The 230686-nt window shown below is 32.9% G+C and carries 249 protein-coding genes, 3 tRNA genes, 2 pseudogenes and 1 riboswitch (1 of these 255 only partly in view); of the genes and pseudogenes, 204 read left to right on the top strand and 50 right to left on the bottom strand.

What is annotated here, in order from left to right; all coding sequences use genetic code 11:
• A protein-coding gene (locus tag EL082_RS08735; protein WP_002465610.1) for a TrkH family potassium uptake protein crosses the window boundary here: on the top strand, positions 1-424 show its final stretch. 935 nt of this gene lie to the left of the window's left edge; 424 of the gene's 1359 nt are visible here — the last part of the coding sequence; the start codon falls outside the window, past its left edge; it ends in the stop codon at positions 422-424.
• Between the two features lie 148 nt (positions 425-572).
• Entirely contained in the window at positions 573-2081 is a 1509-nt protein-coding gene (locus EL082_RS08730) for a bifunctional metallophosphatase/5'-nucleotidase (protein ID WP_002465613.1), read from the top strand.
• A 155-nt stretch (positions 2082-2236) separates the two neighbouring features.
• Here EL082_RS08730 and EL082_RS08725 read toward each other — a convergent pair whose 3' ends face one another.
• Both EL082_RS08725 and EL082_RS08720 read right to left on the bottom strand, forming a co-directional pair.
• A complete protein-coding gene (locus tag EL082_RS08725) occupies positions 2237-2839 on the bottom strand; it encodes a CPBP family glutamic-type intramembrane protease (RefSeq protein ID WP_002465620.1) in 603 nt (200 codons plus the stop codon).
• 5 nt (positions 2840-2844) lie between these two features.
• The gene (locus tag EL082_RS08720; protein WP_002450747.1) at positions 2845-3030 is read right to left on the bottom strand and encodes a YkvS family protein; all 186 of its coding nucleotides are present in this window, start codon (positions 3028-3030) and stop codon (positions 2845-2847) included.
• Between the two features lie 204 nt (positions 3031-3234).
• On the opposite strand from EL082_RS08720, the gene EL082_RS08715 reads away from it, so the two are divergent.
• Entirely contained in the window at positions 3235-4221 is a 987-nt protein-coding gene (locus EL082_RS08715) for a lipoate--protein ligase (protein WP_002465637.1), read from the top strand.
• Between the two features lie 79 nt (positions 4222-4300).
• Here the strand turns inward: EL082_RS08715 and EL082_RS08710 are convergent, their stop codons facing one another.
• Positions 4301-4519: an IDEAL domain-containing protein gene (locus EL082_RS08710; RefSeq protein WP_002465640.1), complete on the bottom strand. Its 219-nt coding sequence runs from the start codon at positions 4517-4519 to the stop codon at positions 4301-4303.
• Positions 4520-4737: 218 nt separating this feature from the next.
• Here EL082_RS08710 and EL082_RS08705 point away from each other — a divergent pair, with 218 nt between their 5' ends.
• The 3 genes from EL082_RS08705 to EL082_RS08695 all read left to right on the top strand — a co-directional run bounded on the left by EL082_RS08705 (position 4738) and on the right by EL082_RS08695 (position 5619).
• On the top strand, positions 4738-5307 hold the full coding sequence (locus EL082_RS08705) for a competence protein ComK (RefSeq protein ID WP_002465629.1): 570 nt from the start codon (positions 4738-4740) through the stop codon (positions 5305-5307).
• A 147-nt stretch (positions 5308-5454) separates the two neighbouring features.
• A tRNA-Asn gene (locus EL082_RS08700) sits at positions 5455-5529 on the top strand.
• Position 5530: 1 nt separating this feature from the next.
• A tRNA-Ser gene (locus tag EL082_RS08695) sits at positions 5531-5619 on the top strand.
• A gap of 946 nt (positions 5620-6565) precedes the next feature.
• On the opposite strand, the gene EL082_RS08690 is transcribed toward EL082_RS08695, so the two are convergent.
• From EL082_RS08690 to EL082_RS08685, 3 genes are all read right to left on the bottom strand, one after another.
• Positions 6566-6922: a DoxX family protein gene (locus EL082_RS08690; RefSeq protein ID WP_002465605.1), complete on the bottom strand. Its 357-nt coding sequence runs from the start codon at positions 6920-6922 to the stop codon at positions 6566-6568.
• A gap of 223 nt (positions 6923-7145) precedes the next feature.
• Complete coding sequence (locus EL082_RS12120; protein ID WP_019235857.1) at positions 7146-7247, bottom strand: SAR1012 family small protein; 102 nt, start codon at positions 7245-7247, stop codon at positions 7146-7148.
• A gap of 100 nt (positions 7248-7347) precedes the next feature.
• Positions 7348-7560 (bottom strand): TM2 domain-containing protein, encoded by a 213-nt coding sequence (locus tag EL082_RS08685; protein ID WP_002465642.1) that lies wholly within the window; start codon positions 7558-7560, stop codon positions 7348-7350.
• Positions 7561-7763: 203 nt separating this feature from the next.
• Between EL082_RS08685 and EL082_RS08680 the strand changes: the two genes are divergently transcribed.
• Complete coding sequence (locus tag EL082_RS08680) at positions 7764-8318, top strand: GNAT family N-acetyltransferase (protein ID WP_015365209.1); 555 nt, start codon at positions 7764-7766, stop codon at positions 8316-8318.
• 54 nt (positions 8319-8372) lie between these two features.
• Here the strand turns inward: EL082_RS08680 and EL082_RS08675 are convergent, their stop codons facing one another.
• Positions 8373-9311, bottom strand: coding sequence for a 1,4-dihydroxy-2-naphthoate polyprenyltransferase (locus tag EL082_RS08675; protein WP_002465619.1), 939 nt, complete (start codon positions 9309-9311; stop codon positions 8373-8375).
• 172 nt (positions 9312-9483) lie between these two features.
• Between EL082_RS08675 and EL082_RS08670 the strand changes: the two genes are divergently transcribed.
• From EL082_RS08670 to menB, 4 genes are read left to right on the top strand one after another with little or no spacing between them, the layout of a single operon-like run.
• Positions 9484-10839: an isochorismate synthase gene (locus EL082_RS08670; RefSeq protein ID WP_002465617.1), complete on the top strand. Its 1356-nt coding sequence runs from the start codon at positions 9484-9486 to the stop codon at positions 10837-10839.
• The gene (gene menD / locus EL082_RS08665; protein ID WP_002465624.1) at positions 10832-12505 is read left to right on the top strand and encodes a 2-succinyl-5-enolpyruvyl-6-hydroxy-3-cyclohexene-1-carboxylic-acid synthase; all 1674 of its coding nucleotides are present in this window, start codon (positions 10832-10834) and stop codon (positions 12503-12505) included. The genes EL082_RS08670 and menD overlap by 8 nt, the downstream gene beginning before the upstream one ends.
• The gene (gene menH / locus EL082_RS08660) at positions 12492-13295 is read left to right on the top strand and encodes a 2-succinyl-6-hydroxy-2,4-cyclohexadiene-1-carboxylate synthase (RefSeq protein WP_049416444.1); all 804 of its coding nucleotides are present in this window, start codon (positions 12492-12494) and stop codon (positions 13293-13295) included. Before menD ends, menH begins: the two co-directional genes overlap by 14 nt.
• A complete protein-coding gene (gene menB / locus EL082_RS08655; protein ID WP_002450736.1) occupies positions 13288-14106 on the top strand; it encodes a 1,4-dihydroxy-2-naphthoyl-CoA synthase in 819 nt (272 codons plus the stop codon). Before menH ends, menB begins: the two co-directional genes overlap by 8 nt.
• Positions 14107-14181: 75 nt before the next feature.
• Here menB and EL082_RS08650 read toward each other — a convergent pair whose 3' ends face one another.
• Together EL082_RS08650 and EL082_RS08645 are read right to left on the bottom strand one after the other, a co-directional pair.
• Positions 14182-15357 carry an aminotransferase class I/II-fold pyridoxal phosphate-dependent enzyme gene (locus EL082_RS08650; RefSeq protein WP_002465612.1) on the bottom strand — a complete coding sequence of 392 codons (1176 nt, stop codon included), beginning with the start codon at positions 15355-15357 and terminating at the stop codon, positions 14182-14184.
• A gap of 142 nt (positions 15358-15499) precedes the next feature.
• On the bottom strand, positions 15500-16507 hold the full coding sequence (locus tag EL082_RS08645; protein WP_015365207.1) for an acyltransferase family protein: 1008 nt from the start codon (positions 16505-16507) through the stop codon (positions 15500-15502).
• A 152-nt stretch (positions 16508-16659) separates the two neighbouring features.
• Between EL082_RS08645 and EL082_RS08640 the strand changes: the two genes are divergently transcribed.
• Complete coding sequence (locus EL082_RS08640; protein WP_002450733.1) at positions 16660-17079, top strand: MarR family transcriptional regulator; 420 nt, start codon at positions 16660-16662, stop codon at positions 17077-17079.
• 143 nt (positions 17080-17222) lie between these two features.
• On the opposite strand, the gene EL082_RS08635 is transcribed toward EL082_RS08640, so the two are convergent.
• The 4 genes from EL082_RS08635 to EL082_RS08620 form a co-directional block, all read right to left on the bottom strand.
• Positions 17223-21299 (bottom strand): glucosaminidase domain-containing protein, encoded by a 4077-nt coding sequence (locus EL082_RS08635; RefSeq protein WP_049416440.1) that lies wholly within the window; start codon positions 21297-21299, stop codon positions 17223-17225.
• A gap of 221 nt (positions 21300-21520) precedes the next feature.
• Positions 21521-21952, bottom strand: coding sequence for a GNAT family N-acetyltransferase (locus EL082_RS08630; RefSeq protein ID WP_002465626.1), 432 nt, complete (start codon positions 21950-21952; stop codon positions 21521-21523).
• A 77-nt stretch (positions 21953-22029) separates the two neighbouring features.
• Positions 22030-22500, bottom strand: coding sequence for a DUF2538 family protein (locus EL082_RS08625; RefSeq protein WP_002450730.1), 471 nt, complete (start codon positions 22498-22500; stop codon positions 22030-22032).
• 35 nt (positions 22501-22535) lie between these two features.
• On the bottom strand, positions 22536-23768 hold the full coding sequence (locus EL082_RS08620; protein ID WP_015365204.1) for an LCP family protein: 1233 nt from the start codon (positions 23766-23768) through the stop codon (positions 22536-22538).
• Positions 23769-24657: 889 nt separating this feature from the next.
• On the opposite strand from EL082_RS08620, the gene EL082_RS08615 reads away from it, so the two are divergent.
• Positions 24658-25863, top strand: coding sequence for a serine hydrolase domain-containing protein (locus EL082_RS08615; RefSeq protein WP_002467283.1), 1206 nt, complete (start codon positions 24658-24660; stop codon positions 25861-25863).
• 67 nt (positions 25864-25930) lie between these two features.
• Here the strand turns inward: EL082_RS08615 and rihC are convergent, their stop codons facing one another.
• From rihC to EL082_RS08585, 6 genes are all read right to left on the bottom strand, one after another.
• Complete coding sequence (rihC, locus tag EL082_RS08610; RefSeq protein ID WP_103286266.1) at positions 25931-26839, bottom strand: ribonucleoside hydrolase RihC; 909 nt, start codon at positions 26837-26839, stop codon at positions 25931-25933.
• A gap of 99 nt (positions 26840-26938) precedes the next feature.
• The gene (gene qoxD, locus EL082_RS08605; protein WP_002467282.1) at positions 26939-27229 is read right to left on the bottom strand and encodes a cytochrome aa3 quinol oxidase subunit IV; all 291 of its coding nucleotides are present in this window, start codon (positions 27227-27229) and stop codon (positions 26939-26941) included.
• Positions 27226-27831, bottom strand: a complete 606-nt coding sequence (gene qoxC, locus EL082_RS08600; RefSeq protein WP_002467280.1) for a cytochrome aa3 quinol oxidase subunit III — start codon at positions 27829-27831, stop codon at positions 27226-27228. The genes qoxD and qoxC overlap by 4 nt, the downstream gene beginning before the upstream one ends.
• Complete coding sequence (qoxB, locus tag EL082_RS08595; RefSeq protein ID WP_103286267.1) at positions 27821-29809, bottom strand: cytochrome aa3 quinol oxidase subunit I; 1989 nt, start codon at positions 29807-29809, stop codon at positions 27821-27823. Before qoxB ends, qoxC begins: the two co-directional genes overlap by 11 nt.
• Positions 29809-30918 (bottom strand): cytochrome aa3 quinol oxidase subunit II, encoded by a 1110-nt coding sequence (gene qoxA, locus EL082_RS08590; protein ID WP_002467281.1) that lies wholly within the window; start codon positions 30916-30918, stop codon positions 29809-29811. Before qoxA ends, qoxB begins: the two co-directional genes overlap by 1 nt.
• A 285-nt stretch (positions 30919-31203) precedes the next feature.
• Positions 31204-31521, bottom strand: a complete 318-nt coding sequence (locus EL082_RS08585; protein ID WP_049416427.1) for a DUF5011 domain-containing protein — start codon at positions 31519-31521, stop codon at positions 31204-31206.
• A gap of 261 nt (positions 31522-31782) precedes the next feature.
• Between EL082_RS08585 and EL082_RS08580 the strand changes: the two genes are divergently transcribed.
• The gene (locus EL082_RS08580) at positions 31783-32928 is read left to right on the top strand and encodes a globin domain-containing protein (RefSeq protein WP_049416425.1); all 1146 of its coding nucleotides are present in this window, start codon (positions 31783-31785) and stop codon (positions 32926-32928) included.
• A gap of 45 nt (positions 32929-32973) precedes the next feature.
• On the opposite strand, the gene folD is transcribed toward EL082_RS08580, so the two are convergent.
• Positions 32974-33831: a bifunctional methylenetetrahydrofolate dehydrogenase/methenyltetrahydrofolate cyclohydrolase FolD gene (folD, locus tag EL082_RS08575; RefSeq protein ID WP_002465409.1), complete on the bottom strand. Its 858-nt coding sequence runs from the start codon at positions 33829-33831 to the stop codon at positions 32974-32976.
• A 198-nt stretch (positions 33832-34029) separates the two neighbouring features.
• Here folD and purE point away from each other — a divergent pair, with 198 nt between their 5' ends.
• Genes purE through purD form a run of 11 tightly spaced genes read left to right on the top strand, consistent with a single transcriptional unit; the run spans position 34030 to position 45260 of the window.
• A complete protein-coding gene (gene purE, locus EL082_RS08570) occupies positions 34030-34512 on the top strand; it encodes a 5-(carboxyamino)imidazole ribonucleotide mutase (RefSeq protein ID WP_002465404.1) in 483 nt (160 codons plus the stop codon).
• Positions 34460-35626 carry a 5-(carboxyamino)imidazole ribonucleotide synthase gene (gene purK / locus EL082_RS08565; RefSeq protein ID WP_078103911.1) on the top strand — a complete coding sequence of 389 codons (1167 nt, stop codon included), beginning with the start codon at positions 34460-34462 and terminating at the stop codon, positions 35624-35626. The genes purE and purK overlap by 53 nt, the downstream gene beginning before the upstream one ends.
• Positions 35627-36331, top strand: a complete 705-nt coding sequence (gene purC, locus EL082_RS08560; RefSeq protein ID WP_049416421.1) for a phosphoribosylaminoimidazolesuccinocarboxamide synthase — start codon at positions 35627-35629, stop codon at positions 36329-36331.
• Positions 36331-36591, top strand: a complete 261-nt coding sequence (purS, locus tag EL082_RS08555) for a phosphoribosylformylglycinamidine synthase subunit PurS (protein ID WP_002450716.1) — start codon at positions 36331-36333, stop codon at positions 36589-36591. The genes purC and purS overlap by 1 nt, the downstream gene beginning before the upstream one ends.
• Before the next feature lies 1 nt (position 36592).
• Positions 36593-37264, top strand: coding sequence for a phosphoribosylformylglycinamidine synthase I (purQ, locus tag EL082_RS08550; protein WP_002465411.1), 672 nt, complete (start codon positions 36593-36595; stop codon positions 37262-37264).
• Entirely contained in the window at positions 37257-39446 is a 2190-nt protein-coding gene (gene purL / locus EL082_RS08545) for a phosphoribosylformylglycinamidine synthase subunit PurL (RefSeq protein ID WP_002465405.1), read from the top strand. Before purQ ends, purL begins: the two co-directional genes overlap by 8 nt.
• A complete protein-coding gene (purF, locus tag EL082_RS08540) occupies positions 39425-40909 on the top strand; it encodes an amidophosphoribosyltransferase (RefSeq protein ID WP_002465406.1) in 1485 nt (494 codons plus the stop codon). The genes purL and purF overlap by 22 nt, the downstream gene beginning before the upstream one ends.
• Positions 40902-41930, top strand: a complete 1029-nt coding sequence (gene purM, locus EL082_RS08535; protein ID WP_015365199.1) for a phosphoribosylformylglycinamidine cyclo-ligase — start codon at positions 40902-40904, stop codon at positions 41928-41930. Before purF ends, purM begins: the two co-directional genes overlap by 8 nt.
• 2 nt (positions 41931-41932) lie before the next feature.
• Positions 41933-42499 (top strand): phosphoribosylglycinamide formyltransferase, encoded by a 567-nt coding sequence (purN, locus tag EL082_RS08530; RefSeq protein ID WP_002465399.1) that lies wholly within the window; start codon positions 41933-41935, stop codon positions 42497-42499.
• Between the two features lie 16 nt (positions 42500-42515).
• Positions 42516-43994, top strand: a complete 1479-nt coding sequence (gene purH / locus EL082_RS08525) for a bifunctional phosphoribosylaminoimidazolecarboxamide formyltransferase/IMP cyclohydrolase (protein WP_103286268.1) — start codon at positions 42516-42518, stop codon at positions 43992-43994.
• A 27-nt stretch (positions 43995-44021) separates the two neighbouring features.
• Positions 44022-45260 (top strand): phosphoribosylamine--glycine ligase, encoded by a 1239-nt coding sequence (gene purD / locus EL082_RS08520; RefSeq protein WP_015365197.1) that lies wholly within the window; start codon positions 44022-44024, stop codon positions 45258-45260.
• Between the two features lie 126 nt (positions 45261-45386).
• On the opposite strand, the gene EL082_RS08515 is transcribed toward purD, so the two are convergent.
• From EL082_RS08515 to graF, 4 genes are all read right to left on the bottom strand, one after another.
• Positions 45387-46193 (bottom strand): energy-coupling factor transporter transmembrane component T family protein, encoded by an 807-nt coding sequence (locus tag EL082_RS08515; RefSeq protein ID WP_015365196.1) that lies wholly within the window; start codon positions 46191-46193, stop codon positions 45387-45389.
• Positions 46186-47589, bottom strand: coding sequence for an ABC transporter ATP-binding protein (locus EL082_RS08510; protein WP_002467292.1), 1404 nt, complete (start codon positions 47587-47589; stop codon positions 46186-46188). The genes EL082_RS08515 and EL082_RS08510 overlap by 8 nt, the downstream gene beginning before the upstream one ends.
• Before the next feature lie 12 nt (positions 47590-47601).
• Entirely contained in the window at positions 47602-48177 is a 576-nt protein-coding gene (locus EL082_RS08505; protein ID WP_002467293.1) for an ECF transporter S component, read from the bottom strand.
• 86 nt (positions 48178-48263) lie between these two features.
• Positions 48264-48365: riboswitch (TPP riboswitch) on the bottom strand.
• A gap of 271 nt (positions 48366-48636) precedes the next feature.
• Complete coding sequence (graF, locus tag EL082_RS11965; RefSeq protein WP_002450705.1) at positions 48637-48771, bottom strand: glycopeptide resistance-associated protein GraF; 135 nt, start codon at positions 48769-48771, stop codon at positions 48637-48639.
• 153 nt (positions 48772-48924) lie between these two features.
• Between graF and auxA the strand changes: the two genes are divergently transcribed.
• From auxA to ptsP, 5 genes are all read left to right on the top strand, one after another.
• Positions 48925-50226 carry a lipoteichoic acid stability factor AuxA gene (gene auxA / locus EL082_RS08495; protein WP_015365195.1) on the top strand — a complete coding sequence of 434 codons (1302 nt, stop codon included), beginning with the start codon at positions 48925-48927 and terminating at the stop codon, positions 50224-50226.
• Positions 50227-50482: 256 nt separating this feature from the next.
• Positions 50483-51655: a class I SAM-dependent rRNA methyltransferase gene (locus tag EL082_RS08490; protein WP_002465587.1), complete on the top strand. Its 1173-nt coding sequence runs from the start codon at positions 50483-50485 to the stop codon at positions 51653-51655.
• Positions 51656-51714: 59 nt separating this feature from the next.
• Complete coding sequence (locus tag EL082_RS08485) at positions 51715-52257, top strand: DUF697 domain-containing protein (protein WP_002465585.1); 543 nt, start codon at positions 51715-51717, stop codon at positions 52255-52257.
• Between the two features lie 154 nt (positions 52258-52411).
• Complete coding sequence (locus tag EL082_RS08480; RefSeq protein ID WP_002450701.1) at positions 52412-52678, top strand: phosphocarrier protein HPr; 267 nt, start codon at positions 52412-52414, stop codon at positions 52676-52678.
• Between the two features lies 1 nt (position 52679).
• Entirely contained in the window at positions 52680-54398 is a 1719-nt protein-coding gene (gene ptsP, locus EL082_RS08475; RefSeq protein WP_002465592.1) for a phosphoenolpyruvate--protein phosphotransferase, read from the top strand.
• Positions 54399-54475: 77 nt separating this feature from the next.
• Here the strand turns inward: ptsP and EL082_RS08470 are convergent, their stop codons facing one another.
• The gene (locus EL082_RS08470) at positions 54476-54706 is read right to left on the bottom strand and encodes a glutaredoxin family protein (RefSeq protein WP_002465589.1); all 231 of its coding nucleotides are present in this window, start codon (positions 54704-54706) and stop codon (positions 54476-54478) included.
• A gap of 201 nt (positions 54707-54907) precedes the next feature.
• Here EL082_RS08470 and EL082_RS08465 point away from each other — a divergent pair, with 201 nt between their 5' ends.
• The 3 genes from EL082_RS08465 to EL082_RS08455 all read left to right on the top strand — a co-directional run bounded on the left by EL082_RS08465 (position 54908) and on the right by EL082_RS08455 (position 58052).
• Complete coding sequence (locus tag EL082_RS08465) at positions 54908-56263, top strand: cytochrome ubiquinol oxidase subunit I (RefSeq protein ID WP_002465593.1); 1356 nt, start codon at positions 54908-54910, stop codon at positions 56261-56263.
• Positions 56260-57276, top strand: a complete 1017-nt coding sequence (locus EL082_RS08460; protein ID WP_002465591.1) for a cytochrome d ubiquinol oxidase subunit II — start codon at positions 56260-56262, stop codon at positions 57274-57276. Before EL082_RS08465 ends, EL082_RS08460 begins: the two co-directional genes overlap by 4 nt.
• 116 nt (positions 57277-57392) lie before the next feature.
• On the top strand, positions 57393-58052 hold the full coding sequence (locus tag EL082_RS08455) for a potassium channel family protein (RefSeq protein ID WP_002450696.1): 660 nt from the start codon (positions 57393-57395) through the stop codon (positions 58050-58052).
• Positions 58053-58152: 100 nt separating this feature from the next.
• On the opposite strand, the gene rnjA is transcribed toward EL082_RS08455, so the two are convergent.
• From rnjA to def, 3 genes are all read right to left on the bottom strand, one after another.
• On the bottom strand, positions 58153-59838 hold the full coding sequence (gene rnjA / locus EL082_RS08450) for a ribonuclease J1 (RefSeq protein ID WP_015365194.1): 1686 nt from the start codon (positions 59836-59838) through the stop codon (positions 58153-58155).
• Positions 59838-60056, bottom strand: a complete 219-nt coding sequence (locus EL082_RS08445) for a DNA-dependent RNA polymerase subunit epsilon (RefSeq protein ID WP_002450694.1) — start codon at positions 60054-60056, stop codon at positions 59838-59840. The genes rnjA and EL082_RS08445 overlap by 1 nt, the downstream gene beginning before the upstream one ends.
• A gap of 498 nt (positions 60057-60554) precedes the next feature.
• Complete coding sequence (gene def / locus EL082_RS08440) at positions 60555-61106, bottom strand: peptide deformylase (protein ID WP_015365193.1); 552 nt, start codon at positions 61104-61106, stop codon at positions 60555-60557.
• Positions 61107-61416: 310 nt separating this feature from the next.
• Here def and EL082_RS08435 point away from each other — a divergent pair, with 310 nt between their 5' ends.
• The 13 genes from EL082_RS08435 (at position 61417) to EL082_RS08375 (ending at position 73909) form a co-directional block, all read left to right on the top strand.
• On the top strand, positions 61417-62043 hold the full coding sequence (locus EL082_RS08435; protein WP_002467474.1) for a YkyA family protein: 627 nt from the start codon (positions 61417-61419) through the stop codon (positions 62041-62043).
• Positions 62044-62215: 172 nt separating this feature from the next.
• Positions 62216-63328 carry a pyruvate dehydrogenase (acetyl-transferring) E1 component subunit alpha gene (pdhA, locus tag EL082_RS08430; protein ID WP_049416403.1) on the top strand — a complete coding sequence of 371 codons (1113 nt, stop codon included), beginning with the start codon at positions 62216-62218 and terminating at the stop codon, positions 63326-63328.
• A gap of 3 nt (positions 63329-63331) precedes the next feature.
• The gene (locus EL082_RS08425; protein WP_002450689.1) at positions 63332-64309 is read left to right on the top strand and encodes an alpha-ketoacid dehydrogenase subunit beta; all 978 of its coding nucleotides are present in this window, start codon (positions 63332-63334) and stop codon (positions 64307-64309) included.
• A gap of 66 nt (positions 64310-64375) precedes the next feature.
• Entirely contained in the window at positions 64376-65683 is a 1308-nt protein-coding gene (locus EL082_RS08420) for a dihydrolipoamide acetyltransferase family protein (protein ID WP_002467469.1), read from the top strand.
• A gap of 4 nt (positions 65684-65687) precedes the next feature.
• Entirely contained in the window at positions 65688-67094 is a 1407-nt protein-coding gene (lpdA, locus tag EL082_RS08415; RefSeq protein WP_002450687.1) for a dihydrolipoyl dehydrogenase, read from the top strand.
• Between the two features lie 192 nt (positions 67095-67286).
• Positions 67287-67562 (top strand): UPF0223 family protein, encoded by a 276-nt coding sequence (locus EL082_RS08410; RefSeq protein WP_002467472.1) that lies wholly within the window; start codon positions 67287-67289, stop codon positions 67560-67562.
• Positions 67563-67726: 164 nt separating this feature from the next.
• Positions 67727-68266, top strand: a complete 540-nt coding sequence (locus EL082_RS08405; protein WP_002467473.1) for a helix-turn-helix domain-containing protein — start codon at positions 67727-67729, stop codon at positions 68264-68266.
• A gap of 13 nt (positions 68267-68279) precedes the next feature.
• Positions 68280-69374 (top strand): ABC transporter ATP-binding protein, encoded by a 1095-nt coding sequence (locus EL082_RS08400; protein WP_015365190.1) that lies wholly within the window; start codon positions 68280-68282, stop codon positions 69372-69374.
• Positions 69367-70170, top strand: a complete 804-nt coding sequence (locus tag EL082_RS08395; RefSeq protein WP_019235863.1) for an ABC transporter permease — start codon at positions 69367-69369, stop codon at positions 70168-70170. Before EL082_RS08400 ends, EL082_RS08395 begins: the two co-directional genes overlap by 8 nt.
• Positions 70171-70175: 5 nt before the next feature.
• A complete protein-coding gene (locus EL082_RS08390; RefSeq protein WP_015365188.1) occupies positions 70176-70988 on the top strand; it encodes an ABC transporter permease in 813 nt (270 codons plus the stop codon).
• Entirely contained in the window at positions 70985-72058 is a 1074-nt protein-coding gene (locus tag EL082_RS08385) for an ABC transporter substrate-binding protein (protein ID WP_002465395.1), read from the top strand. The genes EL082_RS08390 and EL082_RS08385 overlap by 4 nt, the downstream gene beginning before the upstream one ends.
• Before the next feature lie 72 nt (positions 72059-72130).
• The gene (gene auxB, locus EL082_RS08380; RefSeq protein WP_002465397.1) at positions 72131-73270 is read left to right on the top strand and encodes a lipoteichoic acid stability factor AuxB; all 1140 of its coding nucleotides are present in this window, start codon (positions 72131-72133) and stop codon (positions 73268-73270) included.
• Between the two features lie 135 nt (positions 73271-73405).
• A complete protein-coding gene (locus tag EL082_RS08375) occupies positions 73406-73909 on the top strand; it encodes a DUF4064 domain-containing protein (RefSeq protein WP_015365186.1) in 504 nt (167 codons plus the stop codon).
• 83 nt (positions 73910-73992) lie between these two features.
• Here EL082_RS08375 and EL082_RS08370 read toward each other — a convergent pair whose 3' ends face one another.
• Positions 73993-75339, bottom strand: a complete 1347-nt coding sequence (locus EL082_RS08370; RefSeq protein WP_015365185.1) for an Nramp family divalent metal transporter — start codon at positions 75337-75339, stop codon at positions 73993-73995.
• A gap of 142 nt (positions 75340-75481) precedes the next feature.
• Positions 75482-76096, bottom strand: coding sequence for a YktB family protein (locus EL082_RS08365; RefSeq protein WP_002467504.1), 615 nt, complete (start codon positions 76094-76096; stop codon positions 75482-75484).
• A gap of 166 nt (positions 76097-76262) precedes the next feature.
• On the opposite strand from EL082_RS08365, the gene EL082_RS08360 reads away from it, so the two are divergent.
• Entirely contained in the window at positions 76263-77081 is an 819-nt protein-coding gene (locus tag EL082_RS08360) for an inositol monophosphatase family protein (protein ID WP_002467495.1), read from the top strand.
• Between the two features lie 292 nt (positions 77082-77373).
• Here EL082_RS08360 and EL082_RS08355 read toward each other — a convergent pair whose 3' ends face one another.
• Complete coding sequence (locus EL082_RS08355; RefSeq protein ID WP_002467499.1) at positions 77374-77565, bottom strand: DUF5325 family protein; 192 nt, start codon at positions 77563-77565, stop codon at positions 77374-77376.
• Between the two features lie 99 nt (positions 77566-77664).
• On the opposite strand from EL082_RS08355, the gene typA reads away from it, so the two are divergent.
• Positions 77665-79512, top strand: a complete 1848-nt coding sequence (gene typA / locus EL082_RS08350) for a translational GTPase TypA (protein WP_002467500.1) — start codon at positions 77665-77667, stop codon at positions 79510-79512.
• Between the two features lie 212 nt (positions 79513-79724).
• Here typA and EL082_RS08345 read toward each other — a convergent pair whose 3' ends face one another.
• Positions 79725-79910: a DUF2197 domain-containing protein gene (locus EL082_RS08345; protein ID WP_002467494.1), complete on the bottom strand. Its 186-nt coding sequence runs from the start codon at positions 79908-79910 to the stop codon at positions 79725-79727.
• The gene (locus EL082_RS08340) at positions 79911-80393 is read right to left on the bottom strand and encodes a hypothetical protein (RefSeq protein ID WP_002467505.1); all 483 of its coding nucleotides are present in this window, start codon (positions 80391-80393) and stop codon (positions 79911-79913) included.
• Positions 80394-80540: 147 nt separating this feature from the next.
• On the opposite strand from EL082_RS08340, the gene EL082_RS08335 reads away from it, so the two are divergent.
• The 3 genes from EL082_RS08335 to EL082_RS08325 all read left to right on the top strand — a co-directional run bounded on the left by EL082_RS08335 (position 80541) and on the right by EL082_RS08325 (position 86142).
• Positions 80541-80816 carry an Fpa/YlaN family protein gene (locus tag EL082_RS08335; protein ID WP_002450671.1) on the top strand — a complete coding sequence of 92 codons (276 nt, stop codon included), beginning with the start codon at positions 80541-80543 and terminating at the stop codon, positions 80814-80816.
• 318 nt (positions 80817-81134) lie between these two features.
• Entirely contained in the window at positions 81135-82358 is a 1224-nt protein-coding gene (gene ftsW / locus EL082_RS08330; protein WP_002467498.1) for a cell division peptidoglycan polymerase FtsW, read from the top strand.
• A gap of 337 nt (positions 82359-82695) precedes the next feature.
• Positions 82696-86142, top strand: coding sequence for a pyruvate carboxylase (locus EL082_RS08325; RefSeq protein ID WP_103286269.1), 3447 nt, complete (start codon positions 82696-82698; stop codon positions 86140-86142).
• A gap of 57 nt (positions 86143-86199) precedes the next feature.
• On the opposite strand, the gene EL082_RS08320 is transcribed toward EL082_RS08325, so the two are convergent.
• Complete coding sequence (locus EL082_RS08320; protein WP_002467503.1) at positions 86200-87117, bottom strand: COX15/CtaA family protein; 918 nt, start codon at positions 87115-87117, stop codon at positions 86200-86202.
• 246 nt (positions 87118-87363) lie between these two features.
• Between EL082_RS08320 and cyoE the strand changes: the two genes are divergently transcribed.
• The 4 genes from cyoE (at position 87364) to EL082_RS08300 (ending at position 90459) form a co-directional block, all read left to right on the top strand.
• Entirely contained in the window at positions 87364-88275 is a 912-nt protein-coding gene (gene cyoE / locus EL082_RS08315; RefSeq protein ID WP_002467502.1) for a heme o synthase, read from the top strand.
• A 27-nt stretch (positions 88276-88302) separates the two neighbouring features.
• Positions 88303-88764 (top strand): DUF420 domain-containing protein, encoded by a 462-nt coding sequence (locus tag EL082_RS08310; protein ID WP_002450665.1) that lies wholly within the window; start codon positions 88303-88305, stop codon positions 88762-88764.
• A 198-nt stretch (positions 88765-88962) separates the two neighbouring features.
• The gene (locus EL082_RS08305) at positions 88963-90006 is read left to right on the top strand and encodes a CAP-associated domain-containing protein (RefSeq protein ID WP_015365183.1); all 1044 of its coding nucleotides are present in this window, start codon (positions 88963-88965) and stop codon (positions 90004-90006) included.
• An 18-nt stretch (positions 90007-90024) separates the two neighbouring features.
• Positions 90025-90459, top strand: a complete 435-nt coding sequence (locus tag EL082_RS08300; RefSeq protein ID WP_002465502.1) for a YlbF/YmcA family competence regulator — start codon at positions 90025-90027, stop codon at positions 90457-90459.
• 55 nt (positions 90460-90514) lie between these two features.
• Here EL082_RS08300 and EL082_RS08295 read toward each other — a convergent pair whose 3' ends face one another.
• Positions 90515-91435 carry a lysophosphatidylglycerol phospholipase D gene (locus tag EL082_RS08295; RefSeq protein WP_019235866.1) on the bottom strand — a complete coding sequence of 307 codons (921 nt, stop codon included), beginning with the start codon at positions 91433-91435 and terminating at the stop codon, positions 90515-90517.
• Between the two features lie 233 nt (positions 91436-91668).
• Here EL082_RS08295 and EL082_RS08290 point away from each other — a divergent pair, with 233 nt between their 5' ends.
• Positions 91669-91920: a DUF2129 domain-containing protein gene (locus EL082_RS08290; RefSeq protein ID WP_002450661.1), complete on the top strand. Its 252-nt coding sequence runs from the start codon at positions 91669-91671 to the stop codon at positions 91918-91920.
• 22 nt (positions 91921-91942) lie between these two features.
• On the opposite strand, the gene EL082_RS08285 is transcribed toward EL082_RS08290, so the two are convergent.
• Positions 91943-92332, bottom strand: coding sequence for a DUF7147 family protein (locus EL082_RS08285; protein WP_002450660.1), 390 nt, complete (start codon positions 92330-92332; stop codon positions 91943-91945).
• 68 nt (positions 92333-92400) lie between these two features.
• Between EL082_RS08285 and rsmD the strand changes: the two genes are divergently transcribed.
• On the top strand, positions 92401-92943 hold the full coding sequence (gene rsmD, locus EL082_RS08280) for a 16S rRNA (guanine(966)-N(2))-methyltransferase RsmD (RefSeq protein ID WP_002466531.1): 543 nt from the start codon (positions 92401-92403) through the stop codon (positions 92941-92943).
• A gap of 1 nt (position 92944) precedes the next feature.
• Entirely contained in the window at positions 92945-93430 is a 486-nt protein-coding gene (gene coaD, locus EL082_RS08275) for a pantetheine-phosphate adenylyltransferase (protein WP_015365179.1), read from the top strand.
• A gap of 52 nt (positions 93431-93482) precedes the next feature.
• Here coaD and EL082_RS08270 read toward each other — a convergent pair whose 3' ends face one another.
• On the bottom strand, positions 93483-94625 hold the full coding sequence (locus EL082_RS08270) for a nucleotidyltransferase (protein WP_002466527.1): 1143 nt from the start codon (positions 94623-94625) through the stop codon (positions 93483-93485).
• Positions 94626-94751: 126 nt separating this feature from the next.
• Between EL082_RS08270 and EL082_RS08265 the strand changes: the two genes are divergently transcribed.
• The 5 genes from EL082_RS08265 (at position 94752) to pheT (ending at position 100434) form a co-directional block, all read left to right on the top strand.
• On the top strand, positions 94752-95312 hold the full coding sequence (locus EL082_RS08265; RefSeq protein ID WP_002466530.1) for a YceD family protein: 561 nt from the start codon (positions 94752-94754) through the stop codon (positions 95310-95312).
• Between the two features lie 78 nt (positions 95313-95390).
• Complete coding sequence (gene rpmF / locus EL082_RS08260; RefSeq protein ID WP_002442221.1) at positions 95391-95564, top strand: 50S ribosomal protein L32; 174 nt, start codon at positions 95391-95393, stop codon at positions 95562-95564.
• Between the two features lie 209 nt (positions 95565-95773).
• A complete protein-coding gene (locus tag EL082_RS08255; RefSeq protein ID WP_002466529.1) occupies positions 95774-96514 on the top strand; it encodes a TrmH family RNA methyltransferase in 741 nt (246 codons plus the stop codon).
• A gap of 459 nt (positions 96515-96973) precedes the next feature.
• Entirely contained in the window at positions 96974-98032 is a 1059-nt protein-coding gene (gene pheS, locus EL082_RS08250; RefSeq protein ID WP_015365177.1) for a phenylalanine--tRNA ligase subunit alpha, read from the top strand.
• Positions 98032-100434 (top strand): phenylalanine--tRNA ligase subunit beta, encoded by a 2403-nt coding sequence (gene pheT, locus EL082_RS08245; RefSeq protein WP_015365176.1) that lies wholly within the window; start codon positions 98032-98034, stop codon positions 100432-100434. The genes pheS and pheT overlap by 1 nt, the downstream gene beginning before the upstream one ends.
• Positions 100435-100502: 68 nt before the next feature.
• On the opposite strand, the pseudogene rnhC reads toward pheT, so the two are convergent.
• Positions 100503-101437 (bottom strand): annotated as a pseudogene (gene rnhC / locus EL082_RS08240) (ribonuclease HIII).
• A gap of 318 nt (positions 101438-101755) precedes the next feature.
• Between rnhC and zapA the strand changes: the two are divergent.
• The 12 genes from zapA (at position 101756) to EL082_RS08180 (ending at position 114840) form a co-directional block, all read left to right on the top strand.
• Positions 101756-102022, top strand: a complete 267-nt coding sequence (gene zapA / locus EL082_RS08235; RefSeq protein ID WP_002450651.1) for a cell division protein ZapA — start codon at positions 101756-101758, stop codon at positions 102020-102022.
• Entirely contained in the window at positions 102023-102544 is a 522-nt protein-coding gene (locus EL082_RS08230; protein WP_103286270.1) for a CvpA family protein, read from the top strand.
• Between the two features lie 79 nt (positions 102545-102623).
• The gene (polX, locus tag EL082_RS08225; protein WP_015365174.1) at positions 102624-104336 is read left to right on the top strand and encodes a DNA polymerase/3'-5' exonuclease PolX; all 1713 of its coding nucleotides are present in this window, start codon (positions 102624-102626) and stop codon (positions 104334-104336) included.
• Positions 104337-104345: 9 nt separating this feature from the next.
• The gene (locus EL082_RS08220; RefSeq protein ID WP_049416392.1) at positions 104346-106694 is read left to right on the top strand and encodes an endonuclease MutS2; all 2349 of its coding nucleotides are present in this window, start codon (positions 104346-104348) and stop codon (positions 106692-106694) included.
• Between the two features lie 171 nt (positions 106695-106865).
• Positions 106866-107180: a thioredoxin gene (gene trxA, locus EL082_RS08215; RefSeq protein WP_002450647.1), complete on the top strand. Its 315-nt coding sequence runs from the start codon at positions 106866-106868 to the stop codon at positions 107178-107180.
• Between the two features lie 133 nt (positions 107181-107313).
• A complete protein-coding gene (gene uvrC / locus EL082_RS08210; RefSeq protein WP_002466005.1) occupies positions 107314-109098 on the top strand; it encodes an excinuclease ABC subunit UvrC in 1785 nt (594 codons plus the stop codon).
• Between the two features lie 407 nt (positions 109099-109505).
• Positions 109506-110120 (top strand): succinate dehydrogenase cytochrome b558 subunit, encoded by a 615-nt coding sequence (locus EL082_RS08205; protein ID WP_002466009.1) that lies wholly within the window; start codon positions 109506-109508, stop codon positions 110118-110120.
• Between the two features lie 53 nt (positions 110121-110173).
• Positions 110174-111940, top strand: a complete 1767-nt coding sequence (gene sdhA, locus EL082_RS08200; RefSeq protein WP_002450644.1) for a succinate dehydrogenase flavoprotein subunit — start codon at positions 110174-110176, stop codon at positions 111938-111940.
• Positions 111940-112776: a succinate dehydrogenase iron-sulfur subunit gene (gene sdhB / locus EL082_RS08195; RefSeq protein ID WP_015365172.1), complete on the top strand. Its 837-nt coding sequence runs from the start codon at positions 111940-111942 to the stop codon at positions 112774-112776. The genes sdhA and sdhB overlap by 1 nt, the downstream gene beginning before the upstream one ends.
• A 152-nt stretch (positions 112777-112928) precedes the next feature.
• The gene (gene racE, locus EL082_RS08190) at positions 112929-113726 is read left to right on the top strand and encodes a glutamate racemase (protein WP_002466008.1); all 798 of its coding nucleotides are present in this window, start codon (positions 112929-112931) and stop codon (positions 113724-113726) included.
• Between the two features lie 15 nt (positions 113727-113741).
• Positions 113742-114329 carry an XTP/dITP diphosphatase gene (locus EL082_RS08185; protein WP_002466003.1) on the top strand — a complete coding sequence of 196 codons (588 nt, stop codon included), beginning with the start codon at positions 113742-113744 and terminating at the stop codon, positions 114327-114329.
• Positions 114322-114840, top strand: coding sequence for a YfcE family phosphodiesterase (locus EL082_RS08180; RefSeq protein WP_002466007.1), 519 nt, complete (start codon positions 114322-114324; stop codon positions 114838-114840). The genes EL082_RS08185 and EL082_RS08180 overlap by 8 nt, the downstream gene beginning before the upstream one ends.
• A 166-nt stretch (positions 114841-115006) precedes the next feature.
• Here the strand turns inward: EL082_RS08180 and EL082_RS08175 are convergent, their stop codons facing one another.
• The 4 genes from EL082_RS08175 to EL082_RS08160 form a co-directional block, all read right to left on the bottom strand.
• A complete protein-coding gene (locus EL082_RS08175) occupies positions 115007-116032 on the bottom strand; it encodes a tyrosine-type recombinase/integrase (protein ID WP_049416388.1) in 1026 nt (341 codons plus the stop codon).
• Between the two features lie 345 nt (positions 116033-116377).
• Positions 116378-116503, bottom strand: coding sequence for a hypothetical protein (locus EL082_RS12115; protein ID WP_257875483.1), 126 nt, complete (start codon positions 116501-116503; stop codon positions 116378-116380).
• Between the two features lie 700 nt (positions 116504-117203).
• Positions 117204-117800: a hypothetical protein gene (locus tag EL082_RS08165; RefSeq protein WP_232012182.1), complete on the bottom strand. Its 597-nt coding sequence runs from the start codon at positions 117798-117800 to the stop codon at positions 117204-117206.
• A gap of 51 nt (positions 117801-117851) precedes the next feature.
• A complete protein-coding gene (locus tag EL082_RS08160; RefSeq protein ID WP_046464317.1) occupies positions 117852-118490 on the bottom strand; it encodes an XRE family transcriptional regulator in 639 nt (212 codons plus the stop codon).
• Between the two features lie 191 nt (positions 118491-118681).
• Here EL082_RS08160 and EL082_RS08155 point away from each other — a divergent pair, with 191 nt between their 5' ends.
• Together EL082_RS08155 and EL082_RS11935 are read left to right on the top strand one after the other, a co-directional pair.
• Positions 118682-118942, top strand: coding sequence for a helix-turn-helix domain-containing protein (locus tag EL082_RS08155; RefSeq protein WP_049416382.1), 261 nt, complete (start codon positions 118682-118684; stop codon positions 118940-118942).
• Between the two features lie 13 nt (positions 118943-118955).
• Positions 118956-119132, top strand: a complete 177-nt coding sequence (locus EL082_RS11935) for a hypothetical protein (protein ID WP_023374903.1) — start codon at positions 118956-118958, stop codon at positions 119130-119132.
• Here the strand turns inward: EL082_RS11935 and EL082_RS08150 are convergent.
• The gene (locus EL082_RS08150) at positions 119124-119501 is read right to left on the bottom strand and encodes a DUF2513 domain-containing protein (RefSeq protein WP_049416380.1); all 378 of its coding nucleotides are present in this window, start codon (positions 119499-119501) and stop codon (positions 119124-119126) included. The two genes, EL082_RS11935 and EL082_RS08150, sit on opposite strands and share 9 nt — an antisense overlap.
• Before the next feature lie 47 nt (positions 119502-119548).
• Between EL082_RS08150 and EL082_RS08145 the strand changes: the two genes are divergently transcribed.
• A complete protein-coding gene (locus EL082_RS08145; RefSeq protein ID WP_049416376.1) occupies positions 119549-120304 on the top strand; it encodes a phage antirepressor KilAC domain-containing protein in 756 nt (251 codons plus the stop codon).
• Between the two features lie 14 nt (positions 120305-120318).
• Positions 120319-120546: a hypothetical protein gene (locus tag EL082_RS08140; protein ID WP_049416372.1), complete on the top strand. Its 228-nt coding sequence runs from the start codon at positions 120319-120321 to the stop codon at positions 120544-120546.
• 10 nt (positions 120547-120556) lie between these two features.
• Here EL082_RS08140 and EL082_RS08135 read toward each other — a convergent pair whose 3' ends face one another.
• Positions 120557-120847, bottom strand: coding sequence for a hypothetical protein (locus tag EL082_RS08135; protein ID WP_049416369.1), 291 nt, complete (start codon positions 120845-120847; stop codon positions 120557-120559).
• Between the two features lie 90 nt (positions 120848-120937).
• Here EL082_RS08135 and EL082_RS08130 point away from each other — a divergent pair, with 90 nt between their 5' ends.
• Positions 120938-121171: a hypothetical protein gene (locus EL082_RS08130; RefSeq protein ID WP_017636934.1), complete on the top strand. Its 234-nt coding sequence runs from the start codon at positions 120938-120940 to the stop codon at positions 121169-121171.
• Here the strand turns inward: EL082_RS08130 and EL082_RS12110 are convergent.
• Positions 121161-121283 carry a hypothetical protein gene (locus EL082_RS12110; RefSeq protein WP_017636933.1) on the bottom strand — a complete coding sequence of 41 codons (123 nt, stop codon included), beginning with the start codon at positions 121281-121283 and terminating at the stop codon, positions 121161-121163. The two genes, EL082_RS08130 and EL082_RS12110, sit on opposite strands and share 11 nt — an antisense overlap.
• Before the next feature lie 58 nt (positions 121284-121341).
• Here EL082_RS12110 and EL082_RS08125 point away from each other — a divergent pair, with 58 nt between their 5' ends.
• From EL082_RS08125 to EL082_RS12195, 60 genes are all read left to right on the top strand, one after another.
• Positions 121342-121659, top strand: a complete 318-nt coding sequence (locus tag EL082_RS08125) for a DUF771 domain-containing protein (RefSeq protein WP_015365164.1) — start codon at positions 121342-121344, stop codon at positions 121657-121659.
• 2 nt (positions 121660-121661) lie between these two features.
• Positions 121662-121907: a hypothetical protein gene (locus tag EL082_RS08120; protein WP_015365163.1), complete on the top strand. Its 246-nt coding sequence runs from the start codon at positions 121662-121664 to the stop codon at positions 121905-121907.
• A gap of 22 nt (positions 121908-121929) precedes the next feature.
• Complete coding sequence (locus EL082_RS08115; protein WP_126474890.1) at positions 121930-122100, top strand: DUF1270 family protein; 171 nt, start codon at positions 121930-121932, stop codon at positions 122098-122100.
• 71 nt (positions 122101-122171) lie between these two features.
• Entirely contained in the window at positions 122172-122426 is a 255-nt protein-coding gene (locus EL082_RS08110) for a hypothetical protein (protein WP_049416362.1), read from the top strand.
• Positions 122392-122619 carry a DUF2483 family protein gene (locus EL082_RS08105; protein WP_049416361.1) on the top strand — a complete coding sequence of 76 codons (228 nt, stop codon included), beginning with the start codon at positions 122392-122394 and terminating at the stop codon, positions 122617-122619. The genes EL082_RS08110 and EL082_RS08105 overlap by 35 nt, the downstream gene beginning before the upstream one ends.
• Positions 122612-123244 carry an ERF family protein gene (locus EL082_RS08100; RefSeq protein ID WP_049416358.1) on the top strand — a complete coding sequence of 211 codons (633 nt, stop codon included), beginning with the start codon at positions 122612-122614 and terminating at the stop codon, positions 123242-123244. The genes EL082_RS08105 and EL082_RS08100 overlap by 8 nt, the downstream gene beginning before the upstream one ends.
• Complete coding sequence (locus EL082_RS08095) at positions 123244-123666, top strand: single-stranded DNA-binding protein (protein WP_049416355.1); 423 nt, start codon at positions 123244-123246, stop codon at positions 123664-123666. The genes EL082_RS08100 and EL082_RS08095 overlap by 1 nt, the downstream gene beginning before the upstream one ends.
• A gap of 11 nt (positions 123667-123677) precedes the next feature.
• Positions 123678-124367, top strand: a complete 690-nt coding sequence (locus tag EL082_RS08090) for a putative HNHc nuclease (RefSeq protein WP_049416351.1) — start codon at positions 123678-123680, stop codon at positions 124365-124367.
• Complete coding sequence (locus EL082_RS08085) at positions 124345-125151, top strand: phage replisome organizer N-terminal domain-containing protein (protein ID WP_103286271.1); 807 nt, start codon at positions 124345-124347, stop codon at positions 125149-125151. The genes EL082_RS08090 and EL082_RS08085 overlap by 23 nt, the downstream gene beginning before the upstream one ends.
• Positions 125151-125510, top strand: a complete 360-nt coding sequence (locus EL082_RS08080) for a hypothetical protein (protein ID WP_049416345.1) — start codon at positions 125151-125153, stop codon at positions 125508-125510. Before EL082_RS08085 ends, EL082_RS08080 begins: the two co-directional genes overlap by 1 nt.
• Entirely contained in the window at positions 125503-126738 is a 1236-nt protein-coding gene (locus EL082_RS08075) for a DnaB helicase C-terminal domain-containing protein (RefSeq protein WP_049416342.1), read from the top strand. The genes EL082_RS08080 and EL082_RS08075 overlap by 8 nt, the downstream gene beginning before the upstream one ends.
• On the top strand, positions 126735-126965 hold the full coding sequence (locus EL082_RS08070) for a hypothetical protein (protein ID WP_049416340.1): 231 nt from the start codon (positions 126735-126737) through the stop codon (positions 126963-126965). Before EL082_RS08075 ends, EL082_RS08070 begins: the two co-directional genes overlap by 4 nt.
• Entirely contained in the window at positions 126934-127161 is a 228-nt protein-coding gene (locus EL082_RS08065; protein ID WP_049416337.1) for a DUF3269 family protein, read from the top strand. Before EL082_RS08070 ends, EL082_RS08065 begins: the two co-directional genes overlap by 32 nt.
• Before the next feature lie 9 nt (positions 127162-127170).
• Positions 127171-127575, top strand: a complete 405-nt coding sequence (locus EL082_RS08060; protein WP_049416335.1) for a DUF1064 domain-containing protein — start codon at positions 127171-127173, stop codon at positions 127573-127575.
• 4 nt (positions 127576-127579) lie between these two features.
• Positions 127580-127756 (top strand): hypothetical protein, encoded by a 177-nt coding sequence (locus EL082_RS11930; protein WP_158259974.1) that lies wholly within the window; start codon positions 127580-127582, stop codon positions 127754-127756.
• Positions 127757-128296, top strand: coding sequence for a hypothetical protein (locus tag EL082_RS08055; protein ID WP_049416332.1), 540 nt, complete (start codon positions 127757-127759; stop codon positions 128294-128296). It abuts the gene before it with no gap.
• Positions 128293-128550: a hypothetical protein gene (locus EL082_RS08050; RefSeq protein WP_015365149.1), complete on the top strand. Its 258-nt coding sequence runs from the start codon at positions 128293-128295 to the stop codon at positions 128548-128550. Before EL082_RS08055 ends, EL082_RS08050 begins: the two co-directional genes overlap by 4 nt.
• Positions 128551-128554: 4 nt before the next feature.
• A complete protein-coding gene (locus EL082_RS08045) occupies positions 128555-128737 on the top strand; it encodes a hypothetical protein (RefSeq protein WP_049416331.1) in 183 nt (60 codons plus the stop codon).
• 5 nt (positions 128738-128742) lie between these two features.
• A complete protein-coding gene (locus EL082_RS12055; RefSeq protein ID WP_049416328.1) occupies positions 128743-128943 on the top strand; it encodes a hypothetical protein in 201 nt (66 codons plus the stop codon).
• Entirely contained in the window at positions 128940-129302 is a 363-nt protein-coding gene (locus EL082_RS08035; RefSeq protein WP_002452322.1) for a thermonuclease family protein, read from the top strand. The genes EL082_RS12055 and EL082_RS08035 overlap by 4 nt, the downstream gene beginning before the upstream one ends.
• Positions 129283-129528, top strand: coding sequence for an SAV1978 family virulence-associated passenger protein (locus EL082_RS08030; RefSeq protein ID WP_404774761.1), 246 nt, complete (start codon positions 129283-129285; stop codon positions 129526-129528). The genes EL082_RS08035 and EL082_RS08030 overlap by 20 nt, the downstream gene beginning before the upstream one ends.
• 11 nt (positions 129529-129539) lie before the next feature.
• Positions 129540-130031, top strand: coding sequence for a hypothetical protein (locus EL082_RS12050; protein ID WP_232012181.1), 492 nt, complete (start codon positions 129540-129542; stop codon positions 130029-130031).
• A complete protein-coding gene (locus EL082_RS08015) occupies positions 130021-130233 on the top strand; it encodes a hypothetical protein (protein ID WP_049416323.1) in 213 nt (70 codons plus the stop codon). The genes EL082_RS12050 and EL082_RS08015 overlap by 11 nt, the downstream gene beginning before the upstream one ends.
• 162 nt (positions 130234-130395) lie before the next feature.
• On the top strand, positions 130396-130533 hold the full coding sequence (locus tag EL082_RS08010; RefSeq protein ID WP_080983267.1) for a DUF1024 family protein: 138 nt from the start codon (positions 130396-130398) through the stop codon (positions 130531-130533).
• Between the two features lie 121 nt (positions 130534-130654).
• Positions 130655-130900 carry a hypothetical protein gene (locus EL082_RS08005; RefSeq protein WP_049416319.1) on the top strand — a complete coding sequence of 82 codons (246 nt, stop codon included), beginning with the start codon at positions 130655-130657 and terminating at the stop codon, positions 130898-130900.
• Positions 130893-131219 (top strand): MazG-like family protein, encoded by a 327-nt coding sequence (locus tag EL082_RS08000; RefSeq protein WP_049416317.1) that lies wholly within the window; start codon positions 130893-130895, stop codon positions 131217-131219. Before EL082_RS08005 ends, EL082_RS08000 begins: the two co-directional genes overlap by 8 nt.
• 291 nt (positions 131220-131510) lie before the next feature.
• Entirely contained in the window at positions 131511-131681 is a 171-nt protein-coding gene (locus EL082_RS07990) for a DUF1381 domain-containing protein (RefSeq protein ID WP_126474889.1), read from the top strand.
• 60 nt (positions 131682-131741) lie between these two features.
• Complete coding sequence (gene rinB / locus EL082_RS07985; protein WP_049416310.1) at positions 131742-131909, top strand: transcriptional activator RinB; 168 nt, start codon at positions 131742-131744, stop codon at positions 131907-131909.
• Positions 131909-132061 carry a DUF1514 family protein gene (locus EL082_RS07980; RefSeq protein ID WP_126474888.1) on the top strand — a complete coding sequence of 51 codons (153 nt, stop codon included), beginning with the start codon at positions 131909-131911 and terminating at the stop codon, positions 132059-132061. Before rinB ends, EL082_RS07980 begins: the two co-directional genes overlap by 1 nt.
• A 13-nt stretch (positions 132062-132074) precedes the next feature.
• On the top strand, positions 132075-132296 hold the full coding sequence (locus tag EL082_RS07975) for a helix-turn-helix domain-containing protein (protein WP_049416307.1): 222 nt from the start codon (positions 132075-132077) through the stop codon (positions 132294-132296).
• Positions 132297-132308: 12 nt separating this feature from the next.
• Positions 132309-132722 (top strand): hypothetical protein, encoded by a 414-nt coding sequence (locus EL082_RS07970; RefSeq protein ID WP_002452328.1) that lies wholly within the window; start codon positions 132309-132311, stop codon positions 132720-132722.
• A gap of 143 nt (positions 132723-132865) precedes the next feature.
• Positions 132866-133177 (top strand): HNH endonuclease, encoded by a 312-nt coding sequence (locus EL082_RS07965; protein ID WP_049416302.1) that lies wholly within the window; start codon positions 132866-132868, stop codon positions 133175-133177.
• 141 nt (positions 133178-133318) lie between these two features.
• The gene (locus tag EL082_RS07960) at positions 133319-133684 is read left to right on the top strand and encodes a hypothetical protein (RefSeq protein WP_049416300.1); all 366 of its coding nucleotides are present in this window, start codon (positions 133319-133321) and stop codon (positions 133682-133684) included.
• Entirely contained in the window at positions 133681-135333 is a 1653-nt protein-coding gene (locus EL082_RS07955; RefSeq protein ID WP_103286272.1) for a terminase TerL endonuclease subunit, read from the top strand. The genes EL082_RS07960 and EL082_RS07955 overlap by 4 nt, the downstream gene beginning before the upstream one ends.
• Positions 135334-135344: 11 nt before the next feature.
• Complete coding sequence (locus tag EL082_RS07950) at positions 135345-136511, top strand: phage portal protein (RefSeq protein ID WP_049416295.1); 1167 nt, start codon at positions 135345-135347, stop codon at positions 136509-136511.
• A complete protein-coding gene (locus EL082_RS07945; RefSeq protein ID WP_049416292.1) occupies positions 136501-137277 on the top strand; it encodes a head maturation protease, ClpP-related in 777 nt (258 codons plus the stop codon). The genes EL082_RS07950 and EL082_RS07945 overlap by 11 nt, the downstream gene beginning before the upstream one ends.
• Before the next feature lie 17 nt (positions 137278-137294).
• Positions 137295-138515 (top strand): phage major capsid protein, encoded by a 1221-nt coding sequence (locus EL082_RS07940; protein WP_049416288.1) that lies wholly within the window; start codon positions 137295-137297, stop codon positions 138513-138515.
• 12 nt (positions 138516-138527) lie between these two features.
• Complete coding sequence (locus tag EL082_RS11925) at positions 138528-138698, top strand: hypothetical protein (RefSeq protein WP_002452335.1); 171 nt, start codon at positions 138528-138530, stop codon at positions 138696-138698.
• Between the two features lie 5 nt (positions 138699-138703).
• The gene (locus EL082_RS07935; protein WP_049416285.1) at positions 138704-138991 is read left to right on the top strand and encodes a hypothetical protein; all 288 of its coding nucleotides are present in this window, start codon (positions 138704-138706) and stop codon (positions 138989-138991) included.
• On the top strand, positions 138972-139325 hold the full coding sequence (locus tag EL082_RS07930) for a phage head-tail adapter protein (RefSeq protein WP_228065464.1): 354 nt from the start codon (positions 138972-138974) through the stop codon (positions 139323-139325). The genes EL082_RS07935 and EL082_RS07930 overlap by 20 nt, the downstream gene beginning before the upstream one ends.
• Complete coding sequence (locus EL082_RS07925; protein WP_049416280.1) at positions 139322-139717, top strand: hypothetical protein; 396 nt, start codon at positions 139322-139324, stop codon at positions 139715-139717. Before EL082_RS07930 ends, EL082_RS07925 begins: the two co-directional genes overlap by 4 nt.
• On the top strand, positions 139718-140122 hold the full coding sequence (locus EL082_RS07920) for a hypothetical protein (RefSeq protein ID WP_049416277.1): 405 nt from the start codon (positions 139718-139720) through the stop codon (positions 140120-140122).
• A 64-nt stretch (positions 140123-140186) separates the two neighbouring features.
• Positions 140187-140876 (top strand): major tail protein, encoded by a 690-nt coding sequence (locus tag EL082_RS07915; protein ID WP_103286273.1) that lies wholly within the window; start codon positions 140187-140189, stop codon positions 140874-140876.
• Positions 140877-140975: 99 nt separating this feature from the next.
• Positions 140976-141293, top strand: a complete 318-nt coding sequence (gene gpG, locus EL082_RS07910; protein WP_049416269.1) for a phage tail assembly chaperone G — start codon at positions 140976-140978, stop codon at positions 141291-141293.
• Positions 141290-141529: a UPF0158 family protein gene (locus EL082_RS07905; protein WP_201454198.1), complete on the top strand. Its 240-nt coding sequence runs from the start codon at positions 141290-141292 to the stop codon at positions 141527-141529. The genes gpG and EL082_RS07905 overlap by 4 nt, the downstream gene beginning before the upstream one ends.
• A gap of 40 nt (positions 141530-141569) precedes the next feature.
• Positions 141570-147335 (top strand): peptidoglycan DD-metalloendopeptidase family protein, encoded by a 5766-nt coding sequence (locus EL082_RS07900; RefSeq protein WP_049416265.1) that lies wholly within the window; start codon positions 141570-141572, stop codon positions 147333-147335.
• A gap of 3 nt (positions 147336-147338) precedes the next feature.
• Positions 147339-148829, top strand: coding sequence for a phage distal tail protein (locus EL082_RS07895; protein WP_103286274.1), 1491 nt, complete (start codon positions 147339-147341; stop codon positions 148827-148829).
• 12 nt (positions 148830-148841) lie between these two features.
• On the top strand, positions 148842-152837 hold the full coding sequence (locus tag EL082_RS07890) for a phage tail spike protein (RefSeq protein WP_103286275.1): 3996 nt from the start codon (positions 148842-148844) through the stop codon (positions 152835-152837).
• Positions 152827-152973, top strand: coding sequence for a hypothetical protein (locus tag EL082_RS11920; RefSeq protein ID WP_002452346.1), 147 nt, complete (start codon positions 152827-152829; stop codon positions 152971-152973). The genes EL082_RS07890 and EL082_RS11920 overlap by 11 nt, the downstream gene beginning before the upstream one ends.
• A gap of 43 nt (positions 152974-153016) precedes the next feature.
• Complete coding sequence (locus tag EL082_RS07885; RefSeq protein ID WP_049416262.1) at positions 153017-153307, top strand: hypothetical protein; 291 nt, start codon at positions 153017-153019, stop codon at positions 153305-153307.
• Positions 153308-153317: 10 nt separating this feature from the next.
• Complete coding sequence (locus EL082_RS07880; RefSeq protein ID WP_047210501.1) at positions 153318-153737, top strand: hypothetical protein; 420 nt, start codon at positions 153318-153320, stop codon at positions 153735-153737.
• Complete coding sequence (locus EL082_RS07875) at positions 153721-154122, top strand: hypothetical protein (RefSeq protein ID WP_049416259.1); 402 nt, start codon at positions 153721-153723, stop codon at positions 154120-154122. The genes EL082_RS07880 and EL082_RS07875 overlap by 17 nt, the downstream gene beginning before the upstream one ends.
• A gap of 45 nt (positions 154123-154167) precedes the next feature.
• Entirely contained in the window at positions 154168-154665 is a 498-nt protein-coding gene (locus tag EL082_RS07870; protein ID WP_046464355.1) for a hypothetical protein, read from the top strand.
• A complete protein-coding gene (locus EL082_RS07865; protein WP_103286276.1) occupies positions 154665-155216 on the top strand; it encodes a hypothetical protein in 552 nt (183 codons plus the stop codon). The genes EL082_RS07870 and EL082_RS07865 overlap by 1 nt, the downstream gene beginning before the upstream one ends.
• A 37-nt stretch (positions 155217-155253) precedes the next feature.
• Positions 155254-155505 (top strand): phage holin, encoded by a 252-nt coding sequence (locus EL082_RS07860; protein ID WP_046464357.1) that lies wholly within the window; start codon positions 155254-155256, stop codon positions 155503-155505.
• Positions 155506-155516: 11 nt separating this feature from the next.
• A complete protein-coding gene (locus tag EL082_RS07855; RefSeq protein WP_232012180.1) occupies positions 155517-156464 on the top strand; it encodes an N-acetylmuramoyl-L-alanine amidase in 948 nt (315 codons plus the stop codon).
• Positions 156465-156532: 68 nt separating this feature from the next.
• Positions 156533-157114: a hypothetical protein gene (locus tag EL082_RS07850; protein ID WP_049416253.1), complete on the top strand. Its 582-nt coding sequence runs from the start codon at positions 156533-156535 to the stop codon at positions 157112-157114.
• Positions 157115-157504: 390 nt separating this feature from the next.
• Entirely contained in the window at positions 157505-157873 is a 369-nt protein-coding gene (locus EL082_RS07845) for a hypothetical protein (RefSeq protein ID WP_053092481.1), read from the top strand.
• Between the two features lie 882 nt (positions 157874-158755).
• On the top strand, positions 158756-158998 hold the full coding sequence (locus EL082_RS07840) for a hypothetical protein (protein WP_046464359.1): 243 nt from the start codon (positions 158756-158758) through the stop codon (positions 158996-158998).
• Positions 158998-159420, top strand: a complete 423-nt coding sequence (locus EL082_RS12195) for a helix-turn-helix domain-containing protein (protein ID WP_065428329.1) — start codon at positions 158998-159000, stop codon at positions 159418-159420. The genes EL082_RS07840 and EL082_RS12195 overlap by 1 nt, the downstream gene beginning before the upstream one ends.
• 312 nt (positions 159421-159732) lie before the next feature.
• Here EL082_RS12195 and EL082_RS07830 read toward each other — a convergent pair.
• Positions 159733-159806, bottom strand: a tRNA-Arg gene (locus EL082_RS07830).
• A gap of 363 nt (positions 159807-160169) precedes the next feature.
• Here EL082_RS07830 and EL082_RS07825 point away from each other — a divergent pair.
• The 6 genes from EL082_RS07825 to EL082_RS07800 all read left to right on the top strand — a co-directional run bounded on the left by EL082_RS07825 (position 160170) and on the right by EL082_RS07800 (position 161828).
• Positions 160170-160304, top strand: a complete 135-nt coding sequence (locus tag EL082_RS07825) for a beta-class phenol-soluble modulin (protein ID WP_002450639.1) — start codon at positions 160170-160172, stop codon at positions 160302-160304.
• A gap of 35 nt (positions 160305-160339) precedes the next feature.
• Positions 160340-160474: a beta-class phenol-soluble modulin gene (locus EL082_RS07820; RefSeq protein WP_002450638.1), complete on the top strand. Its 135-nt coding sequence runs from the start codon at positions 160340-160342 to the stop codon at positions 160472-160474.
• A 43-nt stretch (positions 160475-160517) separates the two neighbouring features.
• Positions 160518-160652 carry a beta-class phenol-soluble modulin gene (locus EL082_RS07815; protein WP_015365104.1) on the top strand — a complete coding sequence of 45 codons (135 nt, stop codon included), beginning with the start codon at positions 160518-160520 and terminating at the stop codon, positions 160650-160652.
• Between the two features lie 52 nt (positions 160653-160704).
• Positions 160705-160839 (top strand): beta-class phenol-soluble modulin, encoded by a 135-nt coding sequence (locus tag EL082_RS07810; RefSeq protein ID WP_015365104.1) that lies wholly within the window; start codon positions 160705-160707, stop codon positions 160837-160839.
• A 52-nt stretch (positions 160840-160891) separates the two neighbouring features.
• Positions 160892-161026 carry a beta-class phenol-soluble modulin gene (locus EL082_RS07805; RefSeq protein ID WP_002466004.1) on the top strand — a complete coding sequence of 45 codons (135 nt, stop codon included), beginning with the start codon at positions 160892-160894 and terminating at the stop codon, positions 161024-161026.
• Positions 161027-161141: 115 nt separating this feature from the next.
• Positions 161142-161828, top strand: coding sequence for a YjjG family noncanonical pyrimidine nucleotidase (locus EL082_RS07800; protein WP_002466011.1), 687 nt, complete (start codon positions 161142-161144; stop codon positions 161826-161828).
• 114 nt (positions 161829-161942) lie between these two features.
• On the opposite strand, the gene EL082_RS07795 is transcribed toward EL082_RS07800, so the two are convergent.
• Complete coding sequence (locus EL082_RS07795) at positions 161943-162383, bottom strand: N-acetyltransferase (RefSeq protein ID WP_015365103.1); 441 nt, start codon at positions 162381-162383, stop codon at positions 161943-161945.
• A 216-nt stretch (positions 162384-162599) separates the two neighbouring features.
• On the opposite strand from EL082_RS07795, the gene bshC reads away from it, so the two are divergent.
• From bshC to EL082_RS07635, 32 genes are all read left to right on the top strand, one after another.
• Complete coding sequence (gene bshC / locus EL082_RS07790; protein WP_049416761.1) at positions 162600-164213, top strand: bacillithiol biosynthesis cysteine-adding enzyme BshC; 1614 nt, start codon at positions 162600-162602, stop codon at positions 164211-164213.
• Between the two features lie 143 nt (positions 164214-164356).
• Positions 164357-164788, top strand: coding sequence for a division/cell wall cluster transcriptional repressor MraZ (mraZ, locus tag EL082_RS07785; RefSeq protein ID WP_002450633.1), 432 nt, complete (start codon positions 164357-164359; stop codon positions 164786-164788).
• A gap of 15 nt (positions 164789-164803) precedes the next feature.
• A complete protein-coding gene (gene rsmH, locus EL082_RS07780; RefSeq protein WP_002465493.1) occupies positions 164804-165739 on the top strand; it encodes a 16S rRNA (cytosine(1402)-N(4))-methyltransferase RsmH in 936 nt (311 codons plus the stop codon).
• Positions 165740-165752: 13 nt separating this feature from the next.
• Positions 165753-166154 carry a cell division protein FtsL gene (ftsL, locus tag EL082_RS07775; protein WP_002450631.1) on the top strand — a complete coding sequence of 134 codons (402 nt, stop codon included), beginning with the start codon at positions 165753-165755 and terminating at the stop codon, positions 166152-166154.
• Positions 166135-168375, top strand: a complete 2241-nt coding sequence (locus EL082_RS07770) for a penicillin-binding protein (RefSeq protein WP_015365102.1) — start codon at positions 166135-166137, stop codon at positions 168373-168375. The genes ftsL and EL082_RS07770 overlap by 20 nt, the downstream gene beginning before the upstream one ends.
• A 184-nt stretch (positions 168376-168559) precedes the next feature.
• Positions 168560-169525 (top strand): phospho-N-acetylmuramoyl-pentapeptide-transferase, encoded by a 966-nt coding sequence (gene mraY / locus EL082_RS07765; protein ID WP_002465490.1) that lies wholly within the window; start codon positions 168560-168562, stop codon positions 169523-169525.
• A 1-nt stretch (position 169526) separates the two neighbouring features.
• The gene (gene murD / locus EL082_RS07760) at positions 169527-170876 is read left to right on the top strand and encodes a UDP-N-acetylmuramoyl-L-alanine--D-glutamate ligase (protein WP_002465497.1); all 1350 of its coding nucleotides are present in this window, start codon (positions 169527-169529) and stop codon (positions 170874-170876) included.
• Between the two features lie 16 nt (positions 170877-170892).
• Complete coding sequence (locus EL082_RS07755; RefSeq protein WP_002465495.1) at positions 170893-172290, top strand: cell division protein FtsQ/DivIB; 1398 nt, start codon at positions 170893-170895, stop codon at positions 172288-172290.
• A 103-nt stretch (positions 172291-172393) separates the two neighbouring features.
• A complete protein-coding gene (gene ftsA, locus EL082_RS07750) occupies positions 172394-173791 on the top strand; it encodes a cell division protein FtsA (protein ID WP_002465486.1) in 1398 nt (465 codons plus the stop codon).
• Positions 173792-173823: 32 nt separating this feature from the next.
• The gene (gene ftsZ / locus EL082_RS07745) at positions 173824-174999 is read left to right on the top strand and encodes a cell division protein FtsZ (protein ID WP_002465489.1); all 1176 of its coding nucleotides are present in this window, start codon (positions 173824-173826) and stop codon (positions 174997-174999) included.
• A 238-nt stretch (positions 175000-175237) separates the two neighbouring features.
• Complete coding sequence (pgeF, locus tag EL082_RS07740) at positions 175238-176041, top strand: peptidoglycan editing factor PgeF (RefSeq protein ID WP_002465496.1); 804 nt, start codon at positions 175238-175240, stop codon at positions 176039-176041.
• A gap of 8 nt (positions 176042-176049) precedes the next feature.
• Complete coding sequence (locus tag EL082_RS07735; protein WP_162832900.1) at positions 176050-176712, top strand: YggS family pyridoxal phosphate-dependent enzyme; 663 nt, start codon at positions 176050-176052, stop codon at positions 176710-176712.
• Positions 176713-176714: 2 nt separating this feature from the next.
• On the top strand, positions 176715-177308 hold the full coding sequence (locus tag EL082_RS07730) for a cell division protein SepF (RefSeq protein WP_015365101.1): 594 nt from the start codon (positions 176715-176717) through the stop codon (positions 177306-177308).
• A gap of 11 nt (positions 177309-177319) precedes the next feature.
• Positions 177320-177613: a YggT family protein gene (locus EL082_RS07725; RefSeq protein ID WP_002450621.1), complete on the top strand. Its 294-nt coding sequence runs from the start codon at positions 177320-177322 to the stop codon at positions 177611-177613.
• Between the two features lie 139 nt (positions 177614-177752).
• On the top strand, positions 177753-178523 hold the full coding sequence (locus tag EL082_RS07720) for a YlmH family RNA-binding protein (protein WP_037539754.1): 771 nt from the start codon (positions 177753-177755) through the stop codon (positions 178521-178523).
• Between the two features lie 23 nt (positions 178524-178546).
• On the top strand, positions 178547-179200 hold the full coding sequence (locus EL082_RS07715) for a DivIVA domain-containing protein (protein ID WP_002465492.1): 654 nt from the start codon (positions 178547-178549) through the stop codon (positions 179198-179200).
• Between the two features lie 227 nt (positions 179201-179427).
• Positions 179428-182178: an isoleucine--tRNA ligase gene (gene ileS / locus EL082_RS07710; protein ID WP_015365100.1), complete on the top strand. Its 2751-nt coding sequence runs from the start codon at positions 179428-179430 to the stop codon at positions 182176-182178.
• Positions 182179-182458: 280 nt separating this feature from the next.
• Positions 182459-183253, top strand: a complete 795-nt coding sequence (locus EL082_RS07705; RefSeq protein ID WP_002465494.1) for a VOC family protein — start codon at positions 182459-182461, stop codon at positions 183251-183253.
• A 4-nt stretch (positions 183254-183257) separates the two neighbouring features.
• The gene (locus tag EL082_RS07700; RefSeq protein ID WP_015365099.1) at positions 183258-183734 is read left to right on the top strand and encodes a CHAP domain-containing protein; all 477 of its coding nucleotides are present in this window, start codon (positions 183258-183260) and stop codon (positions 183732-183734) included.
• Between the two features lie 555 nt (positions 183735-184289).
• Positions 184290-184766 (top strand): signal peptidase II, encoded by a 477-nt coding sequence (lspA, locus tag EL082_RS07695; protein ID WP_002466200.1) that lies wholly within the window; start codon positions 184290-184292, stop codon positions 184764-184766.
• Between the two features lie 11 nt (positions 184767-184777).
• Positions 184778-185695, top strand: coding sequence for an RluA family pseudouridine synthase (locus EL082_RS07690; RefSeq protein ID WP_103286315.1), 918 nt, complete (start codon positions 184778-184780; stop codon positions 185693-185695).
• A gap of 222 nt (positions 185696-185917) precedes the next feature.
• Positions 185918-187045 (top strand): low temperature requirement protein A, encoded by a 1128-nt coding sequence (locus EL082_RS07685; RefSeq protein WP_031463947.1) that lies wholly within the window; start codon positions 185918-185920, stop codon positions 187043-187045.
• Between the two features lie 398 nt (positions 187046-187443).
• A complete protein-coding gene (pyrR, locus tag EL082_RS07680; protein ID WP_002466195.1) occupies positions 187444-187971 on the top strand; it encodes a bifunctional pyr operon transcriptional regulator/uracil phosphoribosyltransferase PyrR in 528 nt (175 codons plus the stop codon).
• Positions 187972-188155: 184 nt separating this feature from the next.
• The gene (locus EL082_RS07675) at positions 188156-189448 is read left to right on the top strand and encodes a uracil-xanthine permease family protein (protein WP_002466191.1); all 1293 of its coding nucleotides are present in this window, start codon (positions 188156-188158) and stop codon (positions 189446-189448) included.
• Positions 189449-189472: 24 nt separating this feature from the next.
• Entirely contained in the window at positions 189473-190354 is an 882-nt protein-coding gene (locus EL082_RS07670; protein WP_015365096.1) for an aspartate carbamoyltransferase catalytic subunit, read from the top strand.
• 18 nt (positions 190355-190372) lie between these two features.
• Complete coding sequence (locus EL082_RS07665; protein WP_049414723.1) at positions 190373-191650, top strand: dihydroorotase; 1278 nt, start codon at positions 190373-190375, stop codon at positions 191648-191650.
• Entirely contained in the window at positions 191651-192751 is a 1101-nt protein-coding gene (locus tag EL082_RS07660; RefSeq protein WP_015365095.1) for a carbamoyl phosphate synthase small subunit, read from the top strand.
• Entirely contained in the window at positions 192744-195917 is a 3174-nt protein-coding gene (gene carB / locus EL082_RS07655) for a carbamoyl-phosphate synthase large subunit (RefSeq protein ID WP_002466186.1), read from the top strand. Before EL082_RS07660 ends, carB begins: the two co-directional genes overlap by 8 nt.
• A 108-nt stretch (positions 195918-196025) precedes the next feature.
• Positions 196026-196718, top strand: coding sequence for an orotidine-5'-phosphate decarboxylase (gene pyrF / locus EL082_RS07650; RefSeq protein WP_103286314.1), 693 nt, complete (start codon positions 196026-196028; stop codon positions 196716-196718).
• Positions 196719-197330: an orotate phosphoribosyltransferase gene (gene pyrE / locus EL082_RS07645; RefSeq protein WP_002466194.1), complete on the top strand. Its 612-nt coding sequence runs from the start codon at positions 196719-196721 to the stop codon at positions 197328-197330.
• Between the two features lie 24 nt (positions 197331-197354).
• Positions 197355-197579, top strand: a complete 225-nt coding sequence (locus tag EL082_RS07640; RefSeq protein WP_002466188.1) for a hypothetical protein — start codon at positions 197355-197357, stop codon at positions 197577-197579.
• A 367-nt stretch (positions 197580-197946) separates the two neighbouring features.
• Positions 197947-198354 (top strand): VOC family protein, encoded by a 408-nt coding sequence (locus EL082_RS07635; RefSeq protein ID WP_002450601.1) that lies wholly within the window; start codon positions 197947-197949, stop codon positions 198352-198354.
• Between the two features lie 64 nt (positions 198355-198418).
• Here EL082_RS07635 and EL082_RS07630 read toward each other — a convergent pair whose 3' ends face one another.
• Complete coding sequence (locus EL082_RS07630) at positions 198419-200125, bottom strand: Rqc2 family fibronectin-binding protein (RefSeq protein WP_002466206.1); 1707 nt, start codon at positions 200123-200125, stop codon at positions 198419-198421.
• Between the two features lie 192 nt (positions 200126-200317).
• Between EL082_RS07630 and gmk the strand changes: the two genes are divergently transcribed.
• The 4 genes from gmk (at position 200318) to priA (ending at position 204977) form a co-directional block, all read left to right on the top strand.
• Positions 200318-200941, top strand: a complete 624-nt coding sequence (gene gmk / locus EL082_RS07625; protein ID WP_002466189.1) for a guanylate kinase — start codon at positions 200318-200320, stop codon at positions 200939-200941.
• A complete protein-coding gene (gene rpoZ / locus EL082_RS07620) occupies positions 200941-201153 on the top strand; it encodes a DNA-directed RNA polymerase subunit omega (protein WP_049414717.1) in 213 nt (70 codons plus the stop codon). Before gmk ends, rpoZ begins: the two co-directional genes overlap by 1 nt.
• 216 nt (positions 201154-201369) lie before the next feature.
• Entirely contained in the window at positions 201370-202569 is a 1200-nt protein-coding gene (gene coaBC, locus EL082_RS07615) for a bifunctional phosphopantothenoylcysteine decarboxylase/phosphopantothenate--cysteine ligase CoaBC (RefSeq protein ID WP_002466197.1), read from the top strand.
• Positions 202569-204977, top strand: coding sequence for a primosomal protein N' (gene priA, locus EL082_RS07610; protein ID WP_049414715.1), 2409 nt, complete (start codon positions 202569-202571; stop codon positions 204975-204977). Before coaBC ends, priA begins: the two co-directional genes overlap by 1 nt.
• Positions 204978-205042: 65 nt before the next feature.
• Here priA and EL082_RS07605 read toward each other — a convergent pair whose 3' ends face one another.
• The gene (locus tag EL082_RS07605; protein WP_002450595.1) at positions 205043-205246 is read right to left on the bottom strand and encodes a TM2 domain-containing protein; all 204 of its coding nucleotides are present in this window, start codon (positions 205244-205246) and stop codon (positions 205043-205045) included.
• A gap of 209 nt (positions 205247-205455) precedes the next feature.
• Here EL082_RS07605 and EL082_RS07600 point away from each other — a divergent pair, with 209 nt between their 5' ends.
• The 9 genes from EL082_RS07600 to EL082_RS07560 all read left to right on the top strand — a co-directional run bounded on the left by EL082_RS07600 (position 205456) and on the right by EL082_RS07560 (position 214355).
• The gene (locus EL082_RS07600) at positions 205456-205944 is read left to right on the top strand and encodes a peptide deformylase (protein WP_002466196.1); all 489 of its coding nucleotides are present in this window, start codon (positions 205456-205458) and stop codon (positions 205942-205944) included.
• Positions 205937-206869, top strand: a complete 933-nt coding sequence (gene fmt, locus EL082_RS07595) for a methionyl-tRNA formyltransferase (protein ID WP_002466201.1) — start codon at positions 205937-205939, stop codon at positions 206867-206869. Before EL082_RS07600 ends, fmt begins: the two co-directional genes overlap by 8 nt.
• Entirely contained in the window at positions 206866-208173 is a 1308-nt protein-coding gene (gene rsmB / locus EL082_RS07590) for a 16S rRNA (cytosine(967)-C(5))-methyltransferase RsmB (RefSeq protein ID WP_015365093.1), read from the top strand. Before fmt ends, rsmB begins: the two co-directional genes overlap by 4 nt.
• A gap of 1 nt (position 208174) precedes the next feature.
• Entirely contained in the window at positions 208175-209269 is a 1095-nt protein-coding gene (gene rlmN / locus EL082_RS07585; RefSeq protein WP_002450591.1) for a dual-specificity RNA methyltransferase RlmN, read from the top strand.
• 5 nt (positions 209270-209274) lie between these two features.
• Entirely contained in the window at positions 209275-210018 is a 744-nt protein-coding gene (locus EL082_RS07580; protein WP_015365092.1) for a Stp1/IreP family PP2C-type Ser/Thr phosphatase, read from the top strand.
• A complete protein-coding gene (pknB, locus tag EL082_RS07575) occupies positions 210015-212051 on the top strand; it encodes a Stk1 family PASTA domain-containing Ser/Thr kinase (protein ID WP_002466906.1) in 2037 nt (678 codons plus the stop codon). The genes EL082_RS07580 and pknB overlap by 4 nt, the downstream gene beginning before the upstream one ends.
• A gap of 139 nt (positions 212052-212190) precedes the next feature.
• The gene (gene rsgA / locus EL082_RS07570; protein ID WP_002466914.1) at positions 212191-213066 is read left to right on the top strand and encodes a ribosome small subunit-dependent GTPase A; all 876 of its coding nucleotides are present in this window, start codon (positions 212191-212193) and stop codon (positions 213064-213066) included.
• A complete protein-coding gene (gene rpe / locus EL082_RS07565; RefSeq protein WP_002466915.1) occupies positions 213067-213711 on the top strand; it encodes a ribulose-phosphate 3-epimerase in 645 nt (214 codons plus the stop codon).
• A 5-nt stretch (positions 213712-213716) separates the two neighbouring features.
• Positions 213717-214355 (top strand): thiamine diphosphokinase, encoded by a 639-nt coding sequence (locus tag EL082_RS07560; protein ID WP_002466909.1) that lies wholly within the window; start codon positions 213717-213719, stop codon positions 214353-214355.
• A gap of 87 nt (positions 214356-214442) precedes the next feature.
• On the opposite strand, the gene rpmB is transcribed toward EL082_RS07560, so the two are convergent.
• The gene (rpmB, locus tag EL082_RS07555) at positions 214443-214631 is read right to left on the bottom strand and encodes a 50S ribosomal protein L28 (RefSeq protein ID WP_002435210.1); all 189 of its coding nucleotides are present in this window, start codon (positions 214629-214631) and stop codon (positions 214443-214445) included.
• Between the two features lie 307 nt (positions 214632-214938).
• On the opposite strand from rpmB, the gene EL082_RS07550 reads away from it, so the two are divergent.
• The 13 genes and pseudogenes from EL082_RS07550 (at position 214939) to ffh (ending at position 230578) form a co-directional block, all read left to right on the top strand.
• The gene (locus tag EL082_RS07550) at positions 214939-215313 is read left to right on the top strand and encodes an Asp23/Gls24 family envelope stress response protein (protein WP_002466916.1); all 375 of its coding nucleotides are present in this window, start codon (positions 214939-214941) and stop codon (positions 215311-215313) included.
• Positions 215314-215327: 14 nt separating this feature from the next.
• Complete coding sequence (gene fakA / locus EL082_RS07545; protein ID WP_015365091.1) at positions 215328-216977, top strand: fatty acid kinase catalytic subunit FakA; 1650 nt, start codon at positions 215328-215330, stop codon at positions 216975-216977.
• Between the two features lie 249 nt (positions 216978-217226).
• Positions 217227-219274: pseudogene (gene recG / locus EL082_RS07540) on the top strand (ATP-dependent DNA helicase RecG).
• 149 nt (positions 219275-219423) lie between these two features.
• The gene (fapR, locus tag EL082_RS07535; protein ID WP_002466907.1) at positions 219424-219993 is read left to right on the top strand and encodes a transcription factor FapR; all 570 of its coding nucleotides are present in this window, start codon (positions 219424-219426) and stop codon (positions 219991-219993) included.
• Positions 219986-220972 (top strand): phosphate acyltransferase PlsX, encoded by a 987-nt coding sequence (gene plsX / locus EL082_RS07530; RefSeq protein WP_015365088.1) that lies wholly within the window; start codon positions 219986-219988, stop codon positions 220970-220972. The genes fapR and plsX overlap by 8 nt, the downstream gene beginning before the upstream one ends.
• Positions 220965-221885: an ACP S-malonyltransferase gene (gene fabD, locus EL082_RS07525; RefSeq protein WP_002466912.1), complete on the top strand. Its 921-nt coding sequence runs from the start codon at positions 220965-220967 to the stop codon at positions 221883-221885. Before plsX ends, fabD begins: the two co-directional genes overlap by 8 nt.
• The gene (gene fabG, locus EL082_RS07520; protein ID WP_015365086.1) at positions 221885-222619 is read left to right on the top strand and encodes a 3-oxoacyl-[acyl-carrier-protein] reductase; all 735 of its coding nucleotides are present in this window, start codon (positions 221885-221887) and stop codon (positions 222617-222619) included. Before fabD ends, fabG begins: the two co-directional genes overlap by 1 nt.
• 212 nt (positions 222620-222831) lie before the next feature.
• Entirely contained in the window at positions 222832-223065 is a 234-nt protein-coding gene (locus tag EL082_RS07515) for an acyl carrier protein (protein WP_001830184.1), read from the top strand.
• A 110-nt stretch (positions 223066-223175) separates the two neighbouring features.
• Positions 223176-223904, top strand: coding sequence for a ribonuclease III (gene rnc, locus EL082_RS07510; protein WP_015365085.1), 729 nt, complete (start codon positions 223176-223178; stop codon positions 223902-223904).
• A 152-nt stretch (positions 223905-224056) separates the two neighbouring features.
• Positions 224057-227626: a chromosome segregation protein SMC gene (smc, locus tag EL082_RS07505; RefSeq protein ID WP_015365084.1), complete on the top strand. Its 3570-nt coding sequence runs from the start codon at positions 224057-224059 to the stop codon at positions 227624-227626.
• A complete protein-coding gene (gene ftsY, locus EL082_RS07500) occupies positions 227623-228867 on the top strand; it encodes a signal recognition particle-docking protein FtsY (RefSeq protein WP_002466030.1) in 1245 nt (414 codons plus the stop codon). Before smc ends, ftsY begins: the two co-directional genes overlap by 4 nt.
• A complete protein-coding gene (locus tag EL082_RS07495) occupies positions 228854-229186 on the top strand; it encodes a putative DNA-binding protein (protein WP_002466066.1) in 333 nt (110 codons plus the stop codon). The genes ftsY and EL082_RS07495 overlap by 14 nt, the downstream gene beginning before the upstream one ends.
• Positions 229187-229210: 24 nt before the next feature.
• Entirely contained in the window at positions 229211-230578 is a 1368-nt protein-coding gene (ffh, locus tag EL082_RS07490) for a signal recognition particle protein (protein WP_002450574.1), read from the top strand.
• The last annotated feature ends 108 nt before the right edge of the window (positions 230579-230686 follow it).

The raw sequence follows: 230686 nt of genomic DNA, 5'->3' as shown, positions 1-230686 counted from the left end.
AGGTGGTGGTATCCGTACTACTACTTTTGCTATTTTAATATTATTTGTCATCAATTTTAGTAATTCTGCTGATAAAATCTCTATTAAAGTATTTAATAGAGAAATTCATATTATGGATATACAACGATCATTTATGGTATTTACAATGGCTTCCATTTTGACCTTTACAAGTATGATTATTATATCTGTAGCAGAGCAAGGAAAACTATCGTTTTTACAAGTTTTCTTTGAAGTTATGTCGGCATTTGGTACATGTGGTCTAACACTAGGTGTAACAGATGATGTAAGTAACATTACAAAAATTGTATTAATGATATTAATGTTTATAGGACGTGTAGGTTTAATCTCATTCATTATAATGATAGCTGGAAGAAAAGAACCTAAAAAATTCAGCTACCCTAAAGAACGTATACAAATTGGATAAATTAAATCAAAGACATTTTAAGTATTAAAGATAGTTGATACTTAAAATGTCTTTTATATTTTTCTTAATAATATAAGTTATCTATCCAAAGTGATATCACTTAAACAAAAATACATGTTAAACTAACCATAATGAGAGGTGTGTTGAGATGGAGAGAAATGAGAATATCGATGTAGATGTCATAGCAACTTCTGATATGCATAGTCATTTTTTAAATGGAGATTATGGCTCAAATATATATCGCGCTGGAACTTTTGTTAGACAAGTAAGAAACAATAATCAAAATGTAATCTTACTAGATAGTGGTGGTAGTTTGGCAGGGTCATTAGCAGCTTTTTATTATGCTATTGTCGCACCATATAAGCGCCATCCAATGATAAAGTTAATGAATGCCATGCAGTATGATGCCAGTGGCATTAGTCCTAACGAATTTAAATTTGGATTGTCATTTTTAACTCGTTCTGTTGCACTATCTAGATTTCCATGGTTATCTGCTAATATAGAATATATCAAAACGAAAGAACCGTACTTTTCAACACCATATTCTATTCAACATTTTGATAATTTGAAAATTGCAATAGTAGGTTTAACAGCCGATGGTCTAATGAAAAATGAATATGCAGAAATGGAAGAAGATGTGAGCATCGAAAAAACATTATTATCAGCTAAAAGATGGATTAGATATATACATGAAATCGAAGAACCAGACTTTTTAATAGTGATATATCATGGTGGATTAGACAAAATCAGTAAATCCAATAAGAAAAATGAAGTAAATGTCAATGAAGCTGAAATATTGATGGAGGAATTAGGGGTTATAGATCTCATCATAACAGCACATCAACATCAAACATTAGTTGGTCAAGATCATGGAACAGTTTATGTACAAGCAGGACAAAATGCAGAAGAACTCGTTCATGTAAAAATAAAATTTAAAAAACGAACTAATACATATGAGGTTGAGGAAATTTCACCAGAAGTCATTGATTTGAATAATTATGATGAAGATGAAGCATTACTTAATGTCACGTATTATGATCGCAAAGCAGTTGAACATTGGGCAAGCGAAGCGATAAATGAAACTGAAATAAATGCACCAGTTAAAGATTTAGCAGAATTAGTAGGTCAACCCCATCCTTTTGCACAATTATTACATGATAGCATTAGATTAGCCTATAATTATCAAATTAGTTGTGTACACATACCTCGAAATGGTGAAGAAGGACTAAAGGGAGTCATAACGAATAGAGTTTTATATGATGCATATCCATATCCAGATAAACCTGTTGATTTAACGATTAAAGGGGAATGTATTAAAGGTATATTAGAATTTTCATATTCATATCTAGAATTTGAGAAAGATACGTTAAAGTCAACACTGATTGATGAAACGTTATGTACATTTTGGCAAGGATTTAACTATACTGTCGATATGAACCAAGCACCTTTTAACCGAGTGACTTTAGATGGAATTGATTTAAATGGATTATATAGGATCACTATGACGGATTATTGTTATAGAAATTATCAATCATATTTAGAAGATGCTATTATTCACCATACTAGTGAAAGTACAATGAGTACACTAATTGCTAAGCATTTATCAGATAAGCATTATTCTATTAAACTAAAAAATAACTTTAAAGTGATTAAGTAATTTGATATTATTACACCTTCATACTAATTAACGTATGTGGTTAAAAATTTACTTTAAAAAATAAATAGAGCTCTAAATCATGTATGGACACATGGTTTGGAGCTCTATACTTATACTTTAAATATTTATTTTCTAATCATTTAACATATTAAAAATTATCCATGAAAGATTAATAAAAGAATGATAGCAACTATTTGAGCAATAGATGTTGTAGCAATACGTCTTGTATATTCATAACTGATTGACAGTAATATTTGAGTTATAAAAATAAACAGTACTATCCACCAATTATCTAAATATATAAATAGAGAGCTTGAACAAATTGCAGTGATTAAGATAGATAACCAATTCGGCAAATTGTACTTATTTAACTCATTTTGTAAAACAGTGCGCATATATAGTTCATGACAAGGTATAACGAATGCTAATGTTACTAACATTTGCCACTTCCAATGAACACCAGTTTTGGCCAATTCTTTTATTAATGAAGCATAAGTTAATTCAGACGTTATGAGTGATAAGATCAATTGAATAATGATTAAAATAATACTGGCAATAATTCCAATACCTATGGATGTTAATAACCGTTTAGAATGTATATCACGTTGATAAAATACATAACTAATCCCAGCTATTAGCATAATTCCAGTATATAAATACCAATATTCTTGGTGTTCACCCCACATAACAAATAATATGGCATGAAAAACTATGAAACTAATTATAAACCATAGTAAAGCTTTCGAAACTTTTTTCATTACAACTAACCTTCTTGTTCAACAATTTTATAACGTTTATGATTAATAACCGTTTTTTCAGGTAAGTCTAGTGAGTTAAAGTTTTCCATTATTGTTAAATCTACAATAACTGAGTTATCATTTATTTTTTCAACTCGGCCTCTTAAACCATCATAAAATTCTACGATATTACCTACTTCTGCAACAGTCATTTCGAGTCCTCCCTTAATTCATAGCTAGACTATATTGTACTAAAAAATACACTACAAATAAACTAATAACACTAAAAACTCTTAGAATTAATACATAAATTATGAAAATTTTGTCATTATTGAGTAAATAATTGGAATTTTAAATGTAAATGGTGCATAAATAAGGTAAGGGCATATATAGAGAATCTATAAGGAGCGTTTGTTATGAAATTTGTAAGCAATAATAATATAACTGATCCAACACTTAACTTAGCTATGGAAGAATATGTATTAAAAAATCTTCCTTCAGAAGAAAGTTATTTTTTATTTTATGTAAATAGACCCTCCATTATTGTTGGTAAAAATCAGAACACGATAGAAGAGGTCAATAAAGCATACGTTGATGAAAAAGGCATAGATGTCGTACGTAGAATTTCAGGTGGTGGTGCAGTTTATCATGATACAGGTAATTTAAACTTTAGTTTTATTACAGATGATGATGGTAATAGTTTCCATAACTTTAAGAAATTTACAGAACCTATTGTCCAAGCCTTACAATCATTGGGTGTGGACGCAGAAATGACAGGACGTAATGATATTCAAGTTGGTGCTGCTAAAATTTCAGGGAATGCAATGGTTAAAGTTAAAGATAGAATGTTTAGCCACGGTACATTAATGTTGAACAGTGAGCTTGATGAAGTTCAAAATGCTTTAAAAGTAAATCCAGCTAAAATTAAATCAAAAGGTGTTAAATCTGTTAGAAAGCGTGTAGCTAATATTGAAGAATTTTTAACAGAGTCTTTAGATATTGATCAATTTAAACAAATTATTTTAAAAACGATATTTGGTGAACAACAAGTTGAAGAGTATGTATTAACTGATGAAGATTGGAAAAATATCGAGAAATTAAGTAATGAAAAATACCGTACTTGGGACTGGAATTATGGTAAAAATCCAAAATACAATTTTGAACGAGAAGAAAAATTCGAAAAAGGATTTATTCAAATCAAGTTTGATGTGAAAAAGGGTAAAATTGAACACGCAAAAATTTTCGGTGATTTCTTTGGTGAAGGTGACATTAGTGATTTAGAACATGCCTTAGAAGGTTGCCTTCATGACTTTAACCATTTAGAAGAAGCATTGGCAAATTATAATCTATATCATTATTTTGGTGATATAGATAAGAATGAAATATTAAGATTAATGTCTTAAAGTCATATAAATTTAAAAGGTCTATTCTCTAACTTTTTTAGTAGGGAATAGACCTTATTTTGAATGACTCGAATCTAAATTATTCACTGAGAAATGCCTCCAAGTTTTTATATTCTGTTATGTACTCATTGAATGCTTTCTCGTCTTTATTTACTAAAGCTTCATCAATTAGTAATTTCAACTCTTTTTTTCTAACCTCTCTAAGTGCTTCATCAATGACTAGTTCAACGCCTAAATCATTAACTGTAGTTACAAATTCTTCAAGTGTCGTATGTTTCACATTTGTATTATGATTCATAAGGATCTCGACCTTTCGTTTGAATTTAATATATAGATATTATACATTTTTTGAATTTTGAAATCAATGAATATTCTGACATTTTAAACGAAAAAATGTATCATATTACACTTTAAGAATAACTTGACTTTTGTGATTTTTCTTATAAAATAAAAAACATATTATTGATTCTATAAATTAGAAAAGATAATAAAATTTAATAAAGCGAGGTTATCCCAATGACAACTCAGAATATTTACGTAATTAGAAAGGGAGACATGGTGATTAGGCCTAATTATGATAATCAAAATCAACCAAATGGTTCAGAAATTATTCGGTTTGATAAGACAGTCATACAAAGCCCATTTAAAGTTCAAAAGATTATAGAGAGATCATGCAAATTTTATGGTAACAATTATTTAAGTAAAAAAGCTGAAACCAATCGAATCACAGGTATCTCAAGTAAACCTCCAATTTTATTAACTCCTTTATTTCCAACTTACTTTTTTCCTACTCATTCAGATCGACAAGAAGAAAATTTATGGATTAATATGCATTATGTTGAATCTATTAAAGAATTAAAACATCGTAAATGTAAAATCATATTTGCAAACAATGAAACCATTACCCTTAATGTATCATTCCACAGTTTATGGCATCAGTATACCAACGCAATCTTCTTTTATTATATGGTAGATAAACAATCCCGCATGAAATCTAATGACCCCGATAAACCCATCGATTATGAAAAATCCTCATTAAACATTTTTGAAGCATTATCACGTTATTCGCTATTTGTAGATAAATAAATTATGTTGAAATTTAAAATATGCGGAACGTTATATTAATATAGTGTAAATGTTCCGTATATTTTTTTAAGTTATCTCTTGATAATTTACGTAAAATTGATATAATAATATTTGTGCTTGATAGAGAAAGCACTACAATTTAATTATTCCACAGTAGCTCAGTGGTAGAGCTATCGGCTGTTAACCGATCGGTCGTAGGTTCGAGTCCTACCTGTGGAGCCATGGAAACGTACTCAAGTTGGCTGAAGAGGCGCCCCTGCTAAGGGTGTAGGTCGCGAGAGCGGCGCGAGGGTTCGAATCCCTCCGTTTCCGTTTTATAGTAAAAATCAGTTTAATTCTGATTTACTTAAACTACCTAGAACGTTGTTAAACCAACGTTCTTTTTTATTTTGTTAAAAATCCGTTTAAGTTTGTTTAATATATTTTGGTCAATATATGGTCAACACACTTTATTAAAGCGAATGGATAGTCCCTCCGTTACTATAAATAAGGGAGTGGGACAGAAATAATAAAGAACCACTAATCATTTATTATGTAGTGGTTCTTACGCATTAGCCATAGCTAATGTGTACTTTAAAATAGGAATACATGAGTGAAACTCATGCATAAGAAATACTAATTTCTTAAAAAAGTATTTCTTTATCGTTGTCCATCCCCAACTTGCATTGTCTGTAGATTTTCTTTTCGAAATTCTCTATGTTTGGGGCCCGTCCCCCGGCAAGGTTGACTAGAAATGAAAAAGCTTGATACATTAGACCGTCTTTGTAATTTATTACTTAGACGGTTTTATGCATGAACTTTAGTTCATGTATACGTCTAAAGCTTAATTTGAACACATGAGTCAATACGCATGTGTAAGTCATTCTAATTTCTATAAAAAAAAGAATGACTTTACAGTCAACTACTGCCTAAATATGAATGTAACTTGAAATATATATTTATGTCCCAGCCTGTTATTTTTTCTACTGATTTTTGACTTATCAAGAGTTGATTTCCTTCTTATAATATTTACTTCGAAGAATTAAGATTCTTTAGTGCGTGGACTTTAAAATGAAATACATTGAACACAGTAGCTAGCCAACTATGAGGCTAGGCGATAATTGAATATCATAGTATAAAAACACCATGAAATTAGAATCTAACCATAGGGCTGATCTAAAATCATGGTGTTTTTTATTATAATATCAATGCAATACTCAAGCTGTATTCCTAAAGTGATAAGATACTTACAAAAGTCTGTTAATATTAAATAAAATGATCAGTAAAATTGTATCCATTTTTTCCAACTATAACTGCTCATCACTGCTACATTCATTACGATATGAATTATTTCGAACTCATAACCACTAACGTATCCTCGAGTTAATTTTAAGGTGAATATGGAACCTAACATCACACAAATATAGAAAACATTAACATACGGTGTTAAAATCCCAAATATCAAGAAGATACCTCCAACAACTTCACCAATTGACATTAAAATTGCAAGTAGTGGGGGTAAACCTAATGAACCTAGAAAATGTATCGTACCTTCTAGGTCTACAAATTTTAACGTGCCATGTACTAAAAAAGATGTCGCTAACATCCATCTAATTAATAAAATTCCAAATCTCATTGATAGACTGACCTCCAGATTGTTATAAAATAAAAAAGTAAATTTCATAAGTAATTAAGAATAAAAGACTTTAAATTTCTAATAAAAATTATAATACTTATAAAATTTATCTTATTATATAACGAATGGAAGATTTTGTCTTTATTAAATGACCATTTATATAAAAAAGCCCATCAATTGTAATGAATACATTGATGGGCAGTAATTCTCGATATATTATTCTTTATTTTTTTCCGTTTGATTTACCTGAAATCAAATCACGGATAATTTTAACAATGTAACCTGTTATGATTGTTCTTACTACACGTTTAATAATGTTCATCATAATTATGTCTCCCTTTTGCTTTTACTTGATAAATAATATATACCCCGTTTTTAATGTTTTAAAAGTGAATGGAAAATAAATCGCTAGAATAGGGTAAATATTATTTTTCAAAAACAATGTAACCGTCATTGTCAGCTTTTTTAGTAAAAGCGACGATAATAGCATGAACAATAGCTACAATACTTGGAATACCTGTCCAAAAGAAGGCAAGATGTAAAAGACCTTGTCCGACTTTGTCAGCATAAAATTTATGAACACCAATACCTCCTAAAAAAATAGCTACTAATATATAAATGACTTTATTAACTCTCATTTTTTGCTACCTCCTAAAAATAAGATTCATCGATTAAAGAATTAATCACGTAACAAACATAAAAATGTATTTTAGAAATACTTCTTAAAGTTCAATTCTCTCATCAAAATCTCTAAATTCAATATGAAATAGGTCCTTTGATTTATATTATATCGTAGTTTCTATATAATGAAATTAAGACAAATTTTGAGGAAGGATATATGATGATTAGACAAGCACATCCTAGTGATAATAAGCGTATCGCTGAATTATGTTTTATGATTTGGGAAGATATGGAATTAGATATAGTTAATGAAATTAGCCAAGAAAGAATTATGAACATACTAGAGTTGAGTATTGTTAATGTAGAATATCGAAGTTATTATAAAAATGTTTGGGTTTATGAAGTCAATGGCAAAGTTGCAGGTTGTGTTATTGCATATGATGGTAAACACGAACTTGATTATGAGAAAAATTGGTTAAAGTTACCGCTTGATGAAGATATTCGTAAATATGGTACACCTTTACCAGTGAAAGAAGCAGAGGACGATGAGATGTATATTGAAACCGTAGCTACGTTTCCTGAATATAGAGGTCAAGGTATAGCTACACAACTGATGACTTATCTTTTGGAGAAGTACCCTGAGAAAAAATGGAGTCTAAATTGTGATTATGATAATGAAAAAGCGCTAAATCTATATAAAAAATTAGGATTTAAGACAGTGAATGATATCGATCTTTACGGTCATCTTTATAGACATATGATTAAATATAAATAATTAGAAAGAAAACTCGACAATGAATGGTAATCATTGCCGAGTAATTAAATGGTATTAAATTGCACCTAACAATGCACTAATATAAATGCCTAATGCATATAATAAACCGAAAATAGTATTTGTTTTACCAGTAGCAGCCATGGCAGGCATCATTGTCTCAGGTGTATCATTTTTGTTAAATCTTCTTACGGCTTTAATTGGCATTGGGAATGACAATAAAACTAATAAATAGAATAATGACCCACCAGATTTAAATAAGGCAGTAAATACTACAAGTGCATATGCGACAACATACATTGTGGCCATAAAGATAACTGAGGCGCGTTTACCAAGTAAAATAGGTAGTGTTTTACGTCCACTAGCTTTATCTTTGACACGATCTCTTATGTTGTTAGCCATGTTTATAAGTCCAATTGTTATGACGATAGGGATACTTAACCAAATGATTAGTCCTTGAACATTACCTGTTTGAATGAAAAAGGCTAATAAGATGATAATCATACCCATAAATACGCCTGAGAATAATTCGCCAAATGGCGTCCATGAAATCGGCATTGGTCCACCTGTATATAAATAACCAATTGCCATACAAACAACGCCTATTGGAATAATCCAAAATGAACTATGGAAAGCTAAGAATATACCTAGTAAGGCGGCAATAATATAAAAAGCAATCGCGATATTCATCACAAGTTTAGGACTCATACCATTTCTTACAATAGCACCACCGATACCTACAGAAGTATGATCATCTAAGCCTTTTTTAAAATCATAATATTCATTAAACATGTTTGTAGCCGCTTGGATTAATAAGCAAGCAATTAACATGGCTAAGAATAGACTGAATTTAAGATGATCTTCACTACCAAGTAGGAATAATTTAGCTGAAGCTGTCCCAACTAGAACTGGTACAACTGCGGCAGTTAAGGTATGAGGTCTCATCAATTGCCAATACTTTTTAACCGTTGAATATTGTTGATATTGATCTGACATTTTTATAACCTCTTAATTTTTAGTTTTAACATTCATATTTTAAAGTAATTATGAATAAAGGTCAATTCACGTGAAAAATTGCATGTGTTTATTAAGCAATTCGCACCAAAATTAGCATTGAAAAATGATACAATATACTAATGAGTAAATATAGAAGAAAGAAGTGAGATGAATGACTGTTAACGTAAGAGAAGATGAGATTGTCGACAAGCTATATGGAAGTTCTAAGGATTGGGTCTCTGTTGAAGTAGAGTTAGACAAGCAATTAGATCCAAGTACTCTATTTCATATAACTGAATCGCAAGCAGGCGATCGTTTTTATTTGCGATTAAATGACAATCAATCTTCATATTTCGGTTATCATGCGATTCGAAAATTTGAAAATGATTTCGAAAATAAACAGTCTATCTTTAAAGAATGGGAAACGTTAAAAAAAGATATAGAGTTAATTCATCCAGATAGTGAGAAACATCATTTACGTTTATGTGGTGGATTCCAATTTTCAAAACATAAATCTGATGATGAATGGCGAGCATATGGATTAAATCATTTTGTGCTACCTGAGGTGTTGATTTCTACTGAAAATAATCGAACATTTATAACTTATACAACTGAAAAAAAGACATTTGAAATGGATACTTTCAAGTCATTAGTCAATGATTTGGAACAAGCCAATGTCGATATGGAAGATGATCACCTGGGGAATGTTACTCGTATGGAGGATATCTATTTAGATGAATGGCGAGATTTAGTACAAGAAGCGATTAATAGTATTGACTATTCTAAGAAAATTGTACTTGCACGTAGAAGATTAATTAAATTTGATAAAGAGATAAGTATTCCATATATTTTGACTAGAGCATTAAAGAATGAAAAAAACAGTTATATCTTCTTACTTGAATCTAATGAATCTGTGTTCTTTTCACAAACGCCTGAACAATTATTAAAAGTTGAAAATCAAGTGCTTTCAACTAAAGCAGTAGCAGGTACAATTAAACGTTCTCAAAATGAACAGGAAGATGAAGAAAACTTACAAGCTTTTCTAAATGATAAAAAGAATTTAAATGAACATCAAATTGTAGTGGAAAGTATATTGAATGATATTCAACCATATGTTGAAGATGTATACTACAATGAAACACCAAACATTTTAAAAAATGACCATTTGTATCATCTATTCACAAAAATACAAGGTAATTTAAAAGAACAATCATATATTGGGTTAATTGATCGAATGCATCCAACACCAGCATTAGGCGGCTATCCTAAAGATGAAGCACTAGAATTTATAGAACAAAAAGAATTTGGCACGCGTGGCTTATATGGTTCACCTGTAGGATATATAGATGTCTATGATGATTGTGAATTTATAGTAGCCATTCGATCTATGTTGATAAAAGGCGATCAAGCAACATTATTTGCTGGATGTGGCATAGTTAAAGATTCTGATCCAGATAGCGAGATTGCTGAAACAGCTGTAAAATTTTCACCAATGATGAATGCTTTAGGAGTAGATAAACATGAGTAATAAAAATGAAGCTTTGACGACACAGGTCTTTACATTTGCATCAGAACTATTTGCATATGGTGTGAAAGAAGTTGTGATTAGCCCGGGGTCGCGTTCGACTCCGTTAGCTATTGCATTAGAAGCACATCCTAACATCAAAACTTGGATTCATCCTGATGAACGTAGTGCGGCATTTTTTGCATTAGGTTTAATCAAGGGTAGTCAAAGACCTGTTGCTATTTTATGTACGTCTGGTACAGCGGCGGCTAACTACACACCGGCAATTGCAGAAAGTCAAATTAGTCGTATACCTCTGATTGTATTAACGAGTGATCGACCACATGAATTAAGAAGTGTAGGTGCACCACAAGCTATCAATCAAGTCAATATGTTCAGTAATTATGTTAATTTCCAATTTGATATGCCAATTGCTGACGGTACTACAAATATGCTAGATACGATACATTACCAAATGCAAATTGCTAGTCAGTACCTTTATGGTCCACATAAAGGACCGATTCATTTTAATATGCCATTTAGAGAGCCATTAACACCTGATTTAGATAGAACAGAATTATTGAAATCAGAAACAAAAACATTACCTCATTATCAAAAAATGATACATGTTGATCCAATTAAGGATAAAATTGAAAAGTCTAAAGGTTTAATTATTGTTGGAGATATGCAACATCAAGAGGTAGACCAAATTTTAACTTATTCAACGATTTTCGATATACCAGTGTTGGCAGATCCACTAAGTCAGTTAAGACGACATAATCATCCTAATGTCATAACAACATATGATTTATTATATAGAGCAGGTATGGATTGGGATGTTGATTTCGTAATTAGAGTAGGTAAACCAGTTATTTCTAAAAAGTTAAATCAATGGTTAAAATCGACTTCAGCATTTCAAATATTAGTTCAAAATAACGATAAAATAGATGTTTTTCCTGTACCGCCAGATGTATCATATGAAATATCGGCTAATGACTTTTTCAGATCGCTAATGGAAGAAAGAACAGTAGACAGAAAAGCATGGTTACAACAATGGCAATCATTAGAAAAGCAAGCTCGCATTGAAATCAATGATTATTTACAACATGCTACTGATGAAGCGGCATATGTTGGCACATTGATTTCTAAATTAACTAACGAAGATGCTTTATTTGTAAGTAATAGTATGCCAATTAGAGATATTGATAATTTACTATTTGATAATGAAGCTGAAATTTATGCTAATCGTGGTGCGAATGGCATTGATGGTGTTGTTTCTACTGCATTAGGTATGGCAGTACATAAAAAAGTGACGTTACTCATCGGTGATTTAGCTTTTTATCATGATATGAACGGCTTGCTCATGTCTAAAATTAATGACATACATTTAAATATAGTGTTATTAAATAATGATGGTGGGGGTATTTTTTCTTATTTACCTCAAAAAGCATCAGCAGAAGCATATTTCGAGAGATTATTCGGAACGCCAACTGGTTTAGATTTTGAACATGCGGCATTGTTGTATGACTTTAATTTTAAGCGTTTTGAGCATTTAAATGATTTTAAATATGAATCGTTATCTGAATTAGGTTCGAATGTTTATGAAATAATCACAGATAGAGAAGATAATTTACAACAACATCAAATTTTATATAAGAAATTGAGTGAAATGATTAATGTTATATCATAATTTTTATCAATCAAAGTCATCATCGAAGCAATTGATAGTTTTGTTACACGGATTTATTAGCGATGGCACAACTTTCGATAATCATATTGATAAGTTAACCGAACAAACTAACGTATTGGTAGTTGATTTACCTGGTCATGGAGAAGATGGAACTTCAATGGATATAGAATGGAGCTTTGATTTTATTAATCAAGCATTGAATCAAGTTTTATCCGAATATCAACAATACCAGTTGTATTTATTTGGTTATTCAATGGGAGGTAGGGTAGCTTTATATTATGCGTTGCATGGTTCGATAGAACTTGCAGGTTTAATATTAGAAAGCACATCACCAGGTATTCAAAGTGAAGAAGATCGAATTGAGAGACAACAAGTAGATGCTGCAAGAACGAAAGTGCTAGAAATAGCTGGGTTAGAAATATTTGTCAATGATTGGGAACGATTACCACTGTTCCAATCACAGTATGACTTAGATAAATCAGTTAAAAAGCAAATTCGTGATAATAGAATGAGTCAGAATCCTCACCGATTAGCAAAAGCTTTACGAGATTATGGTACAGGACATATGCCTAATTTATGGCCATTACTATCACAAGTCGATATACCAACTTATATTATGGCAGGCGAGCTAGATGAGAAGTTTGTAAAAATTGCACAAAAATTGAAAGATTCAATTGTTAATAGCAGAAAAACAATAGTTTCTGATGTAGGACATACAATTCATGTGGAAGATAGCACGGAATTTGATACAATAATATTAGGTTTTTTAAAGGAGGAGCAAAATGACTAGACAGTGGGAAACACTTAGAGAATATGATGAAATTAAATATGAATTTTTCGAAGGTATTGCAAAGGTAACTATCAATCGTCCAGAAGTACGTAATGCATTCACTCCTAAGACAGTAGCTGAAATGATTGATGCATTTTCACGTGCACGTGATGATCAGAATGTTTCAGTGATTATCTTAACAGGAGAAGGAGATAAAGCATTCTGTTCAGGTGGAGATCAAAAGAAACGTGGACATGGTGGTTACGTTGGCGAAGACGAAATCCCTCGTTTAAATGTTTTAGATTTACAACGTTTAATCCGCGTTATTCCTAAACCAGTTATAGCAATGGTACGTGGTTATGCTATCGGTGGCGGTAACGTATTAAATGTTGTATGTGATTTAACTATTGCAGCAGATAATGCGATTTTTGGTCAAACAGGTCCAAAAGTAGGTTCATTTGATGCTGGTTATGGTTCAGGCTATTTAGCTAGAATCGTTGGTCACAAAAAAGCAAGAGAAATATGGTACTTATGCCGTCAATATAATGCACAAGAAGCATTAGATATGGGCTTAGTTAACACAGTAGTCCCATTAGATAAAGTAGAAGATGAAACAGTTGCATGGTGTCAAGATATCATGAAACATTCACCAACTGCTTTACGTTTCTTAAAAGCTGCAATGAATGCAGATACAGACGGATTAGCTGGTTTGCAACAAATGGCAGGCGATGCAACTTTACTTTATTATACAACTGATGAAGCTAAAGAAGGTCGTGACGCATTTAAAGAAAAACGTGATCCAGACTTTGACCAATTCCCTAAATTCCCATAGGATCTCATAAGAAAACCACTTGATTGTTATAAGCGATGATAAATGCATCTCTTAATAACAACAAGTGGTTTTTATTTATTTAGTCAATTGAGTTGGATAGTACGTTTTTAAATATGTTTCTAAACGCTTCATACCTTCCTTAAGTAAGGCCATATCGTAAGCGTAAGAAATACGAACATGTCCTTTACCAATATCTGTGAAGGATGAACCAGGTACCATAGCAACGTGTGCTTTTTCTAAAACATCGACACAGAAGTTAAAATCATCTTCTGTGTATTTTTTAATACTCGGAAAAATGTAAAAGGCACCTTCAGGTTTAGCATTCAATTCAAACCCTAATGATGTTAATGCATTGATCAAATAATCTCGACGTTCAATATATGCTTGGTTCATATATTGAGGTGCTTCTAAACCTTCAGTTAATGCAGCGATACACGCATGTTGTGCAGGGACATTAGCACAAATGCAATTATAAGCATGCATGAATGTTAATTTTTCAATTAAATACTCTGGTCCCATTAAGAAACCGATACGAATGCCCGTAGCAGAATGTGATTTACTTAAACCACCTATAAGTAGTAGTTGATCTCTAATGATATCAAATTCAGCAAATGAAGTATGTTGGCCATTAAAGGTATTTTCAGCATATATTTCATCACTAATAATAAATATCTCATGATTAGATAATGTTTCCGCAATCGCTTTAACTTCTGATTTGGATAGGGTCACGCCTGTAGGATTAGTTGGATAATTAAGCAAAATTGCCTTAGTTTGACTTGAGATATATTGTTCGATTAATTCAGGTGTGATTTTAAAAGCAGAGGTCGATGTATCAATAAATACAGGTTTCCCTCCTAAAGTTTGGATTAAAGGAATGTAACCAGCATAAGTAGGTCCAGGAATTAAAATTTCGTCCCCTGGATTAATGATGCTTCTTAAAGCAGTATCTAATGCTTCACTAGCCCCATTAGTTACGATAATTTCATCTACATTATAGTTGAACCCATATTTATTGTTAAAGTACTGACTGATTGCCTGTCTTGTTTCAGGTAAACCTTTATTATGAGAATATGTTGTTTTATTGTCTTCAATAGCTTTGATATAAGCTTTTTTAACAACCTCTGGCATAGAAAAATCAGGTTGTCCAATTGTTAGATTAATACAGTCTTCAATATGCTGCATACGATTAGAAAATTGACGAATACTAGGTGCTCTTAAAAATTTAGATTGCTCGTTCAATTGTAATTTCATATATCTTAACTCCTCTAAAAAATACCAAAATATAGTACTACGAATTGTTTGAATAGTCGTATAATTCTTTCAAATTATTACTATCATAACATATTTTTTAGTACTACATTTTGGTATAAAAACAAAAATTTTATAGTGATTTTTACCCTTTAAATTTAGAAGGGGATTTCAAGTTAATAATTGGATTTGTCCATTTACATATAAATCGGTTGGATAAAAGATAAACAATTATTCCTGAAGATAAAATTAAAAATAAATACGTCATTATAGAAACGTGTGACTTGAATGGATAAAGTCCGAATCCACGGATAATACCAATAATTAAACCATGTAATAAATACACATACATCGTTCGACTACCTATATAAGTGTAAAAGCGTAATTTTTGAGATGTTAAATTTAAAAAAGCAAACATCGAAGTTAGTATTACAGCATAAAGTAATAAACGTTTGAGTGGACTATATACATCTTCGGCATTTTGTTCAAGTGACGTATAAGGTGAACTTCCTAGCAACCAATCTGCATTTATTGGATGTATAAGATACCCAATAAAATAAAGGACAAATACAACTATAGAAATAGGCACCCATTTTTTACTTCTAATTACCATACTTTGTTGTTGAGTAAATAAATGTCCTAAATAAAAAATTGGGAAAAATACAATAGTACGAGAAATGCTCATATATTCATCAATATTAGCTGAGAATCCAGCAAAAATTGAAACAAGTAAAGAGGTTCCTAACACAATCATTGGATTATATCTTCTTACAATAACAAGTACAACGTGGAAGAAAAATAATGTTAGTAAGAACCACAATGCAAAGACTGGATTGAATGGATCCAATTGTAAGCTATCGCTTTTACCAGTTAAGAAATAATAAACTGAGTAAAATGCGAAAAATATAAAGTAAGGTAATAATAATTTTTTAGCAATATGTTCTAGATAATAGGGTTTATCCAAATTTTTCGCAAAATATCCTGAAATAAATAAGAATGTTGGCATATGGAAACTATAAATAACAAGATATAATGCAGATAAGTATTTATCTTCTGATGTATAAGGCTGTAATAGGTGTCCTAGCACCACTAAAAATATTAGTATAGCTCGGGCATTATCAAAGAAATAATCCCTTTCCTTGATGGAAGGCATATAAATGTCTCCTTTTTCATGTTTGACTGTACTTAATTTATTATATTTTATGGCAATTATGCAACGATTTTGACCTTAGCATAAAATCCTATTGTATATCTTATAAAAAAAGCATATAATATTATCAACTAAATAAAGTGGAGTAGAACAGCATGTATAAACAACTTGAAAAACTTATCACACTTACTAACAATGATTTAAATATAGTTAACCGACGCTTTGGACAAAGAACAGACATTACATCAGAACAATTAGAATTACTACGTATATTGTACAATTATGACCGTTTATCTCAATATGACTTAACAATGAAAGTGAGTAGAGAACAATCCATTGTCTCAAGATGGATTAAGAAACTTGTATTGAAAGGCTATATTACAAGTCACCAATCACATGAAGATTTAAGATGTAAGGAACTTGTACTTACTGATGAAGCACGCGCACTTATTAAACAGATTAATACAGCACGTTGTGAGTTAATAGAAGCCCGATGCCAATGTTTATCAGAAAGTGAAATTGAGAATTTAAACCAACTATTAAATAAGTTGAATAGTCGTCATAGTTATATTTAATCATAACTGTGTATCAATGTTGTTGTAATGAAGATCATCCTACATAGGCTAGGGTGATCTCTTTTAATATGTAAATAAAAGCCAGTAGATGAATTCATCTACTGGCTTTTTATCAAGGATTTACCTCGTAATGTTGTATTAAATTAGGCTTTGAATTTTGGAATATCGAAGAATTTACCAACTTCACCAATTTGATCATATAAACCTTTTAATACTTGTGCATTTGACTCAGCCCAATTAATATCTGTTGCATATTGGTGTGTACCTGGATTTTCTGGATTCCAACGCATTTTATATAAAGTATTTTGACCAGCTTTCACATAAGAATTACCGATGAATTTAGCGCCACCAATAATTGCTTTTGAAACAGAATTCCATCCAGATGCTTTAGCAAATTTTACACCTTCACCTAAAGCATTGTAGTCAAATGCAGCAATACCGAATACATTATGATATTTAGTTGTAGAACGTGTATTAACCACACCGTTTGTTATATTAGCACCTTTAGCTAATTGAGATTGACCATTACCTGTTTCTAATAAGGCATGTGAAATTAAATAAATTTCATTTAGTCCATATTGCTTAGCAGCTTGACTAAATGCAGCACCTTGATTTTCAAGAACACCTTTACCTTTTAATAATTTATTTAGTGTAGCTTCAGATAAATATTGTGGTTGATCTAAACGTAAAAATTGATATTTAGAAACTGGATCTTTAGCAAGTTTATTTGAATCCATTGCATTTTTAGTCTCGCCAAATGTCGCGTTTGACCATACACCAGGAGTTCTTTGAACTTGTGGACCAAAACTTAAGTTATTTTGGATTGATGCCATTTGATTTAATGTACGACCTGTATTTGAATATTTAACTAATTCTTTTGTTAAATCACTTTCTTTAATCCATACGTATTTACCATTAGTAAGTTTACCATAATACCAAGTCACACCATTTTGTTGTTTTTGTTTAATAACTACAAATGGTTTCTCAAAATATGTTTTTAAAGAATAGCCATTTTTAGCACTTGGTTCGTCGTAATAATAGCCATGGTTATTTTTGATAACGAAAGTGTAGTTATAAGGTGTTGCTGGATTATTTGAGTTTGCTTGTTCTAAATCTTTAGCAGCAATCCAGCCAGTACGATTATTTACAGTACCATATAAATATTTTTCTTTACCAACATATACCGCTTTTGAAGCATTAAATGTTTGATTTGCTAATTGACTAGCAGGTAATAATTGTTGATTTTTAGTACCCCAAGCTATTGAATAAAGGCCATTGTTATTGTTATTAACTTTATATTGACCTGATAATTTGGCTTCATTACCTAAGTTCTGAACGTCGACGTCATTGATATTAACCCAGCCTAAAGGTGTATTTGAAGCTGTATTTTGCAATAATACGTATGTTTGATCGCCTTCGGTTCTTTGTTTAGAAATAGTGAAGGTACGGTCAGCATATTTAGTACCACTCTTAGCAGTTTTATCGTATACAGAACTACGGATACCAGCATTATTAGCTTTCACTTGACCAATTTGTTTTGTGGCTTGTGTTGTATTCACATTAGTTGGTGATTGAGCTTTAGCTGCTTCATTATTAGTTGCAACATTAGATTTAGTAGCCATTTTAGGTTGTGCAAATGCAGCTCTTGTAGCAGTAGGCTCAGTTAAATAATATTTGCTAATCCAGCCAGAGATACCATTGACAGTGCCATATAAGTAAGTAGCTTTGTCAATTTGTTGTTGCTTAGTAGCTTTAAAAGTTTGATTGCCTTTACCTGAAACTGTACCAGCTTCTTGTTTAAACGTACCCCAAGGTACTGTATAAGCTTTTGTACCAGGTTTAACATTATAAGATTGATTTATAGAAATAGGGGCTTTAGCTGTGTTGTAAGTAACATCACTTTGTTTAACCCATCCGTATTTTTTACCTGTATTATAATCTTGTACAAGGTAGAATTTATCATTACCTAAAGTAGCTGTTTTTGAAATTGCTAATGTTTTTTGAACTTGGACAGTTGATTTACCTGTTTTATCGTAAACTGTTGTATAAACACCACTGTTTGATGTCTTGATTTGAGCTACACCGTTATTAGCAGCGACAGTTAATTGATTGTTAGTTGCTGGTTTAGAAGGCGTAGTAGGTTTAGTTGTATTAGATGTTGATGGTGTTGTTAAGAAACTTTTACTAATCCATCCATTTACACCATTAACAGAACCATATAAGTAAATAGCTTTATCAATTTGTTGTTGTTTTGTAGCTTTAAAAGTTTGGTTACCTTTACCAGATACAGTACCTGCAACTTGTTTATCTGTGCCCCAAGGAACTGTATAAGCTTTAGTACCAGGTTTAACATTGTAAGATTGATTTACTTTAACAGGTGATTTAGCAGTGTTATAAACAACATCACCTTGTTTAACCCAACCAAATTTTTCACCAGTATTATAATCTTGTACAAGGTAGAATTTATTACTACCTAGAGTAGCTGTTTTGGTTACAGACAATGCTTTTTGAACTTGGTTAGTAGAGTGGCCTTTTTTATCATAAACAGTTGTATATAAACCATTATTAGTTGGTTTAATTTGAGCCATACCGCTATTAGCGGCAACTGTTAATTTATCATTTGTTGATGGTTTTGTTGTTGAACCACCTGTAGATGGTTTTGTAGTAGTTGTTGTCCCCCAAGGTGCTACTTGTCCCATCTTGATTTGATATTTTTCATTAATTAAATCATATAATTCGTTGTAACTATAATTATGTTGTTGTAAGTATCCGTGTGGATCAGCATGGTCTGTTCCACCTAACCATCTACTAATAGCTGCGTGAGTCCATACTGTACCACTTCCGTCATTTTCAGCGCTATTCGGTTTTAAACCATAGTATTGTAATTGTGTTGCTGCATAATCAGCATAGTTGTTCATAGAACGCGCAAATGAATCATAATCATGTGTATGGACGATTTCAACGTTGATAAAACGGTCATTCGCATTTGGACCAGCACCCCATGATAAATAATCAGTAGGTGCAGTTTCAATAATACGGTTACCATCTACAAATGCATGTACGAAAGCTGAGTTGTAATTATTTTTCATGTAGTTGATTTCGCCAGTAATAGTAGAATTTTCATTTGCTGTATCATGTACCACAATACCTTCTGGACGGCCTACACCATTTCTATAGCCATATTTAGGGAAGTATGATGAATAATCTTCTTCGATTTGTGGTGCTTTAAAGTTCTTTTTACGAATATAATCATTTATTGAAGATTTCACTTGTGGTTGATACTTTGGTAATGATGAAGTTGCTCTATTAGCAGTTGCATACATCATTCTTGGTTTAGCTACTGAATTGAATGTAGTGACTTGTTTAGCATTTTCTTTAGTAGCATTGTCATTAGACTGAGTAGATGATACCTTAGCAGATTCATTAGACACGTTATTTGCCTTTAACTCATTAGCTTTAGGTGTTGCTGACTGCGTTTTAGTATCAGTACTTGTAGCAACATTTTCTTTAGATTGTTGAATTGCTTGTGTCTTTTGTGAAGCGCCAACTGAATTAGATTCATCGTCTACATCATCTTCATCATCATCTAAACTGTAACCACCATTATCTTTAACGGCTTGTTTAGCACTTTGACTAGTTGTTTGAGCTTGTTCTTGAGATTGATTTTGAGTTATAGTCTCAGTCGCTTTTTCTTGTGTAGTTGAAGCGTTTTGTCTAGCATTTTGCTGAGCAACCTCTTGATTATTCTCTTTAGTTGAATCTTGTTGTAAAGATTGATTTTCATTGTTTTCGAGGTCTTTATTTGACTCTTCTTGTTTCTGAGTTTCTGCACTAGTTGAATTTTCATCGATTTGATTATTATTTTGATTTGACGCATCTGTAGTTTGAGCTTTTACATTTGTATTTTCATTAGTAGAAGCATTTTCAGTTTTCTGTTGATTAATTGATGCATCATTATTTTCTGTAGAAGTAGTTTTTACTGGTTTGACTTTAGTTGGATCTTGATAAGTTTGAGTACCAGAAATATTTTGTGTAGGATTACTCACTTCTTGTTTGGCATTATTAGCTTGTTTTAGTGTTGCTTGGTCATCCAGTACATTTTTATTTTTTGTTTGATCTTGTGCTGTTTCTGCTGCATCTGCATGGTGAGCCGTAAATGCTGTTCCCAATAAAGTTACTGCAACCATTGACGGTAATTTGTAATTGAATTTTTTCGTCATTATATAATTACTCCTTGTATCTTTTGAATTTGTATTAATTATAGTATGAGAATAGGTACGTGTACGTCTTTTAACAGATTTGTAATAGAATTTTAACCTATAAAAATTTGGTGTGGCAGAGATGTAAGGGCTTTAAACATTGATGGTACGCAAGTAATTTCATAAAAATTATTAATTTGAGTTTAATGAAATATTACAAAATATTTAGTGAGATTTAGCCATCAAGTATTCATATTTTTATCCATAACAATATGTTTAATATTTTCTTCATAAAATGGTTGTCCTGAAGTGCTATAACCTAACTTTTCATAGAATGGTATAGCATAATATTGTGCGTGCATCGTTAAGAATGTAAGTTGATATGTATGAGCAATTTTTTCCACAAATTGTAATAATTTTAAACCTAAACCTAAGCCTCTATATTCTTTTAGAATTGCAACACGTTCAACTTTACCTATTTCTTCATTTAACATTCGTATGCGTGCCGTAGCAATTGGTAGATTATCTTCGTTGTAACCAATAATATGTATTGCCTCGTTTTCATATTTATCAATTTCATTGTCTTCTGGAACATGTTGTTCTTTAACAAACACCTCTTTTCTAATTTTAAAACAATCTTGTAACATTTGATCATTTGTCACTTCATTAAACATATTTAATCTCCTTTGGATATAAAATAGGGAAGAAGACGAATGGTTTGATGTCTTCTTCCCTATGATAATCTGTTATTTTATAAAGCTTCTTTTCTAATAATTGCGGTATATTGCCAAAATATTCTCATTTGAGCTATATTCCAATTATTCATTCCCATCGTAAACCCTGATGGTTTAAATAGTGTTACATCCGTTACCTCAAGTGCTGCCGCAATTAAATATTGTAAGGGAACACTAATACTTTTCATTTCTTCGGTTATACCATTTTCATCATATACCCAAGAAAATGGTAGTTCTGATTCGAAAATATCAACTTTATTAAAAATTTCTGGAAGCGCTACGATGTAACATGCACCATCTACAACGGGATTATGATTACTTTCTTTATAATAAATAAGTAGTGCTTCATAATTTTCTCTATGTTCATGATTCACATAGAAAAATTCATTTCTAAATAAAGCCATGTCTTTACTATGAATAATTTGTTGTTCTAAAACATTAAACATACCATTGATATTGGCTATCTTTTCATATGTTTTTCGTGACATCTTAGCAACTCCTTTCATATCACTATATAACTGGATTAATAAGCAGTTGTATCAATTTCTTGACCTTGTTGTGTCGATTGTTGATTGTTTTGATTATTAACTGTTTCATTTGGTTGTTGTTCGTTCATATCGTTGCTTTGAGATTGCTCATTGTTATTATCTGATTGTTGATTCGTGTCGTTACTGTTATCTTTTTTATGCTTTTTATCTGTTGTATCATTTTGTGCTTTTCTTAATAACGAGTCATCTAGTTTAGTTAATGGAACTAATGAACCATAATGGTCAATGACTCTTTGATTTAAGAAGTCATCTTTATCTGTAATTTTAGATAACCCTAAATCAGAGCGCAAGATATTTGAATATTTTTGAATGCTCTTAATGCTCGGATTGTAATAATAAATATTATCTAACATATCGTCTTTACCTTCTAGTTGTGATTTTTTCATCTCTACACTATCAGATAAATACATTTTAGCTAATGATTTAATTTCAGATTTAGTTAAGTTATGTTTTGCATTTTTTCCTACAATACTAATGACTTCGTCTAACTTATCAAATGAATCTAGTGTCTGTGCTTTTTGGAATAAGATTTTAATTAAGTCCATTTGACGTTGACCACGTTTTAAATCAGAATCATGGTGGCGTGTTCTAGCAACAGCTAAAGCTTCATCACCATTTAACTTTTGGTAGCCTTTCTTAATTTTAATTCTTCCAGTATCATCACTATTTGGTTCATTTAAATTATAGGGTACGTCATAATATATACCACCGAGTTCATCAACAGCTTGAACGAATGCCTTCATATTAACACGTGCATAATAATCAACGGGTACATTCATTGTTGCTTCTACTGAATCCATAGCAGCAATAGGCCCTCCATATGCGTGAGCGTGAGTTATTTTGTCATAATAGCCTACTTTAGGGATATAACTAATTGTATCACGAGGTATACTTAACATTCTGATTTGATGTTTTTCTTGATTGAAAGTGGACAAAATCATTGCATCTGATCTTGAATGCTCCAAACTCTGACCATTTTTTTCACGGCCTTCATTATCATCGATACCTAAGAATAAGATAGAGATTGGATCTTTTTCAGGGTCGATTTTTGAACTTCTTAAGTTAGATTGCCGATCAGCGTTACTTTTATCTTGAGAAGATTCAAATGCTTTCTCCGATGATTTGAAAAGATTATTAGCAAAAACAACAGGAATTGCAATAAGAGCGAAGGTTAGTAGAATTAAAAAGAATTTAAAAAATTTATTCATATTTGTTGCTCCTAAATAGTATAAACTTATTTTTTTATTTTATTAAAAGTTATGTTGTTTCTTGGTATCGTTGTTATTTATTTTCCACACTATAGCCTTAAATTGTATTACTTTATAGTTAAAATTACAACACATACATATACAAAATTATTACATTCTTAAAATTTAATTTACATCTCATATTATAAATGATTCCAAGTATTAAGTGTGATAAGAGAGTTATATTTATTGTGAATTTATAGAAAAAAACTGAAATTGATTATTATGTAACAAATAATTGAATGAGTATGTGATATAGAGTTAATGGTTTATAGACTTCTTGATTATATCTTTTAGCAATGCATATTATTTTGCATAATTATACCTTATTTATATACTATGATTTTATTTTTCGATGACTAGCTGTTAAGTATTGATAAATGATTAAATTGAAGAACATATTTTTAGTAGACTACGTACACACATTTAGTAATATATCTGCGCACTTTAATAAAATTTTAATACACATTTTAGCTTTATGGTACTAAAGTACAATGGAAATAATTTTTTATAGAGGTATCATTTAATTAAAGTGATTTAAAAAGGGATATACGTTATAATTATGCATAGTGTATAAAATGAATACTATACTAACTAACTATATTTCATTTACTTGATAAGTGTGCATTAATATTATAGTTGATTTTCTGATTAAAAAGGGGATGGTGTAAGTAAGTTTAAAATTGAATAAGATAGTGTTGTGTTACTTCTGTATTTGAGAAAGAAAAAAATAATAGATTAATTTAAATATTTTTCTAGGAGTATTATGGATATAAAAAATGATTGTCATAATATCAAAATTTTATATTGAAGAAAAATATTGATATTAACAGGTGAGGCAAATAATAACATGAAACTGAATAAGACTAAAATTATATTTTTCATAATAGTATTAGTAATACTTATTGTATTAATGATTATATTTGGGAGAAAATGGAGCGAATACTTACAAACAGACAGTCGTATTTTTCAAAAAAACGATAATGAAACTTACATATTGAAAAAAGATAAACATGAGAAGGCACCTAAGAAACTAAAAAATGTGATGGATAAGAAAAATCCTGTATACAAAGATATCAATAATTATTTGAAAGCAACTAACTTTAATGGAACTGCAACTGTATTTGAAAACGGAAAAGTTAAATTAGATAAAGGTTATGGATTTAAAAACTTCGAAAATGGTGAAAAAAATTCAGCTAATACGATGTATTTAATTGGGTCTTCTCAAAAATTCACTACTGGATTAATGTTAAAACAACTTGAAGTTGAAAATAAGGTCAATATCAATGACCCCGTGACAAAATACTTACCTTGGTTTAAAACAAGCAAAGAGATAACGCTAAAAGATTTGATGCTACATGAGAGTGGTCTACATAAATATGAAGCATCTACAAATATTAAAAATCTAGATCAAGCTGTTAAATCAATTCAGCAAAAAGGCATTGATGACAAATTTTATCATAAGCATCAATATAATGATGGCAATTATTTAGTCCTTGCGAAAGTAATTGAAAAAGTAACTCATAAACCTTATGTTGAAAATTATTATAGTAGACTAGCCAATCCTTTTAAATTAAAACATAGTGCTTTCTTTGATGAGAAAGTATATCAAAAGTATATGGCTAGGGGTTATAAAATCAATCATAATAAATTCTCTTTAATGCATCCTAAAATTCTTGATCAATATTATGGTGCAGGTAATTTATATATGGCACCTCATGATATGGGGCAATTAATACTTGCTTTACAACATTATAAAATATTTGATGCGGATGTAACGAATCCATTACTTCATGAATTTGGTACAAAACAATATCCTAAGGAATACCGATACGGTTTTTATGTTACGCCAACCATGAACCGAGTCAATGGTGTATTCTTCGGACAAAAATTCACAGTATATTACAATGATAAATATATCGTGATATTAGCAAGCAACTTAACTGTTGAAGGCGAAACAGCAGATGAAACAAATGAGAATAAAATGAAACATGTATTCTATGATATGCTTCATCAGAAAAAGCAATATAATGTTCCTGGAATTCAAGTGAAGTAATGATAATGATATAAATATAAACGCACATGTTGTTGTCTATGAGACATACGACATGTGCGTTTTTGATTTATTTACAATGAGCAAGCGCTTGTAAAAACGCATGTTGATAATAATTTGAAATAGGGGAATGAACAACCTGACAGTTAGGTTCTATTGAATTAAAGTCTACAACAGTTGCCCCTTTAGTAAGTATACATTGTAATTCTATTTGAACATTTGCATCAAATACATTAAATAGATCAGCATCTATTAAATATAAAATAGTGAATACATCATATAATTTGAGACCTTCATGAACATTTTCAGTTCGATAATGTTGGAACAATTGAGATAACATATCACCAGTCTGATTCGTTGCTTTTATTTTTTCTATAAATTCATGGGAAAACATGGCTTGACGTGCTAAATCTAATCCAATCATAACCAAAGGAAGTTGAGAGTTAAAAACAATATTAGCTGCTTCAGGGTCGCAATATATATTAAATTCTGCAAGAGGTGTAACGTTACCTCTGCCGCTACTACCACCCATAATTACAATTTGCTTAATCTTTGATTTGATTTCTGGATAGGTAGCAAGTAGAAGCGCAATATTTGTTAATGGTCCAATAGCAACAATAGTAATGGGGGAAGTGCTTTCCTTTAATACATTTTTCATGGCTTCGATAGCGTTCATAGGTGAAATTTTTTCATCTGTAGGAGATTTAAAATCATAGCCATCCATACCAGAATCCCCATGAACTTCAGCTGCATCAACAGGATTTGAAATTAATGGACGTGATGCGCCTTTAAAAACAGGCACATGACTATTGAAAAAATATTTTAATTTTAAAGCGTTAGCAGTTGTTTTATCAATATTCACATTACCATTTACCGTTGTAATCATTTTTACATCTAATTGCGGGTGATTGAGCGCTAAGCTAATAGCTGCCGCATCATCAATACCAGGATCTGTATCTATAATCAATGATATCGTCATGTTCATCTTCTCCTTAAAAATAGTAAGTAATTATATTTTGACGCAAAAAAGACCTGCTAGCAAATGCTAACAGGTCTAAAAGTATGATTTCTATACTTTTTATAAGTGGTGTGAGTGACCACCTTGCATAACCCAATACGTACCGACAACGATAGCAAGAGTTATGATAATTGCAAAGATAACTTTGAATGATTGCACACGACCGTCTTTACCTTCAGTCAAGTGCATGAACATTAATAATTGAACTGCAGCTTGGATAAATGCAAATCCAAAAATAATTGTTACTTTAGCATGGAAAGTCATTGATGTGTATAGAGTTACGAAAACTGCTAAAAGCGTTAATACGATAGAAGCAATAAATCCGACAGTATGTTTTACGATTGTATTCATCCGCTATACACCATCCCTATCATATATACGGCAGTGAAGATGAAGATCCAAACAACATCTAAGAAGTGCCAGTATAAACTTACTATAAATAATTTTGGAGCATTATATGAATCCAAACCACGAGTACCAATTTGAATTAATAAACAAATAATCCAAACAATACCAACTGAAACGTGACAACCATGAGTTCCTAAAAGAATAAAGAAACTAGACCAGAAGGAACCAATAGTAGGGTTAACACCTTCAGTTGCATAATGTGCGAATTCGTAGATTTCGAAACCTACGAATACAAGCCCTAGTAGTACAGTAAGAATCATCCAAAACATCATTAAGTTTTGTTTTTCTTTACGCATGTAGTAAATTGCAATACCACATGTATATGAACTTAATAATAACGCAAATGTCATTATTAAAACTAATGGTAATTCAAATAATTCTGTAGTCATCTTGCCAGCGTAATCGCCACCGTGTTGCAAAGTTAATAACGTTGCGAATAGGGTACCGAATAACGCGAATTCGGCTGTAAGGAAAATCCAAAAGCCAAGTTTATTTAATTCGCCTTCATGCGTACGTGAATCGATTGTATTAGTATCATGACTCATGACTTACAGCCTCCCTTTCTTTAATTCGTGCTTCTCTTAAACGAGCCTCAGTTTCAGCTACTTCAGAAGCAGGGATATGGTAACCGTGGTCGATTTGGAAACTTCTCCAAATCATAGTACCAAAGATACCTGCTAAGCAGATAGCCGCTGGAATGATTGTTTCAAAGATTAAGAAGAAACCACCAATTGTGAAGAAGATACCCATCCAGAAACCAACTGGAGTGTCATTTGGCATATGAATATCTTTGTAATTATGGTTGTCTAAATAATGACGACCATGTTCCTTCATATCTACAAATGTATCATAGTCATTCCAATTTGGAGTGACAGCAAAGTTGTATTTAGGTGGAATTGCTGAAGCAGTAGTCCACTCTAATGTACGACCAAGGCCATCCCAGTTATCGCCTGTAGCTTCACGTGGCGCTTTAATGTGACTGTAAACAATGCTTACCACTAAGAATAAGAAACCAATTGCCATTAATAAAGCACCGATAGTTGAAATGAAGTTCAATAAGAACCAACCATCAGAAGGCATATAAGTGTATAAACGACGTGGCATACCATCTAATCCAAGGATGAATTGTGGTAAGAAACAAACGTTAAATCCGATCATGAAGAACCAGAAGCACCATTTGTTTAACGTTTCGTTTAATTTGTAGCCCATCATTTTTGGATACCAGAAGATTAAACCAGCTAAGCAGGCAAATACTACACCAGTAACCAATGTATAGTGGAAGTGAGCTACTAAGAAATAAGTGTTGTGATATTGATAGTCAGCTGATGCCATCGCTAACATTACACCAGTAACCCCACCTAATAGGAAGTTAGGGATGAATGCTAATGAGAATAACATCGGTGACTCAAAAGTAATTCGACCTTTATACAATGTTAATAGCCAGTTGAATAGCTTAACGCCGGTAGGTACACCGATTAACATTGTTGAAATTGAGAAGAATGAGTTGATTAAAGCACCATTACCCATTGTGAAGAAATGGTGAACCCAAACTAAGAAACTTAAGAACGCGATACCAGCAGTTGCCCAGACCATGCTTTGATGACCGAACAAGCGTTTACGCGCAAATGTTGGAATAATTTCAGAGTAAATACCAAATGCAGGTAAGATAACGATATATACTTCAGGGTGCCCCCATACCCAGAAGAAGTTCGCCCATAACATAGGCATACCGCCATCTGCAACTGTAAAGAATGCTGTTCCAAACACTCTATCTACTGTCATTAAAGCTAAAGCCACTGTTAATACAGGGAAAGCTAAGATAACGATTAAAGTAGTAATGAATGTTGTTACAGTAAACATTGGCATTTGCATAAACTTCATTGTTGGTGTTTTACATCTTAAGATTGTTACAAAGAAGTTGATACCGGTCATTAAAGTACCTAAACCGGAGATTTGAATTGCAACTAGATAGTAGTTAACACCTGGACCAGGACTAAATTCACCAGCAAGTGGTGCATAGTTTGTCCAACCAGCAGCTGGTGATCCACCTATGATAAATGATAGGTTGAATAAAATCATACCAGCAAAGAATAGCCAGAAACTTACGTTGTTCATTACAGGGAAGGCAACATCACGTGCACCAATTTGTAAAGGAACAACAATATTCCATAAACCAAAGATAAATGGCATAGCCATGAATATAATCATGATAACGCCGTGCGTACTGAAAATTTCATTGTAGTGATTTGATTCCAAGAATTTGTTATCTGGAATAGTTAATTGCGTACGAATAAGTAACGCGTCAATACCACCACGGACGAACATTAATACGGCACAGATTAAATACATAACACCGATTTTTTTATGGTCTACGGATGTGAACCATTCTTTATAAAGATATTTCCATAATTTGAAATACGTAATTACCGCTATAAGGCCGATAACTAAGAATGGCGCACCAATTTGTGCCATTGTAATCATCCAGTTACCTTTAACGATTAATTGATCCCATGGAAAATTCATTAATGTCCACCTCCATGATCATCTTTTTTAGACGGACTATCGTCTTTTGCTTCTTTGGAAATTTTTTCCATTTCCTTAGAATTGTGTTTTTCTTTCTTCTTGAATTCATTGTCGTATTTTTCATTGTTGCCAAGAATCATTGGTGTCATACCATGACGTTTGTAGTTAGCGTTTGAAATAGTAACCTTACGTGCTGGTTTCACTGGTTTATCTTTTACATCTTTATAAAGATCTTTTTCGTCAACGAAGTTAGGATCTTTCTGAACGTAGTTATAACGTTTGTATGCGTAGAAGATATACTCAGGATCAGCTGCAGGGTCAACGAACGCCATATGAGTACCATTAAACGTTAATTCTTTGTTAGGTGTGCTTGGTAAGATTTGTTTATCAAATGTATCTTGATCTAACGTTTTCTTACTTTGAGCTTTTTTCACCCATTTGTTGAAATCACTTTGGCTTACAGAGTTAACATCAAATGTTTGACGTGAGAAACCTTCACCGTTGAAGTTTGAGTTTCTACCTCTGAAAGTACCTGTTTGATCTGCTGTTAATGTCCAATTCATAGTCATACCAGTCATGGCATATTTCTGACCACCTAATTGTGGAATCCAGAAACTTGTCATTGTATCCATAGCTTGTAACTTGAATACGACTGGACGATCTTTAGGAATTGTTAATGTATTAACAGTTTCGATGTGTTGATCTGGGTAGGCAAAGAACCATTTGTAACCAGCGCTTACTGCGTAAACCACAAGTGGGTCCTTGTCTTTTTCTGGTGGTTTTTCATAATCGTATAATGTTTTAACAGTTGGAATTGCTAAAGCAATAACGATAATGATAGGTACCACAAACCAAATTGTTTCAATTAAAGAATTGTGGTGCATCTTACCAGATTCATCATTCTTATTGTAACTATACTTGTAAATAAAGAATGCGAACATAGCAAGAACAACGACAACAATAACAAGCATGAAGATAATTGAATAGATGATCAAGAACTTCTGACTACTTGCTACTGGCCCTTTTGCATTGAAAACTTCAATGTTCGAACAACCACTAAGTAAAATTAGTGTTCCGACCATTAGAAGCAAAGACTTAAATTTTGACACTTTTTTGACCTCCTAATACTACAAATGTAGGGCTTACCACTAATTTTAGTTTATTACACAATATTTACAAGTACCTAAAAGAAAAAAATTATTGATATAAGCAAAAAATTTAAAAAAATTTGAGATATGACGGGGATTGTAAGATTTGTTAAAATTGTGTGTACATTTTGTGAAAAAGGACAAATTTGTGAAATTGCAATAAATAATGCATTTTTAGATAGATAATTTGAAGATATTCAGAAAATAAAAAAAGTTGAGAATTTAATCTCAACTAAATATAAAATATTATTTGACTTTAATATTTCTAATTGAAGTTTTTTGAGCACCGTCTGAATCTGTGACTTTGTATTTAACCTCATATGTACCTGATTTAGTAGTATCAACATCGCCATCTATTTTGATTTTATGTGTTAAATCACCATCTTCTTTATCATAAGCACTTATGCCTTGAAGTAGGTTATAATCTTCACCTTTTTCGATGATGATGTCATTCACGCCTCTTAATTGAGGTTCCGAATTAGTTGTCGCTTCGGCATTTAGATTAGGTGTGACTATAGTAGCAGATACTCCGATTGCTGATAGTGACTGAATTAGTTTGTTCATAAAGTAACCTCCGAATGTTAGTCAACTACGATTTATGTATATCATACGTTAATTTTCAGAATAATACATCATACTATAGTCTTAATATACCTGATTAATTAGATATTTAATACATATAATAAGAAATAAATAATTAAAATTATGTAAATTGAACGTTATGTGAACAATTTAACATTTCTTTGATTAACTACATAGTTAAGGTTTAGAATGACAGTGTAAAAAGTTTTGGTTTTAAATACGAGTTATCCGGGAGTGGAAATAATGTTAAGTGAAAGAGAAAAAGACGTAGTAAAAGAAACAGTACCAGTATTACAAGATAAAGGAGTAGAAATTACTTCGAATTTTTATGCACGCATGTTTAAACAACATCCTGAACTAAAAAACATGTTTAATCAAACAAATCAACAGCGTGGATTACAATCTACTGCATTAGCTCAATCTGTGTTAGCCGCAGCGGTTAATATTGATCATCTTGAAGCTATCCTACCTGTAGTAAAAGAAATCGCTTATAAACATTGCGCTTTACAAGTACCACCAGCAGGATACGATATCGTTGGTGAAAACTTAATTGCAGCAATAAAAGAAGTTGTTGGATTAGATGACGACCATGAAATTATTAAAACATGGAAAAAAGCTTATCAAGAAATTGCAGACATATTCATTTCTGTTGAAAAAGATATCTATAAAGACATGCTATGGGACGGCTTCCAGCCATTTAAAGTTGAAACCATAGAACAAGTCTCTTCTGATATTAAAGCTTTCACAGTCTCTTCGGGTGAATATGATTTAAGTCAGTTTGTACCTGGTCAATATATTACCGTCGATGTAGGTAGTGAAAAAATGCCTTATAGAGCTAAAAGACATTATTCAATTGTAAAAGGCGATAAAAATCATCTTACTTTTGCGGTGAAAAGAGATGTAACTACAGAACATGAAGGTGAAGTATCTACAATTTTACATGATGAATTTCAAGAAGGGGACAATATTAATTTGACAGCTCCTGTAGGGCCATTTCATGTTGTTGAAAAGGGTAAAAGACAGTTGTTCCTAGGATCTGGTATAGGCGTAACGCCACTCGTATCTATGTTTAATGAAGTAGTAAATGACAATGGAGAAGCTCGATTTATACAAGTAACAAATGACATGGACGATGCACCGTTCTCATCATTATTAACTGCTATTGCTAATGAGAACACGCAAGCAACGTATGACTTATACGATAAAAATAAAAACGGCTATATTGGTAGTGAACAATTAAAACAATGGATCGACAATGATACGGAAATTTATGTATGCGGTGGGAAATCATTCATTCAATCAATGATTAAAGCTTTAAAAGAATTAAATATAGATGAATCTAAAATTCATTACGAAACATTTATTCCAAAATTGAGTGTAGCAGTATAAATAGAATAAAAAAGCAGAAGGCCAACGCCTTCTGCTTTTTTATAATTATTCAATACCACGACGCATTTTCTCTGCAAGTAAAGTATTATTCAGTACCATTGTAATTGTTAATGGACCAACACCACCTGGTACAGGTGTAATAGCACTTGCGACTTCTTTTACTTCGTCAAATGCGACGTCACCTTTTAGTTTGCCATTTTCATCTGGAGTATTACCTACATCAATGATAACCGCGCCTTCTTTAACCATATCTTTAGTAACTAATTCAGGTTTTCCAACTGCACTGACAACGATATCAGCTTCTTTAATGAAACTAGCCATGTCTTTAGATCTTGAATGTAGGATTGTCACAGTTGCATTTTGTTGTAGTAATAGTTTAGATACAGGTTGACCTACGATATGACTTCTACCAATTACCACAGCATTTTTTCCTTCAATATCAATGTCAGCATGCTTCAATATTTCCATAATTCCTAATGGTGTACAAGGTACAAAAGTTTGTTCATCAATATATAATTTACCAATATTACTTGGATGGAAGCCATCCACATCTTTTTCTGGATTAATTGCTTCTAATACTTTTTGTTCACTAACTTGCTTTGGAAGAGGTACTTGAACTAGGATGCCACTGACAGAATCATCATTATTTAAGCGTTCTAATTCTGATAATACATCTTCTTCAGAAGTATCTTCGCTTAAATGAACGATTTCGGAAATCATTCCAATTTTTTCTGCTGCTTTCTTTTTAGACCTAACATAACTTTGGCTTGCACCATCGTTACCGACCAATATTACGGATAATTTAGGTGTGTATCCTTTAGATTTAAGTACTTCCACTTGATCTTTTAAACCTTGACGATAATCTTTAGCGATTTGTTTACCATCTAATAATTTTGCTACCACAATATCTCCTCCTATTTTCCAATAACTTAACTTTAACATTAAATTTACATAACTTAATAGCTAAAAGACGTAAATTTAATTAAAATTTCTTATTAAAGTTCGATTTTTGATTGAAAAAGCATTTGATGATTGTTATGCTATATCTGTAATATACAACTTAACGACAAATAAATCCAAAGTTTTGAAAGGGTGTACATCTTGAAAGTAGCAGTCATTATGGGTAGTTCTTCCGATTGGGAAATTATGAGCGAAAGTTGCACAATGCTTGAACAATTTGAAATTCCGTATGAAAAGAAAGTCGTTTCAGCGCATCGTACGCCTCATTTAATGGTAGATTTTGCGAGTCATGCAAGTAACAACGGTTATGATTTAATCATTGCAGGAGCTGGTGGTGCAGCGCATTTACCAGGTATGGTTGCATCGATGACCACATTACCTGTTATTGGTGTTCCTATTGAATCTAAAAGTTTAAAAGGATTGGATTCTCTATTGTCGATTGTACAGATGCCGGGTGGAATTCCAGTAGCGACGACAGCAATCGGTAAAGCAGGGGCTAAAAATGCTGGGATACTAGCTGCAAGAATATTAGGTATAAGTAATTCGTCAGTTCGTGAAAATTTGGAAAATTATGAAAAAACATTGGTACAAAAAGTGGAGGAAATGCAAAATGAACTTCAATAAACTATCATTTGGCTCAACCATAGGCATTATTGGTGGTGGTCAATTAGGTAAGATGATGGCACAATCAGCTCAAAAAATGGGATATAAGGTGATTGTTTTAGATCCAAGTTCTGATTGTCCATGTAGATATGTGGCACATGAATTTATAGAAGCGAATTATGATGACGAACGTGCACTGCATCTTCTAGGTGAAAGTTCGGATGTCATTACTTATGAATTTGAAAATATATCAGCTGAACAACTTAAGACGCTTACTGAAAAATATAATATTCCTCAAGGCTATCAAGCCATACAATTACTTCAAGATCGTTTAACTGAAAAACAAACTTTAGAACAAGCAGGAACACAGATTGTTCCATATACCTCAATTAAACATAAAGATGATTTATCAAAGGCTACTAATACACTTGGCTATCCATTTATTGTTAAAACACGTTTCGGTGGTTATGACGGCAAAGGTCAAATATTAGTTAAATCTGAAGAAGATATTAAAGAAGCTGAAAAATTAGTATCAAATCAGGAATGTGTCGCAGAACAATTTTTAAATATTAAAAAAGAAGTGTCACTTACTGTGACTATCGGTAATCATCAACAAATCACATACTTCCCACTACAAGAAAATGAACATAGAAATCAAATTTTATTCAAAACCATAGTCCCTGCGAGATGTAATCAAATCGAGAATGCTAAACGAGAAGTTGAAAAAATAATAAAAACTGTCCACTTTATAGGAACATTTACAGTTGAGTTTTTCATTGATTGCAATGATCAATTGTATGTTAACGAAATCGCACCTCGACCTCATAATTCTGGACATTATTCAATTGAAGCATGTGATTATTCACAATTTGACACTCATATTTTAGCAGTCACTGGTCAAACCTTGCCTGACAAAATAGAAACACTAAAGCCTGCTGTCATGATGAATTTATTAGGTAAAGATTTAGATTTATTGGAAGATGAATTTGCAGCGCATCCTGAATGGCACGTTCATATTTATGGTAAATCTGAGCGTAAACCAAATAGAAAAATGGGACATATGACTATATTAACGAACCGAATCGATGACACTGAAAAGGACATGTTGAAGCGTTTTGAAGGGAGAGACCAATAAATGACATTACTTTATGAAGGTAAAGCTAAAAAAATATATTCCACGGATAAACCCAATGAGTTACGTGTTGAATACAAAGATGAAGTCACTGCAGGCAATGGTGCTAAAAAAGATGCCATGTCTGGAAAAGGAAAACTTAATAATCGTATTACTTCAATTATCTTTGAATACTTAGAAAAAAATGGTTTAAAAAGTCATTTTATCAAGCAATTATCCGATACAGAACAGTTAGTAGAATCAGTGAAAATTATTCCATTAGAAGTGGTAGTTAGAAATATTGCAGCAGGTTCTATTACACAAAGACTTGGATTTGAAAAAGGGTATCTCTTTGATGTGGCTTTGGTTGAATTTTTCTATAAAAATGATGAATTAAATGATCCATTGATTACAGAAGACCATATTAAGTTGTTACACATTGCTTATGATGATCAAATTTCAACGTTAAAATCAATGGCACTCGATATTAATAAAGTACTTGTTCAACTAATGGATGAAATGGAATTAAGACTTGTAGATTTTAAAATTGAATTTGGAATTACAAATGAAGGAAAAATTTTACTAGCTGATGAAATTTCACCAGATACATGCAGAATATGGGATAAATATTCAGATACAAATTTTGATAAAGATGTCTACCGAAATGATACGGGCTCATTAATTGAAACATATCAATCATTTTTAAATAAATTGGAGGATTTAAAATAATGAAAACAATTGAATTACATGTCACTTTACAACCTCAAGTTTTAGATACACAAGGTCAAGCATTAAATCGAGCAGTTCATGATTTAGGATATAAACAAGTTAATGATATTCGAGTAGGAAAAGTATTATACATGACAGTTGATGAAGCAACTGATGAAGCGGTTGATAATATTATTACAACATTAAGTGAAAAGCTATTTGCCAACACTGTTATTGAAGAATATAGCTATAAAGTGATTGATGAAAAGGAGAATGCATAACATGAAATTTGCTGTTCTTGTATTTCCAGGTTCAAATTGTGATAGAGATATGTATAATGCAGCGATTAAATCAGGTGTTGAAGCGGAATATGTTGATTATAGAACGACAACATTAGAAGGATTTGATGGTGTACTTATTCCTGGTGGATTCTCTTTTGGAGATTATTTAAGATCAGGTGCTATGGCAAGCGTAGCGCCGGTTATCAATGAAGTTAAAAGATTGGCTAAAGAAGGCAAACCAGTACTAGGTGTATGTAATGGATTCCAAATTTTAACTGAAATCGGTTTACTACCTGGTGCGTTACTTCATAATGATTCACATTTATTTGTCAGCCGTAATGAATCTTTACGTATTGTAAATAATCAGACGCCATTCACAGATTTATATGAAGAAAATGAAGTGGTTGTTTATCCGGTAGCACACGGTGAAGGTCATTACTACTGTAATGAAGACATTTATAACGAATTGATTACTAACAATCAAATTATTTTGAAATACACTGATAATCCTAATGGGTCATATGCTGATATTGCAGGCATTGTTAATAAAGAAGGTAATGTTTGCGGTATGATGCCACATCCGGAAAGAGCAATGGAGTCATTATTAGGTACTGATAGCGGCGTTAAATTATTTGAGGCTATGGTAAATAGTTGGAGGGAACAAAATGTCTAAATTTATCGAACCAAGTGTTGAAGAAATTAAGTTGGAAAAGCTATATCAAGATATGGGATTAAGTGATAAAGAATACGATAAAGTATGTGAAATCTTAGGCAGAGAACCCAATTTTACTGAAACGGGTATTTTTTCAGTTATGTGGAGTGAGCACTGTTCTTACAAACATTCAAAACCATTTTTAAAACAGTTTCCTACTACTGGCGAACATGTATTAATGGGACCAGGAGAAGGCGCTGGAGTTGTAGATATTGGTGACAACCAAGCAGTCGTTTTTAAAGTGGAATCACATAATCACCCTTCAGCTATTGAACCGTATCAAGGTGCTGCTACAGGTGTGGGAGGAATCATCAGAGATATTGTTTCTATTGGAGCACGTCCTATAAATTTATTAAATAGCTTACGCTTTGGTGAGTTATCAAACAAGCAAAATCAGAGACTGCTTAAAGGCGTAGTTAGTGGTATCGGTGGCTATGGTAACTGTATTGGTATTCCAACAACTGCTGGTGAAATCGAGTTTGATGACCGCTATGATGGTAATCCTCTTGTCAATGCTATGTGTGTCGGCATTATTGATCATGACATGGTACAAAAAGGGACAGCTAAAGGTGTAGGTAATTCTGTTATTTATGTAGGGTTAAAAACAGGTAGAGATGGTATTCACGGAGCAACGTTTGCATCTGAAGAATTAACTGAAGAAAGTGAAAGCAAACGACCATCTGTACAAATTGGTGACCCATTTGTTGGTAAGAAATTAATGGAAGCAACATTAGAAGCTATCACATTCGATGAATTAGTTGGTATCCAAGATATGGGAGCGGCAGGATTAACTTCATCTTCTTCGGAAATGGCGGCTAAAGGTGGAAGTGGCCTCCACTTAAGATTGGACCAAGTACCAACTAGAGAACCAGGTATTTCACCATATGAAATGATGCTCTCTGAAACTCAAGAAAGAATGTTACTTGTTGTAGAAAAAGGAACAGAACAAAAATTCTTAGACTTATTTGAAAAGCATGAATTAGATAGTGCAGTCATTGGAGAAGTAACTGATACAAATCGCTTTGTTTTAACATATGAAGATGAAGTGTTTGCAGATATTCCGGTACAACCTTTATCGGATGAAGCACCAGTTTATATTCTTGAAGGTGAAGAGAAAGCATACAATACATCTAAAAATGACTATAGTCATATCGATATTGAGAATGTATTTGACCAGTTATTAAAACATCCAACGATTGCTTCAAAACATTATTTATATGAGCAATATGATCAACAAGTGGGTGCTAATACGATTATTAAACCAGGACTACAGTCATCAGTGGTAAGAGTAGAAGGTACGAATAAAGCAATTGCTTCAACGATTGATGGTGAAGCACGTTATGTATTTAATCAACCTTATGAAGGCGGGAAAATGGTTGTAGCAGAAGCATATCGTAATTTGATTGCTGTAGGTGCTACACCGCTAGCCATGACAGATTGCTTGAATTATGGATCTCCAGAGAAAAAAGAAATTTATCAACAATTAATTGATTCTACTAAAGGAATGGCAGAAGCATGTGATGTATTAAAAACGCCTGTTGTATCAGGAAATGTATCGTTATACAACGAAACACGAGGTACATCCATCTTCCCAACACCAGTAGTTGGTATGGTTGGCTTAATTGATGATGTTAACTATTTAGCTGATTTTAAACCACAAGCTGGAGAAAAATTATATATCGTTGGAGATACACGTGATGACTTCGGCGGTAGCCAATTAGAAAAATTAATATATGGCACAGTAAATCATGAATTTGAATCAATTGATCTAAGTGATGAGGTTGCAAAAGGTGAAGCGGTTAAATCAGCTATTAGAAACGGTGCTGCATCACATGTTCAAACAGTTGGAAAAGGTGGTTTATTAATTACACTAGCAAAAATAAGTGCACATTATGATTTAGGGTTAGAGGCAAAAATAGATGTATCTAATGCACAGTTATTTAGTGAATCTCAAGGTAGATATATTATTTCTGTAAAAGAAAATGAATCACTAAACATTGAAAATGCAATTGAAATTGGTCAATTTAATGATGGTAATCAGTTCGTAGTATCAAATAACCAAACAACAATTATCAAAAACGTAGCAGATATCAAAGATGTTTGGGAAGGAGCTATTAGCCAATGTTTAACTACTCAGGACTAAATGAGGAATGTGGTGTTTTTGGCATTTGGAATCATCCAGATGCTGCTCAATTAACTTATATGGGGTTGCATAGTTTACAACATAGAGGTCAAGAAGGTGCAGGAATAGTAGCTGCCAATCATGAAGAATTAGTAGGTGAAAGAGGTCTTGGATTACTAACAGAAGCCATTAAAGATGATCAATTATCAAGATTAAAAGATTATCATAATGCAATTGGTCATGTGAGATATGCTACTTCTGGTAATAAAGGTATAGAAAATATTCAACCTTTTTTATATCACTTTTATGATATGAGTGTTGCGATTTGTCATAATGGCAACCTTATTAATGCCCAATCTTTAAGACAAAACCTTGAAAAACATGGTGCCATTTTCCATTCGTCATCTGATACTGAAGTGATTATGCATTTAATCCGAAGAAGTAAAGCACCTACATTTGAAGAAGCTTTAAAAGAAAGTTTACGTCAAATTAAAGGTGGATTTACATTCGCAGTGTTAACTAAAGATGCATTATATGGTGCAGTTGACCCTAATGCTATTAGACCTTTAGTCGTCGGGAAAATGCAAGATAACACCTATATTCTAGCTAGTGAAACATGTGCTATTGACGTCTTAGGAGCAGAATTTGTGCAAGATATTCATGCCGGTGAATATGTCATTATTAACGATGATGGCATCCTAGTTAAATCGTATACAAGACATACAAATACCGCAATTTCAGCCATGGAATATATCTATTTTGCTAGACCAGATTCTACGATTGCTGGGAAAAATGTTCATGCTGTTCGTAAAGCCTCTGGTAAACGTTTAGCACAAGAAAGTCCAGTAGAAGCAGATATGGTAATCGGTGTGCCTAATTCATCTTTATCAGCTGCTAGCGGTTATGCCGAAGAGATAGGGCTTCCATATGAAATGGGTCTTGTAAAAAATCAATATGTAGCGAGAACATTTATTCAACCGACACAACAACTTCGTGAGCAAGGTGTTCGTGTTAAATTGTCAGCAGTTAAAGATATTGTAGAAGGAAAGAATATCATCTTAGTGGATGACTCTATTGTCAGAGGTACTACCTCTAAACGTATTGTAAAGATGTTAAAGGATTCAGGAGCTAATGAAGTACATGTCAGAATTGCGTCTCCAGAATTTATGTTCCCAAGCTTCTATGGTATTGATGTATCAACAACTGCTGAATTAATATCAGCGAGTAAATCACCAGAAGAAATTTGTGAATATATAGGCGCTGATTCGCTTGCATATCTTAGTGTGAATGGATTAATTGAATCTATAGGTTTAGATTATGACGCGCCATATAGTGGTTTGTGTGTTGAAAGCTTCACAGGAGACTATCCGGCTGGATTGTTTGATTACGAAGAGAATTATAAAAAGCATTTAAGTGATCGTCAAAAAGCATATATTAATGAAAATAAACATTACTTTGATAGTGAGGGAAATATAAATGTCTAAAGCATACGAACAATCAGGTGTAGATATCCATGCAGGTTATGAAGCGGTAGAAAGAATGTCTAGTCATGTTAAACGTACGATACGTAAGGAAGTTATCGGTGGATTAGGCGGTTTTGGTGCAACATTTGATTTATCTCAACTCAATATGAAAGCACCAGTATTAGTTTCAGGAACAGACGGTGTAGGTACCAAATTGAAATTAGCAATTGATCATAATAAGCATGATTCTATAGGTATAGATGCGGTGGCAATGTGTGTGAATGATATTTTAACTACAGGTGCAGAGCCGCTTTACTTCTTAGATTATATTGCAACGCATAAAGTAGTTCCTGAAATCATTGAACAAATTGTTAAAGGTATCAGTGATGCTTGTGAAGAAACTAATACGGCTTTAATCGGTGGCGAAACTGCCGAAATGGGTGAAATGTATCATGAAGGTGAATATGATTTGGCAGGCTTTGCAGTTGGTGCAGTTGAGAAAGATGAATATATTGATGGTTCAGACGTGAAATCTGGTCAAGTAATTATAGGATTGGCATCCAATGGTATTCATTCAAATGGATATAGTCTAGTGAGACAACTCATTAAAAAGTCAGGTATAAACCTTAACGATAAATTTGGTCAGCATACGTATTTAGAAACATTTTTAGCACCAACCCAATTATATGTAAAACCAATATTAGAATTAAAAAAACATGTAACAATAAAAGCGATGAATCACATTACTGGTGGTGGTTTTTATGAAAATATTCCTCGTTCATTGCCAGATGGATTATCTGCAGAAATAAATGCAAATGCATTTCCTACACCTGCAATATTCGATTGGTTACAAGAACAAGGCAATATTAGTACTGATGAGATGTATAACATATTTAATATGGGCATTGGTTTTACTGTTATCGTCGATGAAATAGAGAAAGATAAGACGATGGATATTTTAAAACAGCTTAATGTGAATGCCTATGAAATCGGACGCATTGTAGAAGATAGTCATAACCCGATTCATATTCAGGGGGTATAAACGTGACCAAAGTAGCAATCTTTGCATCAGGTTCTGGAAGTAACTTTGAAAATATTGTACGACATGTTCAACAAGGACATATAGAGGATATTGAAATTACTGCACTTTATACAGATCACCATGATGCATATTGTATTAAACGTGCAGAACAACTAGGCGTATCAGTGCATATTAATGAGCCAAAGCGCTTTGAGTCAAAATCTCATTATGAACAACATTTGTTATCATTACTTTCTGCAGAAGGGGTTCAGTGGATTGTTTTAGCAGGTTATATGAGGTTGATAGGGGAGGATATTCTAAAAGCTTATCCTCATAAAATATTAAATATCCATCCATCATTATTGCCGAAATTTAAGGGGATAGACGCAATAGGTCAAGCATTTCGAAGCGGGGATTCAATAACTGGATCAACGGTACATTATGTTGACAATGGTATGGATACGGGAGAAATTATCGAACAAAGACAATGTGATATAAGAACGGACGACACAATTGAAACATTAGAAGAGAGAGTCAAACAATTAGAGTACGAGTTATATCCAAGCGTTATTGCGAAAATCATTCGATAGAGGAGTATTGAGAATAATGAAAAGAGCAATTTTAAGTGTTTCAAATAAAAACGATATTGTAGAATTTGCAACATCTTTAAAAGAATTAGGTTATGAGCTTTATTCAACAGGTGGAACGAAACGCATTTTAGAAGAGGCACAAGTTGATGTGAAATCTGTGTCTGAATTGACTCAGTTTCCTGAAATTATGGATGGACGCGTTAAAACTTTACATCCAGCAGTGCATGGTGGCATTTTGGCTGACAGAGATAAATCGGAACATTTGGAAGAATTAAAAGCACAACACATTGATTTAATTGATTTAGTAGTTGTTAATTTATATCCATTCCAAAAAACAGTAGACAATCCAGATGTTACAGAAATGGATGCGATTGAAAATATTGATATTGGCGGTCCGACAATGTTAAGAGCGGCTGCTAAGAATTTTAAACATGTGACAACCGTTGTACATCCTGCTGATTATAATGAAGTAATTAATAGAATTAAAAATGACCAATTAGATGAAGCATATCGAAAATCACTTATGATTAAAGTATTTGAACATACCACTCAATACGATAAAGCTATTGTGAATTTCTTTAAAGATAATAAAGAAACTTTACGCTATGGTGAGAACCCACAACAATCTGCTTACTTTGTCAGAACAACTGATGCTAAACATACAATTGCAGGAGCTAAACAATTACATGGTAAACAACTTAGTTTCAATAATATTAAAGATGCTGATGCAGCACTCTCATTAGTTAAAAAATTTGATGAGCCAACTACGATTGCCATCAAACATATGAATCCATGTGGTGTGGGAATTGGAAATTCAATAGAAGAAGCTTTTCAAAATGCTTTTGATGCAGATAATCAATCCATTTTTGGTGGTATTATTGCACTAAATAGACCAGTGACAGCGACGTTAGCTGAAACACTACATTCTATCTTTTTAGAAGTTGTTATCGCACCTCAATTTACGCAAGAGGCTTTAGACATTTTAACGAAAAAGAAAAATATTCGACTTTTAGAAATAGATACAACGATTGATAATAGAGAACAAGAATTTGTATCAGTATCGGGTGGTTATTTAGTACAGGATAAAGACAACTTTGAAGTGAGTCGTGCTGACATGACTGTTGCTACAGAAGTAGAACCAACCGAAGCGCAATGGGAAGCCATGTTATTAGGTTGGAAAGTTGTAGGTGCAGTTAAAAGTAATGCAGTGATTTTAAGTAATGCCAAACAAACAGTGGGTATTGGTGCTGGTCAAATGAATCGTGTAGGTTCAGCCAAAATAGCATTGGAAAGAGCAATTGAAATTAATGATAATGTTGCATTAGTATCAGATGGTTTTTTCCCAATGGATGATACTGTAGAATTAGCTGCAAAAAATGGAATAAAAGCAATTATTCAACCTGGCGGATCAATTAAGGACCAAGATTCTATAGATATGGCAAATAAATATGGCATTACAATGGTAATGACAGGAATGCGACATTTTAAACACTAAAAGCAGGATGTTGAAGGGAGAAAAGTCATGAAAGTACTCGTTATTGGTGCAGGTGGACGTGAACATGTATTAGCCTATAAATTAAGTCAATCATCAATGGTAGACCAAGTTCATGTGATACCTGGCAATGAAGCAATGGTTAATGTGGCACAAATCCATACGAATATTAAAGAAAATGACCACGAAGCTATCTTAGAATTTGTCACTAATCATCAAATTGAATGGGTTGTAATTGGACCTGAACAACCATTGATAGATGGTTTGCCTGATTTGTTAAGAAAACATCAAATTAAAGTGTTTGGCCCTAATCGCGATGCAGCACAAATTGAAGGCTCAAAGGCATTTGCTAAAAGAATAATGGCTAAATATGATATTCCTACTGCACAATATAAGGAAATTGATGACAAGGATGAGGCATTAGTTTTTGTTGAGACATGTGATTTGCCAATAGTTATTAAAAAAGATGGTTTAGCTGCAGGTAAAGGGGTAGTAATTGCTTCAGAAAGAGCTGAAGCTAAAGAAGCAGTTCAACAAATGTTTGATGGAAATTCAGGAACTATTGTGTTTGAAGAATTTTTAGAAGGTGAAGAATTTTCTGTAATGACATTTGTTAATGGTAAGAGAGCTGTTCCATTTGACTGTATCGCTCAAGATCATAAACGTGCTTATGATTACGATAAAGGACCGAATACAGGTGGCATGGGTGCATATTGTCCAGTACCTCATATTAGCAATGATATCATTAATAGAACTAATAATGAGATTGCACAACCGATTGCACATGCAATGGCTGAAGAAGGTCATCACTTCTTTGGGTTATTATATATTGGTGCTATTTTAACAGAAGAAGGGCCGAAAGTAATAGAGTTTAATGCAAGATTTGGTGACCCAGAAGCACAAGTATTATTGACAAGAATGAATAGTGATTTGATGCAACATATTATTGCGCTTGATAATGATGAGCCGATTCACTTTGAATGGAAAGATGAATCAGTGGTTGGTGTTATGTTAGCTTCTAAAGGCTATCCAGGTAATTACGAAAAAGGGCATGAAGTCAGTGGATTTGAACTTGACTCAAATTACTTTGTAAGCGGTTTGAAGAAGGATAATGACCAGTTTGTTAATAGTGGTGGACGAGTCATTTTAGCTATTGGGGAAGGGCAAAATATAAAAGAAGCCCAAGTGAATGCCTATCAAAATGTTAAAAAAATAAAGAGCAATAACTTGTTTTATAGAACAGATATAGGAAATAAAGCATTGAAATAAAATGATACAAGAAAAAGAATGTGTTTACAGTCAACAACTGTTTATATTATTAAATCCTGAGACATTTATTTTGTCCCAGGATTTTTTGATTTATATATGGAATGATTGAAGTATGGATAAAATAATTTATTCTAATCTACCTATTCTGACATCATGGATACCAGTTATTGGCAAGGTAGCTGATAAATAATAAGAAAGTCCGATAATAATTAATAAACATATGATCAATATAATATCTTTGTATGAGAATGGTGCGTGATAATAATACGTTCTTGGACCATCTTTAAAACCTTTAGACTCCATTGCAACAGATAATTGATGTGCACGTCGTATGTTTTGACTTAATAAAGGAATAATTAGATGTTTGAGTCTTTTGAATCCTCTATAATTTGATTTATCTATCATTTGATATCTCATTTTTAAAGAACGACGTAATTGAATTAAAGAACTAATGATTAATGGTATCATTCTAATTGCGGCCATAAAGGCATAGGCAACTTTAGGTTTTACTTTTAAGTGTTGCATTAGACTATAAAATATCATGACCACTTGTGACGTTAATGCTATAAGAATACCAAACATCGACACTGTAATTGTACGAAGAGAAAGGTGAATACCTCTGACGATACTTTCCGTACTAATTTGAATGATGCCAAATTTAAATAAAATATGGTCACCATCACCATATAAAATCATGAATAGTGATGACAATAGAGCAAAGAACGTGGTTGCTAGTATAAAAGCACCAGTAATTTTAAATTGCGTTCCGTTAAACATAAGTAAAAAGATAAACATGAGACAAACGATGTAAATCATAAAGTCAAAATTATGAATAAAAATAATAAAGAAAAATAGTAAAACGCCTAAAACGAGTTTAGTGATAATATTGACGTCATCCATAAAGGTGTGTCTAATTTTCCAATGTTCAAACATGTTGATCACCTTTGATTTCTGTTAAATATTGGTTTTCAATTATCCATTGACGTGTTGGATAGCGTTTAATAATCTCTGGGTCATGTGTAACCATAATGATACTTTGTCCCTTAGATACTCTCTCTTGAAATAGTTTTATTAATTGAAATGTATTGTGGCTATCCAAACCAAATGTTGGTTCATCTAATAGGATGATATCTGCATTTGAACTTAATGCCGTTGCTACACTTAACCTACGTTTTTGACCCATTGATAATTCGTAAGGATGTTGATTTTTAACATTGGTTAAGTCTAGTAAATCTAATAAGTCGAGGGTTTTAGATTCTGCACTAGATGAATCTAAATGGTTAAAATGAATCAATATTTCATCATAAACAGAGTTAGTGATAAATTGAAGTTCTGGATTCTGATACACTAGATACATGTGCTTTGCAGCATCTTTAATTTTACGCAATTCCTGACCTTGAAATGTCATTACGCCTTTATATTTGATTAATTGTAATATGGATTCTAATAATGAGGTTTTACCAGTTCCATTTTGACCAGTTATCGTAATCCACTCTCCTGAATGAATAGCTAATTGATCCACTTTAAACAAATCTTTCTTATTACGAATGATGGCACCATGTTCAAATTTAAATAATGGCTCTATAGACGATGGTGCCATATGTTTAGGTTCAGGTGCATAATGCCATGCATTTGGATGCCATACGCCGTATTCACTTAGTAAATGTTCATAATGCTTTAAAATATGATTTGGCGTATCATCAGCAATGATTTGTCCTTCATAGTTCATTAATAAAACTCTATCAACATGTTGCCAAATATGTTCGACCTTATGTTCGACAATGAGTACTGTTTGATCTTTCCAAAGCTTAATCAAGCGTTGCCATAAATCAGATGTAGCATTAACATCCAACATTGCAGTGGGTTCATCTAAAAATAGTGTATCTGCCTGTTGTAATATTGTTTCGACGATAGCTAATTTTTGTTTCATACCACCACTTAATTGATTGATTTGTGTATTTTCGGTTACATTTAAATTCACTGATGCTAATGCTTGGTTAATGGCTTCATCCATATCTTGTCTTGGTACTTGTCTGTTCTCTAAAACAAAGGCAAGTTCTTCATAAACTTTAGGCATACAAAATTGTGAATCCGGATCTTGAAAGATCACGCCATTATGCTCTTTAATTTGCAATTCATCATACTTCATAGGTAATTCTATTAAATTGGGTACAATGCCACTTAATACATTTAAAAGCGTACTTTTTCCAGAACCAGATGGTCCTAGTAAAAGTACTTTTTCTTTTTCTTTAATTTCTAGATTTAGATTATCAAAAATTTTTCGATGTCCATTTGGATATTTCAAACGTAAATTTGTAACTTTTAACACTTTTAAGTCCCCTTATAATGTATCGTAATCATCTTTAGAAGCGGGTCTGAATACTTTAGTTACACCAGTTTGATCCAATGCTTTAACCAATAAATAAGATAATAAACCAGCAATGATAATACCACTAATCGCACGGAAAACAATGAATAAAATTAAGTTCCATCCAGCAACTTCATTTAAATAACCATAGAAATAGTCGACTGGGAATGATACAAGTGCAGTCACTAGTCCAGCAAGCATAGCTACCATGACTGAACGAGACTGGTATTTGAAAATAGCAAAGACAATCTCACATGCTAAACCTTGTAGAAGGGCATAGATAATCGTAGGTATATCAAATTTACCCATCACAATTGTTTCACCGGCACCTGCAGCAAACTCAGCAAGTAAGGCGATACCTGGCTTAGGAATAATTAAATAACAAACAATCGCTGCCATAAACCATACTCCATAGGTTAATTGCTCAAGGTGTAAACCAGCGACTTGTGCAACATTATAAAATAACCACCATAAGTTATAAATAATGGCAAAAATTACAGAGATAAGTACTGTCACTAATATCTCAGAAAGCTTTAAACCTTTTGACATAAAAACATCCTCCTAAAAAAACGCACAACCATCTCTAGGAAAGTTGTGCGTAAAACATAAGAATATGATTCAACATACGATTATAATCTTTGTTAATTACACTTTCCTACGCTAGTATCTAGCTAGATCAGGTTCAAAGGGTTTGAGGGTTAACCTCATCTCAGTTCAAAACACCCCTAGTGCGTTTATTATTTTTAATTTGTCTTTAATGTATGATTTTTCATGTGGATTGTCAAGTTAATAAAATATTTCATAAAATAATATTTTGATTTTATGCAAATAATTGGAAGTGAGTAGGAATTTTAGAAAGGGATATGGAATAAAGAATCATAAAAATTAAGTGAAATAGACGTATATTGCTTGTAAACATAAAAAGTACCTAGGATATCAAAAACACCCTAGGCACGTAGTTTTTATAGAAAATTGAATTCTTATTATGATTTAACTAGCAAGTAGATATTAATTTAACGCATCATCAATATCTTTTTTAGTTTGTTCTGTATCATTTGTTTTTTCTTCTTTTTGTTCTTTTAGTTTCTCTTCTGCTTCTTTGGCTTTTTCAGCTGATTTTTTTGCAAATTCTTCATTACTCATAATAAATCCACCCCTAATTGTGTTTTATTGTTTACATACACCTTTTACCCAGTTATGCTAATAATAAACTTTTCTAGGTCTATAGACGTATTTAGTGATTTATTAAAGACAAGAATAAGTTCTTCATATATAATAACTTTTGAGGTGAATAGTATGTCTTTTCTTAAGAAACACACCGAGATCATATTTAGTTATATCATCGGTATCGTTTCACTTTTCACAGGACTCATTATATTAATTAACTTACCGCTTATTAAACAGTTAAATGGAGATAAGAAGGTAAATACACATGTGTATAATATATGGGAATTCCTGAACGCATTTTTCGCTGAAATAATTAAAGTGATGAGTAGATTTATCGGGGGTTTCCCAATTGTAAGTGCCATAATCATTATATTATTTGGTATCTTAGTAATGTTACTAGGTCATACGTTATTTAGAACAATTAAGTATGATTATGATATTTCAATTTTCTTCTTGGTCATAGGGGTAATGTATTTCTTAATTACTCTAGTTCTTATGATGCAAGTGTATGGATTCTTTGGTATCGTATTTATTATTCCGTTCATCATACATATTGGATACATTGTATATAAAGATGAATTGAATAGTGATAATCGAAAAAGTCATTATATGTGGATTATAGTGTCATATGGTATCAGTTATCTTATTACTCAAATTGCATTGCATGGTCGTATTGACGCTAATGAAATTGAATCTATTGATATTTTAAGTGTTAATACATTCTTTATTATTATGTGGTTATTAGGACAAATGTCAATTTGGAACTTCTTGTTCTTAAGACGTGCTCTGCCGCTTACTAAACAAGAATTAGGCGAAGAAGAACCTGAATTATCAAGAACAAGTAAAGGTAATGTCTCAAATCAAACTAAAGTTCACTTAAAACAACTACAAGATAAGACAACAGAATATGCACGTAAAACAAGAAGAAGTGTTGATTTAGAAAGAATTAGAGTTAAAAGGGATAAATTTAAAGAAAAAGTAAAAAATATTGTTGATATTCAAGAAGATGATATTCCAAATTGGATGAGAAAGCCAAAATGGATAAAACCAATGTATGTTGAAATTTTCTGTGGTTTAGTTATATTCTTCTTTACATTCTTAGAATTTAACAACAGAAATGCATTGTTCTTATCTGGAGAATGGGAATTATCACAAACGCAATATGTGATTGAATGGGTAACATTATTATTACTTTTATTCATTATCATTGTTTATATTGCTACAACACTTACTTATTTCTTAAGAGGTAAATTTTACTTCTTACAATTATTTATGGGAAGTATCTTATTCTTTAAATTATTAACTGAATTCATAAATATTATGGTTCACGGTTTATTGTTATCTGTATTTATAACACCAACTTTATTGCTTATGTTACTAGCAATGATTGTTGCTTATTCATTACAGTTAAGAGATAAACCAAAAGAATGATAAAAAGAATATAAAAACAAATTAATCTAAACAAATCACACGTGTTATAGGGTGGGTTACAATTCCTTCTTTAATCGATCGAATTGTAAGCTCACTCTTTTTTGTTAGAAAATAGGACTAAGTAGCATTCTTTGTTAAAATAATAAATGAATCATTCAATTAGTAAATATATATAATGTAAAATGCATTTACGAATCAACATAGCAATGTGACGGTTGAAGAAATTAAACGTATAAAAGAAAGGTTAGTGTAATAAATGAAGATTGCAACTTTAAATAGAGGTAAAGAATCAAAATATCACAATCAATATCCTTTAATTGATGAAGAAGATATTTATGCCCAAGATCATCTTAAAGAAGGTGATTTATTCAAATTAGTTGATGGGAAAGAACAATATGTAGCAACTGCTTATGTAGGTAGACAACACAAAGGTTTAGGTTGGGTATTGAGTTATGATCCATCTGAAGATATTAATACTGCATTTTTTAAACGATTATTTGAAAAAGCTTTAGAAGAACGAGAATATTACTATCATATAGATGGTACGAATGCTTTTAGATTGTTCAATGCTGAAGGTGATGGTGTCGGTGGTTTAACGATCGACAATTATGATGGGCATTTATTAATTCAATGGTATTCAAAAGGTATTTACAAATTTAGATATCATATATTAGAAGCTATCAAAACAGTCTTTAAGTATCAGTCTATCTACGAAAAAATGAGATTTAAAGATACTGAATATACAGGTGGATTTGTTGAGGGAGAACAACAAGCATTTCCAATCGTCATCGAAGAAAACTTCACTTTTTATAATGTGGATTTAGATGATGGCTTAATGACAGGTATTTTCCTTGATCAAAAAGAAGTAAGAAAGAAATTACGTGATCAATTCTCAGAAGGGCGTCATCTTTTAAATGTGTTTAGCTATACAGGGGCTTTTTCAGTAGTATCTGCAAATAAGGCTAAATCAACAACTAGTGTAGATTTAGCTAATCGCTCTAGAGGATTAACCGAAGAGAATTTTGGGCTTAATGCTATTGATCCAAAATCACAATATATTTATGTCATGGATACATTTGATTATTATAATTATGCAAAACGCCACGGACATCAATATGACACTATTGTGATTGATCCACCAAGTTTTGCACGTAATAAAAAGAAAACATTTTCAGTACAAAAAGATTACGACAAATTGATTAATGGTGCTTTAGAAGTATTATCACCAAAAGGTACATTATTATTATGCACAAATTCAAGCGTGTTTTCATTAAAGGCATTTAAAAATGTTATCAAAACAACATTAGATGAAGCTGAAGTGGATTATGAAATCAATGAGGTGATGGGATTACCTAAAGACTTTAAAACACATCCACATTACAAACCTTCAAAGTATTTAAAAGCAATTTTTGTTAATATTGAGCATTAAATAGTTGTAATCTGGGTATAGAGTCTTATTGAAATAAGATTCATGGGAGTGTGAATAAGATGAGCATAAGAAATAAAATGACGAACAGAGTCACAAATACAGTTGGTAATAAAGTATTAAATATTGAAGAAATCAAAGAAAAAAGTAATTTACCTGTGACTCAAAATGAGTTACAACAAAGACGTGCACAAGCAGAGAATCTCGTTAAGAAGAAATCTTTACTATCATCAGGAATGAGTGTAGTACCAATTCCTGGATTAGACTTTGGTGTTGATATAAAATTAATGAGAGATATCATTAGTGATGTCAATAAAATTTATGGACTAGATCATAAACAAGTCAATTCATTAAGTGATGACGTTAGAGAACGAATAATGTCTGCTGCAGCTATTCAAGGTAGTCAGTTTATTGGTAAAAAATTAACTAATGCACTGATGAAAGTAGTGATTAGAGATGTGGCAAAACGTACTGCAGCTAAACAAACTAAATGGTTCCCATTTGTAGGACAAGCAGTTTCAGCATCAATTAGTTATTACTTTATGAAAAGATTAGGTCAAGATCATATCGAAAAATGTGAAAAAGTCATCAAAGAGTTACTTTAAGGGATATAATTTGTTAAAAAATTGTAGAAATATACTGAAACCGGTTTTAAAGAAATTGAATTTAACTATTGGTTTTGGTAAAGTTAAGGTATAAAAATTTATGTTAGATTGTAAGTATATTGAAGATTCTAACTTATAGAAGGAGAAATAAATTATGGAACAAAAATCATATGTAATTATCGACGAAACAGGAATCCACGCTCGCCCAGCTACAATGTTGGTACAAACAGCTTCAAAATTTGATTCAGATATTCAATTAGAATATAACGGTAAAAAAGTAAACTTAAAATCAATCATGGGTGTTATGAGTTTAGGTGTAGGTAAAGATGCTGAAATTACAATTTATGCTGACGGTAGCGATGAGGCAGATGCAATCGAATCTATCAGTGATGTCTTATCAAAAGAAGGTTTAACTAAGTAATATGTCTAAATTAATTAATGGTATTGCTGCATCTGATGGTGTAGCAATCGCTAAAGCTTACTTAATAGTTGAGCCAGATTTATCTTTTGATAGCAGTGAAACAATTACTGATGTCGAAGGTGAAACTAGCAAATTCAATAACGCTATCGAAGCATCTAAAATTGAATTAACTAAAATAAGAAATAATGCAGAAGTTCAATTAGGCGCTGATAAAGCTGCCATTTTTGATGCGCATTTACTTGTTTTAGATGATCCAGAATTAATTCAACCAATTCAAGATAAAATTAAAAATGATCATGTTAATGCAGCTACAGCATTAAATGAGGTTACAACTCAATTCATTACTATATTTGAATCAATGGATAATGAATACATGAAAGAACGTGCTGCAGACATTAGAGACGTATCTAAACGTGTGTTAGCACATATTCTTGGGGTTGAATTACCAAACCCAAGTATGATTGATGAAAGTGTTGTTATTATTGGTAATGACTTAACACCTTCTGATACTGCGCAGTTAAATAAAGAATTCGTTCAAGGGTTTGTTACAAATATTGGCGGTAGAACAAGTCACTCTGCGATTATGAGTCGTTCATTAGAAATCGCAGCAGTAGTTGGTACTAAATCAATCACTAAAGAAGTTAAACAAGGTGATATGATTATTGTTGATGGTTTAACTGGTGATGTTATCATCGATCCTACAGAAGATGAAGTTATCGCTTATCAAAATAAACGTGAACGTTTCTTTGAAGATAAACAAGAATTACAAAAATTACGTGATGCTGATACAGTAACTGTTGATGGTGTTCACGCAGAGTTAGCAGCTAATATTGGTACACCAAACGATTTACCAGGTGTCATTGAAAATGGTGCACAAGGTATTGGCTTATATCGTACTGAGTTCTTATACATGGGTAGAGATCAATTACCTACTGAAGAAGAACAATTTGAAGCATACAAAAAAGTATTAGAAACTATGGATGGTAAACGTGTTGTTGTTCGTACATTGGATATCGGTGGCGACAAAGAATTACCATATTTAGATTTACCAGACGAAATGAATCCATTCTTAGGATACAGAGCGATTCGTCTTTGCTTAGCTCAACCTGATATTTTCAGACCACAATTACGCGCGTTATTACGTGCATCAGTTTATGGTAAATTAAATATCATGTTCCCAATGGTAGCAACTATCAAGGAATTCCGTGATGCTAAAGCAATGTTATTAGAAGAAAAAGAAAATCTTCAAAATGAAGGTTATGAAGTTTCTGAAGATATTGAGTTAGGTATCATGGTTGAAATACCAGCGACAGCAGCATTAGCTGATGTATTTGCTAAAGAAGTAGATTTCTTTAGTATTGGTACAAATGACTTAATCCAATACACATTAGCAGCTGACCGTATGTCTGAACGTGTATCTTACTTATATCAACCATACAACCCTTCAATTTTACGCTTAGTAAAACAAGTCATTGAAGCTTCTCACAAAGAAGGTAAATGGACTGGTATGTGTGGTGAAATGGCAGGAGATGCTACTGCAGTACCATTACTATTAGGTTTAGGTCTAGATGAATTCTCAATGAGTCCAACATCTATTCTTAAAGCTAGAAGACAAATTAATGGTTTAAGTAAAAATGAAATGTCAGAACTAGCGAACCGTGCTATTCATTGTGCAACACAAGAAGAAGTTATGGAATTAGTTAATAACATTTCAAAATAATAATAAAAAACCAACTAGAGCAATCTAAATTGCTTTAGTTGGTTTTTATTTAATTAGTCTTTTTTTTTTCTAATCAATTATTGAATGTCAAAAGCTTGATTAATTTTATCCATATCAACTTGATACATAGGTTCATCGTTCAATAAGATAAATGGCGTCGCAAATGCATCATAATCCATCATTTCTATACGATATTGATTATTTTTTATATTCTTTTCTGTAAAATCCACATGATTTGCTTGAAGATGATTTTTTACAAAGGTACAAGGTGGACAATCATCTTGTGTATAAATCGTAATATGTGACACTTCAGTCTTCCTTTCTATGTGCTAATTTATATTATTCTATCTTATATTTAATTTTATAAAATATCAATGGTGTGAACATTATGTGTCTCTATAAAAATTTTATATCAAAAATTCAAGCAAAAACATTTAGTTCATCTTGATAAGGATTTATAATTTTAAGCATTGTGAAATTACAAAAATATAAATTCAAGGTGATTATATATGGATTCAGTTGAAATGAGTCGTTTGCTTACAGGTATGACCTTAGCCGTTCATATCATATTTGCGACGATTGGTGTAGGTATGCCATTAATGTTTGTTATTGCAGAATTTCTTGGCATACGTAACAATGATGCACATTATATTGCATTAGCGAAACGATGGTCGAAAGGATATACCATTACAGTGGCTGTTGGTGTAGTGACAGGTACTATTATTGGTTTGCAATTATCGCTTGTATGGCCGACATTTATGAAAATGGGTGGACATGTGATTGCATTACCTCTATTTATGGAAACATTTGCATTCTTTTTTGAAGCTATATTTCTTAGTATTTATCTTTATACTTGGGAAAGATTTAAGAATAAATGGATTCATTTTGTTATAGGATTACCTGTAATTATAGGTGGATCATTCTCAGCATTTTTCATTACATCAGTTAACTCGTTTATGAATACGCCAGCTGGTTTTGAAATGAAAAATGGACGTATGGTTAATGTTCAACCATTAGAAGCGATGTTTAATTCATCATTCATCGTAAGATCTTTCCATGTCGTTGCAACCGCTGGAATGACAATGGCATTTATTCTTGCGGCAATTGCTGCATTTAAATTGTTAAAACAGTCGTATTCAGAAGATAAAATATATCATTTGAAAGCCTTAAAAATGACGATGATTGTTGGTTTTATTTCAACATTGTTATCGATGTTAGCAGGAGATATGTCTGCCAAATTTTTACATAAAGTACAACCAGAAAAATTAGCTGCATATGAATGGCATTTTGACACACAATCCCAAGCCAATTTAGTATTTTTTGGTGTTTTAAATGAAAAGACAAATGAAGTATCAGGTGCAATAGAAATCCCAGGAATGTTAAGTTTCTTAGCTGATAATAATTTTAAGACGACAGTTAAAGGACTTAACGATTTTCCTAAAAATGAATTGCCTCCTTTAATTGTTCATTATTTCTTTGACTTAATGGTTTCAATGGGCGTATTCTGTTTTGTGATTTCAGGGATATTTATGTTGATTTTATTAATTAAGAAGTTACGACACTTTATCACGCATAAGGTCGTTTTATATAGCATATTGCTTACTGGACCAGCGTCTATGTTAGCTATCGAATTTGGTTGGTTCTTAACTGAAATGGGACGCCAACCTTGGATTGTAAGAGGATACTTAAGAGTATCTCAGGCAGCGACTCAAGCTGGAGGCATCACATTAGTGACGATTTTATTTGGTTTATTATATCTTGTACTCATCGTGACATCTGCATATGTACTACTCAGAATGTTTAGAAATAAACCTGCTATCAATGATGTCAATCAAGTTCTAAAAGAAAGAGGTGATAACAAATGATATATTCATATATAGGTATTTCAGTTTTATGGATATTTTTATTTTGTTATATCATCGTAGCCTCAATTGATTTTGGTGCTGGATTCTTCGCATTGCATTCTAAGATTACAGGTGAAGAGAAGAAAATTAATCATCTTATTGAAAGATATCTTAGCCCAGTATGGGAAGTCACAAATGTGTTCTTTGTATTTTTCTTTGTTGGATTTATTGGTTTTTTCCCAGATTCTGTTAAGTATTTAGGCACGGTTTTACTTGTACCAGGATCAATTGGTACGATTCTAATCTCAATTAGAAACAGTTTCTATGCTTTTGAAAATTATGGACAAGATACAAAATTGCCATGGATTTTTCTATATGGATTAACAGGTTTACTCATTCCAGCTGCATTAGCAACTGCGTTAACAATTTCAGAAGGTGGCTATATCAAAGAGGTGGGGAACCATGTTGATTTAGACTGGGTTCAACTATTACTAAGTCCATTTGCTTGGTCAGTTGTATTCTTGGCGATTATTTCAGTCCTTTATATATCTTCTGGATTTCTTACATTCTATGCTAATAAAGCAAAGGATGAACCGGCATATCATTTAATGAGACGTTGGCATATATTTTGGGGACCACCAATGATTATTATTTCATTGTTTGTCTTTTTATCTTTAAGAGTACAAAACTCGGATCATTTTAATAATGCTGTTTTTAACTATTGGTGGATGTTTGTGATAAGTTTTATCTTTTTCCTAGTTGCAGGTGCACTAACTATTTTCAAAAGAAATCATGGTTTAGCATTTATAATGGTAATTTTGCAAATGTTATTCGCATTCTTTGGATATGGTATGAGCAAATTACCATATTTATTACATCCATTCGTAAAAATATCAAGTTCCCATGTGAATGATGAAATGGGTCTAGCATTGGTCATCGCATTTATTTTAGGTTTACTTTTATTAGTTCCATCGTTACTATTATTATTGAGACTATTTGTTTTCGATAAAGATTATGTTGAAGGAAAAAAATAATCAACTTAAAGTAGAACAAATCATAATTTCGATTTTGTATTAGCTTTATTTAGTATCATTTAAAAGAAAGTTGATTTAATCGTTGTTATGTAAATGTGTAATAAGCGGAGGACTATATGGAAAAGGAATACGTAGTAATTGGTTTAGGACGCTTTGGTGGCAGTATTGTTAGAGAACTTAACGCCTTAGATATGGATGTTATGGCCATTGATAGTGATGAGAATAGAGTTAATGAATATAGTGATATTGCAACTCATGCGGTAGTAGCAGATACTACTGATGAAGCAGTAATGAAAAGTTTAGGAATTAGAAACTTTGACCATGTTATAGTTGCTATCGGTGAAAATATTCAATCTAGTACGTTAACAACACTTATTTTAAAAGAATTAGGTGTTAAAAAGGTAACTGCCAAAGCACAAAATGATTATCATGCTAAAATATTAAATAAGATTGGTGCGGACACTGTTGTCCATCCTGAACGTGATATGGGCCGTCGTATAGCACATAATGTAGCTAGTGCGAGTGTACTTGATTATTTAGAATTAGCAGATGAACACTCTATCGTTGAATTAAAAGCTACTGAAAAAATGACTGGCCAAACAATTATCGATTTAGATATTCGTGCACAATATGGAATTAATATTATTGCAATTAAAAGAGGAAAGCAGTTTATTGTGTCACCAGACCCAAATTTAAATATTGAAATTGGTGATATCTTAATCATGATTGGTCATGATAATGATTTAGGTCGATTTGAAAAAAACATAGCTAAATAAAAAATGGTTTAGTCAATTATCTTGGCTAAACCATTTTTTTAAGAAATCCCATAAGCATTATCATAAAGATGATAGTAGCTTATGGGAAATTATAATATTATTATTTTTTATCTTCATTAACTTTCATAATGACAGGTAAAATCATTGGTCTACGAGCTGTCTTTTCGAACAAGTACGGTTGTAAAGTCTCGATGATTGATGATTTAATTTGATGCCATTGTATGTCTTTATTTTGGTTTAATTTAGAAATAACATCAGTTTTAATACGACGTTGCGCATCATAAATAAGTTGTCCAGATTCACGCATATACACAAAGCCTCGTGAAATGATATCAGGACCTGAAAGTAATGTGTTTGTATTAAAGTCTATACTAACAACCACAATTACTAAACCTTCTTCAGATAATAATTTACGATCTCTGATTACCACATTACCAATATCACCAATACCACTACCATCAACAAGCACATTACCTGATGGAATTCTACCTGCTTTACGTGCTGAATCATGAGTTAAAGCAAGTACATCACCGATATCGAAGATAAAGACGTTATCTTCGTCAACACCGCAGTCAACACCAGTTTCACCATGTGCTTTGAGCATACGATACTCACCATGAATAGGTAAGAAGTACTTAGGTTGGATTAAACGTAACATCAATTGTTGGTCGCCTTGAGATCCATGTCCAGAAGTATGGATGTTAGAAATTTTACTATGAATAACATCTGCACCAGCTTTATATAAAGCGTTAATTGTACGGTTTATACTTTTAGTATTACCTGGAATAGGTGATGAACTAAATACAACAGTATCTTCTGGGATAATCTTGATTTGTTTATGTGTACCGTTAGCGATACGAGATAATGCTGCCATAGGCTCACCTTGTGAGCCAGTACATAAAATAAGTAATTCATGTTTAGGAATATTATTGATTTTTCCTGGTTCTACAAATGTTTCTGGTGGAGCTTTAATGTATCCTAGCTCCATACCTATTTTAATATTGTTTTCCATTGAACGACCGAATGTAACAATTTTTCTATTATGCTTAACTGCTGCTTCGACTGCTTGTTGAACACGATAGATGTTCGAAGCAAATGTCGCGAAAATGATACGACCTTTACAATTACGGAAAATTTTATCGACATTTTGTCCTACTTCACGTTCACTAAGAGTAAAGTCAGGAACTAATGCATTCGTAGAATCAGAAAGTAGACAAAGTACGCCTTCTTCACCTAATTTAGCCATTTTTGCAATGTTTGCTGGCTCGCCAACAGGTGTGAAATCAAATTTAAAGTCACCAGTATGAACAATTTTACCTTCAGGTGTATCAACAATAACACCATATGCTTCAGGAATACTGTGTGTTGTAAGATAGAACGATATTTCAAAATGTTTGGATTTAATCACACTATCTTCATTGATTTCATTTAATTGAGCCGTACGTAATAAATTATGTTCTTCTAATTTGTTTCTAATCAAACCTAAAGCTAATGGACCACCGTAAATAGGTACATTAATTTGCTTTAATAGGAAGGGCACACCACCTATATGATCTTCGTGTCCATGAGTGATGAACAGACCAACGATTTTATCTTGGTTCTGTTCTAAGTAAGTGTAATCAGGAATCACATAATCAATTCCAAGTAGATTATCATCAGGGAATTTAATACCCGCATCTATAATCACGATTTCATTTTTGTACTCGATAGCATAAGTATTTTTACCTACTTCACCTAAACCACCAAGTGCATATACACCTACTTCATTTTGATGTAATTGCTTCATTATTCAGCATTCTCCACATTAAAATGATCTGAATGTTCTTTTTCGTAATCTAAATGTGCGCCCTCTAATTTAGTGATAAATTCGATATTAAAATTACGGTCTTTTAAATAACGTCTTACTTGTTCTTCAGTTTGTGCTTCAACATAAATCGTTTGCGTGTTTTCACGCACGATAACTTCATCTTTATTATGTTGATAGAATACTTTAAATACTGCCATTGATATAATTCCTCCTAAGGATGTTTTTAATATTTATTCAAGTCCCGTGGTTGATAGCTCGGGTTATTAAAGATAGAAATCAGGTTTTATCATAGATATTGTTCTTCAATAAAAGTATGTGTATTTAAATTTAATAACAGACATACCAGCTAATCTAAATAAATATACAACTATAATTATTTAATTTCACTGCCGAGTATGTTTTCCAGGGAAATCATGTCGTTCAATTTTTGAAAAATAGGATTAATTCACTAAGATTTCAGTTAATGTATATTTTACATGATGTATCAAAAGAAATAAAGCAGTTTTATCATTAAGTGAACGAACAGGGCACGTAATATAGTAAGAACCTTCAATCTCTATTTAGCTTTGGGAAAAACCATATATCAATTTAGTCACAACTTCAAACTTATTTATTTAAACGCTATTGTTTTATTTGATTGAAATCTATTAAATAAAAAACCTCGAAAGTCATGTTACTTTCGAGGTTAAATCAAATCATGCTTCAACTGCATCTGGATGAGGTGCTAAAGGATTAGAATCATCAATATGATCATAGAACATAATGCCATTCAAATGATCAATTTCGTGTTGGAAAATGATAGCTGGATAGCCTTTTAAACGTAATTTTACGTCATTACCATCGATATCTTGAGCTTTAATAGTGACTCTATTATGACGATGAACTAAACCAGGAATATTTTCATCTACACTTAGACAACCTTCACCAGTTGGCAAATAGGCTTCTTGAACACTATAACTCATCACTTTTGGATTAACTAGCATGTAATCATATGATTTCCCATTTCCATCATCTGGTAAATACACGGCAATCATTCTTTTGGATACATTAATTTGTGGTGCAGCTAAACCCACACCTGAGCGTAAACCATATTTTTTGGCGATGTCATCATCCTGACTATTGATTAAAAACTCGCGCATAGCTTTTAATGTTTCTTTATCTTCATTTGATAATGGGAAACTTAATTCTTGAGCTTTTTCACGAAGTGTTGGATGACCATCTCTAATTATATCTTTCATTGTTATCATGTCTGACACCTTCCTTAATTACAAATATACCAAATATAATAGGTAGAAGTACATTGAAGTAAATTATATTATTAGTAGAAAATGAAAATAAAAGTTAAAATAATAATACACATGAATTATGATGTGTTACGAAAGTACCTTTAAAATTAAATGTGAAGATACGCAAACGTGATATATCTCTGCAGTATAACCGTTATTAATGTATATCGTTAGGGATTAAAATAGACGTAAGATACTTAGCCGATTTCTTTGATTTATGAGAGAGATTTATTTATGATAACAATCGTACAACTTTGAGGAGGATACAGAAATGAAATTAAACAAAACAATAGCAGTTGTTGCAACATCAGCAGTATTACTAGCCGGATGTACAACAGATAAAAAAGAAATAAAAGCATATGATGAACAAGTTCAAAATGCTTTTGATAAAGAGAAACCAGTTGCAAATGTAAGTAAAAAAATTAATAAATTAGAAGAAGAAAAACAAAAGTTATTTAAAAAAGCTAACGAGAAAGATCAACAAACAAGAGAAAAAGCAGCTAATGACATCGTTGAAAATGTAGAAAAACGTGAAAAAGAATTCAAGAAAGAAGAAAAGGCATTAGCCGATTCTGAAAAAGAATTTAAAAAGGCAGAATCACATATAGACAATATAGATAATAAAGATAAGAAAAAAGAAGTTGAAGAGTTAGATAAAGCTATTAAGGATAAATATAAATCACATAGTGATTATGCAAAGGCTTACAAAAAAGCGCTTGAAAAAGAAAAATCACTGTTTAGTTTTATCAATAAAGATGGTGCAACACAAGACGAAGTTGATGAAAAATCGAAAGAGTTAGGTAAAACATATAAAGATATGAACAAGAAATTTAAAGCGTATTCAAAAGCGATGAACAAGGTAAATAAAGAAAAACAAGATGTAGACCAATTAAAATAATTTCTTGACTGATACAGATAGGAAGAATGTAGTAGTACAGTTCTGACATCTGTATCTTTTTTCTATGAAACAGAACTTTATGAAATCGTTTAACAGGCTTATTTTTTTGTGATACAATTGTTATGGATAAAATGAATTTCTATTTATATATGGGAAAGGTATGGTGAATTGAATGGCTCCTAAGTTACAAGCCCAATTCGATGCAGTAAAAGTACTAAATGACACACAGTCGAAATTTGAAATGGTTCAAATTTTAGACGTAGATGGCAACGTTGTAAATGAAGACTTAGTACCTGATTTAACAGATGAAGAATTAGTAGAATTAATGGAAAGAATGGTATGGACACGTATTCTAGATCAACGCTCTATTTCTTTAAATAGACAAGGTCGTTTAGGTTTCTATGCACCAACAGCTGGACAAGAAGCATCACAGTTAGCATCTCAATACGCGTTAGAAAAAGAAGATTTTATTCTTCCTGGTTACCGTGATGTGCCACAAATTATTTGGCATGGTTTACCATTAACGGAAGCTTTCTTATTCTCAAGAGGACACTTTAAAGGTAACCAATTCCCTGAAGGTGTGAATGCACTGAGTCCACAAATCATTATCGGTGCACAGTATGTACAAACAGCAGGTGTTGCGTTTGGTCTTAAAAAACGAGGCAAAAATGCAGTAGCGATTACTTATACTGGTGATGGCGGTTCATCTCAAGGTGACTTCTATGAAGGTATTAACTTTGCTTCAGCATATAAAGCACCAGCAATTTTTGTTATTCAAAATAACAACTACGCGATTTCAACACCACGTAGTAAACAAACTGCAGCAACTTCATTAGCTCAAAAAGCGATTGCTGTTGGTATCCCTGGTATCCAAGTTGATGGTATGGATGCATTAGCAGTATATCAAGCTACTAAAGAGGCTCGTGAACGTGCAGTTGCAGGTGAAGGCCCAACACTAATCGAAACAATGACATATCGTTACGGACCACATACTATGGCTGGTGACGACCCTACACGTTACAGAACTTCAGATGAAGACGCAGAATGGGAGAAAAAAGATCCATTAGTTCGTTTCAGAAAATTCTTAGAAAATAAAGGTCTTTGGAATGAAGACAAAGAAAATGAAGTTATTGAACGTGCTAAATCAGACATCAAAACAGCTATTAAAGAGGCCGACAAAACAGAAAAACAAACTGTTACTTCTCTAATGGAAATTATGTATGAAGAAATGCCTCAAAATTTAGCAGAACAATATGAAATTTACAAAGAGAAGGAGTCGAAGTAAGCCATGGCACAAATGACAATGGTTCAAGCGATTAATGATGCGCTTAAAACTGAACTTAAAAATGACGAAGACGTTTTAGTTTTCGGTGAAGACGTTGGTGTTAACGGCGGTGTATTCCGTGTTACTGAAGGTTTACAAAAAGAATTTGGTGAAGATCGTGTATTCGATACACCACTTGCAGAATCAGGAATTGGTGGCTTAGCTTTAGGTTTAGCTGTTGAAGGTTTCCGCCCTGTAATGGAAATCCAATTCTTAGGATTCGTATTTGAAGTATTTGACTCAGTAGCTGGACAAATTGCACGTACTCGTTTCCGTTCAGGTGGTTCTAAAACTGCACCTGTAACTATTCGTAGTCCATTTGGTGGCGGTGTGCATACACCAGAATTACACGCAGATAATTTAGAAGGTATTTTAGCTCAATCTCCTGGTTTGAAAGTAGTTATTCCTTCAGGCCCATATGATGCTAAAGGATTATTAATTTCTTCAATTAGAAGTAATGACCCAGTTGTATATTTAGAGCATATGAAATTATATCGTTCTTTCAGAGAAGAAGTTCCTGAAGAAGAATACACAATTGATATTGGAAAAGCTAATGTGAAAAAAGAAGGTAATGACATTACTTTAATCGCATACGGTGCAATGGTACAAGAATCATTAAAAGCAGCTGAAGAATTAGAAAAAGAAGGTTATTCAGTTGAAGTAATCGATTTACGTACAGTTCAACCAATTGATATCGATACATTAGTGGCTTCAGTTGAAAAAACGAACAGAGCTGTAGTAGTTCAAGAAGCTCAACGTCAAGCAGGTGTTGGTGCACAAGTTGCAGCTGAATTAGCTGAACGTACAATTCTTTCATTAGAAGCACCTATTGCACGTGTAGCAGCAGCAGATACAGTATATCCATTTACTCAAGCTGAAAATGTTTGGTTACCAAACAAAAATGATATCGTAGAAAAAGCAAAAGCAACTTTAGAGTTTTAATCTTTAAATAAAGTTTAAATTAAAAAGTGATTTCTTTATTAAGAAAATCTTAGGAGGAAAAAGACCGTGGCATTTGAATTTAGATTACCCGACATCGGGGAAGGTATCCACGAAGGTGAAATTGTAAAATGGTTTGTAAAAGCTGGAGATACAATTGAAGAAGACGATGTCTTAGCAGAAGTCCAAAATGACAAATCTGTTGTAGAAATCCCTTCACCAGTAAGTGGTACAGTTGAAGAAGTATTAGTAGATGAGGGTACAGTAGCAGTTGTTGGTGACATTATTGTTAAAATTGATGCACCAGATGCTGAAGAAATGCAATTCAAAGGTAATCACAGTGATGATTCATCAAGTGAAGAACCAAAAGAAGAAGCAGCGAAAGAAGAAAGTGCTTCATCACAAGAAAGTCAACCTGCAGCAAGCACTCAAGATGCTGAAGTTGATGAAAATAGAACAATTAAAGCAATGCCTTCAGTACGTAAATATGCACGTGATAATGGCGTGAATATTAAAGCAGTTGCTGGATCTGGTAAAAATGGTCGAATCACAAAAGAAGATATTGATGCACACTTAAATGGTGGCGCTACTCAAACAGCATCTAATGAAAGTGCAGCAAGTACTTCTGAAGAGACTACAACTACATCAGCAACACAATCAGTACCAGAAGGCGACTTCCCAGAAACAACTGAAAAAATCCCAGCTATGCGTAAAGCAATTGCCAAAGCAATGGTTAATTCTAAACACACAGCACCACATGTTACATTAATGGATGAAATTGATGTTCAACAATTATGGGATCACCGTAAGAAATTCAAAGAAATCGCAGCTGAACAAGGTACAAAACTTACTTTCTTACCATATGTAGTGAAAGCACTTGTTTCTGCACTTAAAAAATATCCAGCACTTAATACTTCATTTAATGAAGAAGCTGGAGAGATTGTACACAAACACTATTGGAATATTGGTATCGCTGCAGATACAGACAGAGGCTTATTAGTACCTGTTGTTAAACATGCAGATCGTAAATCAATCTTCCAAATCTCAGATGAAATTAACGAACTTGCTGTAAAAGCACGTGACGGTAAATTAACATCTGACGAAATGAAAGGTGCAACATGTACAATCAGTAATATCGGTTCAGCTGGTGGACAATGGTTCACTCCAGTTATTAATCACCCAGAAGTAGCTATCTTAGGAATTGGGCGCATCGCTCAAAAACCGATTGTTAAAGATGGAGAAATTGTAGCAGCTCCAGTTCTTGCATTATCATTAAGCTTTGACCACAGACAAATTGATGGTGCAACTGGACAAAATGCTATGAATCACATCAAGCGTTTATTAAATAATCCAGAATTATTATTAATGGAGGGGTAAAAAGATGGTAGTTGGAGATTTCCCAATTGAAACAGATACTATTGTAATCGGAGCAGGTCCTGGAGGTTATGTTGCAGCAATTCGTGCAGCACAACTTGGACAAAAAGTAACAATCGTTGAGAAAGGTAATTTAGGCGGTGTTTGCTTAAACGTTGGTTGTATTCCTTCAAAAGCTTTATTACACGCATCTCATCGTTTTGTTGAAGCACAACATTCAGAAAACTTAGGGGTAATCGCTGAAAGTGTTTCTTTAAACTATGAAAAAGTTCAAGAATTCAAATCATCAGTTGTTAATAAATTAACTGGTGGGGTTGAAGGTTTATTAAAAGGTAATAAAGTTGAAATCGTTAAAGGCGAAGCTTACTTTGTTGATAACAATAGCTTACGCGTTATGGACGAAAAAAGTGCTCAAACTTACAATTTCAAAAATGCAATCATTGCAACTGGTTCTAGACCAATTGAAATTCCTAATTTTGAATTTGGTAACCGTGTTATCGATTCAACAGGTGCATTAAACTTACAAGAAGTCCCTGGTAAATTAGTAGTAGTTGGTGGCGGTTATATCGGTTCAGAACTTGGTACTGCATTTGCTAACTTTGGTTCTGAAGTGACAATTCTTGAAGGTGCTAAAGATATCTTAGGTGGCTTTGAGAAACAAATGACTCAACCAGTTAAAAAAGGCATGAAAGAAAAAGGTATCGAAATCGTTACTGAAGCAATGGCTAAATCAGCTGAAGAAACTGAAAATGGCGTAAAAGTTACTTATGAAGCTAAAGGTGAAGAACAAACTATCGAAGCTGATTATGTATTAGTAACTGTAGGTCGTCGTCCAAATACTGATGAATTAGGCTTAGAAGAATTAGGTCTTAAATTTGGTGAACGTGGATTAATCGAAGTTGATAAACAAAGCCGTACTTCAATCAATAATATCTATGCAATTGGTGATATCGTTCCAGGATTACCTCTTGCTCATAAAGCAAGCTATGAAGCAAAAGTAGCTGCAGAGGCTATTGATGGACAAGCAGCAGAAGTTGATTACATTGGTATGCCTGCAGTATGCTTCACTGAGCCTGAATTAGCTCAAGTAGGTTATACTGAAGCTCAAGCGAAAGAAGAAGGTTTATCAATTAAAGCTTCTAAATTCCCTTATGCAGCTAACGGCCGTGCATTATCATTAGATGATACAAATGGTTTCGTTAAATTAATTACACTTAAAGAAGATGACACATTAATCGGTGCTCAAGTAGTAGGTACTGGCGCTTCAGATATTATTTCTGAATTAGGTTTAGCAATCGAATCAGGTATGAATGCTGAAGATATTGCATTAACTGTACATGCTCACCCTACTTTAGGTGAAATGTCAATGGAAGCAGCTGAAAAAGCAATTGGATACCCAATCCATACAATGTAATTTAACATTACGTTAAATTAAACTGGCAACATTATTTGTTGCCAGTTTTTTTGTTTTATTACAATAAGTTAAAGCTACTCAAATAAGAATATTTATCCTATATTGACTTATCATTCATAAACTATTTGTCAGTTTAAATCATCTCATATACACTAATTCTGTATTCTAATTAAACTATAGGAGTGAATTAACTTGGAATATCAATATCCATTAGATTTAGATTGGACAAATGATGAAATGATGGATGTCATTCATTTCTTTAATAAAATTGAGAACTATTATGAATCATCAGTTAAAGGTGAAGAGGTTAAAAAAGCTTATAAAAGTTTCAAACAAATCGTGCCTGGTAAAGCTGAAGAGAAACAACTGTTTAAAGAGTTTGAAAAAAGCAGTGGATATAATAGTTATAAGGTAGTCCAAGAAGTAAATAAAAACCCTGATCAACAAGTGTTTTCTGCTAAGTCTTAAGTAAAACTGACTTAACAAAAAGCAAAATGTTGTGAATGTAAAATGTTTGTCTTAAAACAATAAAAAGTATTGATTGTAGAGCTATATTTTGGTATTTTTATTAAGCGTTAAACAAAATGTTTGATAAAAGTAAACTTAATATAGCTTTTTTAGGTGGTTTCATTATGGAAATAGGGTATAAACTCAAAAATCTTAGAAAAATTAAAAATTTAACACAAGAAGAATTAGCTGAAAGAACAGATCTTTCAAAAGGATACATATCCCAAATAGAGAGCCAAAATGCATCTCCTAGTATGGAAACATTTTTAAATATACTAGAGGTTTTAGGAACATCGGCTAGCGACTTCTTTAAAGAAACAGAGCAACAAAAGGTCATTTATAAAAAGGAAGAGCAAATCATTTATGATGAATACGATAGAGGCTATATATTAAATTGGTTAGTTACAAAATCTAATGAATTTGAAATGGAACCACTTCTATTAACATTGAAACCAGGTGCATCATATAAGACGTTTAACCCTTCAGAATCGGATACGTTTGTTTATTGTTTACAAGGACAAGTGACATTGCAATTAGGTAATGATTGTTACCATGCAAACAAAGAAGATGTATTTTATTTTAAAGCAAATGATGATCATCGTCTTTTTAATGAAGGAAAACAGGAAGTGAAAATATTAATTGTTGCAACAGCATCATATTTATAAGGAGTTGTGAATATTGGCACCATTATTATCATTTAAAGGCGTAAGCAAAGGATATGATGACGTTCAAATATTAAATGAAATTGATATAGATATAGAATCAGGTCATTTTTACACATTATTAGGGCCTTCAGGTTGTGGTAAAACAACCATTTTAAAATTAATTGCTGGCTTCGAATATCCTGATCAAGGAGACGTAATTTATCAAAATAAACCAATTGGAAAATTACCTCCAAACAAACGTAAAGTAAATACAGTTTTTCAAGATTATGCTTTATTCCCACATCTCAATGTATTTGAAAATATCGCGTACGGGTTGAAATTAAAGAAAATGAGTAAAAGTGCTATTAAAGAAAAAGTAGAAGAAGCACTTCGACTTGTTAAGCTATCAGGGTATGAAGATCGTAATATTAATGGTATGAGTGGTGGTCAAAAACAACGTGTAGCCATCGCTAGAGCCATTGTTAACGAACCAGAAATTTTATTATTAGATGAATCACTCTCAGCTTTAGATTTAAAATTAAGAACTGAAATGCAGTATGAATTAAGAGAATTACAATCTCGTCTAGGTATTACTTTTATTTTTGTTACTCATGATCAAGAAGAAGCATTAGCTTTAAGTGATTATATTTTTGTTATGAAAGATGGTAAAATTCAACAATTTGGAACACCAAACGATATTTATGATGAGCCGGTCAATCGTTTCGTAGCTGATTTTATTGGTGAATCGAATATTGTAGAAGGTCGAATGGTAGAAGATTATGTTGTAAATATCTATGGTCAAGATTTTGATTGTGTAGATATGGGTATACCTGCAAATCAAAAAGTAGAAGTTGTCATTCGTCCTGAAGATATTTCATTGATTGAAGCAGATAAAGGTTTGTTCCAAGTAAAAGTAGATTCAATGCTCTTTAGAGGTGTTCATTACGAAATCTGTGTGGTTGATAGAAAGGGATATGAATGGGTGATCCAATCAACACGTAAAGCTGAAGTAGGCAGTGAAGTTGGCTTGTATTTTGAGCCAGAAGCAATTCATATCATGGTACCAGGTGAAACGGAAGAAGAATTTGATAAACGTATTGAAAGTTATGAGGATGTTGAAAATGCGTAATACTAATCGTTTATTGCTTATTCCATACTTGATTTGGATGGTATTATTCATAATCATTCCAGTCGTATTACTTGTTTATTATTCTTTTTTAGACAATCAAGGCCATTTTAGTTTAACTAACTATGAAAATATTTTCACTTTGAGTTATTTTAAAATGTTTGCTGATTCTATTATATTTGCTGTGATTATTACACTTGTCACGTTATTAATAAGTTACCCAGCAGCTTATTATATCGCTCAATCTAAATTTCAAAATTTACTACTGATGATTATGATTATTCCTACATGGATTAACTTATTATTGAAAACATATGCATTCATAGGTTTGTTGAGTCATGATGGATTAATCAACCAATTATTTAACATCTTTAATTTATCTCCAATTAATATGTTATTTACTGCGGGTGCATTCATAGTAGTATCAAGTTATATCTATATACCATTTATGATATTACCAATCTTTAATAGTATGAAAGCAATTCCTAATAATTTACTACAAGCATCAAGTGATTTAGGCGCTAATCCACTAACAACCTTTGGTAAAGTGATTATGCCTTTAACGAGGGAAGGTGTAATGACTGGTGTTCAAGTAACCTTTATACCAGCATTATCACTATTCATGATTACACGTTTAATCGCCGGCAATAAAGTGATCAATATTGGGACAGCTATCGAAGAGCAATTTTTAACTATTCAAAATTATGGTATGGGTTCAACAATAGCGTTATTCCTAATCATTTTTATGGCATTTATTTTAATTATGACTAAATCAAAATCTAATCATAGGAAAGGGTGAGTTGTGTGAAGTGGTATGGCAAGCTATATATAGGTATATTAATAGCTATATTATATATACCTATATTATTTTTAATGGTATATTCGTTTAATTCAGCAGGTAATATGATACATTTTGAACATTTCACACTGGCTCATTATCAAACCTTATTCCAAAATGATAAATTAATGTCAGTCATATTTAATACAGTTGCCGTCGCATTAATCGCAGCAGCAATTTCTACATTGATTGGAACATTCGGTGCTATAGCTATATATCACTTAAGACATAAACAGTTTAAAGTGACGCTATTAACGCTCAATAATGTACTAATGGTATCTTCAGATGTTGTAATTGGTGCGTCATTTTTAATTATGTTTACTGCAATAGGTCATTTTACAGGTTTAGGCCTTGGATTTTGGACAGTGTTAGCATCCCATATCGCATTTTGTATTCCAATTGTTGTTATTGTTGTTTTACCACAATTATATGAAATGAATGATAGTATGTTGAATGCTGCTAGAGATTTAGGTGCTACTGAATCGCAATTATTAAGTAGTGTGGTTATACCGAATATTATGCCTGCTATAATCGGTGGATTCTTTATGGCATTAACTTATTCATTAGATGATTTTACAGTGAGTTTCTTCGTCACTGGTAATGGATTCAGTGTATTATCTGTAGAAGTTTATGCAATGGCTAGAAAAGGTATAAGCATGGAAATTAATGCAATTTCAACAATTTTATTCGGTGTAATCGTGATAGGTGTTATTGGTTACTACGCAATTCAACACCTCGTGCAACGTAAAAAGCATCCGAAACGAGGTGTCAATACATGAAACGATTTTTACAATTGATTTTGATTTCAATTATGATAGGTGTTTTATGTTTAGGCGTGAGTCACTGGTTCAAATCGAAAGAAAACACAGACACTAACCAAAAAATATACGTCTATAATTGGGGAGAGTATATTGATCCAAGCTTAATTAAAAAGTTTGAAAAAGAAACAGGTATCCAAGTGGTTTATGAAACATTTGATTCGAATGAAGCTATGGAAGCTAAGATACGTAATGGAGGAACACATTATGATGTCGCTTTTCCAAGTGAATATACAGTACAAAAATTGAAGCGTGCACATTTATTAGAACCTTTAGACCATAAGAAAATACCTAATATTAAAAATTTAGATTCAGATTATATGGATATGTCATATGACCGACATAATCAATATTCATTACCATATTTCTTTGGAACTGTTGGAATACTATATAATAAGGATAAGTATCCTAATGAATCTTTTAATAGTTGGCAAGATTTGTATAAATCTAAATATAAAAACCAAGTATTATTAGTTGATGGTGCACGTGAAATTATAGGTTTGGGCCTTAATAAATTAGGCTATAGTTTGAATGATAAAAATCCACAACATATCAAAAAAGCGGAATCTGATTTACATCATTTAGCGCCACAAGTTAGAGGCGTTGTAGGTGATGAAATCACAATGATGCTTGAACAAAATGAAGGAAGTATTGCAGTTGTATGGAGTGGAGTTGCTGCTCCATTAGTTCAAGATAGTGACAAATATAATTATGTTATTCCAAAAGAAGGATCAAATTTATGGTTTGATAATATGGTAATACCTAAAACTGCACAAAATAAAGAAGGCGCATATCGCTTTATGAATTTTCTGTTAGATGAAAAAAACAATAAGCAGAATACTGAATGGGTAGGCTATGCTACACCAAATAAAGAAGCAAGAAAGATGTTACCTAAAGATATTAGAAATGATCATAGATTTTATCCTAATCAAAAAGAACAACAACGATTGGAAGTATATCAAGATTTAGGGCAAGAAACATTAAGTGAATATAACGAAAGTTTTTTAAATTTTAAAATGTCGTTAAAGTAAAATGAAAATGGTAGTTATTTTTTGTTATATTCGATATAATAACTTGATAAGTAAAGTAAGGAGTTGTAACGAATGACAGGAGAGCAATATACTCAAATTAAACGTCCAGTCAGTCGACTAACAGAAAAAGTTTTAGGGTGGCTTAGTTGGGTATTCTTATTAATTTTGACAATCGTCACGATGTTTATAGCTTTAGTGTCATTTAGTAATGATACATCTATTGCTAACTTAGAGAATACATTAAATAATAATGATCTTATTCAACAAGTCTTAGCAAATAATAGCTTAAGCACTACACAATTTGTGATTTGGTTACAAAATGGTGTTTGGGCGATTATAGTGTATTTCATCGTTTGTTTATTGATTTCATTTTTAGCTTTAATTTCTATGAACATTAGAATATTATCTGGTTTCTTATTCTTGTTATCAGCAATTATCACAATACCTTTAGTATTACTTGTAGTAACATTAATTATTCCAATTTTATTCTTTATCATTGCTATTATGATGTTTGTAAGAAAGAATAAAGTTGAAACCGTACCGAACTATTATAACGGTGGTTATGGTTATCAACCATACGAAGAAATGTCAGAACAAGAAGCTTTTACGCATCATAATGAAACTGAAAATGAACCAGTTGAAGAGCCACAACAACGTAGACGTCCGTCACGTCGTAGTATGGAACGAAAAGAACAAGCGTATGACACAACAACAGGTTCAACAAATCAAATTCAAGACGAACAAGAATCACAAGATGATAAATACGAACAGTTTCCTAAACGTGCTGTAGAAAGTGAATATCGTTCAGATGATAATGAACAAGATGAAGAACCAACATTATTATCTCGCCAAGCGAAATATAACAAAAAGTCACGTTCAGATAAGGCTTCTACAGATAATCAAGAGGTATATAATGAGCAAGATGATGTAGAGCCATCACAACAATATAATGAAGAACCTCAAGTTGATCCTAAAGAGCTAAAAGCGCAACGTAAAAGAGAAAAAGCTGAAATTCGTGCTAAGAAAAAAGAAAAGCGTAAAGCGTATAATCAGCGTATGAAAGAAAAACGTAAGAATCAACCAAGTGCGGTTAATCAAAGAAGAATGAACTATGAAGAACGTCGTCAAATGTTTGGTGATACGGAAAAAGATATGAGAGATCAAGTGAAACAAGATCATCAAAAAATTGACGGAAATGACAATGAAAAATAATTAATTAAAATACCAAAAGTGATACTTAACATTCACTTTTGGTATTTTTTGTTGTTAATAGATTTTTATCGTATTGAATAGCATGTAAAGATAGTTTTTAGTATGATTAATGTAAGAGTTAAAGGAGGTACTGTAATGAAGAGAAAAACAGAATTGATATTAGCATGGATAGCCAATGGTTTAAGTAGTTTATATTTACTGTTTGTCATTATAGGTTATTTTGCGATGAAATCAGGAAGCGGTGCATCTCAAAATAAGGAAATGGTTAACCAAATGATGGGCGGTAATCAAGAGATGTCAATGGAAATGCTTACTACATCAATAGCATTATCTATGGGTGTGCTTGCATTTTCAACTATTTTAGGAATTGTTGGTGCATTAACAGTAAAAGGTAGAAATAAATTGGGTGCCAGTTTATTAATTGCAGCAGCGGTGGTCGGTATTATGGCAACGAATATCATTGCGATGATTTTATGGTTCATTGCAGGTATTATGCTATTAACGAAATCTAATCAACAGAGACCTAAGCGAGATCAAACTGTTCATAATCATCAAGAAGATTATTCTAAACGAAATGAGTGGGATCCTGAAAAGGAATTAAAAGAACATCAACAAAAAGATAAACCATATACGTATTAATTCAACTATTATTCTTAAAAATGATAGTGATTTATAATAAAAAACCGGTTGAACTGTTAATTCATTTCAACCGGTTTTTTATTTTATAATTCTTGGAATGTCTGGATAATGAGGTAGACATTTAGAATACTTAGAATAATAATGAGTGACCATGAAATAATATTAATCCATGTTTTATTAATAAATGGTCCCATTAACTTTTTATTACTTGTAGCTAATTGAAGTGGTATTAAAGTAAAAGGTAACGCAATACTTAGAAATACTTGTGAGAATACTAATAATTGTTCAATTTTCTCGGCATTACCATTAAAAATGATTAAGCAAATAATAACAGGAATTACAGCTAAAGAACGTGTGATCAGTCGACGAAGCCAATTAGGAATACGTAATCTCAAGAAGCCTTCCATTACAATTTGACCTGCCAATGTACCTGTAATTGTTGAATTTTGTCCAGATGCAAGTAAAGCAACTGCAAATAAGGTACTCATAATACCACCCAATGTGGCACCTAATAATGGTTGCGTTTTTAAAGCGTGGTATAAATCATAAAATCCACCTAATTCATCTGTGTTAGTTCCGAAAAATAGTGCTGCGCCCAATGTTAATAACAAGCAATTGACTACAAATGCAATAGATAATTGGATGTTGGAGTCAATCGTTGCATATTTAATTGCTTGTGCTTTATCTTCATTATTATTTCTATCATATTTCCGTGATTGAACAATGGAAGAATGTAAATATAGATTATGTGGCATAATAGTTGCCCCTACAATACCTAATGCAATATATAAGATACCCTTGTTTGTAATGATTTCAGTGTGGGGTACAAAGCCATTTAATAAATTCAATACATTCGGTGAAGAAATATAAACTTCAAAGGTGAAAATGGCTAAAACAGTGAATATAAGCGTACCTACAATGGCTTCTATTTTTCTAAATCCAAATTTCATTATAAATAATAGTAAAAATACATCACATACTGTAATTAAAGCACCAACGATTAATGGAATATTAAAGAGTAAATTAAGTGAAATTGCACTACCAATCACTTCAGCAATATCCGTAGCAATGATAGCTAATTCTGCGATAATCCAGAAAATAATCGCGATAGGTTTAGATAAAAAATGGCGTGTCATTTGAGCTAAATCTCTACCCGTTGCGATACCCAATCTTACGGTCATACTTTGTAATAACATAGCAGCTAAACTAGAAATTAATATTACAAATAAGAGGGTGTATCCAAATTGTGCGCCACCTTGCATAGAAGTTATCCAGTTACCCGGATCCATATATCCCACAGCTACTAATAATCCAGGTCCTAAGAAAGCCAAAAGTTTTTGACTTGCATTACTTTTATAGTCAAAATCAATCGTATTATTAATTTCGTCTAAGCTTTTTTGATGTTCTTGGTCGACTGATTGCTTATTCATAAACAAAACTCACCTCTAACTTAAAATATATTGATATATTAACCTAATGTTATTTTTAGGTCAACCTAAAAATATTTTACAAAATAAAAAAACCTGGACATGAGTGGATGTCACAGGTTCAAGTATCGTGAATTCTTTTGACTTAAGCAGAATAGAATTTTAAAAATTGATCAAATGTTTCTTCAACAAATTGAATAAAAGCTTTATCAGTTTTTAACCTTTGATCATCTGGTGTAATTGATCTAGCTACGAAGAATTCACCTTTTTTAACATTTTTGACACGATCAATGGCTTCATGTAACTGTTCATCAGTACAGTCTTTAATGAGCGTCTTTTCAGGCTTCATATGATCAAGACAGATGCTGTAATCTGACGGTAAGTTTCTTAATGTATCAAAATGTTTATCAAAAATTTTAACTTTTTCAGCCTTATTTTTTGCTTCGTGCATGACACCAAACATTATAAATAATTGGTCTCTAAATAAGCCGATTTGGAAATGAGGTAACATTTTGTAGCCGCGTTTATTTGGAGCGAATGCAACCCACGTATCTTTAGGTGGATTGACACTTCTTCTAGCGTGTTTTGCCACGTGAGGATAAAATGTTTCACCTGTTTGAGTTGTAAAGTATTCAGTGAAATAATCCCCTAATTGATGCAATTGCGGTCTAACATGCTCATTAAGTGCTTCCATTCTAGCATCTAGTCCATCCACATCAAAGGCTTTAAAATTTTGAGGTGAAAATGTGTATTTAGTCATGATTTGCCTCCTAGGATTATGATTAGAATTATTGTAGCATAATAAAGCATTAAAATTCTAAATTGCAGTTTCAAAAGAATGCATAAATTGTTAAAAATAGGGGAGTCTATAAATATAAAATTGAGACCATAATCATGTATAATATAGATAAATAGGAGATGATACCATGGCACTTTACGATTTTGCAAAAGGATTAGTATTAGAAGCGGGTAATAAAGTACGCTTAATGATGAAAGATGAATTAAATATTGAAACTAAATCCAATCCTAATGACTTAGTGACAAATGTAGATAGAGCAACTGAAGATTATATTTATGATATGATACATCAAAATTATCCAGAGCATAAAGTGATTGGTGAAGAAGGTCATGGTCATGACTTGATTGATACTTCCGGTGTTGTTTGGGTAGTTGACCCCATAGATGGCACATTAAACTTTGTTCATCAACAAGAAAACTTCGCTATTTCAATCGGGATTTATCATGAAGGCAAACCATATGCTGGCTTTGTGTACGATGTTATGAGAGATATTTTGTATCATACCAAAGTAGGTGAGGGTGCATTTGAAAATAACCATGCTTTAGAACCTTTAAAAGATACGCAACTAAAAACAAGTATTATTGGCATTAATCCTAATTGGTTAACCAAACCAATTATGGGACCTATTTTTGCACCAATAGTGAATGATGCACGTAGTGCAAGAGCTTATGGTAGTGCTGCATTAGAAATTGTGAGTGTAGCTAAAGGACAACTAGCTGCATATTTAACGCCAAGACTACAACCGTGGGACTATGCTGGTGGTTTAATGATACTCAACGAAGTTGGGGGAAAAGGCACTAATTTACTTGGTGAAACATTAACTATTACGCGACCCAATTCTATTATCATGGCTAATCCTTTATTACATGATGAAATAATAAGTGATTATTTAAAAAATCATGAAGATACTTTAAGAATGCATCATAAAAAACGTTTTGGAAATTAAAATATTAAAAAGACAAAGCTTGGGACATCAGATTATGTTCCAGGCTTTGTCTTTTGTAAAAATTAAATAAAATTTGTTTGAAAGCATACTAACTCATCAAAGAGAAAGTAGTTGTTAGGGTTTGATTATGCAATGATCTTAAATGGTTATGCCTAATATGCTAATCATATCGATTACTATTCTTCTGACTTGCCAAGAGACAAGCACATTATGCAATAAACCTTAAAAACAAAATACCACTAACATTGAATTTTAAATAAAGTTTTATTTTATTAATATTGGGCTATATCATCTATAACCAGTCATTTTCGCGATATTTCTTTTTCACTGTGAAACCGGCACCAAATGTTGCAACGAGTAATATAAATGTTAAAATCATCATTGGAACATTTGCTGCACCAATGCTAAAGCTAAATAGCAATAAAAAGATTAAAGCCAAAATTGAGAATATCCAGAAAATGCCTTTAGATTTTTTTTGTTGCATCCCATACCCCACCTTTTACTTATTTTTTCTCTAATCTATGATATAATAAAAAAGTTGTAATTAAAAGTGGGAGTTTACTTAAGAAAGGAAATTTATAATATGACGAATATAAGAGAAGATGTACGTAATATAGCGATTATTGCGCACGTTGACCATGGTAAAACGACGTTAGTAGATGAATTATTAAAGCAATCAGGAATTTTTAGAGAGAACGAACATGTTGACGATCGTGCTATGGACTCTAATGACTTAGAAAGAGAACGTGGTATTACAATTCTTGCGAAAAATACTGCGGTTGACTATAAAGGTACACGCATTAATATATTAGATACACCAGGACACGCTGACTTCGGTGGCGAAGTTGAACGTATCATGAAAATGGTTGATGGTGTTGTATTAGTAGTCGATGCGTATGAAGGTACAATGCCTCAAACACGTTTCGTACTTAAAAAAGCATTAGAACAAAATTTAAAACCAGTGGTAGTAGTAAATAAAATCGACAAACCATCTGCAAGACCAGAAGGTGTGGTAGATGAAGTATTAGATTTATTTATCGAATTAGAAGCTAATGATGAACAACTTGATTTCCCTGTTGTATATGCTTCAGCTGTTAATGGAACTGCAAGTTTAAATTCAGAACAACAAGATGAAAATATGCAATCATTATATGAAACTATTATCGATTATGTACCAGCACCAGTTGACAACAGTGATGAACCATTACAATTCCAAGTAGCATTATTAGATTATAATGACTATGTTGGACGTATTGGTGTAGGACGTGTATTCAGAGGTAAAATGCGTGTAGGTGATAATGTATCACTGATTAAATTAGATGGTAGCGTTAAGAACTTCCGTGTAACAAAAATATTTGGTTATTTTGGATTAAAACGTGAAGAAATTGAAGAAGCACAAGCAGGTGACTTAATCGCGGTTTCTGGCATGGAAGATATCAACGTAGGTGAAACAGTAACACCACATGATCATCAAGATGCTTTACCAGTATTACGTATTGATGAACCAACGCTTGAAATGACATTTAGAGTTAACAATTCACCATTTGCAGGTCGTGAAGGTGATTTCGTTACAGCGCGTCAAATTCAAGAACGTTTAGATCAACAACTTGAAACAGACGTATCATTAAAAGTTACACCAACAGACTCACCAGATGCATGGGTAGTTGCTGGACGTGGTGAATTACATTTATCAATTTTAATTGAAAATATGCGTCGTGAAGGTTACGAACTTCAAGTATCTAAACCACAAGTTATCATTAGAGAAATTGATGGCGTTATGTGTGAACCATTCGAAAGAGTTCAATGTGAAGTGCCTCAAGAAAACTCTGGTGCTGTTATTGAATCTTTAGGTGCACGTAAAGGTGAAATGTTAGATATGATGACAACTGATAATGGTCTTACTCGTCTTATCTTTATGGTACCAGCACGTGGTATGATTGGTTATACTACAGAATTTATGTCAATGACACGTGGTTATGGGATTATCAACCATACATTTGAAGAATTCAGACCTCGTATTAAAGCTAAAATTGGTGGCAGAAGAAATGGTGCATTAATTTCAATGGATCAAGGTTCTGCTAGTACGTATGCAATTTTAGGACTAGAAGACCGTGGTGTTAACTTCATGGAACCAGGTACTGAAGTATATGAAGGTATGATTGTTGGTGAACATAATCGTGAAAATGACTTAACCGTTAATATCACTAAAACAAAACACCAAACTAACGTACGTTCTGCTACGAAAGATCAAACACAAACTATGAATCGACCTCGTGTATTAACACTTGAAGAAGCGTTACAATTTATCAATGATGATGAATTAGTTGAGGTAACACCTGAAAGTATTCGTTTAAGAAAGAAATTATTAAACAAATCAGTGCGTGAAAAAGAAGCTAAACGCGTTAAACAAATGATGTCAGAGGACGAATAATCAACGTCTGATACATTGTTAAATAAGAGTCATTTAAAAACCACTTGATTATTGATGTTCTTCAATAATCAAGTGGTTTTCTTTTGTGGATTTAGATTTAATTAATCTTAAACAAGTAGATATAAATCGAATCGGAATAAATCATCTACGCATATAAAAAACGTATGATTACAACTTCTTATATAAAGACGCTACAATCATACGCTAGTTAATTAGTCATTTTCCTTTTTATCAATATGTGTTGAAAATGGTTGAGGCTGTTTAGGTGTATCTAGACGACTTTTACAATCATCACACATAAATGTACGAATAGGATTATTTCTAAGTCGTTTTGCTTCTACAGTGTTTTCATCAATATGTACTGTAGTATCACAAATGATACATTTGACTGGAACCAATTAAATCACCTCAATATATTTTACATACTTAAATTCGTAACTATAACCTTTTTCAGTATCATATACAAAACTATCCACAGAGTTATCGTCATATAGACGTTTACCATCTTTAGCAAATTGGAAGAATAAATATGGTAATAAATCTAATGGAACTTCTATAGCATCTTCGTCATTAAATAATTTAATAGCGGTTGCATTTGATTGTGGTTCAGAAGTTTTAAAGAATGGTGTCATATTTATAACAAATGAACCCTCTAATACAGAACGCTTTTTATATTTAATTTCAGAATTTAATGTTGGTGGATTAGTTTGACCTTCTAAGATAGCACGATTCCATTCGCGATTATCTTCGAACTGTATTGGTTTAGTGCCATCGAAAACGCCTTTTTCTAAGTCTTCGAGGCTTACCTTTCTATCATCAAAAATCCATGTTGTACTATCTAATGTGATGGGGAAATTCACCGCACCTTTTATTTGAATCATCTTGCCCACTCCCTAAATTTTTATCTTATATTATTTTATCATAAAATACGTTATACTTAATTTAAAGATACTTGCTTTTTAACATTCAGTAAGATAAAATTTTATATATTGAAGATATTTAATGAAATGATAGGGGGAGTGCGTGTCATGGCTAATCAGTCGAAATTAAATAATGCGGCTTATGACCAACTGAACAAAGATGCAGATAGAATATTACATCTTATTAAAGTTCAAATGGACAATTTAACAGTGCCTTCTTGTCCACTTTACGAAGAAGTTTTAGATACACAAATGTTCGGTCTTCAAAAAGAAGTAGATTTTGCTGTACAACTCGGGCTAGTTGAGAAAGAAGACGGCAAAAATCTTATGTTAAGACTTGAAAAAGAACTTTCAAAACTACACGAAGCATTTACAAACGTTTAATTTTTTATATAAATTTGATGTGTTGATATATTGTTATTGATGTTACTAGAATTATTTTAATACATTTATGACAACACTTTCATGCTAGTATGAAATGTGGAACCGTAACTTGCACATTGTAAAAATGGTGGCTGAGATAGTATCATATTTGATATTTTCTCAGTCATTTTATCTTTTTTGAATAATTGTTAAGTTAATATTTGTTTTGTGATACATAGGAAGTTTATAATGAAAAGGATAGGTTTTAGAGTCATTGATTATTTGTATTGATGCTCTTAATCTCAACTCTCAAAAAATTTGAATTGGATGTACAAGTATATGAAAAATTTTAAAAATATAATGCGATACATTGGAAAAACATCTAAATTTATCGATTATCCATTGTTGGTCACATACGTCATCCTATGTTTAATTGGTTTAGTTATGGTTTATAGTGCCAGTATGGTTGCTGCTACGAAAGGCACTTTAACAGGTGGTGCTGAAGTATCAGGTACTTATTTCTATACAAGGCAATTGCTATACGTCATTATGAGCTTTGCTATTGTCTTTTTTATGGCATTTATCATGAATGTAAAGGTCCTGAAACAACCCAATGTCCAAAAATGGATGATGATAGGTATATTTGTTTTACTCTTAATTACGTTAGTTATTGGTAAAAATATTAATGGTTCTAAAAGTTGGATCAACTTAGGATTTATGAACTTACAAGCATCCGAATTACTTAAAATTGCTATTATATTATATTTACCATTTATGATAGAAAAGAAAATGCCAGCAGTGCGTAATAAAATTAAATTAATTTCAGCACCTATTATTTTAGTAGCCAGTTGTGTCGCTTTAGTCTTTTTACAAAAGGACGTAGGGCAAACGCTATTAATATTAATCATATTCTTTTCAATCATTTTTTATGCAGGAATCGGTGTACATAATATTTTGAAATACGGTATTATGGTAGCAATTGCAGGTGTTTTGATTTCGTTATTAGTTCTGATTGCAGGTTTATTACCTAGTTATCTTGAAGCAAGATTTAGTACTTTAACCAATCCGTTTAGTGCCGAATCAGGAACTGGTTATCATATATCGAATTCACTTATGGCAATAGGTAATGGCGGTCTGTTTGGTCGTGGTTTAGGTAATAGTATTATGAAATTAGGTTATTTACCTGAACCACATACTGACTTTATTTTTGCGGTTATCTGTGAAGAATTAGGATTAGTAGGCGGTTTGTTTGTCATTTTACTAGAATTTTTCATTGTTTATCGTGCGTTTCAGCTTGCAAATAAAACTAACTCATATTTTTATAAATTGGTTTGTGTTGGTATCGCAAGTTATATTGGAAGTCAAACATTTGTTAACTTAGGTGGTATTTCAGCAACGATCCCATTAACAGGGGTACCATTACCATTTATAAGTTTTGGCGGATCTGCCATGATTAGTTTAAGTATAGCAATGGGATTATTACTCATTACTGCTAAACAGATTAAAATGGATGAAAAAAGAGCCAAACAACATAAAGTCGATATTAAACGACGATATCAATAAGTATTTAGCTAATCTCGCTTTAGAAAATTCATTATATTGAATTTTCTAAAGTTATAGAGATTAGCTTTTTTTATTATAAATATTTATTAAACATACAAGATTTAACTGGAAATATGATTGATGCAATGATAATATAAAGTTATTGTTTATGATAATTTTATATGAATTTGATAAGTTGAGTTAGCTTCGCAATAAGAATATTTATCTTATGTGACACTTAAATTAAAGAATTATGACTAATATGCAATAACTATAGAAAAAGCAATCTATATAAGATAAAATCTTAGTATCAGACTAGTAAGAAAATTCCGAAAATTTAACAGGGGTGTGATCACTTTTGAAACATATTAAAAAGTTATTAGTAGCCAATCGTGGGGAAATCGCTATCAGAATTTTTAGAGCTGCTGCAGAATTAAATATTAATACAGTAGCCATATACTCTAAAGAAGATAAATCATCATTACATAGATATAAAGCCGATGAGTCCTACTTAGTTGGTAGTGATTTAGGACCAGCTGAAAGTTACTTGAATATTGAACGCATTATTGATGTAGCTAAAAGAGCAAATGTAGATGCGATCCACCCAGGTTATGGATTTTTAAGTGAAAATGAACAATTTGCGCGCAGATGTGCAGAAGAGGGTATCAAATTTATTGGACCACATCTAGAACATTTGGATATGTTTGGAGATAAAGTTAAAGCTAGAGCTACTGCACTTAAAGCTAACTTACCAGTTATACCAGGCACAGATGGACCTATAGAAAGCTATGAAGCTGCCCAATCTTTTGCTAATGAAGCTGGTTATCCATTGATGATTAAAGCTACCAGTGGTGGTGGCGGTAAAGGTATGAGTATCGTTCATGAAGAAAGTGAGCTTGAAGATGCATTCCATCGTGCTAAATCTGAAGCAGAGAAATCATTTGGTAATAGTGAAATATATATAGAACGTTACATTGATAACCCTAAACATATTGAAGTACAAGTTATAGGTGATGAATATGGTAATTTGATCCATCTTTATGAACGTGATTGTTCTGTTCAACGTCGTCATCAAAAAGTTGTCGAAGTAGCGCCGTCCGTTGGATTGTCAGAATCCTTAAGAAAGAAAATATGTGACGCTGCGCTTCAATTAATGTCTCATATCAAATATGTAAACGCAGGAACTGTCGAATTTCTAGTATCTGGTAATGAATTCTTTTTTATAGAAGTCAATCCACGTGTGCAAGTGGAGCATACAATCACTGAGATGATTACAGGTATTGATATCGTTAAAACGCAAATATTAGTTGCTGATGGTGCAGAATTATTTAGTGAAGAAATAGGTATGCCAAAGCAAAAAGATATTCAAACATTAGGTTATGCGATCCAGTGTCGTATTACTACTGAAGATCCACTCAATGATTTTATGCCTGACTCTGGCACAATTATTGCATATCGTTCTAGTGGTGGATTTGGAGTCCGTTTAGATGCTGGCGATGGTTTCCAAGGTGCAGAGATTTCGCCGTATTATGATTCATTATTAGTAAAACTATCGACGCATGCTATGTCATTCAAACAAGCTGAAGAAAAGATGGAACGTTCATTAAGAGAAATGCGTATTCGAGGTGTGAAAACGAATATACCATTTTTAATCAATGTGATGAGAAATGAACAATTTAGAAGTGGCGATTATACAACTAAATTTATAGAAGAGACACCTGAATTATTTAATATAGAACCAACTTTAGATAGAGGTACGAAAACATTAGAGTACATAGGTAATGTAACTATTAATGGGTTCCCTAATGTTGAACAACGACCTAAACCACTTTATGAAGCTGCATCTATTCCTAAAGTATCACAAAAGAAAATAGCTACGTTTTCAGGTACGAAACAGTTATTAGATCAACAAGGCCCTAAAGGTGTGGCAAATTGGGTACGCGAACAAGAAGATGTTTTAATGACAGATACAACATTTAGAGATGCTCATCAATCTTTATTAGCCACACGTGTACGTACTAAAGATATGTTGAATATTGCTTCTAAAACAGCAGAAGTATTTAAAGATAATTTTTCACTTGAAATGTGGGGCGGTGCAACGTTTGATGTAGCATATAACTTCTTAAAAGAAAATCCGTGGGAACGACTTGAAAGATTGCGCCAAGCAATACCTAATGTGCTATTTCAGATGTTATTACGTGCTTCAAATGCCGTGGGTTATAAAAATTATCCAGATAATGTTATACAAAAATTTGTGAAAGAAAGTGCAGAAGCAGGTGTTGATGTATTCAGAATTTTTGACTCATTAAACTGGGTAGATCAAATGAAAGTGGCGAACGAAGCAGTTCAAGAAGCAGGAAAGATTTCAGAAGGTACTATTTGTTATACAGGAGATATCTTAAATCCTGAAAGATCTAATATATATACATTGGACTACTATGTGAAATTAGCAAAAGAATTAGAAAAAGAAGGATTCCATATTTTAGCCATTAAAGATATGGCCGGCTTATTAAAACCGAAAGCAGCCTATGAACTTATTGGACATTTACGTGCAGCAGTTGATATGCCGATACATCTTCATACTCATGATACAAGTGGCAATGGTTTATTAACGTATATGCAAGCGATTGATGCAGGTGTGGATATCATCGATACGGCTGTAGCATCAATGAGTGGTTTAACAAGTCAACCTAGTGCCAATTCATTATACTATGCTTTAAACGGCTTCCCACGTCAATTGAGAGCAGATATTAATGGGTTAGAAGAAATAAGTCATTATTGGTCAACAGTGCGCCCTTATTATGTTGATTTTGAAAGTGATATCAAATCTCCAAATACAGAAATTTACCAACATGAAATGCCTGGCGGACAATATTCTAATTTAAGTCAACAAGCTAAAAGCCTTGGTTTAGGAGAACGCTTCGATGAAGTTAAAGATATGTATCGTCGTGTGAATTTCTTATTTGGTGATATTGTCAAAGTAACTCCATCTTCGAAAGTAGTCGGAGATATGGCATTATTTATGGTTCAAAACGATCTAAATGAAGATGATGTTATTAATCAAGGACATAAATTAGATTTCCCAGAATCTGTAGTTTCGTTCTTTAAAGGGGAAATCGGTCAACCTGTCAATGGTTTTAATGCACAACTTCAAAAAGTAATTTTAAAAGGGCAAACATCATTAGAAAATAGACCTGGTGAATATTTAGAACCTGTTGATTTCGATGCAGTAAAACAAGAATTAGCTTCAATTCAAAACATCGAAGTAACTGAGCAAGACATTATAAGTTACGTCTTATATCCAAAAGTATACAAACAATTTATTGCAACGAAAGAGCAATTTGGTGATTTATCATTACTAGATACACCTACATTCTTGTTTGGTATGAGAAATGGAGAAACAGTTGAAATTGAAATTGACACAGGTAAACGACTAATCATTAAGTTAGAAACAATTAGTGAACCAGATGAAAATGGGCAAAGAACCATTTATTTCTCAATGAATGGTCAAGCAAGACGTATATATATTAAAGATGAAAATGTTAAAGCGAATGTTAATGTAAAACCAAAAGCAGATAAAACTAATCCTTGTCACATTGGTGCACAAATGCCAGGTTCAGTGACCGAGGTGAAAGTAGCTATTGGTGATAAAGTAAAAGCTAACCAAGCTCTACTCATCACTGAAGCCATGAAAATGGAAACAACTGTCCAAGCACCATTTGATGGAGTGATTAAACGGATTACCGTAGCAAGTGGTGATGCGATTGCAACAGGTGATTTATTAATAGAAATTGAAAAAGTATGAGATTAATTTAAAAATCCCCAACATTCAATCAGACATGATGAATGTTGGGGATAAATATTATGATTTGTTTTTTAAACTTCTTGTGGTTCTTAACATTAATAGAATGAAATAGGCAATCATACCGAATAAATAAGTAATAAATAAAGCATGAAGTAATGCAATAAACAAATTAACATTTGTAATGACTGATAATGCACCAGTGACTACTTGTAAAATAACTAGAATAAAAGCAGCTGTGTAACCGTATTTGATTGTACGATTATCAGCATAATTTTTGACGGCATGAATAAAAGTGAACATAATCCACATGAAAGTAATAAATGCCATACCTCTATGTGCGAACTGTACCCAATCATGTACGTTGTGTGGGACAATATCATCAAAAGGTACTGGCCATGCACCATAAGCTAGACTTGAGTCAGTATGTCTTACTAGTGCACCTGTGTAAATTGTTAAATAAACAATAATTGCCATTAACCAAGTTAATGTACGTAGTGGCTTTTTAATCATTACCTCATCAGCTTCATATTTTTGATCAATTGAGAAGACAATTAGTGTCATTAAGAATACTGAAGAGAAACTCACTAGTGATATACCGAAATGTAGTGCTAAAACATAATCATTTTGTTGCCACACAACTGCTGCAGCGCCTACTAAAGCTTGCAGTAATAAGAAACCAACACTAATTATAGATAATGGTTTAATTTCTTTGATATATCCGATATGTTTCCATGCAGTTATAACTAACCACAATACCACGATAAGGGACAATGCTGATACAGCTCTGTGACTCAATTCGATAATGGTTTGTATAGGTAAATTTTGTGGCAGAAATGCTCCATTACATAAAGGCCACGAGGAACCACAACCATCTTCTGAACCAGTTTTAGTGACGAGTGCACCACCTAATTGTACAAATGTCATGATAATTGTTGCTAAGACACTTAACCATTTAAGGTTTTCTTTTCTAAACAATGATAAACACCCCATCATTAAAATAAAGTACTTTATCTAATCGCTTATATCATGTTAGACATTTCCTTTAAATTAACGTATATATTTTTCTTTTACATTATATTAATGATACCATTTTTAAATGCATTACAAAATCAACTATTTAGAATGTCGTTAAAGTGTCACAATTTAATTTTTTAAAACCTAGTCTTTTATAACTATTTGCTATATCATTATATTATATGAAAAAGTTCAAGGAGGGGAATTATGAACAAAGAACAAACTTTGTCACAAGATGCGGGCCGTGTGACATTCAAAGAGTTACAACAGATTATTAAGATGGGCCTTGTTCAAGGGAATTTAATTCCTGCATTTGCCGGGGCTTGGTTGGCTGTTGTAATGACAAACCATTCCTTCCTATCGTCGATACCTCAAATTTTATTAATGATTATAGGTTCTACATTTATAATGGGCGGTGCATGTGCACTTAATAATTACTATGACCAAGATATTGATCAGATCATGCCTAGTAAACAAAATAGACCCACTGTAAATGATAGAATTTCAAATAAACACTTATTAATTTTAAGCTTTGGTATGATGTTAGTAGGTGAGGCATGTTTATTTTTACTCAATATTCCATCAGGCGTATTAGGATTAATTGGTATCGTAGGATACGTTTCTTATTATTCGATTTGGTCTAAACGACACACAACTTGGAATACTGTCGTAGGTAGTTTTCCAGGTGCTGTACCACCATTAATTGGTTGGGTAGCGATTGATGGTTCTATCAGTGTTGCTGCAATAGCATTATTTTTAGTAGTATTTTGTTGGCAACCTATTCATTTCTACGCTTTAGCTATTAAACGTAGTGATGAATATTCATTAGCAAACATTCCAATGTTACCATCAGTTAAAGGATTCAATAGAACACGTATAAGTATGTTCATTTGGTTAGTATTATTATTGCCAATACCATTCATGTTATCTAGTTTAGGTACTACATTTATTGTATTAGCTACATTATTAAATCTAGGTTGGATGGCATTAGGTTTGACATCGTTCAAACGCAATAGTGATCAAACTAAATGGGCAACAACAATGTTTATCTATTCATTAAACTATTTAGTTGTATTCTTTGTACTTGTTGTAGTCGTATCACTTATTAAAATGATATAAATATAAAATTAAGTAAGGATGAAACATATGAACGTACCTATATTACCAACGTTAAGTACCTCATGCATTGTTATTAGTGCGATATTAGTGGCAATTGGTTGGAGACTTATTTGGAAAAAACAAATTGATAAGCATAAAAAAGTAATGCTATGGGCAGCTATTTTCGCAGCTACATTCTTTATTATTTATGCTAGTCGTACAATCTTTATAGGAAATACTGCATTTGGTGGTCCAGATAGTATTAAAATTTACTATACGATTTTCTTAGTATTCCATATTAACCTAGCAACAATTGGTGGGGTATTAGGCTTAATACAAATTTTTACGGCCTTCAAAGATAAATTTAATATTCATAGAAAAATTGGACCTATTGCTTCAATTATTTGGTTCTTTACAGCTATTACTGGTGTGGCAGTATATTTACTTTTATACATCTTATATCCAGGTGGCGAAACAACTTCATTAATTAAAGCAACTTTAGGTTTATAATTTAATATTTTAAATGTACTGATAAAACTTAATCGTAGGTTTTATCAGTTTTTTAATATATTTAAATCGGTAATTCATTTTACAAACATAAATAGCTAAAAGTGTTTATAATGAAATTTATGATGAAAATAGACTTATCTTGATTATGAAATATATATTTATGTACAATGATAATAATTCTATTGAGGTGGGTGAAAAATGAAAAAATTAGTAATACGAATATTAGGTGTAGTCTTTTTAGTTTCTTTTCTAATCTATTTATTTTACTCACCACGTTTAAAGTTTGATGTATTAGAAAACCCTAATAAAAATCAAAAAACTGAGCGAACTGAACAGTTTAAGAATACTAATAAAGATATTGAAAATCCAAAGCCTAAAAAAGGTGTAGGTACTTGGATTGGGAAAAATATTAATCAGCTTACTAAAAAGTATGGGCAAGCTAATCGTACATATCCTGTTAGTGATGGTTATAAAAATTATGTGTTTAAGAAGAAAAATCAATATTACATTGTAAGCGTTAAAGATAATCAAATTAAATCTGTATATGCTACTGGCAATGATGTAAATATGAGTCCGTTACATATAGGTGAAGAAAATTCTAAAATCTATGAAAATACAAGCATTAATCCTGAACCAACTATTAAATCTAATGGCAAGGTTTATGAGTTTGAATTGTCTGATGAAGACTTAAAAACGCAAACATTAATTAAATACGGTAATGTGTATGCGCAAGTATATTCTGATCAACAATCTAATAAGATTATGGCAATTCGTTTTTTAGATAAAGATGCATTAGCTTCATTACAACCATACAAAACCAATGAATCTCAGTCTTCATCTAGCAAAAAACATAAAGAATTACCATATGAACAAAATCCCAATCAGTTAATGACACTCTATGAAGTGACAAACGAAATGAGAAAGTTAAAAGGTTTAAAACCATTAAAAGTAAATAATGATATTGCGCATATAGCCTCTATTAATTTGTTTGATGCAACGAAGAGTGGTTATGATTCAGTTGAATTTACTGAAAATGCATTAAAACAGCAATTAGATGAACGAGATATTAGCTATACTTCTACAAGTCAAAATGTGGGTTATAACTTTGATGATGTTCCTACATTAATTCATAGTTGGATGAATTCGGATATTCATCGATCAAGAATGTTAAATACCAAGTATGATGAAATGGGCGGAGAAGTGATGAAAGATTATTATTCATTAATTTTCTTAGAAAAATAAGTAAGGGGAAGATGACAAATGATAAATGAAGAAACATTGTCTATTTTAGACGATGTCGAAGCATTGTCTGATATGATCGTAGATTCTGTAATATATCATGACTACATTGAAGCAAAGGAATTATTATATCAAGATGATGAAGCGCACTTATTATACTCAGCTTTTTTAAAGTCTAAAGATAAATATGATGATGTCATGCGTTTTGGTAGATATCATCCGGATTATAAAACAATAATGATGGAAACACGTCAACGTAAAAGAGCTTATGAAATGTTGCCTGTGGTTATGGACTATAAATCTAAAGAAGTAGAATTACAGAATTTAATAGATGAAGTGATTAGTAAAATTGCATTAGCAGTATCAGATAATGTAAAAATTGAAACGGGTAATCCATTCTTTCAAACAACTGCACATGGATGTGCTTCTGGAGGATCATGTAATTGCTCACTATAGAAAGATAAATGGCAAGGTCTATGTTTAACATTAGACCTTGCCATTATTTGACATCTTATTTTAATGTTTCTTTAAACTGTTGTGCTAGATCAGGACGATCAGTTACAAGGGTATGTGCACCCTTTTGATAAAGGTCTGTCATTAAATCAATGCTATTAATGCCATAATATCCTGGTACGATGTTTAGTAGTGTTAACCATTTAATAAATCTTGCAGATGTAAGTCGTATACCTTTAAATTCGATAGGCATTTGGAAAGTATTAGCTTTAGGATGATAAGTGTTACCTCTAAAGGTATTGAATTTAATGAAAGCTTCAGTAACTTCACTTTGACTTGCACCAATTGCAACTGTACCTTTACTTAATTGGTCAAAGCGTTCTATTTGTTCTTTATGGAAACTTGTGACTAAAACACGGTGTTCTGCTTGATGTTTAGAAATTTGATGATAAAGTACTTCAGGTGCTATGGCACCTTCATAGCTATCAGGATGATCTTTCAAGTCTACATTGATATACATTTCTGGGTAAAGTTCTAATAACTCTTCAAACGTAAGAATTTTTGCGTCTGAATGTCCACGATATGGGTATTGACGATTAATATCTGTAAAATAATAACCGGCATCTAATTTTCTTAACTCAGCAAGCGTATGTTCACATACTTTTCCTGATCCATTCGTAGTACGATCTACCGTTGCATCATGGAAAACAATGAGCGCTTTATCTTTAGTTAATCGTACATCCGTCTCAAAGCCATCCACGCCATATTGAACTGCATTATCAAATGCTAATTTAGTTTGTTCAGGTCTTACGGCCATACCACCTCTATGAGCAAACAGATATGGTGCTACACCTGAAAAGAATGGAGGGATTGCATTAATTTCACGTGGCTTTTTATTTTGATTAATATAAAGCACACTTCCTATTATACTTGCCGCTGCTAATGAGCCATTAACTAACCACTTATTTAGTTTAACCATTTAATATCCTCCTTAAGTTATTAAAGTCATATTAACAGATAATAGTTATATATGGAAAATGAAGTGCGTACTGAAATAGAATGTGTTAACAATCAAATGATAGACAATACAATTGACAAATAAAATGTGTTTCCAAATGCAATTCCCTAGTTTATATTAAAAGGTGATTGTTATTTCATAAAATTTAAACTCATGATATGATTAAAATTGTATATCAAATGGAGTGAAGAGAGATGAATTTAGTTCCTAGAGTAAGCCTCGTCGTTTACTTAAAACACATTAAACACGAGAGACAAATTAGAAAATATGGTCACATCGTTCATTCTAATAGACAACGTAAGTACGTTATTATGTATGTTAATGAGAATGAAGCGGATGATGTTGTAAATAAATTAATGAAATTAAAATATGTAAGACATATCGATGGATCCCCTTATCGATTTTTAAAGAAAACTTATGAAAAAGAAAAACACGAAGTTTTATAACTCGTGTTTAAGATGACGTATTTTATTGTAATGGTGGAATCCATCGTTGTAGTCGTAACACGCTAATTAAATAATTAAAATACAAGTCATTGTCATGAAATGCTTCAGGTGGTTGAACGTCTATGCCTAAGACTGGAATATCATAGGCTTCTGCCTTGTTGTTAATCATTTCAAACTTTTTATTGCTATCAGGATAAGGATATTTTACTGCGTTCATCATCATGTACATTGCTTGAAAATAATTACCTTCAGTTGGTTGCATGACAATAGCGACAGATGATAATTGTTTTTCAGTTTGCGGTGAATGGAAATAAATAATTTTATCAATGCGTGAATGGTTATAGTCGATAAGTGTAGTAAATTCAAACAAATCTGTTAACCCTTCACCCAAGACAATAAATGATTGTTTCATATGTTAAATCAATCTCCTTTTAAGTCAAATTATATTAAATTACATAGTGAAATGGAAGTGTGAATGAAATGCGTGTGATAGCAGGAATACATAAAAGTAAAGCGCTAGAAAGCTTAGAGGGTCGCAATACTAGACCGACTATGGATAAAGTCAAAGAAGGCATCTTTAATAGTTTACATGAAGTATCAGGGCTTGGTTTAGATTTGTTTGCCGGTAGTGGTGCCCTTGGTATTGAAGCCTTATCTCGAGGAATGGATAAGGTCATTTTCGTAGATCAGAACTTTAAAGCGGTTAAAGTGATCAAATCAAATCTAAAACAACTCGATTTAATATCACAATCAGAAGTTTATAAAAATAATGCAGATCGAGCTTTGAAAGCCTTAGCTAAGAGAGAAATACAATTCGATTATATTTTTCTAGATCCACCATATAATAAAGGTTTAATCGATGAAGCATTAAAAAGCATTGCGGAGTTTAATTTACTAAAAGAAAATGGTATTATCATTTGTGAGTTTAGTAATGATGAACATATTCAAAGCGCACCGTTTAAAGAAATAAAAAGATATCATTATGGTTTGACAGATACTTTGTTATTAGAAAAAGGAGAATAATATGAATAAGACGAAAGCAGTCATTCCCGGAAGTTTCGATCCAATTACATATGGTCATTTAGATATTATTGAAAGAAGTGCAGATCGTTTTGACGAAATACATGTTTGTGTTTTAAAAAATAGTAGTAAGGGTGGCACTTTCAATTTAGACGAACGAATGGATTTAATAAGAGGCTCAGTAGCACATTTATCCAATGTAGAAGTTCACCATTATAATGGTTTGTTAGTAGATTTTTGTAAACAAGTTGGTGCTAAAACAATTATCCGAGGTTTAAGAGCGGTAAGTGATTTTGAATATGAACTACGTTTAACATCTATGAATAAAAAGTTGAACAGTGATATCGAAACCATGTATATGATGACTAGTACGAATTATTCATTTATTAGCTCGAGTATAGTAAAAGAAGTAGCAGCATACAAAGCTGACATTTCAGAATTTGTACCACCTAATGTAGCTAAAGCCTTAAAAGAAAAATATCATATATAATAAAAAATGTACTGTTATATAATGCGAATCACATTATGTAACAGTACATTTTTTAAGATTTGATAACTGGTGTATTAAAATCATCATCGAATTGCTGGCTTATTAGATTATAGATATGCGTTGCTTTAATTTCAATTGGGAAATAAGTGGAAGATGATTGGTTGATATTCGTAATAAAATGTCGTTCTGGAAAATGTCGTTTTAGATATTTTAAATATGCCCGACCATTTTCATTCATACCTAATATTCTAGCAGCAAAGATATCATGGTTAATATCGCTTTGTTGAATATTAAGTAATATATTCATTAATACGCGTTGAATATGTGTATAAGTGTATCGTTTCGTTTTGACTTTAGATAATAAATCTTTAAATGAGTGTGCATCCTTAATCATAGAGATTAATCGATTTTCCAAACCTTCACTCATAGTATATATGGTTTGAAGTGTTGAAATACGCTGTGTTAATAACTGATGTTTGATATACGGAAAGGCGTGCTCAACAGTTGTAAATTGCGAGTGATATAGTGACTTAATTTCTTCTGGAACAACGTTTTCCCAATCAGAATGATGATGAATGATAGATTGGCGTATGGATGATCCGCTAGCAAATTGTTGATGTTGAATCGTTTGCTCACGATGTTGTGCAGTATCGCGATGAATAGTGATAGCTTCTATTTGAGGTGCGAATTGCAGAATCCCTTTTAAATATCCAATACTTAGAATATTATTTGGTGATTGTAAAATATCATTTGTAGATTGTTGTTGGATTAATTCGTTAATGATCCTAGGATAACTCTTACCTTCTTTTAATTTTGATTTAAAGGCATCACTGTTTTCCAAATCAAGAACCTGTCGTGTAGCTTCTTTTAAGTCGTTAATATTGCCATGCTCGCTTCCAAATGAGATGGTATTAATATCTAAATAATCAGCTAATTTAATTGCCATTTCACCAAAGTAATCACCTGATGAAAGACTGGCGATGGTTGGAAGTTCAACGACTAAATCTACTGCTGATAGGGCCATTTGTGTACGAATAAATTTATTAAATAAAGCCGGTTCACCTCGCATGACAAAATTGCCACTCATAAGGGCAATAGAAACATCCGCTTGTGATTGTAATTTGGATTGTTGTGCATGATATAAATGCCCGTTATGGAATGGATTATATTCAGATATAATGCCAACACTTTTCATTTGCAATTCGTCCTTTCAGAATTCATTATATGTATTGTAACAGAAGTATGTATGTTAAGAAAAAATCTTGACATATTATACTGAGAAAGTTAAAATAAATTTTGTGCTTGTTAGAGGTGAAGCCATATGAAATGGTCAATAACACAATTAAGAAAATATCAAGGTAAACCATTTGAGTTTAATCAAACGGTGAATTTTGAACATTTAAAAGAATCATTAGATCTTATCGATCTTTCTGAAATCAATGTTGAAGGACAATTAACTGTTAAATCAAACGAAGTGATTGCAGATATGCATATCACTGGTACATATACGATGCCATGTGCACGTACATTAGTACCAGTAGAAGTACCGCTAGATGTCGAAACTTCTGAAGTGTTTGATTTAGAAGGCAGTGATTATTATACTGACGAAGAAGAGCAGGATGAACATTATCATTCAGCAACTGACGGTATGATTAACATTAAAGATATTGTTGAAGATTTTGTAATTATCGAGAAACCGATGAGAGCATATTCAGACAATAGCAATCAAATGTTAACTGAAGGCAATGGTTGGGAAGTGATTGATGAAGATGAATTCGAGGAACTTGTAAAAGAACAAGACCAAGAAGATGATGATTCAGACAGAAAGCAAGTTGATCCAAGGCTTCAGAAATTACAACAATTATACGATAAAGACCAATAGCAGTTTAATTAATGATATAATATTGTTAAATAAACTGATATCATTTAATGATGTGTTTAATTTTAAGGAGGATAAATCATGGCAGTACCTAAAAGAAGAACGTCTAAAACAAGAAAAAACAAACGTCGTACTCATTTCAAAATTTCAGTACCTGGTATGACTGAATGCCCAAGTTGTGGCGAATACAAATTATCTCACCGTGTTTGTAAAAACTGTGGTTCTTACAATGGTGAAGAAATCGTATCTAAATAATTTTAGATATCAATAAATATCCTAATTGGAATAGTCATTTCAATTAGGATATTTTTTATTATCATATATTTAAATAGGACAAAATATTGAAGTAACTTTTTCTATAAATTACGTAAAAATATCGATGGTTTGCTTTCGTTATTTAAAAAAGTAGCGCAATCCTATACAATTATATTGAAGAAGAAATCATCACATTGGAGATTAGATATATGGAACAAATTACGTCTGCACAGAATAATAAAATTAAAAATGCGAATAAATTGAAGAAAAAGAAAGATCGAGATAAAACAGGTTTAGCACTTATTGAAGGTGTACATTTAATAGAAGAAGCTTATCAAAGTGGCTTAGTGATTGAACAATTATTCGTTGTTGATCCAAGTAGAACGGATAGTAGCTTAATTGAGTATGCAAATGAAACATTTGAAATCAATTTAAAGGTAGCTGAATCATTATCTGGAACAGTAACACCTCAAGGTTTTTTTGCTGTCATTAAGAAACCGGACTATGATATAACGACTGCGAAACAGGTTTTATTAATTGATAGAATACAAGATCCAGGTAATCTGGGTACTTTAATTCGTACAGCAGATGCTGCAGGTATTGACCTGATTGTAATGGAAAAGGGAACAGCAGATCCTTATCAAGATAAAGTGTTACGTGCTAGTCAAGGTAGTGTATTTCATATTCCAGTTATATCAGAATCATTACAGTCATACATTAATACCTTTAATGGTCCTGTTTATGGCACTGCATTAGATAACGCAGTAAGTTTTAAAGAGGTTGAAGCACAAGAGACATTTGCATTGATTCTTGGCAATGAAGGTGAAGGTGTAGATCCTGCATTATTAGAACATACTACGCAAAATATAACGATTCCAATATATGGACAAGCTGAAAGCTTAAATGTAGCCATTGCGGGTAGTATCTTGTTATATCAACTCAAAGGATAAATTTTAGATACTAAATAATCATTCTTATTTTTTCATAATGCGCTATGATGTGATTGTAGGTTGACCCTATATATCTAAATCGTCTATAATGAATGATGAATTCATAACAATAAATATTAACTTATATAAAAGTGAATCAATAGCCTATAAAAAGACTTAAATTAATGTATAAAGTTGTATAAGGGAGAATAATCGTGACTGAAAATTATTCCAACTTTGGTTAGTTTTTTTCATCTTTTTGGCTACTTAAAGAGATTTAAGTCGGAGTACGTCTTCGTTAGCAACGTATACAAGTGTATGCATAAGCATAAATTTGGGTGGTACCACGGAAGGCTTTCGTCCCAGTTAATGGACGAGAGTCTTTTTTATTTGTTGGAGTGAGATAAAAGAAAGATGACTGAGATATATATTAATGTCTGAGTATAAAAACATGTACTGGCAACTAAGGAGGAAGTTAAAATGACTCAAAATGATTATATGAGTGAATTAAAACAACAAGCATTAGTTGATATTAATGCTGCAAATGATGAAAAAGCATTACAAGATGTCAAAGTAAAATATTTAGGTAAAAAAGGTTCGGTAAGTAGTTTAATGAAAAATATGAAAGACTTACCTAATGAAGAAAAGCCAGCGTACGGACAAAAGGTGAATGAATTAAGACAAACGATTCAACAAGAACTAGATGAAAGACAAACGATTTTAGCCAATGAAAAGTTAAATCAACAACTTGCAGAAGAAACAATTGATGTGACATTACCTAGTCGCCAAATAGAAATAGGCTCAAAACATCCATTGACACGTACAATTGAAGAGATAGAAGATTTATTCTTGGGCTTAGGTTATGAAATTGTTGATGGTTATGAAGTAGAACAGGATCATTATAATTTTGAGGCATTAAACTTACCTAAATCACATCCTGCACGTGATATGCAAGATAGTTTTTATATTACTGAAGAGACTTTAATGAGAACACATACGTCTCCAGTACAAGCACGTACGTTGGAACAACGTAATGGACAAGGTCCAGTGAAAATTATTTGTCCAGGTAAAGTATATCGTCGTGATTCAGATGATGCGACGCATAGTCATCAATTTACACAAATTGAAGGTTTAGTTGTAGATAAAAATATTAAGATGAGTGATTTAAAAGGTACATTAGAATTATTAGCTAAAGAATTGTTCGGTGCAGATAGAGAAATTCGTCTACGTCCAAGTTATTTCCCATTCACTGAACCATCTGTAGAAGTGGATGTTTCATGCTTTAAATGTAAAGGCCAAGGTTGTAATGTGTGTAAACATACCGGTTGGATTGAGATTTTAGGTGCAGGAATGGTGCATCCTAACGTATTAACAATGGCAGGATTTGATGCTGATGAATACTCTGGATTCGCGTTTGGTATGGGACCTGACCGTATCGCTATGTTGAAGTACGGTATTGAAGATATTCGACACTTCTATACAAACGATGTGCGATTCTTAGATCAATTTAAGGCTGTAGAAGATAGAGGTGAAGCGTAATGTTAATTTCAAATGAATGGTTAAAAGATTATGTTGACGTAGAACAAGATGTTCAAGATTTAGCTGAACGTATTACACGTACTGGTATTGAGGTAGATGATTTAGTAGATTTAACAAAAGATATTAAAAATTTAGTGGTAGGCCATGTTATATCTAAAGCATCACATCCTGACGCTGACAAATTAAATATTTGCCAAGTCGATATTGGTGAGGAAACGCCTGTACAAATCGTTTGTGGTGCACCCAATGTTGATGAAGGACAATATGTCATTGTTGCTAAAGTGGGTGGCAGATTACCTGGTGGAATTAAAATTAAACGAGCTAAATTACGTGGTGAACGCTCTGAAGGTATGATTTGTTCATTACAAGAAATTGGTATTTCAAGTAATGTCGTACCTAAAGCGTTTGAAAATGGTATTTTCGTATTCCCTGAAAAAATAACGCCGGGTACAAATGCATTGGATGCATTGTACTTAAATGATCAAATTATGGAATTTGATTTAACACCAAACCGTGCAGACGCGCTAAGTATGGTCGGTACAGCTTATGAAGTTGCAGCACTATACGACACACAAATGACTAAGCCAGAAACAAATAGTAATGAAGAGGCTAACTCTGCAATGGAAGAATTACAAGTGACAGTAAAAAATAGCGATAAAGTTCCTTATTATAGTGCTAGAATCGTTAAAAATGTCACTATTGAACCATCACCAATATGGATGCAAGCACGTTTAATGAAAGCTGGTATCAGACCAATCAATAACGTTGTAGATATTTCTAACTATGTGTTATTAGAATATGGACAACCGTTACACATGTTTGATCAAGATCAAATTGGTTCAAATCATATTGAAGTTCGTCAAGCACATCAAGATGAAAAAATGACAACTTTAGACGATCAAGAAAGATCATTACTTGAGTCAGATATTGTTATTACTAACGGACAATCTCCAATTGCACTTGGTGGCGTGATGGGAGGCGACTTCTCAGAGGTTAGCGACAATACAACAAATGTTGTTGTAGAAGGCGCAATTTTTGATTCAGCATCAATTCGTCATACCTCAAGACGATTAAATTTACGTAGCGAAGCGTCAAGTCGATTTGAAAAAGGTATTGCTACAGAATTTGTTAACGAAGCAGTTGACCGCGCATGTTATTTATTAGAAACATATGCATCAGGTCGTGTGCTTAAAGATCGCGTAGCTCAAGGGGATTTAGGCTCGTTCATTACACCAATTCAAATTACAACAGATAAAATTAATCGTACGATTGGATTTAATTTATCTACTGAAGCAATTAAAAATATCTTTGAACAATTAGGATTTGAAACTGAAAGTAAACAGGATGAGCTTACTGTTTATGTACCATCAAGACGTAAAGATATTTCTATCAAAGAAGACTTGATTGAAGAAGTTGCTCGTATTTATGGTTATGATGAAATTCCATCAACTTTACCTGTATTTGAAGATGTTACTAATGGTGCATTAACTGATCGTCAGCATAAAACACGTACAGTTAAAGAAACAATTGAAGGTGCGGGTTTAAACCAAGCAATCACATATTCACTTGTATCAAAATCACATGCGAAAGATTTTGCATTACAAGATAGACCAACTATCGAGTTATTAATGCCAATGAGCGAGGCACATTCAACGTTACGCCAAAGTTTATTACCACATTTGATTGAAGCAGCTGCGTATAATGTTGCGCGTAAAAATCAAGATGTTAAATTATACGAAATTGGTCGTGTCTTCTTCGGTAATGCTGAAGGTGAATTGCCTGATGAAGTAGAATATTTAAGTGGTATTATGACAGGTGATTATGTAGTAAATCAGTGGCAAGGTAAGAAAGAAAAAGTGGATTTCTATTTAGCTAAAGGTGTCATAGAACGCGTAGCACAAAAACTTAACTTAAATTTTGAATATCGTGCTACAGAAATCAATGGTTTACATCCAGGAAGAACAGCGTTGGTATCTTTAAACGGTAAAGATATAGGTTTCATCGGAGAATTGCATCCTACAGTAGCTGCTGATAACGATTTAAAACGCACATATGTCTTTGAATTGAATTATGAAGAAATGATGAATGTATCAGTAGGTTATATCAATTACCAACCAATTCCTAAATATCCTGGTGTATCTCGTGATATTGCTTTAGAAGTTGAACATGATGTACCAGCATCTGAATTATTAAATACGATTCATCAAAATGGAGCTGATATTCTTCAAGATACGCTTGTGTTTGATGTATATGAAGGTGAGCATTTAGAAGAAGGTAAAAAATCAGTTGCCATCAGATTATATTATTTAAATACTGAAAATACTTTAACAGATGAACGTGTAACGAAAGTACATGACCAAATCATTGAAGCACTTAAAGCAAAAGGTGCAACAATTAGATAATTAAAAATAAAAGTAATAGGCAAGTTCTATTGTGGATACAGTAGAACTTGCCTTTTTGTGTATAGTAATTATTGATATTTTTTATTTACTAATATTTGTGCTTTCTCTCTATTTTTAAAATGTTTTTTTGAAATAGAATCGAGTTGCTCGACACCTAATTTTCAATGATTTTTGCAGCGAATAAATCGACTTTATTGCTAGCACCTTTAGGTACATCCATTTTTATTGATTTAGACATTTGATCCATATGTTTAACAAATGCATATCTAGAGATAATACTCGCAGCTGCGATAGCTAATGACTTAGATTCACCCTTCGTTTCAAACTTTGTTTTATTAGGGAAAGGTAAATCGGACAAGGCATAACGTTGATAAACACCACGTTCCGCAAATTGATCTATTACAATATAATCTAATGATGGCGCATCAATTTTTTGAACAACATTCGCAATTGCTTGATTATGTAAGACAGCTTTCATTTTTACTTGTGACCAACCTGCACGTTGACGCTCATTATATTTGACGTTATCAAGAGTGAGCAAGGAATGTGGTATGAACGTTACAAGTTGTTCGGCAAGTTCGACGATTTTAGCGTCGGTTAACTTTTTAGAATCATCTACACCTAATTCCTTCAAAATCTTGACGTGATCCTTTGTGACATATGCCGCACATACTGTGAGTGGACCAAAATAATCGCCACTACCAGCTTCATCGCTTCCAATACAGTTATATTGATTATATTTAATTGAAGAAGTTGTTTTTTTAGAAGTTGAAGCTGCTGATTTTGGTGTTGAGCTACTTTTTTCAGGGAGTAATTGCTGTGCAACTATTTCGGCATTTTTTCCTTGAAACATGACTTTTCCAGAATTGTAAATATTAATCACAGCGTTATTATGTTTTGCTCGTGCTTTCATACCTTGAGGTAATTGGGATGTATCAAATTTAATCTTGGACATTAATGATTGAATCTCAGTTGCTGTTAATTTATGGACAACGTTTGCCATATAGTGTTAGACCTCTCTTTGCTAGAATCTTTTCATAATAATCAAATGATATCATAACATTAATAACCTTAGAATGATGACGGAAGGAAAAATAATAATTACTTGATAGGCTCATACTCTCTTGATAAATAGAAAGTTATTCTTTATCATCTCACTACTTACAAAATAAAGGTGACTCATGTATAATGTTTAATGATAAGTAAATGTATAAAACCAAACATTAATATTATGTTATGTTCAAAATAATATAGAAACATGATTTTGGTTAAATTAAATAAAGATACGGAATAATTTAATTAAAAGTCAGGAGATATCGATATGGGTGAGTTTAAGAATAGGATAAATGTTACAATCAATGATCAACATTTCACAATAATCGGCGATGATAGCCCGGAACATATAAGACATGTTGCACATTTAGTGGATGAGAAAATGAAAGAATTAGGACGAAAATCTGCAGGTTTAGACACTACTAGAAAAGCGATTTTAACAGCAGTGAACGTGATGCATGACAAAGTGAGCTTAGAAGAAGAAAATCGTCGATTACAACACGAATTAGATCAGATTAAACAACGAGAAGATTAAATGCTATTAGATATCGTTGTACTAATGATATTATGCTATGTTTCAATTGTTGGATTTCGACGGGGATTATGGCTTTCGAGCATACATGCTATAAGTACGTTTGCATCGTTATGGATTGCACAACAATTTTATCGAGAGATTGCGCAGCGATTAATTGTATTTTTACCATTTCCAAAGACTGTCGCATTTGATACACAATATGCCATTCATTTTAATCACCTACAGTATCGTTTTGAATCAATGATTGCTTTTATTGTGATTGCAATAAGCTGTAAGTTGATTTTATATCTAATCATCGTCACATTTGATAATATAGTGGCATATCAACCTTTAAATATCATAAGCCGCGTTTTAGGTATTGTTTTAAGCCTATTCATTGATGTGATAATCATACAAATATTTACCTATATAATCGCGTTATATCCCAATGCAATGTTACAAGGTCAATTAGGACATTCATTACTTGCCAAACAAATTTTATTGCATACACCTTATGTTTCACAAATGATTTTAAATTTATAAAGAAAATGATATTGAGGTCAGGACAGACAATTTGAAAAAATGAGCTATGTCCTGGTCTTCTTTTTATGGAGAGATGTATATGACTAAAAAAGATGTGATTCAATTACTAGAAAAGATTGCTACCTATATGGAATTAAAAGGGGAAAATACTTTTAAAGTGTCAGCATACCGAAAAGCGGCACAGAGTATAGAAGTTGACGAAAGACCATTAGATGAAATAGAAGATGTAACAGAACTTAAAGGTATCGGTAAAGGTGTAGGTGATGTGATTAATGAATATAGACAAAATGGTCAGTCTACAGCTTTAGAAGACTTACAAAAAGAGGTGCCAGAAGGATTAGTACCTTTATTGAAAATACAAGGTTTAGGTAGTAAGAAAATTGCTAAATTATATAAAGAATTAAATATTACTGATAAAACATCGTTACAAGAGGCGTGTGAAACAGGAAAAGTTAGTGAATTAAGTGGCTTTGCGAAAAAAACTGAACAAAATATTTTAGAAGCAGTCAAAGCGTTAGGTGCTAAGAAAGAAAGTTATCCGATTGATCAAATGAGAGGGCTCAATCATCAAATCATTGAATATATTAGTCGGCTAGATGACATAGATCAATATGCTTCAGCAGGTAGCTTTAGAAGATATAAAGAACAAAGTAAAGATTTGGATTTTATTATTAGTACAAATCACCCAGAAAAAGTTCAGCAACAATTATTGGATATTCCAAATAAAGTTAAAGATGTAGCAATTGGGTCAACCAAAGTATCGTTAGAATTAGAGTATGACGATGAAACAATCGGTGTTGATTTTAGATTAATCGAACCTGTAGCTTTTTATCACACATTACAACATTTCACAGGTTCAAAAGATCATAATATTCGTATTAGACAATTAGCAAAAGCACAAGATGAAAAAGTGAGTGAATATGGCATTGAAAAAGCCAATGGAGAATTGCTTCAATTCAATAGCGAGGCGGAGATTTATGAACATTTCGGTGTATCATGGATTGAACCTTCAATGCGTGAAGATGGCAGTGAATTTGATAAAGATTTAAGTCAGATTATTCAACTCGATGATATTAAAGGTGACCTTCACATGCATACAACTTATAGTGATGGTGCATTTTCTATTAGAGATATGGTTGAGGCTAATATTGCTAAAGGCTATGAATTTATGGTGATTACAGACCATTCACAAAGTCTAAGAGTAGCCAATGGTTTACAAGTTGAACGCTTACTTCGCCAAAATGAAGAAATTAAGCAATTAAATAAAGAATATGATGAGATTGATATATACTCTGGCATTGAAATGGATATATTACCGGATGGTTCTTTAGATTATGATGATGAGATATTGGCACAACTAGATTATGTTATTGCAGCCATTCACCAAAGTTTTAATCAATCAGAAGCGGAAATTATGCAACGTTTAGAAAATGCTTGTCATAATCCATATGTGCGTCATATCGCTCATCCAACAGGTCGTATCATTGGGCGACGTCCTGGTTATGAGCCTAATATAGAAAAATTAGCTCAATTGGCTGAAGAAACAAATACTATCTTAGAAATCAACGCCAATCCTAAACGTTTAGACTTAAATGCACAAACCGTACGCCAATATCCAAATGTAAAGTTAACTATTAACACAGATGCGCATCATGTTGATCATTTAGAGTTTATGAAATATGGTGTTGCTACTGCTCAAAAAGGATTTGTAACTAAAGATCGTGTGATTAATACGATGTCTAGAGAAGCATTTAAATCATTTATCAATGATAATAAAAAATTGAAGAAATAGAGGGATTGCATGAGACAAAAAACATTAGACGTCTTAGAATTTGATAAAATAAAATCATTCGTAGCTAACGAAGCTATCAGTGATTTAGGACGTGAAAAAGTCGCAGAAATGTCTCCAGCAACAGATTTTGAAACTGTAGAATTTCAAATTAATGAAACAGATGAAATATCACAAATATATAATAAGCATCGATTGCCAAGTTTAAGCGGTCTAACCAAAGTAGCACAGTACATTCACCGTTCAACTATTGGTGGTGTATTAAATGTGACCGAATTAAATGCGATTAAACGCTTAATTCAAGTTCAAAATCAGTTTAAGACATTTTATAATCAATTATTAGAAGAAGATGAAGAAGTTAAATATCCTATCTTAGATAGCCAAATGGCACAATTACCCATTTTAACGGATTTATTTAAGGATATTAATGATAAGTGTGACGCCCATGATTTATATGACCATGCGAGTTACGAGTTACAAAGTATTCGAAGTAAAATATCAAGTACAAATCAACGAATTAGACAGAATTTAGATCGTGTGGTTAAAAGTCAGGCCAACCGAAAGAAATTATCAGATGCAATTGTAACTGTTCGAAATGATAGAAATGTAATTCCAGTAAAAGCAGAATATAGACAAGATTTTAACGGTATTGTTCATGATCAATCTGCATCAGGACAAACGTTGTATATTGAACCATCATCTGTGGTAGAAATGAACAACCAAATTAGTCGCTTGCATAATGATGAGGCAGTTGAACGTGAACGTATATTAACTGAGTTAACGTCACAAGTAGCTGTTGAATCAGATGCATTATTATTAGCTGAATCGATTATGGGACATCTTGATTTTTTAATTGCAAAAGCAAGATATGCCCGTGCTATCAAAGGTACGAAACCTACATTTCATAATGAAAGAACAGTTTATTTACCTAATGCATATCATCCCTTATTAGATCATAATACGGTTGTAGCAAATACAATTGAGTTTGTAGATGATATTGAAACAGTGATTATCACTGGACCTAACACAGGTGGTAAAACTGTCACGTTAAAAACTTTAGGCCTTATTATAGTTATGGCACAATCAGGCATGCTTATTCCAACATTAGATGGCAGTCAACTCAGTGTCTTTGAGAATGTATATTGTGATATTGGTGACGAACAATCAATAGAACAATCTCTATCTACATTTTCATCTCATATGAAAAATATTGTAGAAATCTTAAAAGAAGCAGATAAAAATAGCTTAATATTATTTGATGAATTAGGTGCTGGAACAGATCCGAGTGAAGGGGCTGCTCTTGCTATGAGTATATTAGATCATGTAAGAAATCTAGGTGCTCTAGTGATGGCAACTACCCATTATCCTGAACTAAAAGCATATAGTTATAACCGTGAAGGCGTGATGAATGCGAGCGTCGAATTCGATGTGGAAACGTTAAGCCCAACATATAAGTTATTAATGGGTGTCCCAGGACGTTCTAATGCATTTGATATTTCTAAAAAATTGGGCTTGAGTCTTAATATAATTAATAAAGCCAAAACAATGATAGGTACAGATGAACAAGAAATTAATAATATGATCGAATCATTAGAGAAAAATTCAAAACGTGTAGATGAACAACGCATTGAACTAGATAGACTGGTTAAAGAAGCGCAGACGACACATGATGAATTAGAAAAACAATATCAACAATATCAAAATTATGAGAAATCATTGATGGATGAAGCAAAAGAAAAAGCAAATCAACGTGTAAAATCTGCAACAAAAGAGGCAGATGCTATTCTTAAAGAGTTAAGAGAACTGAGAGATAAAAAAGGTGCGGATGTTAAAGAACACGAACTTATAGATAAGAAAAAACAACTTGATGATCAATATGAAGCAAAATCAATAAAACAAAATGTCCAAAAACAAAAATATGATAAAATCCAAGCTGGTGATGAAGTTAAAGTATTATCTTATGGCCAAAAAGGTGAAGTGCTCGAGTTAGTTGGAGATGAAGAAGCGGTTGTTCAAATGGGAATATTGAAAATGAAATTACCAATTGAAGATTTAGAAAAAATGAAAAAGAAAAAAGAAACACCGACTAAAATGGTCACAAGAGCTAACCGACAAACAGTTAAAACGGAACTTGATTTAAGAGGATATCGTTATGAAGATGCTTTAATTGAATTAGATCAATATTTAGATCAAGCCGTCTTAAGTAATTTTGAACAAGTTTATATTATTCATGGTAAGGGTACAGGCGCATTACAAAAAGGTGTGCAACAACATCTAAAAAGACATAAAAGTGTGAAAACATTTAGAGGTGGCATGCCTAGTGAAGGTGGATTTGGTGTTACCGTCGCATCACTAAAATAGAAGTATAGCCATAGTAATATGCTAAAAAAACGTATTCCTAATTGAGGATACTTCTATAAAAGGCTTTTAAAAATTGTTTTTTTAAACGAGCATAAGCAGATTGCAATGCATTACCTTATAAATTCTGTTATAATTTGCTCATCATTTAAAAATTAAGGAGGATTGGCAATTATGGCAATCGTAAAAGTAACAGATTCTGATTTTGATAGTAAAATTGAATCTGGTGTTAAATTGGTAGATTTCTGGGCTACTTGGTGTGGACCATGTAAAATGATCGCTCCAGTTTTAGAAGAATTAGCTGGGGACTATGAAGGTAAAGCAGATATCTTAAAATTAGATGTAGATGAAAACCCATCAACTGCAGCAAAATACGAAGTAATGAGTATTCCAACTTTAATCGTATTTAAAGACGGACAACCAGTTGATAAAGTAGTAGGTTTCCAACCTAAAGAAAACTTAGCAGAAGTATTAGATAAACATCTATAAGAATATAGAAACTGAGACTGGGGCATTTTCATAAATGCTCCAGCTTTGTTTTGTCTATTTATATTAACGTGCTCATAAAGGACGTACATGAGTAAGGTTGGCTATTCAATTTTTCGAAGAGAGGAGGACATAGATGGAAACGTATCAAGAAAAAATTAAAACAAAACTAAATGTAGTGCCATTGGAGCCAGGGTGCTATTTGATGAAAGACCGTAATGATCAAGTGATTTATGTCGGTAAAGCTAAGAAACTACGTAATCGATTACGTTCTTATTTTACGGGTGCACATGATGCAAAAACAACTCGCTTAGTAAGTGAAATTCGTAATTTCGAGTTTATAGTGACATCGAGTGAAACAGAATCCTTACTTTTAGAATTAAACTTAATTAAACAATATCAGCCACGTTATAACATTTTATTAAAAGATGATAAAAGCTATCCTTTCATCAAAATTACTAAAGAAAAGCATCCAAGATTAATTGTAACGAGAACCGTTAAAAAAGGGACTGGCAAATATTTTGGTCCATATCCTAATGCTTATTCCGCACAAGAAACAAAAAAATTATTAGATCGTATTTATCCATTTAGAAAATGCGATAAAATGCCAGATAAATTATGTCTTTATTATCATATTGGTCAATGCATGGGTCCGTGTGTGTATGATGTCGATTTAGATAAATATGCACAAATGACAAAAGAAATTAGTGACTTCTTACATGGTGAGGACAAAACAATATTAAACCATTTACAAGAACGCATGGAAAAAGCGAGTGAGTCTCTCGATTTCGAACGTGCAAAAGAGTACCGTGATTTAATCCAACATATTCATAATCTCACTAAAAAACAAAAAATTATGTCAACAGATAATACGATTCGTGATGTCTTTGGTTATAGCGTGTCGAAAGGTTGGATGTGCATTCAAGTCTTTTTCATTAGACAAGGGAATATGATTAAAAGAGATACTACGATGATTCCAATTCAACAAACTGAAGAAGAAGAATTTTATACTTTTATCGGTCAATTTTATAGTTTAAACCAACATATTTTACCGAAAGAAGTACATGTTCCGAAACATTTAGATAAAGACATCATACAATCGGTTGTAGATACTAAAATTGTACAACCATCTCGTGGTGCGAAAAAAGAAATGATTGATTTGGCAAATCATAATGCAGAAGTTTCGCTCAATAATAAGTTTGAATTGATTGCTAGGGATGAATCTAGAACGGTCAAAGCAATAGAAGAACTTGGTGAAAGAATGGGTATTCAGACACCAATTAGAATCGAAGCATTCGATAATTCAAATATTCAAGGTGTGGATCCTGTCTCTGCCATGGTAACTTTTGTTGATGGTAAACCAGATAAAAAAGGATATCGTAAATATAAAATTAAAACAGTCGAAGGTCCTGACGACTATAAATCAATGCGAGAAGTTGTTCGACGTCGATATACACGTGTACTAAACGAAGGTACACCTTTGCCTGATCTCATCATTGTCGATGGTGGTAAAGGGCATATGAATGGTGTTATGGATGTTCTTGAAAATGAATTAGGCTTAGACATACCAGTGGCTGGATTACAAAAAAACGATAAACACCAAACGTCCGAGTTACTATATGGTGCAAGTGCAGAAATCGTACCATTAAAGAAAAATAGTCAAGCCTTCTATTTACTTCATCGAATTCAAGATGAAGTGCATCGATTTGCTATTACGTTCCATAGACAGACAAGACAGAAAACAGGACTTAAATCTGTGCTTGATGATATTGAGGGTATTGGAGCAAAACGTAAAACGAAATTATTAAGAACATTTGGCTCAATTAAGAAAATGAAAGAGGCATCATTAGAAGAATTAAAAAAATCCGGACTTCCGGAAAATGTTGCAAAAAACTTACAGCACGCACTTCAAAACAAATAAAATTTCAATTTTTGGACATGAGAATAATTCTCATGTCCAAAAATGCTTTAAATAATGTTACAATATAGTTAACAAAAGGCTATTTTTTTAAAGTTGTTTGGAAGCGTTTTCTAATTGAGAATTGTTATCAATCATGTAGGGTTACATGAATTGCTATAGTACAGACATTCTACGACATCATTATATGAAATCTATAACATGACTAGCCCTTTTCTTTTTTATGCCATACTTGTTTAATTTTTTAACTTTGATTAGGATGCTTCCAAAGTATCTTAAGTTAATCAATGGAGACGAGTACCAAATAAAGAAGTAAAAGAAGCTAGTATTTTATATGGTTTTTTACGGCAGTTTACATACAACTTTATAATTTTAGTCAATTAATTAAATGTTTACAGGGGGGACTCCTTTTGGCTCAATCAAAAAATGAATTCTATCTAAGACGAATTCACTCGTTATTAGGTATTATCCCAATCGGTGCATTCTTAATTGTTCACTTATTGGTCAATCATCAAGCAACACAAGGGGCGGAAGCTTTTAATAAAGCATCAGGTTTCATGGAATCATTACCATTCTTATTGGTAGTTGAATTTGTATTAATCTATATTCCGCTGTTATATCATGGTTTATTTGGATTACACATTGCATTCACAGCAAAAGAGAATGTTGGACATTACTCTTTATTCAGAAACTGGATGTTCTTCTTCCAAAGAGCAAGTGGTATTTTATCTTTCATCTTTATCGCAGTGCACTTATGGCAAACACGTCTACAAAAGGCATTCTTCGGTAAAGCGGTTGATTATAATATGATGCATGAATATCTACATAATCCAGTATGGGCAATAATTTACATCGTTTGTGTTATTGCAGTTGTATTCCACTTTTCTAACGGATTATGGTCATTCTTAGTAACATGGGGTATTTTACAATCTAAAAAATCACAACGTGTCTTCACATGGGTATCGTTAATTGTATTTTTAATCATTTCTTATATCGGCGTATCAGCTATCATTGCATTTATGTAAAGAATACACATTAACTAGTCTTAGTTTTAATATTTCAGGGGAGTGACATTTCTATGGCAGAGAAAAAAATTATTGTTGTCGGTGGAGGACTTGCCGGTCTGATGTCAACAATTAAAGCAGCAGAAAAAGGTGCACATGTAGATCTATTCTCATTAGTACCTGTAAAACGTTCGCATTCAGTTTGTGCTCAAGGTGGTATTAACGGTGCGGTAAATACTAAAGGTGAAGGTGACTCACCTTGGATTCACTTTGATGACACTGTTTATGGTGGGGACTTCTTAGCAAACCAACCACCTGTCAAAGCGATGGCTGAAGCTGCGCCTAATATTATTCATTTATTAGACCGTATGGGTGTAATGTTTAGTAGAACAAATGAAGGTTTACTTGACTTCAGACGTTTCGGCGGTACGTTATATCACAGAACAGCATTTGCCGGAGCAACAACAGGTCAACAATTACTTTATGCATTAGATGAACAAGTTCGTGCTTATGAAGTAGATGGACTAGTAACAAAATACGAAGGTTGGGAATTCTTAGGTATAGTCAAAGATGACGATAATACGGCTAGAGGTATTGTTGCTCAAAATATGACGACTTCTGAAATTCAATCATTCGGATCAGATGCCGTAATTATGGCTACTGGTGGTCCAGGTATTATCTTTGGTAAAACAACTAACTCAATGATTAACACAGGATCAGCAGCATCAATCGTTTATCAACAAGGCGCTATTTATGCAAATGGGGAATTCATTCAAATCCATCCTACTGCTATTCCTGGTGACGATAAACTACGTCTAATGAGTGAATCAGCACGTGGTGAAGGTGGACGAATTTGGACATATAAAGATGGTAAGCCTTGGTATTTCTTAGAAGAGAAATATCCTGACTATGGTAACTTAGTACCTCGTGACATCGCGACACGTGAAATCTTCGATGTATGTATTAACCAAAAATTAGGTATCAATGGTGAAAACATGGTATACCTTGATTTATCACATAAAGATCCACATGAGTTAGACGTTAAACTTGGTGGTATTATCGAGATTTATGAAAAATTCACAGGTGACGATCCACGTAAAGTACCAATGAAAATCTTCCCAGCCGTACACTACTCAATGGGCGGTTTATATGTAGATTATGATCAAATGACAAATATTAAAGGTTTATTTGCAGCAGGAGAATGTGACTTCTCACAACATGGTGGTAATAGACTTGGTGCTAACTCATTATTATCAGCAATTTATGGTGGTACAGTTGCAGGTCCAAATGCAATTAAATATCTTGATGAAATTGAAACTTCATACACTGACCTAGATGATAGTATCTATGAAGCTCGTGTTAAAGAAGAACAAGAACGTTTCGATAAATTATTAAACATGCGTGGTAGCGAAAATGCATATAAACTTCACCGTGAATTAGGTGAAATTATGACAGCAAACGTAACTGTTGTACGTGAAAATGATAAATTATTAGAAACTGATAAGAAAATTCAAGAATTGATGAAACGTTATGAAGATATTGACATGGAAGATACACAAACTTGGAGTAACCAAGCCGTATTCTTCACACGTCAATTATGGAATATGCTTGTATTAGCACGTGTAATCACTATCGGTGCATATAACCGTAACGAATCACGTGGTGCACACTACAAACCAGAATTCCCAGAACGTAATGACGAAGAATGGTTAAAAACAACTATGGCTCACTACCAAGGTAGAACTGAAGCACCAAAATTCACTTATGAACCAGTTGATATTAGCTTAATTCCACCGCGTAAACGTGATTACACTAGTAAGTCTAAAGGAGGTAAAAAATAATGGCTGAACAATCAGTAAAAGACACTCCAGAAACTCAAGGTAATCAACCAGCACAAGATCAAAATAATCAACCTAAACAAAAAACAGTTAAATTGATTATTAAACGTCAAGATAATAGTGAATCAAAACCATATGAAGAAACATTTGAAATTCCTTACAAAGAAAATTTAAATGTCATTGCTTGTTTAATGGAAATTAGACGTAACCCAGTTAACATTAAAGGTGAAAAAACTACACCTGTAACATGGGATATGAACTGTTTAGAAGAAGTATGTGGTGCTTGTTCGATGGTAATTAACGGTCGTGCAAGACAATCTTGTTCTGCTATCGTTGATCAATTAGAACAACCAATACGTTTAGAACCAATGAGTACATTCCCAGTCATTCGTGACTTACAAGTTGATCGTTCAAGAATGTTCGACAACTTGAAACGTATGAAAGCTTGGATTCCAATCGATGGTACGTATGATTTAGGTCCAGGTCCTCGTATGCCTGAGAAAAAACGTCAAACAGCATACGAATTATCTAAATGTATGACTTGTGGTGTTTGTCTAGAAGTTTGTCCTAACGTAACTCAAAAAAATGATTTCGTTGGTGCGCAAGCTATTTCACAAGTACGTTTATTCGACTTACATCCAACTGGTGCTATGACTAAAGATGAACGCCTAGATGCTTTAATGGGTGCAGGTGGATTACAACAATGTGGTAATTCACAAAACTGTGTGAATGCTTGTCCAAAAGGTATTCCATTGACTACATCAATTGCAGCAATGAACAGAGAAACATCATTCCATATGTTTAAATCATTCTTTGGTTCTGACCACAAAGTTGACTAATATAGAATTTATAGGGGTACCCCTTTTAGGGGGTGCCCCTTTTTTATGTGTTGCTAGATGAAAACATCATTAGTGATTTTGTTCGAATTAATCAACACTTGAGTATGCTTATGATAAAATAAAAGTTAACTATTAAATAAGGATGTAAGACAATGAATAGACCAATTGGAGTAATAGATTCAGGTGTGGGTGGTTTAACAGTAGCTAAGGAGATTATGAGACAACTTCCTAATGAAACCATTTATTATTTAGGTGATATTGGAAGATGTCCATATGGGCCTAGATCAGGTGAAGAGGTTAAACAGTTCACAACTGAAATAGCACAGAAACTTGTAGAATTCGATATTAAAATGCTTGTGATAGCTTGTAATACAGCTACAGCGGTAGCATTAGAACATTTACAAAAAATATTACCAATCCCAGTAATCGGTGTCATTGAACCTGGTGCTCGTACGGCTATAATGACGACTAAGAATCAAAATGTTTTAATTTTAGGAACAGAAGGAACGATAAAATCAGAAGCTTATAGAAAACATATTAAACGTATTAATCCTAATGTAGAAGTATATGGTATTGCTTGTCCTGGGTTTGTACCTTTAGTTGAACAAATGAGATATAATGATCCGACAATTACCAGTATTGTGATACATCAAACCTTAAAACAATGGCGTAATAGCGAAGCAGATACAGTTATATTAGGATGTACACATTATCCATTATTATACAAACCTATTAATGATTATTTTGGTGGTAAAAAGACAGTTATTTCTTCGGGATTGGAAACAGCAAGAGAAGTCAGTGCTTTATTAACATTTAGTAATGAACATGCTAGTTATACACAACATCCGCCACATCGTTTCTTTGCAACTGGAGATACAATGCATATTGAAAATATTATTAAAGAGTGGCTAGGTATGGATACTAAAGTGGAACGTATTTCAGTAGGTTAAATGGAGGAATTATTAATGGAAGATATCGTAATAGCATCTAATAATAAAGGTAAGATTAATGATTTTAAAGCTATATTTCCTAACCATAATGTCATAGGTATTAGTGAATTAATTAAAGATTTTGATGTAGAAGAGACAGGAACAACTTTTGAAGAAAATGCTAAATTAAAATCTGTTGCAGCAGCTAAAGCTTTAAATAAACAAGTCATTGCTGATGATAGTGGTTTAGAAGTCCAAGCATTAAATGGTGAACCAGGTGTCTATTCTGCAAGATATGCAGGATTAGATAAAAATGACCAAGACAATATTAATAAATTATTGAAAAATATGGAAAATATTTCTGATAGAAACGCACAATTTGTATGTGTGATTAGTATGAGTGCACCAAATGGTGAGACGACCCAATTTAAAGGGACAGTAAAAGGCGAAATAACAACAGAACCAATCGGGGATCATGGATTTGGTTATGATCCGATTTTCTATGTACCTTCTTTAAATAAAACAATGGCACAATTGTCAGATGCCGAAAAGGCTAAAATTAGCCATCGAGGTCATGCTATAGAACAATTACAACAATTTTTAGCGGGGGAGAAAAATGAGTAAATGGATTATAGTTAGTGATAATCATAATGAAACAGGTATTCTGTACCAAGTGTATGATCAACATCAAGACGCAGATGTATTCCTTCATCTTGGAGATTCTGAATTTCAATATGATGACACAGAATTGAGCTTATATCATCGAGTTAAAGGAAATTGTGATTTTTATCCAGAATTTCCAGAGGAGCAATCTATTACACATCATGATGTTCGTGCATTTTATACACATGGACATTTGTATCAGGTCAATCAGACAAGAATGAAATTGGCTGAAAAAGCTAAGACTATTGGTGCGCAATTAGCATTTTACGGACATACACATGTTGCTAAATATGAAAATCTTGCCAACGTGCACGTGATTAACCCAGGCAGTATTTCACAATCAAGAAGTACTGTTGAAGAAACTTATGCAGAACTTATCATTGATGATACGACATTACAATGTACTTTGAATTTTAGAAATCGTGAAAATAAAGCGATAGATACAATCGAATTCAAACTAGAAAACAGTTAGGCATTCAATATTGCCTAACTGTTTTCTAGTTTGCATATAAAAATGTAATAAAAAAGAGTTGTAATCTCAGTAGATTACAACTCTTATTAGCGTCCTGGGAGGGATACTATAAACATTATAACGACGGGTTTCATGGGCTTTCGGGTCCCTAATGGGCCCCTAAAAATCACATTGCACTTATTATTTGTGTTGCTTTTGCATCTTCTTCTTTGTATGTTTCTTCAAGTAAATGTGAATAAAATTCAGTAGTAACTGATATATTTTTGTGTCCTAGTCTTTTCGAAATGTAATATATAGAAATGCCTTTGGCTAGTAAATATGAACAGTGAGTATGACGTAAAGCATGTGAAGTGATTTCTTTGATACCTAGATTGTTACAATATTTTTTTAAACGTTTGTTAACTGCATTGTTTGTTAGTTCACCAAAGATAGTACCGTCAATTGTTCTAGGTAATTGATCAATAGATTTAATGATATAATTCATATCCTTTTGACTAATAGACACATAACGTGGAGATGAATCAGTTTTATGTTCATCAATATATATTTCGCTTTTAATTTGATTGATATATTCACGCTTTAGATTTAACGCGCCACTTATACGACAACCAGTACAAATCATGACGAATAGTACGAGTGATGATGCGTTGTCTTTAGTCATCAAATGCTGTTTTAACACTTCATAATCTTTTAGATTGATATACTTACTATCTTCACTTTTATTAGGGTTATTAGCCCTATAATTAACCTTAAAGGTAGGGTTCTTTGCAATAAGCCCTTCGTATACTGCATCGTCTAATGATGTTCTTATATAGCCATTTAATTTTCTTATAGACTCCTTAGAATGATTTTTTGAAAATTCATTAATAAAATCTTGATAGTGATACCTGGATAAATCTTTCAGCTTTTTCTTGCCAATAGGGTGGTTATTGATATGTTCTATAGCAGCAGCGTAAGATTTATATGTTTTGGGTGTTACAGTCGATTTCTTAAACGTTTCACACCACGTTTTAAAATAGTCATACAGGGTTAAATTAGGTTCATAATCAATGCCTTGCTTTAACTCATTTAACTTATCTAATCCAGCAGAATTAGCTTCTCTTTTTGTTCGAAAACCTTTTTGTCTATACCGTTTGCCTTCATACTTAAATTCGTATTGCCATTTTTTACCGTCATAACATCGTGTTTGCATGTTATCCCTCCTCAAAAAAGGTAAAAAATAATAAGGGTAGGCGGACTACCCTAAAAATATAAAAAAAGAGTATGTTAAAATGTACTCTTTTTAATAGAGAGTTAGAATCAACTAAATTCATTTATTTGCATTATATTTATTAGAATTGTTACCAAAACTATTAAAATAATAAAATATAAAATTATATAGATTAATATAATTTTAATAGTTAACTTCTTTTCTTGAATTTTCACAATTACATAAAGTGAATGTAGGAAAGTGATGGTAATTATGAAAATAATGCCGAAAAGAAAATAAAACAATATTTTAAAAGTCCTTTCTAGCAATCAAAATAAGATTTAAGGATTAGTGTTTAGTTGTTTTATCCTCTATTTTATTATTATCTTTAAGTACATTGTCTGCATGACGGTCGCAAGCAGATAATGATAAAGTTGCCATCATAATAACTGCTATAATAAATTTAAATTTCACAATAAACACCACCATATCATAAAATTAGATATCCTAGAAATGAGATTATACTTACAGCTAAAAAAGCCAATGAAATTGTTCTACATGTGTGTTTATAAGTTATCCCTTCAGTTTGTGATAAAAAGAAACTGAAAATAAATAAAAAAATACTAATTAAAAATAAACCGATAATCACATAGATCAATGTATTCATCCCCTTAGATTAAGTTTATTTCATCTTGACCATATGCAGTAACTAAATGCGAATTATATAATTATAAAAAAATAAAATTATATAGTATTATCACGATAATAGAGATAAAAACTATGGTTAATACCGTCCACATGGTATAAGCTCTTTTGTAAATTTGTTCGTTCGCTTTTATAAGTTTATAAATATTGATGATTAACAAAATAATATTTACAATTAGTAAAATTAATAGGCATTCAATAACGAATGTCATCATCTACGACTCCTTTGGACTTACTGTCTTTTTTCATCAATTTCTCTGGCGTATTTTTGTAATTTTCTGCGTGTTTTTATAATACTTTCCTTTTTAGGACGTGACTTCCTAAAAACATTACCTCTGTTAGTTCTCACGGTATAATAAATTTTCCTCAGTTTAACTTGGTAATTAATTATTTTCATTATATTTCTCCTTTATAAATTTATATTAAAGTGTCAGTAAGACGGTTAATAATACAAAAGAAACTAAAATTATTATTCATTAACTTCGTAACTTTGAGCTTTAGAAGGATCTTCGACTTTAATTCCTTGTTGTCCTAACCTTCTTATCACTTCTGCACCTTCTTCAGTATTTGCTTTTTGATTAATTTCATTTTGAATCTCTCGTTCACTTAACGATTCATTAGAAGTTGGGACACCACCCATATCTCCATTAGCTTCACCAGTATAACCGTTTTGTTTAGCAACTTTGGCATTAGCTTCCATCTGTTCTTGATTTAGATCACCACTGTTTTGTTGTGCATTTGCTTGTTGGTTTTGAGCAGGTTGTTGTTGAGACTGTTGAGCTTGTTGGTTATTCTGATTTGAATTGTTCTGAGAATTATTTTGAGCATTAGACTGTTCATTTTGTTGATTATCTTCACTTGATTGGTCTTTTTCTTTGTTGTTATCTTTCTCTTTATTTTCCTCTGATTTTTTATCTTTATTCTTCTTTGGATCATTAGACTTCTTATCAGATTTACTTTCTGATTTTTTGTTATCATTTTTCTTTGTGTTGTCATCATTTTGACCACATGCAGTTAATAATAATGTTGCAGATAGTAATGCAGTTCCTAATATTTTAAATTTCATTTTTGTTGCCCCTTTATATATTTTTATATTAAAGCGTCACTAGGTCGCTTATTAATCAAAAATTTGGTAGTTATAAATAACTTTTCCAATTACTTCAATTTCATCTATAGAATCTAAATCATAAGAATTCGTTTTGAACTCATCAGAATAACTTACTGGGTCTAAATGTAACTTTGTTTCAGTACGTCTAACACGTTTTACCGTGTATTCGCCACCTAAACGAAGAACTAGAATATCATTACTATTTAACTTATAGTCTTGATTCTTCCTATAATCATGTACGATTATGTATGATCCATTAGCCAAAATTTTGTTCATGCTATCTCCATTTACTTGCAAAGCAATACATTCGCTAGGTTTACGACCATTGAATGCAAAATTTGGTGCTTTGACTGATTCATTGTCAATTGTCATTTCTTCAAAATTACCTGCAGAAACTTTGCCATAATAAGGAATATCAACTTCGCCGTCAAAATCTGGTAGTGTTGATTCTTCTACTTCCCCTAAAAGATATCCTTTTGAAACATGGAATAAGCTAGATATTTTTTCAATCATTCCCATTCTAGGTTCATTCTTACCGTTTTCCCACATTCTTATTGTGCCTTCGGAAACATCTAATTTTTTAGCCATTTCAACTTTCGATAGTCTATTATCTAATCTAATCTCTTTGATGGAATTTTTGAAAGCCATTTTAATTACCTTCCTTATATATGATGTTTTTGACACTTTTTATTATACTATGAAAAATCGTAATTGCAACACTTAAAATACGATTTACAAAAATAAAATTACTAATTTCAAAAAAATAATTACGAAAAACACTTGAAATCGTATTTATAATTCGATATAATCTAATCAGAGCTTAACGAGGAGGTCAAAAAATGAATCACATCAAACAGAACCTAAAATTAGATGAATGGCGCAAAAGAAAAGGTTATACTCAATCATCTTTCGCTAGTAAATTAGGTATTTCGCCATCAACATATAATTTTTGGGAAAACAATCCAGAAATGATTAAACCTAAAGATGCGTTTAAAATCGCTAACACTTTAGAAGTCTCAATCGATGAGATTATTTTTTTAAAAGACGAATCGTATTTTAAATACGTTTTAGTCGAAGAAAAAGAACATCAAACAACTTAAAGGAGGAAAACAAATGCATGAACAAAATAAAAAAGTCATCTATTACTACTATGACGAAGAAAATAATAGACGACCTATATTTGAATCAAATTGTTTAATTGATAGTTATGAATCGTTATACGCAAAATTCCCAAAAACAAGAAACAACCTTTATGCACTGATTCAAGGAAAAGAATTCAAATTAGCTTAAACCTAATTGTTTGTTCATTACTGATACCGCTAATTGTTGCAATACAGGTAGAGTAACGGTTTTTAATTTAGAAGCTTTTGATTTTGTTTCTTTCCATACATTTTCATCAGCAACACTATTTAAAAATTCGTGACCGGTGAATGTAAGATGACCAATCATAAAACTAGAAAGTTCAGAGCCTTTTATAGGTTCAGCATCGATTAAACCAGCATCTCTAGACTTTAACAGTGTGTATGCAACATCATCTTTAGAATATTTATTTGAATCTATATCAACATATATATCTTCATGGTCTAAGAAATTTCTTAAGTCTTTCTTACTTTCAACAACTAATAGAACTTGTCGTATAAGTTCATATTTTAATTCCATATTATCACCTCCTTAAAAGGAGTATAGCAGAAAGGAGCATACAAGTTATGCAAGCATTACAAGAAATTCAAATTGAAAACAATACAGAATTAGGAGCAGTTGTTTCTAGTCGAGTAGTAGCGAATGAGTTAAATAGAACTCACAAAAATGTACTCAGAGGATTAGAGAAAATTTTAACCGGCTCAAATGTGAGCTCGTTAATCATTCCAAGCGAATATAAAGATTCTAAAGGAGAAAGTAGAAAAGAATACTTACTAACCAAAGACGGTTTCACTCTATACATGTTCAACATTCAAGGTCATAACGAATTCAAAATGGCGTACATCAACAAATTCAACGAGATGGAGAACGCGATTCAAAGCAGATTACCTGGAACATATAAAGAAGCTTTAACACAATTACTTCAAACAGTAGAAGAAAAAGAGAAGTTAGAACTGGAAAATAACATGAACAAACAGAAAATAGCCGAATATGAACCTAAAGCATCTTATTTAGATACTATCTTGAATAATAAAAGTTTGGTCACTGTCGGCCAAATTGCAAAAGATTACGGTATGTCAGCTCAAGCATTAAACAAACTACTTCATGATTTAAAAGTTCAATACAAACAATCAGGACAATGGTTACTTTACTCAAATATTCAAGACAAAGGTTATACACATTCATCAACTACAGAAATTGAGCATAAAGATGGGAGTACATCAGTAAGAATGAATACCAAGTGGACACAAAAAGGACGTCTTTTCATCTATGAATTACTTAAAGATAACGACATCCTACCCACAATCGAACAAACAACTTAAAGGAGGTGAGTTAATTGGACGAAATAGTAAAACACCATTTATTAAAAGTTAATAAATTATCACAGGAGGTTTTAGAGCGAGTTGTTTCAGAAAGCCAAACATACGGAGACGCTAAAGAAAATTTAAATGAACTAAAAATTTTAGCGAAATCACATTTCAAGACTCAACATTTAGCAACTATATATGACCAAGCGTTATTAGATTTAGAAGAAAAAATAAACGCCACTTTAATTAAAAAGTGACGCATAAAAATTAGAATTGTATTGATTTGATTGATGAGGTCATAAACGCTTTATCGTCGTATCTATCATCTTGGATGAAAAACATATCGACAGAAGTATAAAAACCCATTATACCAACATGAACATGATACGTGCTAAGTGATTTAGGAGAGTTATGATCACCATTCCAATTATCTTCGTAAACCACTTTAGAATAAAATGTTTTTTCATCATCGCAATTAACGACACCAGAAATTACAGTCTCATCAAAAATATCAATAGTAGAACCATCTAAAAATTCTAATGTATAAACTTTCTTCATTCAATATCACCTCCATATAAGGAGTATAGCAGAAAGATAAATTTATATATTAACCTACAATCGAACAAACAATTTAAAGGAGTGAATGGAATGAAATATTTAAATCTAATCAAAAAAGCACTCTTAATAGCAACTACTGCAATAGTTACTAAAAAGGTGCTTGATAGAAAAAGACCTAAACTTATTCATCAATTAAACATTAACGGAAAAGATTTAGAAATTAAAAAATTAAAAATAAACAAAGCTATTAGAGAATTAGAAAAATCTAAAAACACGATTGATGAATTAATTGATGAAGGTATACCATTCGAGACTACTTTCTAACAAAATCAAGTTTACATCTTGGACATTTATTGTGTTTCTTCTTGGTCGTAATTTTCATGCGTTTACCACAATTAGGACAAGATGTCTCGATGGTCATATGATCCTTAGCCATAGGCAACACCTCCCTTCGTAAAGGGATAACAACATTATACACGAAAGGAGTATTTAAGATGACACAAACTTTAACCGTATCTGTACCAATACCAGACACACACGTACTTGTCGCTAAAGATGAATACGATGAGTTAATAAATTACTCACTAGATCCAGTTTGGGACTTAAAAGAATTGAAACGCAAATTAAAAATGTCATCTGACGACACTATTAAAGATAGATTATTATTCAATCCTAAATTTGAGAAATTACTTAAAAAACAAGGTATCGCACATTATCCAGATGAGAGTTTAAATCGTTGGAGATTCAACGCAAGAAAGATGAATAAGTTCATCGAAGAACATTTTGAAGAAATTCATGGAAAGGGGAGGTAAACATGAGCAAACTACAACTCATTAAATTAGCACTCCTAACTGCACTTTTGGTTGAGGAAGTTAGGAATGCTAAGGGTGGAGCAATTAACAAATACAAATTCACTAAAGGTTATGGCGAAGGTCAACCAAAAGTATCGGTGACGAATTTCGGACTGTCAGAAAGAATCGGAAAACAATGTCCAAAATGTAATCGACACACATTAAAAACAGCAAACTTTTGTCCATTCTGTAGATATGAATTTAATTGAATCTAAAAAAGGAGCGTCACCAATGAACAAATCATTTTTAATCGCATTACTATCATGGATTGTACTATCACTAGCACTTACATTTGCAGGTATCTACTTCACAACTGCATTAGGTATCGCAATGTTAATCAGTATCGCAGCATTTGTATTTTTCGAATATGAATTTTTTCAAATAAAAAAGACTGAATGCTAACGGCCATTAGCAGACAGTCAAAACATCCAATCACGAAATACAACTACTCATAATATATCACGGAGGTACAAATGAAACAACATAAATTTAAACGAATGGCACATGATTTGATGGATTTGATACCAAACAATCGTTTTCAAGTTGACTATAAATACGATGTTATTTGGTTCTCACATTACCATGCAAACGGTGTGAGCGTTCTTCAAATAGATAACACCATTCATTCAGAAGGTGAAATGCTAACCAATTTTGAACTAGCTAAAAAAGTAATCAAAGGAGAGTGTTTGATAGATGAAAGAGACAGTGACTTATCTCATCAAACTTAAAGATGTTGATGATGACATATATATCACTAATCGACCTAGCGAAAATTTTCCAGATATTAAATATTCAACTAACAGACGAGACGCTAAAGATTTTGACGGTATGGATAATGCAGTGATTGACATGACAAAACACACTGCAATCAAGAAAACTGTAAAAGAATCAACTGAATATGAGGAGGTCGAGTATGAATAAATCTGAATCTATAACCGAACTTAACAAAGCATTAGCCAACTTTCACAAAGAAGTTAAACAGCCAATGAAAGATGCCAACAATCCTTTTTTTAAAAGTAAATATGTACCACTTGAGAATGTAGTTGAGGCAATCGATGATGTAGCGCCAAAACATGGACTAACATACTCACAATATCCAGTCACTACAGAAAACGGCTTGGTTGGAATATCAACGGTGTTACTGCATGAAAGTGGCGAATATATAGAATTTCCACCCGCCACAACTAAACCAGATAAGAATACAGCGCAAGGTGTAGGTTCAGCATTAACATACATGCGTCGTTATTCATTAAGTGCAGTGTTTGGAATTACAAGTGATCAAGATGATGACGGTAATGAGGCTAGTGGCAAGAATAATAGAAAACAAACACAGCCACAAAAAGCGAGTAGCCAAACCATAGGCACATTAAAAAAAGAAGTTATCAACTTCACAAATTTAATTAAAGGTACTAAAAATGAAGCGCCACAAAACATTGTTGAGCAACGATTTGGAGTTAAAAACTACGATCTAACAGAAAATGAAGCAGTACAAATAATCAATAAAATACAAAACAACGCAAAAAAAATAACTGGAGGTAATGACTAATGCTAAACAGAGTCGTATTAGTAGGACGGTTAACAAAAGATCCTGAATTCAGAACAACACAAAACGGTGTGAGTGTTGCCACTTTTACACTAGCAGTAAATAGAAGCTTTAAAAATAAAAACGGTGAGCAACAAGCAGACTTTATTAATGTAGTTGTATTTAGACAACAAGCAGAGAAAGTAAATAACTACTTATCTAAAGGTAATTTAGCTGGTGTTGATGGTCGTATACAATCGCGTAGTTACGAAAATAAAGAAGGCCAACGTATATATGTAACTGAAGTATTAGCAGATAGTGTTCAATTCCTTGAACCGAAGAGTAATCAGTCTAACAACCAATCACAACAACAAAGCGAACAAGCTCAAAGTGGTAATAATCCTTTTGACAACGGTGCAGATGATATTCCAGACCTTCCATTTTAGGGTTGATATAAATGGCAAAAATCAAGAATTACATCACTCAAGATGACGGCACGACAACCGTCGTCATCTCTGGTGTTGAATTAGGTAACAAAGAAACATTACTACTCGACAATGGTTTAGAAGTAGAAGTTGATGTGCAAGTCGTAGACCCGTTCAAAATAACAAGTAAGCAACGCAGAAAGATATTTGCACTTGTAAAGGACATAGAGGCTCATACAGGTTCGCCGATGGACTACATGAGACATTTGTTCATCGAATACGTTCGAACTTACTACGGCTACGACAAGCGCATTTCATTAAGTGACTGCACACGTACACAAGCAAGCCAAATTATCGAAGTCACGCTTGATTGGATATTTCACAACGATATCCCGCTTGCTTTTAAAACAAGCCACTTACTCAAATCAGATAAATCATTCTTGTATTGGTCAACGGTTAACCGTAACTGCGTAATATGTGGTAAGCCAAAGGCTGAACTTGCACATTATCACGCGGTAGGACGAGGACGTAACAGACGCAAAATTAATCATATAGGTAATCAAGTATTAGCTCTATGCCCAAGTCACCACAGAGAACAGCATCAAATAGGCATGGACAGTTTCAACGAGAAATACAAATTACATGACAGTTGGGTGGATGTTGATAGTCGGCTCAACCGAATGTTGAAAGGAGAAACGAATGGCAGAAGTATCGTGGATTAAATTAAAAGTCGGAATGTTCGACGATAGCAAAATTAAGTATATAGAAGCATTACCAGAAAGAGACACGATCATTACGTTATGGGTCAAGTTGCTTACATTAGCTGGTAAGTACAACGAACAAGGTTACATCATGTTGTCTGAAAGCTTACCTTATAACGAAGAAATGTTAGCTAATGAGTTTAACAGACCGCTTAACTCAATCAGATTAGCGCTACAAACATTTGAAAAACTAGGCATGATTGAAGAAGTTAACGGTGTATTTAAAGTAACTAACTGGAAGAAACATCAAAGCTTAGATAGTAAAAGTAAGCATAGAGAAAAAAATCGACTTCGACAACAAAGATATAGAGAAAGACAAAAACAACTAGAGAATAACGTTACAGTAACGTCACGTAACGATACAGAAGAAGAAGAAGAATTAGAAGAAGAATATAAGAATAAGAAAAAGAATAAAGAAGATAGAAGTGACGACGTTTTTAAAAATTCAATTAATTACATCATGAATAACCTTGATAACAACTTAACTCCTCATCAGATGGAACAGATAGGGTATGCCATTGATGATATTGGGCAACATGCATATGAAATTGTTGAAGTAGCTACTGATTATACAAAAGATAAAGGTTGTCATGCAGGTTACCTAATCAAAGTATTAAACAACTGGGCTAAAGAAAACGTTAAGACTAGAGAAGATGCTGAAAATAAAATCAAACCTAAAAATAAAAAGTCTGTAGCAGATGATGTGATTGCTCAAATGGAAAAAGAGCTAGGAGATGAAAGCTAATGCCTATGACTAAACAACAAGCCCTAGAAATAATTAAAACAATTAGGCATGTATATAACATTGATTTTGACAGACCTAAATTAGAAACGTGGGTTAACATCTTGAGTCAAAACGGAGATTACGACCCTACAAGAAAACAAGTGATGCAATACATCAATGACGCTAATCCTTACCCACCTAGCATACCTAACATTATGAGAAAGGAAGTAAAGGTCGTCAAAGAAGAACCAGTAGATGAAAAGACTGCAAAGCATAGATGGAGAATGAAGAATGATCCAGAATATGTAGCACAAAGAAAACAGATATTAGACGACTTCAAAAAGAAATTAAGTGAGTTCGAGGTGAACAACGATGAATGAACGTCATGAGATTGAAAGTACCATTGTTGCTAGCTTACTTCAAAAACCAGACTTAATTGAAAAGTTACGTGTTAAACCCGAAATGTTCACCCACGATGGCATGAAGTCATTTATAGAGTATGTATTTGAATTAGGTAAGGTTGACCATAACGAAATATATTTAAAAACCACTAAAGATAAAGCGTTCCTAGATATTGATACTATTTCAAATTTATACAACTCAAAATTTATCGGTTATGGTTTTTTTGAAAGATATCAGCAAGATTTGCTTAACCTATACCAAATAGATCAAACACAGAATGTATTACAAGAATTCAATTCTGAACCAAGCATACACAACTTTGATGAGATGCTTAACAAACTACAAAAGGTTAGTTTAATTAGCGCAAATGAAGAAAGTGGGACCAAGAAAATTGTAGACCACTTTGTCGAAGAATTGTATAGCGAGGAACCTAAACAACAAATTAATACAGGCTACAAATTGATGGATTACAAAATAGGCGGTTTAGAGCCTACACAGTTGATTGTAATTGCTGCGAGACCATCAGTAGGTAAAACAGGTTTTGCGCTTAATATGATGCTTAATATCGCATCTCAAGGCTATAAAACATCATTCTTCAGTTTAGAGACAACTGGCGTGTCTGTATTGAAAAGAATGTTATCTGCAGAAACTGGAATTGAACTAACTCGCATTAAAGAAATTAAAGACCTAGAACCAGATGAATTAACACGTTTAACAACTGCTGCAGATAAAATACTCAAACTCGATATAGATATACACGACAAAAGCAATATCACAACACACGATGTACGAAAACAAGCAATGAAAAATAAAGATGCTCAACAAGTTATCTTTATTGACTACTTACAACTTATGCAAACGGATAGCAAGTTGGATCGTCGTAACGGCATTGAAAAAATATCGCGTGACTTAAAGATTATCGCTAACGAAACAGGCGCAATTATCGTCTTACTTTCGCAGTTAAGTCGTAGTGTTGAGTCAAGAAATGATAAACGTCCGATGCTATCCGACATGAAAGAAGCAGGTGGAATTGAGGCAGATGCAAGTTTAGCAATGTTGTTATATCGAGATGACTACTACAACCGTGATGATGTTGATGCTTCTGGTAAGTCGATTGTTGAATGTAATATCGCAAAGAACAAAGACGGTGAAACAGGTGTTATTGAATTCGAATATTACAAGAAAACGCAGAGGTTCTTCACATGAAAGTAGTTGAATATCAAAAATTACTAGGCGTGATGTATCGAGAAGATTATCAAGACGACCCGCTGATAGCTAGAACACTTATTGAGTCAGGTTGGGCAGTTAAACGTTTATTAGAGAACGAGACAATATCGCCATTCGACGAATATGAAGAAGTCCAGGAGTTAATCATGAATGAAACAAAATGGAGGGATAAAGATGGGGATTATCGAAAGGTATTACCTATATAGAGCTGATGGCACTGAAGATATTATAGTCATCAAGTACGAAGATAATACGAATGAGGTTTATTCGCTCACAGGAGCCCATTTTAGCGACGATAAGAAGATTATGACAGATAGTGAGCTAAAACATTTTAAAGGCGTTTATGGGCTTCTGTATGAGCAAGAACTAGGATTACAAGCGAATCTATTCGAATATTTGTAGAGGTGGCATATGAGTAAATACAATGCGAAGAAAATTGAGTACAAAGGACATGTATTTGATAGCAAAGTAGAGTGTGAATATTACCAACATTTAGAAAGTAAGATGAATGGCGTTAACTATGATCGTATCGAAATACAACCAAGATACGAGCTTGTACCTAAGTTTGGTAAGCAACGTAAGGCAGAATATATTGCGGATTTTGCATTATATCTTAATGATGAGTTGGTCGAAGTGATAGATGTTAAAGGCAGACCTACTGAAACGGCAAAACTTAAAGCTAAGATGTTCAGGTACCTATACAGAGATGTAAAACTCACATGGATATGTAAAGCACCCAAATACACTGGACTTGATTGGATTGAATACGACGAATTAGTGAAAGTTAGACGTCAACGCAAGAAAGAGAAAGGTTGATGAGATGGAACATCAAGTAAGAATTAATTTTAAAATCACGGGACATGTAAACACGTTCATACCAGTAGGCAAACATGAAACGTTAGAAGATAGATTGCAAGAAAAAATTAACGAGTTAAGAGAGTATCCAAACGATATTTTAGAACTAGATATAACAATAGATGATGCAGAGGTGGAGTAGATGGTTAAACGGACATTAGAAACAATAGATGGCGTTGAATATGCATTGGTCGAAGTTAAAGGAAAGAAAGTCAAAGTGCCTAACGAAGATATAAAAATTGCAGAAAAACACGGAGTTTCATACAGAATCATTCAGAGGAGACTATATAGAGGGTGGAGCGTTAAAGACGCAGTGTTACCTAAAATATTGTATACAAATTCCAAAGCAGAAGTTGAAGATGGCGTACTTTACAGAATTATCAAAGCAGGTGATAAAACCTATCGTATAAGCGATGAAGATTTAAAGAAAGCGGAGGACAATGGTGTTAGTAAAGATAGTTTAGTAAGTCGTTTAAGAAATGGTAACTACACACTAGAACAAGCTTTGACATATCCAAAAGGAAAAAGAACTATAGCAAAAAAATATGACATTGATGGTCGAAGAATGACTATGGAAGAAATAGCAAAAAAAGGCTTTATATCTCTAGCAACAGTTAAATATAGAATCAAGCACGGTTATAAAGGGTTAGAAATTTTAAAAGGTAAGGAGAAAACAAATTGATTGAACAAATACCGAAGTTTAATAAAGGCGATGGTTTAAGTGCAAAACAGTTGTATGAGTTACAACAAGCAGAAATGAGACATGAAAGAGAATTGAAACGAAAGCGTCGAGAAGAAAGAATAGCACGTGCTAAACGATCATTAGAGATGTTGGAGAAAAACAGAGTTGATAGTAATTATTTCAGAAATTTAGAGAAAAACAATCTAATTACCAGAGTTAAAACCGACTCATACGGTAGAGTGCAAAGGGGATAAGCGAATGGAATTACATGAATTAAATACAGGCGATGATATTTGGTTCAAATATCCAAACGCGACCAACTCGTTCCCTGCAGTGGTGGAAGAACTCCATTACAACTTTAAAGGCAAACCATACCTAAAAGTACGAGTAGGTAGTGAATTAGTAGTGATTGATGAAAAATACGACATAGTAAAGGTGTGATGACAATGACAACTAGCACATACGACCTATCCGACACAATCAACCAACGCTACAAATACAACACTAAAGGCAAGACACCTACACAGATTAACCGAGAATTACGTGAAAAAGGTGTGCGGGGCTTTGTGATTAAAGTAGGTTGCAATAAAGTCGTGATGAAAGTATTAGAAGAACATAAACGCAGTAACAGGGAGTGTATGAGATGAATATCAAAAACCAACTATACACATTTAAAGCAACATGTACCAATGTTGTTGACGGTGACACGATAGATATAGATTTAGATTTAGGGTTTGAAACTTTTGCTAAAAGGCGTGTCAGGTTACTCAATGTTGATACGCCAGAGAGAGGACAAGAAAATTATAGTAAAGCTACTAACTTTACTAAGCAATGTGTAGAGAATAAGAAGATATATGTTCAGACGTATAAAGATGACGCTTTCGGCAGATATTTAGCCAATGTCTTTTATGATACAGGTAATGAGATACGTTCGTTGAATGATGATCTGCACATTAACCAATTAATCAAACCTAATTCGAAATGGAATGAAAGCAATGAAAAATAAAAAAGCATTCCTTAACCAGTATTTCGGTACCAAGCGTTACTTGTACCAAGATGATGTGAAAGTAGCACACATGCATATTGTAAATGGTGTGTATTACCTACACGGTCATCACAAGACGAAGTGGTCGGGTATTAAGTTGACGTTTAACAGTGAGCAAGAGTTTATGAATTACATTCAGCAATACGAGTTGAGTTTAGAAGAAGATAAGCAACTAACATTATTTTAGGAGGTTGAGTAATGAAAATAGAGGAATTTCAACGACTTGGTAAAAATGTAAAGGTTATTATTAGAAAGTTTACAGAAAATCCCGGAAAATTTGCAAGTGTAGTATTACAAATGTACTGGGATATTGAAAAAGAACGCGATTCATACAAACAACAACGTGACGAACTCATTAACGATATAGCTCAGTTGCGTGAGCGTAATGTAGAGTTCGAAGAAAAATTAGATAAAGAAATTAAGTTGAGTTATGAAATAGAAAAGAATTTATATGAGACATCTAAAGAGCGTGATGAGTTAATTAAAAGCAATGCAAGCGTAATAAAATACAACGCAGAGTTAGAGAAGAAAGCGAATGCGTTTGATGAGATAGTAAAAGGTTTAGCTAGTATCTCAAAAGAGATAGTGGAGTATCCTGGCGATAATGACAAACAAAAAGAGGTTATCTACAAAAGATATGATGATTTATTTGAACTTATGAAATTATTGGAGGTAAACCATGAAAGATAAAGATTATAAACGTGCATGGCTAGAGTTGAAAGAAGAAATGCTTTCTCAATATCCAGTAATACTCCATATGATAAAAATGGCTGATGGTAAAGAAGATGAAAGTTCATTATTTCAATTAGGAGAACATCTTAAACGCATGGACCAACTAGACGGAACGCATGAGTTTCAAAATTTATTAAGTGATTTGGAGCGTGAAGAGTGATGACGATTGAGACTAAGAGAATCTATAAAATATCAAAAGAACAATTTCACGGTGTATTTCAATTATCGAAAGACGAACCCTCTCTGGTGGCAGTTATTGAATACGATAACAAATTAATAAAGGTGGAATTATATCAAGTTGAATTTATCGAGGAGGAATAAAATGACTAACCGTGAACAAATAGAACAAGGGATTATTGGTGCAAGAGTGTACACAGGCAATGAGACGGTGGAATTGTTGAATGAGTTGGATAGTGTGTATAAGAAAGCGAATGCGTTTGATGAAGTAAAAATAACATAAAAGAAGAGCTAGATAGTTACAGTGTTCTTTATAAAGAGACTCAAGACCCTAGATATAGTTTATTGAGTGGTGTTTATGAAAATATATTTAATTATATTGAAGAATTGGAGCGTGAAGAGTGATGAAAATTTATGAATCATTAAAGAAGTTAGAAGAAAAAGGTTACAGAGTTGATGAAGATAAAGCTATTTTTAATTTAGAAGATGGTGCTCTAGAAATCTACATTGACCATGACAATGATGAAAAAACAATAAAAACAGAATTACATGATATGAAAGTATTTGTGTCAGAAGAATTAAAAGATAGAAGTGTAGAGAGTGTTATGTGTGAATTGGCTGGTATTGATGAGGAGGAACAAAATGACTAATCAATTAACAGTAGATCAATTAGTAAATGCAGTAGAACAATGGAGTATCGATAAAGGACTAAACAATGGCAATAGCTTTACACAATACGCTAAAAGCTCCGAGGAGATGGGTGAGGTTGCTGCTGCACTATGCAGAGACAACACAGACGCTCTCAGAGACGGTATAGGAGACGTTGTTGTTACTTTAGTGATATTGGCCCAACAAAATAATATGACGTTACAGGAGTGTTTAGAACAAGCTTATGGAGAGATTAAAGACAGAACAGGAGTTATGTCAAAAGACGGGAGCTTCATCAAATCAGAAGACATCGAAGGATAAAGATATTCTGACTAAAATTCGGGAGGTGCTGGGGAAGTGAGTGACATAATTGTTTTACTGATAATCGGAATAGGGTTAGTCGCATTAGATTACTTTGTTGATAAGTATCTTTTTGGTAATGATGAACACGCTACTGTATACAAAATCGGACTTTTTATTATTTTAATATTGCTTGTAGGATTTTCTGTCGAGAAAGATATATTAGCAGTTTTAATAGCATTGCTATTCTTAATGATAATTAACAAATTTAAAATAATAGTGAAATTTATATAGGTAAGGAGTGAGTGGGGAATGACACAGTATTTAATCACCACATTCACAGATTCAACAGGACGCAAACACAATCACGTCACTAAGGCGAGAGAAAATCAATCGTTTAAAGTGGTTGAGGCAGAGAGTAAGGAAGAGGCAATGAAGATATTTAAAGACAAAAAACGTAGAGAAGAATTCATTCGGGACTAAGGGATTTAAAACTAGTAACTAGCAGAACGAGATTAGATGTTTTTAATGAGGAGGCAGACAATGATTAAACACATTTCAAAACTAATATTCACACTAGCAATGTATGAGTTAGGTAAGTACGTGACAGAACAATTATTAATTAAATATACATCTAACGATGATATAGAAGCGCCACAGGATTTTACGCAAGATGATCATATCCATTTAAACGCGGAGGTATCTGACTAATGTGGATAATCATATCAATACTATTAGGTGTTGTTTGTCTCATCTCTCTAGGTGTACAACACGAACAACGGAAAGAATTAGAAGAATATAATTATGCTAATGCTTACATGAACGATTACATTGTTAGATATATAGATGAGAAACGTAAGTAGTGGAGGTAGTTTTATGACATTTGGTGATAACCTTAAAAGAATTAGAAAGAAAATGAAGCTTACTCAACAAGAGATGGGAGATAAAATGGGGATAAGCCAATCGTACTTGTCAGACATGGAGAATAGTAGGAAGTGCCCAAGTGTGAATACAGCGTTATTAACTGCAAAGAGATTGAATATATCGGTAAAGGAATTAGTTAACGATGATATAGATATGACTAATTGTAATAAGTAATGGAGGTAGTAGATGTATACACGTGACGAAGTAAGAAACATGATAGACAATTATAAGTGGATGCGTAATATTATTGAAGCACAGGTATATGATGCAGACAGTACATCTACTGCACAATATGGTATAGAAGCAGTAATGCCTAAAGCTAAAGGTGGAACAGGTGATAAAGTATTAGTTAAAGTGTTAGATAGGAATAGAGAGTATCGACGTAATGTTAAGCTACTTAATAAACTACAGTTCATAGATAAGTATGAGGAGTATGTAACTAATGAGATGAACTATCACATACTTCAATTAATTAAGATAGGCATCAAGCACAAGACTATCATGGAGCTCATGGAGATAAAGAGTAAGTCAACATTCTATGGATGTGTGAATGAAATAGTTAATGTATACATGGATGCACAACAAGGTCACTATGATTAATCGAACCAATCGAACACATCGAACCATTCGAACCATGTGTGCATTAGTGATATCAATAACATTATACTAGAGGCATACGATACGAATACATGAGGCACATCACATAGTGGTGTGTCTTTCTTTGTTATATAAGAGGTTTAACTATGGAAGATTACAATGAATACAAAGAACGTAAACGATTCTACAATAGTAAATCTTGGGAAGATGTTAGACAACAAGTGTTGAAACGTGCTCACTATGAATGTGAATGGTGCAGTAAAGAAGGTAAAGTGACGACTGATAATTTAGAAGTGGACCACATTGAAGAATTACAGGATAGACCAGATTTAAAATTAGAGCCTGATAATCTGCGTGTACTCTGTAAAGCTTGTCATAATAAAAGACATCAAAGGTTTCAATATGGTGGAAATCAATTCAAACCAAAAGAAATTAAATGGAAAGATGAACGTTGGTAAAATCATACGCCCCCGGTAAAATCATTTCCCAATTATTTCCCGATAGGGAGAACGGCGTGAGGGCTCGATTTCGCAAGTTTTCATAATTATTTCATATGTAACCCTAACCCCCGCCCAATAAAGTAGAAAGGAGTGAAGTCAATGCAATTAACTGCAAAACAACGCAAAGAGCGTGAAAAGTTAGTCGATAAAGAAGAAAAAAGGCTCCATGCCATCTTCAAAGATATCCCACAAGAAAAACAGAATGTAGTTCAAGGACTTATCATTCAAGCAGCACGTATGCGAGTGATGTTGAACTATATGTGGGAAGATATTCAAGAGAATGGCGAATACGACATGTTCCAACAATCTCAAAATGTACCTGCCTATGAGCGTGAACGACCAATTGCTCGTTTGTACAATACACGTGACCAATCTTATCAACGTGTGATGAAACAATTAACCGATTTATTACCGAAAGACGCCAAACCGATTGAAACCGACGAACCAGTAGATGATTATGTATGATTCGTAACAAATATGTAGATGAATACATTCAACAATGGCGTGACGGTAAAATTATTTTAAATCAAGAACGTATTGATCTGATTAACTATTTAGAAAATCATGTTTTAGTGAAAGATAATATCTACTTTGATGATGAAAAGATAGATAAGTGTATCAGATTCATTGATAAATGGTACTTTCCAGTACAACCCTTTCAGAAATTCATCATTGCTTTTTTGTTCTTGATGGATGAAGAGTTAGATACTCCATATTTCACAGAATTTGCTTTATTCATGGGGCGTGGTGCAGGTAAAAATGGTTTCATAAGCGCAATTAGTGATTTCTTCACTACACCAATACATGGTATTAAGAAATATGACATTTCAATTGTTGCAAACAGTGAGGACCAAGCGAAAACATCATTTAATGAAATATATAATACTTTGCTTGAACATAAACGAAATAAAGTAGCAGAAAGACCTAAAGCACCTTATGAAGTAAGTAAAACTGAAATTAAAAATAGGTCTACGCAATCGATAATCAAATATAATACTTCAAATACGAAAACTAAAGATGGTGGACGTGAAGGTTGTGTCATCTTTGATGAGATAGCTATATATGAAACGGCTGATATGGTTAACGTTAAGCGTGGTGGATTAGGTAAAGTACCTCATGATAGAACATTCTATATCTCAACTGATGGTTTTGTCCGTGAAGGTTTTATGGATGGTATGAAAGATAGGATCTTAGAAGTCTTAGCAGGTAATAATTCAGAAGATAGAATATTCCCGTTTTATTGTAAACTCGACGACCCTAAAGAAGTTGATGATGAAACAATGTGGGAGAAAGCTAATCCTATGTTGCATCCGCCATTAACCAGTTATGCCAAAAACTTAAAGCGTAAAATTAAAGAAGAATATAACGTGTTACACATCAATCGTTCAAACAAACCGGAATTTATGACAAAACGAATGAACTTACCAGAAGTTGATGAAGAAAAAGTTGTTGCGCCGTGGGAAGAAATCAAAGCTACGAATAAACCTTTACCTAATCTCGAAAATAAAGCCTGCATTGGAGGTCTTGACTATGCATTAGTTAGAGACTTTGCTAGTGTGGGCTTATTGTTTAGAGAAAATGATGAGTATTATTGGTTAACACATTCATTTATCAGACGTGAATTTTTAGAAACCACTCATTTAGAGCCTCCAATTGAACAATGGGCAGATGATGGCTTGTTAACAATTGTAGATGATGATGTGATTGATATTTCATATATCGTTAATTGGTTTATGCAACAACAAAGTAAATACAATTTAACTAAAGTGATATCAGATAATTTCAGAACCGATATTGTTAGACGACCATTTGAAGAGGCAGGTATACCATTAGAAGTGATCAAGAACCCAACTGCTATACATGGTTTGCTTGCACCTAGAATTGACACCATGTTTGCTAAGAAACAAATTACCTTTGGGGACAATCCATTGATGAGATGGTTCACCAACAATGTGGCAGTCAAAATGCAGCCAGATGGTAGTAAGAAATACATCAAAAAAGATGAAGTTAGACGTAAAACTGATGGTTTCCATGCCATGTTACACGCGCTTTATCGTGCAGATGAGATATTAGAGTATGATCAACCGTTTATTATGGCAGATATTAGCTTTTAGGAGGTGAGATTTTGAGTATATTCGATAGAATTATGGGAAGAAACGAAGCAATCGAGTTTAGTTACGACTTTGAATTGTTACATGAAACTTCTCACAAAGCTTACATAAAAAGGTGGGCATTAGATACGTGTATAAATCATATAGCTAGAACAATTAGTCAAACTAAATTTGAAATTATCGATAGTGAAAGTAAAGATACATCTTCAACAACCCACTATAAATTGAATGTTAGGCCAAATACCGATGAAAGTGCTGCAACATTTTGGCAAAAGGTAATACGAAAGTTGATTTATGATAATGAAGTGTTAATTGTTGTTACTGATTCAAAGGATTTAGTTATTGCAGATGATTTTGTGAGAGAAGAATACGCACTCTATGACGACATATTTGACCACATCATTGTAGGAGAGTTCGAGTTTGAACGTTCATTTAGAATGAGTGAAGTGATATACCTTGAATACAACAATGAAGCAATTACAAACATGTTATATGGCTTGTTTAATGATTATGGAGATATCTTTGGTCGCATGATTAAGTCTAATTTAATGAACAACCAGATAAGAGCTACCTTAGGTATGGAGGCTAATACACCATTAACCAACGCAAGTAACGATGATATGCAGAGATTTATTAATAATGCATATAAAGCCTTTGAAAGTAATGACATAGCTATTGTTCCAGTTCAAAAAGGTTATAAATATGAAGAACATTCAAACGGTAATGGTACGAAAACATCATCACAAATTGATGATATGGCTAAAGTACCTAATCAGTTATTAAATTATGTAGCTAGAAACCTTGGAATTCCAGTTGGATTGATTAATGGGGATACGGCAGACATAGAAGCTATGACTGATAACTATATGAAGTTCTGTATTAAACCTATTATTGAAAAAATTACTGATGAATTGAACGCTAAATTGTTTAGTGAGCGTGGATATAAAGAAGGAAAACGAATCAAAGCGATAAGTATAGATCAAAAAGGACCACTTGAAGTGAGTGAAGCAGTAGACAAACTCATTGCAAGTGGTTCTTTCAATAGAGATGAAATTAGAGTGCTTACAGGCTTTGAACCTATCGGAAGTGAAGAAATGCAGAAATTTATTATCACTAAAAATTATCAAACCGTTGATGAGGAAACTACAGGTAATGAAGGAGGTGATATAAATGGCGAATAATGAAATTGACATCTATGGCTTTATAGACAGTCAAACAATCGAAGGCATGACGATTAGCCCCCAGACTGTAAGAGAACAATTAAAAGCAATGGGTGATGTTGATGAAGTCGTTGTAAACATTAATAGTAACGGTGGAGATGTTTTCAGTGGTGTAACGATTTATAACATGTTAAGGCGTTTTGATGCTCATATTACTGTCAATGTTGACGGACTTGCTGCAAGTATTGCCTCTGTGATTGCAATGGCAGGTGACACGATTAATATGCCGGGTAACGCCATGTTAATGGTACATAATGCTTGGACAATTGGTGAAGGTGATGCTAGAAGTTTTAAAAAGCAAGCCGAAGATTTAGAAAGAATTAACAGTGTTGTGTTTAACAGTTATGTCGATAAGAACCCTGACATCGACCATGCGCTTCTTCAAGATTATATGGATGAAGAAACATGGCTAACAGCTAAAGAGGCTAAAAAACTAGGTTTAATCGACAATATTACTGAAAATTCAAGAGTTGCAGCTGCAACCACATCAACAATCTTGGGAGGTGACAAATTCATGACTAGATATCGTAACGAAGATCCACAACAACCGGGACAACAAAAAGAATCAAGCGAAATTACTGTCGAAGATGTAATGGATAAACTTGAAGAAATTTTAGCAGAAGTTAAAAAAGGTAATAACAAAGGTTCGGAAGAAACTGAAAAACAAACGGAAAGTAAACCTGCAGAAAACAGTTTTGCACGTTTATTCAATATGAATATTAAATAATAAAGGAGAATTTAATTATGGCAATTGACTTAGAAAATCGAGAAGAGTTTCAAAACTCTCAACAATTATTAAAAGAGTTTTCGAATATGAGTTCTAAAGCTTCTGATGAAGAAGTGAAAGAAAAATACACAGAATATATGAATGCTTATTCTGAAGAATTAGCAAACGCTATTCGTAAAGACATGAAACAAGAACAAGGTGACAACGCAGTATTAAATGCGCGTAATGTTAACCGTTTAACTAACGAAGAAAAGAAATTCTACAACGCATTAGTTTCAGAAGACCATGTAAACACTGATACTAACTGGAAAGATGGAGAATTATTACCTGAAACAGTGATTGACCGAATTTTTGAAGATATCGAAACTGAACACCCATTATTGAAACATATCACAATTCAACGTACTGGATTACGTGCACGTGTGATTCGTTCAGTACCAGAAGGTCAAGTTGTTTGGGGTCCAGTGTTCTCAGAAATTAAAGGTCAATTAGAGGCTTCATTCTTTGAACAAGACGTTACTTTAGGTAAAGCAACTGCATTTGTTGTAGTACCAAAAGATTTAAAAGATGCAGGTGTGCAATGGGTTGATCGTTATGTACGTGCACAAATCAAAGAAGCTTTCGCAGTAGCAATTGAAAAAACTGCTATTCAAGGTTTAGGTGCTGCTAAAAACCAACCAGTAGGATTAATGAATGAAATTAATCGTACAAACGGTGCGGTATCAGAAAAAACTTCTGCAGGAACATTAACATTAGCTGATGCAGAAACATCAATTAAAGAAATTGGTAACATTATCAAAAACTTATCAATTAAAGAATACTATGATAAAGACGGTAATGTTAAACGTTCTAAAGGTGCTAGCGTATTAAATAACGTTGTTATTGCGTTAAACCCTGCAGACTATATCTACACTGGTATTGCATTCATGCAATTACACAATGGCCAATTTGTAAGTCCGGTTCCATTTAACGTGACGTTCGAGCAGTCTGAATTTGTACCTCAAGGTAAAGCAGTAGCATTCGATAAAACACGTTATAACTTCTATGCAGGTAGCGAAGTCATCGTACGTGAGTTTGACCAAACACTAGCATTAGAAGATATGGACTTATATACTGCAAAGCAGTTCTTATATGCTGAACCGGATGATAACAAAACTTCATTCGTATATGATGTTGATTTCAGTTCATTCGGTGCGCCTACATCAACTGGCGCTGCAGCAACTGAGCCGACAGCATAGGAGGTGTATATAATGGCCAATTATAAAGTGTTAAAAAACTACAACGATAAGCAATTAGAAAAGTCTCTTAAAGCAGGAGACAAGGTAGAAATGACAGTGAAACGTGCAGATGAAGTTGAAAAAACTTTGTCTGCAAATGGTTTTAAAGGACCTTTCTTAGAACGAGTTAGAGAATCGAAGTGATTTAAATGATTACTGATACGCATGTGGAAGAATTCAAAAATCGTAATAGAATTTTTTATGATATCGAAGATGATCGTATTAAAAACGATTTAGGGATGTCTTATGAAGATATCAAAGCAAAATGTGGGGACTTCGATATGCAACAATCCTCATTAGGTCGTGAATTAGTTTATGAACGTACAAGATATGTATTCAACGATAAACTAGAGGAATTCCATAATAATTTTTTATCTAGTATTGTTCAATTTCAAATCGTGAACATGGAGGTGTCAGATGATGGCACTACAACGTAATGAATTTGTGACTGGTGGCGACATGAGAACGCCAGTTGCATTTTATAAAGCAACACCGACAGACGACTTTTTTCCTGGTGAAACTGTGGAAGAGGTCGTTTTTAAGTGTTTTGCTAATGTTTATCAACCATCACAGAAAGATTTGGATATGACGAACAATCAAGCTAGTTTAACTATGGTTACGTATCACCCTATTAATATAGAAATTACTGATGATATGTATTTTGAAATTCAACTACCGCAATATAGGAATAAAAAATACAATATTCAACAAGTCTTTGATGATACAGATAACCATAGGAACATTAAGATTATTGGGAAGATTTCAGAATGAGCGTAGACGTTAAAGGTGTTCACCAAATGCTTAGGCAGATTGGCGAAAAGTACGGAGAAACCCAAATGCTCAAAGCTCAAGATAAAGCATTGAACAAAGGCTCTAAATACTTTGTAGGTGTGTTGAAAGCGAATTTTGAAGTGTTCCGTGATACAGGTGCAAGTATTCATGAAGTTTCAGTTACTGACCCTTATTATGTTCACGGGAAAACAAGAATGGTTAAAGTTCACTGGCATGGTTCAATGAATCGATATGCGATTATACATTTAAACGAATGGGGAACAATTAAAAACCCAAACCCAAGAGGTAAAGGTGCAATTGCTAGAACAATGTTTATGACTGAACGACCATTCAGAGAAATTATAAAGCAATCATTGGAAGGAGACTTGTAAATGTTTGATATGTTGAAAACTTTAAAAAAATATCTATTGAACAACGAAACAATTGCTCAACATTGTACAGGTCGAATTCGAGCTTACACATATGATGAGACGGCAGATAGGTCGAATCATTATATATTGATTGACCCTCTTGTCTCCCCACAACCTGAAACCTACGCAAGTGATATTAATTTAACAACCGAATATCTATATCAAATTGATGTTCGTGGTCCTAATTATGATGTGGTTAAACTTCTACAAGAAGAGATCCGTCAAACCTTATGGTCAATAGGATTTAAACAAGTGGATGGAACTGATGAATATGACACAGATTTAAAACTGTATATGGATGCACGACGCTACCGTGGAAATCCTTATACGATAGATGGTTTAAGACATATAGATAAAAATATTTAATTGATTAGCCTTTCGTGAGAAACGAAGGGCTATTTTAATGCAAAAATTTAAGGAGGATATTTAAATGGGTAGATATAATGCCGCTACAGGTTTAGGAAAAATGTACTATGCAGTATTACAAGAAGAAAGTGATGGAACAGTTAAAACATCAGGTATTAAAGAAGTTGATTATGTTCAAGAGCTTTCTATTGAATTTGGTGAAGAATTAGAAAAAGCTTATGGTTCTAACAAGGTTGCTGAGATTGCAAAATCAGCAGGTGAAACACAATTATCTTTAACTTTCCATAAACTGCCAATTGATGTTCAAAAAGACTTATTAGGATTAATTGAACACGAAACAAATAAAACAGTTTATGGCTTTGGTAAATCAACTGGTATTACTTATACAGCCGTAGCTATCCCACGTACAATGGAAGATGGCTCTCAAGAGTGGTTTGGATTATCAAAAGGTGTATTCACACGTCCAAACAAAGAAGGACAAACTAAAGAAGATGGTGTTGAATTCGGTTCAGATGAAATCGAAGGTAAATTCATGGAACGTAAAGTTGATGGATTCGATGAAGAGTTAGCAGTGGTTATGGCTTACGATGACCAAGGTAAAACTGAAGGTCGTGACACGATTTTCAATTCAATTTTCGGTAAAACGTTTGATACAGTTCAAACAACAGCTGAACCTTTAACTACATCAACATCTTCTGATGGTACTGCAAGTGAACCTACTACAGATGCAGAAGCAACTGAACCAACAGCATAATTGATTTATAGACGACTTCGGTCGTCTATTTTTGTATACAAAAATAAAAACTAATTATTCGGTCTAACAGAAAACCCGATGAAAAGGAGAATATAAATTATGGCAGTTAAGAAATTTATTGAATTATACGATGAAAATGGAGAAGTAAAAAAATATCATGCACCTGCTTTTATTAAAGGTAGTGTTGCACGTAAAGGTTTCAATTTAGGTAAAGAATTCCAAAAATTAGAACAAGATGGCGGCGAATTTGACGATAACTTACTAGACAAATTATATAGCTTTATTGCAAATGACTTATATGACGGTCAATTCACCGCAGAAGAGTTTGAAGATGGGATTGATGCACGTGAAGTTATCACGGTTGCAATGGAACAATTAGGCGGTATCTTAGGTGACGAGGGAAAGACAATGAAATAGATGACTCTCGTTTAAAGCCCGAAGATTTCACTTATGAAAAACAATCAGAATATCTTGATACGCTTTATAAAGAGTTGATGGAAAATGGTTGGAAAATGCCTGAGATTGACAACACAGATATTTATCAGTTACTTCGCATTATGAATAATAAGAAGAAATCTAAAACGAAGAAAGTTGGTAAGAACGAGAGCCTAATTGGAGCTATAACAGGTAAAGACCCTAGAGCTTCAAGCTAGGCTCTCTTTTTTTATTTCTAAAGAAAGGAGAGTGAGTTGAATGGCAGATGAAATTAAAGGTTTTACGATTGATTTAGGCCTAGATACATCAGATATTGATCGCGGTATGGCAAATTTAAAGCGTAAGTTACAAACTACTGATGCAGAAATGAAAAAGAACCTTTCAAGTTTCGATAAAGCCGAAAAATCAGTAGAAAAATACGAAACTGAAATTGAAGGTCTCAACAAAACACTTACTCAACAAGGTAGAGCGAGTGAACAAGCACAGAAGAAGTTAGATCAGTTAAGACGTGCACAAGAAACCATGTCAGATAAGCTTGAAGAATCGGCACGTAACGCTCAAAAAGCTAAAAAAAGTTATGAGACTTTAGCTAATTCATATGATAAGTTGAACAATGAGTTGAAAGAGCATAAAGCGAACGTAAAATCTGCACAAGAAACACAAAAACAAATGCAGAATACAGTGACAGCATTGAGTGCTAAGATGAAGAATGCTAAAAGCTCTGTCGATAGTTTGCAATCTGAATTCAATGAATTAAGTAAATCTGGTAAAGCAAGTAAACAAGAGCTAACGGCATTAGGTAATCAGTTAACTAAAGCTAAAACGCAATATGCGAGTCTTTCAAAATCTGTAGATAGTGCTAAACGCGATTTAAATGAGTCTAAAATAGCAACGGCTAACGCTAAGAATGAATTACAAAATTTTAGTAAAGCAAATCAACAAGCGATGGCAAGTGCAAAATCTGCAATGGATACGGCTAAGAAAGAAGCGAACGCAGCAGAACAATCTTACGCCAGTTTAAATCGTGAAGTTGGTCAACTACCTGCGAAATTAGACAGAGCCGAAAAAGAAGTTTATCAACAAGCAATGGCTTACAATGTTCTACAAAATAGAATAGATGAAACAACATCTGAACTGAAAGAATTCCAAAGAGAACAAACGAAGTTCTTTGGCATGGGACCTGCATTAACAGCTATGGCTCAACATTGGGAAGAAGTCAACGCTAAAATAAATAAGATAGGTAATAGCTTTAGAAACGTTGGATATGTTGTGAATGGTATTGGCTTTGGTGGTTTAATATCAAATATTAGTACCATCATTCCAATAGCGGGAAGTGCTGTAAGTGCGTTGTCTGGTATTGGTGGCGCTGCAACTGCTGCTGCAGGTGGTGCTATTGGGCTTGGTGGTGCTTATGGTGTAGCACTAGGTGCAGTAACTGCATTTAGTGGCCAAGCTACAACTGCGTTGAAGATGCTTGAAGATGGTGAATTGAGAGCAACTGCAGAAGTAAGAAACTATCAATCAGTCTTAAGTAGATTGCAAAATCAATGGAAAGGTTTAGTGCAAGCTAATCAAGCAGATATCTTTAATACTATGGCTAATGGTATTAATATCGCTAAGATTGCGTTAACAAGACTTACACCATTCATTTCAAAAACGACAAGTCAAATAGCACAAGCATCTGCTAGAATGCGTGATTGGGTTAACTCATCTAATAATGCAAACAATGCATTCAAACTCATTAATAATATAGGTCCGCCGATATTCCAAAACTTATTAAATGCAGCAATGAAAGTGGGAGACGGGATCACCCACATGTTTACACAGTTTGGACCATTATTTACATGGACAGGTAAAGGTATTGAAAGTCTAGCTAATAAATTTAATGCTTGGGCAAATAGCACAAGTACAGATAAAGGTATAGCTCAATTCATTCAATACACTAAAACGAACTTGCCAATTGTTGGTCAAATTTTTGGTAATGTGTTTAGTGGTATTATCAGTTTATTTAGTGCTTTTAGTGGTCATTCACATAATGTGCTAGTAGGCATGCAAGGTGTGACACAATCATTTAAAGATTGGGCGGCGAACTTAAAAAACACAGAAGGTTTTAAAAACTTCTTAAAATACTTAGAGTCGAATGGTCCAGTTGTTTGGCAATTACTTAAAAATATTGGATCTATTATTGTAGGATTGATTAAAGGTATGGCACCAGTTGGCGCAGTAATGTTAAGAATAACTACTGCATTGACAGGGTTTATCGCTAAAGGTGCTACGGCTAACAATACAATGGGACTAATGACAGGTGTCTTAACAGCCGTCGGTGGTGCATTAGCTGCAATTCTACCAATGTGGGGAGTATATAGAACAGTAGTTGGTGGCGCCTCGTTGGTAACAGGTGCATATAATGCTATAGTAAATGTAACGAAAACTTCGATGGCTATTTGGACAGGTGTTACACGAGCTCTTGCATTAGCACAAATATTAAATGCTAGAAACACTTCATTAGCAACCATAATGACAGGTAAATATTCTATTGCTACAAAAATGGCAGCGTTAACTACTCGAGGTTTGGGTCTAGCTATTAGGTTTATGACAGGTCCAGTCGGTATAGTTATTACTGCTATTAGCGCTTTAGTCGCGGGTATTATATATCTATGGAAAAATAATGAAACTTTCCGTAATTTCGTTATCTCTGCTTGGAATGCCATAAAAAATACTGCTATATCTGTGTTTGGATTCCTTAAACCTTACATCATCGGTGTTTGGAATGGAATTAAAACGGCATCAATGATTATATGGGGATTAATGAAAACATCAGCCACATTAGCATGGAATGCTATTAAAATGGCCGTACTACATCCAATTCAATCATTAAAACTAGTTATCACTGCAGTATGGAATGCCATTAAAATGGGCGCAATTCTCGCATGGACTGGTATCAAGACTGCGGTTATGTTAATAATTCAAGGTTGGCTTACTGCCGTTAAAATTTATTTCGGCATATGGAAGACAGTCATTACTGCAGTGTGGAATGGTATTAAATATGTATCAATTGCTATTTGGAATGCCATAAAAAATGGTGTAATGGCGATTATTAGAGTTTGGTTCACTATGATGAAAGCGTCCTTTGCCATGTGGAAAGCCGTGATAACTGCGGTGTGGAATGCAATTAAAATTGTTTCAATAGCAATATGGAACTCTATTAAGAACAGTGTATTAGCTATCATTCGTACTTTCATTGCTGGAGCAAAAGCCATAATTGGCGGTTTAAAGGCATTTGTTACAAGCGCTTGGAATGTCATTAAAAGCGTCTCTATACGTGTATGGAATGCTATAAAAAATAGTGTGATTGGAGCAATTCGAGCACTTTCAAATGGCGTTCGTAAAATCATTGGCGCTTTAAGAAGTTGGATTATAGCAGCGTGGAATTACATAAAGAATAAAGTCGTTGCATTAGCAAAAGCATTAGGTGCAGGAGTAAAAAGAGCTTTCACAAGTTTATCAGGTGTAGTTAAAAAGATATTTACTGGTATTCGAAACTTTACAGTCAAAGTATGGACTTATATTAAGAATAAGGTTATTGCTTTAGCTAAAGGCCTTTATAATGGTGTAAAACGTGCGTTTACAGGTACATGGAACTTTGTGAAACGTGTATTTAATAATATTAAAAATTTCTCTGTTAAAGTATGGAGTTATATTAAAAACAAAGTGATTAGTTTTGCTAAAAGTTTATATAACGGAGTTAAACGCAACTTTACATCAACATGGAATATCACTAAAGCAATCTTTGGTAAACTACGTGGCTGGCTTACTAAGACTTGGAAAAATATCAAAAATTCTGTAGTAAGCCACGCAAAAGGTTTATGGAGTGGTGTTAAAGGAACTTGGAGTAGATTAAAAAGTGGTACAAGTAGCACATTTAGTAGAGTGAAAAGTGATACGATTTCTAAATGGAAAGGTATAAAAAATTCTGTTACTGGTCTTGCAAAAAGTTTATGGAGCAGTGTTAGAAATACATTTAGAAATATGGCCAGTGGATTAAAAACATTGATTGGTAGGATCAAAGGTCATATCGGTGGTATGGTCAGTGGAGTTAAAGGCGGATTAAACAAATTAATCAGTGGTGTTAACTGGGTAGCAGGTAAATTAGGCATGGATAAACTGCCTAAAATAAAATTGTCTACAGGTACTGAATCAACTCATACTCAAAACTATGTAACAAATGGCAAGTTGAACCGTAGTACACTAGCCACTGTGGGAGATAAAGGTAAAGGTAATGGTCCAGGTGGATTTAGACATGAAACTGTTATTCCACCGAAAGGTAAACCTTTCATCACTCCTGCTAAAGATACAACAATGCCGTTACAAAAAGGAACGCGTATCTTGAATGGTGCTCAAACTCACGCAATGTTGAATCGTCCACAATTCAATGATGGGACAATACCTAAATTTAGTATTGGTTCTATGTTAGGAAATGCTTTATCGTTCGGTAAAAAGCCTAAAAAAGCGAAACCTGAAAAGCATAATGATATTGCGCATACAGCCAAAGATAAATTGAGCGATGCTTGGGGTGCAACTAAAAAAGGTGTTTCCAATGCAGTAGAAACAGGTGCAGGTTGGGCTAAGTCTGCAGGAAAAGCCGTATCTAAAGCAGTTGGGGATGTTATGGAATGGATAGAGAAGCCTGGAAAACTACTTGACATTGTGTTCAGTAAGTTTGGCGTCAATCTAGATGCATTCGGTATTAGTAAAGCAGCAGAATTGCCGTACAATATGATGAAAGGCGTCTTTGGTAAGATGAAAAAAGCTGCTAAAGACTTAATTGGTGGTTGGTTAGAAGACGCGGGTGGTTCAGGTGACGGAAGTTATATTAAATATTTAAATAACATTACCACCCCGTACAGTCCTAATGGTCCACCTCCAGGTTATGCGTTTAGTTGGCCACATCCAGGTATTGATTTACCATACATTTATGAAAAAATACAGTCTACTTTAAGTGGTAAAGCTTATAACAAAGAAATGCCTGGTGGATTTGGTCATTATGTAGTTGTAAAATCTGGAGCTTTAGAAGCTTTTTACGGTCACTTAAGCAAACGCTATAAAAAGAATGGTGAAAGTGTTAAACCAGGTGACGTTTTAGGTGTTTCTGGTAACTCTGGCGCTTCTACAGGACCACATTTACACTATGAAATGCATAAAAATGGTAAACCGATAAATCCAGTAACTTGGCTCAAGAAAAACATGGGCGGCGGTAAATCAGGAGGCTCACGCGCTGCAAGTAAATGGCGCCCAGAAATTATTAAAGCTTTAAGAGCTAATGGATTACCGACAAGTAGCAATTATGTTAATGCTTGGATTAGACAAGTTCAATCAGAGTCTGGTGGTAATGCAGGAGCTAGACAACAAGTTCAAGACGTTAATAGTGGTCCGAATGCTGCAAGAGGATTATTACAAGTTATACCTACAACATTTGCAGCAAATAAATTGCCAGGTCATGGTAACATCATGAATGGTTTAGATAACGCTATGGCTGCAATCAATTATGCCAAAAAACGATATGGTAAATCAGGCATGTTACAAGTTATCGGTCATGGTCACGGTTACGCTACAGGAGGCTTAATCAAAAATGCAGGTTGGTATAACATCGCAGAAGGTGGATACCCTGAATGGGTAATACCAACTGATCCAAACCGTCGCACAGACGCTATGAAATTACTTGCACTTGCTGCTAAAGACATTCAAGGTTCTAAATCAAAAGGTAATAAACGACCAAGTGCATTTAGTAGTAAGAATGTATCAACTAATAACAACGATACTGAATTATTACTCAAAATGATTGAGGGACAACAACAACAGATTTCACTATTGATGCAACTTGCACGTAGCAATCAAGACATTGCAGACAAAGATTTTGAACCTGTCATTGATCAGTTTGCGAACGAACAACAAATTTTTAAAGGTATAGATAAATACGAAAGACAGAAATCAAGAAAAGCAAATTTTAAACCAGTGGGAGGTTAGATAATGCTTGATACAATAAAAGTAAATGATAAAACACTTCCATGGTTGATTGTTGAAAGAGGGTTTGAAATACCCTCTTTTAATTTTGCTATTGAAAGTGAAGAAATAGCTGGGAGACCAGGAAGCATTGTAAAAAGTAGAAATTTAAAAGAATATCGTTTTGAATTACCTCTTATCATACGTAACGATTATTTATCACATGGCGGTATGAAAAAGTTAAACGATGTGTTAAATGAAGTCGTACGATTTTTCAATTATGATGAACCAGTTAAGTTACAGTTCACATCTCAAGATTGGTATTGGAGTGCATATATAGAAGGACCCATCGAATTAGACAAAGACCGTATTGGTTTTTGGTCATTCAAGGTTAACGTTGTTTTAGCAGACCCTTACAAATACGCTGTTGAAGGTACCAAAAACACTGCCATTTCAGACCAAGTCAGTGCAGTTAGTACAGGAACCGCAGATAGTCCAGTAATTATTCAAGCAACAGCATTACAAAATGCAAGCTATTATATGATTACTAAGAACGATGAAGATTACTTCATGATTGGCGACGATGACTTGGATAAACCAGTTGAAGATTACACTCCAATTCTTTGGAATAATGAAATGCGTGCTTTTACAGGTTGGGGAAAACAATCAGGAAGCACTATCAATGATAATTACACAGGCGGTACCAATGGTGGTAGTTTTGAAATGAGTTCATCTAATGATGCATTTAAATTAAAACAAGATAGCATCACATCAACAACTGGTTGGAATGGCGCAGAATATAAACATAGTTTTGGTAAATCAGCACAAGATTTTGTTTCCACTTGTAAAATTCATGTGAATCAAAAAAATAAAGGCTCTACACATTGTGCTCAATACTTATATGATACAGACAATCGCCTAATTGCAAGTATCGGTTATAGAAATGCTAGAGCAAGCCAAGCAATTGGAAGTATTGTAATTACACTATTTGATCAGTTAGGTCAACAAAAGAAAATATATGAATATACAAATTTGCCTATGTTTTATAAATGGGAAGATATTGTTTTATATATGCGTTTAGAACGTGTAGGTACTACATTTAAAATCAAAACTTGGAAGTATAAAGAGCTCGATTATCCTAAACGTGTGATTCCAGTCGATGTAAACGAAAAACAATGGGAAGATAGTGGTAAATTTTATCAACGTCCTATCGCAGCAGTAAGTGTTTATATTGCAAAGAATGGTAGTTATAATCACATGCCTACGTACGTTTTAGGTAGTTATACTCATGAGAAGTTACCTAAACCACCTAAAGCACGTGACATGATAATCAAAAAAGGTGATGTGATTAACATTAATACACAAGATAAAACTGTGACGATTAATGAAGATCCGTCACTTGATTTAAAAACGTTTGGTAGCGATTTCTTTAATATCAATAGCGGTTATAACGAATGTATCATCTATCCAGAAAAGACTTTTGATACTACCGTTTATTGGCAAGATAGATATTTATAAGGAGGTGACGAATTGAAACATACAGGCATTCATATTTTAGATTTTAATGACAAAATTATTGATTATATTAGTCGTGATGACGGCGCATTATTAAATGCAGTGATGAGTACCAACGCCGAAGAAAAATCAGAAACATTCGATTTCACAATGTTAAATGATCGCGCTGAACATTTGCGTGAACGTAATCGTATTATTGCACAAGATAATAATGGTGTTTATCGTGAGTTCATTATTTCTCATGTGGTAGATAACTTTGATGGTACAACTGATGTAGAAAGTAATGCTTCATATTTAGAAGATATCGATAAATCACGTCCAATTAAACCCGGGAAATATAGTTCATATAGCACGTCTCAAGCCTTGAATGATACGCTACGTAATACTGGTTGGGAAATGTCAGATGACACTGAACATGGTGGTATGAGAACAACATCATGGACATCTTATTCAACACCATATGAAGTTATCAACATGTTATGCACAACATACGGTATGGTGGCAGAATACTATATAGAACTTGGTTCTCATACAGTAGAACATAGATATGTAACATTAAAGAAACCAGTTAGTCTATTTAAAGGTAAAGAAATCACTAAAGGTAAAGATTTAACAGGAATGACACGTACCGTTGATATGTCAGAAGTACGGACTGCATTATATGCGATTGGTCCTGAAAACGACACTGGACAACGATTAGAAAAAATAGTTACAGATGATGACGCTCAGGCACAGTTTGGATTGCCTGGGCGTTACTTATTGAGTGTGTATGAACCAGAATCAGACGATAGCAATATGACTGATGAGCGTTTAACCACGCTTGCTAAAACTGAACTTAACAAGCGTAATAAATCGGCAATCAGTTATGAAATCACTTCTACAGATATTCATAGACACTATCCAGAAATGGTTGTATCCCTCCACGACACAGTACGTATTAAAGATAGAGATTTCAGACCACCGCTTTATATAGAAGCAGAAGTCATCGGCGTTGATTACAACTTACTCACTGATGAAAGTAACTATAAATTCGGCAACGTAGTTGAATATGAAGAAAATAACTTAAGAGATATATTCAATAAAAAACTTGCCGATATAAGTAAGAAATTGAATGATAATGTGAGTAATGTTAATACGATTGTTAAAGATGCAGTAGCAGGCCAATTAGAATACTTTGAACGTAAGATATTTAAACAAGATACGCCACCGGAAAATCCGGTTAACGATATGCTTTGGTACGATACGAGCAATCCAAATGTTGCAGTATTAAGACGATATTGGAACGGTGAATGGTTAAATGAAACTGTAGATGATGTTGAGAAAATTGGTGGTGTAACTAGGGAAAAAGCACTATACGATAGCATAAAAAATGCTTTTGAAAATCTATCAATCCAACATGCCAAATTAATGGATGAAACTTATGCGGTATTAAATAACGAATATCTCGTTGATACAGATTTAAAAACAAAATTACAAACTGAATTAAATAATGTTGATGGTATCTATCAAAAAATCAATAGTGATTTAGGTTCTATCACAAGTGATACTGCCACTATAGGTACATTAATAGATATTCAAAGTCAATTTAGTTCTTATCGACAAAAGTTACAAAACTTGTATAAAGCTATGCGTAACGCTCAAATATCTGCAGATAAACGTTTGAAATTACTTCAATCACAATACACTGATGAGAAATTTAATGACGCATTGAATAAGGTAGCTAGTAAGTTTGGTCTAACTGTTGATAGTAATAACAATATGGTTGGCACACCGAATGTGATTGAAAAGGCAATACAAGCCTCACGAGAAGATACTGCCGAGCAATTAAAAAGTTATGTAAAGAGTATGGATTATCAAACTGATAAGAACGGCATTGTCGAACGTTTAGATAGCGCAGATAGTGAACGTAAACAGTTAAATAATTTAATTAGCGATAAAGTGAGCTTGAGTGAGTACAAGAATATGGCTATTGGTACAAGAAATTTAATTGCTAATAGTGATTTTTTAGCGGGATTAACATATTGGCGAAATGTTGGAGCTACTACACCCGCAAATTCTTATGATACAACTCTTACAGATATGCCAAATGGTTTTACTAGTGTGGCAGTGTATGAAAGTAACGACGCTTCAAAAGAAAAAGGGATAGCTCAAGACAACTTATCTCTTGAGATCGGTAAAGAGTATGTATTGAGTGCTTGGGTTAAAATTTTAAATGGCGCACCGACATTCAGGTTGCAAGCAGGTAAAACGAAATGGATTAATCAAAATTTTGAAGGCAATAACACATGGCAAAGATACGAGTTTGTATTTACTGCTTATGAATCGCCAATGAACATCTATATTTTAAAACCTAATAACATAGTAGACTCTAAAGTTGCTATTACCGGAGTTCAACTCGTTCAGGGTAATAAAAATACGGATTGGAAAGCTTCAGATAAAGACACCGACACAAAACTAACCAACATGACGACCTCTATTACACAAAATGGTCAAGATATTCAACAAAGAGCGACTAAAGAAGAATTTAATGCTAGTAAGAAAACGTTAAGCAAAACAATTAGTGATTTCACAAACAATGTGGCTACAGGTATGACATTCACATATGACGAAAATGGCGCAATTCAATTAATGAATATTGGTAGTGACGGTATCAAGTTGAAAGGCGATAAAGTCGATATCACAGTGAATAAAGATTTTAACGTGGTCACTCAAAATTTAAATAATAAAGTGGGTAAAGATGAAGTTATTAACCGAATAAACTTATCTAATGAAGGTTTAGATATCAATGTAAACAAGTTAGGTATTGTTGGTGGCGACAGTACAAATTCATTAACGATTAGAAATAATCAAGTTTTATCACGTGGGAAATACTCTCGTACTTGGTCGGGGGTTACGGATACACCAAATGCAACCGTTGGGATTCGTAACGGTTATATTATGAGTTCTAATGAAGATACGGGCTATAACCTGTATATGACGGAAAAAGGTTTATCCACAATGATGAGTGGTGGATTAGGTTCCGAACAAGCAGGTGCTTTAGAATTTCATTATGATTTAATGAATGACCGTTCACGTGGTGTAAGATTGAGTTCAACTTACGGCGTTGTATTCTTACAATCTGAACAAAGTCGTATTTATACTAGATCACGTTTTACAACAAACATTGAAACATGGGAAGGTTCTATTTATTTAAGACCATGGACAGGTGGACGTGTCGGAGCTAATGAATTTTCATTCTATATAAAACAAAACGACACCCCGCAATTTACTGACGGTGTTTTACTATTCGGAGAAATAAGTAACGAAACAAACATACCTGGATACGGTAATGCAGGTTCTGGTATTAGATTTAGAAAAGCTGGTATGCCAACAGAAACATATGGTGATTATGAGCCTATTGTATATGCTACAAATAATCAAGGTGATATCGGTAGTGGTAGTTTCTATGCAAATCGATTATATGGAGATTGGACATCTAAAGCCGATAACTTATATGCAAATGTTAAAGATAAACTAAGAATTACTGATATCAAAGGCTACAATAACGGAAGTCCTAATTATAAAGATTTACAGTGCAGAGATATTCAATCTAATTCAATAAGACTTAATGATACGGATGGTAAAGACTTTTATATTGGGGTGTCATCAAATGAATTGCGTGTAACGAATAATCTGTTTTGGAATGGTGGAAACACTGGATACAAACCTGTAAGAGCAAGTGACTTTATTAAAGCTTCAAGTGAGAAGTATAAAAAAGAAATACAAGAATGGAATTATGACGCATTATCAGTGTTGAGTAATGAACTAAAACTCTATAGTTATAAGTATAAAGATGATGAAAAAGAAGTAATTCATCATGGTCCTGTGATTGGTGATAACTATGAAACACCAGTCGAATTTATACTGCAAGATGGTGTTAACACTAACGAAATGTTGTCATGGTCTTTACGAGCAATACAACAATTAAATGAAAAAGTTGAGAAACTGGAGGAACAAATCAATGGAAAATAATAATCAAGGATTACAAGCTAATCCACAATTAACAATTAATTACCTTACACAGGAAGTGGCAAGACTAACGCAAGAAAACGCAATGTTAAAAGCAATCATACAAGAACAAAATTCAGAAAGTGCCGAAGAAGAGTAATCTTTGGCACTATTTTTATACAAAAAATTAGGAGGAATTAATTATGGCAAACGAAGTAGTAAATAGAAAAGAAAATTATATTTTGGTACAGGTATCACCTGAGGGAGAAGAAGCAGTTTTAAATCTAGACTATAGAGGGCAGTTTTCTTCTACGCCAATTTCATCACAAGCTTATAAGATTGATGACTTATCAAAAGCACAGAAGTTGGCTTCAAGATTGAGTGATTTAAATAAGATGAATTATGAGTTTGGTATCGTTACAAGATTATATGTAGTTAAAGTAGCAAAGCAAGTTGTTGATGTTACTTATACTGATACAGATGTAGTGGAATAGGAGTGGCTTTATGAAAAAAACTTACTTTGATTACATCCATAAAGTTATTCTGTATATGGGTATTGGAATTTTGATGTTCGAAAGAGGTTTCTTTTGGGCAAAAGAACAAGAAGATATATTAGACGATTCACAGTTCTATGTAGCACTTCATAACATCATGCCTATTTGGGTATGGGGAATTCTTGGTATGGTATTTAGTTTAATGTTGATCATCGCTCCTTTTTTCTTACCTAAAAGAGAAATGAATAATACTTTTAATTATTTAATTATGTTGGGCGGTGCAGGTAATGGTTTGTTCTACTTCTTAATGACATCGGCAAGTATATTTCATGCTATTAATTGGCTTACACCATTGCAATTTTCCACACTTGCAGTGCTAAATTTTATAATTTGTGTGCTTGGAGTGATAGGCATTGTCCGAAAACGATGAAAAATATGTGTTGCGACATGAATGGGAGCGTAACACAGGTAAGATATATGAAAAAATCAACGAGAACGATAGAAAACACACAGAGGCAATTAATAATTTGAATAACAAAGTGGATAAACAAACGGTAATTCAAGAACAAACTTATGAATCACAAAAGAAACAAGAAAGTCATTTAGAAAAGATTAGTGATAAAATGACAGATTTCGTATCAGAAGTTAACGACTTGAGGTATGAAGTTAAAGGTCACGACGAACAAATAAAAAGTTTCAGTCAAATATTAACTAAAAAACAAACATTCAATGTAGGTATAGCTACTGCAATTGTAACAGGTATATTTGGTTTATTATCTGCAGCAATTGGACTAGCACCTATATTATTTAAGTAAAGTCGGCGCTATGCGTCGGCTTTTTATTTTTAAGGAGTTGAAGTAATGGAAAATGTATTAAATTTAAATGATTCAAATGATGGTAACCGTATTAAACAAGGTGACCTATCACACATGAGATACATCTTAACTGATTCTAACAATGATGATTTAAAGCTTAACGATAAACCTGCAAAAGTTTACTTAACTGATTCGACAGGTGTCAAATATATCTACGATACGACAGTTAAGCAATCAGACAATGCTTATGTGTGCGATGTAGTGATTAATCAAATCATACCTGCAGGCACATATACATTAGAAATATGGGTCGATAATCGCTATGTATTCCCGTCTGATACTAAAACAAAAATACAAGTGACTGAGAGTGTCATTGGTCGTCAGATAGTTAATGTAGAAACACATAACTTATGGGACGAGATTTTAGAATACGGAGTTAAGAATGGCATGTTTAAACAAGACAGTGGTTCTGATTTCGTTATAGGCAATCAACCACCTACTGATAAAAATAAAATTTGGATAGATACGGGAGTGACTAAATAATGGAAGGTATGACAAATGGCGTTTTAAAATTTTATGATGAGAAAACAGAAAATTGGGTAGTAGTTGAAACAGAGCCAATCGCAGGGAAAGTCGTAGAAATTATGCGTGATGATTGGTTATCACATAAAGGGCAACTTGAATGTTGGTTGTTGAAATATACAACTGAAGATGATGAAAATGTACCCGAACCAATTTATGTAGCTTTATTTGTCGATAGTGAATCAGTTAAAAACTATGACAAAGATACATTAGAATATTTCTTTAAGGATTATATTAATAATTTATCAAACAAGAAAAATTTCAAACTCAACAACTTTATTAAAGAAATGGAAGATACAAAAGTGGTTTTACCACAACAATTTAATGTAGAAATCAATATGCACATTAACGACCCGGAAATGACAATGCTTTTAAAAGAACATAATAATATCACTGATAACTCAACTGTTACTGATGTGTTAATCAATAATACAGGTTCACTCATTGCAAGCTACATTTACAATGGACATGCAATTCCAGAAAAACAATACACTCACAAAGCTAACCTTTAAGGTTGGTTTTTTATTTTACTCAAAAGGAGATAATCAAATGACTTCAGATAAATTAAAACAATATATTGGCTTATTTGGTGGTATGTTAGGGGCTTTATACCTTGCATTAAAAGCAAGTGGAATCGAAGTTCCTTTTTTAATGCCCGATAAATTAGACGCATGGCAAAACTTCGCTACGTCAATAGTACCTTTTGTAATTGCGATATATGGCGTCTATAAAAACACATATATTATTCACTCGCATTCAAAAGCGCAAGAAGAATACTTAAAAGAAAATAATTTAAAATAGGAGTGTTATCAATGGCTACAGAGAATTGGAAAGGTGTTAAAGTAAGATATCAATTACTAACAAAAGGAACGCGCCGATATGGCGAAACAATGGATGGTGGAAAACCACAATTCATCGTTGCACATGATACTGGTAATATTAATACAACTGCTCAATCGAATGTGACCTATTATGAAAACACTTATAATATACCTTGGAATAACGTAGCTAGCGCTCATATATTCGTTGACGATAAAGAATGTATCATTTGTATACCAACAACAGAGAAAGCTTGGCACGTGCTTTATGACGCGCCTACAGATAACATTTGGTACAACAAAGACGCTAACGATGTAGCGATAGGTGTTGAAATATGTTATTTCAGTGATAGAGAACGTAGTAGAAAAGCATTAGATAACGGCGCTAGAGTATTAGCATATCTTGCAGAGTATTGGCATATTGATTACAAAACTAGAATGCCAGGACATCAAGATATTCAAGCTGATAAACAAGATCCAGGCAATGCATTAGAGGCGTCGGGATATGGTAGAAATACATCAAATCTTGATAAGTTAGTAGCTAAATACTACAAACAAAACGTAAAAGTTAAAGCTACACCAGTGAAAGTAGAAAAAGGCTCGACATCATTTACACGTGATGAATTCGTAAAATGGTTAAAATCTACAGAAGGTAAGCAATACGATTATGACTTGTACGCAGCTTTTCAATGTGTCGATTACGCAAATGTAGGTTGGGATAAATTATTTGATCATGGACTTAAAGGTAATGGAGCGAAAGACATTCCTTTTAATGCTTATAATAAAGATAAGTTTAAAAAAGAGGCTACAGTATATAAAAACACACCTAGTTTTTTAGCTAAACCAGGCGATTTAGTCGTTTGGGGAGAACAAATGGGCGATGGTTGGGGTCATGTAGCTTGGGTCGTTGAGGCTACACTCGACGAGATTACAGTGCTTTGATTAAAAAGTTGCGGTTCTTCGACCATATTGGTATAATTAAAGTAAATTAATTATACGGGGGTTTAGATATGGGGATTAGAAATATGATTGGTGTTAAAAAGGGTGTATATACTTTAATTGAACCTATTAAAGGAAAGCCACAAGGAATATTTTATTGTCACATATGTGGAAAGAAACACGTAGGAAATTTATATAGTTGGTATCATAACGGTAGAAGAAAATGTGGTCACCAACAAGTAGATCACAGATTGTATCATAGGTACAAAAAAATGATTGAAAGATGTCATAACCCAAAAAACCAAAGATATAATTACTATGGAGGAAAAGGTATCCATGTATGTGAGAGATGGATAAATTCTTTTGAGAACTTTCTTGAAGATATGGAAGATTCTTTTGAAGAAGGTTTAGAACTTGATAGAATCGACAATTCTAAAGGTTATTCACCAGAAAATTGTAGGTGGGTAAATCATAGAGAGAATATGTTAAATAGAAATGGTTTTAAAAATTCTACTGGTTTTCCAGGGGTTAGAAGATATTATAATAAGTATTATGGTAGATTTCAAAATAATAAAAAGAATTATCGAACAAATTCTTTTAACACCCCGCAAGAAGCATACAGAGAACTGCAAAAATTAAAACGGAGCCTTTGATAAGTAATTATCATAGCAAACCTCTCTAATTCATGGGAACCCCTAACGTAAAGTCGAGGGCAATCATGAGCGAAGCTCATATGGTAATGATATGAGAACGTGCAACGACTATCGAAAACACACTAGACACTCATACGAGTGTTTTTTTAGTGGAAGTGAGTAGAGTACATTCAAGCGTATGGAAACGGGAGGCAACCTGCTAGGTTGATGATATAGTCTTTTCTATATAGAAATATATAGCAGTTCATAAGAGAACGTTGTTAAATTAGCGACTTAACAAGAAAATATAAGGAACAAAACTGGCTAGGTGGTGGTTGGACAAGTGGACCAATCAATAATGGAACTGGTTGGGAAACGGTCACACGTCGTAAACACGAATACGACACACAAATGTGGTTTGTACGTCCTAAATTTAGTAACAAGAAAGCAGAATCTAAATTACTCAAGAAATCAAAAGAGAAAAAGAAAGAAAAGCAGATCACATGGAATTGGAAAGGCAGATTTACTACTAATACAACAATCAAAGTAAGACGTAGTCCAAGCTTGAAAGGTTCTGTAGTTCCAAGTTCTGATTGGTTATTATCAAATCAATGGGTAGACTTTGTCAGCATTACTAAAAAAGATGGCTATTGGTGGGCGAAATTCAAATATCCTACTAATCCATCATCAGGTTATTTCTACTGTGCATTATGTAAGATAACGGATAAGCAAGAAAGAATTAAAAAAGAGAAGTATTGGGGTTCCATTAAGTGGAAATAATATGTTACATTATATACATGGATTTCAATCCAGTTTAGTTATAAGATGTTTTAGATAGTTACTTTTTTCTCTATTCAGAGGTAGTCGTGGGGACTACCTCTTTTTTTGTGTAAAAAATAGTAATGTGGTTTCGTTAAGTGGAAATAATATGTTATGCTATTTATGGATTTCAATCCAGTTTAGTTATAAGATATTTTATATTCATATTTTTTCTCTTTTTAGGGCAGCCCTTTCGGCTGTCCTATTTTTTTGTTAAAATGTAAATGGGTACCAACAAGTCCTTTGGATTTCGCTTGGGAGACACTGGCAAGGGGTAGTCCTAGTGACTGCCCTGTTTTTTTGTGTTATGATGTACATTACATGCTATAAAATTATCAATGCTGTTTTAAATTCATGAATTGTTATGTTCCTAATAACCACCTATGCATGTCACTGGGTGGTATTATTATGTTACAATATGAGAACATGCATCAAAATTATGAAACGAAAGAAATTTCAAAAACTGAAAAATCCATCTAACCGTCTATGCATGCCACTGGACGGTTTTTTTATTTGACTTTATATAAAACAATGTGTATTATTATTGTTAGAAAGAGATGTGTATGTTTGCTGACAATTAATGTATAACTTGATACGTTATTATCAGTTTTTGTAGGGCGGTCTTAAAGATCGTCCTTTTTTAGTTCTAATATAATTGCTAAACGCGTTATAATTAACTACAAATTGCGGTACATATTTGAGGAGTGTACTTGAGGTAACTGTTGCGACGGTTGCCTTATTTTTTATGCCTAAAAAATGTTGCCAAATGGCAAAATAATTGTTGACTTATTGCCAGTTGGCAATTATAATATAAATATAAAGTAATCGAGGAGGAAAAATAAAATGTTAAATATATATTCTGAATTCAAACAATGGGCTAAAGAAAGCAGTAAATGGTTTATGGATACAAAAGATTGGTTTAAATTCGAGACGGAAAATAAAAGTTTCTATGTGTTCCCTGCAGATAACGGAGATACTATTGAGATTGAAACTTATGAAAAAGGCGGTTCTTTCGTAGGTTCAAGTAGAAACCTACCTGCAGTTTCTTGGGCTATCAATTACACTAAAGAAATGGAGAACGAATAATGAGAAAAGAAATTCGAGATCTATTGAATAGCAATATCACATCATATGAGATTTCAAAAGAAACGGGTGTTTCTAATTCTGTAATATCCAGATTAAGAAATGGTGAACGTGAAATCGGCAAAGTTACACTTGAAACAGCCGAAAAATTATATGAATACGAATTGGATCGAATTGAAATGAATAAATTAACTTATGTAGTAGATATGCACAAACAAGATAAGACCTTAGAAATTATTACAAAAGAAGGAGAAAGTTTCTACTTGTATGAAATTAGTCCACAATGGTTTGATAAAAAAGATTACATTCTTGAATTAATTAAAGATGAAGATTTAAATTTGCATTTCGACGGCGAAGAAATCGAAGAACCAACACAATTTGATTACACAATTCAAGAGGTAAAAGACGAGTTAAATAACTTATAATATGTTATAATATACCTTACGATAACGTCTTATCGATACTATATTCTACTAGTCACGTTCATAAGAGCGTGGTTTTTTATTCGTAAAAATGTTAGCATTATTATTGGAACTATTTAGTTCCACCTTCCAAAAATAGATCTTTCTAATATTTTGTCCGCGTTCTTTATTGAGCGCGGATTTTTTAGGGACTCGGGTCCCTAAAAAGTCCCTAAAAATTGGTTTTATATGGTGTGTTATTAATAGACAAAATAAAAAGAACCCCGTCGTTATGGGATTCTTAATTTTAAAAAGTGTTTAATTTTTGGTTATTAGCGTCCTGGGAGGGATTCGAACCCCCGACCGATGGCTTAGAAGGCCATTGCTCTATCCAGCTGAGCTACCAGGACATTTTTTAACACAAGAATTATTATAGCTAAATAATCAGTAATTAGCAATAGCTATGTTATAAAAAATGTTTATATTTTTCACTATAGTAGTGTTATTAAACATAAAATCAACTTAATGATCAATAAGTTAAAGGGACAAGGACTATTAAATTGAATGCAATTCAGTTTAGTGTGCCTAACTGTTCAATTTTGTAAGCGATTTTACAGTTTTGAGTTCTAATTGTCTAATTAAGAACAAATCTCCAAATAATTGCGTACAAGTTATATAGTATAGATAACAAAACGATAGATAAACAACACGATATCAATGACAACAGTTTTTGAAAGTAACTTTTGAACAATAAATATTAAGGAGTGTTTATCGTGGAAGGTTTAATCAAAGCAATTAAAGATACTGTTGAAGCTGGCGTTAATAACGACGGCGCAAAATTAGGAACAAGCATCGTAGGCATTGTAGAAAACGGTGTAGGTGTGTTAAGTAAACTATTCGGATTTTAATTATAAAAATATCTAAATAAAGGGAGTTTTGAATTATGACAAAATTAGCAGAAGCAATCGCAAACACAGTACAAGCGGCACAAGGACATGACGGCGCAAAATTAGGAACAAGCATTGTAAGCATCGTAGAAAACGGTGTAAGTGTATTAGGTAAATTATTCGGATTCTAAGTCGAAACTAAAAAATCATAAACAATAAAGGAGATTATATATTATGACAAAATTAGCAGAAGCAATCGCAAACACAGTGAAAGCAGCACAAGGACATGACGGTGCAAAATTAGGAACAAGCATTGTAAGCATCGTAGAAAACGGTGTAAGTGTATTAGGTAAATTATTCGGATTCTAAGTCAAAACTAAAAAACTAAAAAAATCATAAACAATAAAGGAGATTATATATTATGACAAAATTAGCAGAAGCAATCGCAAACACAGTGAAAGCAGCACAAGGACATGACGGCGCGAAATTAGGAACAAGCATTGTAAGCATCGTAGAAAACGGTGTAAGTGTATTAGGTAAATTATTCGGATTCTAAGTCAAAACTAAAAAACTAAAAAAATCATAAACAATAAAGGAGATTATATATTATGACAAAATTAGCAGAAGCAATCGCAAACACAGTACAAGCGGCACAAGGACATGACGGCGCAAAATTAGGAACAAGCATTGTAAGCATCGTAGAAAACGGTGTAGGTGTATTAAGTAAATTATTCGGATTCTAATTAATTTAACTATCATTGACCAGGGCAAGCGCTCTGGTCTTTTTTTGTTTAATAAGCAATGTTATGAAAAGTTTGTTATTGTAAATAGAGAATATATGGAACAAGGGAGATTTCAATGACATACCAAACAATATTATTAGACTTTGACGATACGATAGTTGATTTTTATGATGCAGAAGAAAAAGCATTTTACAATATGGCTAAACATTTTAATCACTATCCAACAAAAGATGATTTTTATCATTTTAGAGAGGTGAACCAATCACACTGGGAGGCATTTCAAAAAAATAAGTTAACTAAAGAAGAAGTATTAACACAAAGATTTGTAAATTATTTTAAAGATTATCAAATAGAGGTAAACGGTAAACTTGCTGATCATATATTTAGAGATGAATTAGCTAAAGCAACACCAAAATTCTTTGATGATACTTTAGAAACGATAGAAGATTTAAGGAAAAATCATAATATATACATCGTAACGAATGGTGTGACAGAAACGCAACAACGTCGTATAGCCCAAACAACATTTAACGAAACATTAAATGGTATATATATTTCAGAACAAACAGGTTATCAAAAACCAATGCCAGAATTCTTTGATTACATATTTAAAGAAATTGGTGAACAACATAGAGAAAGCGCAATAATAGTAGGTGATTCATTAACATCTGATATTTTAGGTGGCTATAATGCACAAATAGCAACGTGTTGGTTTAACTTAAGAGGTAAAGAAAATCAAACATCGATTCAACCTGATTATGAAATTAAATCACTTAAAGAGTTAATTGATATTGTTGAATAGATATAAGTAAATAGCTGGAAATAAGTTTGATTAAAAAGACACGAAGTTGATTCAATATAAAATCATCTTCGTGTCTTAAGTTTAATATAAATAGTCTAATGTATATTTATTTCTTTATGGTTGCCATATTAAAACATCGTGGCCTTCAGGATTCTTAGCATTAACATCTGTGAAGCCTTGATTTTCAAAATATGATTTTGAGTTATTTCTTGCAATGGCTTTAATAGGAAGATTAAATGATTTCGCAAAATCGATTAATTGTTTAGAATAACCTCTGTTTTGATATTTTTCTAATACTTCTAATTTCCATAATAATAAATAATCATCACAATCTGGGAAGTAAGATTCTTCTACTTCTCCTTTATTCAATAAAGCCATTCGTGCAGCTAATTTGTCACCAACAAATATGCCATAAAATGGCGAGTCAGAACTTGCGTCAATCATTTGTCCATTAAATTCTTCAACCATATAAAGATCTTTATTACCAAATTCTCTGAAGTCTTCAAATAACTCATCAGTTTTGTAGTTAATTTCTAATCTTTTTACGTCACTCATCATCTTGTCCCCCTTTATATCTTTCTTATATTATACCTTAAACTATATGTTCTTTTCATTGATTTATACTTTATACCAAAAATGAAATATTAAATATCATACATTGCTATTTAATGAAAATTAAGTTATTCAAACATTTTATAAGCCGTAAAATTGTCAGAAGTGAGTATAGTCTTTATACTATATTAGGAATAGTGATACTTAAGGAGAAAAACAATGGACTGTAAAATAGTAAAATTAAACAATGATGATCAGTTTATTTCCAAAATAATAAATAGTGATGATAAGCTCATGCAATTTTACCAATTTGATGCGATGTCAAAAGAGAGTTACAAAATAAAAATGAATGCATCTCCAAATGGTAGAGAAAAGAAGCTTGCTAAAGTGATTCAATCTTATATGAAAGATTTAACAATGACAGATCAACAAGAAGCACATATTACATCATTAGCTAATGGTGCTAAAGTTGTCATTGGGGGACAACAAGCTGGTTTATTTGGTGGGCCTTTATATACAATCCATAAAATATTTTCACTCATCACTTTGAGTCAACAATTGACGAAAGAATATCAACAAACGGTAGTGCCAGTTTTCTGGATTGCAGGAGAAGATCATGATTTTGATGAAGTGAATCACACTTATGCATTTAACTCACAAGAAGCACAATTGCATAAAATTAAATACCACACAATGACACCACCGGAAAGTAATGTTTCACGTTTTAATCCAGATCAATCGCAAATGATTGAAGTATTAAACGATTATTTTAGACAGTTAAGAGAAACGGAACATAGCAAAGACATATATCAAATGTGCATCAATATCATTAAAAAATATTCTAATTGGACAGATATGTTTAAAGTGCTATTACATGAAATATTTAAGGATTATGGCGTCCTATTCATTGATGCACAAAATCACGCATTAAGACAATTAGAAAAACCGCTTTTAAAAGAAATGATATTAAAACATCAAGACATTGATGATGCATTTAGAAATAATCAACATCAAACTTTAGAAAATGGTTTTTCACAAATGATACAAACCGATACCAATGTTCATTTGTTTTTACATGAAGATGGTATGCGCCAATTATTAACGTATCAAGATGGTGTATTTCAGTTAAGTAAGTCGACACGAACATATAATCAACAACAATTGTTGGATATTTTAGAGCATGAGCCTGAAAGATTTTCAAATAATGTAGTTACTCGACCAATAATGGAAGAGTGGTTATTTAATACAGTGGCGTTTATTGGTGGCCCTAGTGAAATTAAATATTGGGCAGAACTACATGATGTATTCCAACTCTTAAATATAGAGATGCCGATTGTATTGCCTAGACTACGAATCACGTATTTATATCATCGAACGCAGAAACTATTGCATCAATATCATCTTCAATTGGAGCATGTCATTGCAAATGGAATTGAAGAAGATAAACAGAAATTTATACGCGAGCAAGCCTCTGAGAACTTCTTAAATGAAATAGAACAGATGAAACATCAACAGGAAAAGTTATATCAATCCTTATTTAATGAAGTGAAAGGGAACGCGAATAATGAAAATTTAGTAACTAAAAATAATGAGATTCATCAAAGACAATATGATTATTTGAAAAAACGTTACCTATTAAATATTGAACGTGAGAATGATATTAGCATGAGACAATTTAGAGAAATTAACAACCATCTCCATGCAATGGGAGGATTACAAGAAAGAATATGGAATCCACTTCAAATTATGAATGATTTTGGGAAAGATGTGTTCAACCCCTCCACCTATCCACCACTTTCTTACACTTTTGATCATATTATAATAAAAGACTGATATAACAGGGATTAAGCCCGCTTTATCTAAATGATAAGGCGGGTATTTTTTTATAAAATCAAATATTTTGAACTATTTTTACATAATTAGTGGAGGATAGTGGGGAGATGTGGTAAATTATAGATAAGGTGAGGTGAGAAAAAATGTTCATGGGAGAATACGATCATCAATTAGATACAAAAGGACGTATGATTATACCGTCCAAGTTTCGTTATGACTTAAATGAACGTTTTATTATCACCCGAGGCCTTGATAAATGTTTATTCGGCTATACTTTAGAAGAATGGCAACAGATTGAAGAGAAGATGAAAACCTTACCTATGACAAAAAAAGACGCTCGTAAATTTATGCGTATGTTCTTCTCTGGTGCTGTTGAAGTAGAGTTAGATAAACAAGGGCGTATTAATATTCCACAGAATTTGAGGAAGTACGCCAACTTAAATAAGGAATGTACAGTAATAGGCGTTTCAAATCGTATAGAGATTTGGGACAGAGAAACTTGGAATGATTTCTACGAAGAATCAGAAGATAGTTTCGAAGATATTGCTGAAGATTTAATAGATTTTGATTTTTAAATTGGAGGTATGACAGTGTTTCATCATATAAGCGTAATGTTAAACGAAACCATTGATTATCTAAATATAAAGGAAGATGGTGTGTATGTTGACTGTACGTTAGGTGGAGCAGGACATGCCCTATATTTACTAAATCAATTAAGTGATGAAGGTAGACTTATTGCAATTGATCAAGATTTAACCGCAATAGAAAATGCTAAAGATGTTCTAAAAGAACACTTACATAAAGTCACTTTTATACACAGTAATTTTAGAGAATTAACACAAATATTAAATGAATTAAACATTGAAAAAGTTGATGGTATTTACTATGACTTGGGTGTTTCAAGCCCTCAATTAGATGTACCAGAAAGAGGTTTTAGTTATCATCACGATGCGAAATTAGATATGCGTATGGATCAGACACAATCATTGTCCGCGTATGAAGTGGTAAATGAATGGCCATATGAAGCATTGGTGAAAATTTTCTACCGTTATGGTGAAGAAAAGTTTTCTAAACAAATCGCAAGAAGAATTGAAGCGAATAGAGAAAAGCAACCTATAGAAACAACATTAGAATTAGTAGAAGTTATCAAAGAAGGTATTCCTGCTAAAGCACGAAGAAAAGGCGGGCACCCTGCTAAAAGAGTGTTCCAAGCAATTCGAATTGCAGTTAATGACGAATTGTCTGCATTTGAAGATTCAATTGAACAAGCAATTGGATTAGTGAAAGTTAACGGACGCATATCTGTGATTACATTCCATTCATTAGAGGATAGATTGTGTAAGCAGATGTTTCAAGAGTATGAAAAAGGACCTGATGTGCCTAGAGGGTTACCAGTGATTCCAGAAGCATATACTCCGAAATTAAAACGCGTTAATCGAAAACCTATTACAGCAACAGATGAAGATTTAGACGACAATAACCGAGCACGAAGTGCGAAACTACGTATTGCAGAAATATTAAAATAAGGAGTAATTCAACATGGCTGTAGAAAAAGTTTATCAACCATATGATAATGCAACACAAACCAGTGTTCCAAAAAGACAACCGCAAACCTCTCCACAAAAGCAAACCGTTAAACGTAAAGTTGTCGTTCAACTTACGAAATTTGAGAAGATTTTATACATAACACTAGTCTCTGTTATTGCTATGATTAGTATTTATATGCTATCTTTAAAAATGGATGCGTATGATACGCGAGGAAAAATTGCAGATTTAGATCATAAAATCGAACAACAATCTAGCGAAAACAGCGCCTTAAAATCTGAAATTAAGAAAAATTCTTCATACGAACGCATTTACGACAAGGCTAAGAAGCAAGGGATGAGCCTCGAGAACGATAATGTAAAGGTAGTGCGTAATAATGGCGAAACGAAAAATTAAAATTAAAAAAAATAAAATAGGGGCAGTCCTACTAGTTGGTTTATTCGGACTGCTCTTTTTTATATTGGTTTTAAGGTTTTCATACATAATGATCACTGGACACTCGAATGGTCAAGATTTAATTATGAAAGCCAACCAAAAGTATTTAGTAAATAACTCAGAGCAACCAGAACGCGGTAAAATCTATGATAGAAATGGTAAAGTCTTAGCCGAAGATGTTGAGAGGTATAAAGTTGTAGCAGTTGTCGACAAAAAGGCAAGTGAAAACAGTAAGAAACCACGACATGTTGTAGATAAAAAGAAAACAGCCAAAGAATTATCAAAAATTATTGATATGAAGCCAGATGAAATTGAAAAAAGATTAAATCAGAAAAAGGCCTTCCAAGTTGAATTTGGGCAAAAAGGTACTAATTTAACATATCAAGATAAAGAAAAATTAGAAAAGAAAAATTTACCAGGTATTACCTTATATCCTGAGACAGAAAGATTTTATCCTAATGGTAACTTTGCATCTCATTTAATAGGTATGGCTCAAAAGAACCCAGACACTGGAGAATTAAATGGAGCTATGGGTGTTGAAAAAATATTCAATAGTTACTTAAACGGTACTAAAGGATCACTCAAATACATTCATGATATTTGGGGATACATTGCTCCGAATACCAAATCTGAGAAACAACCTAAACGTGGTGATGATGTTCATTTAACCATTGATTCAAATATTCAAGTATTTGTAGAAGAAGCGTTAGACGGTATGGTAGAACATTACAATCCTAAAGATGTCTTTGCGGTTGTTATGGATGCCAAAACTGGTGAAATTTTAGCATTTAGTCAAAGACCTACATTCAACCCAGAAACTGGTAAAGATTTTGGTAAAAAATGGGCGAATGACTTATACCAAAACACATATGAACCTGGTTCGACATTCAAATCATACGGATTAGCGGCAGCAATCCAAGAAGGTAAGTTCAAACCAAATGAAAAATATGAATCTGGACATAGAGATATTATGGGATCACGTATCTCCGACTGGAATAAAACAGGTTGGGGTAAAATTTCTGAAACGCTAGGATTCACATATTCTTCTAATACATTAATGATGCACCTACAAGATGAAGTGGGTACAGATAAAATGAAATCTTGGTATGAACGTTTTGGATTCGGTAAATCTACTAATGGTATGTTTGATGGAGAAGCTACCGGACACATTGCTTGGGAAAATGCATTACAACAAAAAACATCTGCATTTGGTCAATCAACGACAGTGACACCAGTGCAAATGATTCAAGCGCAATCAGCATTTTTCAATAATGGAAACATGTTGAAACCATGGTTTGTAAGTAGTATCGATAATCCTATTTCGAAAAAGAACTTCTATAAAGGTGAAAAATCTTATGCCGGTAAGCCAATTACTAAAGATACTGCTAGCAAAGTTGAAACAGAATTAGATAAGGTAGTTAATAGTGAAGATAGTCATGCTAAAAACTATCGTGTAGATGGTTATGATATCGAAGGTAAAACTGGTACAGCTCAAGTAGCAGATTCAGAAGGCGGCGGTTATGTTAAAGGTGAAAATCCATACTTTGTAAGCTTTATCGGTGATGCACCTAAGAAAAATCCTAAGGTTATTGTTTATGCAGGTATGAGCTTAGCACAAAAAAATGACCAGGAAGCTTATGAAATGGGTGTAAGTAAAGCCTTTAAACCAATAATGGAAAACACTCTGAAATATTTAAACGTTGGTAAATCTAAAGACAATGCTTCGAAAAATGACTTTAGCAAAGTACCTAATGTAGAAGGACAATCGATTGACAAAGCTAAAGATAGTATTAACGCTAAGTCACTTAAACCAGTTGTCATTGGTAATGGTAAAAAAGTTAAATCACAATCAGTAGACGCAGATACTAAAGCATTACCAAATAGTAAAGTATTGTTAGTAACTGATGGAGATTTAACTATGCCAGATATGAAAGGTTGGACTAAAGAAGATATTTTAGCATTCCAAGAGTTAACTAACATCAAAGTTAAAACAACTGGAAGCGGATTTGTTTCAAAACAATCAGTAACACAAGGCCAAAACCTTAAAAAATCGGACAACATTGAAGTGACACTTTCAGCTGAGTCGACTGACGGTACAACAGATGAAAGTAGTAAACAAACACTAGAAAAATCTAGTGATAAGAAAGATAAATCTAAGAAGAAAGATTCAAGCTCTAATTAAGACAACATAGATATTAAACATGAGAGGAAGAGATTGGGATTAAATTTATCCCGCTCTCTTTCTTAATATGTTGTGATTTAACATATAAAAATTGAACCAAAACTGATAAAATATTAAAGGTTATAGATTAAAAATACATATATTGATGTATGTAAATTGACGGATAAAAGAAAAGGAGATCATTATGATTTTTGTATATGCGATGTTATCGCTTCTAATAACTTTTGTACTTGTACCCATACTTATTCCAACATTAAAAAGAATGAAATTTGGACAAAGCATTCGTGAAGAAGGACCACAAAGCCATATGAAGAAAACGGGCACACCGACAATGGGTGGCTTAACATTCTTAATTAGTATTATTATTACTTCAGTAGTTGCCATTATTTTTGTGGATCACTCAAATCCCATCATTTTATTATTATTTGTGACACTTGGATTTGGTTTGATTGGTTTTATCGATGATTACATTATTGTAGTTAAAAAGAACAATCAAGGTTTAACAAGTAAACAGAAATTTCTAGCTCAAATTCTAATTGCAGTTATATTTTTTGTATTAAGTAACGTGTTTAACTTAGTTAACTTCTCAACAACATTACATATTCCGTTTACTGACGCTGGTATTCCTCTTTCATTTGCTTATGTTATCTTTATCATCTTTTGGCAAGTTGGATTTTCAAACGCAGTAAATTTAACAGATGGACTTGATGGTTTAGCAACAGGCCTATCAATTATTGGCTTTGCGATGTACGCGATTATGAGTTTTGTATTAGATGCACCTGCTATTGGTATCTTCTGCATTATCATGGTATTTGCTTTATTAGGATTTTTACCATATAACTTAAATCCAGCTAAAGTATTCATGGGTGATACTGGTAGCTTAGCACTTGGTGGTATTTTTGCTACAATTTCAATCGTGTTAAATCAAGAATTATCACTTGTATTTATTGGTTTCGTATTTGTAGTAGAAACATTATCAGTTATGTTACAAGTTGCATCATATAAATTAACTAAAAAACGTATTTTCAAAATGAGTCCTATTCATCACCATTTCGAATTATGTGGATGGAATGAATGGAAAGTTGTAACTGTATTTTGGTCAGTCGGTTTAATTACAGGTCTAATTGGCTTATGGATTGGAGTGCACTAAGATGCTAAATTACACAGGATTAGAAAATAAAGATGTATTAGTTGTAGGCTTAGCAAAAAGTGGTTACGAAGCAGCAAAATTATTGAGTAAATTGGGTGCGAAGGTAACAGTTAATGATGGTAAAGACTTATCTCAAGATGCACATGCTAAAGATCTTGAAGCGATGGGTATAAAAGTCGTAAGTGGTTCACATCCTACTTCATTACTAGATAATGATCCAATTGTTATTAAAAACCCAGGTATTCCTTATACTGTATCAATCATTGATGAAGCGGTTAAAAGAGGTTTGAAAGTATTAACTGAAGTAGAATTAAGTTATCTTATTTCAGAAGCACCGATTATTGCAGTTACAGGAACAAACGGTAAAACAACTGTAACTTCACTAATAGGGGATATGTTTAAAAACAGTAGACTTACAGGTAGATTGTCAGGGAATATTGGTTATGTCGCTTCGAAAGTAGCACAAGAAGTAAGTTCTAAAGAGTATTTAATTACTGAATTATCTTCATTCCAATTACTCGGTATAGAACAATATAAACCTCATATCGCGATTATCACTAACATTTACTCAGCACATCTAGATTATCATGAATCTCTTGAAAATTATCAAAATGCTAAAAAACAAATATACAAAAATCAAACTGAAGATGATTATTTAATTTGTAATTATCATCAACGACATCTAATCGAATCAGAAAATCTAAAAGCTAAAACATTATATTTCTCAACACAACAAGTTGTTGATGGCATTTATATTAAAGATGGATTCATAGAATATAAAGGCGTACGTATTATAAGTGTAGAAGATTTAGTTTTACCAGGGGAACACAATTTAGAAAATATTTTAGCTGCAGTGTTAGCAGCTATTCTTGCTGGCGTACCAATCAAAGCGATTGCAGATAGTTTAACTACATTCTCAGGTATAGAACATAGATTACAATATATCGGTACTAATAGAACAAATAAATACTACAATGACTCTAAAGCTACCAATACCTTAGCTACTCAATTCGCACTTAATTCATTTAATCAACCAATTATTTGGTTGTGTGGCGGATTGGACAGAGGTAATGAATTTGATGAGTTAATACCATATATGAAAAATGTCAGAGTGATGGTCGTATTTGGTGAAACACAAGAAAAATTTGCCAAGTTAGGTAATAGTCAAGGTAAATATGTCATTAAGGCTACAGATGTGCAAGATGCTGTAGATAAAATTCAAGATGTCATTGAACCTAACGATGTTGTATTATTATCTCCTGCATGTGCAAGTTGGGATCAATACAACACATTCGAAGAACGTGGTGAGAAATTCATAGAAAGTTTCCGTGCACACTTGCCATCATACTAAAAGGGCGTGAAATCATATGGACGGTAAAACAAATAAAAATAACCATAATAAGCAAACGAATCATGACGATAATCAAAACGATGATTTAAGTATGTTCCGTAGAAGTAACGACTTTAGAACAAGAAAAAGGAAGAAGTTTAAAGATAAAGTTGACGATGAGCAATCATTTTCATCGAGTCATGATCACTTTGACAAAGAGAACACTAATAGGGACAACCATATAATGGATTTTAACGATGATGAGGAGAGTCAGGTTCGTCAAAATGAACCGGATGACCAAAATCGTACGTATTCAGAATCTATGCAAACTTCTCAAGATTGGGACTCATATTCAGATGATTATCATGAAAATGAAAGTGACTTAGAGAAGAATGAAACGTCGGATGATTTAGGCCAAACATCACATAAGGCAAATGAAACTACTAAAAATAGAAATAAAAAATCTAAAGAGAATTGGTTTCAAAAGTTAACAGGAAAGACAAAGTCAACAGATAAGAAAGATGAATCTGGTTATAAACAACAAGATTATGATAGTAAGGTTACACAATTTAATTCACCTACATTAGAAGAAAAAAGAGCACAACGGCGACAACGACAAAAGAGAATTCAATACACAGTCATAACAGTATTGGTTTTACTAATCGTAGTATTTTTACTTTATATGTTTACACCATTAAGTAAAATATCTAACGTGAAAATTGAAGGGAATCATAATGTGAGTAAAAGTCAGATTAATAAAGCATTAGATATTAAGCCAAGTTCACGTATGTATACATTTAGTAAAAGTAAAGCAAAGAGCAGTTTAAAGGAAAAAGAATTAATTAAAGATGTTAAAATAACAAAAGTAATACCTAATACATTAGATGTAAAAGTAACTGAATATCAGGTCGTTGGCTTGGAAAAATCAAAAGACAACTATGTACCTGTGTTAGAAGATGGTAAAGAATTAAAAGATTATGACGGCGAAATTGCACATGACGTTCCTATTATCGATGGTTTCAAAGAAGATAAAAAAGAAAAGATGATACAAGCGTTATCTGAAATGTCACCTAAAGCTAGAAATTTAATTGCGGAAATAAGTTATGCACCAGATAAGAATAAACAAAATAGAATTAAAATATTCACAAAAGATAACATCCAGGTGATTGGTGACATTACGACGATTGCAGACAAAATGAAGTATTATCCTCAAATGTCAGAATCATTATCTCGAAGTGATTCTGGTGACTTGAAAACCGATGGATACATTGATCTTTCAGTTGGTGCATCGTTCATTCCATATAAAAATAGTACAGGTGCACAATCAGAATCTGAACAAAGTGTATCGCAAACATCACAGAAAGAAACGGATGCAAAAGAAGAACTTCAGAGTGTGTTAAATAAAATTAATAAAGATTCAAAAGAAAATAATTAAAAAATTTTGATATTAGTATGTGTTTATAGTTCACAAGCTTATCAACGTATTGTAAACTAAACATAGTGTATTTTAATAGTAACTTGTCAGGAGGTGCCTATCTATGGAGGAACATTACTATGTAAGCATAGATATTGGTTCATCAAGTGTTAAAACAATAGTAGGCGAAAAATTTCACAATGGAATAAATGTGATAGGTACAGGACAAACCTATACAAGCGGTATAAAAAATGGATTAATTGATGACTTTGATATTGCTAGACAAGCTGTCAAGGATACAATTAAAAAAGCTTCTATCGCTTCAGGTGTAGACATCAAAGAAGTATTTTTAAAATTACCTATCATTGGAACAGAAGTGTATGATGAATCAAATGAAATAGAATTTTATGAAGATACTGAAATTAACGGAACACATATTGAATCTGTACTAGAAGGTATTAGAGATAAAAATGATGTTCCTGAAACAGAAGTGATTAACGTTTTCCCAATACGATTCGTTGTAGATAAGGAAAATGAAGTATCAGATCCAAAAGAATTAATCGCAAGACATTCACTTAAAGTGGATGCAGGCGTTATTGCTATTCAAAAATCAATCTTAATTAATATGATTAAATGTGTTGAATCATGTGGTGTAGATGTATTAGATGTATATTCTGATGCATATAATTACGGATCAATTTTATCAGCAACTGAGAAAGAACTTGGTGCATGTGTGATTGATATCGGTGAAGATTTAACACAAATTGCCTTCTATGAACGTGGCGAATTAGTAGATGCAGATTCAATTGAAATGGCTGGTCGTGATATTACTGATGATGTAGCACAAGGTTTAAATACATCATATGACACAGCTGAAAAGATAAAACATCAATATGGACATGCATTTTATGATTCAGCTTCAAGTCAAGATGTATTCACAGTTGATCAAATTGATAGTGAAGAACATGTTCAATATACTCAAAAAGATTTAAGCGACTTTATTGAAGCAAGAGTTGAAGATATATTCTTCGAAGTTTTTGATGTTTTACAAGAATTAGGTTTAACAAAAGTTAATGGTGGTTTTGTTGTAACAGGTGGATCAGCTAATTTATTAGGTGTAAGAGAATTATTACAAGATATGGTTAGTGAAAAAGTGAGAATTCACACTCCGTCACAAATGGGAATCAGAAAACCAGAATTTTCATCTGCGATTTCTACTATTTCTAGTAGTATCACTTTTGATGAATTATTAGATTATGTTACAATTAATTATCATGATAATGAGGAATTTGAAGAGGAAGTTATCGAATCTGATGAAAGAGATACTGACTCTAAATCAAGCGGTTTCGATTGGTTCAAACGCAAATCGAACAAAATAGATGTTTATGAGGATGAGCCTGAACCACCTCATGAAGAATATGACGACCGCGAAACTCATCTAGAAGAAGATCATCATAATGCTCAAGGTAAAGACAAAGAAGAAGGTAAATTTAAAAAACTCATGAAATCTTTATTTGAATGATTATTGGCCATTAAAACTAGGAGGAAATTTAAATGTTAGAATTTGAACAAGGATTTAATCATTTAGCGACTTTAAAAGTCATCGGTGTAGGTGGCGGCGGTAACAACGCTGTAAACCGTATGATTGACCACGGAATGAATAATGTAGAATTTATCGCTATTAATACGGATGGACAAGCTTTAAACTTATCTAAAGCCGAATCAAAAATCCAAATTGGTGAAAAATTAACTCGTGGATTAGGTGCTGGTGCTAACCCAGAAATCGGTAAAAAAGCTGCTGAAGAATCACGCGAACAAATTGAAGATGCAATCCAAGGTGCAGATATGGTATTCGTAACTGCAGGTATGGGTGGCGGTACTGGTACTGGTGCTGCTCCTGTAGTAGCTAAAATTGCTAAAGAAATGGGAGCGTTAACAGTTGGTGTTGTTACTCGTCCATTTGGTTTCGAAGGACGTAAACGTCAAACACAAGCTGCTGCCGGCGTTGAATCAATGAAAGCTGCTGTAGATACATTAATCGTTATTCCTAACGACCGTTTATTAGATATCGTAGACAAATCAACACCTATGATGGAAGCATTCAAAGAAGCTGACAACGTATTACGTCAAGGTGTACAAGGTATCTCTGATTTAATCGCAGTATCTGGAGAAGTTAACTTAGACTTTGCTGACGTTAAGACAATCATGTCTAACCAAGGTTCAGCATTAATGGGTATTGGTGTTTCTTCTGGAGAAAATAGAGCAGTAGAAGCAGCTAAAAAAGCAATTTCTTCACCATTACTTGAAACATCAATTGTTGGTGCTCAAGGTGTGCTTATGAATATTACTGGTGGCGAATCACTTTCATTATTCGAAGCACAAGAAGCTGCGGATATCGTTCAAGATGCTGCAGATGAAGATGTAAATATGATCTTCGGTACAGTAATCAATCCAGAATTACAAGATGAAATTGTAGTAACAGTAATTGCTACTGGATTTGAAGATAAACCATCATCTCAAGGTCGCAAAGCTTCTAGCACTGGATTTGGTTCAAGCGTAAATAGCGCTTCATCGACTTCTTCAGTTGGTAAAGAAGAATCAATCAGCAGTTCTGCATCAAGTTCATCTTCTGATAGTGTGACTGAAAGAAGTCATACGACTAAAGACGATGATATTCCAAGCTTCATCAGAAATAGAGAAGAAAGACGTTCTAGAAGAACAAGACGTTAATCTTATCTTAACCATTATACTTAAAGTCATCAGAAATATTTCTGATGACTTTTTAATTTATTTAAAATTTGATTTTTAATAACTCGTTGAAGAATAATTTTAAAATAATTAGTTTCAAGGACAGAAATAATAGTTTTAATTTAAATACGAATAAGAATGCTATATAATAGTTCTATAAAACATATTTAGACACTTTAATCGAAATTAATGAAAATTCATACTTAAGGTTGTGAAATAGTTGACTGAAAAATTTATAAAACAAAATCATTTTTTAGCATATAAAGACGATAAAATGACACATACTACCCTTGGTTTTACTACACGTGAGGGTGGCTTAAGTATGTATCCTGAAAAAGCATTTAATATGGCTAGATATGTAGATGATCGACAAGACAACATTACACAACATCAAAACATTTTAGCTAATATGATAGGCTTCCCACGAAGTGAGTGGGTTTTTCCGATACAAACACATGAGAATAAAGTTGCTAAAATAACATCAGATGATAAAGGTGTAAACATTGATGCTATTACAAATGGTTTACATGGTATAGATGGATTGTATACATATGAGCCCAATATATTATTAACGATGTGTTACGCAGATTGTGTACCCGTTTATTTCTATAGTGAGAAACATCATTATGTTGGACTTGCACATGCTGGTTGGCGGGGCACTTACGGAGAAATCGTTAAAGAGATGGTTCGACATATTGATTTTGATGTTACGGATTTAAATGTTGTTATTGGTCCGGCTACATCCAATTCATATGAAATTAATGATGATATTAAAATGAAATTTGAAACGCTAGATATTGATACAACTCAATTTATAGAAACACGTGATAGTGATAGACACGGCATTGATTTGAAAAAGGCCAACTCTCTTTTATTACAAAGTGTAGGTGTACCGGAAAGTAATATTTATATTACAGATTATGCTACATCTGAAAACCTGGATTATTTCTTTTCTTATAGAGTGGAAAAAGGACAAACTGGACGAATGTTAGCATTTATAGGAAGAAAGCAAGGTGATTCATAATGCGTGAAGTGAAAGATAATCTCGCTCAAATCAATTTAGAAATCAATGAGCATAGAGAAAAAAGTAACATTTCAACACAGCCTAACGTGATTGCAGTAACAAAGTATGTTACAATAGAGCGAGCTAAAGAAGCTTATCAAGCTGGAATTCGACATTTTGGAGAAAATAGACTTGAAGGGTTCAAAGAGAAGAAAGAAGCATTACCAAAAGATGCAGTGCTTCATTTTATCGGTTCTTTGCAATCTAGAAAGGTTAAAGATGTCATCAATGATGTTGATTATTTTCATGCTTTAGATAGAATGAGTTTAGCTAAAGAAATTAATAAGCGTGCCGAGCATACAATATCTTGTTTCTTACAAGTGAATGTTTCAGGTGAATCATCCAAACATGGGATTAGTTTAGATGAAGTGAATGCTTTTATTGAAGAAATTAAACAATTTGAAAATATAAAAATAGTCGGTTTAATGACGATGGCACCATATACGGATGATAATGCGTATATTCAGTCATTGTTTAGAAAATTGCGAACAAAAAGAGATGAAATTAAAAAACTCAATTTAGAATATGCACCGTGTGAAGAATTGTCGATGGGGATGAGTAATGACTATCCAATAGCAATTGAAGAAGGTGCAACATTTGTGAGAATTGGGACTAAACTTGTAGGAGAATAGGAGTGAGCCCCTTGGCTTTAAAAGATTTATTTAATGGATTTTTTGTTGTTGAAGATGAAGAAGAAGTAGAAGTACCAGAAGAACGTGAACCTGAGCGTGATCGTAAACCAGAACGTGAAGTAGAATCGCCAAAAGAACCTGTACAACAACCAGCTGCATCTAAAACAAGTGCGATTAAATCTGTACCTCAAAAAAGTACAACAAGATATAATACAACTTCTGAAGAAAGGAATTATCGTATGAGTAATAATTCTAAATCGAATACTAGAAATGTTGTAACAATGAATAATAACGTTCAATCAAATTATGCTACACAAGAAAGTTCAAAAATGTGTTTATTTGAACCACGAGTTTTCTCAGATACACAAGATATTGCAGATGAATTAAAAAATCGCCGTGCAACATTAGTTAACTTACAAAGAATCGACAAAGTTTCAGCAAAACGTATCATTGATTTCTTAAGTGGTACTGTATATGCCATTGGTGGCGATATCCAACGTGTAGGTACTGATATTTTCTTATGTACACCTGATAACGTCGAAGTTGCCGGTAGTATTACAGATCATATTGAAAACATGGAGCAACATTACGAATAAGGAGCTAACGTATGGATATTGGATTACTTAATACAATTTTCCAATTTATCATTTGGATCGTCCAAATTTATTATTTTGGTATGATTGTATATTTCTTTACATCTTGGGTACCAAGTATACGTGAATCTAAATTTGGTGAAATACTAGGTAAAATTTATGAACCATTTTTAGAACCATTTAGAAAAATCATTCCACCTATTGGAATGATTGATATTTCATCAATTGCTGCTATTATAGTTTTAGTTTTATTCCAAAGAGGACTAGTAACTATTTTTAACATGATTTTAGCTTATTTAGCGAGATAGTTAGTTTAGACAGCAATATAAATATGATGATCATAAACGAGGTGATTGGAAACGTTCCATGTTGCCTCGTTTTATTGTTGCATGGATAAAAAAATGATAATTTAAATAATTCATATTAAAGTTAAGCGGGGGATAAGCCATCGATATTTATCAACATTTTCGAAAAGAAGAACAAAGCTTGATTGATATTTTAATTGATAAATGTGAACAAGCTGAACGGCACTATTCGCCTGTGCTAACCACATTCTTAGATCCAAGAGGGCAATATATTTTAGAAGTGATTAGTGGCAGTTATGACGATTTGAAAGTACATTTTAATGGTGGACCGAGAGCAGAACGACAACGTGCCGTGATTGCACCATCATATTATGAACCAGATGAAAGTGACTTTGAACTCACATTAATTGAAATACATTATCCTGAAAAGTTTGTAACTATTCAACATCAACACGTTTTAGGTACGCTGATGTCTTTAGGAATTGATAGAAATCAACTTGGTGATATCATTGTTGGGGAACGTATTCAATTTGTTTTGACAAAAGCATTAGAATCATTTATTATGTTAGAATTCACTAGAATCAAAGGTGCTACAATTAAACTTAATTCTATTCCGTTGGAAGATATGATACAATCAGAAGAGAATTGGAAGATTCAAAGTTCAACAGTGAGTGCACTTAGACTTGATGTCGTATTAAAAGATATGATTCATAAATCAAGATCTATTGCGAAACAACTTATAGAGAAGAAGAGAGTCAAAGTAAATCATACCATTATTGATTCACCAGATTTTCAATTAGAAATGAATGACTTACTTTCCATACAAGGATTCGGAAGAGCTCAAGTAACCGATATTGGTGGAAGAACGAAAAAAGATAAAATACACATAACCTATCATACATTATTTAAATAGTGTAAAATTAAGGAGGATACACAATGCCTTTTACACCAAGTGAAATTAAAAGCAAAGAGTTTACTCGTGTGAAAAATGGTTTAGAACCTACTGAAGTTGCAAACTATTTAGACCAGTTAAGTACTGAAATAGAACGTTTAAAAGAAGATAAAAAACAACTTGAAAAAGTCATCGAAGAAAGAGATACTAATATTAAGTCTTATCAAGATGTTCACCAATCAGTGAGCGATGCTTTAGTGCAAGCTCAAAAAGCTGGCGAAGAAACGAAATTAGCTGCGAATAAAGATGCAGAGGCAACAATTGCTAAAGCACAAGCTCAAGCAGACCAAATTGTTAATGATGCTATCGAAAAAGCACGTCGCTTAGCTTTCCAAACTGAAGATATGAAACGCCAATCTAAAGTATTTAGATCACGTTTCCGTATGTTAGTTGAAGCTCAATTAGACTTGTTGAAGAATGAAGATTGGGATTACCTATTAAATTATGATTTAGATGCTGAACAGGTCACTTTAGAAGACATTCATCATTTAAACGATAATGATTTAACAGAAGAAGAAAAAGCCATGAAAAATAATGCTCAAAGTCAATCACAATCAACACAAACGTCTGAGACTAAATCAACGTCTCAAAGTGATTCAACAAGTACAAGTCAATCTGAATCAACGAATCTAAAATAACAATTAAATTTGAAGTCAGACGCGTAAGAAACACTACACTTATTACAGCGAATTAGGAGATGGTGGGAGCCTAATATAAGCATGTTTCTTATATCACTGACTTATCATTATGAATAAAGAACCAAGAGAGAACTCTAAGTTGAGTTAATCAGGGTGGTACCGCGGTATAACCGTCCCTGTTAATTGAACTTAGAGTTCTTTTTTATAATTAGGAGGAATGAAAGTATATGAATTATAAAGATACGTTATTAATGCCCAAAACAGAATTTCCAATGCGAGGCGGATTACCAAATAAAGAGCCAAAAATCCAAGAACAATGGGATGCAGACAATCAATACGAAAAAGCGTTAGAGAAAAATAAAGGTAATGCCTCATATATTTTACATGATGGACCACCATATGCGAATGGTAGTTTACATATGGGACATGCATTAAACAAAATCATTAAAGACTTTATTGTTCGTTACAAAACAATGCAAGGTTTTTATGCACCATACGTCCCTGGTTGGGATACACATGGTCTTCCAATTGAACAAGCTTTAACTAAAAAAGGTGTAGATCGTAAAAAAATGTCTACCGCTGAATTTAGAGAAAAATGTAAAGAATTTGCTCTAGAACAAATTGAAATTCAAAAGAAAGATTTCAAACGTCTAGGTGTACGTGGTGACTTTAACGATCCATATATCACATTGAAACCAGAATATGAAGCTGCTCAAATTCGATTATTTGGTGAAATGGCAGAAAAAGGACTTATTTATAAAGGTAAAAAACCTGTTTATTGGTCACCATCAAGTGAATCATCTCTTGCAGAAGCGGAAATCGAATATCATGACAAACGTTCAGCATCAATTTATGTAGCATTTGATGTTAAAGATGATAAAGGTGTTGTAGACAAAGATGCACAATTTATTATCTGGACAACTACACCTTGGACAATTCCTTCTAATGTTGCGATTACTGTTCATCCAGAATTAAAATATGGCCAATATAATGTAAATGGTAAAAAATACATTATTGCTCAAGCTTTAGCAGAAACAGTAGCAGAAGCTCTAGAATGGGATCAAGATACGATTCAACTTGAAAAAGAATTTACAGGTAAAGAATTAGAATATGTTGAAGCACAACATCCATTCTTAGATCGTACTTCTTTAGTGATTAACGGTGAACATGTTACAACTGATGCTGGTACAGGTTGTGTTCATACAGCACCTGGACACGGGGAAGACGACTATATTGTTGGTCAAAAATATGATTTACCAGTGATCAGTCCATTAAATGATAAAGGTGTCTTCACTGAAGAAGGTGGACCTTTTGAAGGTATGTTCTATGATAAAGCGAATAAAGCAGTAACGGACTTATTAACTGAGAAAGATGCATTATTAAAATTAAACTTTATTACACATAGTTATCCACATGATTGGAGAACGAAAAAACCAGTTATCTTCCGTGCTACACCACAATGGTTTGCATCAATTAATAAAGTGAGACAAGACATCTTAGATGCAATTGAAGATACTCAATTTAAAGTAGATTGGGGTAAAACACGTATCTATAATATGATTCGTGACCGTGGTGAATGGGTAATTTCACGTCAACGTGTTTGGGGTGTACCACTACCTGTATTTTATGCAGAAAATGGCGACATCATCATGACGAAAGAAACTGTAAATCATGTTGCAGATTTATTTGAACAACATGGTTCTAATATCTGGTTTGAAAAAGAAGCCAAAGATTTATTACCGGAAGGCTTTACACATCCAGGAAGTCCAAACGGTGAATTTACGAAAGAAAATGACATCATGGATGTATGGTTCGATTCTGGTTCATCTCATAGAGGTGTCCTTGAAACACGTCCAGAATTAAGTTTCCCAGCTGACTTATACTTTGAAGGTAGTGACCAATACCGTGGTTGGTTTAACTCATCTATTACTACTTCTGTTGCGACAAGAGGTCAAGCACCATATAAATTCTTATTATCTCATGGTTTCGTTATGGACGGAGAAGGTAAAAAAATGAGTAAATCATTAGGAAATGTCATTGTGCCTGATCAAGTCGTTAAACAAAAAGGTGCAGATATTGCACGCCTGTGGGTAAGTAGTACAGACTATTTAGCAGATGTACGTATTTCAGATGAAATCTTAAAACAAACTTCTGATGTATATCGTAAAATCAGAAACACATTGAGATTTATGTTAGGTAATGTGAGTGATTTCAATCCTGAAACAGATAGCATCGCTGAAGCAGAGTTATTAGAAGTAGATCGTTATTTATTACATCGTTTACGTGAATTTACTGCAAGTACAATTAACAATTATGAAAACTTTGATTATCTTAATATCTATCAAGAAGTTCAAAACTTTATCAATGTTGAATTAAGTAACTTCTACTTAGATTATGGTAAAGATATCCTTTATATCGAAGAACGTTCTTCACATAAACGTCGTAGTATGCAAACAGTACTTTATCAAATCTTAGTTGATATGACTAAGTTGCTTGCACCAATTTTAGTGCATACAGCAGAGGAAGTTTGGTCACATACACCTCATGTTAAAGAAGAAAGTGTTCACTTAGCTGATATGCCTAAAGTTGAAGAAGTAGATCAACAATTATTAGATAAATGGAATACATTTATGAACTTACGTGATGATGTGAACCGTGCCTTAGAAGCAGCGCGTAATGAAAAAGTAATTGGTAAATCATTAGAAGCTAAAGTTGTGATTGGTAGTAATCAAGACTTTAATGCTACAGAGTTCTTACAACAATTTGATGATTTACAACAATTATTTATCACTTCACAAGCGGAGGTTGTTGATCAAGTTGATAACGGCGTATCATATCAACATGGTGACATCCGTATTGAACATGCTGAAGGTGAAAAATGTGAAAGATGTTGGAACTATAGTGATCAATTAGGTTCTGTTGGCGAATTAGATCACTTATGTCCACGTTGCCAAGAAGTAGTTAAGACATTAATTTAATAGGTAAAATTGTATTCAAACTGTTAGCAAAGTCGGATGACTTTGCTAACAGTTTTTATTTTATAACGACTTGGGATATTATGGGTATTATTAAATATTAGAAAGTATTATCGAAATTAGCCTAATACATTATGAACACATCATCACTTAATTAGTATTGATATGAATTGCAATTAAGTTGCTTTTGTTTTGATTTTTTTGCATAATATTTAAAATATGAGTCATAATTCATAAGTAAAGAAAGTTATACAGATAAGTTATTTTGAAAGAGGTACATGGAATGTTTCATAATAAAGATGCAAATTTTGTCAACGGAATAACGATTAATGTGAGAGATAAAGATGCACTCAAACCATTTTACGAACAGATTTTAGGATTTAATATCGTAAACGAAACAATGACGAGTATTCAATATGAAGTAGGCATGTCTAATCATTTCATTATTTTAAATGAAATTGCTAACGGTAGAGAACCACTAATGTCAGAAGCAGGCTTATTTAATGTTGGTATAATACTACCTTCATTATCAGATTTAGCAGATTTGTTAGTACAATTAAGTGACTATGAAATTCCAGTAAATGGTGGAGAGCAGAGTGTGGCTACATCTCTTTTTATCGAAGATCCAGAAGGAAATGGTTTGAAATTCTATGTAGATCAAGATTTTGAAGAATGGCATTATGAAGATGACAAAGTGTTACTTAATATCGTACCGATTAATGTACCACGTTTATTAAATGAAGTATCAGATGAAAAATGGCAAGGTATACCAGATGATGCTAAAATTGGTACCTTGCATTTGAAATCGATTCGTATTTCTGAAGTTAAACCATACTATTTAAATTATTTTGGTTTAGAAGAATCTGCATATATGGATGATTATTCGCTCTTTTTATCATCTCAACATTATCATCATCATTTAGCATTAAATCAATGGATTTCTGGAACCAAACGTGTAGATAATGCGCACTCGTATGGTTTAGCGCTTGTAGACTTTCATTATCCAGAGACAACACATTTAAATATCAAAGGACCAGATGGTATCTACTTTAGATTTAATTTTATAAAAGAAGAGTGATGAAGTGAAGAAAAGTATTTTTTGGATGTTATTTATAACGATAGGTCTAACGCTAGCAGCAATTTTTGATGGTTTAAATAATCAAGATATGACTGAACCTAAAAATCATTTATTAGAGTTTAATCCGATGAAATATAATACGTATCAAAAAGGACAATGCACTTATTATGTGTTCGATAAAGTGAGAGAAGACCATCATCAAATTGCAAATTCTTGGCATGACGCTAAAGATTGGGCGAAAAATGCTAAAAAAGATCAATATAAAGTCAATCAACATCCTAAAGAAGGTGCGATTCTACAGACAACTGAAGGAAAATATGGTCATGTAGCCTACATTGAAAAAGTGAACGATGATCAATCATTGTACGTTTCAGAAATGAATTTTAAAAAGCCGTATGAAATATCAAATAGAACAATACCAGCGAATGACGTTGATCAATATCAATATATTCATCCTAAAGAGAATCAACATATATCGTAATGATGAAATGAGTTTAGGCTAGGCATCAATATATTTCAAGTTACATTGATATTAAGGCAGTAGTTGACTTACACATGCGTATTGACTCATGTGTTCAAATTAAGCTTTAGCGGTATACATGAACTAAAGTTCATGCATAAAACCGTCTAAGTAATAAATTACAAAGACGGTCTAATGTACCAAGCTTTTCATTTCTAGTCAACCTTGCCGGGGGACGGACCCCAAACATAGAGAATTTCGAAAAGAAAATCTACAGACAATGCAAGTTGGGGATGGACAACGATAAAGAAATACTTTTTCTTTAGAAATTAGTGTTTCTTATGCATGAGTTTCACTCATGTATTTCTATTTTAAAGTACACATTAGCTGTGGCTAATGCGTAAGAACCACTACATAATCAATGATTAGTGGTTCTTAATGATTTCTATCCCACTTCCATTTGTTTGTTGTATCAATTATTTATTATGAAGCTAACCTGTTTTTATATTCATGTTTAAGATATAATGAATGTTGTTGTAAAAAAAGTGATGAATGGTTCTGAATGGAGGAACATGAATGAAAAAGAAATATTATGTCGGTATTTCATTACTCGTAGCCTTTTTAATCATTGTCATTGACCAAGTGACAAAATGGATTATTGCTAGTTCAATGAAAATAGGCGATTCTTACGAAGTGATACCCAATTTTTTAAATATAACGTCACATAGAAATAATGGTGCTGCTTGGGGTATATTAAGTGGTAAAATGTTTTTCTTTTATATTATTACAGTGATTATTTTAATTGTACTTGTATTGTTCTTTATTAAAGAAGCGCAATATAATTTATTTATGCAGTTAGCGATAAGTTTATTGTTTGCAGGTGCTTTAGGAAATTTCATTGATCGTTTATTTAATGGAGAAGTTGTTGATTTTATTGATACAAATATTTTTGGATATGATTTTCCTATCTTCAATGTAGCCGATTCAAGTTTAACAATTGGTGTGATATTAGTTATTATTGCGCTACTTAAAGATACAACAAATAAAGGTTAGGAGGTCTGATTATGGAAACGTATGAATATACGATTACAGATAGTAATCATGTTGGACAGAGATTAGATAAAGTATTACCAGAATTAAACAGTGATTGGTCACGTAGCCAAATTCAAGATTGGATTAAAGAAGATCTTGTGAAAGTAAATGACAAAGTAGTCAAACCCAATTATAAAGTGAAGCAAAATGACAATATCGTCGTGACTGAACAAGAAGTCGTAGAAGCAGATATCACACCGGAAAATTTAAATCTTGATATTTTTTATGAAGATGATGATGTTGCTATTGTTTATAAACCAAAAGGTATGGTAGTGCATCCCTCACCAGGCCATTACACTGGTACGTTAGTAAATGGATTGATGTATCAAATTAAAAATTTATCTGGTATAAACGGTGAAATTCGTCCAGGTATTGTTCACAGAATTGATATGGATACATCTGGCTTATTAATGGTTGCTAAAAATGACATTGCGCATCGTGGATTAGTTGAACAATTAATGGCTAAATCAGTTAAACGTAAATATATTGCACTTGTACATGGAAATATTCCACATGACTATGGAACAGTAGATGCGCCTATTGGACGTAATAAGAAAGATCGTCAAGCGATGGCGGTCGTAGATGATGGCAAAGAAGCAGTTACACACTTTAACGTCTTAGAACATTTTAAAGATTACACTTTAATAGAATGTGAACTTGAAACAGGACGTACGCACCAAATTCGTGTTCATATGAAATACATTGGATTTCCATTAGTCGGAGATCCTAAATATGGTCCTAAAAAAACATTAGATATAGGTGGTCAAGTCTTACATGCAGGTGTGATAGGTTTTGAGCATCCGGTTACACATGAATATATTGAAAGAACAGCAGAATTACCTCAGGAATTTGAAGATTTATTAGCCGATATTAGAAAAAGAGACGCTTAGTAAAAGGTATAAAATAATAAATACTATCAAAGCACCTAAATGATATGTCATTGTCATTTAGGGGCTTTTTTTATACTCAAAAGGAATATGTTAGATGATATAAGGTGTTATTTATAGAGTAATCATAAAATGAGTTGTACTTTCTTCAAAATAAAATATATAAACTTAACATGTAATATGCTATGATATGTTGAAAACAAAGTGAAAGTAGGAACAAATTAAATGGAAACATCGTATCAACCTCGACATTTACAAGAGAAAAGTGCGGGATTTCATGAATTATTCTTCGATTTAATATTTGTTTATGCGATGCAAAAGATGGCACATGTCATTTTAAATGTACACGAGGGGACCATATCATCTGAATTATTTTTAAAGTATATCATTATGAGTGTGTTTTTATGGATATTATGGTCGCATCAAACATTTTATACGAATAGATTTGGAGAAACGACAACTAAAGATGTCATATTTATGATGTTTAACTTGTTTGTATTAGTCTTTTTATCGAATAGTTTATATCCTGATTTTGAAAAAACATTCTTTCCATTCTTTTTATGTGTTGGAATTCTATATCTAAGTATTAGTATTCAATATGGTTTACATTTAACTAAAACAAAACATAAACCTGATTATAAAACGTGTCAGGCATTTGCATTAGTAGCATTAATCGTTGCAATCCTATCATTTGTATCACTTGTATTACCGAAAAGTATTCATTATATTCCAGGATTTTTAGGATTATTTATTGCTTCAACAGGCTTGATTCCATACCGAAAATATTTATATCAATCACCTGTGAATTTATCACATTTAGTTGAAAGATTCTCATTGTTGACGATTATTATATTTGGTGAGGTTTTAGTTGGATTAAAATCTATATTTAGTATAGAGCATTTTAACTATATTTATATATTTCAATTTTTAATTGTCGTAAGTTTATTTGGAACGTATTGGTTAGTGACTGAAAGTCATATTAATTTACATCAAACAACGATTGGTTTCCAATTGGTTTATACACACTTATTGATTAATGTAGCATTAGGTATATTAAATGCTGCTGTTATTTTTAGTGACTCGCATCAGTTAAGTGCCATTTTTGAAATCTGTATGATGCATGGTAGTATCTTATTATTTTATATTGGGGTTTGGATTAATACGACATATTTTCATAAAGAACTTAAAAACATCAAATATATTATGATTGGTGCTATGATGTTGGTTGTATCATTTATTATTAGTATATTATTAAAAGATAACCAAGATATTATGATTATTAGCATAGCGATTGCGAATACTTTAGTTATGCTATTGTATTATAAAAATATCAAAAACGTACAACGTCTGTGATTAAATAAACTTCCATATGGGATGTTGAAGACGTCATATAATAAATATTTAAAAAATTATAATCAATCAAGTATTTTATTGGAAAAGACGTTGACTATTTGTAACTTTAGGATTAAACTAATAACAGTTTAAATATAAAAGTAGTCTTTAAAGATAAGTCCAGAGAGGCTTCAAAGACATGAAAATGATACTGATATACATGATTGTAATCAATTCAATGACCTAATACTAACGATTTATTATTGAATGCTTGCAAATCAAACGGTTAAGAATATGTGTGGAATACTGTTTAGTTGCATCAGGACTAAATTTATATCACGCATTGTCTATATATCAACCTCATGTCTTTGTTAAAGACGTGAGGTTTTTTGATATGAATAAGAGATAGAGGTGAGACAATGTCTGAACGCATCATAATGGATGAAGCAGCAATTCAACGTACGGTTACTCGAATTGCACATGAAATATTAGAGTATAACAAAGGTACTGAGAATTTAGTTTTACTAGGCATTAAAACTCGTGGTGCATATTTAGCTTATCGTATTCAAGAAAAAATAAATATGATAGAGCAACAACTTGTACCAACAGGCACAATTGATATAACACAATTCCGTGATGATATTGATCATGTTTCAAAGCAATCATTCGACAAAGCTTTTGAAATAGATGTAGACATTACAGGAAAAGTTGTCATTATCATTGATGACGTCTTATACACAGGAAGAACTGTCAGAGCGTCATTAGATGCCATCTTATTACATGCAAGACCAATTAAAATTGGTTTAGCTACGCTAGTTGATCGAGGCCACAGAGAGCTTCCAATTCGCGCAGATTTTGTAGGAAAAAACATACCAACTGCACGAGATGAATCCGTTAAAGTGTACTTAACTGAAAAGGATTCAAGTAATGCAGTTATAATAGAATAATATCCCTTTTAAAGCAGTACGAGAGACTGAAAAAGGTGAAATGAATATATGAGCAAAGTAGTTACGATAAAAACATTATGTTAACTACTGTATTTATATAGCTTAAATACTTCATATCATTCGCTTTAGTCTCTTTGCATAACTGTATGTAAAGAGATTTTTTTATGAAAGGAAATGAATCACCATGGAAAATGAACAAATGTTTGAAAGAACGGTACAACCAGTATTAGATGTTAAAGATAAACCAAAACCAGCACAGTGGGCGTTTTTAAGCTTACAACATTTATTTGCGATGTTTGGATCGACGGTACTTGTACCATTTTTAACAGGACTGCCTATTTCAGCAGCATTACTTGCATCAGGAATTGGAACATTGTTATACATACTCATTACTAAAGCTAAAATACCAGCATATTTGGGCTCTAGTTTTGCTTTCATCACACCAATCATTACAGGATTAAGTACGCATAGTTTAGGAGACATGTTAGTCGCGCTCTTCATGAGTGGTTTAATGTACGTCATTATTGGTATCTTAATTCGTTTTAGTGGTACAGGTTGGTTAATGCACTTACTTCCACCAGTTGTAGTTGGACCTGTAATAATGGTTATTGGATTAAGTCTTGCGCCAACTGCAGTTAACATGGCAATGTACGAAAACTCTGCGGATATGAAAGGTTATAACTTAAGTTATTTACTAGTGGCATTAATCACACTCATAGTAACAATCGTTGTGCAAGGATTCTTCAAAGGATTCTTATCATTAATTCCTGTATTAATAGGAATCATTGTCGGTTATATCGTTTCTATCTTTATGGGATTGGTCAAATTTGCACCGATTGCAAAAGCAAAATGGTTAGCATTTCCAGATATTTACTTACCATTTAAAGATTATGTACCTTCCTTCCATTTAGGTTTGGTGCTAGTCATGATTCCAGTCGTGTTTGTAACTGTCAGTGAGCATATTGGACACCAAATGGTAATCAACAAAATTGTAGGTAAAAACTTCTTTAAAGATCCAGGTCTAGATAAATCAATCATTGGTGACGGTGTGTCAACGATGGTTGCAAGTATCATAGGTGGACCACCAAGCACAACTTATGGTGAAAACATTGGTGTATTAGCGATTACGAAAATTTATAGTATTTATGTGATTGGTGGTGCTGCAGTCATCGCAATCGTACTTGCATTCATTGGTAAATTTACAGCACTTATTTCTTCTATACCAACACCGGTTATGGGTGGTGTGTCCATACTATTATTTGGCATTATCGCAGCAAGTGGTTTGAGAATGATTGTAGAAAGCAATGTTGATTTTGCTAACAATAGAAACTTAGTTATAGCATCAGTCATCTTAGTCGTTGGTATTGGAAATTTATTAATCAATTTAAAAGGCATCGGCGTTAACTTACAACTTGAAGGAATGGCATTATCAGCTTTATCAGGCATTATCTTAAATTTAATCTTACCTAAAAAATAGTTAGATATTCTGAGGAGGCAAACAATGGAACATTTATTATCAATGGAAGATTTATCAAACGATGAAATTTATAGCTTAGTTAAAAAAGCAAGTCAGTTTAAATCTGGAGAAGTTAATGTACCACAATACAAAGATCATTTTGTAGCTAATTTGTTCTTTGAAAATTCAACAAGAACAAAGTGTAGCTTTGAAGTTGCCGAACAAAAATTAGGATTGAATTTAGTGAATTTTGAAACGAGTACGTCGTCTGTACAAAAGGGAGAATCACTTTACGATACTTGTAAGACATTAGAAAGTATTGGTGTAAACTTATTAGTAATTAGACACTCTCAAAATGCATATTACGAAGATTTAGAAGGACTGAATATACCAATTGCCAATGGTGGTGATGGTAGTGGACAACACCCAACACAAAGCCTACTTGATTTAATGACTATATATGAAGAATATGGAAAATTCGAAGGCTTAAATGTATTGATTTGTGGTGATATTAAAAATTCTCGTGTTGCTAGAAGTAATTTCCATAGTTTAAAAGCATTAGGTGCAAATGTCATGTTCGCGAGTCCTGATGAATGGGTAGATGATACAATAGAAGCATCATACGTTAGTATTGATGATGTGATTGATAAAGTTGATATTGTGATGTTACTTAGAGTTCAGCATGAAAGACACGGCATTACAGGAAAAGCTAACTTTGAAGCTGACAATTATCATCAACAATATGGGTTAACGAAGGAAAGATATGATAAATTAAAGAAAGAAGCTATTGTCATGCATCCAGCTCCAGTCAATAGAGGTGTAGAAATTGAAAGTGACCTAGTAGAGGCACCTCAATCACGTATTTTTAAACAAATGGAAAATGGCATGTATTTGAGAATGGCAGTCATTGATGAGCTTTTAAAATAAGGAAGGGGTATTTGAATCATGAAACTAATTAAGAACGGTAAAATTATTAAAAATGGAAAATTAAAAAATACGGATATTCTAATTGACGGTAAAAGAATTAAAACAATTAGTAGTAAAATTGATTCTTCATCCGAAAATATTGAAGTTATAGATGCTAAAGGAAATTTAATAGCACCAGGATTTGTAGATGTACATGTACATTTACGTGAACCAGGTGGAGAACATAAAGAAACAATTGAAACAGGTACGAAAGCGGCTGCAAGAGGTGGTTTTACAACTATCTGTCCAATGCCAAATACTAGACCAGTTCCAGATTCAATGGAAAATGTAAGAGCATTAAGAGAAAAAATTAAAGATTCAGCACAAATTCGTGTCTTACCATATGCCTCTATAACAACTAGACAAGCAGGTAAAGAATTAGTGGATTTCCAAGCTTTAGCGGATGAAGGCGTGTTTGCCTTTACTGATGATGGCGTAGGTGTGCAACAAGCAAGTATGATGTATGCTGCTATGAAGCAAGCGGCAAAAGTGAAAAAACCAATCGTAGCTCATTGTGAAGATAATAGTTTAATTTATGGTGGTGCTATGCATAAAGGTAAACGTAGTGAAGAATTAGGTATCCCAGGTATTCCTAATGTATGTGAATCTGTTCAAATTGCGCGAGACGTTTTATTAGCTGAAGCTACTGGTTGTCATTACCATGTATGTCACGTTTCTACTAAAGAGAGTGTTCGTGTCATTCGTGACGCTAAAAAAGCAGGTATTCATGTAACTGCAGAAGTAACACCACATCACTTATTATTAACTGAAAATGATGTGCCAGGTGATGATGCAAATTATAAAATGAATCCACCTTTAAGAAGTACAGAAGATCGTGATGCCTTATTAGAAGGTTTATTAGACGGAACAATTGATTGTATTGCAACCGATCACGCGCCTCATGCGAAAGAAGAAAAAGAACAACCAATGACAAAAGCACCATTCGGTATTGTAGGTAGTGAAACTGCATTTCCATTATTATACACACACTTTGTTAGAAATGGTAATTGGTCATTAAAACAGTTAATCGATTACTTAACTATTAAACCGGCAACTATCTTTAATCTTAATTATGGTAAATTGCATAAAGATAGTTATGCTGACATCACAATTATTGATTTAGAAAATGAAAAAGAAATTAGAAGTGAAGATTTCTTATCTAAAGCTGACAATACGCCATTTATTGGTGAAAAAGTATATGGACATCCAGTATTAACAATGGTTAAAGGTGAAGTAGTATTTAAGGAGGAAAAATAGATGCTTTCAAAACGTTATCTAGTATTTGAAGACGGCTCTTATTATGAAGGATATCAATTAGGTTCAGATGAACTTTCAATTGGTGAAATTGTATTTAATACAGCTATGACAGGTTATCAAGAAACAATTTCTGATCCTTCATACACAGGTCAAATTATTACATTTACGTATCCATTAATTGGAAACTACGGTATCAATAGAGATGATTTTGAATCTTTAACACCAACATTGAATGGTGTTGTAGTGAAAGAAGCGAGTACACATCCTAGTAACTTCCGTAATCAAAAGACATTACATGAAGTATTAGTACAATATCAAATACCAGGTATCTCAGGTGTCGATACAAGAAGTATTACACGTAAAATTCGTCAACACGGTGTATTAAGAGCCGGATTCACAGATAACAAAGCTGACATTGAAAGCTTAGTAGAACATTTAAAAACGACTGAATTACCTAGAGATGAAGTGTCGACAGTTTCTACTAAAACACCTTATGTATCTACAGGATCAGATTTGAGTGTTGTCTTACTCGACTTTGGTAAAAAACAAAATATTGTACGAGAACTAAATATGCGTGGATGTAATGTGACAGTTGTACCGTACAATACAACAGCTGAAGAAATCATCAAAATGTCTCCAGACGGTGTAATGCTATCTAACGGCCCTGGTGACCCAGAAGAAATTGATGTGGCTGTAAAAATGATTAATGGCATTCTTGGCAAAATTCCATTCTTTGGTATTTGCTTAGGCCACCAATTATTTGCTTTATCTCAAGGCGCTACATCGTTCAAAATGAAGTTTGGACATAGAGGTGCAAACCACCCTGTTAAAAACTTAAAAACAGGTAAAGTTGACATTACAAGTCAAAACCATGGTTATTCAATTGACCGAGATTCATTAGAAAATACAGATTTAGAAGTCACTCATATTGCATTAAATGATGGTACAGTTGAAGGGTTAAGACATAAAACGTTACCTGCCTTTTCAGTTCAGTATCATCCGGAAGCAAGACCAGGCCCAAGTGATTCTAATTATCTATTTGACGAGTTTATTACTATGATGAATGAGTTCATCGAAAAGGAGCGTAATGTAAATGCCTAAGCGTAACGATATTCAAACAATTTTAGTAGTAGGATCGGGCCCAATTATTATTGGCCAAGCTGCGGAATTTGATTATGCAGGAACTCAAGCCTGTCTTGCACTTAAAGAAGAAGGTTATAGAGTTATCTTGGTTAACTCTAACCCAGCTACGATTATGACTGATAAAGAAATTGCAGATAAAGTATATATTGAACCTTTAACACATGATTTTATCGCACGTATCATTCGTAAAGAACAACCTGATGCTTTATTACCAACGTTAGGTGGTCAAACAGGGTTAAACATGGCGATTCAGTTACATGATAGTGGTGTATTAGCTGCTAATAATGTGAAACTACTGGGAACTGAATTAGAATCAATTCAACAAGCTGAAGACCGTGAACTATTTAGAACATTGATGAATGATTTAGATGTTCCTGTACCAGAAAGTGATATTGTAAATACAGTTGAACAAGCTTTTAAATTTAAAGAAGAAGTGGGTTATCCATTAATCGTTCGACCAGCCTTTACAATGGGCGGTACTGGTGGCGGTATTTGCTATAACGATGATGATTTAAAAGAAGTTGTAACAAATGGTTTACACTATAGTCCAGCAACACAGTGTTTAATTGAAAAATCCATTGCCGGTTTTAAAGAAATTGAATATGAAGTTATGCGTGATAAAAATGATAACGCCATTGTAGTATGTAATATGGAAAACATTGATCCAGTGGGTATCCATACAGGTGATTCCATTGTGGTTGCACCAAGTCAAACATTATCAGACGTGGAATATCAAATGCTAAGAGACGTTTCATTAAAAGTTATTCGTGCTTTAGGCATCGAAGGTGGATGTAATGTTCAATTAGCGTTAGATCCAGATTCATTTAATTACTATATTATTGAAGTCAATCCACGTGTATCTCGTTCATCAGCATTAGCATCTAAAGCAACAGGGTATCCAATTGCCAAACTAGCTGCAAAAATTGCTGTTGGATTAACATTAGATGAAATGTTAAATCCAATTACAGGTACTTCATATGCTGCATTTGAACCAACATTGGATTATGTAATCTCCAAAATTCCACGTTTCCCATTTGATAAATTTGAAAAAGGTGAACGTGAATTAGGTACACAAATGAAAGCAACTGGTGAAGTAATGGCAATCGGCCGTACTTACGAAGAATCATTACTTAAAGCGATTCGTTCCTTAGAATATGGTGTGCATCACTTAGGATTACCAAATGGAGAAAGTTTTGATTTAGATTACATTAAAGAAAGAATTAGTCATCAGGATGACGAAAGATTATTCTTCATCGGTGAGGCCATTCGTCGTGGTACAACATTAGAAGAAATTCATAATATGACTAAAATTGATTACTTCTTCTTAAATAAATTCCAGAATATTATTAATATTGAACATGAATTGAAAGCACATCAAGGTGATTTAGAATATCTTAAATATGCTAAAGATTATGGTTTCAGTGATAAAGTCATTGCTCATCGTTTTGATATGACAGAAGAAGATGTTTATCAATTAAGAATTAAAAACAATATTACGCCAGTATACAAAATGGTGGATACTTGTGCTGCTGAATTCGAATCAACAACACCATATTATTATGGGACATACGAAACTGAAAATGAATCCATTGTAACAGACAAAGAGAAAATTTTAGTTTTAGGATCTGGTCCAATTCGTATAGGGCAAGGGGTTGAATTCGACTATGCAACAGTACATGCTGTGTGGGCTATTCAAAATGCTGGCTATGAAGCAATTATCGTTAATAACAACCCTGAAACGGTATCAACTGATTTCTCTATTTCAGATAAATTATACTTTGAACCTCTTACTGAAGAAGATGTGATGAGTATCATTAATTTAGAACAACCTAAAGGTGTCGTTGTACAGTTTGGTGGACAAACAGCAATTAATTTAGCGGACAAATTAGCTAAACATGGTGTGCAAATTCTAGGTACATCTTTAGAAGATTTAAACAGAGCTGAAGATAGAAAAGAATTTGAAGCGTTATTGCATACGATTGATGTACCACAACCTCAAGGTAAAACTGCGACTTCACCAAAAGAAGCATTGGAAAATGCACGTAATATTGGTTATCCAGTAGTTGTAAGACCTTCATATGTACTTGGTGGTCGTGCAATGGAGATCGTTGATAATGATAAAGAATTAGAAAACTATATGACACAAGCAGTTAAAGCAAGCCCAGAGCATCCAGTGTTAGTTGATAGATACTTAACTGGTAAAGAAATCGAAGTCGATGCTATTTCTGACGGTGAAACAGTGATTATTCCAGGTATTATGGAACATATTGAACGTGCAGGTGTCCATAGTGGTGACTCTATCGCTGTGTATCCACCTCAAACTTTATCTCAAGAAGAAATTGAGACATTAGAAGATTATACGATTAGATTAGCGAAAGGTTTAAATATCGTTGGGTTAATTAACATTCAGTTTGTAATAGCACATGACGGTGTTTATGTACTAGAAGTGAACCCTCGTTCAAGCCGAACTGTACCATTCTTAAGTAAAATCACTGATATTCAAATGGCTCAACTAGCAATGCAAGCCATTATGGGTACAAAATTATCTTCACTTGGTTATAAAGAAGGTATTCAACCGTATTCAGAAGGGGTATTTGTTAAAGCACCGGTATTCAGCTTTAATAAATTGAAAAATGTTGATATCACTTTAGGACCTGAAATGAAATCAACTGGTGAAGTGATGGGGAAAGATCAAACATTAGAGAAAGCGCTATACAAAGGGTTAACAGGTAGTGGATTTGAAGTTAAAGACCATGGAACTGTGTTGATGACTGTAAGTGATAAAGATAAAGAAGAAATTGTCAAAATTGCACACCGTCTCAATGAAGTCGGCTATAAGATTTTAGCAACTAAGGGGACTGCTGATAAATTAAATCAAAATGATATTCCAGTAGAAGTTGTAGGCAAAATCGGCGGCGAAAATGATTTACTCACTCGTATTCAAAATGGTGATGTGCAAATCGTGATTAATACAATGACTAAAGGTAAAGAAGTAGAACGAGATGGATTCCAAATTCGTCGTACTACAGTAGAAAATGGTATTCCATGTCTTACTTCACTTGATACTGCAAGTGCGTTAACTAACGTCATCGAGAGTATGACATTCACAATGAGAAATATGTAAATAAAAATCAATTAAATAAACTAAAGTCTGTATTTAATTTTAGATAAGTTCTTCAATTCATAGTTTTGAGTCTATGGTTGAAGAACTTTCAATATAAGGAGTTACACGATGAAACAATTACCAATTATTGCATTAGATTTTGAATCAGCTGATAAAGTAAATGCATTTTTAGATCAATTCGATGAACCATTATTTGTCAAAGTAGGTATGGAATTATTTTATCAAACTGGACCTAAACTAATTAAATCTATTAAAGATAGAGGACATAGTATTTTCTTGGATTTAAAATTACATGATATTCCAAACACAGTGAGCAAAGCTATGGAAGGTTTAGCTAAGCTAGATGTTGATTTATTCAATGTGCATGCAGCTGGTGGAAAGGCAATGATGGAAGCGGCCATTAAAGGGTTACGACAACACAATAAACATACAAAAATTATTGCGGTGACTCAATTGACTTCTACTACAGAGACGCAGTTACATGAAGAACAAAACATTCAAACAACAATTGAAGAGGCTGTATTAAATTATGCTAAATTAAGCCAACAAGCAGGTTTAGATGGTGTGGTATGTTCACCTCTTGAAGCGGAGTTAATTACTGCTCAACTAGGAAAAGATTTTATGAAGGTTACACCAGGTATTAGACCAGAAGGTTCAGCTCAAAACGATCAGAAGCGTATCACGACACCCGAGCAAGCAAAACAATTAGGCTCAACACATATTGTCGTTGGACGACCTATAACACAGAGTGATGATCCAGTTAAAAGTTATCAAATTATTAAAGAAAGTTGGTTAGGTTAAATGGCTAAAGAAATTGCAAAGGCATTATTAGATATAAAGGCAGTATCGCTTTCACCCAATGATTTATTTACGTGGAGTTCAGGAATTAAATCACCTATCTATTGTGATAATCGTGTTACATTAGGGTTTCCACTCGTACGTAACGCGATTAGAGATGGTTTAATCCAATTAATTAATGAAAAATTTGAAGATGTAGAAGTGATTTCAGGAACTGCAACAGCAGGGATTCCACACGCTGCATATATTTCTGAAAAAATGGAATTACCAATGAACTATGTGCGTTCTAAAAGTAAAAGTCATGGTAAACAAAATCAAATCGAAGGTGCGAAAAGTGAAGGGAAGAAAGTTGTTGTTATAGAAGACTTAATTTCAACTGGTGGCTCTTCAATTACAGCAGTAGATGCATTAAAAGAAAGTGGTGCAGAAGTATTAGGTGTTGTAGCTATCTTTACCTATGGATTAGCCAAAGCTGATGAAACATTTAACGAAGCAAAAATACCATTCTATACTTTAAGTAATTATAATGAGTTAATTGAAGTTGCTAAAGAGCAAGGAGAAATCTCTGAAGATGATATTAAGACATTAGTTGAATGGCGAGATAACTTATCATAAGATAAGTATATAGGTGGGATGATCATGAAAGAACATGAAAAAGATAATGATTTATACACATCCTTAAAGCATTGTAATGCATTTTTATCTAGAGAAGAGGACTATCGTGAAGATGTATATACCAATGTTCAGACTCAAGAATCAACAATGACTCAATTTCAGAAAGAGATGAGTCGAGATGCGTTTGTGCATTCAAGTGATATATTTAAAAAAGCAAAGCAAAACCTACGTGTTAAAGGCGAGTTGTAAGTAGGCTCTAGAGAATTTACATGTTAATAAGTGATAATAATAGTTGAGCGGTGTACAGTCAATGTGTTTAAACAAAGATTGGACACCGCTCTATATTGTATTAACGAATGAATATTTTAGTTAATAGCCATCCAATGAGTAGAACAATTACTAATATTAATAAAGGTATAAGTACATGTGTCATGTTATGGCCTCCTTTTCACTTAGTTTAATTTTAACTGTTCATGATAATAAGTCAAAATTTATCAACTTATATGCTGGAAAAGTTTTATGAATTCACTGATTTAAAAGGTCTATAACAGAAAATAATAGTTACACATGTTAAACTATACTAAAGAAAAATAAACATACCTTTAGGGGGATTAAAATGGAAATACCAAAAATAACAACATTTTTAATGTTTAATGATCAAGCTGAAGAAGCTATCAATTTATATACAAGTTTATTTGAAGACAGTGAAATTATAACAATGGTTAAATACGATGAAGATGGACCAGGCACACCAGGTACCGTCCAACATTCAATATTTACACTCAATGGCCAAGTTTTTATGGCTATTGATGCGAACAATGGTGAAGAATTACCTATGAACCCTGCGATGTCACTTTATGTCACTGTTAAAGATCCTATGGAAATGGAAAGATTATTTAGCGGTCTGAAAAAAGAGGGCGCCATTTTGATGCCTAAAACAGAAATGCCTCCGTATAGAGAATTTGCATGGGTACAAGATAAGTTTGGTGTCAGTTTCCAATTGGCTTTACCAGAAAAACATTAATCTATAACATAAAAAAGCACTGATTTTAGCATTTAATGATGCATAATCAGTGCTTTTACTTTATTTAATTTAAACTGTCAGATTTCATTTTTTGTATATGGTCGTAATCAGGCGTAGCATATAATGTTTTTTGATTATCATAAGTAACAAATCCAGGTTTAGCGCCAGAAGGTTTATGCACATGGCGAATTTCTGTATAATCAACAGGAATTTGTCCAGAGTTACCAGCTTTAGAGAAATATCCGGCTAACATCGCCGCTTCTTTAATCGTTTCCTCTGACGGTGAGTCGTTAAGTATGACTACGTGTGAACCCGGTATATCTTTGGTATGGAACCATATATGATTTTTTTGTGCTTTTTTATTTGTAAGGTAATCATTCTGTTTGTTGTTTTTACCAACTAGAATAGTGTCGCCATCTGATGATAAATACGATTGTAATTGAATTTTAGCATTTTTCTTCTTCTTAACATTTTTACGTTGCTTCATAAATCCTTGATCTGCTAATTCATCACGAATATCATCAATTTCATTGACAGTAATATGTTCAAGTTGCTGTTCGATACCTGTAAAGTAATCAATATTCTCTTTAGTCAATTGTAATTGATGTTGAAGTTCATGTTCACGTGTCTTCATACGATTATATTGTCTGTAATAATATTGTGCGTTAACTGATGGAGATTTAGTTGGATTGAGAGGAATAGTGATTTCCTCATTATTATAATAATTAAGAACAGTTACAGATTCATCACCTTGTTTAATACGATAAATATTAGCGGTAATCAATTCACCATAGAGTTGATAGTTATCTTTATCTTTTGTACCTTCGTATTCTTGTAACAATTTACTTAATTTATTTTGATATTTATGAAGTTGTTGTTGAACGAACCGAACTAAATCGTTAGCACGTTGTTTGACTCGTTCACGTTCACCTCTCGCATCATAATAACGATCGAGTAATTCATTTAGTGATTCATAGGTAACCATATCATCATAAAATTGATTTAATGTCATGAAATAGAAATCTTCTTTACCTGATTGATGATTTTTATGAAATACAGGCGTAGGAGCTTCAAGCGTTTCAGCCATCACTTCATCGTATGCTTCTGGTAAGGTTTCAGGCGTCATGAACTGACGTCGACTTACAATTTCATTTGTAATTAGAGGACTAAAACCTTCAAATGTATTAAGTAACTGTTTAGCAATTTTACCTGCATTAAAATCGATATATTTTAAAACATCTTCACCTGATACATCATAAGGGTTAAGTTTATGTTGTGTAGGTGGAGCTTCATATTTAAATCCAGGCATAACTGTACGGTATTGATTTGTATTCGGTGTAAGATGTTTAAATCCTTCAAGAATTTTTCGGTCGTCATCTACTAAGATCAAGTTACTGTGTTTGCCCATAATCTCTAAAATAATTGTGCGGTGTATCGTATCACCGATTTCATCTTTACTTTGTACATCGATTTCAACTCTTCTGTCATTACCAATTTGACGAATGGATTTAATAATGCCACCTTCTAAATGCTTACGAAAGACACGTGCAAACATTGGGGGATCAAATGGATTATCATATTTTTTATTCGTTAATTGTAATCTAGAGAAGCTAGGATGTATGGATAAAAGTAATTGATGATTTTGACGATTTTGGCGAACAACGATGATGATTGTGTCATTTTCTGGTTGATTGATTTTATGGATTCGTCCAGTAACTAAATCTTGTAAAGAAGTCACCATCTTTTTTGTAAATAGGCCATCATATGCCATAATTATCTGCCACCTTCATTTTATTCATTCTCATTATTGTAACATGCATCGTGCTAATGGTCATACATCGTGTTCAAAACATTGAATATTTGAAAAATGAGGATAACTGCCCAAAGTATCTCTATACAATTTCAAGTGCAATATGATATCATATTTAAATAATAGAAGAATAGCTTAGAGAGGTCGTAAGGCATGGATAATGAAAAAGGATTGTTAATTGTTCTTTCAGGTCCTTCTGGTGTTGGTAAGGGAACTGTTAGAAAAAAAATATTTGAAGATCCAAACACTTCGTATAAGTATTCTATATCGATGACAACTCGTAGCATGCGCGAGGGAGAAGTTGATGGTGTAGATTACTTTTTCAAGACGAAAGAAGAGTTTGAAGCATTAATAAAAGATGATCAATTTATTGAATATGCCGAGTATGTAGGTAATTACTATGGGACGCCTGTTCAATATGTTAGAGATACAATGGACCAAGGACATGATGTATTTTTAGAAATTGAAGTTGAAGGTGCAAAACAAGTTAGAAAGAAATTCCCTGAAGCATTATTTATTTTCCTTGCTCCACCAAGTCTTGATGATTTAAGAGATCGTTTAGTTGGTAGAGGCACTGAATCAGATGAGAAAATTCAAAGCCGTGTTGCCGAGGCACGTAAAGAAGTAGAAATGATGAACTTATACGATTATGTAGTGGTAAACGACGAAGTAGAATTAGCGAAAAACAAAATTCAGTCAATTGTCGAAGCTGAACACCTTAAACGTGAACGTATAGAAGCTAAATATAGAAAAATGATACTGGAGGCTAAAAAATAATGTTAAACCCACCATTAAACCAATTAACAGGTAAAATTACATCTAAATACCTTATCGCAGCGACTGCCGCAAAAAGAGCTCGTGAATTAGACGAAAGACCAGAAACAGCTTTAGAAAGTGAATATCATTCAGCTAAACCTGTCGGTAAAGCATTAGAAGAAATTGCAGATGGCAAAGTATCACCAGTTATCCCGCAAGAATTTTTAGGATAATCATATACTAATTTTGTGACACACCTTTTTGAAGATATTTCATTACAATCTTGTGATGGATATATCATGTAGATAAGGTGTGTTTTTTTAATATTAGCGACAATTTGTGTATAATTAATATAAATTTGAACATAAATGCGAATATAAATTGTGTGAATATCCTCATTTAAAGAAATGAATTCAGTGAAATGAGAATGTTTTAAGGAGAAATTGATAATGAAACATATTTTATTAGCAGTAACAGGCGGTATTGCAGCATATAAAGCAATTGATTTAACAAGTAAACTTACTCAAGCTGGTTACGAAGTGCGTGTTATGCTTTCAAATCATGCACAAGAATTTGTAACACCATTGGCTTTTCAGTCTATAAGTAAAAATCCAGTATATACAAATACTTTTAAAGAAGAAAACCCGCAAGAAATTCAACATGTAGCATTGGGTGATTGGGCAGATGTGATTATTGTAGCACCAGCAACTGCAAATACAATTGCGAAGTTAAGTGTGGGTATTGCAGACGATATGATTACGTCAACCTTATTAGCAACAGAAACACAAACGTTTATTGCGCCTGCCATGAATGTACATATGTATGAAAATAAGCGCACACAACATAATATTGAAACACTCAAAGCTGATGGGTACCAATTTATTGAGCCAGGTGATGGGTACTTAGCGTGTGGTTATGTGGCTAAAGGACGAATGGAAGAACCTTTACAAATAGTTTCAGTCATCAATCAATATTTCCATCAACAAGAGATTCAAGTGGAAAGTTCATTTAATGGCAAACACGCACTAGTTACTGCAGGGCCAACGATTGAAGTCATTGATCCTGTTAGATTTGTATCTAATCGCTCTTCTGGAAAAATGGGGTTTGCTATTGCTAATGCGTTAAAAAAACGTGGTGCACATGTCACGTTGGTAACTGGTCCGACACAATTGGCAGATCCAGAAGGTATTGAAGTTATTCATGTTGAAAGCGCAGAAGAGATGTTTCAGGAAACCGCTAAACGATATGATATGCAAGATATTGTTGTGAAAGCGGCTGCCGTATCAGATTATACGCCATCAGAAGTGTTAGATCATAAAATGAAAAAGCAAGATGGTGATTTAACTGTAAAATTCAAACGAACACAAGATATACTTAAATATCTTGGTGAGCATAAGACCAATCAGTATTTAGTAGGTTTTGCAGCAGAAACGCAGAATATTGAGAAGTATGCTCAAGATAAATTAAAACGAAAAAATGCAGATGTGATTATTTCTAATAATGTGGGGGACCACTCAATTGGATTTAGTTCTGATGAAAATGAATTAACGATGCATTTTAAAAATCAAGATATGATCAATATTAAGAAAGGCAAAAAAGTTGAAATTGCCAACGATATTTTAGACGAATTAGAAACTAGGTGGCAATAATGATAGCTAAGGTTATTGTGGACATACCTTCGAAAAGCGTCGACTTTAAGTTTGATTATATCATTCCCGAACGATTGCAATCATTTGTTCAAGTAGGTGTACGAGTGATTGTGCCTTTTGGTCCGAGAACAATCCAAGGCTATGTGATGAGTATTCAAAGTCAGCCTGATGAAGGTATTGATATCAGTAAGCTAAAGGAAATTAAAGAAATTCAAGATATTAAACCAGAGTTAACGCCTGAGTTAATTGAACTCAGTGAATGGCTTAGTCATTATCATTTAACGAAACGTATATCTGTTTTAGAAGTGATGTTACCAAATGCAATTAAAGCTAAATATCAAAAGGCTTTTGAGGTTCTGAAAGGTAATGATATACCTGAACCACTTTTAAATCGATTTAATAAAGAAGGCTATTATTTCTATAAAGATGCTCAAAAAAATGATGATTTAGAAGCATTGAATGGTTTATTAAAGCATGACATCATTAAAGAAATAACCATTTTGTCCCAAAATATTAAAAAGAAAACGCAACGTGCTGTTAAAGTGACAGAAATAGGAAATCCGGATGAGGTACTTAATCATTTGGAAAAAGCGATTAAACAATATGATTTATATGCGTATTTATTAGACGAACGTCATAGAGATGTGTTTTTAAAAGAAATTGAAGAAATGGGATTTTCTAAATCGAGTTTAGATACCCTTATTAAGAAGGGATACTTGAAAAAATATGATGCTGAAATAGAAAGAGATCCATTTGCGAATCGAATTTTTGAGAAAGAAGATAATCGTCAATTAACACATGAACAACAAATCGCTTTTGATGCAATCAAAGAGAAAATAGATGCCAACGAAGAAAGAACCTTTTTATTACATGGTGTGACAGGTTCTGGTAAAACAGAAGTCTATTTACAAGCAATTGAATCAGCTTTAAATCAAGGTAAACAAGCTATGATGCTTGTACCAGAAATTGCTTTAACACCTCAAATGGTATTAAGAGTCAAACGTCGTTTTGGTGATGATGTTGCTGTATTACATTCAGGTTTATCAAATGGAGAACGTTACGATGAATGGCAAAAAATTCGTGATGGACGTGCACAAGTTAGTGTCGGTGCACGCTCTAGTATATTTGCGCCATTTAAAAACTTAGGACTAATTATCATCGATGAAGAACATGAGTCTACATATAAACAAGAAGATTATCCAAGATATCATGCTAGAGATATTGCTCAATGGAGAAGCAGTTATCACCACTGCCCAGTGATTTTAGGTAGTGCGACACCAAGTTTAGAATCATATGCGCGTGCTGAAAAAGATGTTTATCAATTACTATCATTACCTCATCGAGTGAACAATCAAGCATTACCAGAAATTGATATTGTAGACATGCGTGAAGAACTTGCGGAAGGTAACCGTTCGATGTTCTCATCAACGTTAAGAGATGCGATTCAACATTGTTTAGATAATAATGAACAAATTGTATTATTCTTAAATCGAAGAGGCTATGCTTCATTTATGTTATGCCGTGATTGTGGTCATGTACCGCAATGTCCAAACTGTGATATTTCCTTAACGTATCATAAGACCACGGATCTACTAAAATGTCACTATTGTGGGTACCAAGAAACACCACCTAATCAATGCCCTAATTGTGAAAGTGAACATATTAGACAAGTTGGTACTGGAACGCAAAGAGTGGAAGAATTATTACAACAAGAATTTGAAGAGGCAAAAATTATACGAATGGATGTTGATACAACTTCTCGTAAAGGTGCCCATGAAAAATTACTTACTGATTTTGAGAATGGTAAAGGTGATATACTTTTAGGCACACAGATGATTGCCAAAGGATTAGACTATCCAAACATCACGCTTGTTGGGGTGCTCAATGCAGATACCATGCTCAATTTACCTGATTTCAGAGCGAGTGAACGAACATATCAATTATTAACACAAGTGGCAGGTCGTGCAGGTCGACATGAAAAAGAAGGTAAAGTAATTATTCAAACGTATAATCCAGAACATTATGCCATTGAAGATGTTAAGAAAAATGATTATTTAACGTTTTATCAACAAGAGATGACTTATCGCAAACTAGGAAAATATCCGCCTTATTACTTTTTAATTAACTTCACGATTTCACATAAAGAAATGAAAAAAGTAATGGAAGCTTCTAAGCATATTCATAAAATCCTATTACAACACCTTACAGATCAATCGCTTGTTTTAGGGCCATCACCTGCAGCACTATCTAGAATTAATAATGAGTATCGTTTCCAAATTTTAGTAAAATACAAACGAGAGCCAGAACTTCATAAAGCACTTCAATATTTAGACGATTACTATCATGAACAATATGTTAAGGACAAATTAGCATTAAAAATCGACATTAATCCGCAAATGATGATGTAAAAAAGCCATTGTGTGACATCAAAGATGACACACAATGGCTTTTTCCATTAGGTAACAAGGCAGAATTACATTGTCACATTACCGTTTTCATCTGCTGGTTTGAATAATGTTAAAATAGCACTAATAATTGCTAATACATGAGGAATCGCTGTCCAACAGAATAAGATGTGTAAGATGCCTTGCATCGTTTTACCAGCATAGAATTTATGAATTCCAAAGCTTCCTAAGAATACGGCTAATAAAATGTAAATCACTTTATTGACTTCCATATTAGTTACACCTCACTTTAAGTAAAATTTTATTTAATGATTTTGAAAGACTTTTCTATTTTCAAAACATACTACTCATTTATATTTTATAAAATATAATATTAAAGTCAAAGACATTGACCTCATTCTTTAGTCTGATTAAGAGAGGTCGCAATTTTGTGCTAATTAAGTTATAATGGTTTGATGAATTTTAATGAGGAGCGTTAAATGTGTCAGTAAAAAAATTAGTGAAATCAGAGCATCCAATTTTTAATCAACCTGCAAATCCAGTAGAGCATTTCGATGATCAATTAAAGCAAACGTTAATGGATATAGAAGATAGCCTATACGCTTTGGAAGGGTCTGCACTAAGTGCTAATCAGATTGGCATTAACCAACAAGTGGCGATTGTGGATATGGAAATGGAAGGATTGCTACAACTGATTAACCCGAAAATTAAAAATCAATCCGAAGAAACTATTACTGATTTAGAAGGGTCAGTCAGTTTGCCAAATGTGTTTGGTGAAGTTGAACGTAACAAAATGATTGTTGTAGAAAGTAATGATGTTAATGGAAACACTGTTGAACTTACAGCATATGATGATGTAGCTAGAATGATTTTACATACGATAGATCAACTCAATGGCATATTTTTCACAGAAAAGGCTAAACGTATATTAAGTGAAGAAGAAATGGAGGCGTATTTCGAATATGAGTAAAATAATTTTTATGGGGACACCTGATTTTTCAACAAAAGTATTAGAAATGCTTATCGCAGAACAAGAAGTAGTTGCAGTGGTAACGCAACCAGATAGACCAGTAGGTAGAAAACGCGTTATGACACCACCACCGGTTAAAAAGGTAGCATTAGAACATGATATACCAGTATATCAACCTGAAAAAATAAAAGATTCTGAGGAATTACAAACTTTATTAGACATGGATGTTGATTTAATTGTTACAGCTGCATTTGGGCAAATTTTACCTGAATCTTTATTAGATTCACCTAAATTGGGTGCTATTAATGTACATGCATCTTTATTACCTAAATACCGTGGCGGTGCACCGATTCATCAAGCGATTATTGATGGTGAAAAGGAAACAGGAATCACGATAATGTATATGGTGAAAAAATTAGATGCAGGAAACATTATTTCACAACGTGCAATTGCAATTGAACAAGATGATAATGTTGGTTCTATGCATGATAAGCTAAGTTTTTTAGGTGCTGATTTACTTAAAGAAACTTTACCGTCTATCTTAAATGGTACAAACGATAGTATTGTTCAAGATGAAGCTAAAGCTTCATTTGCTTCTAATATTAGTCGTGAAGATGAAAAAATTAATTGGAACCAAGATGCACAGGTAATTCATAATCATATTCGTGGTTTGTCTCCTTGGCCAGTAGCTTATACCATCATGGATGATAAAAATTTAAAAATATATGGTGCGCACATCGTTTCTGGAAAAAAAGGCGAACCTGGAACGATTGTTGAAACGACTAAGAAAGCGATTATTGTTGCAACAGCTTCAGAAGAATGTATTGCTTTAACTGATATACAATTAGCCGGTAAAAAACGTATGCAAGTAGCAAATTATTTAAGTGGTGTTCAAGAATCACTAGTTGGGAAGAAATTAGTATGACAAATTCGATAAGAGGTCTCGCATTTGAGACGATACAAGCAATATTAGATGAAGGTGCATATAGTAATCTAGAAATTAACGAGGTGCTTTCTACTTATGAGATTAGTGATTTAGATAAAGGCCTTTTCACTGAACTTGTTTACGGTACAGTTAAACGCAAATATACATTAGATTTTTATTTGAAACCTTTCTTAAAAACGAAGATAAAAGGTTGGGTACGTGAGTTACTATGGATGAGTATCTATCAATATGTATATTTAGATAAGGTGCCAGATCATGCCATTATTAATGAAGCGGTTGAGATTGCCAAAGAAGAAGGTGGCTATTATACCGGTAATGTAGTTAACGGTATTCTACGTAACATCATGAGAAGTGAATTACCTGATGTTCAAGATATACAAGATGATAAAAAACGTATCGCAATTCAATATAGTTTACCAAAATGGCTTGTTGATCATTGGGTAACACATTACGGTTTAGAGCAAACAGAAGCCATTGCACAGTCATTTTTAGAACCAGTAGCGACCACTGTAAGAGCCAACATAACGAGAGGTTCTATTGATGATATTATTAGTGCGTTAGAAAAAGAAAGTTATATTGTTGATAGAGATGATGTTTTACCATTCTGTCTCCATATTTCCGGTAAACCTATTGTTAATTCAAGAGCGTTTAAAGATGGATTAGTTTCAATTCAAGATAAAAGTTCTATGTTTGTTGCACATATTATGGATTTAAACAGAAATGACTCCGTCCTAGATGCATGTAGTGCACCTGGAGGTAAGGCGTGTCATATCGCCGAAATTTTATCGCCGGAAGGGCATGTAGATGCAACTGATATTCATGACCATAAGATCAAATTAATTGATTTCAATATAAGAAAACTTAGATTGAAAAATATTGAAGCCTATCAACATGATGCTACAGAACCTTATGTAACGCAATATGACAAAATTCTAGTAGATGCACCTTGTAGTGGTTTTGGTGTATTAAGACATAAACCCGAAATTAAATATACTCAATCGAAAAATTCTATACAATCATTAGTTGAATTGCAGTTACAAATATTGGAGAATGTTAAACATAATGTGAAGCCGGGTGGCTCAATTATTTATTCAACATGTACGATTGAACAAATGGAAAACGAAAATGTCGTTTATACATTTTTAAAACAAAATAAAGATTTCGAGTTTGAACCCTTCCAACATCCAATGACAGGTGAAATGGTGAAAACATTACAAATATTCCCCCAAGACTACCACTCAGATGGATTCTTTATCGCTAGAATTAAAAGAAAGGAAAGTTAACATGATTACTGATAAAAAGAAAAAGAAAAATAAATTCCTTCCTGATTTTGAGAAGCAGTCTATTTATTCATTAAGATACGATGAAATGCAAAATTGGCTTATCGAACATGGCCAACAAAAGTTCAGAGCAAAACAAATATTTGAATGGTTATACCAAAAACGTGTTGATAGCATTGATGAAATGACAAATTTATCAAAAGATTTAAGACAACTTTTAAAAGATAATTTTGCTATGACAACACTAACAACAGTGGTTAAACAAGAAAGTAGAGACGGTACAATTAAATTCTTATTTGAATTGCAAGATGGCTATACAATTGAAACGGTATTAATGCGTCATGAATATGGGAATTCTGTATGTGTAACAACACAAGTAGGTTGTCGTATTGGTTGTACATTCTGTGCCTCAACATTAGGTGGATTAAAGCGTAATTTAGAAGCTGGTGAAATTGTGTCACAGGTACTTACGGTACAAAAGGCTTTAGATGAAACAGAAGAACGCGTTTCTCAAATTGTTATTATGGGTATCGGCGAACCATTTGAAAATTATGATGAAATGATGGATTTCTTACGTATTGTCAATGATGACAATAGTTTAAATATTGGTGCACGTCATATAACTGTATCAACATCAGGTATTATTCCTAGAATCTATGATTTTGCAGAAGAAGATATTCAAATTAACTTTGCCGTAAGTTTACATGGTGCCAAAGATGAAGTGCGTTCAAGATTAATGCCAATTAACAGAGCGTATAATGTTGAAAAGTTAATGGAAGCAATTGAATATTATCAAGAGAAGACGAATCGTCGAATTACATTTGAATATGGATTATTCGGTGGTGTTAATGATCAATTGGAACATGCAAGAGATCTAGCACATCTTATTAAAGGGTTAAATTGTCACGTAAATTTAATTCCTGTAAACCATGTTCCTGAAAGGAATTATGTTAAAACACCTAAAGATGACATTTTTAAATTTGAAAAAGAGTTAAAACGTTTAGGAATCAATGCTACAATAAGACGTGAACAAGGGTCAGATATTGATGCAGCATGTGGTCAATTAAGAGCGAAGGAACGACAAGTAGAAACGAGGTAAGAGCAATGCTAAATGCACAATTTTTCACTGATACTGGACAACATAGAGATAAGAATGAAGATGCAGGTGGTATTTTTTATAACCAAACCAACCAACAAATGTTAGTATTGTGTGATGGTATGGGTGGTCATAGAGCTGGTGAAATTGCAAGTCAGTTTGTTACTTATGAACTACAAAAACGTTTTGAATCAGAAAACTTAATCGAAGAACATCAAGCTGAAGAATGGTTGCGTACAAATATTAAAGATATCAATTTTGATTTGTACAATTATGCCCAAGAAAACCCTAATTATTATGGTATGGGAACGACTTGTGTTTGTGCATTAGTATTTGATAAATCAGTTGTCGTTGCCAATGTGGGTGATTCTCGTGCATACGTTATAAACAGTAGACAAATCGATCAAATTACGAGTGATCACTCATTTGTTAATCATTTAGTGATGACAGGTCAAATCACAGAAGAAGAAGCTTACCGTCACCCACAAAGAAATATTATTACAAAAGTCATGGGCACTGATAAACGAGTATCACCAGATTTATTTATTAAGCGTTTAAAATTTTATGATTTCTTATTATTATGCTCTGATGGATTAACAGATTATGTTAGAAATGAAGAAATTCAAGAGGAATTAAAACAAGACGCATCATTAGAAGAGCATGGTGAACGAATTATGCGTGTCGCATTCGCACATGATTCAAAAGATAATATCAGTTTTATCTTATCAGCTATCGAGGGTGATAGAGTATGATTGATAAACTCATCAATGAACGCTACAAAGTCATCGATAAACTAGGCGGAGGTGGCATGAGCATTGTCTATCTTGCCGAAGATCTTATTCTTAAGCGCAAGGTCGCTATCAAAGCAATTTCCATACCTCCGAGAGAAAAGGAAGAAACACTGCGTCGATTTGAAAGAGAAGTTCATAATTCATCACAATTAGCACATAAAAATATTGTGAGCATGTATGATGTAGCCGAAGAGGATGACTGTTACTTTTTAGTGATGGAATATATTGAAGGGCCAACATTGTCTGAATATATTCAAAATCATGGACCTTTAAGTTTAGAAACCGCAATCCAATTTACACAACAGATACTTGAAGGTATCAAACATGCACATGATAATAGAATTGTACATAGAGATATTAAACCGCAAAATATTCTCATAGATAAAAATAAAACACTTAAAATCTTTGATTTTGGGATTGCTAAAGCCATAAGTGAAACGTCATTGACCCAAACAAACCATGTGCTCGGTACGGTACAGTATTTATCACCCGAACAAGCTAAAGGCGAATCAACTAACGAAGGTACTGATATTTATTCAATAGGTATTGTACTCTATGAAATGCTTGTTGGTGAACCACCATTTAATGGTGAAACAGCAGTAAGTATTGCCATTAAACACATTCAAGACACGATTCCCAATATCACTACTGAAAAGCGTGAAGAGGTACCACAAGCATTGAGTAACGTTGTACTTAAAGCAACTGAAAAAGATAGAGCTGATAGATATCGTACCATTCAACAAATGCGCGATGATTTAAGTAGTGTACTACACGAAAATCGTTCGAATGAAGAAAAATATGAGTTAGATCAAACGAAAACAAAGACAATGGCATTTTCAAAAGATGAGATTTCTAAAAAAATTGATGATACACCAAAAGAAAAAAATATCGAAGAGACAATGCAAATTCCAATTATGGATCAACCAGTCAATCATCAACAATTTCAAAGTATGGAGAGCCCAATTTATGAGCCACCTCGTAAAAAAAGCTCTAAGAAAAAGAAGTTTTTATTTGCGTTTATTTTTGCTTTATTGTTGATTGGTTTGATTGCCTTTGTCAGCATGGCTGTATTCGGTAGTAAATATGAGGAAATGCCAGATATATCAGGCAAAACTGAAAAGCAAACTGAGAAAATATTAAAAAATCATCATTTAAAAATTGGAGACATTTCAAGAGATTATAGTGATAAATATCCTGAAAACCAAGTGATTAAGTCACGACCAGGTAAGGGTGAACGTGTAGAACGTGGTGACAAAATTGATATTGTTTTATCAAAAGGCCCTGAAATGGTCAAAATGCCAAGTGTCGTTGGATTATCAAAAAATGAAGCACTGAATAAACTTGAAAAAGTAGGACTTAAAGATGTTGCAGTTGAACAAACCTATAATGCAAATACGCCAAAAGGTTATATTGCAAACCAAAATGTTGCTGCTAATAAACAAGTAAAATTAAATGATCATAATATAAAAATTTATGAATCATTGGGTGTTAGACAAGTTTACGTTAGTAATTATGAAAATAAATCATATTCTACAGCTAAAAAAGCACTTGAATCAAAAGGATTTAAAGTTAAAGTTTCTGAAACGTATAGTGATAGTGTCAAAAAGAACAATGTTATCTCACAATCACCTAAGAGTAAATCCATTGATGAAGGTTCTACAATTTCATTAGTGGTTTCAAAAGGTAAAGAGTCAGATTCGGATGACGAAAAATCTAAGGACGATGATTCGGATGACGCTTCATCCAAAGACGTAAAAAATTATAATGAATCTGTTGAAGTACCTTACTCTGGTAAAAAAGGGAAAAGTCAAAAAGTAGAAGTTTATATTCGAGATAAAGATAATGATGGTTCTAAGGCTACACAATCTTTTGAAATTAAAGATAATAAATCTATCAATATTCCAATGAAAATCCAAAAAGGTAAAACTGCTGGTTATACTATCAGAGTAGATAATAAAGTAGTTGCTGATAAAGATGTAGGGTATGATGATTAAATCTTTTCAATATAATACTATAGGTAAGACGATGAGTTGACGATGATACTCATCGTCTTTTTTTATACATAGAAAGATATATAAATAGTTATGATTTTGATATACTAATAACAGTAAAATAAAATTGAGAGGTGTCCTTTTGAAGACTGGTCGAATTGTAAAATTGATAAGTGGTGTTTATCAAGTTGATGTGAACGGCACTAGGTTTAATACCAAGCCTCGTGGCTTATTTAGAAAAAAGAAATTTTCACCAATTGTTGGCGATATCGTTGACTTTGATGTTCAAAATGAAACGGAAGGTTACATCCAGCATGTTCATGAAAGAGGGAATGCTTTAAAACGACCACCTGTCAGTAATATTGATACATTAGTAATAGTCATGAGTGCTGTTGAACCACAGTTTTCTACCCAATTGTTAGATAGATTCTTAGTCATAGCACATTCATATGGTTTAGAAGCTAGAATTTTAGTTACCAAAAAAGATATGGCTGACGACAATCAAATTGAAAAAATTAATAGTTATTTAGCTATATATGAAGAAATAGGTTATCCAACTCAATTCGTTGGTATCAATGATGATCAACATGCTTTGGTAGAAGAATGGGGAGAAGGTTTAATTGTATTAAGTGGTCAATCGGGCGTTGGTAAATCAACATTTTTAAATCGATTTAAACCTGAACTAAATCTTGATACTAATGATATTTCAAAATCTTTGAATCGTGGTAAACATACAACAAGACATGTTGAATTACATGAAACAGTCAATGGTTTTATTGCAGATACACCAGGGTTTAGTGCATTAGATTTTGATCATATTGATAAAGATGAACTTAAAGATTACTTTATCGAAATTGCACAATATGGAGAAGAATGTAAGTTCCGTAATTGTAATCATTTGAAGGAACCCAAATGTAATGTCAAAGAAGAATTAGATGTAGGGAATATTGCTCAATTTAGATATGAACATTATTTACAGTTATTCAATGAAATTTCAGAAAGAAAGGTACGATATTAAATGACAAAAGTATTACCTTCATTATTATCAGTAGATTTTTTAAATTTAAAGGATGAATTAGTTAAGCTTGAAGAAGCAGGTGTAGATGGCTTACATTTTGATGTGATGGATGGACAATTTGTGCCCAATATTTCTATTGGCATACCTATCTTAGACGCAGTTCGACAACAATCAAAGTTACCAATTGATGTTCATTTGATGATTGAAAATCCAGAACAATATATCGAATTATTTGCAGATCATGGTGCAGATTTAATATCTGTTCATTTGGAAGCGACTGCACATATCCACAGAGCTATCGAACAAATTAAAAACAAAGGCAAGAAGGCTGGCGTAGTGATCAATCCAGGAACACCAGTTAGCCAAATTTTACCTATTATCAATACAGTAGACTACGTTTTAATTATGACAGTAAACCCTGGATTTGGCGGTCAATCATTTATTGAAGATTGCGTGGATAAAGTACTGGAATTAAATACTTTGAAAAATGAGAAGCAACTTACTTTTGATATTGAAGTTGATGGTGGAATTAATGCAGAGACTGCCGAAGTTTGCGTTAAAAATGGAGCTACGATGTTAGTGACAGGTTCATACTTCTTCAAACAAGATGATTATCAAGCAGTTACACAAAAGTTAAAGGGCTGATTGAAATGAAAATCAATTTATTGTGCTCAGATAGAAATATTCCTAAAAATCTATTTCAACATCATAATCAAGAAGCATGGGCTGGTATAGATAGGGGAGCATTGATTTTAATTCAGAATCAAATCGATCCTGTGTTTTCTGTGGGGGATTTTGATTCTGTTAATAATCAAGAGCGTCAACTTTTAGCAACACAATTGAATATTCATCCTGTTAAAGCTGAAAAAGATGATACAGATTTAGGCTTAGGTGTTGCTCAAGCTGTTGAAGAAGGGTATCAAGATATTCATATATATGGCGCTACTGGTGGTCGATTAGATCATTTTATGGGTGTGGTTCAAATTTTGTTAAAATCAGAATATATTCATAAAGGCATCAATTTTAAAATAATTGATGAGCAAAATGAAATTATATTACTGACTTCTGGTATGTACACTATTTCACCACATACTCATTATCAATATGTTTCTTTCATACCTGTGAGTGGAGAACCTGTATTATCGTTGGCAGGATTTAAATATAATTTGGATAAGGAAAAGTTGGTAAGAGGATCTACATTAACTATATCTAATGAAGTTGAAAATCCAAATGCAAAAATCGAAATTCAGAATGGACTTGTGTTACAAATTAGAAGTAAAGATTTGTAGTATAAAAAAAGAACTTAAAGGATATCCTTTAAGTTCTTTTAAAATATGTCCTCCACATAAGGACTATTTATATGTGCATTATATTTATTAAACTCTAGTAACTTTACCAGATTTTAAAGCACGTGCAGAAACCCAAACTTTTTTAGGTTTTCCGTCAACAAGAATTCTAACTTTTTGAAGGTTAGCGTTCCATCTGCGTTTGTTCGCATTTAAAGCGTGTGAACGATTATTACCAGTCGAAGCTTTACGACCTGTTACGTAACATTGTTTACCCATGAAAGTACCTCCTTTAATAAATATAAATACACGTCACTACTTATATACTTTATTAAGATACCACAATTGTTTAGGATTGGCAATAAATAATTATATAAATCATGAATTATATACGCAAACACTTGATAAATTATGATATAATTGTAAGCTGTGGAGTAATATAGTATGATACTTTAAAGAAATAGGAAATTTAAACATTAAAAATTCGAACGAATTAGTAATAATAATTAATGCAGACTAGCAAAGAGATTGCTTATCTATATAAGTTAAGAAACACATAACTTTATTTTTCAGGAGGAATATTAATATGACATTAGAAATTTCAAATGATTACGGTAAAATTGATATTTCGAATGAAGTCATCGCCTCAGTTGTAGGTGGAAAAGCTGTTGAATGTTACGGCATTGTTGGTATGGCATCTAGACAGCAAGTAAGAGATGGCATCGCAGAAATTTTAGGCCATGAGAATTATGCAAGAGGCATTAAAGTTCGTGAAGAGGACGGAAATGTTGATATAGACATGTATATTATAGTAAGTTATGGTGTGAAAATTTCAGAAGTGGCGAACAATGTTCAGTCAACTGTTAAATATACATTAGAGTCAACGCTTAATGTAAAAGTGAATTCAGTTAATATCTTTGTACAAGGTGTTAGATTAAACCAAACGGGCAAAAAGATTTAGGAGGACAACGTGAAATGATTAGCAAAATCAATGGTAAATTATTTGCCGATATGATTATACAAGGGGCACAAAATTTATCTAATAATGCAGATTTAGTGGATTCGCTTAATGTATATCCAGTTCCAGATGGAGATACAGGGACAAATATGAATCTCACAATCACTTCTGGTCGTGAAGAAGTTGAAAATAATTTATCTCAAAACATTGGAGAACTAGGCAAAACTTTCTCCAAAGGTTTATTAATGGGTGCAAGAGGGAACTCTGGCGTTATTTTATCTCAATTATTTAGAGGATTCTGTAAAAATATCGAGACAGAATCTGAAATTGATGCACAACAGTTAGCTGAAAGTCTTCAAGCAGGTGTTGAGACAGCTTACAAGGCTGTAATGAAACCAGTTGAAGGGACAATTTTAACCGTTGCTAAAGATGCAGCGCAAGCAGCTATGAATAAAGCTGAGTCATCAAAGGACTGTGTTGAAATCATGGAAGCGACGATTGAAGCTGCTGAGAAATCATTAGACAATACACCAAACCTACTTGCAGTATTAAAAGAAGTAGGTGTTGTTGATAGTGGTGGTAAAGGACTATTATCTGTTTACGAAGGATTCTTAAAAGGTTTAAACGGTGAAACGGTTGAAGCTAGTAAGCCTAAATTAGATACAGATACATTGGTTAATGACGAACATGATTTTCATGGTGTAATTAATACAGAAGATATAGTATACGGATATTGTACAGAAATGATGGTACGTTTTGGTAAAGACAAGAAAGAATTTAAAGAAGACGAATTCCGTCAAGATATGAGCGAATTTGGAGATTCATTATTAGTGATTAATGATGATGAGATTGTGAAAGTACATGTTCATACCGAGTATCCTGGACAAGTATTTAATTATGGTCAACAATACGGTGAATTAATTAAACTTAAAGTTGAAAATATGAGAGAGCAACATCGCGAAGTAATTAAAAAAGAGGCAAATAATCATAAAAATGATGAGCCACAAACTGTAGAAACAGCTATTATTACTATTTCTATGGGAGATGGAATCTCGGATTTATTCAAATCAATGGGTGCTACACATATTATCAGTGGTGGGCAAACAATGAACCCGTCTACAGAGGATATAGTAAAAGTCATAGAACAATCAGAATGTAAGCGTGCGATTATATTACCTAATAATAAAAACATTTTAATGGCAAGTGAACAAGCCGCAGAAATCGTTGACGCAGAAGCAGTAGTGATTCCTACTAAGTCTGTTCCTCAAGGTATTGCAGCTTTATTCCAATATGACGAAGGTTCATCATTAGAAGATAATAAGAGTCATATGGTTACTGCACTAGATGTCGTTAAATCTGGCTCAGTTACATTTGCAGTTAGAGACACTAAAATTGATGGTGTTGAAATTAAAAAAGATGAATTTATGGGGCTTGCAGAAGATAAAATTATAACAAGTGATGCTGATCAATTTACCGCTACTAAACAATTGTTAGAAGCAATGCTTTCTGAAGATAGTGAGATTTTAACAATTATTGCTGGTGAAGATGCAAATCAACAAACAACAAATCAACTTGTTGAATGGATAGAATCTACGTATCCAGATGTTGAAATTGAAAATCATAACGGTCAACAACCTATATATCAGTATTTATTTGCTGTTGAATAAATATATTTCATAAATAAGACGAGATTGAAAGTATAATCAGAAGGATACTCTGATTACTTCTATCTCGTTTTATTTTTGTTAATAATCAAAACATAGAGAATCATTAGTTTGGTGTCTATAAAATAATTATGTTAACTTAAAAACTCCAAAGCGTTTTAATCAACCAATGAAGTAACTAAATGGTAGAATGAATGTATTATTTAAATAACGTAACATATTAAAGATTAATACATAATAAGGTGATCGAATATGGCGAAAGTCAATTTAATAGAAAGTCCTTATCCGTTGAATCAAATTAAAGGGATAGGACCAAAGCGTTTAGCTGTATTACAAGAATTAAATATTAATACTGTAGAAGATCTCATACTATATCTACCAACGCGTTATGAGGACAATACTGTAATAGATTTAAACGAGGCAGAAGATCAAAGTACTGTAACTGTTCAAGGTGAAGTTTATTCCTCACCAACAGTAGCATTTTTTGGTAGAAACAAATCTAAACTAACCGTACATATTATGGTAAATCAAATAGCAGTCAAATGCGTCTTTTTTAATCAACCTTATTTAAAAAAGAAAATTGAATTACATGGTACTGTGACAGTTAAAGGAAAATGGAATCGTTCAAAACAAGAAATAAACGGCAATAGAATGTTCTTTAATCAACAGGACAATCTTAACGATACCCAATTAGAGCCTGTTTACCGTATTAAAGAAGGTATTAAACAAAAACAATTGCGTGATCATATTCGTCAGTCTTTAAATGATGTGGTGATACATGAATGGTTATCAGATGAGCTCAGAAATAAGTATAAATTAGAAACTTTAGAATTCACACTTAATCATCTACATCATCCCCAAGGTAAACAAGACTTGCTTAGAGCAAGACGTACTTATGCATTTACAGAATTATTTATGTTTGAATTACGCATGCAATGGTTGAATCGTCTAGAAAAGGCGTCAGACGATGCTATAGAAATTGAGTATGATATTCAAAAGGTAAAAGCATTTATTGATAGTCTACCGTTCGAATTAACGGATGCCCAAAAGACGAGTGTTAATGAAATATTTAGAGATTTAAAAGCACCTATTCGCATGCATAGATTATTACAAGGAGATGTAGGATCAGGCAAAACGGTTGTAGCTGCGATTTGTATGTATGCTTTAAAAACAGCAGGATATCAATCAGCACTTATGGTACCGACAGAAATACTTGCCGAACAACATGCTGAAAGTTTAATTCAATTATTTGGTGACACAATGAATGTTGCTTTATTAACAGGTTCAGTAAAAGGTAAAAAGCGTCGTATTTTATTAGAACAACTTGAAAATGGAACGATTGATTGTTTAATTGGGACACATGCTTTAATACAAGACGATGTTACCTTTGATAATGTAGGTTTAGTGATTACAGATGAGCAACATCGTTTCGGTGTGAATCAACGTCAGCGATTAAGAGAAAAAGGTGCAATGACCAATGTCTTGTTTATGACGGCAACACCCATTCCTAGAACTTTAGCAATATCAGTGTTTGGAGAAATGGACGTTTCATCTATTAAACAGTTACCTAAAGGTAGAAAACCAATTATTACGAGTTGGGCTAAGCATGAGCAATATGAACAAGTGTTAACTCAAATGACAAATGAATTAAAAAAAGGAAGACAAGCATATGTTATTGTCCGCTTATTGAGAGCTCAGAACATTTAGAAGATGTACAGAATGTGGTAGAACTATTTGAATCTTTACAACAATATTATGGTGAAAATAAAGTAGGTCTATTACACGGTAAACTAAGCAATGAAGAAAAAGATGAAGTCATGCACCGTTTTAGTGAACATGAGATTGATATTTTAGTTTCAACAACAGTGGTTGAAGTAGGCGTTAACGTACCAAATGCAACATTTATGATGATTTATGATGCGGACCGCTTCGGGTTATCAACTTTACATCAATTACGTGGACGAGTAGGAAGAAGCGAACATCAAAGTTATTGTGTACTGATTGCTTCACCCAAAACTGAAACTGGAATCGAAAGAATGACAATTATGACTCAAACAACAGATGGATTTGAATTGAGTGAACGAGATTTAGAAATGCGAGGACCTGGCGATTTCTTCGGTGTAAAGCAAAGTGGTTTACCAGATTTCTTAGTTGCGAACATTGTGGAAGATTATCGAATGTTAGAAGTAGCAAGAGATGAAGCTGGTGAATTAATTCAATCGGGTGAATTTTTCAATTCCAATTATGATCATCTCAGACATTTTATCGAAGATAATTTACTTGATATGAGCTTTGATTGATAGAATTCTTCCTTTCAAAAATGAGGAATTTAATTAGCAATAAATAAATTTATATATGTATTATAGTTAATTGTTGAGGGATTGAAATAGAAAGTGTTATGATATGTGAGGAATGTTTAAGACTTGGTACTAAAATGAGGGGTGAGAAAGTGAAATTAAAGAAAAATGAACGTAGACAGGCGATTCAGCAAGCCATTGAAAACAACCCCTTTATCACAGACAATGAACTGTGTGAAATGTTCCAAGTGAGTATTCAAACAATTCGACTTGATCGAACACATCTGAATATTCCAGAATTAAGAAAACGAGTAAAATTAGTAGCAGAACATAATTATGATCAAATTAAATCGATTGAGGCTAATGAAATTATAGGTGATTTAGTTCAATTGAAACCCAATGATACAGCTACTTCGATGATTGAAATTACAAGCGATTCCGTTTTCTCTAAATCACAAATTGCGCGTGGCCACGTTTTATTTGCACAGGCAAATTCCTTGTGTGTCGCACTTATACATAATCCGACGGTTTTAACACAAGAAAGCGATGTTAAATTTCTGGATAAAGTTAAATTAAATGATACAGTGAAAGCAGTAGCAAACGTAATCAATCAAACGAACAAACATTATTTAATAGAAGTAAATTCTTATGTGAAAGATAAATTAGTTTTTAATGGTAAATTTAAAATGTTCTATATAAGTGAGGATGAATTAAATGGTTAAAATTGCAGTAGATATGATGGGCGGAGATGACGCACCTGGAATCGTACTTGAAGCTGTTAAAAAAGCTGTTGACGATTTTAAAGATTTAGAAATCATCTTATTCGGTGATCAAGAGCAATATACATTAAATCATGGACGCATCGATTTTAGACATTGCACTGAAAAAATCGAAATGGAAGATGAACCAGTACGTGCAATTAAACGTAAAAAAGATAGTTCAATGGTTAAAATGGCCGAAGCAGTTAAATCTGGTGAAGCGGATGGATGTGTATCAGCTGGTAATACAGGTGCATTAATGTCAGCAGGTTTATTCATTGTTGGACGTATTAAAGGTGTATCAAGACCAGCACTAGTGGTTACTTTACCTACGATAGATGGTAAAGGGTTTGTATTCTTAGACGTAGGTGCTAATGCAGATGCTAAACCAGAACATTTATTACAATATGCACAGTTGGGTAATATCTATGCACAAAAAATTAGAGGTATCAAACAACCATCAGTCTCATTATTGAATATTGGTACAGAAGCAGCTAAAGGTAATACGTTAACTAAGAAAACTTATGAGTTAATGGAAGCGCAAAATGACTTTAATTTTACTGGTAATGTTGAAGCAAAAACTTTAATGGATGGTAACGTAGACGTCGTCGTTACAGATGGTTTTACAGGAAATATGGTTCTTAAGAACTTAGAGGGTACTGCTAAATCAATTGGTAAAATGTTAAAAGAAACATTACTTAGTAGCTTCAAAAATAAAATAGCTGCCTTAGTACTAAAAAAAGACTTAAATCAATTCTCTCAAAAAATGGATTACTCAGAGTATGGTGGTTCAGTATTATTAGGTTTAGATGGTACAGTTGTTAAAGCACATGGAAGTTCAAATGCTAAAGCGTTTTATTCAGCTATCCGTCAGGCTAAAATTGCGGGAGAACAACAAATTGTACAAACAATGAGAGAAACGGTAGGTGGAACTAATGGGTAAAACAGCAATTATTTTCCCAGGTCAAGGTGCACAAAAAGTCGGAATGGCACAAGATTTATATAATGTAGATGGAAAAGCTACAGAAGTATTAAATAAAGCACAAGAATCAGTAGATTTTGATTTATTGGAAACTATGTTTACAGATGAAGAAGGTAAATTAGGTGAAACTGAAAATACACAACCAGCTTTATTAACGCACAGTATTGCATTATTAGAAGCTTTAAATCATATCGATGCAGATTATACTATGGGTCATAGTTTAGGTGAATATTCAAGTTTAGTGGCAAGCGGTGTTTTATCATTTGAAGATGCCGTTAAGATTGTTCGTAAACGTGGTGAGCTTATGGCACAAGCATTCCCTAATGGTGTAGGTAGTATGGCTGCTGTTTTAGGTTTAGACTTTGATGACGTTGATAAAATTTGTAAAGATTTATCAACAGAAGACCAATTAATTGAACCAGCTAATATAAATTCACCTGGTCAAATCGTTGTCTCAGGTCATAAAACATTAATTGATGAATTAGTTGAAAAAGGTAAATCATTAGGTGCAAAACGTGTATTACCATTAGCTGTTTCTGGACCGTTCCATTCTTCAATGATGAATGTTATAGAAGAAGATTTTGCGGCATATATTAATCAATTTGAATGGCATGATGCTAAGTTTCCAGTCGTTCAAAATTACAATGCTGAAGGCGAAACGGATGCTGAGGTTATCAAATACCATATGGTAAAACAATTATACTCACCAGTTCAATTTATCAAATCAACTGAATGGTTAATCGAACAAGGTGTGGATCACTTTATTGAAATTGGTCCAGGAAAAGTATTATCTGGTTTAATTAAAAAAATTAATAGAGACGTAAAATTAACATCAATTCAAACACTTGAAGATGTGAAAGGATGGAATGAATAATGGCTAAAAATGCTTTAGTAACAGGGGCTTCACGAGGTATTGGTCGTAGTATTGCAATTCAATTAGCTGAAGAAGGTTATAATGTTGCAGTCAATTATGCAGGTAACCAAGATAAAGCAGAGGCAGTCGTTTCAGAAATTAAAGAAAAAGGTGTCGAAAGCTTTGCGATTCAAGCGAATGTTGCTAACGGTGACGAAGTAAAAGCAATGATTAAAGAAGTTGTGAGTCAATTTGGTTCTATTGATGTATTAGTTAATAATGCAGGTATTACACGTGATAATTTATTAATGCGTATGAAAGAACAAGAATGGGATGATGTGATTGATACTAACTTAAAAGGTGTATTCAATTGTATCCAAAAGGTTACGCCTCAAATGTTAAGACAACGTAGTGGTTCAATTATTAATTTATCAAGCGTAGTAGGAGCGGTTGGTAATCCAGGCCAAGCGAACTATGTAGCTACTAAAGCAGGTGTGGTAGGATTAACTAAATCTGCTGCACGTGAATTAGCATCACGAGGGATTACTGTAAATGCTGTTGCACCTGGTTTTATTGTTTCTGATATGACTGATGCTTTAAGTGATGAGTTGAAAGAACAAATGTTAGATCAAATTCCTTTATCACGTTTTGGTGAAGATACGGATATCGCTCATACTGTTGCATTCTTAGCTTCAGAAAAAGCAAAATACATTACTGGTCAAACGATTCATGTAAATGGCGGTATGTACATGTAGGAGAATACCTACATGTTGCGAATGTACAGGATCTAGCAGTTGACTGTCCACTCATGTCAAAAGCCATGATTGAACTAGTCAACCTTGCGGGTGCAAGACAACGAAATCTATAGAATTTCTGTCTTGCAACCAAATTCTACTTGTATTTTATATTCTAAAATGGGAAAATATAATAGTCTATGGATAGACGCTTTTAAAGGAGGTGAATCGACGTGGAAAACTTCGATAAAGTAAAGGATATCATCGTTGACCGTTTAGGTGTTGATGCTGATAAAGTAACTGAAGATGCATCTTTCAAAGATGATTTAGGCGCTGACTCACTTGATATCGCTGAATTAGTAATGGAATTAGAAGATGAATTTGGTACTGAAATTCCAGATGAAGAAGCTGAAAAAATCAACACTGTTGGTGATGCTGTTAAGTATATCAATAGTCTTGAAAAATAATAAACCTATATCTGAGTCGTCATTGTGTCGGCTCAGATTTTTTCTTTTGTTTTGGTGCGATTTCACGTAAAATTAGAGTTAACATATCATAAATTAAGGAGGTATATTTAATGACCAATCATAAAAAGACAGAAATGATTAACCGTTTTCGAGAGCAATTTGCACAGAAAATGCATGAACTAGGTTTTGAATATAATAATATAGAATTGTACCAACAGGCATTTTCTCATTCTAGCTTTATTAATGATTTTAATATGGATCGCTTAGACCATAATGAAAGATTAGAATTTTTAGGTGATGCGGTATTAGAATTGACGGTCTCACGTTATCTATTTGATAAACACCCAGATTTACCTGAGGGTAATTTAACAAAGATGAGAGCAACTATCGTATGTGAGCCTTCACTTGTAATATTTGCAAATAAAATAAAGTTAAATGAGCTGATTTTATTAGGAAAAGGTGAAGAGAAGACAGGTGGTAGAACACGACCTTCACTTATTTCTGATGCATTTGAAGCATTCGTTGGCGCCTTATATTTAGATCAAGGATTAGATATAGTGTGGGACTTTGCAGAAAAAATTATATTCCCATATGTAGAAGATGATGAATTAGATGGTGTAGTCGATTTTAAAACACAGTTCCAAGAATTTGTGCACAGACAAAATAAAGGTGATGTTACTTATCGCTTAATCAAAGAAGAAGGTCCAGCACACCACCGTTTATTCACATCAGAAGTTATTTTAGAAAAGCAAGCTGTTGCAGAAGGACAAGGTAAAACTAAGAAGGAGTCTGAACAAAAGGCAGCTGAACGTGCTTATAAACAAATGAAGAATAAATAGTAATTTATAAATTAACATATCGTCTTAATTGAAATCATTAATATCAATTAAGATTAAACTTTAAAGGAAGATGTAACGTTAATAACTTTGCATCATATATTAAGTTGATTGTACAGATATGGATCAACTAGGATTTGGATAAGGAGAATAACATGGTTTATTTAAAATCAATAGACGCCGTAGGATTTAAATCATTTGCAGACCATACTGATGTGCAGTTTGATAAAGGCGTAACAGCTATTGTTGGTCCAAATGGTAGCGGTAAAAGTAATATTACGGATGCAATCAAATGGGTATTAGGCGAACAATCAGCGAAATCACTTCGTGGTTCTAAAATGGAAGATATTATCTTTTCAGGTGCTGAACATCGTAAACCTCAAAATTTTGCAGAAGTAAAATTAAAGTTAGATAATCATTCAAAGAAATTACAAATAGATGCAGAAGTGGTAGAGGTTACGCGACGTCTTTATAGAAGTGGCGAAAGTGAATACTATTTAAATAATGATCGTGCTCGTTTAAAAGATATCATTGATTTATTTTTAGATTCTGGTTTAGGTAAAGAAGCGTTCTCAATCATATCTCAAGGTAGAGTGGATGAGATTTTAAATGCTAAACCGATTGATCGTAGACAGATTATTGAAGAATCAGCAGGCGTTTTAAAATATAAAAAACGGAAAGCAGAATCTGTGCAAAAATTAGATCAAACTGAAGATAATTTGTCACGTGTAGAGGATATTCTTTATGATTTAGAAGGAAGAGTTGAACCTTTAAAAGAGGAAGCAGCGATTGCCAAAGAATATAAACAATTGTCATCTGAAATGAAAAAAAGCGATGTGATTGTGACTGTTCATGATATTGATCAATATACACAGGATAATGGTCAGTTAGATGAACAACTCAATGATTTAAAAAGTAAGCAAGCGAATAAAGAGGCTGAACAAAGTCAAATTAACCAATTGTTACAAAAGTATAAAGGTCAAAGACAAGAACTAGATCAAAATATAGAACAATTAAATTATCATTTAGTAAAAGCTACTGAAGAATTTGAGAAGTATTCTGGTCAACTTAATGTGCTTGAGGAAAGAAAAAAGAACCAATCTGAAACAAATGCAAGGTTTGAAGAAGAACAAGACAATTTAATGTCTCAATTAGACAATCTAAAATCCGAAAAAGACCAAGCTATACAAACATTAGACCAGCTAAAACAAAAGCAAAAAGAATTAAATAAAACGATACAAGCGTTAGAATCAAAGCTATATGTTTCCGATGAACAACATGATGAGAAATTAGAAGAAATTAAAAATAAATATTATACGTTAATGTCCGAACAATCAGATGTCAATAATGATATACGCTTTTTAGAACATACAATTAATGAAAACGAAGCGAAAAAATCGCGTTTAGATTCCAGATTAGTTGAAGCATTTAATCAATTAAAAGATATTCAAAATAATATTTCAAATACCGATAAAGAATATCAACAAGTTCAGAAAGACATGCATAATACTGAACAACAAATTAAAAATATCGAAAAACAATTAACTGAATCAAAGCAACTTCAAACAGAATTCGAAAATAAATTGTATCAAGCGTATCGATATAATGAAAAGTTAAAATCGCGAATTGATAGCCTCGCTACTCAGGAAGAAGATTACACTTACTTCTTTAATGGTGTTAAACATATACTTAAAGCTAAAGATAAAGAATTAAATGGTATTCACGGTGCAGTTGCGGAAATTATAGACGTTCCTTCTCAATTAACACAAGCGATTGAAACTGCTTTGGGCGCATCATTACAACATGTCATTGTAGAAGATGAAAAAGATGGTCGTCAGGCGATACAATTTTTAAAACAACGTAGTTTAGGGCGTGCCACTTTCCTACCTTTAAATGTTATTCAACCTAGATATTTGGCTACAGATATTAAATCAACAGCACAAGCTTCTGAGGGCTTTGTTAACATTGCTTCAGATGCTGTAAAAGTATCTTCTAAATATAAAAATATCGTAGAAAATTTACTAGGTAATACTATTATTGTAGATGATTTAAAACATGCGAATGATTTAGCAAGATCGATTCGTTATCGTACAAGAATTGTGACACTTGAAGGCGATGTTGTTAATCCAGGTGGTTCCATGACTGGTGGGGGTGCCCGCAAAACTAAAAGCATCTTAACACAAAAAGATGAGCTCACAACTATGCGTCACCAATTAAAAGATTATCAGAAGCAGACACACGAGTTTGAGAAACAATTCCAAACACATCAAGCGCAATCTGAAAAGTTAAGTGAAACATACTTTGAGTTAAGTCAAAGTTATAATAATTTAAAGGAAAAAGCACATGGCTATGAGTTAGAGCTTGATCGTTTGAAGAAACAAGAAACGCATTTAAAAGATGAACATGAAGAGTTTGAATTTGAAAAAAATGATGGTTATCAAAGTGATAAAAGTAAAGCAACACTTGAGCAAAAACAGCATCATCTTTCAGAAATTCAAGCACAACTTAAACATTTAGAAGAAGATATAGAAAAATATACCAAGCTATCTAAAGAAGGAAAAGAAACGACGACTCAAACTCAGCAACAATTACATCAAAAGCAATCCGATCTAGCAGTTGTCAAAGAACGAATTAAAGGACAACAGCAAGAAATCGAACGCTTAGATAAACAATTGGAAAGTACAGAACAACAACTTGATACAGTTAAAGAGAAAATTCAATTATTCAATTCAGATGAAATGATGGGTGAACAAGCTTTTGATAAAATCAAGTCACAAATTGCTGATAAAGAACGAACACGCTCTGAATTAAATGAACAACTTGATCAAATGAAGCAACAACGAGTTGACTTAAATCAGATGATTGAAGACAATGATAGTAAGCTACAAGAATGTCATCAAGATTTATTATCTATCGAAAATCACTATCAAGATATTAAAGCTAATCAATCTAAATTAGATGTACTCATTAATCATGCGATTGATCATTTGAATGATGAATATCAACTTACTGTTGAGCGTGCACGTTCGCTCTATGACAATGAAGACGATATTGATCAGCTACGTAAAAAGGTTAAACTAACTAAGATGTCAATTGACGAATTAGGTCCTGTTAATTTGAATGCGATTGAGCAATTTGAAGAATTAAATGAACGATATACATTTTTAAATGATCAAAGAACAGATTTAAGAGAAGCTAAATCCACTTTAGAACAGATTATCAATGAAATGGATAAAGAAGTAGAAGACAGATTTAAAGAAACGTTCCATGCTGTTCAAAGTCACTTTAGTGATGTCTTTAAACAACTATTTGGTGGTGGGCAAGCTGAATTACAATTAACAGAAAATGATTATTTAGCAGCGGGTGTCGATATTATTGTTCAACCTCCAGGTAAGAAACTACAACATTTATCTTTATTAAGTGGTGGAGAGCGCGCATTAAGTGCAATTGCTTTATTATTTGCTATATTAAAAGTAAGATCTGCACCATTTGTTATATTAGATGAGGTAGAAGCGGCACTTGATGAAGCCAATGTGATTCGATACGCACAATACCTCAATGAATTATCTGATCAAACACAATTTATCGTTATTACACATCGTAAAGGCACGATGGAATTTTCAGATCGACTTTACGGTGTAACAATGCAAGAATCAGGAGTATCAAAGTTAGTGAGTGTTAACCTAAATACAATAGATGAGGTTATGAAGGAGGAAGAAGCATGAGCTTTTTTAAACGCTTAAAAGATAAATTTTCAGGACCAAGAGGAGAAGATATTGAAAAGGAATTATCTAGTGAAGAGGTTTCAGATGACCCTTCCAAACAGATGGATGAGGAACAACATACATCTCAACATGAACTAGAAGAAGATAAACCTAAAAAGAAACCTAGAAAATTAAGTGAAGCGGATTTTGATGAAGATGGCTTAATTTCGATTGAAGACTTTGAAGAGATAGAAGCACAAAAAATTGGTGCGAAATTTAAAGCTGGTTTAGAAAAATCTAGAGAAAATTTCCAAGAACAGTTAAATAATTTAATAGCGCGATATAGAAAAGTTGACGAAGAATTCTTCGAAGCATTAGAAGAGATGTTAATTACAGCCGATGTTGGTTTTAATACAGTGATGCAATTAACTGAAGAACTTCGTGCTGAAGCACAACGTCGTAACATTCAAGAAACAGAAGATTTACGTGAAGTTATCGTTGAAAAAATTGTCGAAATTTATCACCAAGAAGATGATAAATCAGAAGCAATGAATCTTGAAGATGGACGTTTAAATGTTATTTTAATGGTCGGTGTTAATGGTGTAGGTAAAACGACGACGATTGGTAAATTAGCTTACCGTTACAAAATGGAAGGTAAAAAAGTCATGCTTGCTGCAGGTGACACATTTAGAGCAGGTGCTATCGAACAATTAAAAGTTTGGGGAGAACGAGTTGGCGTAGAAGTTATAAGTCAAAGTGAAGGTTCAGATCCAGCCGCTGTAATGTATGATGCAATCAATGCTGCTAAAAATAAACAAGTAGATATTTTAATTTGTGATACTGCAGGTCGTTTACAAAATAAATCTAATTTAATGCAAGAATTAGAAAAAGTAAAACGTGTTATTGGTAGAGCTGTTCCAGACGCACCGCATGAAGCATTACTTTGCTTAGACGCTACAACAGGTCAAAATGCATTATCACAAGCTCGTACATTCAAAGAAGTAACGAATGTTTCTGGTATCGTATTAACTAAATTAGATGGTACTGCTAAAGGTGGTATCGTATTAGCAATCAGAAACGAACTTAAAATACCTGTTAAATATGTAGGTTTAGGTGAGAAGTTAGATGATTTACAACCATTCAACCCAGAAAGCTATGTTTATGGATTATTTGCTGATATGATTGAACAAAATGAAGAGATTCCAGATGAATTAGCAGAATCTCCATCTGATAATGGAGATGCATCTCATGAGCCAAAATGATTTAGTAAAAACACTACGAATGAATTATCTTTTTGATTTTTATCAATCTTTGCTGACTGATAAACAAAGAAACTACTTAGAATTATTTTACTTACAAGATTATGCATTAAGTGAAATTGCTGATACTTTTAATGTGAGTAGACAAGCAGTTTATGATAATATAAGAAGAACTGGCGATTTAGTAGAAGATTATGAAACTAAATTAGGATTATACAAAAGGTTTGAACAACGACGAGATATTTATGACAAAATGAAACAATCTCTTGATAAACCAGAATTATTAAAGCAATATATAGATCAATTAGAAGAATTAGAATAGTGATAAAAAGAGGAGGGAATAATTATGGCATTTGAAGGATTGTCGGATCGCTTACAGGCATCAATGCAAAGAATGCGTGGTAAGGGTAAAGTTACAGAAGCAGATATCAAGGCAATGATGCGAGAAGTTCGTCTTGCGTTATTAGAAGCCGACGTTAACTTTAAAGTCGTAAAGGATTTCGTCAAAACTGTATCAGAACGAGCATTAGGCTCAGATGTGATGCAGTCATTAACACCCGGACAACAAGTGATTAAAATTGTTCAAGATGAATTAACGAATTTAATGGGTGGCGAAAATTCTACGATTAAAATGGCTAACAAACCACCAACAGTTGTTATGATGGTTGGTCTGCAAGGTGCAGGTAAAACTACAACTGCAGGTAAATTAGCACTTTTAATGCGAAAAAAATATAATAAAAAACCAATGTTAGTTGCTGGTGATATTTATCGACCAGCTGCCATTGATCAGTTACAAACAGTAGGTAAGCAACTAGATGTTCCTGTTTATAGTGAAGGAGATCAAGTTAAACCACAACAAATCGTTCAAAATGCATTAGCACATGCTAAAGAAGAACATTTAGACTTTGTCATTATCGATACAGCAGGTCGTTTGCATATTGATGAAGCATTAATGAATGAATTACAAGAAGTTAAAGAAATTGCTAAACCAGATGAAATTATGTTGGTTGTCGATGCAATGACTGGTCAAGATGCGGTTAATGTTGCACAATCATTTGATGAACAATTAGATGTAACGGGTGTGACATTAACTAAGTTAGATGGTGACACTCGTGGTGGTGCTGCATTATCTATACGTTCAGTAACTCAAAAACCAATTAAATTTGTAGGTATGAGTGAAAAACTTGATGGTTTAGAATTATTCCATCCAGAACGTATGGCTTCTCGTATTTTAGGTATGGGTGATGTTTTAAGTTTAATTGAAAAAGCGCAACAAGATGTTGACCAAGACAAAGCTAAAGATTTAGAAAAGAAAATGAGAGACTCTTCTTTCACATTGGATGATTTCTTAGAACAACTTGATCAAGTTAAAAATCTTGGGCCATTAGACGATATCATGAAAATGATTCCTGGTATGAATAAGATGAAAGGCTTAGATCAACTTAATATGAGTGATAAACAAATCGATCATATTAAAGCTATCATTCAATCAATGACACCTAGTGAAAGAGCGAATCCAGCGATGTTGAACGTTTCTCGTAAAAAACGTATCGCAAAAGGTTCAGGGCGTTCTTTACAAGAAGTCAATCGTTTAATGAAGCAATTTAATGACATGAAGAAAATGATGAAACAATTTACTGGTGGCGGTAAAGGTAAGAAAGCCAAACGTAGCCAGATGGAAAATATGTTAAAAGGTATGAACTTACCTTTCTAATATAATATTGTGGTTCCAACAGATATACGTCTGTTGGAATTTTTTCTTTTTATAAGAAAGAACGACTTACTTAATAAAATTTAAGTTAGTAACTAAAAAACAATTCAT

Source organism: Staphylococcus warneri (genome assembly GCF_900636385.1).
GTDB classification, from domain to species: domain Bacteria; phylum Bacillota; class Bacilli; order Staphylococcales; family Staphylococcaceae; genus Staphylococcus; species Staphylococcus warneri.
This window is presented reverse-complemented; position numbering and strand designations above follow the sequence as displayed.

Coding starts and splice junctions, on each gene's coding strand:
- pheS (WP_015365177.1), top strand. CDS start 96,974: ATGACTCAAAATGATTATATGAGTGAATTAAAACAACAAGCATTAGTT.
- EL082_RS08290 (WP_002450661.1), top strand. CDS start 91,669: ATGAATTTAGTTCCTAGAGTAAGCCTCGTCGTTTACTTAAAACACATT.
- EL082_RS08445 (WP_002450694.1), bottom strand. CDS start 60,056: ATGGCAGTATTTAAAGTATTCTATCAACATAATAAAGATGAAGTTATC.
- EL082_RS08710 (WP_002465640.1), bottom strand. CDS start 4,519: ATGAATCATAATACAAATGTGAAACATACGACACTTGAAGAATTTGTA.
- EL082_RS11935 (WP_023374903.1), top strand. CDS start 118,956: ATGCATGAACAAAATAAAAAAGTCATCTATTACTACTATGACGAAGAA.
- EL082_RS07800 (WP_002466011.1), top strand. CDS start 161,142: ATGACATACCAAACAATATTATTAGACTTTGACGATACGATAGTTGAT.
- EL082_RS07990 (WP_126474889.1), top strand. CDS start 131,511: ATGACACAGTATTTAATCACCACATTCACAGATTCAACAGGACGCAAA.
- EL082_RS12110 (WP_017636933.1), bottom strand. CDS start 121,283: ATGGCTAAGGATCATATGACCATCGAGACATCTTGTCCTAATTGTGGT.
- bshC (WP_049416761.1), top strand. CDS start 162,600: ATGGACTGTAAAATAGTAAAATTAAACAATGATGATCAGTTTATTTCC.
- EL082_RS08630 (WP_002465626.1), bottom strand. CDS start 21,952: ATGTTTAATGAAGTGACAAATGATCAAATGTTACAAGATTGTTTTAAA.
- EL082_RS07935 (WP_049416285.1), top strand. CDS start 138,704: ATGATTACTGATACGCATGTGGAAGAATTCAAAAATCGTAATAGAATT.
- rpmB (WP_002435210.1), bottom strand. CDS start 214,631: ATGGGTAAACAATGTTACGTAACAGGTCGTAAAGCTTCGACTGGTAAT.
- mraZ (WP_002450633.1), top strand. CDS start 164,357: ATGTTCATGGGAGAATACGATCATCAATTAGATACAAAAGGACGTATG.
- mraY (WP_002465490.1), top strand. CDS start 168,560: ATGATTTTTGTATATGCGATGTTATCGCTTCTAATAACTTTTGTACTT.
- EL082_RS08505 (WP_002467293.1), bottom strand. CDS start 48,177: ATGTCAAAAGGTTTAAAGCTTTCTGAGATATTAGTGACAGTACTTATC.
- EL082_RS08055 (WP_049416332.1), top strand. CDS start 127,757: ATGGTTAAACGGACATTAGAAACAATAGATGGCGTTGAATATGCATTG.
- EL082_RS07855 (WP_232012180.1), top strand. CDS start 155,517: ATGGCTACAGAGAATTGGAAAGGTGTTAAAGTAAGATATCAATTACTA.
- EL082_RS08120 (WP_015365163.1), top strand. CDS start 121,662: ATGAGCAAACTACAACTCATTAAATTAGCACTCCTAACTGCACTTTTG.
- coaD (WP_015365179.1), top strand. CDS start 92,945: ATGAATAAGACGAAAGCAGTCATTCCCGGAAGTTTCGATCCAATTACA.
- fabG (WP_015365086.1), top strand. CDS start 221,885: ATGGCTAAAAATGCTTTAGTAACAGGGGCTTCACGAGGTATTGGTCGT.
- rnjA (WP_015365194.1), bottom strand. CDS start 59,838: ATGAAGCAATTACATCAAAATGAAGTAGGTGTATATGCACTTGGTGGT.
- def (WP_015365193.1), bottom strand. CDS start 61,106: ATGATAACAATGAAAGATATAATTAGAGATGGTCATCCAACACTTCGT.
- EL082_RS08230 (WP_103286270.1), top strand. CDS start 102,023: ATGCTATTAGATATCGTTGTACTAATGATATTATGCTATGTTTCAATT.
- EL082_RS07845 (WP_053092481.1), top strand. CDS start 157,505: ATGTGGTTTGTACGTCCTAAATTTAGTAACAAGAAAGCAGAATCTAAA.
- EL082_RS08365 (WP_002467504.1), bottom strand. CDS start 76,096: ATGACTAAATACACATTTTCACCTCAAAATTTTAAAGCCTTTGATGTG.
- EL082_RS07865 (WP_103286276.1), top strand. CDS start 154,665: ATGGAAGGTATGACAAATGGCGTTTTAAAATTTTATGATGAGAAAACA.
- EL082_RS08585 (WP_049416427.1), bottom strand. CDS start 31,521: ATGAACAAACTAATTCAGTCACTATCAGCAATCGGAGTATCTGCTACT.
- EL082_RS07755 (WP_002465495.1), top strand. CDS start 170,893: ATGGACGGTAAAACAAATAAAAATAACCATAATAAGCAAACGAATCAT.
- EL082_RS07850 (WP_049416253.1), top strand. CDS start 156,533: ATGGGGATTAGAAATATGATTGGTGTTAAAAAGGGTGTATATACTTTA.
- EL082_RS08270 (WP_002466527.1), bottom strand. CDS start 94,625: ATGAAAAGTGTTGGCATTATATCTGAATATAATCCATTCCATAACGGG.
- EL082_RS08360 (WP_002467495.1), top strand. CDS start 76,263: ATGGCACTTTACGATTTTGCAAAAGGATTAGTATTAGAAGCGGGTAAT.
- lpdA (WP_002450687.1), top strand. CDS start 65,688: ATGGTAGTTGGAGATTTCCCAATTGAAACAGATACTATTGTAATCGGA.
- EL082_RS08580 (WP_049416425.1), top strand. CDS start 31,783: ATGTTAAGTGAAAGAGAAAAAGACGTAGTAAAAGAAACAGTACCAGTA.
- EL082_RS07670 (WP_015365096.1), top strand. CDS start 189,473: ATGGAACATTTATTATCAATGGAAGATTTATCAAACGATGAAATTTAT.
- EL082_RS08145 (WP_049416376.1), top strand. CDS start 119,549: ATGCAAGCATTACAAGAAATTCAAATTGAAAACAATACAGAATTAGGA.
- menH (WP_049416444.1), top strand. CDS start 12,492: ATGTTATATCATAATTTTTATCAATCAAAGTCATCATCGAAGCAATTG.
- EL082_RS08160 (WP_046464317.1), bottom strand. CDS start 118,490: ATGGCTTTCAAAAATTCCATCAAAGAGATTAGATTAGATAATAGACTA.
- EL082_RS08645 (WP_015365207.1), bottom strand. CDS start 16,507: ATGCCTTCCATCAAGGAAAGGGATTATTTCTTTGATAATGCCCGAGCT.
- ftsA (WP_002465486.1), top strand. CDS start 172,394: ATGGAGGAACATTACTATGTAAGCATAGATATTGGTTCATCAAGTGTT.
- plsX (WP_015365088.1), top strand. CDS start 219,986: ATGGTTAAAATTGCAGTAGATATGATGGGCGGAGATGACGCACCTGGA.
- EL082_RS08385 (WP_002465395.1), top strand. CDS start 70,985: ATGAAACGATTTTTACAATTGATTTTGATTTCAATTATGATAGGTGTT.
- ileS (WP_015365100.1), top strand. CDS start 179,428: ATGAATTATAAAGATACGTTATTAATGCCCAAAACAGAATTTCCAATG.
- EL082_RS07880 (WP_047210501.1), top strand. CDS start 153,318: ATGAAAAAAACTTACTTTGATTACATCCATAAAGTTATTCTGTATATG.
- EL082_RS07860 (WP_046464357.1), top strand. CDS start 155,254: ATGACTTCAGATAAATTAAAACAATATATTGGCTTATTTGGTGGTATG.
- EL082_RS07770 (WP_015365102.1), top strand. CDS start 166,135: ATGGCGAAACGAAAAATTAAAATTAAAAAAAATAAAATAGGGGCAGTC.
- EL082_RS08715 (WP_002465637.1), top strand. CDS start 3,235: ATGAAATTTGTAAGCAATAATAATATAACTGATCCAACACTTAACTTA.
- rpmF (WP_002442221.1), top strand. CDS start 95,391: ATGGCAGTACCTAAAAGAAGAACGTCTAAAACAAGAAAAAACAAACGT.
- EL082_RS07810 (WP_015365104.1), top strand. CDS start 160,705: ATGACAAAATTAGCAGAAGCAATCGCAAACACAGTGAAAGCAGCACAA.
- purD (WP_015365197.1), top strand. CDS start 44,022: ATGAAAGTACTCGTTATTGGTGCAGGTGGACGTGAACATGTATTAGCC.
- ftsZ (WP_002465489.1), top strand. CDS start 173,824: ATGTTAGAATTTGAACAAGGATTTAATCATTTAGCGACTTTAAAAGTC.
- qoxC (WP_002467280.1), bottom strand. CDS start 27,831: ATGAGTCATGATACTAATACAATCGATTCACGTACGCATGAAGGCGAA.
- EL082_RS08405 (WP_002467473.1), top strand. CDS start 67,727: ATGGAAATAGGGTATAAACTCAAAAATCTTAGAAAAATTAAAAATTTA.
- EL082_RS08370 (WP_015365185.1), bottom strand. CDS start 75,339: ATGAATAAGCAATCAGTCGACCAAGAACATCAAAAAAGCTTAGACGAA.
- EL082_RS08635 (WP_049416440.1), bottom strand. CDS start 21,299: ATGACGAAAAAATTCAATTACAAATTACCGTCAATGGTTGCAGTAACT.
- pknB (WP_002466906.1), top strand. CDS start 210,015: ATGATTGATAAACTCATCAATGAACGCTACAAAGTCATCGATAAACTA.
- EL082_RS07675 (WP_002466191.1), top strand. CDS start 188,156: ATGGAAAATGAACAAATGTTTGAAAGAACGGTACAACCAGTATTAGAT.
- EL082_RS07635 (WP_002450601.1), top strand. CDS start 197,947: ATGGAAATACCAAAAATAACAACATTTTTAATGTTTAATGATCAAGCT.
- EL082_RS08305 (WP_015365183.1), top strand. CDS start 88,963: ATGAAAAAATTAGTAATACGAATATTAGGTGTAGTCTTTTTAGTTTCT.
- pyrR (WP_002466195.1), top strand. CDS start 187,444: ATGTCTGAACGCATCATAATGGATGAAGCAGCAATTCAACGTACGGTT.
- EL082_RS08090 (WP_049416351.1), top strand. CDS start 123,678: ATGGCAAAAATCAAGAATTACATCACTCAAGATGACGGCACGACAACC.
- EL082_RS07900 (WP_049416265.1), top strand. CDS start 141,570: ATGGCAGATGAAATTAAAGGTTTTACGATTGATTTAGGCCTAGATACA.
- EL082_RS08265 (WP_002466530.1), top strand. CDS start 94,752: ATGAAATGGTCAATAACACAATTAAGAAAATATCAAGGTAAACCATTT.
- EL082_RS08180 (WP_002466007.1), top strand. CDS start 114,322: ATGAGTAAATGGATTATAGTTAGTGATAATCATAATGAAACAGGTATT.
- EL082_RS07580 (WP_015365092.1), top strand. CDS start 209,275: ATGCTAAATGCACAATTTTTCACTGATACTGGACAACATAGAGATAAG.
- cyoE (WP_002467502.1), top strand. CDS start 87,364: ATGAACAAAGAACAAACTTTGTCACAAGATGCGGGCCGTGTGACATTC.
- trxA (WP_002450647.1), top strand. CDS start 106,866: ATGGCAATCGTAAAAGTAACAGATTCTGATTTTGATAGTAAAATTGAA.
- EL082_RS08485 (WP_002465585.1), top strand. CDS start 51,715: ATGAGCATAAGAAATAAAATGACGAACAGAGTCACAAATACAGTTGGT.
- EL082_RS12195 (WP_065428329.1), top strand. CDS start 158,998: ATGAGAAAAGAAATTCGAGATCTATTGAATAGCAATATCACATCATAT.
- gmk (WP_002466189.1), top strand. CDS start 200,318: ATGGATAATGAAAAAGGATTGTTAATTGTTCTTTCAGGTCCTTCTGGT.
- ffh (WP_002450574.1), top strand. CDS start 229,211: ATGGCATTTGAAGGATTGTCGGATCGCTTACAGGCATCAATGCAAAGA.
- EL082_RS08300 (WP_002465502.1), top strand. CDS start 90,025: ATGATAAATGAAGAAACATTGTCTATTTTAGACGATGTCGAAGCATTG.
- EL082_RS08085 (WP_103286271.1), top strand. CDS start 124,345: ATGGCAGAAGTATCGTGGATTAAATTAAAAGTCGGAATGTTCGACGAT.
- EL082_RS12120 (WP_019235857.1), bottom strand. CDS start 7,247: ATGATGAACATTATTAAACGTGTAGTAAGAACAATCATAACAGGTTAC.
- fakA (WP_015365091.1), top strand. CDS start 215,328: ATGATTAGCAAAATCAATGGTAAATTATTTGCCGATATGATTATACAA.
- EL082_RS08680 (WP_015365209.1), top strand. CDS start 7,764: ATGATTAGACAAGCACATCCTAGTGATAATAAGCGTATCGCTGAATTA.
- EL082_RS08425 (WP_002450689.1), top strand. CDS start 63,332: ATGGCACAAATGACAATGGTTCAAGCGATTAATGATGCGCTTAAAACT.
- pdhA (WP_049416403.1), top strand. CDS start 62,216: ATGGCTCCTAAGTTACAAGCCCAATTCGATGCAGTAAAAGTACTAAAT.
- EL082_RS07815 (WP_015365104.1), top strand. CDS start 160,518: ATGACAAAATTAGCAGAAGCAATCGCAAACACAGTGAAAGCAGCACAA.
- purH (WP_103286268.1), top strand. CDS start 42,516: ATGAAAAGAGCAATTTTAAGTGTTTCAAATAAAAACGATATTGTAGAA.
- lspA (WP_002466200.1), top strand. CDS start 184,290: ATGAAAAAGAAATATTATGTCGGTATTTCATTACTCGTAGCCTTTTTA.
- EL082_RS08080 (WP_049416345.1), top strand. CDS start 125,151: ATGCCTATGACTAAACAACAAGCCCTAGAAATAATTAAAACAATTAGG.
- EL082_RS07925 (WP_049416280.1), top strand. CDS start 139,322: ATGAGCGTAGACGTTAAAGGTGTTCACCAAATGCTTAGGCAGATTGGC.
- sdhA (WP_002450644.1), top strand. CDS start 110,174: ATGGCAGAGAAAAAAATTATTGTTGTCGGTGGAGGACTTGCCGGTCTG.
- EL082_RS08650 (WP_002465612.1), bottom strand. CDS start 15,357: ATGAAATTACAATTGAACGAGCAATCTAAATTTTTAAGAGCACCTAGT.
- gpG (WP_049416269.1), top strand. CDS start 140,976: ATGGCAGTTAAGAAATTTATTGAATTATACGATGAAAATGGAGAAGTA.
- ptsP (WP_002465592.1), top strand. CDS start 52,680: ATGTCTAAATTAATTAATGGTATTGCTGCATCTGATGGTGTAGCAATC.
- EL082_RS08175 (WP_049416388.1), bottom strand. CDS start 116,032: ATGCAAACACGATGTTATGACGGTAAAAAATGGCAATACGAATTTAAG.
- EL082_RS12055 (WP_049416328.1), top strand. CDS start 128,743: ATGACAACTAGCACATACGACCTATCCGACACAATCAACCAACGCTAC.
- EL082_RS07955 (WP_103286272.1), top strand. CDS start 133,681: ATGATTCGTAACAAATATGTAGATGAATACATTCAACAATGGCGTGAC.
- purQ (WP_002465411.1), top strand. CDS start 36,593: ATGAAATTTGCTGTTCTTGTATTTCCAGGTTCAAATTGTGATAGAGAT.
- EL082_RS07690 (WP_103286315.1), top strand. CDS start 184,778: ATGGAAACGTATGAATATACGATTACAGATAGTAATCATGTTGGACAG.
- typA (WP_002467500.1), top strand. CDS start 77,665: ATGACGAATATAAGAGAAGATGTACGTAATATAGCGATTATTGCGCAC.
- EL082_RS08460 (WP_002465591.1), top strand. CDS start 56,260: ATGATATATTCATATATAGGTATTTCAGTTTTATGGATATTTTTATTT.
- qoxD (WP_002467282.1), bottom strand. CDS start 27,229: ATGAATACAATCGTAAAACATACTGTCGGATTTATTGCTTCTATCGTA.
- EL082_RS08000 (WP_049416317.1), top strand. CDS start 130,893: ATGACTAATCAATTAACAGTAGATCAATTAGTAAATGCAGTAGAACAA.
- EL082_RS08100 (WP_049416358.1), top strand. CDS start 122,612: ATGAATAAATCTGAATCTATAACCGAACTTAACAAAGCATTAGCCAAC.
- qoxB (WP_103286267.1), bottom strand. CDS start 29,809: ATGAATTTTCCATGGGATCAATTAATCGTTAAAGGTAACTGGATGATT.
- graF (WP_002450705.1), bottom strand. CDS start 48,771: ATGAGTAATGAAGAATTTGCAAAAAAATCAGCTGAAAAAGCCAAAGAA.
- EL082_RS07960 (WP_049416300.1), top strand. CDS start 133,319: ATGCAATTAACTGCAAAACAACGCAAAGAGCGTGAAAAGTTAGTCGAT.
- EL082_RS08185 (WP_002466003.1), top strand. CDS start 113,742: ATGGAAGATATCGTAATAGCATCTAATAATAAAGGTAAGATTAATGAT.
- EL082_RS08685 (WP_002465642.1), bottom strand. CDS start 7,560: ATGAGAGTTAATAAAGTCATTTATATATTAGTAGCTATTTTTTTAGGA.
- EL082_RS07715 (WP_002465492.1), top strand. CDS start 178,547: ATGCCTTTTACACCAAGTGAAATTAAAAGCAAAGAGTTTACTCGTGTG.
- EL082_RS08150 (WP_049416380.1), bottom strand. CDS start 119,501: ATGGAATTAAAATATGAACTTATACGACAAGTTCTATTAGTTGTTGAA.
- EL082_RS08255 (WP_002466529.1), top strand. CDS start 95,774: ATGGAACAAATTACGTCTGCACAGAATAATAAAATTAAAAATGCGAAT.
- EL082_RS08220 (WP_049416392.1), top strand. CDS start 104,346: ATGAGACAAAAAACATTAGACGTCTTAGAATTTGATAAAATAAAATCA.
- EL082_RS07705 (WP_002465494.1), top strand. CDS start 182,459: ATGTTTCATAATAAAGATGCAAATTTTGTCAACGGAATAACGATTAAT.
- EL082_RS08285 (WP_002450660.1), bottom strand. CDS start 92,332: ATGAAACAATCATTTATTGTCTTGGGTGAAGGGTTAACAGATTTGTTT.
- EL082_RS07685 (WP_031463947.1), top strand. CDS start 185,918: ATGGAAACATCGTATCAACCTCGACATTTACAAGAGAAAAGTGCGGGA.
- EL082_RS08340 (WP_002467505.1), bottom strand. CDS start 80,393: ATGATTCAAATAAAAGGTGCGGTGAATTTCCCCATCACATTAGATAGT.
- EL082_RS08095 (WP_049416355.1), top strand. CDS start 123,244: ATGCTAAACAGAGTCGTATTAGTAGGACGGTTAACAAAAGATCCTGAA.
- EL082_RS07820 (WP_002450638.1), top strand. CDS start 160,340: ATGACAAAATTAGCAGAAGCAATCGCAAACACAGTACAAGCGGCACAA.
- EL082_RS08010 (WP_080983267.1), top strand. CDS start 130,396: ATGACTAACCGTGAACAAATAGAACAAGGGATTATTGGTGCAAGAGTG.
- purS (WP_002450716.1), top strand. CDS start 36,331: ATGAAAACAATTGAATTACATGTCACTTTACAACCTCAAGTTTTAGAT.
- EL082_RS07605 (WP_002450595.1), bottom strand. CDS start 205,246: ATGGAAGTCAATAAAGTGATTTACATTTTATTAGCCGTATTCTTAGGA.
- EL082_RS11925 (WP_002452335.1), top strand. CDS start 138,528: ATGGCCAATTATAAAGTGTTAAAAAACTACAACGATAAGCAATTAGAA.
- EL082_RS08465 (WP_002465593.1), top strand. CDS start 54,908: ATGGATTCAGTTGAAATGAGTCGTTTGCTTACAGGTATGACCTTAGCC.
- EL082_RS08705 (WP_002465629.1), top strand. CDS start 4,738: ATGACAACTCAGAATATTTACGTAATTAGAAAGGGAGACATGGTGATT.
- racE (WP_002466008.1), top strand. CDS start 112,929: ATGAATAGACCAATTGGAGTAATAGATTCAGGTGTGGGTGGTTTAACA.
- EL082_RS08490 (WP_002465587.1), top strand. CDS start 50,483: ATGAAGATTGCAACTTTAAATAGAGGTAAAGAATCAAAATATCACAAT.
- auxB (WP_002465397.1), top strand. CDS start 72,131: ATGACAGGAGAGCAATATACTCAAATTAAACGTCCAGTCAGTCGACTA.
- EL082_RS07495 (WP_002466066.1), top strand. CDS start 228,854: ATGAGCCAAAATGATTTAGTAAAAACACTACGAATGAATTATCTTTTT.
- EL082_RS08295 (WP_019235866.1), bottom strand. CDS start 91,435: ATGGTTAAACTAAATAAGTGGTTAGTTAATGGCTCATTAGCAGCGGCA.
- rpoZ (WP_049414717.1), top strand. CDS start 200,941: ATGTTAAACCCACCATTAAACCAATTAACAGGTAAAATTACATCTAAA.
- polX (WP_015365174.1), top strand. CDS start 102,624: ATGACTAAAAAAGATGTGATTCAATTACTAGAAAAGATTGCTACCTAT.
- ftsW (WP_002467498.1), top strand. CDS start 81,135: ATGAAAAATTTTAAAAATATAATGCGATACATTGGAAAAACATCTAAA.
- EL082_RS07550 (WP_002466916.1), top strand. CDS start 214,939: ATGACATTAGAAATTTCAAATGATTACGGTAAAATTGATATTTCGAAT.
- EL082_RS07965 (WP_049416302.1), top strand. CDS start 132,866: ATGGAAGATTACAATGAATACAAAGAACGTAAACGATTCTACAATAGT.
- EL082_RS07665 (WP_049414723.1), top strand. CDS start 190,373: ATGAAACTAATTAAGAACGGTAAAATTATTAAAAATGGAAAATTAAAA.
- EL082_RS08070 (WP_049416340.1), top strand. CDS start 126,735: ATGAAAGTAGTTGAATATCAAAAATTACTAGGCGTGATGTATCGAGAA.
- EL082_RS08075 (WP_049416342.1), top strand. CDS start 125,503: ATGAATGAACGTCATGAGATTGAAAGTACCATTGTTGCTAGCTTACTT.
- pyrF (WP_103286314.1), top strand. CDS start 196,026: ATGAAACAATTACCAATTATTGCATTAGATTTTGAATCAGCTGATAAA.
- EL082_RS07940 (WP_049416288.1), top strand. CDS start 137,295: ATGGCAATTGACTTAGAAAATCGAGAAGAGTTTCAAAACTCTCAACAA.
- carB (WP_002466186.1), top strand. CDS start 192,744: ATGCCTAAGCGTAACGATATTCAAACAATTTTAGTAGTAGGATCGGGC.
- EL082_RS08690 (WP_002465605.1), bottom strand. CDS start 6,922: ATGAGATTTGGAATTTTATTAATTAGATGGATGTTAGCGACATCTTTT.
- pyrE (WP_002466194.1), top strand. CDS start 196,719: ATGGCTAAAGAAATTGCAAAGGCATTATTAGATATAAAGGCAGTATCG.
- EL082_RS08115 (WP_126474890.1), top strand. CDS start 121,930: ATGAACAAATCATTTTTAATCGCATTACTATCATGGATTGTACTATCA.
- auxA (WP_015365195.1), top strand. CDS start 48,925: ATGTCTTTTCTTAAGAAACACACCGAGATCATATTTAGTTATATCATC.
- EL082_RS08130 (WP_017636934.1), top strand. CDS start 120,938: ATGAAATATTTAAATCTAATCAAAAAAGCACTCTTAATAGCAACTACT.
- EL082_RS08030 (WP_404774761.1), top strand. CDS start 129,283: ATGAAAGCAATGAAAAATAAAAAAGCATTCCTTAACCAGTATTTCGGT.
- EL082_RS08005 (WP_049416319.1), top strand. CDS start 130,655: ATGAAAATTTATGAATCATTAAAGAAGTTAGAAGAAAAAGGTTACAGA.
- menD (WP_002465624.1), top strand. CDS start 10,832: ATGAGTAATAAAAATGAAGCTTTGACGACACAGGTCTTTACATTTGCA.
- EL082_RS08625 (WP_002450730.1), bottom strand. CDS start 22,500: ATGTCACGAAAAACATATGAAAAGATAGCCAATATCAATGGTATGTTT.
- EL082_RS08515 (WP_015365196.1), bottom strand. CDS start 46,193: ATGTTTGAACATTGGAAAATTAGACACACCTTTATGGATGACGTCAAT.
- EL082_RS08375 (WP_015365186.1), top strand. CDS start 73,406: ATGAAGAGAAAAACAGAATTGATATTAGCATGGATAGCCAATGGTTTA.
- EL082_RS07970 (WP_002452328.1), top strand. CDS start 132,309: ATGTATACACGTGACGAAGTAAGAAACATGATAGACAATTATAAGTGG.
- EL082_RS07560 (WP_002466909.1), top strand. CDS start 213,717: ATGAAAATCAATTTATTGTGCTCAGATAGAAATATTCCTAAAAATCTA.
- menB (WP_002450736.1), top strand. CDS start 13,288: ATGACTAGACAGTGGGAAACACTTAGAGAATATGATGAAATTAAATAT.
- EL082_RS08135 (WP_049416369.1), bottom strand. CDS start 120,847: ATGAAGAAAGTTTATACATTAGAATTTTTAGATGGTTCTACTATTGAT.
- EL082_RS08720 (WP_002450747.1), bottom strand. CDS start 3,030: ATGACTGTTGCAGAAGTAGGTAATATCGTAGAATTTTATGATGGTTTA.
- purL (WP_002465405.1), top strand. CDS start 37,257: ATGTCTAAATTTATCGAACCAAGTGTTGAAGAAATTAAGTTGGAAAAG.
- purC (WP_049416421.1), top strand. CDS start 35,627: ATGACATTACTTTATGAAGGTAAAGCTAAAAAAATATATTCCACGGAT.
- EL082_RS07870 (WP_046464355.1), top strand. CDS start 154,168: ATGGAAAATGTATTAAATTTAAATGATTCAAATGATGGTAACCGTATT.
- rinB (WP_049416310.1), top strand. CDS start 131,742: ATGATTAAACACATTTCAAAACTAATATTCACACTAGCAATGTATGAG.
- EL082_RS08435 (WP_002467474.1), top strand. CDS start 61,417: ATGAAATTAAACAAAACAATAGCAGTTGTTGCAACATCAGCAGTATTA.
- zapA (WP_002450651.1), top strand. CDS start 101,756: ATGGGTGAGTTTAAGAATAGGATAAATGTTACAATCAATGATCAACAT.
- rpe (WP_002466915.1), top strand. CDS start 213,067: ATGACAAAAGTATTACCTTCATTATTATCAGTAGATTTTTTAAATTTA.
- EL082_RS07630 (WP_002466206.1), bottom strand. CDS start 200,125: ATGGCATATGATGGCCTATTTACAAAAAAGATGGTGACTTCTTTACAA.
- rsmB (WP_015365093.1), top strand. CDS start 206,866: ATGACAAATTCGATAAGAGGTCTCGCATTTGAGACGATACAAGCAATA.
- EL082_RS08165 (WP_232012182.1), bottom strand. CDS start 117,800: ATGAAATTTAAAATATTAGGAACTGCATTACTATCTGCAACATTATTA.
- EL082_RS08015 (WP_049416323.1), top strand. CDS start 130,021: ATGAAAGATAAAGATTATAAACGTGCATGGCTAGAGTTGAAAGAAGAA.
- EL082_RS08395 (WP_019235863.1), top strand. CDS start 69,367: ATGCGTAATACTAATCGTTTATTGCTTATTCCATACTTGATTTGGATG.
- EL082_RS07660 (WP_015365095.1), top strand. CDS start 191,651: ATGCTTTCAAAACGTTATCTAGTATTTGAAGACGGCTCTTATTATGAA.
- EL082_RS07980 (WP_126474888.1), top strand. CDS start 131,909: ATGTGGATAATCATATCAATACTATTAGGTGTTGTTTGTCTCATCTCT.
- EL082_RS08155 (WP_049416382.1), top strand. CDS start 118,682: ATGAATCACATCAAACAGAACCTAAAATTAGATGAATGGCGCAAAAGA.
- EL082_RS08110 (WP_049416362.1), top strand. CDS start 122,172: ATGAAACAACATAAATTTAAACGAATGGCACATGATTTGATGGATTTG.
- EL082_RS07725 (WP_002450621.1), top strand. CDS start 177,320: ATGGATATTGGATTACTTAATACAATTTTCCAATTTATCATTTGGATC.
- fmt (WP_002466201.1), top strand. CDS start 205,937: ATGAGTAAAATAATTTTTATGGGGACACCTGATTTTTCAACAAAAGTA.
- EL082_RS07975 (WP_049416307.1), top strand. CDS start 132,075: ATGACATTTGGTGATAACCTTAAAAGAATTAGAAAGAAAATGAAGCTT.
- coaBC (WP_002466197.1), top strand. CDS start 201,370: ATGAAACATATTTTATTAGCAGTAACAGGCGGTATTGCAGCATATAAA.
- priA (WP_049414715.1), top strand. CDS start 202,569: ATGATAGCTAAGGTTATTGTGGACATACCTTCGAAAAGCGTCGACTTT.
- fabD (WP_002466912.1), top strand. CDS start 220,965: ATGGGTAAAACAGCAATTATTTTCCCAGGTCAAGGTGCACAAAAAGTC.
- pheT (WP_015365176.1), top strand. CDS start 98,032: ATGTTAATTTCAAATGAATGGTTAAAAGATTATGTTGACGTAGAACAA.
- purM (WP_015365199.1), top strand. CDS start 40,902: ATGTCTAAAGCATACGAACAATCAGGTGTAGATATCCATGCAGGTTAT.
- EL082_RS08310 (WP_002450665.1), top strand. CDS start 88,303: ATGAACGTACCTATATTACCAACGTTAAGTACCTCATGCATTGTTATT.
- EL082_RS08675 (WP_002465619.1), bottom strand. CDS start 9,311: ATGTCAGATCAATATCAACAATATTCAACGGTTAAAAAGTATTGGCAA.
- EL082_RS08045 (WP_049416331.1), top strand. CDS start 128,555: ATGGAATTACATGAATTAAATACAGGCGATGATATTTGGTTCAAATAT.
- EL082_RS07805 (WP_002466004.1), top strand. CDS start 160,892: ATGACAAAATTAGCAGAAGCAATCGCAAACACAGTACAAGCGGCACAA.
- EL082_RS12050 (WP_232012181.1), top strand. CDS start 129,540: ATGAAAATAGAGGAATTTCAACGACTTGGTAAAAATGTAAAGGTTATT.
- EL082_RS11930 (WP_158259974.1), top strand. CDS start 127,580: ATGGAACATCAAGTAAGAATTAATTTTAAAATCACGGGACATGTAAAC.
- EL082_RS08065 (WP_049416337.1), top strand. CDS start 126,934: ATGGGGATTATCGAAAGGTATTACCTATATAGAGCTGATGGCACTGAA.
- purF (WP_002465406.1), top strand. CDS start 39,425: ATGTTTAACTACTCAGGACTAAATGAGGAATGTGGTGTTTTTGGCATT.
- purK (WP_078103911.1), top strand. CDS start 34,460: ATGAAAAAACATTGGTACAAAAAGTGGAGGAAATGCAAAATGAACTTC.
- EL082_RS08725 (WP_002465620.1), bottom strand. CDS start 2,839: ATGAAAAAAGTTTCGAAAGCTTTACTATGGTTTATAATTAGTTTCATA.
- rlmN (WP_002450591.1), top strand. CDS start 208,175: ATGATTACTGATAAAAAGAAAAAGAAAAATAAATTCCTTCCTGATTTT.
- EL082_RS08670 (WP_002465617.1), top strand. CDS start 9,484: ATGACTGTTAACGTAAGAGAAGATGAGATTGTCGACAAGCTATATGGA.
- ftsL (WP_002450631.1), top strand. CDS start 165,753: ATGGCTGTAGAAAAAGTTTATCAACCATATGATAATGCAACACAAACC.
- EL082_RS08125 (WP_015365164.1), top strand. CDS start 121,342: ATGACACAAACTTTAACCGTATCTGTACCAATACCAGACACACACGTA.
- EL082_RS08480 (WP_002450701.1), top strand. CDS start 52,412: ATGGAACAAAAATCATATGTAATTATCGACGAAACAGGAATCCACGCT.
- murD (WP_002465497.1), top strand. CDS start 169,527: ATGCTAAATTACACAGGATTAGAAAATAAAGATGTATTAGTTGTAGGC.
- sdhB (WP_015365172.1), top strand. CDS start 111,940: ATGGCTGAACAATCAGTAAAAGACACTCCAGAAACTCAAGGTAATCAA.
- EL082_RS07795 (WP_015365103.1), bottom strand. CDS start 162,383: ATGAGTGACGTAAAAAGATTAGAAATTAACTACAAAACTGATGAGTTA.
- ftsY (WP_002466030.1), top strand. CDS start 227,623: ATGAGCTTTTTTAAACGCTTAAAAGATAAATTTTCAGGACCAAGAGGA.
- uvrC (WP_002466005.1), top strand. CDS start 107,314: ATGGAAACGTATCAAGAAAAAATTAAAACAAAACTAAATGTAGTGCCA.
- rnc (WP_015365085.1), top strand. CDS start 223,176: ATGACCAATCATAAAAAGACAGAAATGATTAACCGTTTTCGAGAGCAA.
- EL082_RS08060 (WP_049416335.1), top strand. CDS start 127,171: ATGAGTAAATACAATGCGAAGAAAATTGAGTACAAAGGACATGTATTT.
- EL082_RS08105 (WP_049416361.1), top strand. CDS start 122,392: ATGAAAGAGACAGTGACTTATCTCATCAAACTTAAAGATGTTGATGAT.
- EL082_RS11920 (WP_002452346.1), top strand. CDS start 152,827: ATGGAAAATAATAATCAAGGATTACAAGCTAATCCACAATTAACAATT.
- rsmD (WP_002466531.1), top strand. CDS start 92,401: ATGCGTGTGATAGCAGGAATACATAAAAGTAAAGCGCTAGAAAGCTTA.
- EL082_RS07895 (WP_103286274.1), top strand. CDS start 147,339: ATGCTTGATACAATAAAAGTAAATGATAAAACACTTCCATGGTTGATT.
- EL082_RS07840 (WP_046464359.1), top strand. CDS start 158,756: ATGTTAAATATATATTCTGAATTCAAACAATGGGCTAAAGAAAGCAGT.
- EL082_RS07930 (WP_228065464.1), top strand. CDS start 138,972: ATGATGGCACTACAACGTAATGAATTTGTGACTGGTGGCGACATGAGA.
- smc (WP_015365084.1), top strand. CDS start 224,057: ATGGTTTATTTAAAATCAATAGACGCCGTAGGATTTAAATCATTTGCA.
- EL082_RS08355 (WP_002467499.1), bottom strand. CDS start 77,565: ATGCAACAAAAAAAATCTAAAGGCATTTTCTGGATATTCTCAATTTTG.
- EL082_RS08620 (WP_015365204.1), bottom strand. CDS start 23,768: ATGAATAAATTTTTTAAATTCTTTTTAATTCTACTAACCTTCGCTCTT.
- EL082_RS08335 (WP_002450671.1), top strand. CDS start 80,541: ATGGCTAATCAGTCGAAATTAAATAATGCGGCTTATGACCAACTGAAC.
- EL082_RS07640 (WP_002466188.1), top strand. CDS start 197,355: ATGAAAGAACATGAAAAAGATAATGATTTATACACATCCTTAAAGCAT.
- EL082_RS08035 (WP_002452322.1), top strand. CDS start 128,940: ATGAATATCAAAAACCAACTATACACATTTAAAGCAACATGTACCAAT.
- EL082_RS08730 (WP_002465613.1), top strand. CDS start 573: ATGGAGAGAAATGAGAATATCGATGTAGATGTCATAGCAACTTCTGAT.
- EL082_RS08455 (WP_002450696.1), top strand. CDS start 57,393: ATGGAAAAGGAATACGTAGTAATTGGTTTAGGACGCTTTGGTGGCAGT.
- EL082_RS07915 (WP_103286273.1), top strand. CDS start 140,187: ATGGGTAGATATAATGCCGCTACAGGTTTAGGAAAAATGTACTATGCA.
- EL082_RS08615 (WP_002467283.1), top strand. CDS start 24,658: ATGAAACTGAATAAGACTAAAATTATATTTTTCATAATAGTATTAGTA.
- EL082_RS07920 (WP_049416277.1), top strand. CDS start 139,718: ATGTTTGATATGTTGAAAACTTTAAAAAAATATCTATTGAACAACGAA.
- EL082_RS07885 (WP_049416262.1), top strand. CDS start 153,017: ATGGCAAACGAAGTAGTAAATAGAAAAGAAAATTATATTTTGGTACAG.
- rihC (WP_103286266.1), bottom strand. CDS start 26,839: ATGACGATATCATTGATTATAGATACAGATCCTGGTATTGATGATGCG.
- EL082_RS08640 (WP_002450733.1), top strand. CDS start 16,660: ATGTATAAACAACTTGAAAAACTTATCACACTTACTAACAATGATTTA.
- EL082_RS07945 (WP_049416292.1), top strand. CDS start 136,501: ATGGCGAATAATGAAATTGACATCTATGGCTTTATAGACAGTCAAACA.